Below are 230,686 nucleotides of genomic sequence, written 5' to 3'. Positions count from 1 at the left end.
TATATCCTACATCAATGGCATATACATGAGATGCACCATGTTGTAATGCACAATCCGTGAACCCACCCGTTGACGAACCAATATCAAGCATGACCAAACCGTTCATATTAAGACCGAAGTGTTTAATCGCTTTTTCAAGCTTCAATCCACCCCGGCCCACATAAGGATGAACCGAGCCTTTAACCTTTAGTTCAGCTTCCCGTGGTATTTTCATGCCTGCCTTTTCAATTCGTTCATTGTTGGCATACACCAGTCCAGCCATGATCGCCGCTTTTGCCTTCTCACGACTTTCATAATAACCCTGCTCGACCAGCAGAACATCAATTCGTTCTTTCGGGAGTGACATGTCTTTCTCCTATCATATAGTTAATTCATTTATTTAGATGAGGCATTCCTGTTAATTAAGAAGGAAAACGGGTTCTGGACATGCCGTAAGAGGATTGAGCTGCCAAACTGCGCAACTGCACACATACATTTTCCACGGTAAGCCCCACCTCAGCCCGCTGCTCATTAATGCTGCCATGTTCAATGAAGCGATCCGGAATGCCCATAAGATGAACATGTACATCATGCAGACCTTGCTCTGCATAAAATTCAAGTACTGCGCTGCCCATACTGCCAGCTTGTGAAGCTTCTTCAAGCACAATCAGTTTCGTGCCACGAATCGCAAGATCACGGAGCATTTGTTCATCCAGCGGCTTGAGGAAACGAGCATTGATAACCCCAGCTGTAATACCTTCCTTTTTCACGGTTTCTGCTGCTTCTTCAGCAACTTGAACCATGGAACCCGAAGCGATGATCGCATAGCCTTCAGATGGTCGCAGCTGTTCCCAAGTACCAATTGGAATCGGTACGAGCTGCTCATCCATCGGAACACCTACCACATTGTTTCGCGGGTACCGGTAAGCGATAGGGCCTTCATTATAATCAAGTGCCGTTTTCATCATATGACGCAGTTCATTCTCATCCTTCGGCATCATAAGTACGATGTTAGGGATATGTCTCATAAACGCCACATCATACACACCTTGGTGTGTCTCACCATCAGGTCCTACAAATCCCGCACGGTCAATGGCAAAGATCACATTGGCGTTATGGCGGCAAATATCATGCACGATCTGGTCATAAGCACGCTGCATAAACGTCGAATATACAGCAAAGATCGGCTTCAGGCCTTCCATGGCAAGTGCTGCACACATGGTTGCTGCATGCTGCTCTGCAATCCCTACGTCAATCATGCGGTCCGGGAATTCTTTGCTGAATGGAATAAGCCCCGATCCTGTCGGCATAGCAGGCGTTACAGCAACAATACGTTGATCTTTCTTCGCGAGTTCAACCAGTGTCTGCCCAAATATTTCGGTATACATCGGTTTGCCTACTGCCTTGAGCACCTGACCGGATTCTATTTTATACGGGGAGATACCATGCCATTTGTGTGAGTCTGCCTCAGCTGGCTGATATCCTTTGCCCTTGGTTGTCAGAACATGAACGAGAACCGGTCCTTCAACGTTATCCGCCTGTTTGAACGTCTCAATTAATTTGGGAATATCATGTCCATCGATGGGTCCCAAATAAGTGAAGCCGAGCTCTTCAAACAAAACACCCGGAACCATCATATATTTGACGCTATCCTTGATCCAGCTCGCGGATTTGGCCAAACGGTCTCCAATGGCAGGAATCTTTTTGAGCATTCCTTCCACATCATCCTTGGCTTTTAAATAATGGCGATCGGAGCGGATTTTGCTCAGATATTTATGCATCGCCCCAACATTGGGTGCAATGGACATTTCATTATCATTCAGAATGACCATCAGTTTTTTCTGCTCATGACCAATGTGATTGAGTGCCTCAAAGGCCATACCACCTGTGAGAGCTCCATCGCCAATCATGGCGATGACCTGATTATCTTCACCCTTCAGATCACGTGCAAGTGCCATACCCATGGCTGCAGATAGTGATGTACTGCTGTGTCCAGCCTCCCATACATCATGCTCGCTCTCATTACGTTTGACGAAACCGCACAATCCATTGTGCTGACGCAACGTATCAAAACGGTCCATGCGTCCAGTAAGAATTTTATGCACATACGCTTGATGCCCTACATCGTAAATCATTTTGTCTACCGGACTGTTATAGCAGTAGTGCAGGGCTACCGTGAGCTCAACCACGCCTAAATTCGGTGCCAGATGCCCCCCCGTTACGGACAATTTCTCAATCAGAAATTGCCGAATCTCTGCGGACAATAAAACAAGATCATCCGGAGACATCGATTTTAGATCACTGGGTTGTTTAATTTGTGGAAGCAGCACGAGAATCTCCCCGCTTTCCTAGATTGTTTGATTAATTGGGTAACGCTTTTAATTTTATTAATTCACATTAAATCATTATAACATAAAAGAACAGGAATCATAATTTGCGCCTTCTTACTCCAAATTGCGAGCATTTTCGCCAGCAAGGGAAATGAATTGACCCTTCATTATGTATCCGTTATGTCAAAAGAAATGACCTTGCAAAAAGCACATTAATATTATTACACCGATCTGAATCTTACGAAACAGCCGCTCAAGAGTTTCATTATCATTACCTTTATCCTAATGGTCTCTGCGCATTAAATAATCAGCAATCTCCATCAAGCGTGAAGAATCTGACAACTCTGCTCTGCCGAGGGCTTCTTTTGCAGATTTGGTCAGGGACTTCACCTGTTCTTGGGAAGCTTCCATACCTATGAAGAATGGATAAGTGACCTTTTGCTGATGCACATCACTTTGGGTTTTCTTGCCCATTTTTTGCTCATCCCCGGTAAGATCCAGGATATCGTCCTGAATCTGAAAAGCAAGGCCAAGATCACGTCCGAATACACGCAGAGCATCAAGCTGCCCTTCTGTCGCACCACCGATACGGGCACCAGCCAGCAATGAAAATACGATCAGGTCACCGGTTTTATGCAGATGGATGTATTGCAGCTGTTCCAGATCGGTTAACCCTTGCTCCCCTTCCATATCGGCCACTTGTCCGCCAACCATGCCGCGGGCACCAGCCAGTTCGGAAAGATCCTCCACAATGGAAAGCAAAGCTTCCGCCGGCACACCGTTCTTGCGGCCTGCTTGCACCACACAATAAAAGGCATGAGTCAACAAAGCATCCCCTGCAAGAATAGCGGTTGCTTCCCCATAAACCTTGTGATTCGTTAATTTTCCCCGACGATAGTCATCATTATCCATTGCAGGCAGGTCATCGTGGATAAGAGAATAGGTGTGTACCATTTCCACGGCGCAGGCTACCGGAAGCGCAGCTTCACGCTGTGCTCCGAGGGCTTCCGCCGCAGCGACGACCAGAAGAGGGCGAAGGCGCTTGCCTCCGGCCATTAGTGAATACTGCATCGCATCACGCAGGGACTGAGGCACATCCCAGTGCACTGGGAGAATCTCTTTTAATGCTTCCGTAACCTGATCTGTTGTCTGTTGAAGATACTGTTCAAAGGAAAGACGACTACTCATTGCCTTCACCGTTCTCAACTTCCGAAGCTCCGAACGGCTTCTTGCGAAGTTCCCCATCTTCTTCTACGATCATTTCAATCTTGCGTTCCACTTGTTCCAACTTGAGCCCGCATAACTGTGAAAGTTGCATGCCTCGCTGGAACAGATCAATGGCCTGTTCTAAGGGTACGTCCCCGTGTTCTAGCTGAGCTACGATATCTTCAAGTGCCGCCATTGCCTCTTCAAAATTCAGTTCCGGTTCATTCGCCATGGATGTTGTCATCCTCCTTCATTCCCCAAACCTGACAGTCCAGCTGTCCGTCTGTTAATTTAATCTTGATTGAATCCCCAGGCTGCACTTCCTTCAAGGATTTGATCAGTCTTTGCTCCTGCTCGTCATACACCAAACTATATCCACGAGACATGACTTTAAGCGGGCTCAGAGCATCGAGATGGCGCACGGAAGATTTCCATTGCTGCTGCTTCGATCTGACGATAGACCTCATCGCAAGTTCAAGCTGACGCCGTGCTGCGGCATTTTCTCGTTGAGCCGTATTTACCTGTTCGCGTGGATTGAACCGCTGCAGAGCAGCACGAAGACGCTCCTGTTTCTCTGCGGTCCATTTCATTCGTGTATCCACAGTCCTCAAAAGCCGCTGATGCAGCATGTCCAAACGCTCTGTGTGCTGCATCAATGTCCGCCTTGGATGAACGAGTACCGGCGAACGCTGTAATCTTGCAAGTCGTTCCCGGTTATGTACAGCACGTTGACGCAGACTGTGCTGGAGCTGACGCTGTCTTAGCGCGATCTGGTCAAGCAGCTCTGCACGGTTTGGCACAGCCAGTTCAGCAGCCGCTGTAGGCGTCGCAGCCCGCAGGTCTGCAGCAAAGTCTGCAATGGTAAAATCGGTTTCGTGTCCGACTGCAGAGATGACAGGGATATTTGAATCAACGATGGCTCTTGCGACCATCTCTTCATTGAAAGCCCACAGCTCTTCCAGTGATCCCCCGCCTCGGCCTACAATCAGCACGTCAGCTTCTCCAAGGAGGTTCAGGTTGCGAATGGCTTTTACGATCGAAGGTGCAGCGCCCTTACCCTGAACTAACACAGGATACAGAAGTACTTTGGCAGAAGGGTATCTGCGCTGCAATGTAATCATGATATCCCGTACAGCAGCTCCTGTAGGAGATGTAACTACACCGATCGTTTTAGGATACCTTGGAATAGCCCGCTTCCTGGACGAAGAGAATAACCCCTCATCCTCAAGCTTCTTTTTCAGTTGCTCATAGGCCAGATAAAGGCTTCCGATACCGTCAGGCTGCATCTGTGTGGCGTAAAATTGATATTGACCGTCCCGCTCATAAACCGATACATTACCACGAGCAATAACCCTTGCACCCTCCTTTGGCACAAAGGGCAATCGCTGATTATGGGACGCAAACATAATAGCCTTGATCCGGCTGTCCTTATCCTTCAATGTAAAATACATATGGCCGCTGGAGTGATGTGTGAAGTTGGATATCTCTCCACGCAGCCAGACGTCCGACAGGACCTGATCGGATTCCAATTTCATTCGGATATACCGATTCAGGTCTTTGATGGAGTAGATCTGCCGCTCTGCCACAGATGTACCTAGACCAATCCGTGAGCGCGTTTGGCAGCGATCAGTGTATTTTGCATCAGCATGGTGATCGTCATGGGACCAACGCCACCCGGAACTGGTGTAATGGGACCGGAAACTTCCTTCACACTCTCAAAATCCACATCTCCAGCCAATTTGCCATTGTCCAAACGGTTCATCCCAACATCGATGACCACCGCACCCGGTTTCACATAATCGGCATCCACGAAGTTTGCACGACCGATCGCCACAACCAATATGTCCGCTTGGCGTGCAATTTCTTTCATGTTTGCCGTACGTGAATGACACATTGTTACAGTTGCATTCTCACGTTGAAGCAGCAAAGATACCGGTTTGCCGACAATATTGCTGCGTCCGATGACGACAGCATGCTTACCCGACATTTCCAGACCTGTCCGCTTGATCAATTCAATCACTCCAGCAGGAGTACATGGCAGCAAGCTGTCATCACCGATCACCAGATTACCCACATTGACCGGATGGAAACCGTCCACATCTTTCTCGACGGCAATTGCATCAATAACAGCTTTTTCCTCTATATGCTTCGGTAATGGAAGCTGAACGAGAATACCGTTGATCGATTTCTGATTGTTCAGCTTGTCCACCAGAGCCAGCAAGTCCTCTTGGGACGTACCGGCATCCAGACGATGTACTTCGGAGTAAAAACCGAGATCGTGGCAAGCTTTTTCCTTATTCCGCACATATACTTGGGATGCCGGATCTTCCCCGACGAGCACAACAGCCAGACCAGGCACTACCCCCTGTTCGCTAAGCTGCTTTACTTCTTCAGTTATGCCTGCGCGGATCTCCTGGGACACTTCTTTACCGTTAATAATAGATGCTGTCATTGTACTCTCTCTCCCTTATGTGAACATTTAATAAGTAACTCGCTATTTAGGACATTTTCTCTTTGAGTGTGCCAACTTCCTGGATCATGCGTCCAAGTACACCGTTAACGAACTTACCGGATTCATCTGTACCGAAATGTTTGGACAGTTCAATCGCTTCGTTGACCGATACTTTGGCCGGAACATCATCGCGAAATACCATTTCATAAGTTGCCAGCCGCAAGATCTGCCGGTCTACACGAGACAGACGACTAATTTGCCAGCCCTTGAGATAATCCACCAGCAATCCGTCAATGGCTTCCTTGTGATTCCATGCTCCTTGAACAATTTCAGTGACATAACTGCGCATTACATCTGCATCGTGGATAACCACTTCCGTTTCATTTTCCTCGGCAGCTTCGTTAATTAGCATATTTACGGCTTCCGCTGCACCCACTTCATTCATTTCCATCTGATACAGACTTTGTACTGCAATTTCCCTTGCCAAACGTCTTTTCATGTCCTGCCTCCTGCAGCGCTCTTCTGAGCGTCATCATGCTTATTTTAAAATAGAAGAGCCATCCACGCATCATGTTGTGATGCAAATTGAAGTGGCCTTTACGATATGGTTATTGTTATCCCTTTTCACAAAAAAACCTGCAGTACGTTTCCTCCAAAAAACGGGCATATTAAACTAAGCTCTTTTCGGAAGAAACATATTGCAGGGTTCAGGTGGCTCACTTAAACAGACGCCAGCGCTCTCCAAGCCATTGCCCCCATTCCCTCCAGGGAATGAGCAAGCCCAGCTTCGAATCGCTTCGTCTACCTAATGTATAACCGATGAACACCAAGAGTGCAAAGAACAACATATCCCAAAACCCGGTAAACAAATAAAGAAATCCAAAAAAGATGCCGCCCACAATTCCGGTTATCCGGCCTCTGTGACTATCCCAAATCTCTCTCCACAGCATCAGTGAAACTCACCTCATTCCACTCGACTCTTGTAGTTAGGCGACTGGGTAACATTGGCAACATACACGGTAACATTCGAAACCGGGATACCCGTAATCTCGTGTACATGATCATGTATGGCCTTTTGCAAATCCGAAGTCAGCGTTGGAATTGGCGTCTCGCCATCCACCACTGCACGGATCATAATCTCCAATCCCGATTCAACTACACGAATACGTGCCTTAACATCACGTACTCCCCGGAAACGGGAAGTCGCTTTCAGGCAGAGATTTTCAATGGTCTCCATTGAGATCTGCACATCACCGTATTCCGTACGCTGATCTACAGATGGCAACGAAGCCCGTCCACGCCGGACCGAGATGTAAAAAAAGCGCAAACTCAGGATAAACAAGATCGCAGCTGCAACAACGGCTGCAACAATGACGTTCTGTTCCTGCTGGTAATTCAATTCGTAAGGCAGCACTCCACTAATGAGTAGAATCACAACTGCCGATATTGCTCCAACGCTTATGCTGTATATAAACAACAGAAGCCGATCCAGTATTTTCGCCACGAACTGCACAGCCTCCCTTGCTCACTAACGTTGTAACCTGTACATATGCATAATATCAACATCCCTCATGAAAATGGTCTCCATAAAGACATGTCCAAGACGGGATAACCCCCGGCAGTCATGCCGGGGGAATCTGTCTTCTTTTATTTTACACGCTGACTGTTCAGGTCAATCTCTTCCACTTTTTCAGTGCTCTTGAACTGAACGTCATGAATATGCACATTAACCTCGTTCACATTCAATCCCGTCATATTCTCAATGGAGCGTTTAACATTTTGTTGAATTTCAGTAGCCACTTGGGGTAAACGGTAACCATACTCGATGATAACCGATACATCCACTGCAGCCTCGCGTTGGCCCACTTCCACTTTAACACCTTTGGAAAGGTTTTTACGACCAAGCAATTCAGCAAATCCACCAGCGAAACCGCCGCTCATGCCAGCTACTCCTTTTACTTCTACCGTAGCCAGTCCAGCGATCACTTCAATAACTTCAGGTGCGATCTGGATTTCACCGATATCCGTTCGTTCAAATTCTGTCGGCAGTGTACTCATAACTGTTCAACACACCTTTCGCATAATAAGTTTGCGGCCATCCGTCAGGGCGCTGTCCTACAGGCTTGATGGCTTTGGACACCCTGCCGGTCCGGTTGTACCGGAACTCCTGCAAACTTCACCACGAACATATGGGCTTATCCCTTGCAGGAGACATGCGCTCTTATTATTACATACTATATCATTTGGGCTAGATTATGACAAACAAGCCCAATATGCCTGTTTAAATCTCGTTTTCCTCAAGGAATTTAATATCAAAATCGCCCCGGATAAACGTTGGATGTTCCAGCAACTTCTGATGGAAAGGAATCGTCGTGGAGATGCCTTCAATGGCAAACTCAGCGAGCGCGCGTTTCATCTTGGCAATAGCTTCTTCCCTGTTCGCACCCCATACAATCAATTTTGCAATCATGGAGTCGTAAAACGGAGAGATCGTGTAGCCCGGATAAGCTGCGCTATCGACGCGTACACCCGGACCACCTGGTGCAAGATAAAAACCAATCTTACCTGGTGAAGGCATAAAATTGCGATCCGGATCTTCGGCATTGATACGGCATTCAATTGACCATCCGTTGATGACAACGTCTTCCTGACGGAAAGACAACGGGTTGCCCTCGGCCACCGAAATCATTTCACGAATCAGATCCACGCCTGTCACCATTTCGGTAACGGGATGTTCCACTTGGATACGCGTATTCATTTCCATGAAATAGAATTCACCGTTAGGGCTGAGCAAGAACTCGAGTGTCCCTGCTCCCGAGTAATTTACAGCCAGCGCTGCACGAACTGCGGCTTCTCCCATCAGTGTACGCACTTCCTCATTCAGAACAGGACAAGGGGCTTCTTCCACCAGCTTCTGACGGCGCCGCTGCACAGAACAATCACGCTCGCCAAGGTGTACTGCATTCCCGTGCTTGTCGGCAATGATCTGAATTTCCACGTGTTTCATACCTGTCAGGAATTTCTCCAGATAGACCCCGCCGTTACCAAAAGCTTTTTGTGCTTCCTGCTGAGCAGCCGTAATCTGTTTGATCAGTGCCTCTTCATCTTCGGCGATACGAATACCTTTACCTCCGCCACCTGCGGTGGCTTTGATAATAACAGGATAGCCGATATCCCGGCCAAGCATAATCGCTTCTTCCATGCTTTCGACGAGACCATCGGATCCCGGAATAACAGGGACTCCCGCGTCTTTCATCGTTTGCTTAGCGACAGCTTTGTCACCCATCTTGGTTATCGCTTCAGGGGAAGGACCGATAAAAGTAATGTTGCAGGAATCACAAATTTCCGCAAAATCGGCATTCTCCGCTAGAAAACCATAACCAGGGTGTATCGCATCACATTCCGTCAAGGTCGCCACACTCATCAGGTTGGTGAAATTCAGATAGCTGTCTTTGGACAACGTAGGTCCAATACAATAGGCTTCGTCTGCAAGACGTACATGCAGCGAGTCCTTGTCCGCTTCCGAATAAACCGCTACTGTCGAAATACCGAGCTCACGACAGGCACGAATAATGCGTACCGCGATCTCGCCACGGTTCGCAATCAGTATTTTTTGAAATTTCATTTCGTTATTGTCCTCCTTCGAAGCTCATGCGGTTGCCGGCTCTCCGGCGATTTACCGTTATTCCGGTTTAACCAGGAACAGGGGCTGTCCATACTCGACCAGCTGTCCGTTCTCAACCAGCACTTCAACGATTTCTCCCTTGATGTCGGCATCAAGCTCGTTCATCAGCTTCATCGCTTCAATGATACATACCGTTGTTTTATCAACAACCTTATCACCAACGCTTACAAAAGGACCCGCTTCCGGTGAGGAAGCTCTGTAAAAAGTACCCACCATCGGAGATACAATTTTATGTAAATGGCTTGTAGTATCCACTTGCGGAGCTGCTTCTGTTACCACAGCAGCAGGTTGTTGTACCTGCGGAGCAGCAATGGCTTGCGGTTGAACCGCAGCTGCCTGAACGTATTCGGTTTTACCCGGTTTGCGGATCGACAGACGTGATCCTTCATTTTCAATTTCCAACTCCTGAACGGAACTTTCATCCACCAGTTTGATCAGTTCTTTGATCTCACTCAATTTAAACATTTCCATTATTCACTCCTTCGGCATCATGCCAGTCTCACTAGGACGGTCATATGGCTTTATGTATTATATCATAATCGTTAAAAATGGAAAGAGCCCGAGACTTTAACAAGCTCCCGGGGCACTTCTCCATGGATTCGATTACTGTTCTGTCACGTATTGCACGCTGATTTTGTTTTGCGTAACGGCAAGCTCTTTCATGACCAGGTCCACGATAGAAACTGCCTGCTTAACATCCAGTTTATCACTAAGCACGACTACTTTATACTTGTCAGCATCTTCTTGTACAATCGCATTGGCGAACTGTTGGGACAGTGTTTCTTCAATACCATTGATTTTGGCTTCTTTTTCCTCCAGTGTACGGAGTTCTTCAGTCGCTTTGGCATTTTCTTCTGGCGTTTTGCTCAGATCGCCGGCAATGGTCATAAGCTCCTCATACTTGCGATTGTTGCTCTCTTCGCGCTGCCATTGATAATTTTGGAACTGACTGCTCGCGGATGCTGCCGTATTTTGTTCTTCCATCTCCTTCAGTACATCTTCATCCGTTTTGGTTGCATTTCCCTCTGTTTGGCTGGCATCAGGTGTTGCAGCCGTTCCTTTATCCGTTTCTTGATTGGTTTCGGCCTTGCCCTCACCGGACTCTGTTGCGGGCGCTTGCTCCGTCTCAGCGGCTTGCTGTCCGTCCGTTGCAGCAGGATTTTCAGCCCCCTCAGAAGCTGCTGGTTGCTCGGTAGTATCAGAACCCGTTACTTCCCCGCCATTGACAACTTCGTTTACAACCAGACCTTCTGTAGGATCAAGAATGCCAGCTGTCTCTTTGACTTCCCCCTGATTCATACCATCCACTTGTTGACTCTCCGCTACAGGGGCATTGACTGGACCGGAATCTTCGGTGAACAGGTAATATGCGGACAAAATGACCATCAGACTCAGCATGGAAACGAGCCATACCGTTTGGCGTTTGTTATTCATTAGAACTTCCTCCTCAAATTAGCTTGATTCGATAATAACTGGGCCATTCAAATGATTGCACTTGCCTAGTCCTGCTTACGCGGGACAACCGAAATTCGGTACGCTGCGACATTCAGTCCTTTTTCCACGGCGTCGGTTATCAGGTCTTTTACAACCTTGTTTTCGGCGCCTTTGGCAACGACGAGTACCCCCCTGATCTGTGGCTTGAGCTTTTTCGTAACAATCGGTGTCTGATCCCCTGAAATTTCATAAGTGATAATTTCTCCATCGCGGGTATATTGGGTCATGTGCCTTTTGCCCCCGTTTGCATCCGTTTCCTCGGTCAGCTGCTGCGAATCTTTTACATTTCGTTGTACGACCAGTTCCTCGGTTGAATCCACAGTGACCATGACATCCACAGTTCCTACACCAACGATGTTTTCAAGAACACCCTTGATCTTGTCTTCAAATGCAAATTCTATGGCCTGAAACGGATTTTGGTCAGCCGGATCACTTGGTAAAGACGCCATGGATGCTACCGGATCCGGAGGTTCTCGTCCGATGTTCTCGGAATCAATCTTTTTCACATTGACGAAGGAGTTGAACAGCATGATTCCTACGCCGATCAGGCCCAGAATGATCAGCCAGCGGAACGTCTGGCTTCGCCTTGCTCCACCTTCTCCTCCACCCAGCAGGCCTTCAATCTTTTTTAGCCATTGCTTCATCGGATACCCTCCTTTTTTTACAACGCCTGAGCGCTTTTCTGTTCCTTCACCTGTACGTTAGTGGCATCAATATCCCACTTTTCGGTTAGCAGTGTAATAATTTGAACGGCTCGCTCTGATCGGGATGTCCCTTGTTCTTCTTGGTAACTGCCTCCAGACGCTCCGTTTGCAGGTTCGGAAACGGCTCCATTCGCATTTTCCTGATTGGCAGAACCTTCATTCGCTGCATTTTGGTTATCACTCTCTTTTCCCACCTCAATCTGTACTTCAGGCACCTGTACCTGTCCAATCTCGATTGGCTTCGTGGATAAAGTTCCTTCAGAAGAATCGTTAGCTTGTTCAGATCCGAATACCGGGCTGGCGTTTACCGCTGCATCCTGCTGTTCAGAATCATTTGGTTTCGCGCTTCCAGGTGTGGGCATTTGCACCACGACACGTTCAATCACGGGCAGATCCACCGATGAAGCATTCTCTGTGCCCGTTGGACGGTTGGACATGACCAACTGGACCTCAACGGATTGAACCCGCTCCCCCGTCGTTTCCTCGATCTGCCCTTTCATCACATTCGCCAATTCTCGTGCCGTCCACTGCAGGGATTGTTCCTGCTCATTCGATTGCAGCTGCCTGCCTTGTGCCAAAATCTGTTCCAGTGTGACATTCCCATCCGATGGCGATTCCATGGCTGTCATGGCCCGCTTCAGTTCACCAACCGGATCACTCCGCAGCAGCTTGGTGATGGGTGACAGAAGCGTAAGGAGGATAAGGAGGCTCAGCACAAGCTTGACGTAACGCTCCATGGAGCGGTTGGGTAACAGCATATCCACGAATGTTGCCAGCAGTACGATCATGATCAATTCCCGGAGCCAGCTGCTCAGCCACCCCATCCTTCCAGCTCCTTTCCCGAGATCACCTGCTCATCTCATCATGATTGTCAGATTCCCCGCAGTAAGCAGGATTGTGATCGCCAGAAAAAACATCAATCCCACGGCCGCCAGAGCTGCGAATACATAAATCATCGATTTTCCGATGGCTTGCAGGCAACCAACGATCGGCGTATCTCCTAGCGGCTGCATTATAGCTCCCGTAATGTTGTATATGAGGGCAAGTGTCAATATTTTGAGCGCAGGAAACGCGCATAAAAACAAGATGATGATGACACCTGTCAGACCAATGGCATTTTTGACCAACATGGAAGCCGTAATAACCGTGTCTGTTGCGTCTGCGAATGTTCGTCCCACAATCGGAACAAAATTGCCTGCGATATACTTGGCTGCTTTGAGGCTTACACCATCTGCAACAGAGCTGGATGCACCTTGCACGGAAATAACCCCGAGAAACATCGTCAGCAGAATGCCCAGTAATGCGACGCTAATGTTGCGCAGCAGGTCTGCCAGCTGAGTCAGCTTATATTTGTCTGATATCGAACTGACAAGGTGCAGTACAGCCGAGAAAAATAATAGCGGGAATACCACGATATGAATCAGCGTGCTGACCAGATGGATCATGAAAATGATCAGCGGATGCGTAACCGAAACGGTAATGATGTTCCCCATGGAAGCCAAAAGTGTGAAAAGCAAAGGCACCATAGCCATCATAAAGTTGACCATGCCTTCAATGGCTTCCTTGGCATACCCAATGGCTACGCTGAAGCTATTAATTGCAATAACGATGATGACCATGTAACAGATGGAGTAGGCGATTTTACTAATGTTGTTTTTCTCAAATGCGGTCTGCAGTGTTTCTAAAATCATGCTCAGCACACTCAGCATCACGATGGTGACGAGCAGTTTGCCGTTATATAAAATCTCATGCAGCATGAAGGTGCCAATGGCCACAAACACTGATTTCAGGCTGAATCCCTCATTACCGGGGACAAGCATATCCATGAAAGAAGGCGTCTTCCCATCCGGAAAAAAACCTCCGTATTGCTGCATGAGTTGATCCCAATATTTCTCCACCTGATCCTTGGGAAGCTGGTCGGCCTGCTGCTGCAACCATTCATCCGAAGGTGAGCCTGAGCCTGCTGCAACCTGTCCCATTATCGCAAACAGAAAACACAGGACCAGCACGATCGTAAGGCGCCATCGCTGCTTGTCTTGCATGATGTTCATATGCTGTATGCACGCCTCCTTCTAGACCGGCATCAGCTTCATGACGGTTTCAATAATAATGCTGATGATCGGAATAGCGAGTACAAGGATTAGGACCTTGCCGGCAAGTTCAATTTTGGAAGCAATGCTCTCCTGCCCAGCATCCCTTACAATCTGAGCGCCGAATTCGGCAATGTATGCTATACCAATAATTTTCAGCACCGTTTTTAGATAGATGTTTTCCATGCCTGAATTTTCGGCCAGCCGCTTCAGCACCTCAATCACTGCGCCAATCTTGCCAATGAGCAGCATGAAAATCACAATGCCTGTCGCAGCCGCAATCAGAAAGGCAAACATCGGTTTCTGTTCCTTAATGATGAGAATAAGAACTGTTGCAATCAGGGCTAGACCCACGACTTGGATAATTTCCACAGGTCACCACCATCCCGGCTTCATGACGGTTTTCATTGAAACAGAAAGATCGATTTGATCTCTTGCAGCAGGCTGTCCAGCATGCGAACAACCATGAACAATACAACCACAAATCCGATCACGGTCACCCAGTGCGCCATATCTTCCTTTCCCATTTGTTTCAACACCGTATGAATCATCGCAATGATGATTCCGATGCCCGCAATTTGGAAAATTGCGTTCACTTCTAAATTCATGACCTTGGCACCTCACTATCGCGGCAATTTCAAAAGATCAGAATGACGATTAACGCTCCGACAAGCATCCCGAGACTGCGACTCATCCGCTCGTATTTCATTTGATCGGCTTGAGCACGGGATTCCTCATGCATAAGTTGTTGAATGGCTAGCGAAATGTGTTTGGTCTGATCCTGACGGTCGCTGGTGCCAAGGCTGTAGCTTAATTGCAGCATGACTTCCCTCTCATCCGCTTTCATCGCTGATTTTCCCCATGCTTGTTCGATTCCAGATTGCAGACTCTCTCGTGCCGTATGACCCAGAGGGGGCTCCATTTGCTTCGCGGCATGAAGAAACAGTGTTTTGACAGGCTCTCTGGTTTGAACTCCCATTTTTCCCATCGCATCGGGAAGCGGGGTCAGTCCGTAGTTGATCTCCGTCATCAGTCGCTGCAGGGCAGCAATCAATTCTCGCAGCTGTCTGGGTCTGAGTGCATACTGTTTCGCACGGTAGAAGCCCGCGAGTGTACTGGCAAGCAGGATAATCACGGCACCCAGCATGTTAACCAAAGGCTTCACCTCCTGCCTCGGTTTGCTGAAGACCTCGCATTTTGCCATCGGCCACCTTGAAGCTCATCCCTCGGCTCGTCCGCTGCAACTGGACATAACGCTGAAACATCTGTGCAGCGATTAAGGTACGCAATGCAGGCCTGGAAGACAGCTCGGACAGATCACGGCCGTGGGCAGTTGCAATAACCGAAACACCGGAATGCAGTGCCTCCATCACAGCTTCTGCATCTTCCGGACGACCGATCTCGTCCACAATGAGTACGTCTGGAGACATCGAACGAAGCATCATCATCATGCCTTCCGCCTTGGGACAACCGTCCATGACATCCGTTCGGGGACCTATGTCAAACCCCGGTACACCTTTATAACTTCCGGCGATCTCGGATCGCTCATCCACAATGCCAACCTTGAGACGCGGCCTCAGCCCCTGGATCAGCTCACTGACACCTGTTAGCTTGGTTCCACTGCTGATTTGTCTGGCCAAATCTCGCAGCAACGTTGTTTTTCCTTGCTGAGGCGGTGAAAGTATCAAGGTGTGGAATACCTGTCCGCTTTTCAGATCCAACAGGTGAGGCAGGATTCGATCGGCTACCCCATGGACTTCGCGGGCTACCCTGACGTTGAAACCATTAATATCACGCAAGTATTCCACCCGGCCCCCGCTAAGCACAGTTCTGCCTGCCAATCCAATACGGTGCCCTCCCGGAATGGTGATGAATCCTTTGCGCAGCTCCTCTTCCAGTGTATAGAGCGAGTGATTGCTAATCAGATCCAGAAGCCTGTGTGTCACCTCTTTTTGAGGAATATAAGCTTCTTCAGGCTTCGCTGTTGGGCTGCCCTGTGCGGTAAGGAAGTGATAGGCGTTCCCTGCATTGATCTCGAGCGGCCTTCCTTCGCGGATACGTACTTCCTCCACTTGCTCCAATATAGCGGGCGGCATCCTTCCCAGAATGGTTCGAATCGGTTCCGGAAAGAGATCCTTCCAGTTCACCTTCATGAATGGCCCCTCCAACCCTTAAATCGTATTCACCGCGTATCTGGTGCTTGTTCCTATCTCAAGTCTATGCCTGTACATTCAATTTATGACGCTGAAATCTAGCATTTCTTTCAGAACAGGCCTGAGAGTCAAATATCATAGATCCAGGCTTCTTCTAGGCACCCGTCTATATCATCGTGCATATAGTGCTTGCAGACAGGTGAAATCCATTCCGGAGGGAAGACAGAACCATCTATCCCCAAATGAAGAGAGGAGTTGTGGGGAGTGCAAGTCGATGTGGTAGGAAATGTGAATGAAGTCCGAAGAATCGATATCGCAGGACGAAGTGCCGTTGTGATCGACGTGCTGCGTACCACAAGTACAATCGTTACAGCCTTGGCATATGATGCCGCGGCTGTCATCGCGGTGGAGACCGTTCCTCAAGCCAAACAGATGACCGTTCAGGATTCAATTCGGGGCGGGGAGCGTTTTAACAAAAAAATCGCCGGATTCGAGGTGGGCAATTCCCCCTATGAATATATGACGCAGGAGATCGCAGGTAAAACCGTAATCCTGACCACTACCGACGGGACACGCGCGCTAATCAAAGCTTCCAGGGCAAGGCATGTGCTGGCCGGTTCCTTTCTGAACGTGCAGGCGGTCGCAGCTGCGCTCTGTCTGCTCCAAAGAGACGTTCTTTTGTTATGCGCAGGAGATCAGGACGAATTCGCACTGGAGGATGGATTGTGTGCAGGATGCATTATTGAAGAACTGTACCGACAGTCCCATTTCCCTATCAGGCTGAACGATCTTGGCAGGGTACTGCATCAGGCTGTTACCCAATGTGAGGACACTTTACCGGATCTTGTTCGTGTATCCACAGGTGCAAGGCGGCTTGACAAACTGGGCAGTATGCATGATGTCACCTACTGCTCCCAATTAAACTTGTTCGACTGTGTACCAGAGATGAGAGAAGATCATCGTATGGAATTGTTTCGGGGCTCGGAGGGGGAAAGGATATCCAAATTGCTGTAAAACATAGAAAAAAGGTGTTCTGTCGCCCGGATGGCGATACAGAACACCTTTCGTTCATTTATATATATGGCATCGAATTATCTGCGAACTTGTGGACCGCCAACTACAGCCTGCTCTGCCGTGTCGAGATCATACGCTGTGTGCAGTGCTTTGATAACCTCATGAAGTTTGTCACCATCGATGACGCAGGATACCTTAATTTCGGACGTGCTGACCATTTTGATGCTCACGCCTTCTGAAGAAATTACTTGGAACATTTTGGCTGCAACACCCGGATGGCTGACCATGCCTGCACCGACAATCGATACTTTAACCAAATGATCTTCCGATGTGACTTCACGATACGGCAAACGGCTGTGAAGGCCCTCAAGGACACGCAGCGCGTTCTCGCGATCAGACAGTGCCACCGAGAATGAGAAGTCTGCTTTATCGTCCATAACACCACTTTGAACGATAATGTCGACATCGATCTGTTCAGATGCCAGTGCACCAAACACCTCGGCGAGAACTCCCGGTGCGTCCGGAACTCCCAAAATACTGATACGAGCCACATTTTTGTCATAGGCAATTCCGCTTACCACGACGCCTTGTTCCATTGCTGCTTCCTCCTTCACAACCGTTCCCTCATTATGGTTAAAGCTGGATCTTACAATTAAAGGTACACCGGAATGCTTCGCGTACTCAACCGCACGCGGATGCAGTACTGCGGCTCCCAAATTTGCAAGTTCCAACATTTCGTCATACGAAATTTCCTTGAGCTTGCGCGCGACTTTGACAATCCGGGGATCTGTCGAATAAATTCCATCCACATCCGTATAGATTTCACACGCATCCGCCTTGATGGCTGCTGCCAGCGCTACAGCGGTTGTATCAGAGCCACCGCGACCGAGTGTTGTAATCTCTCCATCTTCGGTCATGCCCTGGAATCCTGCAACAATTACAATATTGCCGTCCGCAAGCGCTTCATTTACACGTTCCGGATGGATATCATTAATTCGTGCTTTTCCATGTACCGGTTCAGTGCGGAAGCCCGCTTGCCATCCGGTAAACGAAATTGCCTTACGACCCAGTGCCTGAATGGCCATGGATAATAGCGAAATCGAGATCTGCTCTCCAGTGGTCAACAGCATATCCATTTCACGCGCAGGCAATTCACTATTGAGCAGTTTCGCCTGATCAATCAGATCATCTGTCGTGTCTCCCATCGCCGAAACCACAACGACACACTGATGTCCTTCATCAGCTTTCTCTACAACACGTCCGGCTACACGCTTCATGCGTCCCGTATCTCCGACCGAGCTGCCCCCAAACTTCATGACGTACAATGACAACGCAAATCCACTCCCTACCTTGTGCAGTATGCATAATTATGTCCATCGCCATTATTCTCTCCGAAAAATGACTTTAACCCAGTATATTACGAAAGTGCCTGATAGGCTAATCTTTTTTCGAAAAAACCCTCTGCCAAATCATTGGCAAAGGGTTGACATCATTGTGTATTTTGCTTATACCCCGTGAAAGTTACGCGCGGGAGGAGTATTTACCTTCACGTGTATCGATCAGCAGAACGTCGCCTTCGTTAATAAACAAAGGAACTTGAACGTTCAAGCCCGTTTCCACTTTAGCGTTTTTGGTAGCACCTTGAGCTGTATTACCTTTAACACTTGGCTCCGTCTCGATAACTTTCAGCTCTACGCTTGTAGGCAAGTCAATTCCGAGGATTTCACCTTGGTAGCTGACGATCTTTACATTCATGTTTTCTTTCAGGAAGTTCAATTCCCATTCCAGTTGGTCGCTTGTCAATGTGAACTGATCATATGTTTCGTTGTCCATGAACGTGTGCTCTGTACCACTTGCATACAGATAAGATACGCCACGGTTTTCGATGATGGCACGTCCAATCGTTTCACCTGCACGGAATGTGCGCTCAACCGTGTTACCGTTACGCAGGTTTTTCAATTTGGAACGTACGAATGCTGCGCCTTTACCTGGTTTAACATGTTGGAAGTCAAGTACAGTGAAGATATCTCCATCCACTTGTACGGTCAAGCCTGTTTTAAAATCGTTTACTGAAATCACGAAAAATCCCTCCTGATATGGTTGAAAAGTAGACGATGTAAAACGATGGGTTAATGATGTACATAAAATGAAAGAGAAGAGATTCCACCTTTTTCACTCCGATTGCAGAACCATCTTTCGATCGCTGTTATCCCCGGATTTTTTGATTCCTTTTTCAAGGGGAAAATCCTGGGATAAAGGCGAACGCTACGCTTCTACAGATTGTTTCTGCACTCTCCGTTGTGGTGTAATTAACTTTTTCAATTTAAATCCACATTAAAAACCGTTTTACATCGCTGGTGGCTAGAATGTTAGCCGATAACGGTGAACTTTTTGTCCGACTTCGTTAAGATATGAATGCCTGTTTCCGTGATAACCACGTCATCCTCGATACGTACGCCGCCAAGTCCGTCAATGTAGATACCCGGTTCAACGGTTACAACCATGCCCGGTTTCAACACATCGTCACTAAGCTTGGATAAACGCGGAGCTTCGTGGACTTCCATCCCCAGGCCGTGGCCTGTGCTATGTCCGAATTGATCTCCATACCCGTATCCTGCAATGATATCACGTGCCAGTGCATCTGCTTCCCGTCCGGTCATGCCCGGTTTCAGGTTCTCAAGCGTATGTAACTGGGCTTCCAGTACAATGTCATAAATTTTACGCAGCTCTGGTACAGGTGTACCCGTTGCGATCGTGCGTGTCAGATCTGAACAGTATCCGTCAAGCAATGCACCGAAGTCAAATGTAATTAACTCATTTTGTCCGATGACCTTGCTGCTCGCTACGCCATGCGGCATTGCGGAACGTTCACCCGAAGCTACGATGGTGTCGAAGGAAGAGGATGTTGCTCCATGCTTGCGCATGAAAAACTCCATTTCCAAATCCACTTCACGCTCAGTCATACCCGGTTTGGCAAACTGTAAAACGTGGCTAAACGTAGCATCCGCCAGATCAGCAGCTTTTTGCATTACAGCGATTTCATCCTCATCCTTGAAGATACGAAGTTGTTCCACAATACCGGATACAGCTTTCAGTTCGATGGATTGAAGTGCCTCAGCATAAGCGGAGTGCGTGCCGAATGTAACCGTGTCCTGCTCGAAGCCAACCTCTTTGATGTTTGCAGATGCAAGCAGTTCTCGCACCGAATCCATCGGTTTTGGCCCATGCTCTACAACGGTAAATCCTTTAGCTTGCTGCGGTGCCTGTGTCATATAACGGAAATCAGTCAGCAAATATGCTTCCTGTTCCGTAATCAGCACATACCCCGCTGACCCTGTAAAACCGGTCATATAACGACGGTTAATCGGGTTCGTAATCAGCATTGCTGTGAGTTCGCGCTCACGCATGGCCTCACGCAACTTATTTACTCGTTTGTTTTCCATCGGTAACCCTTCTTTCTCTCACATTCCCGGGTCCCCGGCTCAGGTTTGTTTGTCCAGATGACGCACGAGAGCCAGCAGCCCCAGTTCATAGCTTACTTCGCCAAATCCGGCAATCTGCCCGATTGTTTCTGCAGCAATTACTGAATGATGTCTGAAAGCTTCGCGTGCATGAATGTTGGATAGATGAACTTCCACGGTAGGCACTTTTACTGCATTAATCGCATCACGTACAGCATAGCTGTAATGGGTTAATGCTCCGGCATTCAGCATAATTCCGTCCGCATCGCCCATAGCTGCATGAATACGATCAATGATGTCCCCTTCGTGATTGGATTGATAAAAAGAGATGGAGACGTCAAGCTCCTCTGCCTGTCTGCGAATTTTGTCCTCAATATCCTTCAGACTAAGCGTTCCATAGATGCCAGGTTCACGTATACCGAGCATGTTCAGGTTCGGGCCATTGATCACAACAATCCGTTTCATAGCTGCCCCATCCTTTCTGCAAATAACCATCTGCTATTTTAACACAGCCATTGCCGGATTGAGAAGCTTTTTTGCGGCTATGCTCCCGCTTTCTCGGGCTCGCGTTTCCGTTCGTCCGTGTACTCCATAGCTACGGTATAGCCGATGAACAGCCCCCACAGCAAAAAGAAGCAAAATTCGGTGATGATAGAATCCCAAGTCAAACGGTTTATCGGTTTCACCATGTCCAGTTTGGGGCCAACCAGTACAAAGATGATCAGCCACCAAACGATCCCGTAGCCGATTCCCGGTAAAGGTCCTTTCCATTTTCTCAGCGTATATGTGTAAATCAGTGCAGCCACAATGGAAAACACAATGAAAAACAGCCAGCCTGTCAGATGCCCCGCAGCGGTATATATATATTCATGTTTGAAGAAGGGCTCTGCCAAAAATCCCAACGGGACGATGCTGAAATGAAGCAAGTAGTTTAGCCAATGTATCCCTCCCCAAATAAAGCCTGCAAAGAAACCAAGCTCCACTGCAAAAGAAAACGGTTTGGTATAATAATGCTGCCCCTGGCGCTGTTTCGAGCGTCTGCCCTTATCCGCATGACTTTCCACGCCCCCATGCTTGGGATCCACATGAGATGCGTGTCTATCTGTATATTCTGCCATCTATATTCTCCTTTGCCTCAGTCTTCTGTGTCGCGATAAACCAGATTTCAATCATTCTCTACCGGGTAGTATGTTCAGAACAGGACAAACTTAACAACAACATCTCAAGGTTTGTCCCTGAAACTAGAAATCGGTCTCAAAATTCGATACAATAGGAATATCAAACTACCTTTGAATCAGAGGGTACAGAACAGAATAGGAAGGTGAATAATTTGCCTCAACAATCCAAGCCTGTCAGCTACGGGGGGCAAGCTGTCATTGAAGGCGTAATGTTTGGCGGTAAACACGTCAACGTTACGGCTGTTCGAAGAAAAGACGGCGAAATTACGTATCTGGAAGTTCCCAAGCAAGACAAGACCTGGGTCATGAAATTGCGGCGGATTCCGTTACTGCGCGGGATTGTCAGCATTATAGATTCAAGTGTCAAAGGAAGCAAACATCTCAATTATTCTGCTGACGCTTATGCTGATGATGAACTCGAACCTGAAGAGAAAGCAAAACAAAAAGAAAAAGAAGGTTCCGGCTGGAGCCTTAGCATGATTATTGGTGTCACTGCGGTAGCCATTCTTTCCTTCCTTTTTGGTAAAATTGTGCTCACGCTGCTTCCTGTCGTCATTGAGAATTTTTTGTTTAAAAATGCATTCGACAATCAGTTTTTGCATAATTTACTGGAAGGCGGCATCAAGCTGATTCTGCTTCTTGCCTACCTGTGGCTGATCTCACAGACCCCAATGATCAAACGATTATTCCAATACCACGGGGCGGAACATAAAGTAATTAGTGCTCATGAAGCCGGTGAAGAGCTCACACCTGAGAATGTTCAGAAATACAGTCGATTGCATTACCGCTGCGGAAGCAGCTTTATCATGCTGACGGTCATCATCGGTGTATTCCTGTACTCCCTTTTCACCTACGACAACCTTTGGGAACGGATGGGACAGCGCTTGCTGTTGCTGCCAGTTGTTCTCGGGATTTCCTTCGAGCTATTGAAGATCACCAACTCGGTGCGTGACATTCCCGTACTGCGTTATCTCGGATATCCTGGACTTTGGCTGCAACTGCTCACTACCAAAGAGCCAACTAACGAGCAGGTCGAAGTGTCCATCGCTTCGTTTAACCGCATGCGTGAACTGGATGCCAAGCTGGCCAACGTATCCGCTACATCGGAAGTACCTGTTGCAACACTCGATCCTGTGAAAGGGTGATTGATATGAACAAGCAGGCGATCATATTTTGGATAGTTATTGCGATTGCTGCCTTTGGCCTTATAAGCTGGGTGGCAAGCAGAGGTATATTCGGATTTATTGTACCTGTTGCAGTCCTTGGCGGTATATTCCTGCTATATAAGTATCCACCAAGGCGTTGGGCGCGTAAAACCAAACCCAAGATCAAACCTTCGGCACGCACCATGGCCAAAGTGAAAGCCCAATCCGGGTCTGGAGCCAGAAAGAGCAGCGGATCCTCCAAAAAACGCAAAGATTATCCCTTTCATGTCATCCAAGGAAACAAGGGGAAAAGCGATGAGGATATTCCCAAGTTTCACTAGGGATCATATGGTAATACGAAAACAACAAAAGCACTGCTTCGTAACTTTGAAGCAGTGCTTTTACTATTACACAGGCGTTAGTGGCGGTGTTTGAGACACCTTTTTCCGCTCTTCTCTTTTTTGTTTATCCAACTGCTCATCATAGAACTTCGTGTTCCATCGACTGAAAAACTCTGTACCTGCTGCAACACCCGATAAATACAACGCTGTACTTTCCTGCACGGACAGATTGAACTGTGTCGGCTTAACGCCCAGGGTTGGTATTTTAATCGTACGGAAACGGTTAATCTGTTCAATATATCGCTCATCATGCGCTGTAAGCATCGTCTCAACCAATGCCTGCAGCATGCTTAAAGGACCTTTAATTCTGCTCGGCTCCCCTTCCGTCTTGCCAACCAACTTGAAACCGACCGTGGGAATAATATCTCCACCACGCGCCGTACGTTCCCCATCAAACAGCCATAATGGAAAATTACTAAGCAATCCTCCGTCCACGACATACACGAACTGATCGGGAAAACGCATGCCTTTGGACATCACGGGCGATTTGCGTATGGCCACTGGATCGAAAAAATACGGGATACTACAGCTCATTCGTACGGCCTTGGCCACTTCGAACTTATCAGGATCAATACCGAACCGCCGTATATCATCTGGAAGTACCAGAAAGGTTCCGTTGGAGATATCCGATGCGGTAATCAGAAGCTTGCCTGGTGGCAGGTCCGCGAATGTTCGGATCCCTTTCTGTTTGAGCATATTGCCGATCCATGATTCAAGTGCTTCACCAGAATATAAACCCTTTTTCAAAAACAGCCTTGCTGCCGGTCCAATCCAGCGTATATCAAATATGGGTGAACGCCGCAGTAATGAGGCAAATGGCGTATTCTCAATGATGGATTTCATTTCTTCCGCGCGATATCCGGCAGCGATCAATGAAGCTACGATCGATCCGGAGGACGTCCCCGCAACACGATTGAACTGAAAGCCATAGTCCTGTGCACTCTGCACGGCCCCTGCAAGCGAAATCCCCTTTACACCCCCGCCTTCAAACACCCCATTGATTAACATATAAAAACCCCCCGTTCTCCAGGCAGTCCATTCCTACTGCCACTCTATGAGAACGAGGGTTGACCATATTACGCTGAAAATGATTTAAAGTCCATAATATGCTTTTAAATTGGCGATTAAGCCCAGTGGATTCTTCGTCAAATATTGCGAACTGAAGTAAATATCGCCTTTAATCGTATCGTATTTCTCATTGTATATGAGCTGATCAATAATTTCCTGGGAGGTCTGCCAGCCTATTTCAGGTGTACCCAGCTTATAAGGGGAGTGCCCGATATACAACTTCACGTCGGTATTAGCGACTTCGTTTGCCCACCAGTCCACCACTTTGTCATAGCGTGCTGCACTTAACGTCATACTCCAGTATACTTGCGGTGCCACATAGTCAATCCACTCCTGCTTGATCCATGTACGCACATCCGCATTCATACTGTCATATGCAGTAACTCCAGCTTTGGTATCGGAACCTGTGATATCAACAGCCTTATTGCGCCATACACCAAAAGGGCTGATTCCATACTCTACGCCTGCTTTTACTTGGTGGATACTCTCGCCCAGCTGTTTAACAAACTGATTGATGTTATCCCGTCTCCACTCGGCACGGTCTTTGGTATTCAATGTGTTATAGGCCTTGAAGGCGGCGTCATCATTGAATGCTACGTTAGAGGGATAGAAGTAATCATCCAGATGAACACCATCAATATCATATTGATTTACCACTTCCATGATGTTGTCGATAATATGCTGTCTGGCTTCCGGAATTCCCGGATTAATGTAAAGTTTGCCTGATGCATTCACGATCCAGTTCATGTGCAGTTTGGAAACATGATTGGCTGCAAGTCCGGATGTGCTTGCTGAATTGGTTGCGCGGAACGGGTTAAACCAGGCATGGAACTCCAGTCCCCGTTTGTGTGCTTCCTCAATCATGAACGCAAGCGGGTCATATCCCGGGTCCTTGCCCTGAGTCCCTGTAAGCACACTATTCCATGGTACGAGACCTGAAGGATAGATGGCGTCCGCATTGGCCCGAACCTGAACAAATACAGCATTGATGCCCATGCTTTTGAGCGTGTCGAGCTGCTGAGTGTACTCCAGCTTCTGCTTTTCTACATTTCCTTTTGCACTGGAGGAAGGCCAATCACCATTCACCGTTGAGATCCACGCACCCCGCATGTCATCCGTGCTTGGAGTACTGCCCGTGCCTCCCGGATTTGCCGGGGTAGCCGGATCGGGTGCAGGAGCATCTCCTGTTGTCAGATTAATCGTCTGTGCTGCCTGATTCCAATTCACTGTAATCCCAAGGTTTTCACTCACGAATCGAATTGGAACCATTACCCGGCCTTTCTTCAGTTCAACCGATGCATCCAAATCGACTGTGATACCATCAACCGTCGCTTGTTGGCGTCCACTGGTCATGGTGATCACCGATTCGGATTTCTTAATCGTTACGGTTCTCGAAGCCTGTGACCAAAGGACGGAAGCGCCTAATCCTTCACTAATCACACGCAGCGGGACCATCGTCACATTTACTTTGGGCAAAATGTAAGGCGATACATCCGATTCCAACCGTTGACCATCCAGATAAATATCAATTTCTTTTTGTGAAGCAGCCTGTGCACTCAGTCCAGCTGTTTGTAAGCCCAGCACGAAAATGAGCAGCAGGATCAATCCATTACGAAACTTCATCAGTACAATCCTCCATCATCATTAAAATTCTCGGCAAATTCTGCTAGTTTAATAGACGCTCCAAAGGATTGGTTAGTTGCGATAATTCACCAAATTATGGACAACAAAAAAACAGAGGGTGTCTCTCTGCCATTACAACGACAAAGTTACACCCTCTGTTTTTTGATAGTTTAAGCTCTTAAGGACCTCTGTGAATGGCCCTATGCTGCCTCAGGATTCGGTATTGCTCATGAGTTCCTGAATACTTTGAAGATCACGCAATCGGCTCTCGTCCTGACGGAAATATTCTACCAAAGATTCGATACAGGTAATGGAATCCCAACTCAGATGATGTTCGATTCCTTCCACATCCTTGTAGATATTCTCCTCCTGGACACCAATAGTCGTTAAAAATTGTTCAAGCAGATGATGGCGTTCCATTAAACGTTTCCCCATCTTTTTCCCTTTTGGAGTAAGTACCAACCCACGGTACTTTTCGTAAATCAGGTACTCGTCTTTGTCCAGCTTTTGGATCATCTTGGTCACCGATGAAGGATGCACTTCCAACCCTTCAGCTATATCTGACACACGAGCATAGCCCTTTTCATCAATCAATTTGTATATACGCTCCAAATAATCTTCCATACTGGGCGTTGGCATCTGCTTCCCTCTCTTCTCTCTGACCGGCAATATTCTTGCCTGGTCCCTATCTTATAATGATACATGTTATCAATACGCATTGGCAAGTCTTGTACGTACCAATCGCTATGTCGTTTATAACACATAGGCGCTTCTGATCCCGAACGCAAGTATTGGCAAGGTTGACTTATGCTTATGTGAGGCAAACTAAGCAAGGTTTCGTATTGAAAGGAGTGATTCCGTGAGTACAAGTGTAGCGCAGCCCCCGGTTCGCAAAGCAAAAGGTACTAAACCCTTTATTCCCGATTTGGTCTATTTTGAACCCGGTGCGCTGGAATATGAGAAGGGCAAACGGATCATGGAATGGGTGACTTCCAAGGAAATTCCATATCAGATGACCACTTCCCATAACCGGATCACCAATCTGCCTGGTGAAACCGAACAGGAAAAATACCGGATGGCGAAACGAACCTTGGTCGTAGGTGTACGCAAAACACTCAAATTCGATCAGTCGAAACCTTCAGCTGAATATGCGATTCCGATCTCAACAGGATGCATGGGCCATTGTCATTATTGTTATCTTCAAACTACGCTTGGAGCCAAACCTTATGTAAGGGTGTATGTGAACACCGAAGAAATCATTCAGGCGGCCAAAGGATATATCGATGAACGGGCACCTGAAATCACCCGGTTTGAAGCAGCCTGTACTTCTGATCCGGTGGGACTCGAGCATATTACCGAAAACTTGAGTGATCTGATCCGTTTTATGGCCGATGAGGAATACGGACGTTTGCGGTTTGTGACGAAATATCATCACGTAGATCCCTTATTAAATATCAAACATAACGGTCATACCCGCATCCGGTTCAGTGTCAATTCGGATTATGTCATCAAGAACTTTGAACCTGCTACCTCCAGGTTTGAAGAACGGATCGAAGCAGCAGGCAAAATAGCGCATGCGGGGTACCCGTTAGGTTTTATCATCGCCCCCATCATGTGGTATGACGGATGGCAGGAAGGGTACGCGGAGCTTTTACAGAAGCTTGCCGACACACTTCCGGAAGATGCCACGAAGGATCTTACTTTTGAAATGATTCAGCATCGATTTACCAAAACGGCAAAAGCCACCATCGAGAAACGATACCCCAAAACCAAACTTGAAATGGACATCGAGAAAAGAAAGATGAAATGGGGCCGCTGGGGGCAATATAAATATGTGTACAAGGATGATCAGCAGGACGCGCTGCGCGAGTTCATAACGGAGCGAATTTTCGAACACTTCCCGTTAGCAAACATTGATTACTTCACCTAAGTACTAACATCATATCTGCAGTGGTGACGATCAAAAAAGCAGGATACATGGGTCAGAATGTGCTCTGGCCTTCATGTAGCCTGCTTTGTTTATACTCGGGTATTTGTTTCAAATAATCATCCAATCCGGTGTAATCTGCTGCAGCCAAATGGTGATTTTTGTCATTTGATCCGTGAATAGCAGCACACCCAAAAACAGCATGAGTGCTCCCCCGACTTTCATCATCACATTGGAATATCGTAAGATCCAGCGTGTTGAACCGATGAAAAAAGCAAGGATGAAGAACGGTAATGCGAATCCAGCCGTATAGCCGGTGATCAAGGTAAGCCAGGTTGTCGGTTCACTCGCAGCCATCGCGATGATTGCAGTCAGGATGGGACCGATACACGGTGACCAGCCTGCCGAGAAACCTATCCCGAAAATAAAAGAACCCAGGTACCCTGCTGGTTTCCATTTCAGGTCCAGCTTGCGTTCTTTCATCAGAAACTGCGGCTTAAATACCCCTAGCAGGAATAAACCCATGAGCATAATTAAAATGGCGGATAACTGACGAATTAAATCACGATTATCATTGAAAAAGCGCCCAAACAATCCTGCTCCAAGTCCTAGCGAGTAAAAAACCGCCGAGAATCCCAAAATGAACGCCAGCGTATGCGTTAATGTTTTAAGCCGGACTTCACGCTGATTGCGATCGTCTTTTAACCTTTGTACGGTCATTCCCGTAATGTAGGATAAATACGAAGGGTACAGTGGAAGACAACACGGTGATATAAATGAAGCCAATCCTGCGACAAAAGCCAGCCACACATTAACATCAGGCATGAAGCGGTGGTCTCCCTTCCCTGGGGCTCACTTGCACGCGTATAATTATCAGGCTCGGAACCCTTTTTTTCCAATCATCGTAAGAATCAGCATCATGATAAGCAATAATACAATTGTTGCTCCTGGAGCCAGATTCCAAATTCCAGCTACCACCAAACCAATGACAACTGCAATCTCCCCGATAACGACGGAGAGAATGATGGCCGACTTGAAACTCCGTGCCATAAGCAGACTTACCGCTACAGGAATGGTCAATAGTGCTGACACCAGCAGTGCCCCTACGATTTTAATTGCGGTACTGATAACCAGAGCTGTCATCACCGTAATCAGCATGTTAAGCAATTTTACGGGCAGACCTGTAACTGCCGCAGCGTCTTCCTCAAAGCTGAGCAGGAAAAACTCCTTATGTAGCAGCGCAACAACGATGACTACAATCAGCGTTACCACTCCAACCAACTTCAAGTCGGTAGAGTCCAGTGTATAAATGCTGCCGAACAAGTAACTCATTACATCCGTATTGTACCCTTTACCTAGTGTAAAGAACAACGAAGCAAGCGCGACGCCACCTGACATGATAATAGCAATGGATAACTCGGCATAAGTCTTATATGCCTTGCGCAGCTTCTCTATGGCAAAGGATGCGAGCACAGCAAAGACAAGTCCCACTGCAATCGGATAAACCTCAATCAAAAAACCGAGGGCAACCCCGGCTATTGTTACGTGAGATAGGGTATCCCCGATCATGGACAAACGTCGCAGCACCAGAAACAGTCCAATCAGTGGAGCTGTAATACCGATCAGCAATCCTCCTGCCAATGCACGCTGAAAAAAATCACTCATTAAAATCTCCAAAACACACGACTCCTTCAGCCTTGTCTAATCTAGTTGTACAATATCATTATCGTACCAGGGCAGTAGTATGCTGCAAATTGGTCTCGGCACAATCCTCCACCTCATGCGAATGACGAACATGAAAGTTGATTTTCCCGTTGGTTGTTGCCGCTTCTGAACCAAGATAGTTCTCCATCCGGTCCATATCATGTGAAACCATCAGGAACGTCATCCGGTGGTGTTCATGCATATGGGTAATGAGCTCAAAGAAACTTGCTTGAGACTCGGCGTCAATCCCTACTGTAGGTTCGTCCAAAATCAACAAATCCGGATGATTGATAAGCGCACGTGCCAAAAACACTCGCTGCTGCTGTCCTCCGGACAATTGTCCAATCCGTTTGTTTGCCAGATCCTCGATACGCATAACCTCCAGTGCATCCGTGCACTGCTGCTGCGATTTGCGCGTCATCCGGCGGAACATATTCTTATTGTTGTACAAACCAGACATGACCACTTCCCGCACGGTTGCAGGGAACAATGGGTTAAATGCATTTTTTTGCGGGACATAGCCGATCCGTTCCCAATCCTTGAATCTACGAATCGACTGTCCGAACAATTTGATATCCCCCTGCGCTGGAGGCAGCAGTCCCACCAACATGCGCAGCAGTGTTGTTTTTCCCGCTCCATTTGAACCGATAATACCGACAAAATCCCGTTCCTTGACCATAAAATCAAGATTTTCGATCACTCGCTGGTCACCGTAAGAGAAAGATAACTTCTCAATCTCTATGATTGGATCATGACATAGTGGCATGATTTGCTGCATGGCAAAGCCGCCCTTCATTATATATAAGGATTGCAAAACGAATCCTTCAGTCTATCTTATTTTAATGCGATCAGCAGATTTTGCAAATTTTTCTCCATCAGGGTGAAATAATCATCCCCATTCGCTGCCTGTTCCTTGGTAAGTCCTTCAACCGGATTCAGCACCATCGTTTCCACACCAGCCTCGCCAGCCAATGTTTTGGCCAGTTTGTCAGATACCAGCTCTTCGAAGAAGATGTACTTGATGCCCTCTTCCTTCACAAGCTTGGACAAATTCACGATGTCCTGACCTGTTGGTTCAGCATCCGGAGATAGCCCCATGATGGCATGCTGGGTCAAACCATAATCACGTGCAAGATATCCGAATGCCTGGTGGGACACAACAATTTCCTTGTTGGAGACTTTGGATAATTCGTCGGTAAAGCGCTGATCGAGTGCTTCGAGTTTGGTGCGCAGTTCCTCATAACGCTGCTCGTAGCCATCCTGGTGATCAGGGTCTACTTCCACGAGACTATTCTTGATATTTTCTGCCATCACTATAGCCGATTTGGGACTTACCCATGTGTGCGGGTCAATGTGATGGTCTGCAACGTCTTCTGTACCTGTTTCTTCTTCCGCGTGCTCGTCTTCATGCTCTTCCCCATGGTTATGTCCATCATCGCCTTCAGCAGTCAGCAGACTGACCCCATCACTTACAGCAACAGACTTCACTTGGGTATCGCTGTTCAGGGACTTGAGAAAGTTAGGTACCCATCCTTCAAGGCCTGCACCGTTGTATAGGAACAATTGTGCTTTGGAGGTGTTCACAATATCCTGGCTCTTAGGCGTCCAATCATGGGGCTCAACGCCGGTTGGCAGCAAATTAATAACGTTTGCGTCTTCGCCGCCGATGGCCGTTGTAAATGCATATACAGGATAAAAGCTCGTGATCACGTTCACTTTGCCTTCCTCGATTTTCGCACTTTCCGAATTACTTTGTCCGCACGCCGACAACAGGAGCAAACTGAGAATAAGCATGCTGCTCCATAACCATTTGGTTCTGGTTTTCCCACTTCTGCTTGTATGCTGTATCCGGGTACCCCTGGTTTGAGTTGTTTCATTATACCGTTTCACTATTGCTTCACTCCGCATCTCTTAATCGTAAACATTACTGAAAGAATTATAGGTAACCTGAACGCAGTTGTCAAGCAGATCTGCCCTATTTATTCTCCCCCGGCGCGCAGAGTTCATAACAGTATATGCTTGTTTTCCCACGTTATTAGCAGGGCAATCAAGAGGAAAGCAAAAAAGCGACCCGATGGAGCGGGTCGCCTTCATTTTTTATTCTATCATGCATCAGACAAAATGCTTTGCTGACTTATTTTACTTGTGCACCGTTAGGCATATTGTCCGGTACCGTAGCCAGTGTTAATTGATCTCCATGAGATGCCGCCAGAATCATGCCTTGGGACAGCTCGCCGCGCAATTTTACCGGTTTGAGATTCGTTACACAAATGACTTTGCGACCAACCATCTCTTCCGGGGAATAGAACTTGGCGATCCCTGATACGACCTGACGCTGCTCATAACCGAGATCCAGCTGCAATTTCAGCAGCTTATCAGCTTTTTTGACTGGTTCACAGGCGATAACCTGTGCTACACGCAGTTCCACTTTGGCAAAATCGTCTATGCCGATTTCTTCCTTGCTCTCAGGTGCAGTTACGGGTTCGGAAGCTTGCGCAGAATCGGCAGCATTAGGCTGTGCGCCATCTGCTTGCGGTTCTGCTTTTTTACCTCCGGTCATGGCTTCAGCAATATACGCAACCTCCTGCTCCGAGTCGAGACGTGGGAAGATGGGGTCACCCTTTTGCAGAGCGTTACCCGCTGGAATCACACCCCACTGCTTAGACGTATCCCAAGCCGTAAGTTCGCCTTCCTGAATACCGAGTTGTTCCCAAATTTTATGCGGAGCGCGAGTCAGGAACGGCTGCAGCAAGATGGAAGCAATACGCAGACTTTCGATCAGGTGAGACATAACGGATGCGAGTTCATCCCGTTTCGCTTCATCGCGTGCCAAAGCCCAAGGCTGTGTCTCGTCAATATATTTGTTGCTGCGGCTAACAAATTGGCTAATCGCAGTCAGTGCTACGGAAAATTGCAGATTTTCCATCGCCTGCTCCACTTTATCCACCGCTGCACGTCCAGCTTCTTCAAGCGAAGCATCAAATTCCGTTACACCCGAAGTAAATGCAGGTGCCTTGCCTTCGAAATATTTATCCACCATCGCTACGGTACGGTTAAGCAAGTTCCCCAGATCATTGGCCAGATCCGAATTCACGCGCTCTACAAAGCTCTCTGGAGTGAATGTACCATCGGAACCGAATGGAACTTCACGCAGCAGATAATAACGCAGTGCATCCAGCCCGTAACGGTCAATCAGGGTCACTGGATCAACGACATTCCCCTTCGATTTAGACATTTTACCGTCCTTCATCAATAACCAGCCATGCGCAAATACTTTTTTCGGCAAAGGCAGGTCAAGTGCCATCAGCATGATTGGCCAGTAGATGGTATGGAAACGAACGATTTCCTTCCCTACCAGATGAACATCTGCAGGCCAGAATTGATCATACAGTGATGAATCGGATGAACCATAGCCTAGAGCCGTAATATAGTTGGATAATGCATCAATCCAGACATATACGACGTGTTTCGGATCGCCTTTGACTTTAACGCCCCATTCAAAAGTTGTCCGGGAAACAGCCAAATCTTCCAGACCCGGCTTGATAAAGTTGTTAATCATCTCGTTCTTGCGGGATTCCGGCTGAATAAAACCAGGATTCTCCTCATAATATTTCAGCAAACGATCCGCATATTTACTCATGCGGAAGAAATAGGATTCTTCTTTGACAAGTTCTACGGGGTGTCCGCTATCCGGACTCTTGGCAGCGATAATTTCGCCCTTCTCGTTCTTCTCCACATCAACCAATTGGGTCTCCGTGTAGTAGGTTTCATCAGGAATGCTGTACCAGCCCTCGTATTCGCCCTTATAGATATCTCCCTGCTTGAGCAAACGATCGAAAATATCCTGTACAACCGTTTTGTGACGTTCTTCCGTTGTACGAATAAAGTCATCATTGGAGATGTCCAGTTTGTTCCACAAATCCTTGATGCCCACAACGATGTCGTCTACAAATGCTTGTGGTGTCTGACCTTTCTCCTGTGCCTTACGTTCAATTTTCTGTCCATGCTCATCCGTTCCTGTCAGGTAACGCACCGCATACCCGCGCAGACGTTTGTAACGAGCCATAGCATCACCAGCAACCGTTGTGTACGCATGCCCAATATGCAATTTGTCACTCGGATAATAAATCGGCGTCGTCAAATAAAATGTTTTTTGATCAGTCATGAAAGACTTCTCCTCCTTCATATGTCATACTTCCTTGCGCATTCTTTGACTAAAAAAGAACACAAAAAACTCCCGCCCCTATGGGACGAGAGTAGATCTCACGTGTTACCACCCAAATTCCCCGTGCTTTTTGCAAAACACAGGCTCTGCCGGTCCTTCGACCGCCCATTAACGCTGGATCACGCCCCAGCCTTACGACAGCGTCTACATACACGTCTGCACGCTCGGAAGAGGTTCCTCCGGGACCATATTCCATCCTCCTCCCAGACCGGTTCTCAGCTCATCCGGCTCTCTGCACTGGGGGTGTGTCTGTACTTATCCCTTCACTGGAAATCATTATACGAAAAATATACTGAAATGCTGCCCTCTTTGTCAAGTCGGCAGCTGCACAGCTGCTATCTTGTCATCCCATTAAGCCGTAAATGAATCCAACTTCATCCCTCATCAGGTACCATGACTGTCTTTTCTGTCTTTGGCGGAACCAGATCAACGCCTCCCGGATGAAACGGATGGCATTTCGCGATACGCTTGGCAGCCAGCAATGAACCTTTGAATGCGCCATGGACCTCGATTGCTTCCATCGCGTAAGCCGAGCAAGTCGGATAGAAGCGACATGTAGGTGGTTTCAAGGGAGAAATATAATTCCGGTATACCCGAATGGGCGCCTGTGCCACTCTGCGGGATAACTTCATGGTTAGTGTTTCCCGTGAGCGTGTGAATGTCCGGTTGACACTTTCGCAGGAGCATGTTCCGCACAATCTTTGCAGTATCCAAACACTTCAAATTTATGGTCCACAACCTGAAACTGTTCTGGAGCATCTGCCAGCTGCATCGGACAAAAAACGATGGGATAGGTCTTCTGACATTTCAGACAGATCATATGATGGTGATGGTGATCTTCGCTGCAATGCGCTCTGAATTTAACACCGTCTTCAAAAATGACCTGCTCCAGCACACCCAAATCCTGCATTACACGCAAGTTCCGGTATACCGTGTCAAAGCTCAGCCCGCTGTAAGTCTTACCCATATATTCATAGACGTCCTTGGGTGTAAGATACCCTGGAGATTCGGCAAATAACCGGGCCAGTGTCTTCCGCTGATCCGTAATGCGAAGTCCCTGTGAGGACATGGTATTAATAATCTGTTCTGTCGACAGCATGACTTAAAGCACCTCCTGTCATACAAGCATTATGCATACATCCTAAGAGCGAATATAAATCAGCAATAAACTGGATTGCAACGGTTATGTTCGTCCAGATGCTACCCACTTGGAATAATGGGAATCACAGATGCAATGCGGATACCATGCTTGTTATTCTATTTCTAATAATGCCTCAAATTCGGATTAGAGTCAACGAAACGGCTCGCACACTGTTCATCGTCAGATTCATTAAAAAGGACCCCATTCACATGGAGTCCTTCTCTGACGGTTCAGAAGATCATTTCTTCGGGCGACTTTTGGGGTGATCGGGTATATAAGATATAAGCTTTCACTCCAAACCGTCCGTTCCTTGTTGCCTGGTCATGATTACTTCTCAGCCGGAAGCGGTGTGAACAGCAGGTTTACAGGAAGATTGCTTCCTGGTGCTGCTGAGAACAGAATGGTAACACTCTCACCATAAGAGCCTGTGCGGTAAAGTACACTTTGCTCGTTAGGAGCGCTCAAGGATTTACCCTCGGAAATTTGTACAACCTGGCCATTCACAAGTGCCACACCCGAATATTTACCACCACGAGGGTTGAACGAGATCAGCGTACGTGGTGCTACGTTATTCAGTGTAATTTTGTAAAGCACACCAAAGTTACCGGCGTTGGAGGCATCTGTGTAAGCCATTGGGTCTGTTCCGACCAGGTTTGGATCACTTGCATTATCACCAAGCGGAAGGCGGGAAGGCTTCGAGCCTACTTCTTGATCATACGTGATGACACGTGTTGCATTCGGGTATGTTCCCCGGTTGTGAACACCGTCACGATCCAGTACAGGCAGCGTAGACCATACTTCCATCGGATCTTTATTTTCTTCAATCATAATAATGTTGTAATCCAGTCTGTAATCGCTGAATACATCGGAGTACAGGGAAATGACTTGTCCCTTCTTCATCGGTAGAGCACTAAGTTCCGTAAGGATTAATTTGCTCTCTCCAGGCTGCAGGACAACGTCTAATTTACCAGTGCCTTCCTGCATGGATTGGAACCAGCGATCAATCGACAGTTTCCCAGCAACGGTAGCAAACGGAGAAGGACCCGCGAAGCCCATGTTCTGCTGCTCCAATGTCGCCGGATACATATTGTTGTTGGTAGCCACAACGTACATTTTTACGTTTTTGCCCGTATTATTCACATGGTGGATCATAAAACGTGTTTGTCCAATTGAAGATTCCTTATAGACAATCCCTTCGCTGTTAACGGTTTCCGGACTGTTACTGCGAATCAGAATGCTTTGCTCATCATAGTAAGTGTAAGGAACTTTCTCCATAGCAGGTACTTCTCCGCCATTGAAGGTGAACTTTCCACCAACCGGTGTGAACAATTGATTGAAATCGGAAAGAGTGTACAACGTTTCACCCGTGACATTGATGATCTTGGAATAGCTGTCACTCAAACCGTGTTTGTCTGTGACAGTAATGGTAATTGTCTTAGGTCCTGGGACAAAGAATGCTAGTGCGTTGTTATCCCACTCTGTTTTCTCAATTGCATTTTCATCGTCAGTGCTTTGATCAATGTATGTGATCTTTTCACCCATTTTGTACTCTTCCTTGTCTGTAGTGAACATCGCTACAGGCGGAAGATTCGGCTTTTGGACCTGGATTGTTACAGAGTACGGATCACTCCATTGACCGCTTGAATCCTGGACAGCATACGTTACCGTATATGTACCTGGTTGGTCGAACGAATCTTGACGGCCAGTCCAGCGCTCATCCACAATATCCAGTCCTTTGGGAGAACTGTATTTCGTTGTGTATGTCACGTTGTCACCGGCAAAAATTTCTTTGGGTACCGTGAAACTGGCTACCGGTTTGGTACTCAGCTTCAATACAACCGTTTTGGCGGGTTGGTTCACTGTATAAGTAATGTTGAGTGCCTGTGTAATTGAAGTCAGTGGCACCATAAACGTATTCTTTTGTTGGTAAGCAGCGCCCTTCATCGTTCTTGCTTCACCATTAACGGTATAGATTTTGCTGTTAGTTTTAAAACGCAGCTCCTCTTCCCCACTAATAATGATCGTTTCCTTGGTCGTGTTGTCGTATTTCACTTCATAGCCAACTCGGTCAACCAGCGCGCGGATCGCTACATAGGATACACCATTTTTGACGGCCATTGGCTGTCCGGCAAGATACGTCTTGCCATCCTGCACCATTTTATTGCTGTTCATGTACAGTGTCAGGTCTCCACCGGCAGTTCCGGATAATGACTGACCACTAGTGGAAGGCTCAACCTCTACAGGTGTAGGTGCTGGCACTTCTTCCTCTGTACCTTCTGCATCTTCAGATTCGGCAGGAGTTGCAGGGTCAACCGGAGTAACGTCCGTACCTGATGAATCTGTGGATTCAGGATTCGTCTCCTCGGTTGTATCGTTATCGGATGTCTGTGTACCTGATTGATCCTTTACTTCCGATTCCGCTATAGTTTGTTCTTTCTTAATAACCTCAACGGATTTAACTTTGGCTGTATTCACTGGTGTCGCATCGCTCTGATCAGCTGCCTGTGCATTCGCAGGAATGACTGCAAACGCCTGAAAAACAGCTAAAGCGGTAAGTATGGACAATTTCTTCTTCAAATTCATTCTTTTTCTTTGGCTCCTTCTGCTCCCATTTTATAAATATCCCCCTCAAAAAGTCATACTATTAGACGCTTGTCACCGGGAAAAGTTGCTAAAAATATTAGATTAGAAATGTAAAGTTTTAATAGAGCGATAACACTATGAAAATAGTTAGTTATCATTTCATCACCATTCAAAGATTCATTTGGTATCTTCAACAAAAAAAACCTCACCACTATATGGATGAACATCACCACATAACAGGAAGGTTTGTACTTGTACTTTTAATGTTCAACTTAATCGGACGGGCAAGCTTCCACTCGGATCCAGTTCACCCGTAATCATTGAGGAGAGTGCACGTACCACGGAAGGTGTATTTTCGTATGTACAGACGTAAGCTCCCGGCCGGGGAATTTCCAGCAGATCATAGGGATTACGCAAAGCAACGACAATCAATGAATGTTTCTCACTCAGCCGTTCGATCAAGTAACGCTGACCTTTGGGGAGAACTCCAGCCGAGGTGTACGTGCATACGATGACTTGATCTCCCTCCATCACACTTTGCAGAATTTGTTCTGCCTCTTCATATGACGGCTGTGTTGTTATTTTATGCTCCCGAACATGTTTTTTGTATTGCCCAAGCACCATCCCAAGTGAATCCGAATGGGACCAAGGTTCATCTACCTCTGTTCGCTGCACAACCTCGGGCCATATAACGAACACGTTTTGTTCAGGCTTTAATGGCAGTAAACCGTCATTATGCACTACGGTGATGCTCTTGCATGCAATTTCATCTAAAAGCACATCTTCCGGAACGGGCGAAAAGGAGTACTTCATACTTGATTGATCACTTGGCTGATCACCGCAGCGTTTTTGCTTCCAACTCACGACACGCTCCAACGCCTGGTCAATGATCTGCTCGTCGATGTCTCCATGGCGTACAGCTTCTACCACTGCTTCTATTGCAGCGACCTGCTCCTCTAGCGTATGACTGACCAGGATCAAATCTGCTCCGGCCTCGACAGCACGGACAGCAGCCTTCGCGACACCATATGGCTTGGAGATCGCATGCATCTCCAGGCAATCCGTAATGATAATTCCTTTGAACCCCATTTGCTCACGCAATAAACCATGTAATACGTTACGGGACAACGTTGCGGGAATGGGCTCAGGTTCAATTGCCGGGAAAATCACATGTGCTGTCATGATGGCATCCACACCTGCCTCGATAGCCTGGCGAAAAGGTAGCAGTTCCACCTGCTCCAGCCTCTCCCATTCATGCGGAACCGTAACCATGCCGAGATGAGAATCCACAGCGGTATCACCATGCCCCGGGAAATGCTTCGCTGTTGCTGCTATGCCCTGTGACTGATACCCTGCAATGGCTGCCGCTCCATGGGCGGCGACTTTTTCCGCATTTTCCCCATAGGATCTCACTCCAATGACCGGATTAAGAACGTTATTGTTCACGTCAACGACTGGTGCAAGATTCATATCGATTCCAATCCGTTTCAGCTGCTCCCCCAGAATTCGTGCACATTGATACGTATAGTCCAGGTTTCCTGCTGCTCCAAGAGCCATGCTTCCCGGTACTCTTGTAATCCCGTCTTTATCAATTCTGGCAACCATGCCGCCCTCCTGATCTACCGAGATCATAAGCGGCAGCTCACTGCTTTTTGCAGCCATCTTTTGCAATTCGGCAGACAAACGGGTCAATTGCTCCACACTCTCCACATTACGCCTGAAGTAAATAACGCCCCCCACATGGTAGTCCTCTATTAAACGGGTGATCTGTTCATCCACTTGCTGTCCATGAAAGCCGCACATAAACAGCTGACCCACCTTTTGCTCTAGTGTGAAATGTCCCCATGAGCTCATGTATGCATTTCCTCCTCTAATGAAGTGGCTTTTCTATGGCTTTGCCTGTATTCCGAAGGCTTCATATGAAAATGTTTATGAAATACTTTGGAGAAATAACGCCGCTCTTTATAACCCGTGGCTTCCCCAATCGACGTAATGCTCCATTCCGTTGTACTCAATAACAGTGCTGCAGTTTCCATCCGTTTATGGGTCATATATTCAACAAACGTAACCCCGACATGACTTTTGAATAGCTGACAAAAATAGCTTGAACTGATTCCAAGCCAATCCGCTACCTCATCGATGCCAAGGTCTTGGTCCAGATGTGTGTCCATATACTCGCATGCAGACTTAATCCATTCCGAAACCGAAGGGCGGGACGCGCCTTGTTTCTGACAGTGTCGGTATCGATCCGTGATCTGGTGATCCAAACATACGGGCTTATCGTCCACAATAATCCTTGCCTTCATTGCTGAGTCTATAGCAAACACGGCATCAAGCCTCCTTTGGATACGCTGAGCTAATTGATCTGCTCGAATCTCCCATCCAATCGAAGCCTTCAGCACAATCCCCCATTCCCCCTTGCGAATGTTAGTAATCATGCTTCCTTCTATATCTTCCGTTAAATCTCTAAGACTGGAATGGATTTCATCATGCCATTGTTGATGCTGGTCACCAGACCAGCCAATGGAATGGCGGAAGTATCCTTCTGCATCCACAAGAATCATAGTATAGCGATCAGTAGAGGGCAACGTTTCTAACGATTGCACAGGGCAGGACGACGGATTTTCCTTTTCACCCCGCAGCAGCTCGGTTACATGTTTATGTCTGATCCAGTTTTCCATCTCTATGTTGCGATGACGTTCAGACTCACTCTCCATGCGCTTCTTATGAATCTGCTCGGTTAACTCACGTAATTTGTTCTCCAAATCCGAGTAATCAATGGGTTTGCATATGTATTCATGTACATTGTAACGAATGGCCGTTCGGGCATATTCAAACTGCTGATATCCGGTCAGTAAAATAATTTCACATAACTCGCCTCGTTCACGCAGAATTCGAATAAGTTCCAGGCCATCCATGGTAGGCATGCGAATATCGCACAGCATGATGTCAGGATGACTAACAGCCACCTTATCCAGCGCTTCTACTCCGCTTCTGGCTGTGCCCGTAATTTCAATTCCCATGTCCTCCCAAGGCAGGATCAGGCTCAAATTTTCCAAAATCGGCAGTTCATCATCAACCAGCATTGCAGTCAGATTCATTTAGTCATCCCCCTGCTCATATCGTGGAATTATACATTGAATCACTGTCCCATGGCCTGGAGCAGAACATATGAAAATGCCATATCCCGCTCCGTATCGGATTCGTATACGATCCGCCACACTCCGTAAACCGAGCCCACGGCGTTCAGTCATTGAAGACAGGGACTGCTCTCCTTCTCTTGCATGCGGATGTTCCGGAGGATCCTCTGCCATGTACTCGAATCTCCCCATTATTTCCTGGGGAATGCCAAGCCCGTTATCCTCCACTTGCAGTATCAGATTATTGTGCAGCTCAAATGCACGGATTCGAAGTACTCCCTTGTACTCAATTCCCTCGAAGCCATGCTGAATGCTATTTTCTACTAACGGCTGCAAGGTCAGTTTAAGTACGGAGGAAGCATATAAATGAGTAGGGATATCCACTTCGTACATAAACAATTCACTGAATCTGTATTGCTGAATTTCAAGATAACTCTGGAGATGTCTTACTTCCTCGCCCAGTGGAATTTCCTCCTGATCCTGAATGCTGATCCGAAGAATATTGCCTAGACGGTTTACCATTTCACTGACTTTCCGTCCCTCTCCTCGCATGGCCAGCCCGTTAATGGATTCCAATGTATTAAACAGGAAGTGTGGTTTGATCTGAGCCTGAAGCACGCGCAGTTCAGCCTTCGCCTTCTGCTGCTGTTCTGCCCGGACACGGCGAAACAAACTCCCAATCCTGTCCAGCAGTTCATTGAATCCATGCGCAAGAAGCTGCATCTCATCGAATCCCTTTCCCTCTACCCGTGCGTTGAAGTCACCATCCTCCACTCGCCGCATGAAGCGGACCAATACCGCAATATTGCCGGTAATACGGTTCATAAAAAACAGGTTGAAGACCATCGCAGCAAGAAGACAGACCAGAATAATGATCACCGACCAGCCTGCAAACACATTCGTTTCAGCCGACAACGCTTCCCATGAAGTTACACTGATCAGACTCCAGCCATAGTTCTTCAGATGATACTGAGAAAGGATACTCTCTGTTCCATCAAAAACCGTCCGGATGCTGCTGAAACCAGGTCCATAACTGGCCGCGTTTACACCAAGGTTCTCCATCTTCTCCCCGCTGTACTGCCCGGATGGATCATAAACCACCAAACCTTCTTCATTAATTAATAGAAAGGATGTGTTTTGTGCGGAATCACTGATCTGCAAATGTCGGAAGATCCGATCGATCTCCCCCTTTTTGATTTGTACCACCAGAATCCCGATATTTTGAAAATAACTGAGTTCCTTGACCAGCCTGATCTGCGTAAAGACAGGATCGACGCCGGTAAGTTCGGGATACTCGAGTGGGGCAAGCCATTTGGGCACGCCGTTAAGCTGCTGGATTTCCTGGAATAAGGGATGTACCTTGAATTGCTGAAAGGGAAGCGCTTCAAAATTTTCCTTGGTGAATATGGAGACGATCTGATTGTTCTCGGACGAACGCAAATCATATAAGAAAGCATAGCTAATGAACGGATAATTATATAGAAGAGAACGGAAATTGCGCTGACTGGCATTGAGCGATAATTGATTACCTGTCCCAAGATCCTGCTTGGTCGGGTCCTTGGCGTTAAGTGCCATTTGAAATACCGACGTGGCGATCCCGTTATCCGTGACATTGTTTATCTGCTGAAAAACATTTTCGATATTGTAACTAATGGCCTGGAGGGCATATTCGGCCTGTTGGTTGTATTTCTTCTCAATTGTATGTGAGGTAACCAGGAACATCCCGATACCCAGTGCACACATCGGTACAATAATTAACAGCAGAAATGCCAAGGCCAGCTTCATGCGCAAGTTCATATCCGTTCTCCCCAATAACCGCGTAGGCCATCAACCCTTGACGCCGCCTGCGGTCACACCTTCAATAATTTTCTCCTGTAGTATGGCGTAAATAACAATGACAGGCACAACACTATATACAATTCCTGCGGACATCTGGGCATAGTTCATCTGGTACTGATCACGAAACTGGACCATGCCTACAGGCAGGGTGCGCAGCTTATCTGTAGATAGGAAATAATTGGCGAGCAAAAATTCGTTCCAGTTGCCGAGGAAATTCACGATAAATACCGTAACGATGGCTGGAACCGTAAGAGGTATCACTATTTTAGCAAAGATCCCTGGGGCCCTCAAGCCATCCATTACCGCTGCTTCCTCTATCTCTCCGGGGAGTGATCTCATAAAAGCAGCCAGTATGATAATCGTAAAAGGAATTGCATTCGCTACATAGGGAACAATCAGAGCCAAATGCGTATCCAATATGCCAAGCTTGCGGACGAGCAAATAAATGGGCAGCATCAGCGCATTATTCGGAATGAGCATACCAGCCAGTATGAGACTGTAGAGAAACAGGCTCCACTTGCGGTGTCTCATCCGGGTTACGGCAAAGGCAAACATCGCGCCCAGTATAATGGTACCTGCCGAAGAGAGCACCGAGATATACATGCTGTTCCAGAAATACGTACCGATCTTGGCGTTGACCCAGGCCTCCACGTAATTGCTGAACACCCAGTTGGTTGGCAAACCAAACGGATGGAGAGCGATCTCATTGTTATCCTGTTTGAATGAAGAGAAGATCACGAATAAAAAAGGAAATAAAATGGCGATTAAATACAGCATCAACAGCACATGAGGAATACTGGCTCGTATATTCTTTGCCATCAATACTCCACCCTTTCGTTGTGCCTTGCCACCAGCAGTTGGTATACGGCTGTCAGCACAAGTGTCAGAGCAAAGATCAGGACCGCTACGGTATTGCCGTACCCATATTTAAAATTGGTAATTGCATATTTGATCATGTACGTGGCGAGAACCTCTGTAGACCCGGCGGGACCACCTTTGGTCATGACAAGCACAATATCCGCCGCCTTCATCGCTCCGGCAATGGACAGCATAATGACAACCGAAATAATGGGCCTGATGAGTGGCAGCGTGATTCGGGTGGCCCGCTGTACTGCCGTAGCACCATCGATGGCTGCAGCTTCCTCCAGATCACGGGGAATGGCGAGAATGGCCGCCAGTACCATGACAATGTAAAATCCGGTCCACTGCCAGGCATTGGTCACAAGAATGGACAGCATCGCGAAACGATTATCCGAAAGCCAATAAACCGGCGGAATGCCAAACGTATTCAGCAGTTGGTTCAACAGCCCAATGTTGGGCTCATAGATAAATCCCCACAAAATACCGATTACTGCCGTTGACATAATGGAAGGTAGAAAAACAGCTGTTTTGTATACCCCCTTTAATCGCTTGACGTTGGCAATAAGTAGTGAGAATAATACAATCAGCGGAACCTGAATCAATACGGAAAATCCGATAAAAAAGCCGTTATTCCGTGTGGAGATCCAAAAACGTTCATCCGTTAAAGCCTTGGCGTAATTCGACAAACCCACAAATCGTGGGTCTGTCGAAACACCATTCCAGCTGGTCAGGCTATAGTACAGCGAGCTGCCAATTGGATATAGAAAAAACATCACAAACAAAATCAATGCCGGCAATACAAACAGAGCATAAATGAGCGGGCTGCGGAGTGAAGTATTCATGTTCAGCCTCCTTCAGTAACTTCAGTTGCAGCTTTGGCTAGATTGTATCTACTATTCCACGGAAGCGTTGGCTTCCTCCTGGACTTGCTGCAGCTCCTCCGCCATTTTCTCCGGCGTGGTCTGCCCGCCAATCAGTTTTTGAATCTGCAGGTTGCTGATCTCGGTAGTCACATCTGCCTGAACCAGCGCATCAAATGCAGGGAATGATGTTTTGGATGCATTCAGGACAGCAACGATTTCTTTCATCAACTCGTCGGTAATGCTGTCCGTTAATACCTTCTCATCCAGCTTCATGGCAGGAAGCACCCCATCTTCCACAAGTCCACGCACCTGCATGTCTTCATTGTAGAAGTTTTTGATAAACGCTTTTACCGCCTTCAGCTTCTGTGGATCTTCCGCTACGGATGCCGAGAAACCATATCCATTATTGACGTCACGCATGAGGGAAGTCTGATCTCCCACTCCGTTCTCTACCGGCGGCATATTGAAAAATCCAACCTTGCCGATCAGTGATTCCCCGCTCTGACCTTCCTTGAATACAGATGATTTCCATGTTCCGTCATACATCAGAATGGCCTCGCCACTCGTAAATTGCGTTGTATACTCTGCATACTCGAAGCCGAGCTCGCCTTTTTTGAAATAGCCTTTATCGACCCATTCCTTATGCTTCGCAAAACCTTGAACCACACCCGGGTCGGTCCACTTGGCTTCACCTGTTGCAAACTTCGCGGTAATCTCGGGACCGGCATAACGGGACCACAGATGGTTCGTTAACATCAGCGGGACCCAGCCAGCCTTGGAAGCAGATGCAAGCGGCACTTTCCCATCCGCTTTGATCTCGGCCAGCATGTTGTCGAGTTCAGCCATGGTGGTCGGTGCTTGCCAGCCCTTTTGTTCGAAATATTCTTTGTTGTAGAAAAAGCCTTCACCCGAACCACCAATCGGCAGCCCGTATACTTTACCTTCGTACGTGAACGGTTCAAGGGATGTAAACTGGTCCTGAATGCCCAGCTCTTGCAAAATCGGCGTGAGATCCAGCAGCATGCCTTCCTTGGCATACACTTTGGAATCCGGGCTGCCGAACAATTCGAAAATATCCGGCGGATTGCCGGCCGCCATCTCCCCGCGAAGCTTTTCCTTCCGGTTCACGTCGGATTCGACTCCATCCAGGGTAAAGGTCAGATTAGGGACCTCACTTTCCACTTTGTCGACGACGTCCTGCAGAATGGCCAACCGTTTCTGTTTATCCGCCCCTACTTGGGTGTGACGCAGCAGCATCTCCACTGGTTCCTTGCTCGTCTCCGGTTTGGAGCCTGAGGCTCCTTGCGGGTTTTCGTTCCCTGAGCCCGAACATGCAGCCAGCGTCCAGGACGTTACAAGCAGCAGTGAGAGCAGCATTATCATTCTTTTTTTCATCGTCGTTGACCCTCCTCGGCATATTGCGCATTTGGTTTTACACTCTGATTATAAAAAGCCGGAGCTTCCATCGTAAGGATGACAATTCATCAATGAAGGGATAAAATCCTTTACTGAACAAGCCTCTTCGTTATCCTCATGTAAAATACAACAAAAAAACAGCCTTTACGACGTCTGTCGCAAAGACTGCTTGAATGGTGGGTCCATTTATAAAAATGTTCATTTTCTAGCGGACCCGTGGAGATGGATCATTTTGCCCGAGCAAGTGTGCCCACCGTTTCCTTCCGGCCCTGTTCAATCAGGCGGTACGCCCGTTCCACTTCTTCTTCGGTTGGAGACGGAACGCCATCCAGCGGATACACCTTGCCCAGCCCCTGCCATTTGTAAATGCCCATCTGGTGATAAGGCAAAATCTCAAACTTCTCCACACCTTTCAATGTACCGATATAACGTCCCAGGTTAAGGAGATCTTGTTCATCATCATGAATGCCTGGCACGTATACGTGCCGGATCCACATTTTCCGGCCATGATCCGATAACCAGCGGGCCATCCGAAGTGTTCTCTCATTGGATTTTCCGGTAAGCTTGATATGCTTTTCATCATCGATATGCTTCAAATCCAGCATAACCAGATCCGTATGGTCCAACAAGTCAAGAATACGATCCGGTTCATTGTAGCCGTTGCTGTCCAGGGTGGTGTGCAGTCCCCACCGCTGCTTCACTTCTTTGAAAACCTGGCCCACGAAATGAGCCTGCAGCGTCGGTTCGCCTCCCGACACCGTCAGTCCGCCACCGGAACTGCGATAATAGGTCAAGTACGGCTCGATCTCTGCGAGAACTTCCTCCACGCTCATATCCCGTCCTCCATCAAGCGCCCAAGTATCCGGGTTGTGGCAATATTGGCATTTCAGGTGACATCCCTGCATAAAAAGCACGAAGCGGATGCCTGGGCCGTCAACCGTCCCGAAAGTTTCGAGTGAATGAATATGTCCGTTAACCATGCTGCCTCTTCCTTTCTGTATCCGCATCCGCTGTGCGTTTATGATGGTGATCTACTCCTGTTTACCCTTTTGTTACATCGAACCGTGGAAGGTCCGGTTAATGACATCCAGCTGCTGCTCACGCGTCAATTTGATGAAGTTTACGGCGTAACCGGATACCCTTACGGTCAATTGTGGATAGTTTTCCGGATGCTCCATGGCATCAATCAACTGCTGACGATCGAACACGTTCACGTTCAGATGGTGAGCACCTTGACCGAAATAACCGTCCATCATGGCAACCAGATTGGATTTACGGGTATCGGACTCTTTACCAAGCGCCTTAGGAACAATCGAGAATGTGTTTGAGATACCATCCAGGCTGTGTTCGTAAGGCAATTTGGCTACAGAACCCAAGGATGCCAGTGCACCTTTTTTGTCACGTCCATGCATCGGGTTTGCACCTGGAGCAAACGGTTCGCCTGCTTTACGTCCATCCGGTGTTGTACCGGTTTTTTTGCCGTACACCACATTGGATGTGATGGTCAATACGGATTGAGTTGGAACGGCATTGCGATACGCTTTGTGTTTGCGGATCATACCCATGAAGCTCTCCACCAGTTCAACCGCAATGCTGTCGACACTGTCTTCATTGTTACCGTAACAAGGGAACTCGCCTTCAATTTCAAAATCAACGGCGATGCCTTGCTCGTTACGAATCGGTTTCACTTTTGCATATTTAATTGCACTTAGGGAGTCGGCTGCAACAGACAGGCCGGCAATACCACAGGCCATGGTACGTACAATATCGCGGTCATGCAGAGCCATTTCAATCCGCTCATAACTGTATTTGTCATGCATGTAGTGGATCACGTTTAGGGTGTTCATATACAGTTTAGCCAGCCATTCCATCATCGGTTTGAACCGTTTCATGACTTCATTGTAGTCCAGCACCTCGCCTGTAATTGCCGGATACTCCGGTCCGACCTGTGCTCCGGACTTCTCATCACGTCCACCATTGATGGCATACAGCAGAGCTTTCGCCAGATTGGCACGAGCGCCGAAGAACTGCATTTGTTTACCGATCTTCATGGCCGATACACAGCAGGCAATACCGTAGTCGTCTCCGTAGATTGGACGCATCAGATCATCATTCTCATACTGGATGGAGCTGGTTTCAATCGACACTTTGCTGCAATACTCTTTGAATGCCTCCGGAAGTTTGGTGGACCAGAGTACAGTCAGGTTTGGCTCCGGTGCAGGTCCCAGATTATGCAGGGTATGCAGGAAACGGAAGCTGTTTTTCGTTACACGCGTTTCCCCGTTCACGGACATCCCGCCAATGGACTCGGTCACCCACGTTGGGTCACCGCTGAAGAGCTCGTTGTAATCCGGTGTACGCAGGAATTTGACGATCCGCAGTTTCATAACGAAATGGTCAACCAGTTCCTGAGCCTGCTCTTCAGTCAAATTGCCTTCCTGCAAATCACGTTCAATGTAGATATCCAGGAACGAAGATACACGTCCAAGGGACATGGCAGCACCGTTTTGCTCTTTGATGGCAGCGAGATAACCAAAGTACAGCCATTGGAACGCTTCTTTCGCTGTGGTAGCCGGCAGGGAAATATCGAAGCCGTGCATTTCGCCCAGCTGCTTCAATTCCTGCAGAGCCCGGATTTGTTCGGATAACTCTTCACGCAGGCGGATCACGTCTTCATCAATGACATCCACTTCAAGAGCGTTCAGCTCTGCTTTTTTGGCGCGAATCAGGAAATCCACACCATACAGAGCAACCCGGCGATAATCACCGATAATCCGGCCGCGGCCATAAGCATCAGGCAGACCGGTAATGATGCCTGCTTTGCGTGCTGCACGCATCTCGGATGTATACGCATCGAATACACCCTGATTATGTGTTTTGCGAATATTGGTAAATATATCAATGACTTCTTGAGGCATTTCGAAGCCGTAAGCTTGACATGCATCAATCATCATGCGAATTCCGCCTGTTGGCTGAATAGAGCGTTTGAATGGAGCATCGGTTTGTACACCGACGATCTGTTCTTTGGATTGATCCAGATACCCTGGTTGGTGAGACACAATCGTTGCCGGAGTGTTTACGTCCACATCCAGTACGCCGCCGTTGTCCCGTTCTTTTTTGGTCAGATCAGATACGATGTCCCACAGTTCTTTTGTGTTCTGTGTTGCCCCTGCGAGAAATGCCTCATCCCCGTAATACGGAGACAGGTTATGTGCCAGAAAATCATTCACATCCACGGATTTGGTCCATGTGCCTTTCGTAAAGTTTCTCCAGCCTGTTTGTTGTTTTACGTCTTTTTCGATCACCGACATAGTAATCCCTCCACAAATTTGGATTTCCGGACACATGACAGGGTGCAGCAAAATTCGTCTCATCTGTGCCCAGAGCCGCGATTAATGTGAACTTTTTCACATATCAGCCGGAACACGTTCTCTCTACATGGGAACCGGAACCGCGGGATGGATGTTTTTCTTACATTTTCAGTATACGTCCTGCCAGTTTCACCATCTGTGATTTTTATCACAAAGTTGGTGAACTTCCTCACTCCACCGTTGCTGGATCATAGTGAAAGTAAAAGTTTACACCAGATCACTGCGTGGCAGAACAACCTTCCAATCGCTGTTATCCCCAGATTTTTTCGTTCCCTTTTTAAAGGGAAAAATCCGGGGATAAACGCGAACGCTTCGCTTTTACAGGTTATTTCTGCCCCTCCGTTGTCGTGTAAAATGTTAAATTCAACGGATCCCCCAAGGATTCCGTTCTCGACAAAAAGACGGCAATCGGGGCTCCCCTTCCGGGGAACCCTGAAACTGCCTTAACCTTAAACTGATTGTTTACTATTTTGCACTATAGTTTATTCAAACCGTCCGTAGAACGCATTCCGGTAAACGTCTGCCAGTTCAGTCACCAGTGGCAGTTTCGGATTAGCAGTTGTACATTGGTCTTCGAATGCGCGATCAGCCAGATAGTCCACATGAGCTTCAAAGTCTTTGGCATCGAATCCGATTTCCTGGAACGATTCCTCAATGCCCAGTGTTTTGTTCAGTTTGCGGATCGCATTGATGAGGCTGTTTACCCCTTCTTCTGTAGTGCGTGCAGGCAATCCCAGAATTCGGGCAATTTCAGCATACCGTTCATCTGCTACGAAGTGCGAATATTTCGGGAACGATGCAAATTTAGTCGGTTTTTTCGCGTTATAACGAATGACGTGCGGCATCAGGATTGCATTGGTACGTCCATGTGCCGTGTGATACTGACCGCCCCATTTGTGCGCCAAGCTGTGGTTAATGCCCAGGAACGCGTTAGCAAAAGCCATGCCGGCAATCGTCGAAGCATTATGCATTTTCTCACGTGCCAATTTGTCACCTTGCAGCGCCGATTGCTCCAGGTATTGAAATACCAGCTGGATAGCTTTGATGGCCAGACCATCGGTATAATCATTCGCCATAACTGATACATACGCTTCGATGGCATGTGTCAGTACGTCCATACCTGTATCTGCAACGGCTGTTTTCGGCAGGGAATATACGAATTCAGGGTCTACGATTGCGACGTCAGGTGTAAGCTCATAGTCTGCGAGCGGATATTTGGTGTTGCCCAGATTTTTGTCCGTGATGACGGCAAACGATGTTACTTCCGAGCCTGTACCCGACGTTGTCGGGATGGCTACGAATTTTGCCTTTGATCCAAGGCGTGGATATTTGTAGATCCGTTTACGGATATCCATGAATTTTTGCTTCAGATCGTTGAAGTCCGTGTCCGGATATTCGTAGAACAGCCACATGGCTTTGGCAGCATCCATCGGGGACCCACCACCAAGAGCGATAATGCAGTCAGGCTGGAAGCGTCGCATCATTTCCGTACCGCGGTCTACCGTAGTTGTTGATGGATCGGGCTCCACATCCGAGAATACTTCGATCGCTACCGGCATTTGGCGTTGACGCAGATAATGCTCCACTTTTTCCACATAGCCCAGTTTGACCATCATGGCATCCGTAACGATGGCTACGCGAGTAATATCAGGCATTTTGGCCAGATACTGCGTTGCTCCTTTTTCGAAGTACACTTTGTTCGGCACTTTGAACCATTGCATATTCACGGTACGGCGAGCCACCCTTTTCACATTGATTAAGTTGACGGCAGTTACATTCGATGAGGTCGAGTTACGTCCATATGAACCACATCCCAGGGTCAATGACGGCATGTTGGTGTTGTAGATGTCCCCAATGGCGCCGTGTGTGGATGGTGAATTCACGATAATCCGTCCCGTTTGCAGACGATCCGCGAATTTACTTATGACTTCTTCGTTATTCGAGTGAATGACCGAGGAGTGACCCATTCCGCCAAAGGCAACCACTTCTGCAGCACGCTCAATCCCTTCAGCTGCGGTTTTAACTTTGTAACAAGCCAGTACCGGACTTAATTTTTCTGCAGACAGCGGGAACTTGGTGCCGACACCTTCAATTTCCGCTACGAGAATTTTGGTGCCAGCCGGAACCTCGATACCGCACATTTGCGCAATGGCAACTGCCGATTGGCCAACAATCGCCGGGTTAACCGCACATTTCTCCGCATTGATGGCACCTGCTGTTAATTTCGCTGCTTCATCCTTGTTAACGAAATAACAACCGTTCGCAATCATTTTCTTTTTCACCTGGTCGAAGATCGGCTCTTCGATGATGACCGCTTGCTCGGAAGCACAGATCATGCCGTTATCAAAGGATTTGGACAAAATTAGATCCGTTACCGCCTGATTGATATCCGCTGTTTTTTCGATAAAGCAAGGCACGTTCCCTGGTCCCACGCCGAGTGCCGGTTTACCGCAGCTGTATGCGGCCCGTACCATGCCTGATCCGCCTGTTGCCAGAATGAGCGCCACATCGTTATGATTCATCAGTGCGTTCGTACGGTCCATGGAAGGGTCGTCGATCCACTGGATACAGTCGGCCGGAGCACCATGCTTCACAGCGGCTTCAAGCAGAATTCTGGCGGCTTCACGGCTGCAGTTCTGAGCTGACGGGTGAAAACCAAAGATGATCGGGTTCCGTGTTTTGATGGAGATCAATGCCTTGAACATCGTGGTGGATGTAGGGTTAGTTACCGGTGTAATCCCCATGATGATGCCGACAGGCTCCGCAATTTTTTGGAAGCTCTCATATTCGTTATCTTCAATCACACCTACGGTTTTGTCATATTTAATGCTGTGGTACACATATTCTGTTGCAAATATATTTTTGGTAATTTTATCTTCATACACACCACGGCCGGTTTCTTCCACTGCCATCTTGGCGAGCATCATGTGTTTGTCCAGACCTGCCAGCGCCATGGCTTGCACGATGCGGTCAATCTGTTTTTGATCCATGGACATGAATGCTGCGTGTGCTTTATTCGCTTTGTCAATTAACGTTTGAATATACTGACCTGCTGTCGGTTCTTTTGCTGGGGCGACTTCGTTCTTTACAGCCATCTCCCTCATCCTCCTAAAGGTTCGTATTGGTTTTGGTTTGTCTCTCTTCTTTACGTACACATCGTATCATGTCGAAAAGATTAATTATGTGATTATTTTCACAAAGTATAACAAATTTAATTTAAAGTTTTTTGTGGTTCCCTCCGCAGGTCAAATTTACTTCTTATTTAAAATATAGAGCTGTCAAATGCATGCTTCCCTTTCTAAAGTGAATTTAATCACAATGTTTGGAATTTCGTCATTTTTGCCCTCTTTCCATGCCCCTCAAACGGATAGATTAGGTATATACTGAACTTAAAAATTGAACCACCGCAATTTGTACCGTCCTCCCCGGCGGAGTTGAACCTAGTCAGGACGGCAACGGTTGCGGCGAACCACGGAGCGGGAATGGCATGACTATAATCCCTCCGAGTGGATACAAAGGGGAGATAGACTTATGAGAGAACAACTGAGTGTAATGGAAAAACGCGGCAATACGAACTGTTTCTCGGAAGTGAATTTCAATCATCTGCTCGTAACCATGAAAGACCGTACCTTTCCTGAAGGGACCCACCTGTATTGGGAAGGTGATGTGTCCGACAAACTTTATTATATGAAAAGGGGCCGGGCCCAGATCACCAAATCAACGGATGAAGGCAAGGAGCTTATCATGTATATGTACCAGTCCGGTGATATGATTGGTCAGGCAGATCCGTTCTTCGGTTCCAAGCATACGTTCTCGGCGGAAGTGCTGGAAGACAGTGAAATCGGTGTACTGGAGCACAAAGACCTGGAGATGCTGATCTGTCAGCATTGTGACTTCGCTATTGATTTTATGAAGTGGATGGGCATTCATCACCGTTTAACCCAGACCAAGTTCCGTGACCTGATGTTATATGGTAAACCAGGTGCGCTCTGTTCCACCTTGATCCGGTTATCCAATTCCTATGGCGAGCCTCACGGCGATCACGTGATTATCCATAAAAAAATTACCCACACGGACCTGTCCAACATGATTGGAGCCACCCGTGAAAGTGTAAACCGCATGCTTAGCGATCTGCGCAAAAAAGATGCCATTGAATATGATAACGGCATGATTGTGATCAAGGACCTTAAAATGCTTCAAGGGATCTGCCATTGTGAACTGTGTCCCAATGAAATCTGTCGTATCTAAGCCTTAAGCGCTTGAAGCGAACACCTTCCGCTCCTGAGTTGAATCTATAAATGGCATGAAAAAAGCCCGTCCTCTGGTTAAGAGGTTCGGGCTTTATATTATGTTTAAGATGCCGTTAACTGTAATTTAACCGCATCACGTGGATTCAACTTCATATCCAAACCGTTTTCCATCAATTCCTTATCGTTCACCATAATCACCCAGCGCTGATTCATGCGTGGAACAACATTTTCGACGGAAACGACGTATTTGTTATTTTCCGACATTCTGACGATGCCGCTGGACTTAAGTACATCACGAACCGTGCACTCCTGGATATAGACACCTGCATATTGACGATTGAGGTCTGGCATAATATTGCCGCCGCTGATCTTGAGCAGGGTTGTCTGATATGCAACACCTTCTCCTGTACTGTCGGCGGCTTTTACGTAAATGATCACTTCATCCTTGGCATGAAGCTCCATGCCCCAATTTTCCGGATCAATATCCTTGTCGTTTAGCTTAACTGCCCAGCTTAGCGAGGAATCGAGCGAAACTTCCCCTACGGATTGAATCCGCTTGCCGTCAGCCGTAAAATCAACCAGACCGCTGTTCAATAGCGCCTTCTTAAGCGTGAGTCCTTCACTAAAATCCCTCTTGATGGACTTCGTTGCATCAGGCAAAAAGGTACTTCCATCGACAGCAACGGTAATGGTATTGGAGGAATCGGTCTCCTTGACCACCGGCTGTTCAGAAGGCTGTGTCTCTGTACATCCGGCCAGAATTGCCAAAACTAGCAAACATAAACCGATGTAACCAGGGATCTTCTTCTTCATGTCGGTAACACCACCCTGCGTAAAATCTTCACCCTGTTGTCCATAACCTCTATTATGGCACAATATTCATCCAAAAAAAGTGTCAATGCCGTTACTTTTCTTCCCTATTCCTTCCTGCAGCACAAAAAAGCCCGCATGCGGGCTCCTTCGTTCGGGTTCATCCAACCCGATCGTTTACTTAAAATCTATTGAACACAAGCCTGCATATAAGTCCGGCCCCCGTCCCCGTTCTTCAGATACGGATTCAGCCCGTAGAACTGTTCCTCTGACACATAAACACCTGTCAATAACCGCCCTTCGAGTAGTTCTCCATCCACCTGTACACAGAATGTAGGAGCGGTTACGTATTCCTGATACAGTGGAATCTGACTGTAAGGATGGTGAATTTTGAAGAGCTTACCCCGCTCATGCAGGGGACGTTCAGAGAAATAGGTCGGGACGATATACCGGGCGATGACGTCCAGCTCTTGTGCGGTGTAAAAAGCTTCATCACCAAGCCACGGCGCCAGCAGCCTGATTTTTTCATATTGAGACCATACAATGGCTTGAATTAGCATTTCGGGTTTCACATATCTTCGTTCTCCAGCAGCTCCAATAAACTGACCACGCGGAAAATCATCATCCAGCTTATCCTGTATAGCTCCCGGGTATCTTAATTCACATCCAATACATTTCCAGCCTGAAGCTGTTTGAATCCATTTTTGCAGGACGACCGGAGCCAGTTCCTGACCATTGCTGCTTCCGAGTTGATTGGCTTCATTTGGATCCTGTTGATCCAGACGGGGATTAACATAATATTTAAACAGTTCCGCAGCTTTTTTGTAAATCAGATGCACCTGAATGGATGCGCTCTGAAGTTCCGCAATATCTTGTTTGCCGTAGCGTATTTCACGGGATAAGCTTTCTTCTCTCATGACAAGTGGCCTCCTCGCTCCGGCCGCCTGCGGCCATTTTTCTTAAATTATACTATAACTCCTGTCAATATGTGCAGGACCTGCAGGAAAAAGCTGGTTTCTTACATCCCTGAATGCCGAACTGGCTAAGAACTATGACTGAGTTGACGGAGTATAGAGACAAAAAACTCCTGATTTCAACGAAATCAAGAGCTCTTTGTTGTCAGGTCACAGGATTGAGCCTGGGCATACGTATCGTTTAATCTACCCATTGCTCAGCCCAGTCCTGAATTTGGTTCATTACAGGCTGCAGCGCTTTCCCTTTTTCTGTTAGTTCGTATTCAATACGAACAGGCGTCTCGGGATAAACATGACGAATCAGAATACCTTCACTCTCCAGATCTTTCATCCGTTCAGATAACATCTTATCACTCATCGACGGAATCAGATTGGAAATATCCTTGAATCGCTTTGACCCACTCATCAACGTTTGAATAATCAGACCGTTCCAGCGTTTGCCTAAAAACGAGAACGCCGTCTCAAAACGCGGACACATCCGCAAATCTTGGCCTTCCACATTAATCACCTCTTTAGAGATCACTCAACTTACATTTTGTTAGTATATTTCATAATAACACATTTACGTCTCAAAGAAAACGTCTGCCGTAAAAAAGTTAAAATTTAATAGGCATTATTCCACTTCGACCATACAACACAGTATACCTCAGGATGATTCGATGAACCATGGCAAATATCGTATAACTCCCATGTACCTATCTTACCCAAAAAGAACCCAACTGCCACAGTCATATTTGACTCGGAGAAGGGTTCTAGGGTATACCGTTTCATTTGTCCAATCAGATACTACCTTTGCGGCCTAGACCAGCACGCCACCAAATGGTCTTACAGGTTCACTCTTGCCAAATTGCGGCTTGAAGCTGTGGGCAGGATATGCCCATTTTACTGCATTGCTGATCACTCTAAGGATTTCCGGCTTGTAATACGTCGGATAGGTTTCATGGCCTGGACGGAAGTAAAAGATCTTGCCTTCGCCGCGACGGAAGGTACAGCCGCTTCGGAACACTTCCCCACCCTGGAAGTTGCTTACGAACACGAGCTCATCGGGTACCGGAATATCGAAGAATTCACCGTACATTTCTTCTTTTTCAAGTACAATCTTGCCTTCAATCCCATCCGCAATGGGATGAGATGGATTGACACACCATACGATCTCCTGCTCGTCAGCCACACGCCATTTCAGATCACAACTGGTGCCCATTAATGCCTTGAACGGTTTGGAGAAATGCCCGGAATGCAGGACGATCAATCCCATGCCGTTCAACACTCGTTGTGCAACCTTCTGTGAGATCTCGTCACTTACGCGATCATGTGCCATATGTCCCCACCATATCAGCACATCTGTGGAATTCAGCACCTCATCACTTAGTCCGTGTTCAGGCTGATCCAGTGTAGCTGTCCGAATCGCGAATCCTTCGCCGCCAAGTCCGTCTGCCAGCGCCCGGTGCAAACCATCCGGATAGACTCCCCTTACTTCATCGTGAATTTTCTCATGGACAAATTCATTCCAAATGGTGACGTTAATCATATTCAATTTCCCCCTAGTGTAGCTCTAAACCCACCACATGTCGCCCAGCGGTTCCTCAATCAATACTTGCTGGAGATTTTGTACGGCTTTAGAGAATCCTTCTTCAACCGACATCAGACCGTCTTCGTGTTCAATACTTACAACATAATCGTAGCCTACGAGACGCAAGGCACTGATAATATCTGCCCAAGTCTTGTTATCATGACCATAGCCAACCGAGCGGAACTGCCAAGCACGGTCAAGCATGTTAGTGTAATCCTGCATATCTGTCAAACCATGTTTGTTTACGTTTACCGGATCGATCGTTGTATCTTTGGCATGGAAGTGATGGATTGCACCTTCACGTCCAAGAATGTGGATCGCTTGAACCGGATCGATTCCTTGCCACCACATGTGACTTGGATCCAGATTAGCACCAATAACTTCCCCTGCAGCCTCACGCAGTCTTAACAAAGTGGCTGGGGTATGCACTGAGAATCCACCATGCAATTCCAATCCTACTTTCACATTATGATCTGCTGCATACTTGCCCCACTCTGTCCAGTAAGGGATGACCTTGTTCTCCCATTGCCATTTCAACACTTCCTGGAAATCATTCGGCCACGGTGCAACAGGCCAGTTCGGATATTTCGCATCTTCATGGTCTCCCGGACAACCGGAGAATGTGTTCACTACAGGAACTTCCAGCTTTTGAGCCAATTGAACAGTTTTCACGAAATCATCGTGGAAACCTTTGGCGATATCTTTTTGTGGATGAAGCGGGTTACCATGACAGCTCAGTGCGCTGATGGTCAGACCGCGTGATTCCACTGCATTTTTGAAGTTTTTCAATGCTGCTTCATTGTTCAGAAGTTCATCCGGATTGCAATGTGCATTGCCTGGATGTCCTCCGGTTCCGATCTCAACTGCTTTCAAACCCTTGGATGCTACGTAATCAAGTGCATCCTCCAATTTACGTCCTCCGAATAGTACCAAAAATACGCCGAGTTTCAAGTGCGATTCCTCCCTGGATTAAATATCGTATAATTGCTGATTAAATGAACCAAGAACTGCATAAATGTACCGTTCAGATCACAAGTTTGTCTTCGTAGTGTGGAAAATCTGGAGCGTTTCTATCCTGAAATTAAACGTAACAATACTGGTTATTCCAGATGGAAAAACCACCTTCTTGTGTTGCCCTCACTTCAACTTTGAATCAACTGAATTGCCTTAATTTGATTGCACAGTTTCTGTCTGATCCTCATTCGCTTGGGTTACTGTACTTGGATCATAAGTACTCTCAAGCATGACGTGCTTGCCCTCCAATGAAGAGCGCTGGAATGCATGCATCGCTTCAAGCACGTGATACGCGAGCTGGCCGCTGGCTTTGTGTTCACGTCCGGCACGAATGGATTCGACCATCTCGGTAACACCAATTCCGCGTTCATTTTGTTTGCTCTCAAAAACAGGGGTTACCGTCTCCCACGTGTCCTGACCGAATCTGCGCAGCTTTACTTCACCATTGAAGAAGTTAGGATCCGGTACACTCAGCGTGCCTTCGGTTCCGTAAATCTCAATCCGCGGCAAGTCCGAAGCTCCACGAATATCGAAGCTGGTGATCATCGTTGCAATGGCACCGTCGGTAAAATCAATGGTACCCGCCAGGTGCGTCGGAGTTTGCACCCGCAGAGGCGTTCCTTCCTTCGGTCCCGATCCTATCACGCGATCCGTGATCTGAATGCCTGCAGAGGAGCTGATTCTCCGAATCGGTCCAAGCAATGTAACCAGAGCTGTCAGATAGTAAGGTCCCATGTCAAACATAGGTCCTCCTCCCGCAATATAGAAGAACTCCGGATCGGGATGCCATGCTTCGGGTCCGCCACCCATGAAGAAAGAAGTAGCCGCAATCGGTTTCCCGATCAGACCATCTACGATAGCCTGACGTGCTGTCTGAATGCCTGATCCAAGGAAGGTGTCTGGTGCAGAACCGACATACAATCCTTTTTCTTCAGCGAGTTCGATAACCTTGCGGCCGTCTTCGAGAGAAATAGCCAGTGGTTTCTCGGCATACACGTGCTTGCCTGACTCGAGCACAGCCAGATCGGTCATGGCATGACTGCCAGGCACCGTCAGGTTCAGCACAAGCTCGATTTCCTTATTTTGCAGCAACTCATCTACATTGTAAACGTTTGCGATATTAAATTCATCTGCCCGTTCCTGAGCACGTTCACGGATCAAGTCCGCAACAGCTACAATTTCAATGAGAGGGCTATTTTTGAGATTCTCCAGATATATGGCGCTAATATTACCGCACCCGATGATGCCTGCTTTTATTTTCTCCAATGTGACGTTCATCTCCTTACGCATGGTGAGAAGCTGTGATGAATGTTGTGCCTTGAATTTAATACTATGGTATTCCGTTTTGGGTTCAATTAAAATGAATAATATGATCGAAACATGAACTATCTGGTCATAATTTTCAAATTGCAAGGAGTATGCCAATGCCGACCGATTATTCCTGCCAGGTTCTTACAGCAGGCTTCTCATTTCATCGCAAACCCTATGCTGGTATTCATCCCGATGGGGTTAAGAACTACCTTCTAAGGCTGCAGACCGATGGTCGCTGCCGGGCAAGAATCAATGGCGAGATGTTGCTCGTCGATGCGGGCGATCTGCTTCTTTTCAGTCCGGACGAGCCTTATGAACTCAAAATAGACAATGAGCGTAATCCGATGGGGGAACGACTCGTAGAGAGCGGCGACTACCATATCTTTTTCAATGGTTCCTGGGTGGATGAATGGTGGGAACGCCACAAGAGACCGAACCGGGTTAAGGTCGAATTGACCGAAAGCCTGCTGACCCTGTTCCGTCAACTCGTGCTGGAGCAGCGCCGAATATCCAATCCATATCCCGAGATCTCCAGTTACTACATGCGTATCTTGTGTCTGGAAGTCGATCGCCTTCTCTCCGAGCATCCGACGATAACCAATACCAATTATGTGGCCTATGAAATAAAAAATTATATCGAGGAGAATGCTTCATCCCTGTTCAAGCTAGAAGATGTGGCAACCCATGTTGGCATCAGCGTGTCGCGCGGGGTTCATCTTTTCAAGGAGGCGTTTGGCAAAAGTATCATGCAGTACACCCTGGACGTACGGCTGAACATGGCCAGGGAACGGATCATTTTCAGTCCGATGACGCTGGAGCATGTCGCTGAATCGTCCGGATTTAACAATTACACGTATTTCCACCGTGTATTCCGCTCCCGGTTCGGCATGTCGCCGAAGGAATTCCGCCTCATTCACCGGGAACAGATGTAAGGTATTATACGTTAATCCTACTTATTTGCGCGCGGCAATCGCCTCGGATACCACCATCGCCAAGTCTTCGTTGCCAAACATGGACAACACACCCAGTACGGTATCATCCGGGATCTCGCCGGCTTCCTCCTTCGGCACAACCAGCTTCAGCACTTGCTGCAGCTGCTCATTACTCTGCTGATCCGGGTAGGCTTGCCGGTACATCTCTTCTGGGTCCAGTCCATGATTGGCACACCACTGGGCAAATACCAGAATCATCATTTCTTCTTCCTGTTTGTAGGTTTCTACGACCGCTTCCTCAATCTGTTTTCTTCGTTCTTTTTCATATTCATCCATGATGTCATTCCTCCATATGAGTTATGTTATTCATTCCGTTCTCTCAAAAAAGAATCACTTACGGATCAGCTGCTCTGCCAGCTCATGGCTATCCATTACGTGACTGGAGCTAATGATGCAATCGTCCGGCGTGTCCAGGTTAGCCAAGAAATGATCTACGGCTCCGCTAAATCCTCTGCGCGTTAATATGGAGTCCCAGCTGCCGAAGGTTTCCTTACGTTCAAGCTCTCCGCGTTCGGTATATCTGGCTTCTTCCATATTCACAACTTCCACCGATCTGCCTCCGCCGTGGAGTTCGATCTTCTCCAGGTCAGCCCCCGCCTCGCGTACCATATCGAATCGTCCGATGGCCTTTCTTCCAAGCTTGGCAGATCCGGCAGCATGAAGCAGCTGGTCCATTTCATTCTTGCGGATCCATTGATGAACCAACTCCACATTGTGATCCGAATACCATAACATCAGATCCAGCATATGAATCAGATCATCATAGATGGTTTTCGCTGCAGGAAGATTCTGAATGCCTGTCCGGTGCTTCGTTAACATCAAGGATTCGAACCCTTGTCCCCCTTGCATCCATGCTTTCGCTTTCTGGTACATCGGTGCAAATCTCCGGTTAAAGCCTACAGCAAGGAGCAGCCCCTGTGCCTCGGCAAATGCAGTCATCTCTTCCGATTCCCGCAAGGTGTAGGACAGCGGTTTGTCCACGTATACAGCCAGTCCCCGTTCCAAACATTGCATAACAATGTCAAAATGTGCTTCCGTCGCTGTATGTACAAAAACGGCATCCAGATCCCATGACAACAGTTCCTTCAGATCCGTCGTTCCGTTATCTAATCTATATGCGTGCTGAGCAGCCGCTACCGGCTCTGGAGACCGGTTCATAATACCGGCAATTTCCACTTCAGGATGCGCGGTTAACAGGGGTAAATATACTTTGCGCGCAATACCCCCAAGTCCGATAATCGCAGCTCGGGTTCGCTTTGTTGATACCATGATAAGCATTCCACCTTCAGATGAGTTCTAAGTTCCACGACCTATAGTGTAACCCTTCAGACAGCAACTTGCCAGTTGATCCAGCATCAAAGGATTGAATTATCCGGTTCCCTGGCTAACGTGGTACACTTGGGTAGAAAGGCATGTAGGAGCAGGAGATTTGAAGAATGTCCTGACCTGAAAGGAGCGTTTGGGGATTTGCGGAAATGGTTATGGCTCCTGTTGTATGTTTTGCTCGCCGGAGTCACGTTTATTTACAGATATGAACTGCTGGCATGGACCGATCAGAATCAGTCCATTCCCCTTCTCATTATCATAGCAATGCTTTTTGCGCTCGTACCTGTTATTCCCTACAAATTTGTAATCGCAGCCCTGGGATACAGTTACGGCACCACGACAGCAGCTTGGGTATGCTGGGTGGGGACCACACTCGCCGCGCTGCTTGTATATGCCGGGGCCAGATATGTATTTCGTTATCAGGCCAGAGCTTACCTGGATCGCATCCGTGGATTGAGCCGGTTCACCACCTGGATGGAGGCGCATCCCTTTATGGGCATCATGACGCTTCGTCTGCTTCCCGTTGTACCTCAAACTGCGGTCAATATCTATGCTGGCATGACCTACACACCATTTTGGGTGTTCATGGTCGCTACCGCCATCGGCAAAATGCCTGCGATTTTAGTTTTTGCCTATGCGGGGGCGCAGGCAGAAACCTCCATTTGGATGAGTCTGCTCATTCTGGTGGGATACTTGGCCGTTATGGGCCTTGTCTTACTGCTATTTCGTTTTCGGTCGAGAAAAAAGACGTAATTATTTAGCATCTGCATTGATTCATAAGGTTCATCCTCCCTGTCCGGCTTGGTTGGCTTGCCAATTCAGGATATAATAGAAGCGTAAGCCAAATTCATTGATCTTCATCAGAAATGGAGTGACTATAGCATGGAACAACATTTAAGCGAAAAAGCAACATTTGCAGGCGGATGCTTCTGGTGTATGGTATCCCCCTTTGAGGAACTGCCCGGAATCCATAAGATCGTATCGGGTTATACAGGAGGACATACCGAGAATCCAACCTATGAAGAAGTCTGTTCGGAGACGACAGGACATGTAGAGGCCGTACAAATTACGTTCGACCCTGCAATCTTCCCTTATGAGAAGCTCGTCGAATTATTCTGGCAGCAGATCGATCCGACAGATACAGGCGGACAATTCCATGACCGCGGATCCTCATATCAGACGGCCATCTTCTATCACAGCGAGGAACAGCGTCAGATTGCGGAAGCTTCCAAAGCAGCTTTGGAGCAGAGCGGACGGTTTGACAAGCCGATCTTCACACCTATTTTGCCAGCCAAACCATTTTATGAGGCCGAAGAACATCATCAGGATTACCACCACAAAAATCCGGCCCACTATAAACGGTATCGCAAAGGTTCCGGACGCGAAGATTTCATCGAGCGCAACTGGTCCGGCAATGTGGATAAAAGCAATCTGAAAGAGCGTCTGACTCCGCTGCAATACGAAGTGACCCAAAATAATGCAACGGAACCAGCGTTCCACAACGAGTTTTGGGATCACCACGGTGACGGAATCTATGTGGATATCGTCTCTGGCGAGCCTCTGTTCAGTTCAACGGACAAATACGACTCTGGCTGCGGCTGGCCAAGCTTCACGCGTCCATTGCGTGATTACAACGTGAAGGAAAAAACAGATCTCAGCCATTTCATGATTCGTACCGAAGTCAGAAGCCGTAAAGGGGATTCCCATCTGGGACACCTGTTCAACGACGGTCCTGTCGAAGCGGGTGGAATGCGGTACTGCATTAATTCCGCGGCTCTTCGATTCGTACCGAAGGAAGACTTGCAAAAAGAGGGATACGGTGAGTACGCTGTCCTCTTCAAATAAATGGAATACGATTGACTGAAATGTGCAACCATACCAAGGTTATAAAAAGCAGGAGCAGCGGGTGATCACCGCTGCTCCTGCTTTTTTCATCTTATTCTTCGAACAGATACGAGTTGTAAAGAGTTCTTGACACCCACACTTTTTTCCATTTACAATTCAGATGTAAAAAGTTCTTTACAACCTAATGGCACGAAGAGAGGTTGATTATGCAAAACCGGATTAAGCTGCTGCGGGAAGAGCTGGGCATATCCCAGGGTAAACTCGCCGAGTTGTGCGACGTCAGCAGACAAACCATTAACGCCATAGAGAATGACAAATATGACCCCAGTCTGCCGCTCGCATTTGCCATTTCTCAGGCGCTTGAGGTCACCATTGAGCAATTATTTCTTTATGAAAGGAAGAATCCGAATTGAAGATCAAGCATTGGAAAACGGCCATTACAGGTGTTGCAGCATTCATTGTGCTTACTACCGTTATTTATCGTACGGCAACAGGAAAGGATATTGGCTTCAACGATATCGCTTCACTCGGTGCAGTTACCCTCCTTTTCCTGTCGGCCCTAACTTGGGGTACCAAAGAGGATCAGGATGGGGTTCGTGAGGACGAAGAGCTGGGTAGACGCATTACAGAACAGAGCTCGAAGGTGGGTTATTTTTTACTTACCTTGTTTATCCTTGTCGCTGTTGGGATAGACCAATGGGCCCATGAGGAGCCAAGTCTCCTGCTATTATCGTTGCTTGGACTCTCCATGGTCACGCTTCCTTTTATCGAATGGGTTCACATGCGCAAATACAGGGCGGCAGAGGATTAACAAGGCCTGCTTCATCGTCCCTCCCCTTACGCCCTGTTTGCTACATCCAACCAACGATCCAGCCAATCCAGTACGCAAATGGAATGAGCAGCAATTGAGCCAGAAGTGTGCCGAATAAACGGGATACCAGCATGCAGCCATAGATCTGATTCATTCGGTCCAAACGGATTTCGCCTCGCAGGGATTTGTCACTGAGCAGGGAAATTCGCGGATCAATCAGGATCGTCAGCAAAATGGTTGCGATTCCGTTAATCAACCCTGTCGATTGAGATGCAGCAACTGCCTGACCTGGATACAGGTACGCTGCGTACAAACTGGACAATACACCAGTCGTATAAATGGCTGTCACCGCTACATTTAGCGTCATCAAACGTTTCGGCATTCCATGCTGCACTAATCGCTTAGCCATCTTCCAAGAGGGCGGCGTAAAATAATAAGTTGCGTTTCTGATCTTGGTTCCGTTCAACATCCCCCGTACCATCGCCGGAATGGAGCCCGCTGCTTCAAAATGAACAACCATTCTGGACGCAAGTTTCACCATTGTTGGAAAACAAAAGATGGCGATTGCAGTTCCTGCTGTCGCCGCTCCCATCAGCCAGTGCAGCTGCACGGCAAAATGTGAGTTCCCCCCACTCGTTGCAGTATCCACCAAATTCCCTACCATCGGCCCCTGGGCCATGTTGGATGTACGGGATACCAACAGCAGAATCCCTGACAATGAAAGGGCAAGTGCAATTCTGCGGGTTCGCAGCCCTCCAAGACGAAGCGCATAGGACAGGCTGTCTGCAGCATGTATAAGCATGGTAAACAGCATCGGAATAGCCAGACTCAGACTGAACATAGGATTGTACTCCTTTACCTTCCTGTAATTGGATATATTTGTACATGTTACAGCATTATACCCCTCCAGCTTGCAAAAGTATAGGAATGCCATCCCTGCATCATCGATCATTTCCCGTTCTCCGCCTATCCAATTTATCGTTTATCCCTTCTCCCACAGGGTAATATACAACTAACTCATTACTATACAGGAGGGACTCAGGCATGCCTTGGAACAAGAAGGATTATCCGGTATCCATGAAAAATCTGGAGCCCCGTGTCAGACACAAAGCGATTGATATTGCCAATGCCCTGCTTGATGACGGGTATGAGGAAGGACGCGCGATAGCCATAGCCACGGCCAAAGCCGAAGAATGGGATGAGAACCATCCTGCACAAGACTCATCGGATTCGGGCCAATCATCCGGTGATAGCGGTTCTGCTTCTAAACGCCGCCATTCGGAACCCGTCTCCTCTTCCAAAAGCCATGACAATATTCACGTCGTACCCACGGATTCAGGCTGGGCCATTAAGGAAGAAGGCCAATCCAAACATGTATCCACATTTGATACCAAATCTGAAGCGGTGGACGCCGCCAAAGAAATCAGCAGTGAGCAGAACATTCGGGCCATTATTCACAACCAGGATGGACAGATCGCTTCTTCCATCAAACCCTGACAGGTTTGTGAATCGCCCTGATCTGAATCCATAGGAAGACTAACATTCCAGCTTAGAAAAACAATCAAAAAGTCCTTTTCACCGCCACTCAGGCAGTCAAAAGGACTTTTTGATTGTTTCCATTAATGGGTGACCCCTCTAGCCACGGAAGCCCGGGGTGCAGGGGTAGCTACTGCTTTCGCTGCAGAAGGCATGGATACCTTCACAGCTGAGGTCGTAACGGTCCGGCGTGCCGGAACACTGACTACGTACGTAATGACTTTGCTGGCAATCCATACGGCCAGAATGGTATATAAAGTTTCCTTTACCGGAAGAAAGAAAAGGGATAGGCCCAATACAAACGCATCGCTGACAAAGAAAACCGTTCCCAGCTTCCATCCCTTCCAGCGGCTAACGAGCACGGCAAGAATATCATCTCCACCTGTCGCTCCGCCGAATCGGAGCACGATCCCTGCACCTACACCCGTCAATACGCCGGATAGGACTGCCGGAATCCACAGGTTTCCGTTGAATGACATCTGCAATGTGGAGTATCGCTCAAAGCCGTCATAGAACAGGGAAAATGCGCCGACGCCAATCAGCGCCTGGATCATGAACTTCCAGCCCTTGATGAACCAAGCCAGGATCATGACCGGGATGTCGAGTAACAGCATGCCGATGGCAGGCGATAACCCCGTTACGTATTTTCCGAGCAGGGCCAGACCGACAAATCCGCCCTCCGATAAATGATTCTGAAAATTAATGTGATAGTAAGCAAATGCCAAAATAAAAGTACCGAGCAGCATGATGGCGAGTTTTACCGCCTCAGCTTTAATGTGTTGTTTGGTTAACGATGTTCTCTTCATTCAGGTTCCCTCGCAGTTTGTAGGTTGGTTTTTTAGACCGACCGTACCCTGCAAAAGGCAAGCCTGGAAGAAATCATCGTATTTGTCCTTCGAATATTCATTCCAATCCCCTCTTTCGCAGAGTCAGCCGTTTTTTTGGAATACGGTTGGTTTACTCTACAAGGGGCGCTAAGTGTATGAGAGATCGTAACGTTTCCAGATCGTCCTTGGGGAGATTGTCCTTCGGGAACTCATGGTATCCTGATCCTTTCTGTCTGTTTGTGGTTAGCTATTTCAATTAAACATATACTTTACACTAATCACTTCGATTGTAACCCCTCTTGGGTCTACACTCTCCGTTAACGTGTAAAGGTTTAGTTTAAACTTCTATAGCTAACTTGCTTGTTCTTCTATTATATAACACCGACGTGGACGGGTCTAAACAGCAGACCCTTCAAAAATGCGCATAAAGCATGCTCTGGACGGCTCCAGCAGTCAAACAGCCACACCAGGACAAACAATGCTAACTAATGGTGCAACCTGCTCCTTCATTCTATGACCGATGACTGCGAATATAACTGTCCAGTCACCCAACTGTGACAATTTGGGTCCATTTTTTATTTTTAAGCGAATTTTAAAGGAATCATCGGGAGCTTTTACATACACTATAGCAAATGAAAATCGGCTTATTCTTGACCGGCGCGGACGTTTTCCAGACTTACTCTGCTGTTTATGGTATAATATAACAATTGATTCCCACTACCGTTTAAGCGAGGCGGATTGATGAAAACGTTGAAGCCAAGAGTCTTTATTGGCTGCTCGCTGGAAGCGAAGCCGATTGCAGCCGCAGTACACGAAAATTTGCGTTTCTCAGCCGAAGTTACTCCTTGGTACTCCGGTGTTTTCAATCCAAGCAGCTATACGATGGACGATCTGGAAACAGAGGTGCGCACGACGGACTTTGCCATTTTTATTTTTCATCCGGATGATATATCCAAAATTCGCGGGAAGTACTATGCATCCGTCCGGGATAATACAATGCTGGAAATGGGTTTGTTTATGGGCCGGTTGGGACGAAAGCGTATTTTTTTCATTCTTCCTGAGGATATTACGGACATCAAGGATGCCACAAAAATTGAAGGATTGCGTATGCCTACCGATCTGCTTGGTTTGAATCCACTGGTCTACGAAATTCGTTCTGATGGAAAGTGGGCGCCAGCCGTCTCGGTCGCATGCTCCAAAATCGCTGACAGTATTGAGGAACAAGGACGATGGGTTGATCCAGAATTGGAGAAAATCATCAATCAGCATAAAGTGACTGAAGGAGAAGCACGGTTACAACTGCTCAAACTGCTGAGATTCTTCAGAGAATTGCTGCGGGTTCGCAAAGCGGATGCCGTCATGCTTGACCGAATGAGCGATGCTCTTCGCACGGCATTTGTGTCCCATCCTCCTTTTGCAGTACGTGGTACGGCCATATACCGTACAGATGACAGTGGTTATATCGAGCAATTATGTGGTAATGTAGGGGAACCGGGGAGAAAATATGAGTTGTCTGCCAATGACGACAAGGAGCCGGATGACCCAAAGCGCATCCTGGTCATTGATTCTTACCGCGAAAATAAAATCAAGATTAACCTGTATGACGATTACCTTGAGAAAGAATATCTGCTATGCTATCCTGTAGCCAAGAGGTATGTGATTACGGTTCATATTATTGGACATATAGAAGCGGATGAGGCGGTATTTCAGCAGATTGACTTACAGAATCGTCAACTGTTTAACGCCATCAACGATTTGTTAGGAGGCGAACCGGAATGAAACCGGAAATGAAAAAAATAAGCAAGCGCTGGGGCAGCGAAAAAAAGGTACGCCTCAGCTCTGCGCCCGAATCATCACGACCGGTTCCGGAACCTAAGGAAGAAGATCGTTTCCACAAACCGGCCGTCCCGCTAATTACGATCGGCCCCTCGCTTAAGGGGAAGGAACGACCTTATAAGGTCATCCTGGAAAAAGAAGCTTTGTACGAGAAACCTCAATATTTAGCTTAACCTTCTATGCAACGTTCTCGAGCCTGCCGCTGAATCGGCAGCATTTCACAGTCCCCGCCGCCCAAGGCTGGGGCTTTTTTGTTAGCATTCTTCTGCAAACAAACCGGACCGTTCTCTCCCTGCTACTTAGGAATCCAATCCTGTAATTGCATTAAGCTATTTCTTACGCTCTTAGGTTTCCTGCAAAACCCAAAAATTATACCTAAATTTTGGAGCACGCTTGTCCTGATCCCCTTAATTGAACAACATGGTCCTGCTGAAAATTTGATCCCATTTTTTTCTTGTTGTATTCCGTATCATCCTTGCATATATTGATTATAATATAAGAACACATGTTCTGTAAATAAATATGTTTCGATCTCAAGGTTAAGGAAGTGAATGTATGTCATCCTCCTCTTCCGCCCCATCCCCTGCGGATGAAGACCACCGTTTGGTTAAAAGCCTTGTTGTGCGTACCCTGCTCCTGGATGTGCTTGAACGAGATATTCGCACCCTGGATACCCTTCTGCTGAAAATGCCCGAGGTATACGTCCTGTCCCTAACCCGCATTCAAAATCAGGTGCTCAAAGAAATGCTGGCGGTAAAGCAGCAGATGCGGAAACGTGGTGTCAAGATTCTAGAGGAGAAACGTGAAAAGGAAGGCATCGAAACGCTCTACCTGTGCAGAGGATATTGGCAGCGGTTCTACATGCTCTGGACGTTCGCACGTAATGAAGTCAAGCAAGAACTCAGCCGGCATCTGCATATTGATCTGACGCAGCGCTTATAGCTTGAACTGGGAATACAGGTTGACCCGGAGAGGCCGGGTTCATTAAGATGGAAGGGAACGTTATCGACAATGAACCTATTCAGACGTGTAATGAATTCTCCTAGAACATACAAGACTGCCGCCCTTGCTAAGGCAGACAGACTTCTATGGTCAGAATTCCCTCAGACGTCTCATCACTCAAGGAGTTGTACTTCATGAATTCAATTTCGGGTAACCAACCATCCAGATATACGGGCATTGCCGCCAATGTAACCGAGTTGATCGGGCAGACGCCGGCCGTAAAACTGAACAGGCTCACAGGAAGCGACTCTGCTGACGTATATGTCAAACTGGAGTATTTCAATCCAAGCGGCAGTGTCAAGGACCGCGCAGCTTACAACTTAATCGTTCAGGCTGAACGGGCAGGCCTGCTGCTTCCCGGAGCAACTATCATCGAGCCGACCAGCGGCAATACCGGCATCGGTCTGGCGATGAATGCAGCTGCCAAAGGATATAAGGCCATTCTGGTCATGCCTGACAATATGTCCAAAGAGCGCATCAACATTCTGAAAGCCTACGGCGCAGATGTCGTGCTTACTCCTGCGGCTGAGCGGATGCCCGGGGCAATCCGCAAAGCGAAAGAGCTGCACGCTGACATTCCGGGAAGCTTCATTCCTCAGCAATTCGAGAATCAGGCCAATCCGGACATTCACCGGGTTACCACTGCTCCAGAGATTATGCAGCAGATGGAGGGCAAGCTGGATGCGTTCATTGCAACTGCAGGCACAGGCGGCACCATCACCGGAACTGGTGAAGAGCTGCGCAAGCAGCTGCCGGATATCCGGATCTATGCGGTGGAGCCCAAAGGTTCACCCGTGCTATCCGGCGGCGAGCCCGGTCCCCACAAGCTCGTCGGTACAAGTCCCGGATTCATTCCGGACATTCTGAATACCGACGTGTGGGACTCCATTATCCAGGTGTCCGATGAGGATGCACTGGATACGATGCGGCAGCTTGCTGCCCGTGAAGGGCTGCTGCTCGGCCCTTCGTCAGGCGCTTCAGCGTGGGCCGCACTGCGCATTGCGAGGGAATTGGGGCCAGGTAGCCGAGTGCTCTGTATTGCGCCGGATACCGGGGAACGGTATTTGAGCATGGGCATTTTTTAACACATCCAGAATCTGTCCCCCTAAACAAGGCTGCCCCATGAGTCATAAAGATGACCGAGGGCAGCCTATTCGCATCCATTGGTTCTATGAACCTTCGCCGAATTGGTCGTTTTTAGATGGGAGAGGTCATTTTTTTGATGAAATAACGTTACTGAGGCTCGTTAACCTTCGCCTATACTCTAAACCTCATTGCCGATAGGAAAATATGAAAATATACAGATCAAAATTAAAATAAAGCTCTTGCTCAACCACAGATTGTTAATCTGCAGAGAACAAGAGCTTACCTTGATAAGGAGTCATTTCAAGAACATTTAATGTAAACCAATCAGTGTGTCAGCGTCGTCCATTCCACGCCTTTGGGAAGCAGAGCCGCAATACGGTCTTTGGCTTCCTTTTTGGTATACAGCGATTCATCGAGAATGACTGCAGAACCCGAGTCACTGCTTGTGCGGATCAAACGACCCAGACCTTGCTTCACGCGCAGAAGCATGTATGGAAGATCAATCTCTTCGTATGGTGCCGCCGATGCACTGCGTTTAGCGTTAAAGACAGGATCCTGCGGTGGATACGGAAGCGACCAGATCATAACATTGGATAATGAAGGTCCTGGAACGTCCAGCCCTTCCCACAGATTGACGGAGCACAGCACACTCTCCTCATCCTCCTGGAACGCTGCGATCAGATCACTGATCTCCCGATCTCCCTCATACATGAAGCGCAGTCCTTGTGCTTCCGGAACATGAACAATGTCCTGTTTAAACGCAAGCAGCTCTTCCATGGTACGGAACAGAATAAGCGCACGACCTCCGCTCTCCTGGAGCATGGACACAGCGTCTCGCATTCGATTTTCGTTCTCCGGGTGACCTGGTACAGCTTGATCTGTAATTTTCATCTTCATTTTGTCCGCATAGTCATATGGAGAAGCAACCGAGAACGATACAAAATCATCAATGCCCAGACTGTCCGCCACATAACGGAAGGAATTGTCCACAGACAGTGTTGCAGACGAGAATACAATTGGAATCCCCGTATTGAACACGCGCTCGTTCAGGATTTCTTTTACCGTGCGCGGCATGATGGACAACGTTGTCTCATCTTCATTCTCTTCAGCCCAGCAGATGTACCCGTCTTCCTTGCGGAACAATGACAATGCGGTCTGAATCATGTCCAAGTGCTCTTCCACAACCCTCATCTGATACCCATCCAGCGAGAACAATCCGCTCTCGAATACCAGCTCTTCCCCAATCGCATCCAGCACACCGGTCAGACGTTCAATTTCACGCAGCAGCGGCGCTTCTACCCGAACTTCCTTCCGTTCTGAGCCTGGAATCGCCACCGTATACGTATCCAGCAGTCTAAACAGTCGCTCACTGCTCTCAATGGCTTCGTCCACACGTTCTGCAAGGGTTTCACGAATCTCCCCTTCCAAAAGCCGGGTTACAAGTTCCTCGAAGATGCGGTGTTTCAGTTTGTAGCTGAGTGCGTTCAGCGCGGCCTCTTCCAACAAATGCCCTTCATCAAAGACAACCGAGCTGTGATCAGGCAGCAGCGGCAGCTGTCCCTCGCGTTTGCGTGCCTCATAGGTCCACACATGCTCCATGTAGTAGTCATGGGAACAGATGATGATGTCCTTGGAGCGGCGATAGTGATCACGTGATAACGTCAGGCCGCAGCGCTGTCTTTTTGGACAAACAAAGCAATCCTGGAATGGGTCCCAGTTGATCTTATTCCACTGGCGATCGTTCAAATGCGGATACTGTTTACGGTCACCATAGGGATGGAAAGCCTGAAGCGTTCCAGGTGTATTCACGAAATCAGGCAGGCTCTCATGTACTTCTTCAATGACAGGCGCATCCTCATCCGCGAATCTTACCGCACTTAATTTGTTCAAACAAACGTATTGATCTGGTGATTTACCGAGACGAGCGTCCACCTGAAGATCCAGATGTTCAGCCAGCTTCGCAATATCTCCGCCCGGCTTCACCAATTGTTCAATCAATGACTCATCGGCGCAGGCAATCACTGCCGGTTTGCCGGTATAACGTGCATAACAGACCGCATAGAGCAGGTAGACTAAGGTCTTGCCTGTCCCTACACCGGCCTCAGCCATAATGGTCTTTTTATCTCCATAGGCCCGTTCGAGCTGGTACGCCATAAAAATCTGTTCATCCCGTACCTCGAAGCCGGACTCAGGCAAAATATCGTAAAAAACATCAGCCACCCACTCCCCCAAACGGGATACAAAGGGCTCTGCCGGGTCATATGCAAAAGGATAACGTTGTGTAGACAATCCTTGGTCAGCCTCCATTCTTATACAAGCGGTCCTTATCATTTTCCGTTCAAAAAAGGCCGCTGGGCAAATGTTAATTATCTCATGCCATGAGGTAAGTGACAAGCTTTTTTTACTGCAATGGATGTATAGAACAAGGATGCAGGGAAATTATATACTCGAATCCATCAAAAGGAAAGGTGGTGCTCCATGAATAACCATTCTTCACAACCAGAGCATTCCCCAGACACGGCACCAGAGACATTAACGGATCGTCAGGGCCATCCCGTCACCGATAATCAGAATGTTCGAACCGTCGGCAGCCGGGGACCGACTACGCTGGAGAACTATCATTTTCTCGAAAAGATCACGCATTTTGACCGCGAACGTATTCCTGAACGGGTTGTACATGCTCGCGGGGCTGGCGCTCATGGCATATTCGAAGCGTACGGAACAGCCGGCGATGAGCCTGTATCCAAATATACGCGTGCTCGTCTGTTTCAAGAGAAGGGCAAAGAAACCCCTGTGTTTGTCCGTTTCTCCACGGTAATCCACGGTGGGCATTCACCGGAGACACTTCGTGACCCGCGCGGCTTTGCCGTGAAGTTTTATACTGAAGACGGCAACTGGGATCTGGTTGGCAACAACCTGAAAATCTTTTTCATTCGTGATCCGCTAAAATTCCCGGATATGGTTCATGCCTTCAAACCAGACCCATTGACCAATGCACAGGATATGGAGCGTTTTTTTGACTTCGTTTCGCTTAGCCCTGAAGCCACCCATATGGTTACATTCCTCTTCTCCCCATGGGGAATTCCAGCGAATTATCGCCAAATGCAGGGATCAGGCGTCAATACATACAAATGGGTAAACCAAGAAGGCACGGGCGTACTCATTAAATATCACTGGGAACCCCTCAAACAAGGGATACGAAACCTGCTGCAAAAAGACGCCAGCGAGATTCAGGGACAGAATTTCAACCACGCCACACTGGATCTGTATCATGCGATTGAACAAGGGGATTACCCGGAATGGGAGCTGTGTGTTCAGATCATGGAAGACGGCGAACATCCGGAACTGGACTTTGATCCGCTCGACCCCACCAAGCTGTGGCCCCCAGAGCAATTTCCGTTTTTGCCTGTTGGAAAAATGACCTTGAACCGCAATCCCGAGGATTACTTTAACGAAGTGGAACAAGCTGCATTTGGAACCGGGGTACTCGTGGATGGACTGGATTTCTCGGATGACAAATTGCTGCAAGGCCGCACCTTCTCCTACTCGGATACCCAACGTCACCGGGTTGGAGCGAACTATCTGCAGCTGCCTGTGAATGCTCCCAAAAATCGCGTAGCTACCAACCAAAGCGGTGGTCAGATGCAGTACAAAGTCGATCGTGCGCCAGGGCAGAACCCGCATGTGAACTACGAACCTTCTTCTCTGGGTGGTCTGTCCGAAGCGGCTCCGCGGGGCAAGGAGCATGAACCTCTTATTGAAGGTCATCTGGTCCGGGAGAAAATTCCGCGCCCTAACGACTTTGGTCAAGCCGGTGATACGTACCGGGCGTTTGAAGATTGGGAACGAGACGAATTGGTCAGCAACCTGGTCGGTGCGCTCTCCAAATGTAAACCGGACATTCGTGAGCGCATGATCTCACACTTCACTCAGGCTGATGCCGACTACGGTCGTCGTGTAGCTGAAGGTCTGGCTTCCGTTCCAACTGACGATAGTGCCACGGTTCAGCCAAAACATGAGCAAGGTGTGGATGAAGCATCCCGGCGCGGTCATGAAGCAGATCCGTATTAAGAGTCAGCGGGGACATTAAGTGGTAAAAGAAGTGATGTAAGTTGCACAAATTCATACAACGGATCACTGTGTAGTCCTTGCCCCTGTAGTCCATCTGTCTAATGCAGATGCTACCGGGGCTTTTTGGGCTGCACAAATGGACCGATTCTCTTGCAATCAGTCTTTCCTCTTCAATTTTCAAAGTAGTTTCAGGTTCATTTCGGTGGATTGAGCGTTGTTCTTATGCCGTTTGTTATAAAACGAAGTTCCACTCGGACGTTCATTTCAGACGATTGCTCGTTAAATCAGGGCTATGTGCCAATGAAAGGATTATGCATCACCTTTTAATCAGACTGCGGTTCGGCCCCCAATGCTTGACCCACCAGCTTGTGCAGCTGACCCAATGAGATGATTATTGTTGATAACGCTTACACGTTTTACGATGAATCTGTGCCTTACCGAAATGCACTATCCCATTAACCAAGGAGGTTTCACAATGAAATGGTTCCCTTCTGTTTCTAATTATCCATCTGTACGCTCTGAACGTTCATGGAAATCGAAAATGGCTTATCTGTGTTTGAGTACGGCTTTTCCTCTATTGCTATTAGGTGGTGGATTAGCTGGTGCGATGGAACTTACGGAAAGTGGTGTGCAAAATTCGTCTGAACAGTCAGCCGCAACAACTCCTGCTGCACTCGCTGCTGGTGATTTATATGTCGCTCCTAACGGATCAGCAAGTAACCCGGGAACACTGGCAAGCCCAACCACACTCGCATATGCATTGACTCAGATTGCTCCGGGCAAGACCATTTATCTGCGAGGTGGAACCTACAGTTTTTCGGAAACGGTCACCATTGAACGAGGCAACAGCGGTACATCAGGACAGCGCAAAAATCTGGTCGCCTACGGATCGGAAAAGCCTGTCTTCGATTTCTCAGCCCAAGCCTTTGCGTCCACGAATCGGGGCTTGCAAATGTTCGGGGACTACTGGTTCGTTAAAGGGCTTGAAGTAAAAGGGGCAGGCGATAACGGGATTTTTATCGGGGGCAGTTACAACCGTCTGGAGCAAATCGAGGCTCATCATAATCGGGATACGGGAATTCAGCTGGGACGATATGCATCCACCGCCGCCAAGAGTGAATGGCCTGCTTACAATGAAGTCATCCGCTCCTACTCTCACGACAATTATGATCCCGATAACGGCGAGGATGCGGACGGTTTTGCCGCGAAATTGACGGTAGGTCCGGGCAACCTCTTCGATGGCTGCATTGCAGCCTACAATGTGGACGATGGATGGGATTTGTACAGCAAAACAGATACGGGTGCTATCGGTGTCGTCACGATTCGTAACAGCATTGCGTACGCCAATGGCGCTACTTCGGACGGTACATCCACCACCGATAGTGATGGGAACGGCTTCAAGCTGGGCGGCGAGAAAATTGCCGTGAATCATATTGTGGAAAACAGCATTGCCTTCAATAATAAAAAGCATGGCTTCACATACAACAGTAATCCCGGTTCCATACAAATGAAAAACAACACATCTTGGAACAACGGCCAAAGCAATTTTGCCTTCGACGTGGGCACCCATATCTTCACCAACAACCTGTCCTTCCAGGGCGGCGCCAGTGACAAAACAAGTGGAACGGATGTCAGCAGTACCAACGTCTGGTGGAAAAACAAAAAGAGCGTGAACGACAAAGGCCTGCTCGCGAGCGCAGCCGACTTTATTTCCCTCGTGCCTTCGGTGACCCGCAGCATCGACGGAACGCCAATTCTAGGCAATTTCCTGAAGCTTGCTGCAGGTAGTGATCTGATTGGCTCGGGTACGCCATCCGGTACGAATATTGGGGCGAGATAGATGATAGTTCGTGAGGTCCGAAAGATAATCTAAATGCAAAATCCCCTTCTCCATTACCACCGTTTAGGCGGAACGGAGAAGGGGATTTTTGAATTGGTCTTGTAGTTCTGCATCAAGCCGATATACGGCGATTAAGTCCTGCTACGTTTTTAGATACCTTCATTTGTGATTCTAAGCTGGATGAGAAGAAGGCAACCGAATAGGCCCTTTGCCACCTGACATACTCCCACGAACCATCTGAAATGCCATGAATAGCTGGCTGAACTTCAGTGAAGTTAGCATCATCTGAGCGTACTTATCAGATACAGGTTCGCCTGTCATCGGATGAATGCCCATCTCAAATGCCTTGATCTGCATCGCATAGATATCTTCCCCAGGCGGTTCTACCTTCACAGCTTGCATGTGATTGATATCCAGATGCCCCTGATCCCTCTGATAAGCCTGAAGGGCAGCCTGATCTGCAACACCATCCTCATTGACAGGCAGCCACATTAACTTTCCAAACATATTAACTTGTGCCATTCGATAGCCCTTATCATTCGAACCTGTGTTATTTACCGAATTTCTCTTCATCGCTGCCGCACCCACGGCACCAATAGCACCGCCCAGATTCAACTGCTCAGCTTCTGCATTCTCAAAACGCATGACGATATCCTTCAATTCCTTGGGAGGTCTTCACCACACTCTCCAACGCTTTATCCAGTATAGGGCGTGACCGTTCAAACTCATAGAAAAATCGCTCCTGCGTTGCCTACGGTCCTAACTCACTTCTCCACTCTGTGAAGGATACTGAAATACAATATCAAAATAAAAACCAGCCCATAAGATGCGCTGGCTTGCTAACTAGCACTCTTTTTAATAGCAAAGTTGGAATTTTCGCTATTTCTCCTCTGAATATATAAATACATAATTACTCTCATCCGACTTCTCTTCTGAGAAAACAAAACCTAACCGATCAAATTCCTTAATATCCCTCACATCTGTAATTTTTCGCTCTGCCATATGCCGTACCATTTCGCCTCTGGCCATCTTGGCCCGGGTTGCCTTTTCAACAACCTTCCCATCGACTATTTGTCCGAAAACACAAGTGATAAACCGGGTTTCCTCTCTCAGAAAAGGCGTGATGTTTTTGCTGTACTCTTTGGAAGCTAAATTCAGAATACAGTTGCTTTCCGACTGAAGCTGATCTGCTAATTTGCTGCCCCAAAATTGATAAAGGGAGCTAAACCCCAGACCTTGCAACTTGCCCTGCATCTCCAACCTATAGGGAGTAACTCCATCCGAAGGCCGTAACATGCCATAAAAACCGGATAATATGCGTAAATGCTGCTCCAGATACTCCAGTTCCTCCTTTTGAAAAACAACAGGCGCCATATACTGATACTGAATGCCCTCATAGGCATAAATGGCTGGCGTAAGATGGTCCTTTAAATTCATATTCCGAATCCGCTCCACGTTTAGTTCGGCGATTGCATCGTTACACTTCCACAATGCTTTGAGTTCGTCATAGGTTAACTTTTGAAGCAGACTTAGTAATTTTTCCGACTCATTTATAAAATGCGGCTGCTCACAAGCCATAAGATCGGTATCGATCTTCATCTTTTTTGCAGGTGATATGATAATTCTCATTATGCTGATCCATCCTTAAACTACTGTTGTTTTTGTCGTTATTCATTGTACAGGAAAGGTTAGATGATTCCAATGCGAAGGAAGTTCATTCCCATAGTGGTGGTGCGTTGAACAGAACTAAAAAATGAACAAACCAGCCCACAAATGGATTGGCTTGCTCATTACAATTCATAAAATTCAATTGATTTTGGAATAAGAATCAAGCGTTATAGATTCTCATAATTAGCATATTCAACATACATGTTTAGTTATCGATTTCTAAAATCAGCAATAGCCCTTCATATGCTTCTCATAGACCTACGATTGTATGTCTGATAACAGCTAACTGTCCATTGAGTCCTTTCAGCCATATGAGGGACGATCTTGATCTTTCCATATTCCATATAATTCTGAACGAAAAAGTTTATGTGAATGTCCGGAATCAGAGTCATGTAATAAAAAACAAATCAAGTTATTTTTTTCATCAAGTATCCTCCCTATATTTTAATGCATGATTTCTTTCTTGTTTACCTTCATGCCAGACAATGACTGATCAAACATGTCAAGAATAAACAAGAATCGTTCGGCTTCACGAAAAACGTGATCTGCTAATAAGGGGTGAATAATACTTTTGATTCGACACTCGTCAATTAAGTCGCGCGCAGTCTTCTTAAAATCTCGCAATGATTTGACCGAAACGCGGTTTTCATCAACAAATTGACTTAGTAATGGATGGGTTTGCGATTGTGGACGCATGGAACTTAAATCGATGGCCTGAAACATCAGCGTATCAAAATCTTGACTAAATTCCCTTGCTTGTTCCACTAATTTTCGCTCGGATGGATCAAGCAGATGACCTATAAATTTGGCATGGTCTGCCATGATTTTTAGGAAAAAGACATTTTCATCGATAATCGCATCAGGTAATGGTTCAAGTCTCCCGCTGTTGAGTTCCTCTAACCGATTTCTAAAGTAATTGGCTTCTCGGCTAACATGATCTACAAGCAAAGGGAAATTGGTTCCCCCAGGAAGTTGACACCGTAGTATAAGCCCGAGTACCTTTCTCTTAAATGCCCAAATGTGTGCAGCGGCATTGTGAACTTCTGAATTAAACTCTCTAATTGTCTGAGGATCGGTATCTGCTTGAAAAGAATGTGATCTTCTTTCAATCTCCTCAAAGATAGCATGGAACTGATTAGCCTCATTAATTAACTGCGTATCTTCACACCTAAATCCTAGTCGAAGAAAAAGGGAATGTTCTTTCATAATGCGTGACCAAAAACGTATCTCATCTAATGATCTGACAACAAAAGGATCCGACAAACCATATCCCACCTTTCGGCACACTTAATAAGCAGACTATGCCTTGATAGCAGAGTATATGGGGATGGTATGTTTCAATATGTTATCGGAAAACAAAAATTCAAGATTATGAAGTAAATTTATAAAGCCTTTCAAGTAATGCCTACTGAGTCAGGAAAATTATCAAGTAAAGTATCACGGTAAACCCGCCATGTGGGTTCAACATAGGGTCATGTTAGAGTCAATTTGTGTTCAGTTTGTACTCGATTCAGGGACGGGATTTCACACTAAACACGTAAAAAGACGGATACCAATGGATCCGCCTTTTACCCTTTTCAGATTTATTAAAAACGTCGTGTATTTTACTTTTTTGTCTTTTTAGGAAGTATTCCTACTGCCCTTGCAGCAGCTGCACTTTTTTCTACAAACGCAACTGGATTATCAATTGATTCCCAGTGGATATATTTGAATTGAATGTTTTGGAAAAGCCAGTGATTATGAATAGCAGTAACTTTGATACCTCTCTTACGTAATTCCGAGACAAAAGGATTGATTTCACTTTCTAGTATTACGGTTTCCCCCAAGTTAAGAGTGCGCCCACGGGAGTCACGAGATTCTACGGATAATGCAAATGGTAATGTTAAAGGGGATCTACTGCGTCGACCTAAAATCTTAACCTTTAGATTCCGCAAAGTCTGAACAACGCAAGCTGGTTTATTCGCTGCTACCTGTCCACCAATAATTTTGGCTAAACGCGCACATAAAGCTTTTTCAATCATATCAACCACCTCCTATGAATTTAACGAACAATATATACTATGATTAACAATTTTAATTTGATAGGAACATTTGATAGAGGATAATTGTATATTTTCCACATGCGTAGTACTGGGTGTCAAAACCAACAAAAACCCCGGCAACGCTTCTGCATTCAGCAGGGCACAGCCGGGGTCCATTATGATATTCAATTATTGTCCTGCATTTCTCAACCTATCTTACTGTGTAAAATCATGCTGCCCAATCGTCAGGAGTGTCGGCCTGCTCTTGCTCCACAGCGACGTCGCAATCTTCGGATTGTAATAATAGAGCGCACCGTTCGTCGGATCCGCACCATTCAGGGCTTTACGGGCTGCCCGGTAGGACGTCTGCGTCGGCTTTTGATTGAACTGACCATCGTCAATTGCAGTGAACTGCCCTTTCTGGAAAATCACCTGCGGAATGGATGATGGGAATGCGTCCGACTGCACACGATTCAAGACGACGGCCCCTACAGCAACCTGTCCTTCAAAGGATTCCCCGCGCGCTTCCCCGTGGATCAGCTTAGCCAACTGACGCAGCGTCTCACCTTCGGCTTTTGCCTTTTTGTTCAACCTGTTCAGTGTTACCGGACCTGCAATCCCATCCGCGCTCAGCCCCTGAGCTTGCTGAAACTTGCGTACAGCGTTTTTGGTAATGGAACCGTAATATCCGGTCAATCCGGCATTGAAGTATCCCAGATCACTTAATTGCTCCTGCAATTGCAGCACATGCTCACTTTGAACGCCCTGTTCCAGCTTCTGTGCTCCCGCAGACGGAGCTGCCATCGTGAGACCGAGAGCCATCGCGAAGGCACCGAGAAGCACACTGACTCGTCTTGCTCTTTTGCCAGCCTTTTTCCCCCTCTGATGAGTTACTGCCCGACTCACGGTGATAGGTTCCATGTTTCCAGCACTTTTACTTAATTCTAACCTATAAGCTTTAATCAGTTCATTGGCACTTTTTGTTCCACTCGCATTATTCTTTTCATTCATTTTAATCGTTTGATCCATTTTAATATCGTTTTTCATGATTCAATTAACCTCCATTATTCTGAGTCCAGACTCCATATCTTCCCCTGAACCCTCCCTTATGGACATCCCGAGTGTCATTATAGGATATAGCCAAAGTGCCGTCTATCGGACCGATGGAGCATGAAAAACAGGGCCTTGAATATAGCAAAAAGAGGCATGAGCCCATGGTCATATCAGGGCAATGCCTCTTCTTGTATCAACCTTATGCCGCTTGTCCAGCCTCTATTTCCGTAGGCAGGCAGACCCGCACAAAAGTTGCGCTTGAATTTATTTACATCTACTCTGCCAGTTCCTGACCCTTCGTTTCCCGGCCGAGGAACAGTACAGCCGCTGCGCCAATCAGGATCGTCACGAAGAAAATCGTGAAAATCAGGCTGATGGCCACCTCACGCTGAACCAGCATGCCGACCATCAATGGAGCAAGTACGCCCCCGATGCGGCCCACCGATGTGGCAAGACCCACACCTGTCGAACGAACCGAATCTGGATATAGTTCCGGACTATACGCGTACAGACCGCCCCATGCCCCCAGATTGAAGAAAGAAAGACAGATGCCTGCAGTGAGAATCGCCGCTTCGGTTGTTGCCAAACCAAAAGCAATCGCACTCACTGCCGTCAGTGTAAGATAAACGACCAGGACGAATTTACGCCCGTACCGCTCGATAAAATAAGCCGCTGTAAAGTAACCTGGCAGCTGTGCCAACGTCATAATCAGCACGTACTGAAAGCTTTTGACCAGTGTGAAACCTTTGGCCATCACGACGGAAGGCAGCCACAGGAACATGCCATAATAGGAGAAAATTACCGTAAACCACAAGATCCAGAGCATGATGGTTGTCCGGCGATGCGGAGCAGACCAGACTGCAGCCACTTTCTCCCTGAACGTCGTCTTCCGGATGGCCTTGTTTTGCTTGTAACGCGGCGGGTCCTGAATGACACGGCGCAGATACAGCGCGTAGAATGCCGGAACGGCACCAATGGCAAATGCAATTCTCCAGCCGTATTCCGGGATGACAAAGTTGGCAATGAGCGCCGATACAATCCAGCCTCCTGCCCAGAAACTCTCCAGCAGCACGACGGCACGCCCGCGTTCTGCCGTCGGCATGGACTCCGATACCAGTGTGGAGGCTACAGGCAGCTCGCCACCGAGTCCAATCCCTGCAATCAGGCGCAGTACGCACAGGACGGCAAAGCCGGTTGCCAGTGCAGACAAACCACTCGCAATCGTGAAGATCAACAGGGTCCACATCAAAATGGCCTTCCGGCCAAAACGGTCAGCCAGTGCACCCGCAAGTAATGCACCCAGCGCCATACCGATGGAGTTGATACTGGTCAGCACACCGACTTGTCCGGGACTGAGACTCCATTCCTTGGCAAGAGCTGCCACAATGAAGGAGATCATGCCGACTTCCATCGCATCAAACAGCCAGCTCATCCCGGCACTGAACAGCAGCTTGCGCTGCTTGGGATTCCGCAACACTTCCAGTTTAGTCATAACGATAGCTCCTTGATCTCTATGTAGTCATTCTGACACTAAACCATTATTATGCAGAATGATCCAGAAATCAATGAAAAATACGCTCTTCTCCACGTCACCTTCCAATAGCTCACCCCTTGAGTGAACCTGCTGTCAGACCTGCAACAAAATAACGCTGGAGCAAAATGAACAGCACAATCATCGGAATGGCTGTCACCAGCACTCCTGTCAGCATCATCGGATAGTTCGTCACATACTCCCCGCGGAACTGCATCAGTGCGAGTGGTAACGTTAGCTTGGACTTGCTGCTGAGCATGAGCATCGGAATGAGCAGATCATTCCACACCATGACCAGCAGAAACGTAGCTGTAGCCGCAAGTGAAGGCGCAGCCAGCGGCAGCGCAATCCGGGTGTAGAGACGCCACTCGCTCGCTCCATCCATGCTGCCCGCCTCCAGAATTTCGGCATTCAGCATGCGCATGAAACCTGTCAGCATAAATACGGAGACAGGCATCAGCATTGCAGCCGATACAATGATCAGGCCCGTTAGACTGTCCGACCATCCCAGCGTGCGTGTAAGGGAGTAGATCGGCAGCATACTGACCTGGGAAGGAACAATAAGGCCTGCCACAAACAGGCCAAACACAATCTTGCCCACACTTCCGCCCCAGCGGACAATGGCGTATGCAATCATGCTGCTCAGCAGCAGTTCAATCACAACTGTACCCAGTGTAACGACAAGACTGTTTCCGAAATACTGCCACATCGGCTGATTACGAAACATGCCCGTAACGTTATCCCAGGTAAACGGATCAGGCCAGCTGAATGGACTGGTGAAGAAGTTGCTGCTTGTTTTGAATGAGGATACAAATACGAAGTACAGCGGCACGATAATCAGCAGCGCGTACACCAACAATATCAGGCGATTGAACCATTTAAGAAACATGTGAACTCCCTTCTGCCTCTTGTGCGAGCACGTTCCGGCATCAATAGCTTACCCGGTCGGCACGCAGTGCCTTGAACTGCACAAACGTCAGTAAGGCCAGCAGAACCAGGAAGATCATCGAACCCGCAGAAGCGAGGCCAAATGAATAGCTGCCAAAGGCGGTATGATAAATATACGTCGTCAAAATTTCAGTCGCGTAGTTCGGACCTCCGTCCGTCATGGTGAAAATAAGATCAAATGCCTTGAACGATTGGATCGTTGTATAAGCAACGACAATCGTAGCCGATGGGGCAAGCAGCGGCCAGGTCACCGTACGGAATACCTGCCATTTGCTGCCGCCGTCCATTCGGGCGGCCTCATATAGTTCAGCCGGAATGCCTTGCAGGCCAGCGATAAATACAATCATCATTTGACCGGCATGAGCCCAGACCTGCACGGCTGCAATGGAGTAAATTGCAATTTTGGGATCACCGATCCAGTTTCGTGCAAGACTCTCCATCCCTGCCCCGTTCAACCCATAGTTAATCAATCCAATGGATGGGTCATACATAAAAGCCCAGATCAGTCCAACCGATACAGAGGACAAAATGGCCGGGAGAAAATACAGGGCGCGCAGCACGATCCGCGTTTTGGTGTTTCGGACGAGCAGTAAGGCCAATACAAGTGAAATAAAGGTTTGGGCAATAACCACCGTGAGCATGAATTCAACGTTATTGCCAAAAGCCTTGCGAAAGACGATGCTGCTGAGACTGTCCTTATAATTGTCCAGCCCTACAAACGCATACGACGGGGATACCCCGTCCCAATCCGTAAAGGAGTAGAACAGCCCCGTCAATGTAGGAAATACGAACAGTCCCACGTACAGCAGCAGCCCGGGTAACAGAAACAGGGATAACTGAATACGATTCTTCATGACTTATTTCCCGATATGCTGATCAATGATCGCTTGTGCCTGCTGCGCGGCTTCTTCAGGGGAAGTCCCGCTAAGCACGGCCTGAATGGAGTTGGTCACTGCCTTCTGATTATCTCCGTTCAGAATGGTGAACCGCGGCTGGAACACGGTCTTTTTGTTTGCCCACTCCCCTGCAACCTGAAGCTCGGCAGAATCATACTTCACGTCATTTACGGTTACGTTCTGGCCCGTCTGGTTGGCATACTCTCCAGCCACTTCCGGTTTGCTCAGAAACTCGATAAATTTCTTCGCTTCTTCCGGATGTTTGGACTTGCTGTTTACCGCAAGCATGAACGTTGTGGTATGAACCCCTTCATACTTCGCCTGATCGGCACTTACCGTAATGGGTGCAAGCAGTTTCTGCTCCAGATTCGGGTTTTGCAGCTTGTTCTGCGCCAGCTGATAGGAACCACTTGCAAGCATGGCTGCCTTCTCCTGAATGAACAGCGCTCCCGCCGCCGGGTCCTTGGTACCCAGTGCATCTTGCTGGAAGTAGCCTTTATCGTTCAGTTCCTTAATCTGCGTGAGTGTCTTCACCCAGAACTCATCTGTCAGTTTCGCCTCTCCTGCTTCCACTTTGGTAAAAATGTCGTCACTTGGTGCATTATTCATTACCATGGTGTTCATGAACTGCCCTGGACCAATGTCCGCTCCGGCAAATGCAATCGGGATAATTCCGTTGTCTTTCAGTGTCTGGCAGAGCGCCAGGAAACTGTCCCAGTCCTTCGGCGGTGTCAGACCGTATTTTTCAAACAGCTTCACATTATAGATTGGATCGTTATATACAAGTTGGTACGGGATGGCATATTGCTTGCCATCCAGTTGGCCTGCCTCGATCAGCTTAGAGTTATAGGCAGAGAGAAAAGATGATCCTGTCAGGTCCGTGAACAAGCCGGCTTTGGTAAAAGCCTCGAACTGTGCACCCGGGAAGGAAGCGAATACATCCCCTACCGAACCATCACTGATTTTCGATTGAACTGTGGATTGATACTGATCTGAAGGAAGCGTCTGCATCTCCACATGAATGTTCGGATTTTCCTTTTCAAACGCATCAATAGTCTTGTTCAGCGCTTCAGCATCCTCACCCCGCCAGTGCATGAAGCTAATGGTGACTTTACCAGAACCGGAGGAACTGTTCTCGCCTGCTGCAGAGTTATCCCCGCCCCCACAAGCGGACAGCAGCAATGACATGACCAGCATACTGACCAGGGGAAGGGCCCATTTTTTATTTTTTCTCATGAAAGACGACCTCCTGAGTAATGTTGAATTAGGTGATGATTCATTTCGTGCTGCTTAGCTGATGTTTTACATTTCTCGTACTCCACTTGCTGCGAATGATCGGCATTACTTTCTCGCCGAATATTTCGGCTTCTTCCAGATGCGGATACCCAGACAATATGAATGTGGTTACGCCGAGATCTGCGTATTCCATCAGTCTTTCAGCAACCTGTTCTGCCGTGCCCACGATGAGGATTGCCCCACCCGAACGAACAACGGACAGACCTGTCCACAAGTTGGGACCCACAACGAATTGCTGCTTCTCGGACAATTCACGAAGTTCATTTTGTCTGCGTTGGTTCGTCGCATCCGTCTCAGCAAAAGCTGCTTTTGCTTTCTCGATGGCTTCTGGTGGAACCTTGCTAATAATCTCCCACGCTGCTGCCCAAGCTTCTTCCTCGGTATCCCGAATGAGCACCTGTGCCCGCATCCCGTAACGTAACTGGCGATCCTGCCCTGTTTCCTGTTTCACCTGTTCGCGGATCACTTCAATCTCCTCAATCTGTTCCTGTATCCAGTCGTGCGGTTCACCCCACATGAGGAACGTATCCGCATGCTCTACAGCCACTCTTTTGGCAATGGGTGAACTTCCGCCCAGATAAAATGGCGGGTAAGGCTTCTGTACCGTTTCCGGCATGCCTACCGGGCCCTTAAAGTTGTAATAATGACCATTAAACGCCGGGTTATTATCACTTGGTGCTTCCGTATTCGACTTGGAACCACTTCCGGCAAACTCGGTCAGATTGAGTCCGGTCGATTGTGTCCACGAACGCTTCATCACTTCCATGTACTCGCTCGCCCGTACGTAACGTTCGTCATGGGCATGCGCCAGCGGATCTCCCAGTTCCTCCAGATCCCGGACTGAGCTGCCCGTCACGACATTAATCATGGCGCGTCCACCAGAGAGTTGATCCAGTGCCGCTCCCATCCGTGCGGCGAGCACCGGTGTAACCAGGCCTGGACGAATGGCTACAAGCGGACGAAGTGTTTGAGTATGACTCATCACAGCTGAACCGACGACCCAAGCATCCAGACAGGCTCCACCGGTCGGGATCAATACAAATTCAAACCCTGCCGTTTCGGCCGTTTGTGCTACCTGTATCAAATAATCCAGGCTCGGTTCCCGTTCCGGGGCGACCCCAACATATTTTCCGTCTCCAGCCGTTGGCAAAAACCATCCGAATTTCAGTTCTTCCTGCTCACTCATACAAGTCATTCCTCTCTGTTGATAAAAACTAATTTTAAGATTGGACCTCATTCTCATTCTCATTGCAATTCGCAAAATCATATAAATGCCGATTAATTAACTTGGTTTAATAGGTATGGACATCATATCAATTGATTTGTCTGTGATCAATGTCATTTTACGACAATTTAATTTTGTCATTTTGTGGTCATCTTACAGGAATAGGACATCAAGTTCTTGAATATGTACAAAACCCACCTGTATAATAGGTTATAATGATAACTCATGACACTTGAAATCAAACTTATATTAAAGAGGTGTTCCTGATGACGGAGAGCATGAAGGAGGACCACCACGAGTTTTTGGATATCATTTTTTTTACTCCGTCCGAATTCGAGAAAGCTGGTGGAGCCTGGCCCATACGAATCGGACGCAATATAGCCAAGAACAATTATCATATCGGCCCTCGGACAACGCCTTATCATTACCTGCTGTTTGTCCTCGAGGGGGAAGGTACATTTATACAGAACGGACATCAGTATCTCCTCAGGGCCCGCGATGCTTTCTGTCTGTTTCCGCATGTCACCCATGAGTATTGGACGGACCCGAAGGAGCCGCTCCAGAAGATCTTTATTGCCTTCGATGGTACCCATGCAACCGAACTGCTGTCGCGGATTGGACTTACGCCAGACTCTCCCCACCGTTCAGGTATACTGACCCCGGAGACGGCTAGTGGAATGCGTGCTTTTATGGAAGAAGTTCGCAGACCTCAGGGGGGAGCAAGTGATCTGGGGCGCCTCACCCGGTTTCTCGGCCTGTTTGATCGAGTTTCCCGTTCCGCTGCCGCCAAGGGGCTGCAGCCGGATTCGGCTATCCCCTGGCTGCAAAAAGGCAAGGAATACATGGATATTCACTTTGCCGGGGGGATCACGGTAGAGGGCGTGTCTGCTCACGCGGGTGTGGATCGAACCCATTTTGCCAAACAGTTCCGCAAAGCGTACGGGTTGTCTCCGGTACAATATATCCAGCAGCTCAAAATGAACCAGGCCAAGCGCCTGCTCGTACAAACTCCTTTGACCTTGACCGAGGTAGCTCATTCGGTAGGATACCCTGATTTATTTTCCTTCTCCAAAGCGTTCAAAAAGCAGGTGGGTCTGCCACCCAATCGGTATCGGACAAACGAGAACGGCAAACGCTGATGCCACAATCTCGAGCTGCAGCGCAAATAGCATAAGAAAAAAGGCAAGTCTCCATTAACCGGAAACTTGCCTTTTGCTGTCTGTGCTTTTTCAATACCACCCGTTACTTCTCCTCATCGCTTTTGCGAGCCAGGGGAATTCCGTTTTCCTTCGCGTACCACGCTTCATAATGATGCACGGCTACTCCGGTAAAGGAGGAATGAGATCCGGCCAGGTCAAACACCTTCGCGATCTCTTCGTCCATATTGCTTATGGATTTCCGGAAAAAGGTCAGGTGCTCGCCCTCATGCGTCTCTGCCAGCTCCGCTCCGATCCATACGTCCTTGTCCAGTTCATCGGCTTCATCCAGCTCTTCCCTCGACAGGTCGTACATCTGCTGACCACTATCCCGATAGGCCATAATGGCAACGGCGTCAAATTGGGAAATGACCCACCTGCTGAGCGTTTCTCCGCCTTCGGATGCCTGACGGGTATCCAGCCAGAACGGGATGGCTGCGCTCATATAGAGCCCCGCATCCTTACCGGCTGTTGTCCATGCTTTCATATTGTCAATCCACTCTGCAATCACGCTGTCCTGCTCATTCTCCCAGCGCTGCAGTTGGTAAGGCTCCACATCCAGTTGAATGCCTTCGAAACGCTCATTTTGGGCCGAAGCGGCATTATACGCCCGAACACGCTCAATGAAAGCGAGTCCCTCTTCCTGTTTGTCCTTATAGGCCCAGTCCGCATGACCATTCAGGGCATGTACCTGGATTTCTGCCTGCCGGGCAGACGCAATGAATTGGCGATACGTATCATCAGATACCTCATCCTGCATCTGCAGGAAAATGACATCTACGCCCTGCTCCTTGGAAAAGGAGATAATGTCCGGGGTCTGTTCTGCGATGATGGAAGCATCCCACAGCCAGGTCGCTTTTTTCTCCTCTGCCGAAAACCATTTGAACAGCCAGGGCAAAAGCAGCAAACAAAAGGTCAGAGCGAGCAAAGTCCATTTTGTCCTCACCGACATCCTGCCCCAGCGAATCATGTTGTTTCTCAGACGAGCAACGCTTCACTTGGTTCCAGCACAGGATGCTGCACCGAGTGTCCAATCTTGTAGATGTGCGGCTGTGTGTGTGTCCGGAATGCATTGCGTGTATCCAGAATCGGCACACCCAAATCGGCAATATCGCTGTATGGCAGATCTCTATGGTTGGTAATCAGCACGATGCAATCATATTTCTTGAATTGCTCCAGGTTGAATGCTTCGCTGTATACCGTATCGTCATGCTTGTCACGGAAGGAATCGGCGTATGGATCGTAATAGCTGACGTTCGCTCCGCTTTCCTTGAACAGTTCATATACTTCGAGTCCCGGTGACTCACGCAGGTCTGCAATATTCGGCTTGTATGACATGCCGAGCAGCAGGATGTTGGAGTTCCGGACAGATTTTGCGTATTCGTTCAAAATGGTTGATGTTTTGTTCAAAACATAATATGGCATGTTGTCATTGGTCGATTGTGCCAGCTCGATAAATTTGCTGTAGAAGCGGAACCCTTTCGCTTTCCAAGACAGATACATCGGATCAAGCGGAATGCAGTGGCCGCCGATGCCTGGACCTGGGTAGAACGGCATGAATCCGAAAGGCTTCGTCGCCGCTGCATCAATGACTTCCCAGATGTCGATGCCCATGCGGTCACACATCATCGCCATTTCATTTACAAACGCAATGTTTACGCTGCGGAATGTATTTTCCAGCAATTTGGACATCTCCGCCACTTTTGGTGAAGATACCGGCACAACCGTTTGTACATACTTGCTGTACAGTGCTGTTCCGAGTTTCAGGCAGGCTTCCGTCGTCCCGCCGATAACTTTCGGCGTATTGTACGTGGTGAATCGTCCGTTGGACGGGTCCACACGTTCTGGCGAGAAGCAGAGGAAATAGTCCTTGCCGGCTTCATGGCCGATTTTGTCCAGCTTTTGCTGAATCAGTTCTTCTGTCGTACCCGGGTAGGTCGTGCTCTCCAGCGTAATCAGCATGCCCGGTTTCATGTGCAGTTTGATCTGATCCACCACGGTCTCGATGTAGGATGTATCCGGATCCTGATTTTCGCTGAGTGGTGTTGGCACGCAGATGCTCAAGGCATCAATGACGCGCAGCATGCTGTAATCCGTTGTAGGCTGGAAACGGCCTGTTTGCATCACTTTTTTCAAATCTTCGGACGAGATATCGTGAATATAGGAATCCCCATTATAGATACTGTCGACCTTGGACGCATCCAGATCAATTCCGATTACCGTAAACCCTTGATTCACCATTTCCACGGCAAGTGGAAGTCCTACGTAACCGAGCCCGACCACGCCGAGCACCGCTTCTTTGTTTTCAATGGCATTCAGTAAAGTATGGAATTGTTGATTCTCCATGATATTCCCTCCAGGTTAATGTATTTGTAAATGATCCGTAAATCCGTTCGGTTGATGATGCTTTTAGTTCAGGCAGCGACGAATACGTGCATCCAGCTCCACTGGGGAGAAGGGTTTGGTCATATAATCGTCCACACCGCTGCGGAAGCATTGGCTGATCGTCTGTTCGACACGCTGCTCGGTCAGCACAACGATCTTCGGCGGCTGCTCGACATCCAGGTTCTGAATATGGTGAATGAACGGCAGGCCGTCAATGCCATACAGGTTCAATTCGGTCAGCACCAGATCAGGTGACACCTTCTCAATCAATTCAAGTGCAGCCAGGCCATCTACAGCTTCATACGTCTCATAGCCCTGCATTTTCAGACGCAGCTGCAGAAACTCACGAACCGTCGGATCGTTGTCCACGATCAAAATTCTGCTCGGCTCGTCCGCCGTGTTGTCCAGCGTGTAAATATGAATCTCCGACGGATCGACCAGCTTCGCGGATTCAGCCATATGTTGGATCGTCGCCTGAGAAGGACGCTCACTGTCCTTGAAGCTCGCCAGCGTAATCTGCGGCTCGGCTCCAGGTACCGTCTCCTGCAGCTCATGCTTGATGCGAAGCCCTTCATAGTGGACTTCGTTCAGTGTCAAACCAGGCAGCAGGACCGCAAGCGTCTGGGTTGCCCCATCCTTCCACAGCTGGAAGGCGAACTCACTCGTTTGCTCCAGATAATTCCTGACCTGCTGCTCCGGCTGGGCCTGTACGCCTCCGCAATGGATGAACATTAAGCCGCAAGTTCCGGCACCCGTATCCTTCAATCCCTGTTCTACACTTCGGTACACATTAACGGCAGCTTCACGCTGCAATGTTGCCGTATTAGGCATGTTCTTTTCCACCCTTCTCCCTTGGTTATCTATTCTGTTGCTGCTGTATTGCCATTCGTGAGAATTCAACGCTGCTTATGACCTGCACCCCTCGATGCAAATACGAATCAGGCAGCTTCGGTTCCCTTTTGTTCCTCGGACCAGCTCTGACGTGTCATGGTTCCCCATGAATTGTTGTTTTGCATGAACTGAATGTGTCCCTGCAATCTCCACAGAACGCCAAGCTGGTGATAGCCCACAAATTTCAGAGCGGAGTAAACCAGCATTTTGACCAGATCAGACAGCTTGTTGTATCTTCGGAACGCAATTTCTTCCAGGATCAATGCACCTACGCTCAGCAGATAACCGCTCACGAAGTTCAGCAATCCGAACAGAACAAGAACCGGCCACTGCGTCATATCGAGCAGCACATATCCAGCAAGGGCCAGAAGTCCGGTAATCCGGAAATACGGGTTGAGCGCTTCAAAAATGACGTTGTATGGCATGGTCAGCATACCCATCACCTTATATTTCGGATTGAACAGCATGCCGCGGTTCTCAAGCATGTTCTTCAGATTCCCGCGTCCCCAGCGCTTGCGCTGACTGGACAGTATGCGGTAGGAATCCGGTGCCTGTGTCCAGCAAACGGCTTCAGGACAAAAGGCTACGCGGTATTTCAATTTATTTTCCAGCATATAGCGATGGAGCTTGATGATAATGTTCATGTCTTCTCCGGGATAACCGTCCCGGTATCCGCCAACGGCAATGACAGCATCCTTGCGGAACATACCAAAGGCACCCGACACGATGATCAGTCCATTCATGTGGCTCCAGCCAATCCGTCCGCCCAGAAAGGCTTTGAGATACTCAATGGATTGGAACATCGGCCACATTTTGCGCGGCAGGGAGACGTCCTGAACCGCTCCGTTTTCGATTTTGCATCCATTCGCGATGCGAACATCTCCGCCAATCGCCACAGTCTCTTCGGGATTCTCCATGTACATGCGAGCCATGCGGATCAGGGCATCCTTTTCCAGCAAAGAGTCGGCATCAATGGAAGAAATCAGCGGATAGTGGGACAGGTTGATCCCCGCATTCAGCGAGTCTGCCTTTCCGCCATTTTCCTTATCGATCACGTACAGATCAGGGAATTCCGGATTGTGGTATATCCCGCGAATGGTTTGACAAGGAATTTTGCCACGGATCTTGGTATCCGGTACAGGTTTTAGACGGTATTCCTTCAGCAGAACTTTCAGGGTACTGTCACTAGAACCGTCATTCACCACAATGACTTCGTACGTTGGGTAATTCAGCGTCATCAGACAGTTCACATTTTCAATAATCGTCAATTCTTCATTGTAAGCAGGCACCAGCAGGGATACTGAAGGCACCAGTTCCGATCCTGACAATGTGTTGTATTTGGAAAAATGAGACCGCCTGAAAATAGTCCAGATGTTACGGAATGATAGCGCCAGAATGGAAAAATACAGCGCATTTACAGCAACGACATAGTAGATGGCTACCATGCCATAAATCAATAACAGATCCCTAAGCAGTGTAATCCCCTCCTACCGCAGCCACACCGGTGCGTCTCTTCGTTGTTCGGTTACCCGGCACAGGGGCAAAATATTGGTCATAGAGCAGCCTTCTCTTGTTATGCACAATCATCTGGTCTACCGCTTTGTGATCGGCTCCCGATTGCTTCATTGTGCTCTCGATCTGCTGCATTGCAATTTCACGCTCAACACCGGTACCTTGTACCGCTGCCTGACATAAAGCTTCGAATCCGGGTTCCCCCAGCTTGCTCAAACTTTCTGCACTGTTATAGCGCACTCGCCAGTCTTCATCACGCAGCGCTTTGCGCAGCAGCGGAATACTGCCTGCCGCATGCTTCGAACCAAGCGCCTGAACCACTTCTGCCCGCACTTCCGGGTCGGCATCCTTCATCAGCTTCAGAATCGTCTCATCCTGAAGTGCCGGACTTGCACTCAGATACAGCTTCACCGCTTCTGCCCGTACATCCTGATGCTCTGCACCGACCAATCGATCGAGTGCCGGCATGACCTCCGGTACGGCTTGTCCCCACATGGCGACAAGTCCAACCTTTACAAAATCAGGATTGCGGTCTTCCAGCAGCTCAATCAGCAGTCTGCTCGTATCCAGGCTGGTCTCAAGCAAAATGTCCGCAGCCAGATGATGAATCGATTTTCCTTTAGTCAATAAAACTTCAAGCATGTCCTTCAATTCACCCTGACGCGTTGTGCTCCTCGCAATGGAACGTCCAATCACGAACGCCATGGGTCCAGGCTTCTCATCCTTGAGCAATGCCATCAAGCCCGGAACAGCTTCGGGACAGCGCATGCCGCCCAATCGATAAGCTGCATCGATCTGCCGGCCATAACGCAGCCGGCCCAGTTCTTTCAAATCATGCTCTACGAATCCTGCCTCACGGCAGAGTGCAATCAATTTGTCCCGGTACTCTCCTTTGAATTGATCAATCCATTCAATAAGCTTGCTCTGGATCACCTGTCGTTCCACTGGAGCCAGTTTGCCTGGCGGCAATCTCAGCGGACGATTTTCAGTCAGTGCCGTTTGCAGGTACGTGAAGTAATCCCGCTGCTTCTGTTTGTAAAATTCAATCTTGCGCCGTCTGCCGTTATGGGACACTTTCATGGCAAACAGCAGGATCACACCCAGAGCGACAAGCGCTATACAGATGTATAGAAATAGATAGGCCAAAGCCAAACTCGCAAACATGTGAAAAGGTCCTCCTTCATACTCATTTAATTCATCTGAGAACTTGGAATTTGTTCAAAGACTTTCTTCATTTCTTCGTAACTCAGCTTCAGTCGTTCACTGTATTTCACCTGTTCCCACGGCTGCCAGCTATACACGGGCAAGGTTTTCAGATCCAGCGTGATCTGATCGCCCGCAGGCCAGGCTACGCTGCCAGTCGATCGGTCCATTAACCATGGAACCAGCGTTATGCCTTCGGTCGTCACCGTCTTAAACTCCCGTCCATCCTGCAGTGGTCCGTAATCGATCACTTGCAGTGAACTTGGGTCACCAAACCCAAGCAGCATCCAAGGAATCCGTATCTCCACCTGATTGCCGTCATACTGCCAGGTGGTCAAGGAATCGGTATCGGACTGTCCGGGAGCCGTTGTTCCTCGCTTCAGGATGCCCACCTTCTCATTCATAAACGGATGAGCGGACCGGGTATCCGGCGGCGTCATCCTCAAGCTGACTGCCAAGTTCCATGGATGAAACGGATCGGCGGAATCGGCTTGCTTGTCCGGCAGCATATTGTATCCTTCCTTGCCGTACAGACGCTGGTTAAAATCATAATCCTTGGCGATCTCCACCTGGGATTCGTCATCCTGTCCCAGCGTGATGACCGTTTCGAGGCCGTCACTTAGCGTTCGTTTCGGAAGCCGCTCGCCAGGCTGATTGCCGCCTGCCAGCGTATCCGTCCCGATATGGAGTACGGTTTTATCAGGGTCAAACGGCTGATCCAGCATCATGCCGATGTAGAGATAGGCCTCATCATGGGTTAGCTTCATTTCCTGAATGCCATCCACCTTCCCCTGCCATACCGTAACCTCTTCTTCGTTCAGCGCAGCCCAGTCATCCAGTTTCCCGTCGATGGTCAGCTGTTCCTGTTTGCCCGGGTCCATGGCGAGCAGACCAAACATTTTCTCGTTGGTCAGCACGTTTAGCCAATAGGCCCGCCGATCAGCCGGAATTTCAAAAGGCATCGTGTTCCAGGTTTTCTTGAACCATTCATCCTGCCACATGAACAATATTGCTCCCGCATACCCTTCGTCATAGATATCCTGAGTCAGTGAAGCGTCGATGGCACCTTGTTCGGCCTCGTTATGTCCACCCTGATCCCTTCCTCCCATACCAAGATGAGAGATCCCCAGGGAAGAAGGTACACCATACTCTGTAACCATTACAGGCATATCGGGATACTCGGCTTTAAGCTTGCGTAAATAGCTTTTGTACGTGTTGTACTCGCCGTTTGCATCCTTGATCGTTTGAAGGGTCTGGTCCGTATGGAACAAATCCGGATAGTAGGGATACACATGGTAGGCTGCAAAATATCCTCCCTGCCATTCCTCCGGCTGAATATGACGGGCATCCACACTGACGAGGTCTTCCTCATACAAGGGTTCGCCTGGATGTTCCAACACATCGGTGGTCACCCAATTGGTGAAGGTCATTGGATGTTCCCATCCATATTTCTTCTCCAGAACGGCCGTGTAGTCCAGCAGCTCGGCTAGCCAGTTCTCGAAAGGTGAGGCATCTGCTGTCCCGGAAAAATGAACGCCCTTGTATTGCGGAACATCGGGATGTTTTTCATTCGTGTTGTCTACCATCGTGGGATCCCACTCGGTGCCAACATGCCAAGCCATCAAATATTTACCTGCATTCTTCTTGTACTTGCCGCTGGAAGCTCCGGCCTTTTCAGGAATATCCGCATCCCCGTATACCGCCGATACCGCTTTTTCGATCTCCTGCTTGAACGTCTGTTCAATGTGATCGGCAAAGGCATCCTGCTTCTCAATCAACTCTTCTTCCGGCGACCATATACCCTGTATAAAATATAACGGTTGCTCCCGGCCACGGTTATAATCGACCAATGCAGAGTAAAAAATTGGTTCGTGGACCGTATATACCCGTATGACATTGGCCCCCATCTCCTGAATCTGCTGGAACCACCTTAGGTAATCCTCTTCGGTCAGGGGAAATTCTCCCGGATAATATCCCGGCGAAGTTGCACCCAGATTGACGCCCTTAACGAACATCTCCCTCCATGTTCCATCCGGCCCATACTCCATGAACCGGTCTCCCTCGGTCTTGAATTTCATCTCCGTGCCATTCTCCGCTGTGTAGGTAACGAGCTGGGGCTGCATGTAGTGCCAGCCGGCTAATATTCCGCCGGTCAGTACAACGGCTCCCGTCAACATCGTCAACATCCAGCGCTTTCGTCTTCGTCTGCTCATGGCTCCTAATTGCTCACCTCTCTATTATGCATCCTGCCTGTTTTGTCGTTCGGAATCTGAAATAACAGGCATGCAGCCATTCATACTGCTTGGATGTCCGCTTCGGGTAGAGATGCCAGCGGTGTGTTCTCACTATAGCGCCAAGACTCCGCTTTTGTAACTAGGCTGATGGAAGCAAACGTGAAATGCAACATTCTGCCCATAATTCGTAAAAATGACCATGAACTTGCATTCAAAGCCAGTCTGACTTATCAGCTTCATGAATACCATTTGAGATGGATAAAACCTCATTGTAAACTCCTTAACCTGTTGCAGTTCTCTACCCGTTATTGTTATATGCAACGCGGTGTGCAGCAGCTGTTTCTGCTTGAACGCTTACCCCTTTAAACGCGAGTAATATGTTAAAGTTGCGGTCTTTTTTACAGTATTAACCATAAAGATTACAAAATTGATACTATAGTCCGATAACGCATCAGTGAAAACCCGCGGCCTGTCAAGGTTTTCTGAAAAGTGCAGAAAAGCAAAAAAGGACATCAGTCCCCCCTTATAGGACCGTGCCCATTTATATTACTTTTACAAAAAACCAAATGAACACCGAGTCATCACCCTGAAGTCACGAATCTCTTACATGAAATGTAAAAAAGCACATCTTATTTCCTAAATTCTGACTCTATTATTCGTATTCCATAATTGTGTCCAATTTGCAAAATAATTCCGGTTGCTGCTTTTTAACATTCGGGATATGCTTATAAAACAGGAACACTTGTTCCGTACTGTGAATAAACTGTAAAAAAAACATGCGGCTGAATAGCTCTGTCTGTTCGTGAACAGCCGAATCATGAAACAAAGGAGAGACCTGTTATGTCCCGCAAAGATGGACGCGTCATTATGCTCGCAGACTGCCAGTCATTCTATGCCAGTGTGGAGAAATCGGCACATCCCGAATACCAAGACCGTCCCCTCGTCGTAGCGGGAGATCCGGCACGCCGTTCGGGCATCATTCTTGCGGCCTGCCCTCTCGCCAAGTCTTATGGAATTACCACGGCTGAGCGACTGGGTGAAGCCCTTGCCAAATGCCCGGACGTTGTCGTCATTCGCCCCCGGATGGCGGAGTACATTCGTGTATCCCTGCACATTACCCGGATTCTTCAGTCCTACACAGACCTTGTTGAGCCCTACAGCATTGATGAGCAGTTTCTCGATGTCACCGGAAGCCTGGACCTGTTCGGCAGTCCGGAGACGATTGCCCGTAGTATTCAATCCAGAGTCATGGAGGAGACGGGCGTATACATTCGGATTGGCATCAGTGATACCAAAGTGGTGAGCAAAATGGCCTGTGACTTATATGCCAAAAAAGAACCCGGCGGCATCTGTGTCCTGAATCGCAAGGACATGGAGAAAACCATCTGGACCAAACCTGTCCGGGAGATGTTCATGGTCGGTTCCCGGATGGGGAAACATCTCTATAACATGGGTATTCACACGATTGGTGATCTGGCACAGACGCCGCTGTCCAAACTGAGGGAACGCTGGGGAGTAAATGGTGAAGTATTGTGGCGCATTGCCCGCGGCATTGACGATTCCCCCGTGAAACCCGGGACATACACACATCAACAGCAGGGCATCGGCCATCAGATGACGCTTCCCAGAGATTACGAGTCCTGGGAAGAAATCAAGGTTGTCTTGCTTGAGCTGGCTGAGCTCGTCTGCCGACGTTCCCGGGACAAATCACTGATGGGTAACGTTGTCTCCGTAGGATGTCGAGGACAGGATTACGACCGCCCAACCGGCTTCTCACGCCAGATGAAGGTGAACGAGCCAACCAACATTACGGATGAAGTATACGATGCGGCCGCGGCACTCTTCCTCCGCCATTGGGACGGATTACCCATCCGCCGCATCAGCGTCTCACTGACTGGACTGGTGCCTGATTCCGAAGTGCAGCTGTCCTGGTTCGATGATCGTGAGCGCAAAAGAGAACTGGAACGTGCCACAGATGACATCAAGCGCAAGTTCGGAGACACCGCCATCATGCGGGCTTCCTCGCTCTGCTCTTCTGCACTGGCACAAGATCGTTCCCATAAAATTGGAGGTCATTACAAATGAGTAAAAAATTACAGCAAAATGGACTTTTCGAATCTTCCCGCATGATGCTTCCCGAGCATCGGGAAGCATACATTCTTCATCAGGAACAGCTTGCTCCTCGTACTCGTCCATCTCTGGATGCTCAGGCAGCGGAAGAAATGTCCCGTTTGCTCAGCAATTCAATGGTGCTTGGAGATGCAGTGACCATTACCCTGTTCCATGAACATGACGATATCCGGTTTACCGGACAGGTGCTGAAGCTGGATCCTTCTGTCCGTACTCTCAGGCTGCTGACGCCAAATGGGACCCGGGACATTCAGATGAATCTGATTACCAATGTGACACTGGCGAACGAATGACGCAGCAGAAAACGAATTCCAACGTTCCGTCTTATATCGGCAATAGGGACTATTCACTTTGCAAACTCTCATTAGCGAATATTCCGCGATAGATGCAGCCTATTCCAGGCATGCAGGACCGTTTTCCTAGACTTCCAATAAGGCTCTCTGAAGCAGCCAAACACCTATCTTCGCCGGAGCTGACTTCGTCCCAAGGAAGCAAAATGACCGATATGTGATTCATCGGCCATGTTGATGGGTATATGGGGAAAGCTCTAAAAAAGACTCCAGTCAAATTCCTTGGAAAGCCGCTCCAGCAAATGCACACCGGCAATGCTGTTACCTTTTCGATTCAGGGCCGGTCCTACAAGACCAATGCCAAACTGGCCAGGAACAAGAGTGATAATTCCTCCGGACACACCGCTCTTGGCAGGCAGACCGACCTCAATGGCGAACTCGCCCGATGCGTTATACATACCGCAGGTGGTCATGAATGTTTTGGCAATCTGTACATATCGACGTGGAATGAGCTCATTTCCATTGATCGGATCTGTTCCATCATGGGCAAGCACCAGAGCCATACGGGCCAGATCCGCACAAGTCACCTCAATTGAACAGTGACGGAAATAGACGCAGAGCACATCTTCCACATCTTCCTTGATTACACCATTATGCTTCAGAAAATAAGCCAGCGAACGGTTCAGGTGACCTGTTTCCGATTCGGACCGGAAGACCTCTTCGTTATAGTCCAGCCGATCATTGTTCGCCAGCTTGCGGAAAAACTCAAGAATACGCCGTGACTTCTCTTCCTTGCAGTCTCCGGCGACCAGGGAGGAGACCGTTATGGCTCCCGCATTGATTAGCGGATTAAACGGAATACCTGGTTCAACAAGTTCGAGCTTGATCATCGAATTGTAATCGTCACCAGTAGGTTCTTTTCCAACATTAAAGAAAACCGCTTCTTCCCCATGATCCATGAGGGCCAGAATAAGCGTGAACACTTTGGAGATGCTCTGCATCGTAAAGGGGACACCGCAATCTCCGGCAGATACATGATTGCCTTCGGCGTCCATAATATGTATGCCCAGCTCATCCTGCGATGCTTTGACCAACTCCGGGATATAGGAAGCGACCTTTCCCTGCCCTGTATGCAGACGACTCGTCTCCAACCATTCCGGCAGCAATTCGTTCAGACGCTCCATTACCGTATTGCTCATCTCCATCTCCTCCATATCTCTGTGTAGCATCCTACATCGTTCCTGGGGACAAACTCCCATACCAAGGGTATGCAGTAGAATGTATATTTGTAATTACCCTTCAGGGCTAATCCATTACCGCCGCACTTGAAGGTTCAATTCCAGAATCTCGCCGGGAAGTCCTTCCATATCGCCTGTCCACGTGGAAACAAAGTTCTGTCTGACCAATATTCGGCGGGATGCCTCGTTGGAGGGATCTATAATCGCGTAAAGCACACCCATTCTTGCCGCCTGTGCTTTCAAAATGAGACGCGCCGCAATGGATGTGCCATGACCTTGGCCCCAATACTCAGGCAAAACCATGTAGCCCATCTCGGCCCGGGACGGATCGGATTCATCCGGAATGAGTTTGGCGTATGCCATCCCAGCTCCATCTGCACCAGATACCCGGTAATATCCGCAGCTGGAGCCCAGATTATAATCCAGCATGGACCGGAATTGCGCTTTCGCTTCTTCTTCGGGGAGAGTACGTTCCGTAATTTGTTTCATGACTTCCATATTGGAAACCAGAGCATAATAATCTGCAAAATCAGGTTCAGCATATTTGACGAAGTTCATTGAAATCCTCCTCCAGATCCGAACAGATGTTGTTGCCCTTCAATTCACCTAGAGTATAGCAGAAGCACAGGATACAATGCACGCAGCCACCGAGCAATCCAAGTACAGGCAGCAGTTTTGCCTATCCCTATCCAAAAAAAACGGCCTCCGCAGAGACCGCCATACTTTTATTTAACATATAAATGAACTACCACGAAATATTTGAAATCGGAATAAACTCAGCTTGCCCGGGATGAAGGTTTGAGACTCATTTGACCTTCGTGCTGACGCGTACGACGATTTTGACCCGGAGGTGTAATCATCAAGGCGAGCAGCAGGGAGACAGCACAGAGTATCGCAATAACGATAAACGTCAGATGGAATCCGCCCAGCAGAGCACTGATAAAGGACCCGGCCAGGGCACCAATTCCAAATCCCTGATAGATGACACCATAGTTTTTGCTCTGATTTTTCAGTCCGAAGTAATCCGCGACAATCGCCGGAAAGACGGTAATGTTACCACCGAAACAGAACGCAACTGCAGCCACGCAGGCGAAGAACACGCCGTAGGTCAGTGGAACGAGGCTTAGCGTCATGACCGCTGCTGCCGTAACCAGCAGTGCCCCGGCAATGACTTTCATCCGGCCTACTTTGTCCGACAAGGCCCCCAGGATGATCCGACCTGCCGTATTGAAGATCGCAACCATCGCTACTGCATTCGCGGCGGTAGCGACGTCAAGACCTGCCAGCTGCACGCCGATGTCTTTGACGATACCGATCAGATACAATCCGCTCATACATGCCGTGAAGAAAATAACGAACAACATATAAGCTTCTTTCGTCCGAAGCATTTCTTTTACCGTGTACTGATGACGGGTAACTTCCTGCTTCGCCCCTTCGGTCTTGCTAACGGGAGCCTGTTCACGAACAACGGCTTCGCGAATCAGGAAAGATCCGGCCACAATCAGGACCAGGACGATGATGCCCCAATACATAAATGCCTGCGCAGGCCCTACAGCGCCAATCAATGCCGAGTTCACATATTTAAACAACAGACTTCCTGTACCAAATGCGCCAACGGAAATACCCGAGATGAGACCTTTGCGTTCCGGGAACCATTTAATCAGGTTGGATAACGACGTAATATAAGCGGCCCCGTCTGCGAATCCAACCACGAATCCTGCCAATATATAGAGCAGGGTTAATGAAGTAACTTGAGAACTGAGCACAAGTCCCAGACCAAGCACAATCCCCGCTATACGAATCAGGCGCTGAAGTCCCCATCGTTCCTGCAGCCGGCCTGCAAACAGCGTAGCAAATGCGAGTGCAAAACTTGTGATTGAAAAAGTTATCGCGACCGAGCTGACGTCCCATCCGAAATGGTCAGACAGCGGTTGATTAAATAAACTCCAGGTGTAGATGGTTCCAAGGCCCATTTGTACAATAATTGTTCCCAGTACAATAAGCCGCCGATTCATTTTTATGGATGTCGATGCTGAATTAGGTGCTGATGAAATAGCTGCTTTCATCGTGATCTCCCCTTTGCCGATGTCATGTCTGAGCACACTGTCCATCATTCGATGAATGACAATGCTGCTTTGAATGCGTTCACAAGCTAATCATACATGAAAGGGGATTCATAACACCGATTTAAGCATGAGTTGCATCAAATACGGAATGAAATGCCTCTATATGCGCATGAGCTGCCTAAATTCCTTGACCTTGCCCCGGCTTACCGGCACTTCAGCTTCCAGATCGCGTAGACGGAGCAGGTACGTATTGTTAAACCAGGGTACAATTTCACGTATTTGAGACAGATTGACCAGGTAAGAACGGTGGCAGCGAAAAAAAGACTCCTGCGGAAGGCGGCCATGAAAATCCGTAATGCTCACCGGCATCGTAAACTCACCATTTTTGGTATACACCTTCGTTACTTTCTCCTGTGCTTCCGCATAATAGATGTCGGCCGTATCCGTCACGATAATGTTGTCGTTGCGCAGCAGATTAATTCGTATTCCAGTCCCTGCGACAGAAGCTTTAGCCTGTGATCCTTGCATGGAGGCTTCATCCGTCACTTGGGCCTGTCCATGTTCATCCACTGCCTCTCCTGCATGATCGCGTTTGAAGGCATTCTCCAGCTTAAGCAGCATGGCTGCAATTCGTTTCTCATCATAAGGCTTCAGAATGTAGTCAAAGGCTTCCAGCTCGAACGCTTCAGCTGCATGCTCCTTATAAGCTGTCGTAAAGACGATGTAAGGCTTACTGGCGAATTTCCCAATATGATGGGCCAGCATCATGCCGTCCAGCGATGGAATGTTAATATCGAGAAAAATAACGTCGACTTCCTGCTCCTGCAAAAACTTCAGCACATCTAGTCCATCTTCGAGGCAGGCAACCACTTCAATCTGACTATGTTCCTGGATCAAATAATTCAATTCTTCACTTGCAGGAATCTCATCTTCCACGATAAGAGCTCTCATAGACCAATCACCTTGTCACGACATCTCCTTTGGGTACGTCAAAAATAATATCGGTTCCTTGCTCCAACCGCGTAATCGTTACGCCTTGTCCATATATGAGCTTCACCCGCCGATGAACATTATATAAACCAATCTGATTCCCCGGCATTCGGTCTCGATACACCTTCTCAATGATATCCGGGTCAATACCGGCACCGGTATCACTGACTCCTATTCGTACAAAGTCAGGGTAATCCTGTACCCGAATCCGCACGGTTCCAGGTCCTTTGACCTTGAGGACACCATGAATGATGGCATTTTCAACAAGCGGCTGAATGACCAGACTTGGAATATGCACAGCCACCTCATCAATCTCATAGATCACGTTAAGCCTGCTGCCATAACGGGCTTTCTCAATCTCCACATAATTGCGGACCTGCTCCAGCTCCTTATGAATATCGATCAGCTCATCCGACAGTTCCAGATTGTAGCGCATGTATCCCGACAGATTCACAATCAACTCCCGCGCCCGGTCAGGCTTCGTTCGAATCGAAGAAGCAATCGCATTCAGCGCATTGAAGAGAAAATGAGGATGAATGGTCGTCTGCAATGCCCGCAGTTCCGCTTTGTTGGCGGCTGCCTTAATCTCTTCGACCCGGGATACTTCCATCTGAGTGGAAATAATTTGCGATAGTCCCACAGCCATCGTTTGCAGCGGATACGTAATTTTATAGGCTTTACGGTAATAAATCTTCAATGCTCCCGTGACCTCGCTCCGCTCCTTGAGCGGAATAATCAGCAGGGAATGAATGTCCGGCGTTTTCTCATCCGTCACATCATTACTGATGGTAATCTCCCCACTGGAGATCGTCTGCTTCGTCATCTCGCTAATAATCTCATTGCCGATGTGATATCGTTCTTCCCCGAATCCAACATAGGCCAGTACATTGCGGGTATCTGTAATGGCAACAGCGTCGGCCTGGATATCCTCCTGTATAATGCGGCAGATGGTCCGCAGGGAATCCTCATCGATAGAACGGAAATAGGGCAGGGTTTTGTTCGCAATTTCCAGTGCAAGTTTCGCCTGGCGTGCTGCAATCATTTCCTTTTCCCCTTCCACACTCTGCACCAGCAGCACGATTAGTCCAATATTGACCTCACCCAAAATCATCGGCAATGCAATCCTGGATACAATGTCAGCACCCAGTGGGTCCGGATAGGAATATAGCAGGATCAGCAGCATCGTGAGCGCTTCACAGATCATCCCGGCCGCAATACCGACCATCCACCGCTTCGACTTCGGCGTATACTTGTGAATGTAACCCGACACCAGACCGGCAATAATACTCGTAATGAGACACGGAATCGCCGTAACCCCATCCATATCAATCAAATAACGATGTACTCCCGATACAATCCCCGTAATAATCCCTACAGGTGCTCCAAACAAAATACCACCGGACAACACGGCGATGATCCGCACATTCACCAAAGAGCCTTCCACATTAATCCCAGTATAGGTGCCAAAGATCGCAAAAGCACAAAATAAAAGCGTGACCGCCACATATTCCTGAGGCCTTAGTTTCCCTTTCTGCAAAATCTGTCTAAAACGAGGTACCCTCGATAAAAAGAATAAAAAAATAATCAGCAGCGCCGCACGCTCAAACAACCCCAGCAGCATCGTAAACATTTCCATGAATCCTGCTTCCTCCAAATCAATCAAAAATCAACATTTTCCAGTATCAGTGCAGCTTCCGTTTTCGTTTTCGTTCCTTTTGCATGACATATGAATGCTCATTCTCACGTTCATCCTGCATGCTCGTATGCACCAGTTTACCGCTCTGCCAGGGAGAAAGCAAAGTCATTCGGTGGAAATGAGATATAAGCAAATGGCAGCGGATAATCTTTTTCTCCTTACAGACTCTAAGAAATCCGTTACACCTTATTACGAGAATTAGTATGGAATGAAAACTTTAACGAACCTATACGACGCTATATAAGTAAAAAAAACTACAATCAACCTCGCAAAAAGAGAAATAACAGCTCTGTGATTCGTTACGACATCAAACCTGAAGAATTAACCTGGTCAGCGTGCGCTCAGTTCGTTACAACTATTTTAGCTTTTCGAGAAACACGTTTGTATCATGCAACTCATCTCACAAACTTGTCTGGTGCTAACGGCAAAAAAGGGGCAGCCCATAAGTCATTTTCTGACTTATGGGCTACCCCGCCCTTCAACCAATCCACACCCTCGGTGTAGTTTTGAGTTTTATAAAATAAACAGATCATTCACACAAAACGAAGAGGACAGAATAAACCTGAAGAAGCGAAGCGCTCGCCTTTATCCCCGGATTTTCCCCTTTGAAAAAGGGAATCCAAAAAATCCGGGGATAACAGCGATCGGAAGGTTGTTCTGGCATCGTAGTGCTCCATGTGAATGTGAAGTTCATTTTATGTCCTCAACCTACAGCGACCTCACCGAAACATCCCCCACAGCTTAATCAGATGAAACGTATTGTTAGGATCAATCTTCTGGGCGATGACGAAGGCAACGAACTGCTCCTCCTGAGCTGACGAGAAGTTTTCATTCAAAATGACTGCAGATGACTTGACCAATCTTCTAACCTTGGCCCGGTCCTGGAGATCGGACTTGGTGATTCCGTCAATCAGCTTTTTGATGCGATCTTTGACAGCCGGATTTTTCATTTTTAATTTGATCCGCTCCACCAGCTGCGGACTAATCCCATATTGTTGATAACTCAAAACGTACAGCACCTCCCAAAAATGAACTCACTTTCTATTCATATGACGGGAGGGCTTGTACACTTGACCTTTTTCGCATGAAATACAGAAACCCGTACGTTCAAGCACGTATTAGTCGATCAGATCACCCTGGAATACCTGCTGCTGCTGTAAATACTCTCGCAAAGCCGTATAGTCCACAGACGTCCAGAAGTTAGGATCGGCGATTAGACTGGTTACGTCATCTCTCGCCTGCTCCAATACAGCAAAGTCTGCAACCATATCTGCCAGACGGAATTCCGGTAATCCACTCTGTTTGGTCCCGAAGAAATCCCCCGGTCCCCGCAGATCGAGATCACGGCGGGAAACTTCAAAGCCATCCTCCGTTTCGGTCATGACCTTCATGCGCTCCTGCCCAACCTCAGTTTTGGGATCAGCAATGAGCACGCAATAGGACGCGTGGGCTCCCCGGCCGACACGGCCACGAAGCTGATGCAGCTGAGATAAGCCGAAGCGGTCGGCATCCATAATAACCATTAGTGTAGCATTCGGTACATCAACGCCGACTTCTACCACAGTGGTTGAGACGAGAAGCTGAATATCGTTGCTGTAGAACGCACGCATCATCTCTTCTTTCTCCCCAGTAGTCATCCGTCCATGCAGCAGGCCCACACGATAGTTCGGAAAGTTTTGCTGCATCTGCACATGCAGATCAATCGCATTCTGGACATCCAGCTTCTCGGATTCCTCAATCAAGGGGCAGATGAGGTAAGCCTGACGGCCCTGATCCACTTCGCGGGAGATGAAACCCAGCACCCGCTCCATCATGTCGTGTTTGACCCAATACGTGGAGATCGGAATCCGTCCCTTCGGCCGCTCCGAAATCGTCGATACTTCAATATCCCCAAATGCCGTAATCGCCAGCGTCCGCGGAATCGGGGTCGCCGTCATGGTTAACACATCGGGATTATATCCTTTTCGCCGCAAAATGCTCCGTTGGTTCACACCGAAGCGATGCTGCTCGTCCGTCACGACAAGACCAAGATCACGGAAGAATACATCTTCCTGAATCAATGCATGAGTACCCACCACGATATCAATCATCCCCATTTGCAGCGAAGCAATCAGATCTTTTCGTTTCCGTCCATTCACGCTACCCGTTAGGAGCCCCACGGTTACGCCAAAAGGCTCAAACAGTTTTTGCAATGAGCGCATATGCTGCTCGGCCAGAATCTCGGTAGGGACCATTAGAGCCCCCTGGAAACCGGAACGAACCGAGGTATAGAGCGCAATAGCTGCGATCACTGTTTTACCCGAACCAACATCCCCCTGGAGCAGCCGATTCATGGAATAGGGGGAGCGCATATCGTGAAGAATCTCCAGCTCCACCTTCTTCTGAGCATCTGTCAGTTCAAACGGCAGACTACGTACAAACTCGCGAATGGTGGCATTATCCGTTGTATGCACAACCCCATTCATGCGATTTCGGTTCAATGCACGATAGGCCTGCATCTTCAGCTGGAACAAAAACAATTCTTCATAGACCATGCGCTGTCTGGCCTGCTGGCCTTCCCGATTATCCTGCGGACGGTGAATCCCCGCGATCGCCTGTTTACGAGGCATCAGTCCGTATTTCTTCATCAGAGCTGGAGGTAAAATCTCGGGAATCATGTCTCCAAATTGAATTAACCCCTGATTAATTGTTTTGCGCATCCAGGATTGCGTCAGCTTGCCCGTTACCGAATAGACCGGCTGCAGCGTTCCTGAACGGCCATCTCCCTTATCCGGGAATTCCGAATCCGAGACGGTCATCTGCATGCGCTTTTGTTCCCACTTCCCCGTTAGCACAATTTCCCGGTTCGGCGTAAGCTGGTCTTTTAGAAAATGACGATTAAACCAGGTTGCCGTGATCATCCACTCTTCTGTCATCACCTTGCAGGTGAGGCGGGACTTTTTACCGTAGCGCTGCAATACAGGGATGCCCATGATTTTACCCTGGACTGTAATCTTGTCCCCATCCTTCACTTCACTAAGGGAACGCAGACGATAATCCTCATAACGGAACGGATAATATTCAAGCAGGTCTTTAACAGTAGAGATGCCAAAGGCGTGAAGCTCTCCCTCTTTGAGAGCACTCACGCCGTTAATTTGCTTAACCGATATTTCTTCCAATTTCATGTCTAATCCCTCATTCCGGAACAGGCCACATAAAGATGGCAATAACGCCAGGCCCAACATGGCTGCCAATGACGGCTCCAATATTGGTGTACACCACTTCATTCAGTGTAAAATGCCCACGCAACTGCTCTGCACAAGCAATCGCTGATCCGGGATCTGCGGTATGGCCTACGGCCACATTCACACGTTTACCCGCAAGGTCCTGTTTAAACAGCTCAATGATGCGTGCCATTGCTTTTTTGTGTCCTCTGACTTTTTCAACAGCGTATATGACACCTTCCTCATCAATGGACAAGATGGGCTTAATATTCAGCAAGGTGCCCAGAATAGCCGCTGCCTTACCGATCCGCCCGCCTTTTTGCAGGTACTCCAGCGTATCCACAAGGAAAAACAGCTTGCGGCTCTTCTGCATGGCTTCTACAGCTGCAGCAATCTCAGCTGCCGACTTGCCTTGACTCGCAAGTTCAGCTGCCTGAATGACCATCAAACCATATCCATACGATGCCGACTTGGAGTCCATCACCGTAATGTCGCCCTCACGCTCCAGCAGGGATTTGCCCAGCAGTGCCGATTGATAGGTTCCACTCATGCCCGATGACAGGTGAATCGAAACAATTGGACGTTCAGGGTCTTCATCCAGCAGAGTTTGGTAGATGTTCATGAATTCGGTTGGCGAAGGCTGTGACGTGGTAGGGAGCGCCGAAGCCTTCGCCAATTTTGTATAAAACTGTTCCGACGTCAGATCAACGCCGTCTGCATAACTTTCTTCACCAAACAGAACGCGCAGCGGAACAACATGAATTCCGTATTTACGGACAAGCTCTTCCGGTATATCTGCGGTGCTGTCTGTTACAATCGCAACCTTATGGCTCAAGCGAGATCGCCTCCTTGCGTGAGTGTACTATCAAGACTCCACAGAGAACAAATAATAATAAACCGGCTGTCCTCCAGAATGTACCTCCACCTCAGCATCAGGATATTGCGCCTCCACCCATGCCGCAAGCGCAGCAGTAACCTCAGAGTCAGCTTCTTCCCCCTCGAGGATGGTAACCACTTCATCTCCACTCGCCATCATCTGCTGCAGCACTCCTTCACACGCACGAAGCATGCTTTCGTCTGTCGCAACGATTTTGGAATTATGGATACCAATGTAATGGCCTGCCTTGATATCCAGCTCATCGTACTGAGTGTCCCTTACGGCATGGGTAACCTGACCCGACTGCACCCGGCCAATGGCTTCCAGCATTTGATCACGGTTCGCTTCAGCAGACTCATCCTCCTGAAAAGCAAACGCAGCTGCCATACCCTGCGGAATCGTTTTGCTCGGTATCACCGTGATCCGGCGTTCGTCTTCAAGCAGTTCGCGTGCCTGTTCGGCAGCAAGAACAATATTGGAATTGTTCGGCAAAATAAACACCTGTTCCGCAGCGATCGAGCGAACTGCATTCACAAAGTCTTCGGTGCTCGGATTCATCGTCTGTCCGCCGGACAGGATTACGTCCACCCCGAGGCTTTGGAAGATTTCCGCAATGCCCTCACCGGAGGATACAGCGATAAAACCATACGGTGCCATTTCATCTGCCGGAGGTACTGCCTCTTCCTGACTGCGCGTCGTTTCAGGCGGAATCTCTGCAAACAATTCAGGAGAAGGCGCAATGTCCATGCCTGCCGTCAGCAGATCCCGGTGCTGTTCACGCATATTCAAAATGTGGATCTGTGTAATTTCACCGTAGCGAAGTGCCAAATTCAATACATCTCCAGGTGTCTTGGAGTGCACATGCACCTTGATTACATCGTCGTCAGCAATAATGATGATGGAATCGCCGTTGACTGACAACGCTTTCCGGAATGCCTCATCATCGAATGCCACGCCTGCATTATCGCCCAGCTGGCGGTTAATGAAGAATTCCATATCATACAGGAATTCGATATCTTCCGTTTCCAGTCTAGCCTGTGCAGACAACGGCATCTCTGGAGCAATGACCTGCTGTGCAGGCTTTGCAGGCACCTCTTCTGCCGGTACAGCCGGTTTCAATGCGGACGATGCCACAGATGGTTGTACTTCTTTTTGCAGGGATGCACGGCTAACACCGTCGGTCTGCAGCAGAACTTCCATAAAACCTTCGTAAATATATACAAGCCCCTGTCCACCCGAATCCACGACGCCAACCTGTTTTAGTACAGGCAGCAATTCCGGAGTCGTTGCCAGTGCCTCTTTTGCTTTTAACAATACTTCATTCATTAATTCGGTAATATCATTCGTCCGTCTTGCATAGTAGCTGGCATGTTTCGCAGCTTCCTTAGCCACGGTAAGAATGGTTCCTTCAACGGGCTTCACGACAGCTTTATACGCTGCGTCCACGCCGTTTTGGAGGGCTGCTGCAAATTGGAGCGTATTCAGTTCCTCGTAGGGAGCAGCTGAACGACTGAAACCACGGAACAATTGCGATAAAATAACGCCTGAATTCCCCCGTGCGCCCATGAGCAGGCCTTTGGATAAAATACCGGCAGCTTCACCGATGGAGTCAGAACTCTTGCGTTTAATCTCTGCGACTCCTGCACTCATTGTCAAATTCATGTTCGTTCCCGTGTCGCCATCCGGCACAGGGAAAACATTCAGGGAATTGACGTGCTCTGCATGCTGTCCAAGTTGTTCCGCGCCGGCGAGTACCATTGCGGTGAAATCTGTTCCATTTAAAGAACGTATACTCAAGTGAGAATTCCCCTTCCTAGCTTGATACACGAACATCTTGCACCAAGATGTTATCTGGTCTGTTCATGCGCTGACGCTTATTGCGTCATTCTTCGTCCATACCTTGTCCGGCAAAGGCATACAATTCAACATGTCGTCCGGATCGACGGTCTGGGCGGCCGGGCCACCGATATCCTGCAACCGCTGAAGCCCGAGTTCGGGGCATACGGATATGCACCGGTATCGAAAGCCGGCATGAATGCCGCATGGAGACTGGTGCCAGTGATGGAAATGCCACAGCGCACAGCGTTGCCAAATTGCAGACCACCGACCTCTTGGGCCGGTCAAATCTCCGGCTTTCACGCGGCAACAACCTGTTCACCGCTGTATTATGGACTATTCAACATTGTACTATATTAGGCAGGAGAAATAAATAAAGTTTTTGGATCAGTTGACGAAGCTTTTTTGGGTATGATATTATATTCAAGTATTGTTTTATGCAGGTTAAGTAATGGAAATGATCCGGCCATGCCGGCTTGAACAACGCCATTAGCTACTGGAGCCTGACTATTATGGTCAGGAAGAACAATTTAGCCTTTAAGGAATGACTTTCGTCTCTCCGAAGGCAACTGGTTATTTTAGGATAGGAGGTGTAATCTATGTCTCGCAAATGTTATGTGACAGGTAAGAAACCGGGCACCGGTAACCACGTATCCCACGCTAACAACCGTAACCGTCGTTCTTGGGGCGTAAACGTTCAGAAGGTCCGTATTCTCGTGAACGGTAAACCAAAACGTGTATACGTAAGCACCCGTGCACTGAAAGCCGGTAAAGTGACTCGCGTATAATCACGCAAAGCTACTATAAATCGGATAAGCAAAAAGCACCTTGTTCTCTGCAGGTGCTTTTTTGGTATGCAAAAAAGGACATAAGTACCTGCGCAAGCATGTGAATGCCCGCCGCATGGCGCTTCTCAGGTTGGATTTTCCAATCGTCCTGAAGCCAACGCGGCGGTATTCGCCCTTGGTGCCTGCTCTCAATCTTATCAGTTCTTTTGAAACGTATTAAGGATCGCCTTTACAAACCCTCCCAAAAACTTCGGCAGTTTGAATGTGTAAAATTTCATACTTCACCCTCCCCATCATGCTCATGCATCCGCCGTATCCTATGCTTCAGGGCCTTCTTCACCTTAAACACGACAAAAAAGGCTACATGAGAAACCTGCTCATGTAACCATATTTATGCGGAACCACCTGTCCCTATTCCAACATGACGAGCCCGAAGAAGAGCCCATTTACGTTTGGGCAGGAACATACTGATAGACAGCGATCATGAATACGCTCAGCAAGTAATACAGGATGCTGAATATGACGAACGTAACGCGCGATCGTGTACGATCAAACTTACGAAAATACATAATGACAACGCCTACGCCAATCAGTGAGGTAAGCGCATTGTATGGGGATTGAATGACTGCAAATAACGCAAGTACCAGTCCTGTTACGAGGCTCGCAGCCATTGTCCACAGCGTCTCCTTAAGGCCCATAGAATCAGCCTCCGTAGCTGCTACGAATTTCGGCAATGGCAGCTGCACGGTCCTCACGTCCGAATACCGCACTACCTGCAACGAGTACATCGGCGCCTGCTTCCACAACGAGCGGTGCAGTATCGGCCGCAATTCCCCCATCTACTTCGATGTGCACATCATGGCGTCCTTTTTCATTCAGCCAGCTGCGAATTTGTCTGATTTTGTTCATTGTTCCCGAGATGAACGCTTGTCCCCCAAAACCAGGGTTCACGGTCATGACCAGAACCATGTCCACGTCATCCAGCACTTCCTGAATGGCACTGGCTGGCGTCCCTGGATTAAGAGCAACCCCCGCCTTGACGCCCTGTTCCTTAATCAAGTGGATCACACGGTGCAAATGCACACATGCCTCCGCATGAACGGTAATAACTGCCGCTCCCGCTTTGGCAAATTCCTCAACGTACCGTTCCGGATTTTCAATCATCAGATGTACATCCAGTGGCAGGTTGGTATGTGGAGCAATGGCTTTTACAATGGCTGGACCAAGCGTAATATTCGGGACGAAATGACCGTCCATGACATCAACATGTATCCAATCGCCGCCAGCAGCTTGCGCTTCAGCTACTTCAGCACCGAGACGTGCAAAATCTGCAGATAAGATGGATGGAGCAATTTTAATCATATTAGTACCTCCGCTTCTTGTCTTTCATTTCTGTAAGGAAAAGCTCATAATGCCGGTAGCGGCTGTCGGAGATTAGACCTTCCTCCTTGGCTGCAAGTACTCGGCATTGGGGCTCATGCGTATGGGTACAGCCGCGGAATTTACACTGATCCGCATACTGGGCAAATTCCCGGAAACAGGTGGATAGTTCCTCCACACCAATCTCCAGAAAGTCCAGTTGGCTGAATCCGGGTGTATCTGCTACAAATCCGCCATTATCCAGCGGGATCAATTCAACATGTCTGGTCGTATGTTTGCCGCGGCCAAGACGCATACTGATTTCACTCGTTTCCAGCGTCAGCCCTGGCATCAGGGCATTAAGCATGGAAGACTTACCTACACCGGACTGACCAGAGAACACACTAATCTTGCCTGCAAGGCGCTCTTTGAGCTGTTCATTGCCTTCGCCGGTTCGCGAGCTGGTCGAGATGACTTCATACCCAATCTGTTCGTAGAGCGCCTTAACCTCGGCCACAGTGTCCCTGGTATCTTTCTCTGGGTCTACGAGATCCTGCTTCGTTAATACAATGAGAGCATCCAGTCCCGCCTGCTCGATATGTACAAGAAATTTGTCCAGCAGATTGAGGTTCATGTCTGGTTCTTTAACGGAGAACAGAAGAACAGCCAGACTGACGTTCGCAACAGGGGGACGGATTAATTCAGTCTCCCGTTCTCGAATCTCGTCTACTGTTCCTTCACCATTCTCTGTCAGCATATAGCTAACGCGGTCACCTACAAGCGGAGACACGCCTCTCTTCTTGAATATGCCTCTCGCTCGGCATTGAACGGCGGAGCCTTCAACCGAAGGCACCCCGTTTTCTAACAATGGCATGACATAATAGTAACCGCTTAGCGCTTTTACGATGATACCTTCTGGCATAGCTCCGTCGCCCTCCTTTAATTTGCGTTGCATTCAACCTAACGTCAGCAATAAGCCGTCCTCATGGACGGCTTGATGCGTTAACGACGTCATTATTTTTTTCTTTTCCATGCCCCTTACCTTTGCCACTATTCATGGCAGACGTATCTTCACTTTCATTATCTTCTTCACCGTCGGTAGGAGTGGATTCAGGTTCACCTTCCTGGTTGCTATCCACGCTGCCTTCGTCACCACCGCCGCCTTCTTCAGGCTCATTCGCTGGAGGTGCTGGCTGATTACTGATCTCAGGCTCAATGGTTGGCACAATTACGGTGCCATTCTTGGCCTCTGCGTAGGTAACCACGTACGTATCCAGGAACTGACCATCACGATATACAGATACAGCACCATTCTCATTCGGAGCCAGAACAAGCGGAATGGTCAGGGCCTGATTGGACTTGTTAATGGTCCGGGTTCCCCATTCCTGATTCTTGCCACGGGCATCTTCGAATGTAATACGAATCTTGCTGTTTTTGCCCTCTTCTTTTGGTGAAACGTTGATATTGAAGGAGTACTCCAATGCCTCAGGAGGATAGCCCGTGCTGACGAATATGGTGATTTTGTCACCAGGTTTTACATCGGCTCCAGCTTCCACAGGCCATTGCTGGGTCACTTTCCCCTTCTCAACCGTATAGCTCGACTCTTCCTGAACCTGAGCCAGAACCAGTCCGGCAGACTTGATCATCTGCTCAGCTTCGTTGCGGGTACGATTTTTCAGATCAGGCATCTTCACCGTCTCCGCGCCTTTGCTAACCGTTAAGACAATTTCGGTCTGTTCCGGATCAAATTCTTCATCGGCTCCAGGAGTCTGCGAGATAACCATACCGGAAGCAACGTCATTAGAGTAATCGTCTTTACGCTTAATGCGATCTTCACTGATCCCCAGATTCGTCAGATCCTTGACTGCATCCTCATAGGAATCACCTTCAACGCTGATCATTTTGGTCAGTTCTTTTTCGGCTCCGACACTAAGTTGAATTTCCGAACCTTCCTTGACCACATCGCCTTCGTTTCGGCTTTGTTCAAATACGATGCCGGGATCGACACCTTCCTTGTACTGCCTAATGATATCATCGCTCACAACTAAACCCTCATCCTGAAGAATCTGGCGTGCCTTTTCTTCAGTCTGGTTAACAACATTAGGCACTTTCACTTCAGGCACAACGAGCATACCCTTGACGTACCACACAACACCCACCATGGCGATTAAAATTAGGACAGTCAATGAGATCAATAGTGTTGGTTTTTTCCAGTTCTTCGTTTTGGGCTTGCCTTTGTTGTTCTCCTCGTCCAGTTCCATGACCGGAGCCGCGCCTGTAGAAGTAATTCCTCGAGGTTCCGGCTTGATGGCAGGCATGACACGGGTTTGATCCACATCATCCTCATCCGGGAAGTCGATCTTGGTTTCATTGCGACGCTCCGGCATCAAACAGGTTTCCAGATCGTTCTGCATTTCCTTGGCCGACTGATAGCGCTCCTGCGGATTTTTCCGCATTGATTTCAGAATAACATTTTCCACACTTTGCGGAATCAGCGGGTTGAAATTGCGAGGTTCATCAAATTCTTCCTGCAGATGCTTTAAGGCAACACTGATCGGACTCTCGCCGAGGAACGGTAGCTGCCCAGTCAGCATTTGATAGAGTACGATACCGAGAGAATATAAATCCGACTTCTCGCCAGTAACAATACCTTTGGCATGCTCTGGTGAGAAGTAATGCACGGAGCCGACTACGGAGCCGGTTTGTGTAATCGTTGTGGATGTAACCGCTCGGGCAATCCCGAAATCGGTAACCTTCACACGGCCGTTACGGCCAATCAATATATTATGCGGTTTGATATCCCGATGGATAATCTGATTATGATGTGCATGATCCAGAGCATCTGCAATTTGGGAAGCAATTCGAACAGCTTCATCCACCTGCAGGGGAGCCCGCTCTTTAATAATCTCATTCAGGTTTTTGCCTTCCACATACTCCATAACAATATAATGAACGTCATCTTCCTGGCCTACATCATAGATGCTGACGACATTCGGATGAGATAAAGAAGCAGCAGACTGCGCTTCTCTACGGAAACGTCGGATGAATTCCTCATCATGTACAAATTGCTGTCTCAGCACCTTGATCGCCACATTCCGGTTCAGAAGGAGATCCTGGGCCTTGTACACAAGTGCCATGCCGCCACCGCCAACGCGCTCAATGACTTCATAGCGTCCGCCTAGCTGGTGCCCAATCATGACTCACACCCCGTTTCCGTTACCACGGAACCTTCCTGTTGCACTTCAAACAGCGCAACCGTGATATTATCATCTCCGCCAGCCAGCAGAGCTAACTGAAGCAGTCGGTCCGCTCGCTCTTCCAGCGGCAGATCCTGATTCCCGGCCACCTGAACGAGCTGTTCGTTGCTGACCAGATTGCTAAGTCCATCACTGCACAGCAGCAAAACTTCGCCTGTTTCCAGCTTGATGGAATCCAGATCCACTTTTACTTCTGCATCGGTTCCCAGAGCACGGGTCAGCACATTGCGACGCGGATGATGAGATACATCTTCCTTGCTGATCTGACCATTTTTAAACAATTCATTCACCAGGGTATGGTCTTCCGTTAACTGGATCACTTGTTTGTTTGCAATTTTGTAAGCTCGGCTATCCCCGATATGACCGATAACGCCTTCGGCATCATTCAACAAGGCAGCAACCACGGTCGTACCCATGTTGTGGTATTTGTCATCCCCGGATGCAGTCCGATATATCACTTCGTTGGCATGCAAAATAGCATCGCTGAGGGCAGCAGACAAGGATGCATGTGACAGCCCCGGTTCCAATGTCCCAAGGTCATGCACCAATGTCTCAACTGCCAGACGGCTTGCGGTATCTCCAGCGAGATGCCCGCCCATGCCATCGGCGACAATGCCCAGAATATACCCTGTCTCCAGATTACGGATCCAGGCTGAATCTTCATTAACCGAACGCACGCGTCCGATATGGCTCACATGAACTGTTTTGATCAAAACGTTCTCACCTCAACTCCATATGCTTTGCACGAAGCTGACCGCAAGCGGCAGCAATATCATGTCCCTGTTCACGACGAATGGTTACATTAACACCCTGCTCCGAAAGAATCTTCTGAAAATTGAAAATGTCGCTTCTCGATGTTCTTACATACTTGCGTTCAGGTACGTGATTGACTGGGATCAGGTTCACGTGGCAGAGCATGTTCTTGAGCACGCTTGCGAGTTCTGCGGCATGTTCCGGCTGATCGTTCACTCCACCGATAAGGGCATACTCGAATGTTATTCTCCGGCCTGTTTTGGCCAGGTAATACCGAAGGGATTCCATCACATCGTCAAAAGGAAAACGACGGTTTACCGGCATCAATTTGGAACGCAGCGCATCATTCGGTGCATGGATGGAGATGGCCAGATTGATCTGCGTATCTTCATCAGCAAACTTGTAGATGTTGGGTACGATTCCGCTTGTGGACACCGTGATGTGGCGCTGACCGATATTCAGGCCCTTTTCGTGAATCATGATGCGCAGGAAAGTCATTGTCGCTTCGTAGTTTTCAAACGGTTCACCCGAACCCATGATAACGATGCTGCTTACACGTTCGCCGCGCTCATCCAGAATCTTCTGAGCCTGTACGACCTGAGCAACAATCTCGCCTGCTGTCAGGTTACGTTTCAGTCCACCCAGTGTGGACGCACAGAACGTACAACCGATTCGGCAGCCCACCTGTGTCGTTACACAGATGCTGTTACCATAGTTGTGCTTCATAATAACCGTTTCGATTGCATGATCATCATGAAGGCCAAACAGGAACTTCACCGTTCCATCCTTGGATTCAAATTTCGTAATTTCGGTAAGGGTTACAAATTCAAATTGCTCTGCCAGCTTCTCGCGCAGTGCTTTGGACAGATTCGTCATTTCACTGAAATCATTTACTCGCTTCACATATATCCAGTCGAAAATCTGACCACCGCGAAAAGCGGGTTCCCCATTCTCAACAGCCCATTGCTGCAGCTCTTCCAGGGAAAAATCATATATAAAAGGTTTCATTTTGTTGTCAACACCTATTCCTTCTTTTCTTTTCATTCTTCCTATTCTATCACAAAGACCACTTTACATCCATGTATGCCCTAGAGTCTTGCACTTCATGCATTATAACACCTCGGCGCACAAGCCGCACCCCATTACAAAAGAAATCCGCCGAAGTTCCCCCCGGCGGCCTTCCTTGCGTGCTATGGATTTATTCATTAGCTGTACGTGTTAGCCTTGCAATGAAAAAGCCGTCACTGTGTGCATACTGGGGCAGGATCTGCACGCCCCCGTTCACCGGATTCCACTTTTCCATCTCGGTTCCGGTCCAGGCAGAATCCAAGGCCTGGTATTCGGCATGGCGCTTCAGGAAGTCAGCGACCATAAGTTCGTTCTCTGCTGGCTCAATCGTACATGTGCTGTACACCAGAACGCCGCCCGGCTTCAACAGCGTTGCAACCCGGTCCAGCAATTCACGCTGCAGCGCCGAGATATCTTCAATATCCTCAGGCGACTTGGTCCATTTGACATCCGGCTTCCGGCGAATGACACCGAGACCTGAGCACGGCGCATCCAGAAGGATGCGATCAAACGACGCATGAGGGTAACGTTCATCCAGATCCAGTGCATCTCCAGTTACTGCATCAATACAGCCCAGACCCAAGCGGTCTGCCTGATCCATGATAAGCTGGCGCTTATGTGCATGTACGTCATTGGCAATGATCCGTCCACGGTCCTGCATTTTCTCGGCCATGTGAGCTGTCTTACCGCCAGGAGCTGCACAGCAATCCAGCACGGTTTGGCCTTCTTCAGGTGCGACCGCTTCCGCCACAAGCATGGAACTTTCGTCCTGCACTGAGAACAATCCATCCCGGTACCATGACGTTAGTGCCATATTCCCACCGCTACGCACCAGAATGCCGTCAGGACTTAACCGGGAAGGTTCTACCACTGCACCCGTGCTCTCCATCTCGCGCATAAGTTTCTCACGAGTGGTCATTGTCGTATTTACCCGGACACTCACTGCCGGTGGTTCATTATTGGCCTTGCAGATCGCTTCTGCTGTCTCTTCACCGTATTGGGCGATCCAGCGTTTAACCATCCACAGCGGATGAGAGTGCTCCAGTGCAATGCGTTCAGCAGCTGGCAGATCATTCGGAATACGCAATTCGTCCCGGTTACGGATCATGTTGCGCAGAACGCCATTGACCATGCCCGAGATTCCCTGGTGACCCAGTTTCTTTGCCAGATTGACGGCTTCACTTACAACAGCATGTTCGGGAATCCGATCCAGGTACAGCATCTGGTAGACACTGATCCGCAGCAGACTTCGTACCCAAGGCTGGAGTTTGGCGATTCCTTTGGCTACAAAACGTTCCAAAAAATAATCAAGCGTGTTCCGTCTAGCAATTGTTCCGTATACCAGCTCGGTTGCCAGCCCTGCATCTGCCGGACTAAGCTCAGCCTCTTTCAGACGCCGATTGAGTTCCAGGTTACTATAAGCCCCATCCTGTTCCACAGCACTGAGCACTTTAACTGCAAGTGCGCGCGGTGAAGTCTTTGGTCTTTGGGAACGCGCAGTTCCTTCCGAATTTTGAGAGCCCCCATCTTTTCGGGAGCCACCCGGCTTCCCTGGATTCGGGCGACGGTTCTGGTTTCCGTTACCTCTACTCGGATTGTCTGCTGATCTGCCGGATCTATTCTCACTCATCGTAACACCGTGCCCGGTCTCAACGTGCCGCCACGACCGAAGTCAGCCGCCTTCATCGCTTTCTTGCCGGCCGGCTGAACTTCTGTGAGCCAGAGTGAACCGTCGCCTGTCCGCACCTCAATGCCCGCTGCGTTCAGCTGCAGCACTGTGCCCGGCTCAGCTTGTACATTGGATGGAGCATCTGAATCACTCACCTGATTGGGGTTAGCAGCAGCCCATACTTTGAACACCTGCTCGTCCCACATCGTGAATGCACCAGAGAACGGAACAAGACCACGGATCTGGTTATAAAGTTCACGAGATGTACGATTCCAATCCATTTTCTCGTCTTCTCTAGTCAGATTGCGGGCATACGAAGCTTCGGCTTCATCCTGAGGGACAGCCGTGGTTTCCCCCGCAATAAGACGGGGCATTTCTGCCTGCAGCAGCTTGGAGCCTGCATCGCTGAGCTTCACAAACATGGTGCCAGAGGTGTCCTCATCGGTAATTGGAACTTCCACACGAGAGATCATGTCCCCGGTATCCAAACCTTCTGCCATAAACATCAAGGTAACTCCCGTTACGGACTCCCCGTTAATAATGGAGCGCTGAATTGGAGCACCACCACGATATTTAGGCAAAAGAGAACCGTGCACATTTACACAGCCTCGTATTGGCATATCCAATACTGCCTTCGGTAAAATCTGCCCAAATGCTGCAGTCACAATCAAATCAGGCTTCCACTCAGCCAATCTGGCCACGGATTCAGGATCACGCAGCTTCACCGGTTGAAATACTGGCAGGCCATGGCGCTCAGCCGCAGCCTTAACAGGCGTTGGCGTGAGCACTTTTTTGCGGCCCTGCGGTTTATCGGGCTGGGTGACTACCCCCACCACGTTATAACCCTCAGCGATGAGCATATCCAGAGAAGGGACAGCAAATTCCGGGGTACCCATAAAAACAATATTCAAATCCATCACTCCTTAATTACGTCGCGGTCCAGCCTGATCCGCTGCGATTTCGTACACCTTCTCGGCGATATCCGTGAAGAGCACCCCATCCAGGTGATCAATCTCGTGCTGGAATGCACGGGACAACAGACCGCTGCCCGTAATAATCAGTTCATTGCCTTCACGGTCCAGGCCTTTAACGGTAACTGTCTCAAAACGACGAACGTCGCCGTTAATACCAGGAATACTCAGACAGCCTTCCGGCCCGAACTGTTCGCCTTCACTTGCGATGATTTCAGGATTAATCATTTTGATGAGGCCCTGTTCATCGCCAGCATCAATGACAATCAGACGTTTCAAAATGCCTACTTGAGGCGCTGCAAGGCCTACACCTTCAGCGTCATACATTGTATCTGCCATATCATCCAGCAGTTTTTGCACATTGGGTGTTACTTTTGTAACTTCCTTGGCTCTTTTGTGAAGCACTTCATCCGGCTCTTTAACGATAATACGAATCGACATGTTGTAAGCACCTTCCTAACCCAGATCTCCTATTGGGTATCATTCTTTTGATTTTTGTTTGCTTTATTTGCTTTCTTTAATCTATGTTTATACCGCTTGTTCACATCCACATTTTGCGTTATTCATTTTCACCACTTATAGGGTGCGAAGTGTTCCTTGGAAAATGATGCAACATGCTTACATTAACATTTGCGGGTCTACATCCAAACTAATGAGCAGTTTTTGCGCCTGAACATCATCGTCCATGCGCCGGGCCGTCTCCAGAGCAATTCCGATGGCGTCTACATCCCCCCGCCATTTTATCATACATTGGAATCGGTATCTATTCTTGATCCGTGGAATGGGCGAAGCTACAGGGCCAAGGACGTCAAAGGCATCGTTGCTAAAACGGTCCAGGCTTCCCAGCCAACCTGCTGCATTGGCGCGTTCTTTCAACAAACGTGTATAATTCTCAGCCAGCCGGATCAGAACGGGCAACTGCTCATGCGAAAAGGTCACCAGAATCAGACGGCAATACGGCGGGTATTGCAGATTGCGGCGATGAAGCAATTCCTCACGCACAAAAGAAACATAATCATGCTGGCTTGCATGGCCAATGGAATAGTGCTCAGGCGTATAGGATTGGACAAATACCTCACCAGGCAATTGATGCCGCCCTGCACGTCCTGCCACCTGGGTCAGCAGTTGAAAGGTCTTCTCGGCAGCCCGGAAATCGGGCAGGTTCAGTGCTGAGTCTGCCGTGATGACACCGACAAGGGTGACATCCGGGAAATCCAATCCCTTGGCAACCATCTGGGTACCAAGCAGCACATCCGCCTTTTTCTCCCGGAACTGCTTCAGAAGTTTCTCATGCGAACCCTTCTCCGTTGTTGTGTCCACATCCATGCGAATTACACGGATTCCCGGGAACAACTTAGCCAGTTCTTCCTCCACTCGCTGCGTACCTGTACCAAAATAACGGATATGTTCACTGCCACATTCCGGGCATACCTCGGGAGCTGCTTCCGCATACCCGCAATAGTGACACCGGAGATTGTTCGAACGCTGGTGATACGTCAGTGAAATATCACACTCGGGACAGCCGGCCACATAACCACAGCTGCGGCACATGACAAAAGTGGAATATCCCCGGCGGTTCAAAAGTAAAACCGTCTGCTCCCCACGCTCCAAGCGCTCCTCCAGCCCCTTGTGCAGAGCCCGGCTGAACATCGAACGGTTGCCATCCTTCAACTCTTCGCGCATGTCAATGATCCGCACATCCGGCAAATTGTTGCCGAGCGCCCGAGTAGGCATCTCCAGCAGAAGCGGAGCAAAATCATCATTGCTCTGCGAACGTGCGGCATAATAACTTTCCAGCGAAGGCGTAGCAGAGCCCAGGACCACGACAGCCTGATGCTGCTGTGCTCTTTTTACAGCTACATCACGTGCATGATATTTCGGCGTTTCTTCCTGTTTGTAAGAGGTCTCATGCTCCTCATCCATAATGATCAGACCAAGTCGGTCAAATGGAGCAAAGACAGCGGAACGTGCGCCAATAGCAACCTTTACCTGGCCTTCCCGGATTTTGCGCCATTCATCATAACGTTCTCCGCCCGAAAGACGGCTGTGCATGACGGCAACCTGGTCTCCGAATCGTCCTTTAAACCGCTCGACCATTTGTGGTGTGAGCGCGATCTCAGGTACAAGGACAATCGCCTGCCGATCCTGCTCAATGCACTGCTGAATCGTCTGCAGATACACTTCCGTTTTACCGCTGCCTGTTACACCATGTAACAAAAAGACGCCATGGCGCCTTTCCTGTAATCGGCCATTTATTTTATCGTACACATTCTGCTGCTCTGCAGTAAGAGCAAGCGGTTCAGTGGCGCGAAACTTTCTGCCCTGGTAAGGGTCACGAAAGACTTCCACGTCTTCCGTTACCAGCAGCCCTTTCTCCTCAAGCCCTTTGACGGTAGCCGCAGACACTTGAAGCGTGGCCAGCAATTCTTTCATCGGCATCGGCAGTAGCTCTTTCATTTCCAGCAGAAAAGCAAGAACCTCCTTCTGCCGCTGTGCCTTAGCGGGGAAAGACGCAAGTGCCTCCTGCGCCGCAGCCGCATCTACCGCCAAATCCACTGCCTTCATTGTTTTTTTGTTCAGCTTGTCCTTGATTGCCTGGCTCTCCAGCAATACACCGCCAAGCAAAAGCTTTTTGATCAATGCTGCATGGTTGGGATATTTCCGGCTCAATTGCTGCAAAGGGACCTGCCCGCGACTTTTAACAAAACGTATAATGTCCTGCTGTACCTTCTCGGATGTGGACTCCTCTCCCCACACGAAGAGAACATCTTCATCCGACTGTGCTCGGGCCTGCTGTCCATCCAGTGCATCCCCAATGGAGATATATCGCTCCGCTTTACCTTTCAGTGCAGTCGGCACCATCACCTGTAACGACAAAATGCGGTTACTGGCATATCGTTCACTCATCCACTCCGCGAGCTGCACCAAATCTTCTGACAAAGGGGGAACGATATCCAACAGTTCCTGAATGGGTTTCAGTTTGAAGGACTCTGTTCCGGTACGCGGTACAAGATCAATCACGAATCCCTGCACGGTACGATGTCCAAATGGCACGCCTACCCGACTGCCAATCTCTATCCAATCACGCATCGATTCCGGCACCAGATAATCAAAGGGCCGGTCTGTCTGCTTCACCGGAACATCGACAATAACCTTGGCGATCTCCATATTTAATTCCTCCCGGCAATGCGCTCCGCCGCAATCGCAAGCAACCGGTGAGCTATGTCTTCCTTAGACATCACCTGAAGCTCTTCCACCAACCCTTCACGGTCATAAATATGAACCGCGTTGGTATCTGCTCCAAATCCTATACCCGGAAGGGCAACATCATTGGCTACGATCAGATCACAATTTTTCCGTTCCAGCTTCTCCCTTGCGTACATCTCTACTGAATGGGTCTCTGCGGCAAAACCAATTAGAAATTGATGACTTTTTTGCTTGCCTAACGTTTCAAGAATATCTATATTTTTAACAAGTTCCAGCGATAGGGTATCGCCTTTCTTTTTCATTTTCTCCTCGTATACTTCCTTGGGCCGGTAATCAGCAACCGCCGCTGCCTTCACCACGATATCTGCATGCTCCCAATGACTTGAGACTGCTTCGTACATATCTTGTGCAGACTGTACCCGTATCACTTCCACATTCGTTGGCGGCTGAACCTGCGTACTGCCCATAACCAGCGTAACCTCTGCTCCCATATCACGTGCTGCAGCAGCAATGGCAAATCCCATTTTGCCGGAGGAGTCATTGGTAATATATCTGACAGGATCAATACGCTCAATGGTTCCCCCGGCCGTTACAACCACTCTTTTGCCCTTTAACAATGTGGTCTGTTGATTCAAGCCCGATTTGGCTTGCGCCTGATCTCCAAAAAAACGTTCAACCACCTCGACAATCGTCTCCGGCTCTTCCAGTCGCCCCTTACCCACGTATCCACATGCGAGCTGTCCTTCACTTGGTTCAATCATTAGTGTTCCTCGCTCGGCAAGCAGACGCATATTGTGCTGTACAGCAGGGTGATCATACATATGAACATTCATGGCAGGTGCGATCATCACTGGGGCAGTCGTTGCCAGCAGTGTTGTTGAGAGCATGTCATCCGCCATGCCATGTGCCATTTTGGCAATAACGTTGGCTGTTGCCGGAGCAACGAGAACCAGATCTGCCATATCGGCCAAATGAATGTGTGATACCACCGATGGCTCGCGCTCATCGAATGTATCACTGTAGACTACATTTCGGGTCAACGTTTGCAGCGTTAATTCGGTAATAAACTGTTTGGCTGAGTCTGTCATAATGACGTGAACGTCCGCCCCTTTTTGCACCAGTCTACTGCATAATGTAGCCGCCTTGTATGCGGCTATGCCGCCTGTCACGCCAAGTACGATTTTTTTACCGTTCAACATGGTTATTTCCCCCGATATATACGACGTTTACACGATGAATAGAGAAAAAAATAACAACCTCGCGGTTGTCAAATAAGTCCGGCTTGCGCCGTATGCAGTTGAAGAGCAGCCGCAGGCGGCTTACTCTTCTTCCTCTTCGTCCTGTCCTTTGATGACAACGAGATGATCACCATAAATTTCTTCGAGTGCAACGCCAACCTGTTTATGGGATCTCGCATTTCTCAGATCCGTTTTCTCACCTTCACGAAGCTGTCTGGCCCGGCGGGAAGCAGCAACAACAAGAGAATATTTGCTGTCGACTTTGTTCATCATTTCATCAATAGAAGGATACAGCATGTTTACAAAACACCTCTTTGCATTAGTATAATTCCATGTACCCGCCTGACAGAATGCAACCGTTCAATCCATTCACATGAACCGAACTTGATCTGACCATCTATAGATATATGTCAGTAGTTCTACGAATTATTGCATCCTGCGGCGGGCAAAAGGAATTATTTATTGATCTTACAATGTTCGGCGATAATAATGCTTTCTATTCGTTTGCACGCCAAATCAATTTCATCATTAACGACAGCGTAATCGTACTGCTCCAGCAGACTAATCTCATCCACGGCTACGGACATCCGGTGATCAATCGTTGCCTGACTTTCCGTACCACGTCCCTGAATGCGATCTTTGAGCTCGTCCAATGAAGGAGGCAGCAGAAATACAAAGATCCCTTCCGGGAACTTCTCTTTCACTTTTAACGCGCCTTGAACTTCAATCTCAAGAATGATGTCGCGGCCTTCGTTAATCGTTTTCTCCACAAAATCACGTGGTGTTCCATAATAGTTACCTACATATTCTGCATGCTCCAGCAGCTGGTCTTCAGCAATCATGTTCAGGAACTCTTCATGACTTCGGAAGAAGTAGTTCACACCATGCTCTTCACCCAGGCGAGGCTGGCGAGTCGTTGCAGACACAGAATAGATCAACTCCGGCACACGTTTGCGCAAAGCGCTGCATACTGTACCCTTCCCGACCCCAGATGGGCCGGACAACACTATCAGTAATCCCTTAGACATATTACACTCCATTTTATTCGTCGTTGTCATCATCTTTCGAAGAAAGACGATGGGCGACCGTCTCAGGCTGAACCGCCGACAGAATGACATGATCGCTATCCGTAATAATCACGGCACGAGTACGTCTTCCGTACGTTGCGTCTATCAGCATATGACGATCTCTTGCCTCTTGTATAATTCTCTTGATCGGCGCCGATTCCGGACTTACGATGGATATAATCCGGTTCGCCGATACGATGTTACCGAATCCAATGTTAATGAGTTTGATTGCCATAACCAGGTTCTTCCCCCTATACATGCGACTCTCTTGCCGAAATATGGCCGTTCATTCGATATTCGCCGCCTGCTCGCGAATTTTCTCCAGCTCCGCCTTCATCTCGACAACACGGTTCACCAGAGCCAAATGGTTGGCTTTTGATCCAATCGTATTGACTTCCCGATTCATCTCTTGAATAAGAAAGTCCAACTTGCGGCCTACCGGCTCTTCACTCTTCAGCAGTTCCCTGCTCTGTCCGAAGTGGCTGAGTAGACGCGTAAGCTCCTCCTCTATGTTAGAACGATCGGCAAACACAGCAATTTCCATACCCAATTTATGCTCGTCAAAAGGGAAAGAGCCTTCCTCCTGCAATTCCGTAAGCCTTTGTCTTAACTTGTTGCGGTAATCCGTTACCACAGTAGGTGCAAGAGCAAGCATCTCGGTATGCAGCGACTCCAGACGACTAATCCGTCGTTCCAGATCACTGGCCAGATGAAGACCCTCGCGCGCGCGCATTTGCTCCAGACTGGACAAGGCCTCTTCCAGGCTCTGTTGCAGCACACGCTCCCATTCGTCCTTCTGTTCCTCGGGAATTGAACTCGTTCCATCGGAATGAACCATGACATCCGGCAACGCAAGCATGTCCATAATGCTCGGTTTGCCCTGCATCCCAAAGCGGGATTCCAGCTGTTCTGCCGCCTGCAGATAGGCCCTGACTGCCTGCTCATTAAGCACGGCAGGAAGAGCCTGGTCTTCATCTTTTTCTTTCATTACATAAACATCAATCCGCCCGCGCTTCAGCCGGCTCTGCACTCTTTTCCTCAATCCATCTTCATAACATGTCCACTCTTTGGGCATGCGCATCATCACTTCACAGTAACGATGATTGACGGACTTGATCTCCAATTGTACCTTATAGCCTCCAAAATGAAAGGCAGATTGACCGTATCCGGTCATACTGAATGACATCGGCATCACATCCGTTACACTATTGTAATTGATTATTAGGGTTGAAACAAGTAGGACATTGGTGCTCGGACTTCTCCCATACATATTGGGTCAGTTCGGCAGTCATGCCGTAGAACATAAACGGGGTCATCAAGTAGATCCCCTTGAAATGGGCTGTTGCCACATCCAGCAGCTCTTTGGCAATTTTCACTCCCATGGCCCGTCCCTCTTCTCCTTCGAGACCAGCCATGCGGGAACGGACTTCTTCCGACAGCTGAATTCCTGGAACTTCGTTGTGCAGGTATTCAGCATTCCTTCCACTAGCCAGCGGCATTACGCCGACGAAAATAGGCACTTCCAAATGTTTGGTCGCTTCATGCATCGCTACGATCAATTTCGGGTCGTAGACAGGCTGCGTCATAATGTAATCGGCACCAGAGGCAATCTTTTTCTCCAGTCTCTGAACAGCCTTATCCAGATGTTTCACATTAGGATTAAACGCTGCCCCGATGACAAAACCAGCCTTCTGTTTAAGCGGTTTTCCAGAGAAAGCTACACCGTCGTTCAATTGCTTGATCATACGTATAATTTCAAATGAAGTCAGATCGTATACGGAACTGGATCCGGGCAGATCACCGAAACGCGCTGGATCACCTGTAACGGCAAGCACATGGTTGATACCGAGAGCATCAAAACCCATCATGTGTGACTGGGTCCCAATCAGATTTCGGTCACGGCAGGCAATATGTACAAGCGGTCGTAAGCCAGTACGATCCTGAACGAGATGTCCCAGAGCCATATTACTCATGCGGGTAACCGCCAAAGAGTTGTCAGCCAGTGTCAGCGCATCCGCACCAGCCGCTTTCAGCGTTTCGGCGCCTTTCATGAATTTGGCAATATCCAGGTCACGAGGCGGGTCGAGTTCAACGATAACCGTGTGGCGCTGTTTGACCAGATCCACAATCGTCGGCTGACCGCCACGTCCGGAACGTTCATCTACATTTTCGTGCAACACGATACGCGGTTTGGCTTCTGCAGGATCAGGCTGGGCAATAGGTGCTGGGGCGTATTCGGTAAGGGCCCGGGCGATTGCTGAAATATGATCAGGTGTTGTACCGCAGCATCCACCGATAATGCGGGCACCCAGATCAGCGAATTGCACTGCCGTCTGACCGAAATATTCCGGTGTTGCACCGTAACGGAACTGGCCATCAACATAGTCTGCTGCCCCCGCGTTAGGGTAAACGGACATCGGAATTCCGATTCTTCCGGATACAGTTTCCATGGCACGCATGATTCCATTTGGACCGGAACGGCAGTTGAATCCGATCACGTCAGCACCCTGCTCGCGCATGATCCGAAACGCTTCCGGCATCGTGTATCCATCCAGTGTATGTCCTATATCCTCAACCGCAAACTGCCCAATCACCGGCAGATCACTCAGCTTACGAGCCTGCACCAGGGCGATATCCATCTCTTCGATATCATAGAAGGTTTCAAGCAGAATCCCGTCAACCCCTTCATCAAGCAGGGCAAAAATCTGTTGTTCGTAGAAACGCTTCAGTTCACTTGTCGATACGTTGGTCCGCTTGCCTCCACGAATGGAGCCCACAGCCCCGAGAACGTAACCGTCTGAACCGGCGACATCCTTGGCAATGCGCACACCTGCACGATTGACTTCCGCCACCTTCGATTCCAGTCCGAACTTGGACAATTTGTCATAGTTGGCAGAGTACGTATTTGTCTCAAATATTTCAGTACCCGCTTCCAAATAACGACGATGCACGTCTGCTACTACTTCAGGTGAAACCAAATTTAATTCCTCGTATGAAATTCCTACCGGGAAACCCATTTGGTACAGATATGTTCCCATCGCCCCATCTCCAATGAGAACTCGTTCCTGCAAGACACTCCGCAAATCCGCCTTCATCCCTTTTCCCCCCGCCTAGCTGATCATTTCATACTAATGTAACACAAAAGCCGATCAATAACGTAGAAAAACACAGGTTTTCCATGAAATTCGGTCAAAAAAAGAGGCCCGAAGGCCTCTTGGCTTAAACTGTCATCTTATGAAGTGACTCCCTTGAAAACAATCTCTGCCGGACCAGTCATATACACATGATTGTCAGCTTCGTTCCACTCAATATGCAGGTCTCCGCCTTTGAGGCTAATAATTGCTGTACGATCCGTGTGTCCATTTAGTACTGAGGATACGAGCGTTGCGCAAGCTCCGGTTCCACAAGCCAATGTTGGACCAGCCCCTCGTTCCCATACACGCATATCGACGAATCCGCGATCGCGCACAGTGGCGAACTCAACGTTGATCTTTTTCGGGAACATCGGATGAACTTCCAGCACCGGTCCCCAAGTCGAGAGATCAAAGTTCACCGCATCATCCACATAAATCACTGCGTGGGGATTTCCCATCGAAACTGCCGTGAATTTGAACTCCTGCCCGTTCGCCTCAATGGAATGATCAACCACAGGGTTAGCATCCACCGTTGTCGGAACTTGAAGCCCGTCCAAAATGGGCTCGCCCATATCCACACGAACGGTTGCCACCTTGCCGTCAACTACATTGAGGGTTACCGGCTGCACACCTGCGCCGATGGTTTCGATCGTAATGTGCTCTGATGTCACATGACCATGGTCATAAACATACTTGGCTACACAGCGAATCGCATTCCCGCATTGTTCCGCTTCCGAACCATCGGAGTTCATAATGCGCATCTGAAAATCCGCCTTTTCCGAAGGCAGTATATAAACGAGTCCATCCGCACCGATGCCGAAGAAACGGTTGCACCATTTCACAGCCAGCTCTGCTGCATCAGCCGGAAGCTGTTTTTCTCCAAATACAACGATAAAATCGTTGCCAAGTCCATGCATTTTCGTAAATTCCATATCCTTGCCCACTCCTTTTGGCAGTCTGCTGCCAAAGCGTTATTCTTGCCTATTTACAGAAAAAAGCTATCCTGCAACATGTCCAAGGCTCTCGCCCTGAATCATTTTGAGGATAGCATAACGAAAACGATAAGGAAAAGCTATTGATTTTATGCTGAAAACTTTGTACTTTTCGGTACGAAGCTTCCAGGACCCATCCGCCGACGGTTACGACGGCCACCCCAGACACTGCCTGCGCCCATTAGGAACGTTGGGATACCTGCAGCAACAATCGAAATGGCCCATTCACGCATGCCGAGTGGTACGGTTTTGAAGATTGGCTGCAGCGGCTCCACGTACATCACAACCAGCATCAGCACCACGGACGAGATTACCGCAAGAACCAGATATTTGTTCTGGAGCGGATTCCGGTGGAAGATGGAGCGCGAGCTCCGGCAGTCAAATACATGAATAAGCTGAGCTAAAACGAGTGTCGCAAAAGCTACGGACTGTGCTTTGATAAGCTGTCCCGGTTGATCCGGAGCTGCCTGAAGGGTAAGCCAGAACGCACCTAAAGTACACAATCCAATCAATACACCGCGGCTGATGATTTTCCAGCCCAGTCTCCGGGCAAAAATGTTTTCCTTGGAGCCGCGTGGCTTGTGCTCCATCAGGTCTTTCTCCGGCTGATCCACACCCAGCGCCATGGCTGGCAAGCCATCTGTCACGAGGTTCACCCATAGAATCTGGATCGGCACAAGCGGCAGTGGCAGTCCCATCATCATTGCGAAGAACATTGTTAATATCTCGCCTACGTTTGAAGCAAGCAAATACCGAATAAACTTGCGAATGTTTTCATAAATATTACGTCCTTCTTCAATCGCTGCTACTATAGTAGAGAAATTATCATCACTGAGAATTAAGGCCGACGCCTCTTTCGTCACATCCGTCCCCGTAATTCCCATCGCGATGCCGATGTCCGCCGCTTTGATCGCTGGTGCGTCGTTGACACCATCCCCTGTCATCGCTACAACATGGCCTTTGCGCTGCAGTGATTTTACAATCCGAAGCTTGTGCTCAGGCGATACCCGGGAGAAAACATAGATGCCTTCTACCTGTTTGTCCAGCTCATCGTCCGTTAGCCCTGCCAGTTGCTGTCCGCTTAATGAGCCTCCGCCCCGCGGAAGAATTCCCAGCTGCTGGGCTATCGCCTCTGCAGTAGTTCCGTGGTCACCCGTAATCATGACCGTCCGGATCCCGGCTCTGCGACAAGTAGCAATCGCATCTCTGACTTCTCTCCGAGGTGGGTCGATCATGCCTGCAAGTCCAACGAACACGAGCTGATTCTCGGCAGCATGTTCGTTGTCAACTTTTTCCTCAGGGCGTACTTCACGATAAGCCATTCCCAAGACACGCAGGGCTGCCCCGGCCATTTTTTCGTTTGCAGCCATTACTTTCTGTCTCAACGTTCCGGTGAAGGGTACAACTTTGCCTTCCCATAAGATATAGCTGCATTGTCCGATCAACACATCCGGGGCACCTTTGGTATAGATCATGCGGCCTCCCTGATGCTGGATGAGGACAGACATCCGTTTACGGTCCGAGTCGAACGGGAACTCCTGTTGACGTGCATATAACTCCTTGAGGCCGGCAGGGGTAAGGCCCATTTTGGAAGCCAGGGTGACGAGCGCTCCTTCGGTTGGATCACCTTTCAGCTCCCATACGACGCCATCCTCCTTGATTGCCTCCTTCTTGCCATCCTTACCCTTTTTCTTGTTGCGTTCTTCCGAAAAATTTTCCACAATACTCGCATTATTACATAACGCACTGATCTGAAGCAGTCTTCGAAGCGTCTGGTCACTCTTCAGCTCGACCGTGCGGCCGTCTTCCAGCATCTGTCCTTCCGGTGCGTACCCGTCCCCGGTGACTTTTATGCTGCGCCCTTCCAGCCATACATCGGTCACGGTCATCTTGTTCTGGGTTAATGTCCCCGTCTTGTCCGAGCAAATTACGGAGGCACAACCGAGTGTCTCAACAGAAGGCAATTTTCGTACAATGGCTTTACGCTTAATCATTCGCTGTACGCCCAGCGCAAGTGCAATCGTGACGATCGCCGGCAAACCTTCAGGTATGGCAGCTACCGCCAGACTGACGCCAGCAAGGAACATTCCAACCGCCGGTTGTCCATGCAGAATACCAGCCACAACGACCATAACGGTAAGGCCCAGCGCAACAAAAATAAGTATTTTGCCCAGTTGCTCCAAACGGTGCTGGAGCGGCGTCTCCTGTTCCTCGGTATTTTGGATAAGATCGGCAATTTTGCCCATCTCGGTATCCATGCCTGTTCGAATGACAACGCCTTTGGCTGTTCCGCGGGTAACCATGGTGCCCATAAATCCAATATTTTTTTGATCACCGAGCGGTACGGCATCGTCTGCAATCGGGTTGCAATGCTTGCTTACCGGGACCGATTCTCCAGTGAGTGCCGATTCTTCCACATCCAGACTGCTCGTCTCCAGCCACCGGACATCCGCCGGGATGCGATCCCCGCTCTCGACAAATATGATATCCCCAGGCACCAGCTGTTTGGCAGCAAGCTGCACTTCCTGACCGGCGCGAAGAACTTTGGCAAGAGGTGCGGACAGCTGCTTCAATGCGCGGAGGGAACGCTCAGCCCTAAATTCCTGTACGAATCCCAAAATTGCATTCAGCACAATGATTGCAACAATCGTCACGGCATCCAAATATTCTCCGAGCAATCCGGACACCAGTGTCGCCCCCATCAAGACGAGCACCATAAAGTCCTTAAATTGGTTAAGCAGCAGTGTAATTGGAGATATGCGTTTCCCTTCACTCAGCTCATTTGAACCGCTGACCTTCCTCTTTTGCGCAACAGCTTCATCCGTCAATCCTTCCTCCAGACTGACGTCAAGCGTGCTGCGAAGCTCTTCTACGCTTAGTTGATGCCACTTGGTCTGTTCCATGCTTCAAGGTTCCCCTCCCAGTCTATATTTCCTGTAAAAGACGTTCATACATCTACTCGTGACTGCTAACGGCAGCTGTATGTCACGCCGGACAAACTACCTGCTCTATATGTATTCGGACAGGACCCCAATTAGCACCCGAATGGTGAATCCTTTCCCTGATGGACAGAATAGGCTAAAATAAAAGTCTGCGGTCATAACGCAGTGGAAGCCGAGTTATCTTATGCAAGAAGCGAGTGACAACGAACTGCAACCGGTTCTATTATTTTACATATTCCAGTTGTGTGTTTCAGTTATAGATAGAGAGGAAGTTGAACAATATGGCATTGGACGGTATTGTTACACGAGCCATCGTACACGAACTGCAGGGCTGCAAAGGCGGCCGCATTAGCAAAATCCATCAGCCTAACGGCCATGATGTCGTTCTGACCCTTCGTGCACAACGCGGGAACAGTAAATTGCTGATATCGGCCAGTCCGACGTATCCCCGTGTGCACTTTACGGAGAAGACATTTTTAAACCCTACAGAAGCACCGATGTTCTGCATGCTGCTGCGCAAGCACTGTGAGGGAGCCATTATAGAGGAGATTCGTCAGATCGGCATGGAGCGGATCATTCACATCGATGTTCGTCAACGCGACGAACTCGGTGACGTATCCGTAAAACGAATCATCATTGAGCTAATGGGGCGTCACAGCAATATCGTATTGCTCGACCCGGTCACGGGGACGATTTTGGACGGCATCCATCACGTAACGCCTTCCATCAGCAGCTATCGGGTTATCATGCCTGGTTTTTCGTACACAGCTCCGCCAGAGCAGCACAAAGCCAACCCATTGGAAGTGAACAGCGCTGAATTCCTCAAGGGTTACACTGAAACGGAAGAAGAAGCTGCCCGCTGGCTTGTGAATTCATTCAGTGGCATGAGCCCGCTGATCGCAGGAGAGATTACTGCTCGCGCCTCCGATACGGACAACGGAGATACATCCGTCGAGGCGGATGCCCTCTGGAATGCCTTTGAATCTGTGATGGGACCTGTGAGAGAGAATAATTACACGCCTGTAACAGGACTGAATGCCAAAGGTAAAATGATCTTCTCTGCTGTCCGGCTTCAGGGGATTCAGGATGCGGAGAAGACCTACGACACGATGAGTAAATGCATGGAGGATTATTACGGGGATAAGGCCGAGCGGGATACGGTAAAGCAAAAGGTAAGCGATTTGCTGCGTTTCCTGCAAAATGAACGAAGCAAAAATGTCAAAAAACTCGACAATCTGAACAAGGATCTACTGGAAGCCGATGACGCGGAAAAATACAGATTATGGGGTGAATTGTTATTTGCTTCTCTTCACCAGATTAGCAAGGGAGACAAAAGCGTGGAACTTGTGAACTTCTACGATGAAGATCAGGCAACCCTAACCATCACACTCGATCCCCTGCTTACACCATCGGACAACGCACAGCGTTACTTCAAACGGTACAACAAATATAAGAACAGTCTAGCTGTCATTCATGAACAGCTGGGCAAAACCAAGGACGAGATCGACTATCTGGACAACCTGCTGCAGCAGCTGTCCATCGCCTCCATGAACGATATTGAGGAGATCCGCGAAGAGCTGGTACAGCAGGGCTACCTTCGTGATCGCAACAAAAAAGGCAAGAAGAAAAAGAAAAACGACCGTCCAACCGTACATCAGTTTACCTCGACAGAGGGTATTGATATTTTGGTGGGCAAAAACAACTTGCAAAACGAGTATGTCACGAACCGTCTGGCCTCCGCCAATGATACCTGGCTGCACACCAAAGACATTCCGGGTTCACACGTCGTCATTCGCAGTACGGACTTTGGGGAAGCTACGCTGGAAGAAGCGGCACAGCTCGCAGCCTATTTCAGTCAGGCCAAGGAATCAAGCAGTGTTCCAGTGGACTATACCTTTATTCGTCACGTACGGAAACCAAGCGGTTCCAAGCCCGGTTTTGTCATCTACGATCATCAAAAAACACTGTTTGTGACGCCTAATGAAGAGTTGGTCAAAAGCTTGCCATCCACCATCAAAAACGGATAAAGCAGTGCTTCCATAAACGAAGCCACGCCGCCAAAAAAGCCCCAGAACAGAGAATTTCGTGTTCTGGGGCTTTTCGATCCACCTGTAAATTAACGTTTAGCCGCTGCACGCAGTTGTTCAAGCACATCGACTGCTACCGTCTTGCTCCCCAGATCCCCGTGAAAGACAACACCCTGTCTTACACCGTGGTAATCTGATCCGCCTGTCACAACTAATTCAAACTCCCGTGCCAATTGGGCATACCTGTGTTCCTCTTCGGGGCCGTGGTCTGAATGAAATACTTCAATTCCGTCAGGTCGTGACTGCTGAATGATCCGGCGAACCAGTTCATCATCCCCATAAAGACCCGGATGTGCTATAACCGCAGCTCCTCCCGCCTCTCTAATCCACTGACAGGCATCTTCAGGAGCTACACGCGGAACCGATACGAAGCCAGGTTTACCTTCGGCCAGATAACGATCGAAGGCATCCCGCATGTCAACAGCATACCCTTTGCTGACCAGGACATCAGCCATGTGAGGTCTGCCAATGCTTTCATCTGGCTCCAGAGGGCGTCCTAGCCCCTCAATGACCTCCTCCCAACTGATGGCTAGGCCAAGCTCCTGCAGTTTGGCAATAATGCGATGATTTCGTTCCTCCCGTGCGTCACGAAGTCCATGCAGCCGCTCCAGAAAGAGTTCATCCTTTATATTCACATAATAACCCAGCACATGGATGTCCTTGCCTCCTGCGCGGGTACTGATCTCAACGCCGGCCACAACATCGATACCACATTCCTGGCCTGTCTGCTGCGCTTCTGCCACACCTGCTACCGTATCATGATCCGTGATTGCTACGGCTGACAGTCCCTTTTGTTTGGCAAGCCTTACATTTTCGGAAGGTGACTGCATGCCGTCCGAAGCCTGACTGTGAGTATGCAGATCACAGCGTCCGCTAGGTTGATCCATTAACAACATCTCCTTGCTAAATGGTTGTGTTCACGATTACTCGCTTTCTTTTTCCTTGACTCCTTCCGCTCCTGTGTGCTCCTGCTGTCTCAAGTAGTTCAAGAAAGCTACTGCGGATAGAGGAAGCAGGGAAGATTTCAGATGAATGGCGTAGAACTGTCGTTTGAATGCAAGTCCGCGGATATCAACAATATGAACGAGACCAAGTGCCAATTCATGTTGAACGGATGAAGGAGATAACATAGTTATGCCCACGCCGGCTTCAACCGCCGATTTTACTGCTCCTGTACTTCCGAGCTCCATTACTACGTTCATGTCCTGCGGATCAATGTTTTTCTTTTGCAGCTGGTCTTCCATAACCTGTCTTGTACCGGACCCCTTCTCCCGCAGTACAAATGGATAAGCCATAACCTCCTCCAGCTCCACTTTCCCGCGTTCCGCGAGTGCGTGACCTGCCGGAACAACCAGCTTCAATTCGTCCTGCATCACCGGTTCCACAATCATGTCGGGATGATGAATCGGAGCTTCGATGAGGCCAAAATTCAACTGGTGCTTCAAAATATCGTCCATAATTTGCGTTGTATTCATCACTTTCATTACGATTGAGATATCGGGGTATTGACGTGCAAAGGGACCAAGCATCCTCGGTAAAACATATTCTCCAATGGTCAAACTGGCACCGAGCTGTAATCTTCCCTGAAGCATCTGTGTAAATGCCGACATCGCTTCATCGGTCTGTCTGACCAGTTCCACGCTCCGCTTGGCATGCGGCAGCAGGGTTCGCCCAGCTTCGGATAATTCTATTTTTTTGGTTGAACGGTGCAGTAACTTTGTGCCGAAATAGTCTTCCAGTGATTGAATCTGCATCGTCACCGCTGGTTGGGTCATATGTAAGGCTTGCGCAGCTGCTGAAAAACTCCCCTTTTCTGCCACGGTGTAAAAAATATGCAACTGATGAAAATTCATATCTTCGCCCCTCTTCTGTACGCTTACCTCATTGTAGCCGATTTTCCGAATTCCAACAAAAAAAGCATGCAGCTTGTCTGCATGCGATGTAGCTTGAATATATCATTGCTAATGTCTTGAATGTTTCCTGTGAATTACCTGTGCTTACGACTGTTCTTAACCAGAGTCATTCGTCTGGAATGCCTCAACCAGGAATAATATGATTTCAGGTCACGAAGCTCAATTGTCTCTGACATTCGCCCCAAAAAGGTAACTACAATCATCTTGTGAAGAGGATTGCCGGCGATATCATATTCTCCTTCAAGCTCGGAAAATTCCGCAACCACTACCACATCTTCGTCGATGAGGTAGACGTCCTGTTCATTACGGTAGTATGGCGTAATACGGTCCTGCTTCAGACACTCCCATAACCAAGCCGCAATATGGTCATCATCATTACGTGTGGGCTCAATGCGGTCTGCATACCGCATTTTGGCATGATGGGTAATGACGATGTCGGCCACTTTTTTGTCTCCAAGAGCTACGAAAAACGGCTCGTAGGTGCTCCAACGTTGCATCACCTTATCACGCATGGGAATCACTCTCCACCAGATAGGACTTTCTATCTATTTATTACCAAATATATTACAACATAAGTCCCGTAAGCTCAAGGCGTAAGTTCAGATTTTTTCATAAAATCCGTTTTGTGCCTAATTCATTAAAAACGTAAACGAAGACCTATGACAACCAATAACCTTCTCTTTATTTTAATCTCTTTTGAAAAGAAAAGGAACCCGCGATATGCCGGATTCCACTGAAGATATTCAGTTTTATCACATCTACTACGCATGCCGTCCTGCGCGGAGCTCGTCATCCATCGTTTTCAGCAGCTCATGTGACGCATCACATTTGTATTCCCAGAACATCACCCCGGCAAGATCCTGCTCAATGATATACTGGCATTTTGCTCTGATCGAATCCGGATCATCGTAAGAGATGAGTGTGTTGCCATTAAACAAATAAGGGGCCTTGGCCTCATTATCCCAATATCGGACATATCCGTTAAGGCCAATATACTTTTCGCTTAACTCCGTATATTCGGGTCCGTAACCTCCGGTCGTCTCGGCCATCTGATGCAATCCGTTGTTACGGTCCGGTACACCTTTCCACATCCTGGAGTAAAATGCCGCACCAATGACAATTTTATCTCGCGGTACACCTGCATTATGAAACATACGTACCGAGGCATCCGTGCTAATCCGGTATAAATCACCTGTCGCAGTATAGAGATTGGTATGGTGTCCAGTCAGTACCTGGAAACCTCCACGCATGTCGTACGTCATCAGCTGTACATAATCAAGGTACTGCTGTACCTGATCCATTTCCGTACCGTCAATGTAGTACTGATCAGCACCGGCCGCAATGGTCAGCATATAATGCCTGTCATCTAGTTCACCTTGCTTCGTCAGAGCTGCCCTTATCGTTTTTAACAGTAGCGTAAAGTTAACTTTGTCCTCCGCAGAGGCAGCGATACCCGCCTCTCCATAACACGGGTATTCCCAATCCAAGTCAATGCCATCCAGTCCGTAGGTAGTCACGGCCAGGACAGCTGATCCTGCCAGCTTCTGCCTCCCTTGCTCGGTCGCTGCCGCCTCCGAGAATCCGCCTGCACTCCAGCCTCCGACAGACAAAATCATTTTCAGATCCGGGAAAGCCTTTTTGATCACCGGAATCCGATCCATATGTTGCAGATGGCTGGTCTGAATGACATCTTCCTGAATATGAGCAAATGCGATATTGATATGCGTCATCCTGCTCAAGTCTACCTCCGGCACATCGTTCAAGTCACGATGTCCAACATATCCAACAATCCATTTTGGGTTCATAGGCTGCCTCCTTCATGCCCGATTGCATCACTGCGCTGTCCGGTCAGCAGCGAACTTACCTGAATGGCTTCCTTCACGGCACCAATCCGGTATCCTGATGAAATATAACGGATCCGATAAGCTTCATCCAGGACGACAAGATGGGGATAACCTGACTCTGTCGCTCCAGAGCTGCGGAACACTTCAGGCAATGAGGCAGCCTCGTCCTCGCCTAACCGGACTTGTGACGGCAGCATCTCCAGCTGTTTGCTCTGCAATGATTTTCCTGTACCAGCAGAGCCAGTAAGCAATACAATCGGTACATTCCGCTCCACCAATTCTTTCCTCAGGTCAGCAAGTTCTTTCAGCAAATGTATGGTCGGTTCTCGCTCCGGTTCAATCCAGGAAAGAAGCATGCCCGCTGCCGTTCCAACGCTATTCTCTAGTGTAGCTATGCTTCCGTCGTTCCATCGCAGTTCCACGTGCTTATCCACCGTTCCAAGGACAGGAATTTCCTCATCGGCGCTGCGGAAGGTTACGTCAACACAAGCCTCTTCCCCTTCATTCAACTTAAAATAGGTAAAACGAGCTTTTACCGTGCCATTTTTCAATCGTATGCCTGTCGTCATTCGATAGGACCCTTCCTCAGCTGGCAGAGGCTCGGCAAACAGCTTCGTCTCTTTATAAGGGAAATGCAAAGTCACGTATTTCCCCTGAACAAGCCGGGCAATGGAAATGTTCTCATAGTAGGAAGCCTCCGGCACGTTTGCTCCTGCCTCGTTTTGCACAAGACGAATGGTTCCCATTCGGAGCTTCACCTTTTCCTCATTGCCAAGATCCGCGAAGATCCAGGACCCATTCTGCCAATACTGCGGCTTGCGTTCACTTGGATGCAGACGGGAAGGAACGCCAATACTGCGACAGATGGAAACAAATAGGATTGCCAGCGATTCCTCATCCCCGGCCATTAACCGATAAGTCCCTGCCGCTGTACCCTTTCCTTTCAGATTGGGCAGATCCTCCGAATGAATAAACTTCTCCTTGATTGCTGTAACAAGAAGTGAAGGCTCTTTCACCATGGCATCCCTCTCATCTGAAGCAAAGGCTGCCTGGAATTGTTCCCTGTACGGCCCAAGCATCTCAAATGCAACGCGAGGACATAACACATAGGGAATAAACAAGGTATCCGGGATCATACCGCGCAGAGGAAGCGAATAAGTTAAATGCTCCTGTAGTACGGGACGGAACGTGTCAATCAAATCCTTACTATTCAGCGACTCCAGCAGCAGTAACGGCCACTCCCCGTGCTCTGGAGAGCTTTCCCTGAGAAACGCGGCGATTTCGTGGCCATTTCCGCGCGATTTCTGCATGACGTCCCATACCCTAGCCTCCGGAAGGCCTAGCTGCCGAGATAGATCCGTGCTCTCCTTATGAGTTATAAACGTGGCTTCAAACGCAGTACGGACTTCCGTCCCCTCCGACAAACGCTGCTGATGCAGCGACTCAGCTTCCTCTGTCAATGCAGGGAGCTCCTCACCCTGCGTCTCAGGCGGAGGAACCATGTCGAAATCAACTACTCCGCTCTCTTGCACAGGTTGACTTTGCAGATCCAGCACAAGTTCCAATCGGTCTGTTGTGTCAACCGTGACCTTATGCTCCCGCCACCGTCCCTGAAATACCGCCCGGATAAGCAGAGCACCATATCCCGTCTTGAAGACCACTTCTCCGTTCTCATCCGTCAATAACTCTGCAATCGGATAGAATTCGGCCATGTTATACAGTTCAAATCGCACAGAAGTCCCCTTCACTGGAACTCCGGCCAGATCCTTGACCGATACAGTCAGCTCCTTTGTTGGAGCGTAGTTCTCCAAAAGATTCAGCTCGGTATACCATTCTGTTGCCAGTGTTACATCCTCCGGACCACGATAGCTGCCAAGCACTCTTGTATTCATCAACATCGACCGGCGGGCAGGTGGCGTAAACCATCCCTGGTTCAGCCTGGCCTCCGGTTCACAAGCGCCGATATAATACCATGTTCCGTCAGCCCACGCTTCCACCCAGGCATGATTGTCATCACAATGTGCCCAGCGAGGAGTATATACCTGACGGGCAGGAATCCCAATACTTCGCAGTGCAGTCACGGCCAGCGTTGATTCTTCCCCGCAGCGCCCCCTTGCACTCCGAATCATGGTGAGCGGTGAAACCGTCCTAAGATCGCTGCCGGTATAGACTGCCTTTTCATGGCACCAGTAGTTGGCTTCCAGAATCGCGTCTGACATCGTGAGCGGCATGATGCGACCCACCAGTTCTGCGTAGAAGATCGCTCGGCAATCCTCGATATTCTCCGTATTAACCCTGCAGGGAAGCACAAAATGAAGGAACAAATTATCCGGTACCCGTTGCCCCCACGGAACCTCCCGCCGCATTCGCAGAGTTGATCTTACGTGACTTAAAAACAGCGCACCCGGTACATCTGCCAGATCCTGAAGCGGACTGTATGCATACACAAACTTGAGCGCCCACTCTTCTTCCACGGACAGCGGCTCCTTGAATACGGCAAAGATCTCGTCAGCCTGTGCCTGGACAAGCTCCTTTTTGATATGAAGCTTATCTTCAATAGATTTCATATCTTCGGGAGTAAGCGAAAACGCCGACATCTGCACACTCATTTCATATCCCTCTCTTCCCATAGGTTCCCGTCTTCGCGAATGAGCCATCTTCCGGTCCCGTCCGCAGTCGCAGCTGAAATTTGAAATAGGCGTTTGGCAGCATAAACCTCAGGATGAACTTCCACATCAGAAGTCCAGCCGAGCAATGACAGGTCTTGCGTAAACGTCCCATTCTTTTCCCTGTAATTACGCTGCAGATAATATAGCTTTCTTAGCTCCCATTTAATCCGTTCATCCTGCGGCAGCGCAAAATCGTCATTACCATCATCCTCATCGGCAAACACAACATAGCCCCACAGTTCGGGATAATGCATATTCACCAGTCCCATCGGCGACCAGACCCAGTTATCCTCCGGATAGGGCTTACCGGTATCGGGATCCATTACTTTGCGGTAATTTCCATTCACCACCTCAGCCTGCCACTCTACCCGCGAAAAATTGACTCTCCAAAATTCACCCGGCAGCGGAGCCCGCTTTTCCTTGGCGCACTCTTTCAGACTGGTCCACGGGATCGCAACCTCGACAGACCATTTCCGGTTATTCGCTTCGGGACGATTCAGCTCGCCGTCAATATACACGGCTGTTTTCAATCCTTTCAAATCCCAACTGTCCAGCGGTGGTCCCCCGTCCCTGTAAGGCTTGATCAGGAGCAGGTCCCATACCGTATTTAGCGCATTGATTTCGAATTCGTAGTAACCGTGGCTGTCCCCGTCTGGATCAATGAAAATCTCAAAGTCGTTGTCATAAAAAATGACGGAATCGCGCTCAGTCAACGTTGCCCAGATCTGATCCTCCCAAAGCTCGGCACCGAAATAAAAGTGTTCATCGTCCCACAGCATTTTCACCCTTGTATCCTTCGCGGGAGCAGGACGAAGATCCCCTTCAATATCCACAAACTTGTCCGTCCATTCCGCCTGATCCCAGAAAGGCTTGTCCAGCCTTCCGTCAAGCACCAGCTCACCTACTGCACGGCGGCACATATAGTGTTTCGGCTGATAGGTATCCATACGTGGTATGGGCACGCCACTTAGCATCATGTTGATCCCTCCATTCAGTTATGAGTAACGACTGCCCCGGAGCCGCCGTACATATCAACCTTCTCATCAAATTCCAGCTTCACCACTGTTGTCAGTTCATGGGTATCTTCACCGGTCAGGTGAATCCATGTTGTACCGGGAATTTGAAACCACGGAACCCCGCCGTGAATGTCATACGTCAGTTCTTTGCCTGAATGCAGCACGGATACTTTCTTGATTTTGTTGCACAACCCTTTCACACAAATACTTTCCTTCGGATTTCCATGCACAAAGAGATAGAGTGTTTTCTCATCTGCCGAGAGAGTGCTTCCGTCGCCATAATACCGGCTCATAATCCCGTCTCTTGTCCCGTATACGGCTTCTTCATGCGCTCTGATCCAATCGCCAAGACCTAAAAGAATTGCCTCCTGTCTCTCATCAATTGTTCCGTCCTCCCTTGGGCCAATATCAAGCAGCATGTTGCCGCCCATGGAGATGCAGTCGCAAAACATGCGCACGATCTGATGCAGTGATTTGTAATGCTGATCCGTAGGGACATACCCCCAAGAGGAATTGATCGTTGTACAAAACTCCCACGGCCCGTCTGGTCTCGTAATCGGCAGGCCTTGTTCAGGCGTTTTGTAATCCCCGTGTCCTTGCAGGCGTGAATTAATTATGAGTTCTGGCTGCATTGATGTTAGATACCGTTTGAATTCAGGCAGGTTCCACTGCTTCTCGCTTCGTTCCCAATCTCCGTCAAACCATAGCAGATCAACTTTGCCAAACCCGGTAAGCAATTCTTTCAGTTGATGGTTGTTAAACTCCAGAAACTTCTGCCATTTGGTTTCATCCTGAATCCCATCCAGGGGATAGGAGAACGGATTGGAAGAACCAGGGTCATCCGGCACCTTGCCGCCTTCATATACACTCGGGTAATCCGGATGGGACCAGTCGATCAACGAGTAGTAGAGTCCGAGTCGAAGTCCCTTTGCCAAGATCGCATCTGCATATTCTTTGACAATATCCCGTGCAGCCTGTGTTTTCTTCACCGTATTCAAGTCACTGTACTGTGTATCCCACAGAGCGACTCCGTCATGATGCTTGGTTGTCAGCACAGCATACTTGGCACCCGATCTCTCAATCAGATTCGCCCATGCCGCGGCATTGAATCTGGAGGCGGTGAATCGCTCCATTTGCTCCATATATTCGTCATAAGTCATACGGCCATTGTAGAATGACCAGGACTCCGCAACGCCGTCCACTGCATAAATTCCGTAGTGAATAAAAATTCCCAGCTTCGCATCCTCAAACCATTTCTGCATGATCATCTACACCTTTTTCTCTGCGATATTTGGAAACCCTGTGCACACGTTCGAAAAAGCTATGTCCAAACCGTTTGTTTATTGCTATCATTTAATAAGAAAAGAAATGGCACTTCTCCATATGGAAAGGAGGCAGCATTTCACTTGCGAATGGACTATTTCAAATCCAAACTGTTCCTGAAATACATTTGGTCCTACCTGTTCATTCTGCTAATTCCACTCGTGTTCATGACCGTATTTATCTATGAAAATGCAGTAACCACCCTCCGTACTGAAATTGAAAGCTCGCGTCTGGCCCAGTTATCACAAACGAAAGTGACCATTGACAGCCGAATGAAAGAGCTTAGCGAGATTGCTTCCCGGATTTCTTACGATAACCGGCTCTCTTCCTATCGGGTCACCAATACCCAGACCAGCCCGGAAGCCATTCGCGCATTGGATCAGTACAAAGCCACCAGTTCCATGATTGATGAAATCTATCTTTATTTCCACGATGACAAACGCATTTATTCCAGCAAAGGCCTGACCGACTTCGAGGTATTTGCCGACAATCTCAGCTTCAAGAACTGGAACAAGCAATCCCTGTATAACGATCTCAATGAAACCAAGCATCCTACCGTAAGACCTGCCGACGTGGTGACCAAAACCGGTGGAGTACAGGACCGCAAGCTTGCTTACCTTATTCCCATTACTCCAAACAGTCTGAACCCTCATGCCACGGTCATGGTATTTATCAAGGAGTCGCAGATTACAGATCTGATTGATTCCATACTTGGAAACTATCAAGGTCTGACCTATGTCCTCGATGCAGAAGGACAGGTGCTGACGGCCAACCATCAAGGAGATACCCTAAGCACAGATGCATCAGCTACCCTGTTTAATACCCTTACTCCAGGGATCCAGGAACGCACGCTGGACGGCAAAGATCATTCCATCGTATCTGTTCAATCGGAAACTAACGGCTGGACCTACATGACGATAATGCCAAGCTCCCAGTTCTTCAGCAGTGTACTGGATGTCCGCAGTTTCATGATGATGATCTTAGGTATCGTCCTCCTGGTCGGAGTCGCGATCGCTCTCGTTCTGGCCAAAATGCAGTATAAGCCCATCTCAACCCTGGTCGAATTTGCTTCTTCCCGCTTCCCGGAAAAGAAGAATGATGGCGAGTCTGGAAATGCCAATGAGCTGGAACGGATTCGTTCCGCCTTACAGAATTACAGCTCCCGCATCGATTTGCAGGAACCGTTTGCCCGGAATCAGTACTTGTCGACCTTAATTAAGTCCGGAGATCCGGATCCATTGTCTTCTGAACTGGTGCAGTTATTCGACCTGAAACTGGACAAGGAGTATTTGTTTGTCATGGTCATCGGCTGGAATGATTCCAAACATGCCGATATGGAACTCCGCCGCCGTATTGCAGGCAGTCTCGCCCATATTGAATTGCTTGATCTGCAGGCAACCGGTTATGGCGTTGAGCTGCCCCAGCTGGACCGATTCGGTTTAATCATGAGTTTTGATTCCGTAGAAGGGATAGATCGGATATCCCGTATAAAACAAATTATGGAACAGATACGAGGCTTACTTCTGGACACATTGTCCATTACGCCGTTGATTGGTGCAGGAAGTGCATATCGGCAGCTTCACGAGCTTACCCAGTCTTATGTTGAAGCCTGTTCTGCCTTTGATTTGCTCGTACCAGGTGAGTATGGGTCATCGGCTTTATTTGAAGAAATATCCAAGACACCGAGCCATTCCTACTGGATCCCAAACCATATGCAGCTGAAGCTGGTTCAAAGTCTGAAACAGGGAAACACCGATATCGCTTCCCAGTTGATTCGTTCATCCGTAACCAGTTTGCAGTCTTCCATGCTGCCTGCACTGCTTGTGCGCTGCATCAGCTTTGATCTACTGAACACGATCCTTAAGACAGCTTCGGAACTTGGAGAACATCAAATGCTGCACCAGATTGCTCCCAACATGGTGTTTAGCAGTTCACTGGAAGAGCTGGAATCCATCCTGCTCTCGCTTGCCTCCCAGTTATGTAACGAGGTAAAAAAGGATACGCAGCAGGAAGAGCAGACATTAATAGACCGTATTATTGAATACATTGATGCCCATTTTACAGATCACAATCTTAGCCTGGATACGCTTGCCTATGAATTTGAAGTTTCACCGTCCCATGTCAGCCGTTCCTTTAAGGAGAAGACCGGAATCAACTTCCTTCAGTACATTTGGCAAAAACGACTCGACAGGGTGTTTCAACAACTGAAAACGACGGATACTCCCCTAAAAGATCTCATTCTGGAAGTTGGGTATCTGGATACGCCGAATTTTATCCGTAAATTCAAGAAAGAGACTGGGCTTACTCCCGGGCAATATCGCAAGCTTCATCGCACCCCGGGTAGTGATGAGGGGACTGAATCTGCCAGCTAATAACAGGAAAGCCAACAGACGAACGATCAGAATTCCGTCGATGTTGGCTTTTTTCTGTTACTTCAACTTATTGCAAACGAAGAATCTATTACGATTACTCGCCCGAGGCATTCCACGTATCGTACACTTCCTGATAGATTTCCTGAATCCGGTCTCCGCCCATTTTCTTTATCTGTTCGACATAGCTGTCCCAGTTGGACAAAGGCTCTTCCCCGGTTACAAACTTCGCTTCCATCTGCTTCACGTACGTATTAAGGTCAGACAATAATGCAGACGCTTCATCCTGCTGTTCGTTGGTCAAATATGCATTCGGGAACGGCGCTTTACCGATTGGTATCAGCTTCTCTTCGTTCTCCTTCGCAATCCACTCGTCAAATTCTGTCGTGAGACCATTCGTCAGCTCCGGTGAGTTATGACCCGGAGTCAGCATGCCGAAGTTTGGAGTAATGGTGCCTCTGTACTCTTCACGATCGCCGCCGCCCGGAACAGGCAGCCATTCTTTTTCAAACGTATCTTTGTTGGTATACTGCCACAACGTGCCTTCAGGACCTTGATTGAAGAGCGTTTGTCCCTCGGTGGAATACAAATAGTCGATCCAGCGCATGGTTGCTTCGGGATGCTCGTTCACACTTGTGATGGCAAATGTTCCGTTAGCAGAGAGGCCTGGATGCATACCGTAAACGGGAGTTCCTGCAATGTCGCTCGCTACCGGTGTCATAAGCGGGTTTTTCATTGCCTCCTCCGGATCGCCACCCAGTGTAAAGTAGGAGAAATAGTCATTAAAGAGGGCAATTTGATTGTTTTCTCCTTTGGCTTTTTTCTGCTCAGGCGTTTGGGAGAAGGTCTCGTGATCCAGCAGATCCTCCTTCCACAAGCGATTCATAAATTCCAAATACCCTTTGTATCCTTCCTGCATCGGGCTGTAAAACACTTTATCCTGCTTATCCACGTAAACGACGGGATCATACATGCCCCAGAAGCCCAGAAAATACATCCGCAGATCGTCCAGCTTCACGGAAGTCAGCGGAATTTCATCCGCCTTGCCGTTGCCATTCGGATCTTCCGTCTTCACCCGCTTCAGTAATGCGTACAATTCCTCTGTTGTCTTCGGCAGTTCCTTTACACCAAGTGCTTCCAGCATACTGCCGTTATACCACATCGGGCTGCGATACCAGACGGCAGCACTGTCGATGAATGGAAGAGCGTAAATGTGTCCTTCAGGCGTTGTGAACGATTTGCGAATGTCCGGATTTTCATCGAACAATTTTTTAAGGTTTGGAGCATATCCCCCATCAATGTAGGGTTCAAGCGGGATAAGTGAGCCTTGGGTGCCATAGGTCACCTGCTCTGCTGGCGTAAGATCGGCTCCGTACAGTACATCAGGCAAATCACCACTTGCAAAGACCAGGTTTTTCTTGGTTGCAAAGCTGTCAATCGGAGTGAGCTGGAATTCAAACTTGATGTTCGTAAGCTTCTCTGCTTCCTGAATAACCGGCATGGTATTCCAGTCTGCCACACCTACATCCTGAGACATCATGGTCAATGTGATGGGTTCCTCCACAATAGGAAAGCCCTCTTGCTTCACCCCTGTCTCTTCCGGTGTGCCCGGCTCAGCGGTTGAACCGCCATCAGGAGATGCTCCGCATGCTGCAAGCATACTCGCAGCAAGGATCAGACTTAAAAGAACCGTTGATTTCTTGTGAGCTCTCTTCATGACAACAACTCCCTTTATGATGATTTATTTGGTATAGATCAGCCCTTAACGGAACCGATCATGACACCCTGTACGAAATATCGCTGCAAAAACGGATATATGATAATGATCGGAAGTGTAGATACAATAATGACGGCATAACGGACGAGTGCCGCCACTTCGGCTTTGTTATTCAGCGCCGATGCGGCTGATCCGTCCATCATGCCGGAGCCTTGGGCTGACATTTCCTGCAAAACGAGGATCTGTCTTAACACGAGCTGAAGCGGATATTTAGCCGAATCATTCAAATAAATCATTGCTGAGAAATAACTGTTCCAGTGTCCTACACCATAGAAGAGAGCCATAACGGCAATGATCGGCATAGACAGCGGCAGTACGATTTTGAAAAACAGCTTGAAATTAGAACAACCGTCGATCTGTGCGGCTTCCTGAAGCTCGCTCGGGATCGTTCCCTGGAAGAAGGTGCGGGAGACGATGATGTTCCATACCGAAGCTGCGGAAGGCAAAATCAGTGCCCACATGCTGTTAATCATGCCCAGCTCCTTAATCAGCAGATAACTTGGTACCAGCCCACCACCGAAGAACATCGTGAACATAAAGGTGCCCATAAAGAACCCTCTGCCGACCAGATCTCTTCTGCTGAGAGCATAGGCCGCTGGAATCGTGAACGCCAGGTTCACGGCAGTACCGACAACCGTATACAGAATAGTGTTCGCGTAACCTGACCAGATCCGTTGATCCTGAAGCACGCGCTCATAGCCTTCAAACGTGATATCTTTGGGAAATAGCCACATTGCCCCTGAAGCAACTTCCTTCGGATTGCTGATGGACGCGCTAATCATATATACCAGCGGGTAAGCCACCAGAAGGAAAGCAATCGTAACGTAGATATAATTCAAGGTTAGAAAAATTTTATCTTGCCTCGTTTCCCGAATACCGGTTAACATATAGCCTCCTCCTTTACCAAAGACTGTTCTCACTTGTCTTGCGTACAATTTGGTTGACGGTAACGAGCAAAAACGCATTAATTACAGAGTTAAACAAGCCGACAGCAGTAGAGAAGCTGTACTGGGCATTTTCAAGACCTGAACGATAGACGAAAGTGGATATGACATCGGAAGATTCCATGTTTAGCGGGTTCTGCATCAGGAGAATTTTCTCAAACCCGACCCCCAGCAGACTCCCCATGTTCAGAATGAGCAGGATCGTCATGGTCGGTACCAGCACAGGTATGTTAATGTGCCGAATACGCTGCAGTCTGTTTGCCCCGTCTATAATTGCTGCTTCATGCAACCCAGGATCGACTCCCGACAGCGCAGCAAGGTAAATGATCGTTCCCCAGCCCGCACTTTGCCATACGCCGGAAAGTACATATACCGTCTTGAACCATGCAGGGCTTGTCAGAAATGAGGGTGCATCTATACCCATCCATTCCACGAAACGGATCAGGATTCCGGTCGATGGAGACAGGAAGGCAATCACCATACCAACCATAACGACAACCGAGATAAAATGAGGCGCGTAAGTGACGGTCTGGACCAGCTTTTTGAAACGTTTGTGCTTCAGTTCATTAAATGCGAGTGCCAAAATAATCGGAATCGGAAACCCAACAGCCAGCTCATACAAACTGATGGCCAGCGTGTTCCACATCAAATCCCAAAAATAATAGGATTCAAAGAACCTTACAAAATGATCAAAACCTACCCAAGGGCTCCCGAATACTCCACGTACCGGATTGTAATTCTTGAACGCAATCTGGATGCCGTACATGGGTCCATAGTGAAAGATGAGAAAATACAGAAATGCGGGTGCGATGAACACATACAGTTCCCAGTTTCTCCAGACCTTTTGCCATCGCTTTCTACTGATATTCGGCTTGTATAATGTCTGCTGCCGATTGGCCGTTTTTACTTCCTGCACACAGGATCGCCTCCTTCTGTCGCTTCTCATGTTTGGGTCATACACCGCAGGAAAATGTTGTAGCATTTGTGTTGCATGTTAGTTTTGTTGGCGCAGCTGTAGTTTAACAATAGGCGATCACGCATTTTTTCGTAAATATGTCATTTTGTCAGGCTGCACAAACATGGATACACCAAGGTTTTCCATCATTTCGGATCCATTTTAACCATTCAAAAATGTGTTGTTTTTATCAAAAAGAAAGCGATTACAAATGTAAAAGTGGAAAATTACCAATTGAAAATTTCGTGCGTACGCGATTTATTTTACAATACTTTTACTTTTTCTCAGCGAATCAAACCTTTTTATGTAACTTTTCCTAACGCATCAATAACAAACTATGCCGTTTGTTTGTAATATCATTTTTACACTTTCGATATTCTCCTATCCCGCATGTGTACCACGCTCGTGCTCGGCTGGATCGGAGCATGGTCCCCAAAAGAAAAAGTCGCCATGAAGGCGACTTATGATCATTTATGTTTTTATTATTCCACGCTTTATGTCCAGTTCCACCAAGTCACTCAATCGTTATAAAACGTATATGTTAAATTCCGTAAAAACTTGTTTTGTCCATCGTTTTGCTGGCATACTCTGTCTTGATTTCATTGCGATAAGACCTTTCAATCTTGCGCACATAGGACAGACGCTTCACATTTTTCATCGTATCTTCAGCCCGCTCTGCATTAACATACATGACAACATAATGCATACGGCGGGAAATGTAATGAACGGTACCATACTTTTCGAGATTGCGGGCTGCTTTTAAATCACTAACCCAAATAATAAATCCTGTCCTTTCCGCAAACATCATTTTCCCCGCCTTTCTTATAATGGAGACCGGACGATTCGCGTAGAAGGTCCGGTCTAAATGGATTTTGATTCATTCGGAATTCACTTAACCGCAGCTGCACTTACCGCCGCTTCCACAGCCGCCACCTTTGGGGTTTGGGTCATTACTCGGAACCTTGATGGTGGTAGAGACTGCATAAGCAATGGTCTCGGACATCTGATGCAGCATTTCATCGAGCGCTCTCTCCGCCTGCTTGAAGCGGGCTACCGCCTCAATTGATTCCAATTCCTGTTCCAGAGCCTTGACCTGGTCTTTTGCTGCATGATAATCCGGGTGGAAGTGTCCAAAACGCTGCGTTTCTTCAAACAGTTCCTTTTTGGCATCCAGTTTGCGTATTCCCGCTTGAACCTCCGGATTGCTCTCAACTTGCTGCTTCCAATATAAATAATCCGATACTTCGGCAGATTGGTTAATCATGTCGCCCAGTTCATATGCGCCCGTCAACACTTGGGCCATATCGACCGTGTTCAATTCCGCTACGCTCATGAAATTCATCCTATCTATATATAAAGTTCTACGTAAGGTAGACTACTTTATCATAGCATATCCCCCGATAGTTAAGAAGAGTTTTTCCTGCAAATAGAAAATAGGGAAGATAAGCTCTTCATGCTTCAGATGTGCTCTGGAACGATAATTCTGATCTTATCCCAATCCATGAGAGAAATGTTGCACCGCTCTATTGTCCTCTCGTCTGATTCCGGTACAATCCAGCCTGTCAGCGTCCAATCATCCTGGCCATGAATTTGATCCGGTATAATGTATACCTCGGACTGCTCGTTCTTCAGTCCAAGCTTGGTCTGCCATTCTATCGCTTTAGCCGTAATCTGACGTGTCGTGGACATGTGATATCTCCGCCAATCGTTATGCCACATGTCGGGAATGGAGCTGTATGCGGGTAAACCATCCGACTGCTCGGCTACCGGATGCTCCTGTTTATACCAAGACGCCGTATCCGGTTCATTTTTAATTAGCCCCTCACGGCCATGTACATAAAAGCTTTCTCGTAAATCGTCAAGCCCAACCCTTGGCTTATATCCGTGAATTTCGCTACTCCTATTCTCCCCTGATGCCTCGCTGCATATGAAATCAATCGGCATTACACGATGAATTTCCAATGTATTTTCCTCACTCTGTGCCTTTGATCGTTCCCATTCGTTTCCCCACTGCTGAATCGCGAGGTACACATGCTCCGGGACTCCTGTGGCAGCATACTGGGTAAGAAACTCCACCACCTTGTCAGACGTAAACCCGCGGTGTGACGCATTTAAAATTTGTTCTTTGGAAATACGATAAATGCTCATGCGATCACAGCTCAGCAGTTCGGCGCAGTTTTCTATTTTCCAGCGGACCTGCGGGACTACCTCTGGCGGGACCATAATTTCGAAGTCAGGCTGCACAAAGAAGACATTCTTAGCGCTGTCCAATTCCTGCTGTGCCTCCATATGTAACAATGCATCAGGTTCAACCAGCCAGCGGAAAAACAGATCACCCGCAGTATTTTCACCGATCTCTCCGTACCCCCATCCAGCCAGTGCATTTAGCCAGTTCTGGACATATTCAGGAAGCCCGGCATCGCTGTTTGCCTCGCCCTTGATATACTGCGGAATCAGATCTGCGATATTGAACCAAGTCTCCTGTCCTTTACCGAGCAAGACTAAGCGATAGCGAAAATGTTGTTCTGCAGGATGGGTTACCCCATATCGTTCCAGGCATACTTTAAATATCTCGCGATGCATGGAAGACCACGACTGCTCTAACCAAAGACCAAGAGTCTCGGCATGTACCTGTATTTTTCCCTGATCCTTATGAAGGAGCCCCAGAGCAAGCAGCATATCCAGCATAATGGCGACATGGGCAGGGTATAGTTCTGGATGTTCGTAGTTTAGAATTAATGCGGCAAAATCATCAGGACATAAATGAGTCAGAGTGCTCAGCCGCTGCAGCATCCTTTTGTGAATCGTTCCTTTATTCGTCAATGTAAGGCCTTCTCTTGCGATCCAGGCCAATATATGAATGATTTCGGCAGCGATATCAGCCCTGGCTTCTCGAATAACGTGAATCTGATCACTCGTGATCCTCTGAGTCCCCGATTCCTTCTGTTCATTTTCCTGACTTAACAATGGATGTTCTCCGACTCTACGTGCGTAGGCTACCGTTAATGCGGGGATATAGCGCAGTGGAATGTAGTACAGATTCTCTCCCCAAGTTTTGCGAACCGCTTTAATCCATCCTTTTTGTCTCAGGCGTATAAAACCTAACCTGGCTTCTGCCCCGCTCAATCCTTCTTCCGCAGACTCAGCGGTGGTCATCATCGCCGAAAAGGGTTGACCCGCATGCTTGTGAAAAAGAGCACCAAGTACTGAATGTTCTGTAGGTAACAGCTCCATTATTTCGTCAAGTTCAGCTGCTTCATGTTCATACATTGTTATGCTCCCGCCTTTCTCTTCCCACACTAACGCCTAAGGGTGATTTTAAGTATGTTCATGTACTATGGAGTATTCGTACCCTTGCTCGACCAAAAACATCTGACGGCGCAAAGCGAACTCCTGTTCCTTGCTATCCTCTGATACCAGGGCATAGAAATATGCTCTATTGTCACCGGGCTTGGGCCTCAAAATTCTGCCCAGTCGCTGAGCTTCCTCCTGCCTGGATCCATAACTTCCCGATATTTCAAGCGCCACAGCAGCGTCAGGAAGATCTACAGCAAAGTTTGCCACCTTGGAAACCACAATCGTTTTAATTTCGCCCCGGCGAAAGGATTCGAACCACTTTACCCGTTCATGTTGTGACATCGTACCCGAGATCAGCGGAGCGTCAATTTCCCGGGCAATGGTTTCGAGCTGGTCCAGATACTGTCCTATCACGAGTGCGGGCAGACCATCATGTCGACGTAATAATCGTCTGATCACTTCTAACTTTGCCGGATTTTCAGCCGCAAGACGAAACTGATGTTTCCCTTCCGCCTCCAGATAAGTCGTTTTCAGATCCTTTGAAAAAGGAATGCGTATTTCCTGACACTGTACATTAGCGATCCAGCCTTGCCGCTCGAGGTCTTTCCATGGCATATCATACAGTTTAGGACCGATGAGGGAGAATACATCCTGTTCACATCCATCTTCCCTAACTAAGGTTGCAGTCAATCCCAGCCTTCGCGTAGCTTGAATATCTGCTGTTGCCCGAAAGACAGGTGCTGGCAACAGATGCACCTCATCATAAATGATGAGTCCCCATTCCCGTTCACTCAGCAATTTAATGTGAGTAAAATCGGAATTTTTGGATTTTCTGTGTGTAAGAATCTGATAAGTGGCTACCGTGACAGGCCGAACCTGTTTTTTCTGACCGGAGTATTCCCCAATTTGATCCTGAGTAAGCGTAGTCTTATCCTGTAATTCCTGAATCCACTGCCGTACAGAGGTCGTATTGGAAGTTAGGATGAGGCATTCACATTGGAGACGTTCAAGAACAGCCATGCCAATTACCGTTTTTCCTGCTCCGCATGGCAGCACGAGCAGCCCGCTTCCCCCCATGCCCTCACTTCCCTCAAAAGCGTCAACAGCTTCTTTCTGATAAGAACGCAGCCTAAATGCTTTTTGATCCAAATCGGATTCATTATGTTTACTCTTTTCATTTTTCCAATCAAATGGAAGACGTGTCCCAGGGCGATAACCTGCATAATCAAGTACAGGGTACCCCAGACGCGTCAATTCTTGCTTGAGCAACCCTCGCTGTTCTCCGCGAACGACAAGCTCATCCCGGGCTACACGTTCCATCCGAAAGGCTGCAATGGTCTTGAATCCGCTTAATTCATCAAGCAGTTGCTCACTGTCGCCAACCAGGCGCAGGCGCTGATGATCCTCCTCCCAATGCAGCTTCAGTTTTCCATATTGATCAACAATTCTCCGAATATCCTGTATGAGTGCCGTTGGTACATTCCAGCGAGAGACGGACTCAAGACTGCTAATGATTTGATCCGCACTCCACCCAAGTGCTGCAGCATTCCATAGGGATAATGATGTCATGCGATAGGTATGGAACCCCTCCGGCGTCTTTACGAGTTCGGCGAATATGCCTAGTCGTGTCCGGGCCTGCTCGAATCCGGGATGACCCACCTCCAGCAGGATCGTAAAATCCCGCTGAACAATACATGCATCCGTTTTCTCCATGTCTGCTCCTCCGATCCGTTAACGATTACGTTGTGCTCCAGGGAGAGATGCGCATACCAAAAAGTTCAGTTCCGGCACACCCAGAAATGAACCTTCACAGCCGTCACCCTACCGGTAAATTCGAAAAAAAAGAGCACCCTACTTCTAAGAGTAGGATGCCCAACTATACCTATAACATTCTCCTAATTACCCATATAATCGGTAGCCATAGCAATAAAGAGCTTAACTGCATGCTGCATGGCATCTTCATCAAAATCGAACTTCGGATGATGATGTGGATAAATGGCGTTTTTGTCCGGATTTCCTGCCCCGACAAACATGAAGCAGCCTGGAACCTGCTGCAAATAATAAGCGAAATCTTCTGCTGGCATCAGCATGGGAGATGTCTGCACCTGTTCATGCCCGAACACTTGAACGGCATTGCGGAAGAAGCGGTCCGTTTCTTGCTTATCATTTACTACAGGCGGGTAACCCATGATATAGTTCACTTCAGTTTGCGCCCCGTAAGCACCACCCGTTTGGGAAACGATGGTATGTACACGTTCCTTCATTTCCGCTCTGGTTTCTTCATCAAACGTTCGGACTGTTCCACTCATTTTGCAGGACTCCGCAATGACATTCTGGGCAGATCCTGCCTGCATTGTGCCAATCGTCAGTACCGCAGGTCGCAACGGATCCACCGAACGGCTGACTACCGTCTGCAGCTGCATAACAAGTGCAGAGCCTGCAACCAGACTGTCTACGGTCGACTGCGGCATGCCGCCATGTCCGCCTTTCCCTTTGATCTCAATGTAAAAGTCGTCTGCGGCCGCCATTAGAGGTCCTTCCTTGCTCGCTGCCACTCCCACCGGAAGAGGTGTCCACAGATGGATGCCATAGATCACATCCACGCCTTCAAGCGCACCATCCGCAATGACTTTCACAGCGCCACCAGGAAGCAGTTCTTCGGCAGGCTGGAACAAAAAGCGAATTTCGCCTTGGATATCAGCCTTGTGCTTGCTAAAGTACAAGGCCGTTCCGAGTAAAATGGAAACATGACCGTCATGACCACAGGCATGCATTGCTCCTGCCTTTTGTGAAGCATATTCAACGTCTTTCTCATCCTGGATCGGCAGTGCATCCATATCAGCCCGAAGCATGACGACAGGGCCAGGCTTGTCCCCGCGAATCGTACCAATCACACCATGACCGCCTACATGACGTTTCACGTCGACTCCAAAGCTCTCCAGCATATCCGCTACAAAAGAAGATGTCTTTTCCTCATGAAAGGAAACCTCGGGATTGCGATGAAGATGACGCCGCCATTCCACCATATGGATTTGCAGATCGTCCCACCATATATTATTTGTCATTTTCTCCCCATCCTTTCGATCTTGAACGGAACTTTCATCAAGTCCGAACCATCCTCTTCAAACCTATTGCTGTATATTGTAGCAGAATTGGAAGAAAACCGATACGAAACGCCTTTGGAAAGCTTGCACGGGAAGGGGAAACATACTATCATGAACTAGAGAAATGCACGAGAATTATACTCGGAAGCTATGAGGAGGATCAGACGCTTATGATTTTTGAGAATACAGGCTTGGATGGCTTGAAAAGCGACTTGGCATACCTGGATGAGAGCGCCGAGAAAGTCGGATTTGTCCGGTGGCAATGGGAGTATTACCGTGCTACATATGACTACAAAATTGAAGATGACAACACCAACTCAGAATACTTTGTACGAATTAATACCCGTGTGGTAGATGGCAAACTTGAAAAACCGGATACGGTGCTCTCTGTCGAGGCTGTTTACCTTGGCAAAGCAACCTTTCCGCATGGTCTCGACTATGACTCCACCGTTCCACAGCCAGTCGTGAAGCTGGCAGCCCAAAAATTGCAGCAGCTCAAAGAACTGCTGGAAGCATAGGCTGGGCCAAACCATGAAACAACAAACGGCCCAAACGAAAACGAAGAGAGGCACGCCGGATTTCCAACTGCTAATCCTCACTTTATTGTTAGTGGGCTTTGGACTGCTGATGGTATTCAGCTCCAGTTCCAGCATTGCAATTGCAAACAGTAATTTTAACAATGATCCCCTATACTTCACGAAAAAACAACTTATGTGGGCGGTTATCGGTTTAGTTGGTATGTTCTTTGCCATGAACATTCGTTTTAACAAATACAAGAAGCTCTATGCACCCTTTTTCCTGTTCACCACGGTATTGCTCCTTCTGGTTTTAATTACAGGTAAGGTGTTAAACGGGGCACGAAGCTGGATTCACATCTTTGGCTTTAGTGTTCAGCCTGCGGAGTTCGCCAAAATTGCCATTATCCTGTACCTTTCTGCACTGATCACCAAAAAAGGGGAACGCTTCAGGGACCTCAAGACAGGTTATATCCCGGTTCTCGTTATTGTTGGATTCATTGCAGGATTAATCATGCTTCAGCCGGACTTCGGTACCTGCTTCATTCTCGTTTCCACCTGTGGTCTCGTCATCTATGCAGGCGGAGCAAGCATGAAGCATATTATGGGTTCGATCCTGCTTGTTGTACTGGGAGGGGCACTTGCACTCGGTGCGAATGCCCTTTTCTCCTCCGTGTCTCCTTCAGACACTGCTGTTAGCACTACTACGGCCACTGCCGAGCAAAACTACAAGATCGGTCGTATTCAGGCATTCCTTGATCCGTTATCCGACCCTACCGGAGGAAGTCTTAACCTTTTCCGCTCCCTTGTGGCCATCGGTGATGGCGGCATGACCGGTTCGGGTATTGGACAAGGTACGATGAAGCTTCACTATCTGCCGAATGCGTATAATGACTTCATTTTCTCCGTAATCGGTGAAGAGCTTGGTTTCCTGGGGAGTACCCTATTCCTTTTGGTATATCTGTACTTTATCTGGCGAGGCATTATCGTCTCTCTGCGCTGTCCCGATCCGTTCGGAACGCTGGTGGGTATCGGAATCATGGGATTGATCGCGATTCAGGCGTTCATTAACATCGGAGGCGTGACCCAGACCATTCCGGTGACGGGGGTTACCCTTCCCTTTATCAGTTATGGGGGTACTTCACTGTTTGTGATGATGGTGGCTATGGGTATTCTGCTCAGTATCTCACGTACGAACAATCAGGACGTCATTAAGGAAGAGAGAACCAAATCCGTAACGGTACAAACGCAGACACGGACTTCTCCGGCTCTTCGTTCACGGGATTCCAAATCTATTCGGCGCATTCGTTAACAGGTGTACCGGAATAAAAAAGACTTCGCATCCTAGGATGCGAAGTCTTTTTTGGTTAACTGGAGCCAAAGAGAATATCATCTGTCATCTGCTCTCCAGTTACATCGGAGGTTACCCCCTTACAGGTCGTCGCCTTTGAAGGATACGCCTTCTACCTTCACGTTCACTTCGACAACGCGCAATCCGGTCATGGTCTCTACCGCTTCTCTCACATTCTGCTGAAGCATACGGGATACTTCATGAATCGGTGTCTCGTACAGGACGATGATGCGCAGATCAATGGCTGCTTCCAGTTGGCCGACCTCAACGCCTACGCCTTTCTGTACGTTTTTACCGCTGAGACGTTTGGCCCAGCCCTCTGACAATCCTCCAGACATTGCGGCAATCCCGGGTGTCTCCATCGCAGCCATTCCGGCAATTTTCGCCACCACGTCATCGGCAATCCGGATGTTACCGCCTTCTAGTTGAAGTTGTTCTGCCATGCCACATCCTCCTTCACTTCGTTACTCGTATTTTAAATCCTTTCCACCCCAAAAAGCAAATTAAACTCGAAAACATGCGTTTACAACCTACCACCATTTGGTTATATTGAAATATGAAAATAATCTCATAAGGATTTCATTGTCATTTAAAACAAAATAATTATTAACCGAGGTGTTTATTGTGAGAAACCGGATTTCATCCATTTTGCTGATTGTCACCTTTGCCCTCAGCGCCATCGCCCACTATCTGCATTGGAATCCGATCCTGCAGTTTGTGATTTCAGCCATTTCGGTTATTTTTGTGGCCGGTTTTTTAGGGAAAGCCACGGAAAATGTTGCGCACTATGCCGGACAGCGGCTTGGCGGATTCTTAAATGCAACGTTCGGTAACGCAGCCGAATTGATCATTGCCATTTTCCTCGTCAAAGAGGGATTATTCGACATGGTAAAAGCCAGCCTAACCGGTTCCATTATCGGGAACCTGCTGCTGGTGCTCGGGCTAAGTATCTTTGCCGGAGGACTCAAGTTCAAAATCCAAAATTACAACGTCTCCCTTGCGGGATTAAACGGCTCCCTGATGATCGTGGCCATTATTGCCCTGTTCATTCCGGCTGTTTTTCTCAATACCCATTCCATCACCCAAAAGGACACAGACACGCTCAGCCTGATTGTAGCAGGGCTGTTGATCATTGCCTACATCGCTTGGCTCTTATTCTCGATGGTAACACACAAGAACTATCTCGCGGATGTCACTGTCGATGAAGACGAAGAATTACCGCATGAACATGCGCCGGCGTGGTCTAAGAAAAAATCGATTCTATACCTCGTGATCGCCACGGTCATGGTAGCATTTGTCAGTGAATGGCTCGTGGGTACTCTCGAGGTGTTTACCGAAGAGTTTGGTCTAAGCGAACTGTTCGTCGGTGCATTTTTGGTTGCGATTATCGGTAATGCTGCCGAACACAGCGCAGCCATTATGCTTGCCATGAAAAACAAGATCGGGGCCGCGGTAGAGATCGCGGTCGGCAGCAGCTTGCAAATCGCACTTTTTGTGGCACCAGTGCTGATTTTTGTGAGTTACTTTACGGGCAGAACCATGGATATTGTCTTCACAACGATTGAGCTTGTTGCCATTGGAGTATCCGTATTTATCGCGAAGTCCATTACCCAGGATGGTTCAACGAACTGGTATGAGGGATTGCTCCTGCTGGTTGTTTACATCATTCTGGGAGTCTCCTTCTTCCTGGTGTAAATTCATAAGCTGAATAGATGCCTTCATGAATAATGAATAACAATAGCAGCCCGGAAACTCGTTTCCGGACTGCTTTTTTAATGATCCCCTTACACACCGGACCCTCTATCATTTTCACACGTTAAAACACACAAAAAAAGCATGCAAAACTCCTGCATGCCTTCTATTCTGACCCGCACTACAGCAGGCTATTGCTCATTCTTTTTGTTCAAAGCTTCATATAGAATTGCCAGATTCCGCTCAAGCGCGCTTACCAGCTGCTTCCCAGCACCTTCCGGAAGAAGCCCTGCACGAACAGCAAAATCGACTTCCTTGGAGAACCCATACATCTGTGTATCCAATACTTCCTCATAGAGAGGGCAGTAGCGGGTAGCCAGATTCTCCATCTGTACTTCAATAAGCTTCTGTATTTTATCTGCATCTTCTTGAAGAAGACTGATCGCTTTCATGTTCAGCTGGTCCTGCAGATCAGATGAAGTCATGCATTTTTCCCCCCTATGTCCCAAAAATCGCGTAAAGACGTTCTACCTCTAATATTAGACGAAATCAGGAGCTAATACAAGAACCTGACCAAAATAACCACTTAAAGTGGAGGCTTGACCAGCACGTATTTTAACTCCTCAGCAACGGATCACAGAACCTGTACATTTTTGTACACGAAAAAGCACCCCCGCCAAGATCGGCGGAGATGCTTCCTGGAATGATTACTCGGATGCGATGCTTACGTTCAGGCCGTGTTTGGCAAACACTTCTGACATGGCTACTTTTGCTTCGTCTGCATCTGGTCCATGAACGTGAAGTTCATAGCTGTGTGTGCTGATCAGCGTGGTAAACAACCCGAGAATACTTTTCACATCAATATACTTGTTCTCCGAATGAAGCACGATTGAAGAAGTAAACTTGCCTGCTGTTTGAGCAATTTCCACTACAGCCGCGTTATTACTCGACATAGGAATCCCTCCGTCTTTTCACATTTGGTATCATCTATTAATTACCACTACATGATACCGTGAATCCGCTTTCCTAGCAACAGCAAAATCCCGCTATTACTTCAATTGGTCCGGATTCAGGCATTCCAGCTCTGGAATCACAAAGATGCCGTCTTTGCGAATCAGCACATCGTCAAAATAAATTTCGCCGCCGCCGTAGTCTGGACGCTGAATCAACACCAGATCCCAGTGAATGGAGGAACGGTTCCCATTATCCGTTTCTTCGTATGCCTGCCCTGGAGTAAAGTGCAGACTGCCTGCAATTTTCTCATCAAACAGAATATCCTTCATTGGATGCAGAATATGCGGATTGAAGCCAATCGCGAATTCACCAATATGACGAGCACCGTCATCGGAATTCAGAATTTCATTCAGGCGTTCCGTATCGTTGCTTGTCGCTTCAACAATCTTGCCATCCTTGAAAGTGAACTTGATGTTTTCAAACGTTACCCCGTTATACAGGGTTGCTGCATTATAACTGATTGTTCCGTTTACAGAATCACGCACAGGCGCACTGTATACTTCGCCATCAGGAATATTTTTTTGACCGGAGCATTTCACTGCACCGATATCTTTAATGGAGAAGCTCAGATCCGTTCCTGGTCCTGTAATACGAACTTTATCCGTCCGGTTCATCAGGTTAGCCAGGGAATCCTGTGCTTTATCCATTTTGGCATAATCCAGGTTGCACACATCGAAATAGAAATCTTCGAATGCTTCCGTGCTGGTATTCGCAAGCTGAGCCATGCTGGCATTCGGGTAACGAAGCACAACCCATTTCGTATGTTTAACCCGCTGCTCGCTATGTACCGGATGGGAATACAGGGAGTTATACATTTTCATTTTTTCTTCCGGCACGTCGGACAGGTCGTTTACATTTTCGCCTGCACGAATGCCAATGTAACAATCCATTTGTTTCATTCGGTTCAGGTCAATCTCTGCCCAGGTTTTCATCATTTCTTCTGTAGCACTTTTCAACATGGCACGTTGTACCGTCTTATCGGTCAGCTGTACAAAAACATTGCCGCCTTTTTTGCCTACTTCTTCAATAATTGCGTTGATCAGATCACGTTCCGATCCAATCATCTCAACCAGCACGTTCTCGCCAGGCTGTACATCTACAGAGTAGCCAACCAGGTTAGCTGCAAGTTTCTGAATTCGTGGGTCCTTCATCTCGTAAATCCTCCTGTCATCTGCCATTCAAAAATTGAACAACGGTAAATTACGATACTATTGTAGCACGCTACAGCAATCCCGTCAGCAGGCAGACCCTATCCTCTAATCATATGTTTTAAAATTCACATCCATCACCAGAGCTTCTTTATTGCTTTTGTTACTCGCATCTTGATACGTTACCTGGCTTTCCGAAGAGAGCCGCAGCGGCAAACCGGTCTTGCGGTCCACAGTAAGATGATACACGGTTTGCACTTTGGCCTGTTTCATCATCTGTGTCATACTGGCTTCACCCTGCTGCCATATTTGGGTCAATTCCTTCTCAAGCTTCGCCTTACTCATCCCTTTGAAGTTACTCGCCTTATGCATATATTCTGCCTTAATCGCATTCATCTCGTCGTTCAGCTGGGTCGCTGCCCATGCCTTGGCGTCTTCAGGTGCCAGTTCAATCCGCAGGATCCTTGTTCTTCGACCGGATCCATATTCAGATTTTATCGTTTTGTTCATCCGATCAATATTCTCCAGTTGTGCAATAGGGTTGTAGCGGGACAGAGACCCACGGAGAGGTTCATGCTCTGAGGTCAATGCTTCCCACTGCCCCTTTTTTCGCTGAAAAGAAGCGCTGAATCCGCTTGGTTGGTCAACCAGATTAGCAGAAGTGGTCGCCTCCATTCCACCTGTCCTGCCCGAACCCGCTGTAGTAACGGCTCCTGGAAGTCGTGTCTGCAGCGTTAGCTGATCATGGTTTTCCAGCTTTCCTTCGAATTTGAACTGATTTTCAAAAAGTCCGCTGCTCTCGCGTCTTAACCCGGCTTCACCCACAAAACCCAGCTTCTCCTTGCCCGCAATTCCGGATAAGGCCATGGAGAATACTTCTTCAGGAGTCCGTTCACGTTGTATCAGTCCGCAGCCCGGTGCGGAAATGATAACAACACTCAAAAGCAGCATTAATGTACGCATCCCCTGTCTTGTAATCATGTAAAATCCCATCCTTCCGTCCAAGGTACTCCATAGCCTGCCCCTCCTGTATGCCCTTATACTTCACACAAACGCAAACTTTGCCGCAAAAGAAGAAGAGAGAACGACTCCAATCATGGAATTGTTCTCTCTTATCGGGTAACTTCCTGTTCTTCCAGCACAATCCGGTTGCGACCGTTATGTTTGGCCTCGTAGAGCGCCATATCCGCCCGGTAAAATAATGATTCCACACTAACCTTGTCATCCATCCAGTTCCACTCGGCAATACCGCTGGATACAGTCACAGGCGGCCTGGTCTCCTCTGCCACTCGACTACGGATAACCTCAGCATACTCCATGGCCTGATGGATTCCCAGCTGCGGCATGTAAATGGCCAGCTCCTCGCCACCCCACCTGGCGCAGATGTCCTCGGAACGAACAGAGGATGTAACAATATCACTTACCTGCTTCAACACCTGGTCCCCGGTTTGGTGTCCAAATGTATCATTCACCTGTTTGAACTGATCGATATCAACCACAATTAATGAACCGCAAAATTCATGCGCCTGCTTTTCATGAATGACACTATCGAGATAATGTCGAACATACAATCCTGTCAGCATATCAAGGTTAGCCAAACGGCGAACCTCCGCATGCAGCGTCGCATTGGATAGAGCCAGTCCTACGTGAATGGACAGCATCTGCAGCAGACGATAATTATCGTATGAAAAATATTGTTGTTTGGGATGTCCCAGTAAGATGGTCCCCTTCACTTGACCGTTCACACGAATCGGTGAAGCCATCAGTGACATGGAGCTTGTAACCTCCATGAATAGCGAAGACACTTTGGTATACTGTTCATAATTGGATAGAATGAGCGGTTCTTCTGTCTGATACAGCAGACCAGTGATACCGTAATCCAGCGGAAAGGATTTATGAGACAGTTCTCCAACATTGGATGACATCACTTCGAAACGATTCGTCGTTTCATTCAATTGAAGAATACAACAAGATTCTGCTTGAAAGATGTCCTTTAATTCCAACTCGGCAATCTGATAAATCTCTTTTAGCTGCAGACTTTTATTCAGGCGTTGTGTCAAATCATTGATTAGACGAAGTTCCTGAATCAACATATTCGATTGCTCATGCAATTTGGCATTCTCAAAAGCGGTTCCTGCCGTATCAGCCATCATGGTGATCAGCTGCAAGTCGGGCTCCTCCATGAGCTCTTCATTCATCTCGATGTGAAAGACACCATAGATGCCCTGCTTGCCCTTGAGCGGAAGCCCAACCTCCACAATGCGGTTCTCACCTTGATCGGACCGAATGACTATTGTTTGTCCGTCTTTAAACGAACGAAGACAAATATCTTCCCCATGTTCGTGGACGAGCAATGGTTTGATTCTTGGATTGAAACTGTTGCGATCTTGGGACATGTACAGATTCATGTGAGTGGTCGGATACAAATAATCGATACTGTCGAATACCTCGTCCAATATGGCATCCACGTCCATTTTGTCATGCATCCGCTGGACGATCTGAAAAAGAATGGACCTCCGATGCTCTTCACGCGCCGTTTGCTCATGAGCTTTTAGCAGATCCGCCATAAATATGTATTCAAATCTCCGGTAAAAGCAAGTACGATAATGTGCTGCCTCAGATCGAACGATCTCTTCAAACGTTTCATATCGGTAAGGCTCGTAGATGAAGGCTGTAAACACAGCGAACATATCCTTGTTGATTCTTGAAAATAGAGGCTCGGCAATGTATAGGAAATCTCCGTGCTCATCTGAACCCCGGATGGATTGCGCCCTTCCAGTTTCAAGACACTCCATTACCGTATGACCTGCTATAGGCCCGTCCATAGGCTCATTAGCGGTCGTCGCTACACAAATACCTTCTGTATTCCAAACGCTGTAAATCGTAGATGATCTGTTCAAGTCCGAATCATGCTGAGCCAGCCAATCCGTGAAGGCTTGCTGCAGCAGGTTTTCCAAATATGAAAAATCAAAAGGTGTGATATCCATTTGCTGCATCCAGAACGCATGCTCTTTATGCTGAGCTGCAGAAAATGCGGGATCGCCCGAACTTGGCGAATGCAAGCTGGCCGGTAAACTTCCTAGATGTTCTAACATGTCAGGCGCTCCTTTGCACCGTTTTTGCATCCCTTGAAGAGATGCATTAATCTGCAGACGTTATCGCAAACCTGCAAAAACCTTACGATAACCTTAATGTACATGATCATTTAAAGTTAAGATACATTCTATTTTACTCTCTTTAAAGCTTTTTTGCATCCATATTTCAGAAAATCGTCCCATTTTTTTGGGCCTAATGACCTATCGACAAATTTAGACGTTTTTTTACCTTCGTCCCACTCTTGACTTTGCTTCTCTTAAACTGTAATATAAATTGTTGATGAAGACTACTAATGGGTCTTTAAATTTGGGCATTACCGGTTGTGTCACCCTCATTCTTTTTGTTGCTTTCAGGACAGCGGCTGAACTTTCCTGATTGATGTATGCGCGGCCTTGCCCGCATCAACAAATTGGAGCGCAAACAGAGCCCTATATGAACTTTAACTAAAAAGGAGCTACTATAAACATGGCACGTTACACTGGTCCTAAATTTAAATTGAGCCGTCGCCTCGGCATTTCCCTGAGCGGAACAGGCAAAGAATTGAAACGTCCTTTCCCTCCAGGTCAGCACGGAGCTAACCAACGCAGAAAAATGAGCAACTACGGTATGCAGTTGCAAGAAAAACAAAAACTTCGCCACATGTATGGTTTGGGCGAAAAACAATTCCGCACTCTGTTCGCTAGAGCGCAAAAAATGCAAGGTATCGCGGGTGAAAACTTCATGTTCTTGCTTGAGTGCCGCCTTGACAACCTCGTTTACCGTCTTGGATTTGCTAACTCCCGTGCAGGAGCACGTCAGTTGGTATCCCACGGTCACGTAACAGTAAACGGCAAAAAAGTCGATATCGCTTCTTACCAAGTAAGCCCTGGCGATGTAATCGGCTTGCGTGAAAGAAGCCGCGGTCTTTCTTCCATTAAGGAAGCTATGGAAAACCGTTCGCATCTTCCAGCATACCTTGAATTCAACGACACTGCTGTAGAAGGTAAATACATCCGTCTGCCTGAGCGTTCGGAGTTGTCCCAAGACATCGACGAAAAACAAATCGTCGAGTTCTACAACCGTTAATCGTTGAAATTTCATTAAAACATCACCACAAAAAGCGATTCGAGATTATCTCGGATCGCTTTTTTGCTGTCTGCAATTCTGCATACAGGATTTAGTAGGCATAAAAAATTTCATATTCCATAAAATAATGGCAATTTTCGACCATTGCTTGTATTTCTCAGGCATGCAAACCCGCCTTTTTATGCTATAATAAGTGCTGTTAAAAGGAGGAAGACACTGAATGGTTGATGTTAATAAGAAAAAGCCCGATGAACAGCCTGCCCGCAAGCGAAGCTTCGCCCGCAGACTGGGCAGTGTCGTCAAATGGATGGTTGTCCTTGGATTCATGGGGGCGCTATTTGTAGGCGGCGCTCTGATGGGATACGTCAGTTCCATTGTAAAAGACGAGCCCGTTCGATCCAGGGCCCTGATTGAGCAAAAAGTCAGCGAAAACTCCATCACAGGCTTTGCTTACTTTGCCGACGGTAGCCCGATCGGTCAATTACGTACGGAAGAAGACAGGCGTCCGGTCACCTTCGACCAGATACCACAGAAAGTTATTGATGCTGTCATATCGATTGAAGACAATCATTTTTACGAACATAAAGGTGTAGATATGAGCGGAACGCTCCGAGCCGTGAAACAGAAAGTGCTGAAAGAGTCTGTGCAAACAGGCGGAAGTACGTTAACTCAGCAATTGGCACGGCGCGTGTTCTTGAACCTGGATCGTACCGAAGACCGCAAAGTGAAGGAAATATTACTGTCCTTGCGGCTTGAACGATTCCTGACCAAAAACGAGATCATGACCGCGTATCTGAACAAGGTTCCTTTTGGTAATGGTTCAAGTGGATACAATGTATATGGGATCAAGGCAGCTGCCAAAGGATTGTTCAACATTAATGATCTGGAGAAAATAAACACGGCTCAGGCAGCCTATCTTGCCGGATTGCCTCAGCTCCCATCCTCTTACTCTGCCTTTAACGGAAAAGGCGACTTTGTAGAGGATAATTTTGAGCGTGCAATCAACCGCCAGCATCTGGTATTACGCCGCATGCTTGAACTTGGCAAAATTAATCAAACCGAGTACGACGAGGCTCTTGCTTTTGATATTAAGAGTTCACTGGCACCGAAGACCGTCAAGGCTTACAACACTTATCCATATCTTATGATGGAAACCGAACGCCAGGCTGCACAAATTTTGATGAAACAAATGAATTCAGACACTGCAGCTGAAGAAACCTCCGAGGGTTCAGATTCTACTGAGGATGGGACCCAAAAGGAAAGCAGTGCTCTATTGGAAGAAGCTCAGCAGCAATTGCGTACGGGTGGATACCGCATATACACAACGATTAACAAAAGTGTGTACAAAACCATGCGTACCATCGCTGAGAATGACAGCAATTTTGCTGCGGACGATCCCAAAAAAGGAAAAGAACAAACCGCAGCCATCATGATTGATCACAAAACCGGAGCTATCCTGGGCATGATTGAAGGCCGCAGCTTCCAGGATGAACAGATGAACTATGCAACCCAGATGGTGCGTCAGCCAGGTTCAACGATGAAACCTATTGCCGCCTATCTGCCTGCTCTGGAAGAAGGACTGGTTCAACCAGCATCCATTATTGATGATTCACCGATCATTCTTAAGGATGGAGGTTCAAACGGGTTCCATATTCCGAAGAATGCCAACAATCGTTACCAGGGACTTGTAACCGCCCGTAGAGCACTGAATTACTCCCTGAACGTTCCTGCACTGAAACTTTTTAATGAAGACGTCGGGATCGAAAAAGCCTGGGCATTTTCCAAGAAGCTTGGCATAACGACCATTCAGCAACAAGACTATCAGGCCCAGACTGGTGTTCTTGGGGGTCTTCAATACGGTGTAACCGTAGAAGAACTTACGAATGCTTATGGAGCTATTGCGAACAATGGGGTATATAACGACTCTTACATGATTAGCAAAATTGTGGATTCCAAAGGAAATATCGTTTACAAACATGAAGCCGAACCTGTGCAGGCATTCTCCGAACAGACGGCGTACCTCATGACGGATATGTTAAGAACCGTGATTACCGAAGGTACCGCTGATAAGGTTCGCGAAACTTACAAATACACCAAGAGTGCACCTGTTGTAGGAAAAACCGGTTCAACGCAAAACTATGCGGACGTCTGGTTTGAAGGCTATACGCCTGATGTTACGCTGGGTGTATGGGTTGGATACAAACAGCCTGTTAACACGCTTGAAACCAAATCTCAGCGGAAACGTGCTCAGCAGCTTTGGTCTCAAATTATGAATGAAGTCGTTGCAACGGATAAGGAACTGTTCGTAACGGATTCATTCAAGAAGCCATCGGGCATTGAAACACGCACAGTATCTGCTTATAGCGGCAAATTGCCGACATCTCTGACTGATAAATTTGTAACGGATATTTTCAACAGCAAATTTATCCCCAAAGATAGTGATGATGGCGTCGCCAAAGCAAAATACATTACCTTCAATGGTGTAAACTACATCCCTCGTGATGAAACACCTAGCGACATGTTGAAGGAGAAGACGGTTATTAAACGGAAGAAACCGATCTCCGATCTCATTAAGGAATTGCAAAATGCATTCTCACGGATGAGCCGCCACGAATCCCTTGCCTATTACCTGCCAGAAGATGCGGATGCAGACATGCCAACACAAGTCGATCCGAGATCAGATAATGGTAAAGCGCCAGATGCACCAGGGAATGTAAGGATATCCGTTGCCAATGGCAAAGCTGTAATTACATTTAACGCAACACCTGAAAATGACGTTGTCGGATATCGGTTGTATCGCTCCGTAAATGGTGCCGGCTTCCAGAACCAGGGCCAAGTTGTCCTGACAGGTGAATCCAGATCATTTACAGCATATGCACAGGGTGGTAACTTCTCCTTCTATGTCACTGCTGTTGATGTAGCCGGCAAAGAATCTGCTCCTAGTGCTACAGTTAGCAGTGCAGGAATGGCAGATCCACTTCCGGACGAGGAAGTAAAAGAACCCATCAATGTTCCCGGAACCATAGTGGATCCGGAAGAGAATCAAAATGATAACGCCGCAGTCACGGTTCCAGGTACACCTGGCCAGGTTAGTGTAACAGCTCTTTCCCAAGGATTGCGCATTCAATGGGTGTCCAATCCGGAGAGCGATGGTGTACAGAGCTATTCCGTCTATTACAGTGAAACGGGCTCTGCTCCTTACACTAAGATCGGAACGACCTCAGGTACCTCAATGGATTACGGCGTCCCTGCCTCTACAATTGGATGGTTCAAAGTATCCGCCAGCAATAGTGCAGGAGAATCCGAGCCTTCCGTTGCAGTTCCTTATCAACCGTAAGGGATTGTCTTAACGCTCACTTTCAAGCCCCCACCCTCTTTCTTAAGAGGATGGGGGCTTTTCTTCGTATGGCAAAAAGCCTGATCTGCATCTAACACAGATCAGGCTTGTTCTTTAATATACAAAAACCACGTATTCGGTTATTAATCTTCAATTGTGGACAGATCACCTGTCGGCAAATCGAGCTCCCAAGCCTTCAGCACACGCCGCATGATTTTACCCGAACGGGTCTTGGGCAATTTATCCTTAAACTCGATCTCTCGCGGAGCTGCATGAGCAGACAAGCCCTCTTTTACAAATCGATAGATCTCTTCCTTCAACTCAGGAGTCGCTTCATAGCCCTCACGCAGCGCCACAAACGCCTTAATAATCTCCCCGCGTGTTACATCCGGCTTGCCGATGACTCCCGCCTCTGCAACGGCAGGATGCTCTACCAGCTTGCTCTCCACTTCAAACGGGCCAATACGTTCTCCGGAAGAATTGATTACATCATCAATCCGGCCCTGGAACCAGAAATATCCTTCTTCATCCATATACGCCGAATCCCCGGATACATACCAGCCAGACAGCCTGAAGTATTCATCATATTTGGCCGGATTGTTCCAGATCTTCGCCATCATGGATGGCCAAGGCGTACGTATGGCGAGGTTGCCCATGCTATATGGCGGGAGTTCCTGTCCCCGGTCATCGATAATGGCGGCTTCAATTCCAGGCAGCGGCCGGCCCATCGAGCCTGGCTTAATCGGCATCTCCGGATAGTTGCAAATGAGCTGCGCACCTGTCTCTGTCATCCACCAGGTGTCATGAATCCGCTGACCATAGGCTTTCCATCCCCACCGCACCACTTCCGGATTGAGCGGCTCTCCAACCGACATCACATGCCGCAGGCTGCTAAGATCATGTTGTGCAATGGTTTCGTCTCCTGCACCCATCAGCATGCGGAAAGCGGTCGGTGCACTGTACCAGACACTGACTTTGTTTTTTTCGATTGTACTGTACCAATCCTGCGGACTGAACCGGCCACCACGGATTACATTGGTCACTCCATTCAGCCACGGAGCGAAGATCCCGTAAGATGTACCGGTAACCCACCCTGGGTCTGCCGTGCACCAGTACACGTCATTTTCCCGTAAATCAAGCACTACCTTGCCTGTATAGTAATGCTGAATCATTGCATTCTGGACGTGGTAAACACCCTTAGGCTTGCCCGTAGAGCCGGAGGTATAGTGAATGAGCAAACCATCCTCACGATTCAGCCATTCCACTTCCATGTCATCCGAGGCTGCAGACATCTCTGCATCAAAGTCGATTAGCCCCTCCTCGGTTTGGGTGCCTCCACCCACAACAAAGATATGCTTCAGTTCCGGCAGTTCCGCTCGTTTAATACGTCCCAGCAGTTCTGGAGTTGTTACGAGTGCTACGGCTCCGCTATCTTCCAGCCGATCCTTTACCGCTGTCTCCATAAATGCCTCAAACAGGGGGCCGGCTATGGCTCCGGCTTTTAACACTCCCAGCAGGCTGAAATACAACTCAGGACTTCTTGGCATAAAAATAAACACCCGGTCTCCCCGGACAATGCCATATTTGCGCAGGACATTCCCAAAACGGTTCGATTGCTCACTCAAATCAGCAAAAGTATACGCTTCTTCACGTGAGGCATCACTGTATAACAGTGCCGTTCTTCCGCCTCTTCCTTCCAGTACATGACGATCAATCGCTTCATGCGCCATGTTGACTTTTCCGCTGGCGTGCCACGTAAAGTGCCTCTCCACCGATTCCCAATCAAACCGGCTTCGGGCCTCTGTGTAATCGCCCAGGTTAGATTCAGACACAACCGTTTGCAGCATCTCACCATGTGCTTGACTCATGCTTGCCAGCCTCCTTCAACTCGACATTTCGATTTCCCATTTTGGGTTACTTCTCATTGCCTTTGTGTTGACTGAACTTCCAGTTAGCGCTTACATTAATAGAGAGAAATTCTCATCATGTACCTGCCTGGCCAAACCAATGAACTCAAATCTGCTTGAATTGTGAACGTTTTTTGTCTAAGCAATTATAGCAAATCTTCACAATCATCGTCTATGGCTTTTCAATTTTTTGGTTTTTTGCTATAAGTAGGGGGAGAGAGGAGCATGAACCATGGAGCATATCAAGGAGTATCATATGCGTTCCATCTTCAAGTCCGGCCACCGAGTCACGATAGAAGGCCCCGTGCCTCCCGAGGCAATCACTACGCTTGCTTTCCATCCCGATCTGGATGCCTTTCGTCGTCCTCCTGAGCAACAGGAGGCACTGGCCGAGATTGCGGCATTACCTGAAGGAAGAATCATCATCGCACGTGAAAATGAGACGATTATTGGCTATGTTACTTTCCACTATGCTGATGATTGTGAGCGCTGGTCTGAAGGTAACATGATGGATCTCATTGAGCTTGGAGCTATTGAAGTGGCCGACGAATACCGTTCACTGGGAGTCGGACGCGAGATGCTGCTCACCGCATTTGAAGATGGGCAGATGGAAAGATATATTATTTTCACCACGGAATATTACTGGCATTGGGATCTGAAAGGCAGCGGCCTGTCGGTCTGGGATTATCGCAAAATGATGGAAAGACTGATGCAGACCGTGGACATGACGTGGTATGCCACGGACGATCCCGAGATTTGCTCCCATCCGGCAAACTGTCTCATGGTGCGCATCGGCAGTGAAGTACCCATGTCCTCCGAGGAACAATTCGACCGTGTACGGTTTCGCCATCGCTTCATGTATTAATACATTCATGTATCTAAAAACCGCTTCTCTGCGCAGCTCCAGATTGCAAAATGGAACTGCCCACGAAAGGCGGTTTCGTTTGGTTGACTTATACTTTTCCTGCAGCTTCTGAAGGTGTCTCCAAATTACATATTCTCAAGCATGTGTTCGACAATCCGATGAGAACGCTGAGAAGATTGCACGGTAAATTCAGCAAAGTTCACATGAGCCGATCCATCCGCTTTATCGGACATCCCACGCAGCACAACATAAGGAACACGATTCATGAAACTAACCTGTGCGACGGCAGCTCCCTCCATCTCCGCACATGCTCCATCCATTTCGGTATACAGCATGTTCACGATCTCCTTGCTCGCAATAAACTGATCTCCGGACAATACTTTACCAATCAGATACTTGGCTCCCTGTGCTTTACATGCTTCCTCCGCCAATGCGATCAAAGCAGGTTCCGCCGGGAATGCAGAGGTTTCCTGATACGGGATCACACCCCGTTCGAATCCGAGTGGAGTCACGTCCATGTCATGCTGAACACATACGGAGGAGATTACGATATCTCCAATGTTCAGTTCTGGGTTAACTGCGCCTGCAACACCCGTAAATATAATCCGATCCACTTGAAAACGATCGATTAAAATTTGCGTGGTTACCGCCGCGTTCACTTTGCCGACACCCGATTTGCAGACCACGATCTGCTTACCGAGCCATTCGCCTGCCACATAAGTAATGCCCGTTTGCTTCACCGTCTCCAGCTGCTTCATGCCAGCCAGCAGAAGTTCTACTTCTTCATCCATAGCTCCAATGATCCCAATCGTTTCCTTCATCCTCGCTACCTCCTATTTACTTTCCGACCCTATCCGGTTCGCCTGATTCATCCTCATAAAGCACAAAAGCTCCGTCTCCGGAGCTTCCGTATATCCATTATGTAGAGAGAATTCCTTCTCCCTTTCCTTCTTGCTTTGGCTTAGCCAGCGTGACTTACAGACAGGCGAAGAATCGTTTCATGCGGCAAAATAACCCGTGGGTTCTCCACATTTTCCTTCTTCATCAACTTGGTGAGCAGACGCATGGCTACTGCGCCAAGGTCATACATCGGCTGTGCCACAGTTGTCAATTGAGGACGAACCATGGAAGCCATACGGATGTTATCCACACTAATGATGGAGAAGTCGTCAGGTACCTTCAAACCTTCATCCTGAATGGAGTGAATGGCTCCAATGGCCATTTCGTCCGTAGCAGCAAAGATGGCGGATGGTCTCTTTTTCAGTCCGAGGAAGTATTTCATTGCTTCCACACCGGACTCGTAACGATAGTTACCGATCCGTACCAGATCCTCCTGATATTCCATTCCCGCCGCTTCAAGTGCTTTTTTGTAGCCTTGGAAACGGGCATAACCGTTCGCAGGATCTTGCAGTGTACCACTGATCATCGCAATTTCCTTATGCCCATGACGAATCAATGTGTTCACCGCATCAAATGCTGCAGCTTCGTGATCGATATCCACGGAAGGATATGTTCCCTTCTCGTCACTCGTTGCACAGAGCACGATCGGCACAGCCGCAGACTGGAACGCCTGAATATGCTCATCCGTCACCGTTCCACCCATGAAGAGCAGGCCGTCTACCTGTTTCTCCAGCAGGGTATTGATGACACGAATTTCTTTTTCCTTCTTCTTGTCCGCATTACACAAAATAATGTTGTAGTGATACATATTCGCAATATCCTCGATCCCGCGGGCAATCTCTGCGAAAGTCGAGTTTGAAATATCCGGAATAACGACCCCGACCGTGGTTGTCTTCTTGCTCGCCAAACCTCTGGCTACCGCATTCGGACGATATCCCAACCGCTCGATGGCTTCATATACTTTTTTGCGCGTTTGTGGCTTGACATTCGGGTTGTTATTAACCACCCGCGATACCGTTGCCATGGACACACCAGCTTCACGTGCCACATCATAAATGGTTACCGTCACAGTACTTCTCTCCATTACCAGTAAATTTTCATACCATTTTCATTAAGATTTATATTACGACAAATTTATGCATTAATCAATTAAAATAGGCTTTAGGACTCACTTAGTGCATTCGTGAGTGTGGATGAAGTAATATCCGAATGGGAAGTATGCCATACAGGAATTCCTTTTTTGATCAGAATCGCCTGCGGAGATTCGTGCTTAACTCCCAGCTTGTCGGCTGCTTCATTGGACACAGGCCGATCTTCCACTACGTAAATGATGCCATAGTTTACATTTTCATTAGGATTATTTTGCAAATAATTGTTCATCTCCTGATAAGCATTGGAGCTGATCGGGCAGCGTGTACTGTGCTTAAACAGAAGCAAGGGTTGGTCTTCGGTAGCCTCCACTGCGGAGTTTAGCTGTTCAATACTTGTCATTTTAGTCATGTCAGCCATTTGATATACATCCCCCTTTTTCAGGAATACCGCTAAGTTGAGCGTTTACACTCTAGGATATCTTAACAAAAAGCGCATGAAAAAGCCAATTTTCATGAAAACAAGCATTTTACACGTCAAAATCAGACAGCATTCGAGAAATGTGCCTGCCACACAAATCCGGATAATTGACTCAACCTGCGTTCCGTGATTTCCATCCATTCTTCGTCGCCCGACTTCTGGGCATATCCCATGATATCAAGCAGCAGGTTAATGCGTTCGTTCACAGCTTGCTGCATGTGATATTCCATCTCGCGGTCGGTTGCATCTGGCCAGGCCAGCAGTTGTTCATGAAAGAGATCTGCAAGTTCATTTTGCTTGCCAAAGGATACATCCTGTTTCTCGGGTTGTTCACCCAGCTTGCTGATGCATTCCTTCAAATCCGGCTTGACCGGCTGAAGTACTTCGTAGGAATCACAATCCGTGCATGCAAAAACAGGCACATTACGGATCTCCACTTTCTTTGCATAAACTACAGTTCTCAATTCCAATTCCATTACATGTCCGCATTTGCACGTTTTGCGCACATTCATCACCTCATTCGTTCTATACTCGTATACGTTACCATTCGACCTTTTTCCGCTTAAATCCTGCCGCAAACCAAAGGTTGTACAAATTACCACTCCCCCCAGATGCAGGTTGTCGAATATAGGCTTTCATTATATGTAACCGTTATCTGAACAAGGAATATGCACAATCATGAAGTGCCATACAGAATCTGTTACAATATAAGTTGCGACATCCTAATCACCGCAAAAGGAGAGATGGTTGTGAGATTAACAGGAAAAAAAGTCATCGCACTGGTCGATGAAGAATTTGAGGATCTGGAGTTGTGGTACCCGGTACATCGTGTCCGCGAAGAAGGCGCTGAAGTACATCTAGCCGGAGAGAAAAAAGGAAAAGTTTACATTGGAAAGTACGGAGTTCCCGCTGAAGCGGAGTACAGCTTCGATGAACTGGACAGTTCACAATATGATGGCATTCTCGTGCCAGGCGGCTGGGCACCTGACAAGCTTCGCCGTTATCCGAAAGTGCTTGAACTGGTGAAGGACATGCATGCAGATCGCAAGCCGATCGGACAGATCTGTCACGCTGGCTGGGTGCTGATTTCCGCCAAAATTTTGGATGGGGTCACCGTTACGTCCACACCAGGCATTCGAGATGACATGGAGAATGCCGGAGCAATTTGGAAGGATGAAGCCGTTGTTGTCGATGGACATATCATCTCGGCTCGTCGTCCGCCTGATCTCCCACCCTATGGCAAAGCATTTTGTGATGCACTTGCTGAAAAGTAAAACCATAAAACAAAACAAGCCCTTCGCTCATGGCGAGGGCTTGTTTTGTTTTATATTCGCTTAAATGGAATAAAATTGAATATATTTAATTTAAAGGTATTTCATGCAATCAACTGATTCAAGAAGCATTGGATCCACTTTGTTCATCAGGGTTTCCTGTCGAATCATTATAAACCTGCAAACGCTGCTCGATGTCTGCGCTTGTTCTCAGCGCAAAGCAGTCACGTGCCGCTTCTTTGGCGTCCGCAGCTGATGTGTTCAGCACCCTGTGCTTCACCCGCAGCAGAGATTGCGGTGACATGCTCAGATTACGAATGCCCAGCTCCAGCCAAAGCGGAACGGAACGTTCGTCTCCTGCCATCTCCCCGCACACACTAACCTCAATTCCAGCTGTGCGAGCAGCGTCCACCGTTGCACGCAGCATGCGCAGGACAGCCGGATGATACGGATGATACATATGAGCAATCTGTTCGTTCATACGATCTACAGCCAGTACGTACTGTACAAGATCATTTGTCCCGATGCTGAAGAAGTCCGCTTCCTCGGCAAGCAGGTCCGCAATCATGACGGCTGCAGGCACTTCAATCATGATTCCCACTTTAATGTGAGGATCATAAGCGATTTGACGTTCATCCAGATCGGACATGGCTTCCCGCAGAATCTCATTGGCCTGTCTGAGTTCTTCCACGGAGGAGATCATGGGATACATAATTTTGACGTTTCCTGCAGCACTGGCCCGTAGAATCGCTGTGAGCTGTGTCTTAAACAGATCCTTGCGATCCAGGCTGATCCGGATGGCCCGATAACCCAAAAATGGATTATCCTCTTCAGGCAGTTCAAAATAATCGAGTTGTTTGTCACCGCCGATATCCAATGTACGAATGACCACGGATTGACCTGCCGTTTTCTCTGCCACCAGACGGTATACCTCATACTGTTCCTGCTCACCCGGAAAGGTGGCGCGGTCCATGTACAAAAATTCCGTGCGGAACAGGCCTACCCCCTTAGCCCCGTGTTTGAGAGCCAGATCCAGCTCCTTCACGGAGCTGATGTTCGAAGCCAGATGCAGCACTGCACCGTCTTTCGTGACTGCATCCACTGTAGCGAGTACCTGGAGCTGCTCCTTTTTCTTCAGCTGTTTGCTGCGAATCATGGTGTACCGTTCAATCGTCTTGCGATCCGGTTCCGTAAATACCAAGCCGTTATCACCATCCACCACTAACATATCCCCTGTCTCCACCGGCATGCCAACACTCGCTTCCAAACCGGAAACGAGGGGGATGCCAAGCGCACGGGCCATAATCGCCGAGTGTGACGTTTTGCCACCGATCAGGGTCACAATGCCCAGTACGTGACTGGGATTCAGATGTGCCAGCTGTGATGGAGACAGTTCCTTGGCTACAAGTATATAGGGCTGAGTATCCGAAGGGAGCGTAATCTCCGGGGCTCCCAGCAGATGCTTCAACAATCGGTTACCAACATCCTTGATGTCGATCGCCCGTTCCTTCATATATTCATCATCCAGCAAATCAAACATGGTGACAAAATGGTCAATGGCTTCTTTTACCGCCACTTCTGCCGCTTTGTACTGCCGTTCAATAATGCCGCGAATCTCGTTCATGAATACCGGATCTTCCAGAATGGCCAGATGTGCATCAAAAATGCTGGACTCTTCCGGACCTACGACTTCTTTGAACTCATTCTTGATAAATTCGATCTCATCCTTCGATGTCCGTATTCCCTCATACAGCCGTTCGAACTCCTGGGCGAGATCCACCGAATCCATCTTCTGGTCCGGCAGATCCCATTCCCAACTGGGCAGGACAAATGCTTTGCCGATGGCTACGCCTGCAGCTCCGTTGATGCCTTGTATCTTCATTCTACCCCTCCAACGTTCCTGTCATAGAGCACCACGGACATGACGGATGCCTGACCTTTCTTGACATGCTTAAATGGAGCAAAACTCCATGATTTGACACGATCCGGATTCGTAATAACCATCGGTGTAGTTAGCGATGCTGCCTCGGCCCGCAATACAGCCAGATCAAACTTGATTAACAGCTGTCCTGGCTCCACGGTATCGCCTTCCTGAACGAAGGCTTCGAAATGCCCCTTCAGCTGTGAAGTATCGATGCCGATATGAAGCAGGACCTCAAGTCCTTCCCGGGTTGAAATGCCCAAAGCATGCATCGTTGGATACAAATGCATGATCGTTCCATAAACAGGCGATACCAGCTCTCCTTTTTCCGGAACAAAGGCCACGCCATCTCCAACAAGCTTCGCCGCAAAGATCTGGTCAGGCACCTCTTCAATCGGCAGCATTTTGCCTTGTACCGGTGCACAGAACAGGACCTGCGGCAAATCCCTCTCAAGCAGCTTCGCAATCTCTTCCCGGATCAACTCCGAATACGTGCCAAACACAACCTGGACGTTACCGCCACCGAGCTTGATCAGCCCGGCAGACCCCATACTCTTCATGGCTCCCGTATCGATAAGACGGTCATTGTGCACCGTCAGACGAAGCCGTGTGATGCATGCCTCAACTTGTACGATGTTTTCCTTGCCACCCAATGCTTCCAGGATCAGCGGTGCCTGATAAGGAATATTCCCCACCCAATCCTCCAGCATGGAGCCTTCTTCACGTCCTGGCGTTGGGATCTTGAACGTACGAATGGCCCAGCGGAACAGGAAATAATAAACCAACCCATATAGTATGCCAATCGGTATGAGCTTCCAAGCATTCTCTGATAGATGGAAATTGAGTATGTAATCGATAATGCCGGCGGAATAGGAGAATCCGTGCCTGATATCGAGCCAGTAACCAATCCACATCGCAAGTCCCGACATAACGGCATGTACAATAAACAGATAAGGTGCTGCAAATAAAAAGGCAAATTCAATCTGCTCGGAAACCCCCGTCAGAAAACAAACCAGCGCAGAAGTGAGAAACGTCTTTTTGATCTTCGGTTTCAGATCTTCCCTTGCCTCCTGAATAATCGCAAAGGCAATCGCAGGTATGGCAAACATCATGATGGGAAACAAGCCTGCCATAAAGTAACCCGCGGTTGGATCGCCTGCAAAAAAGCGTGGCAGATCTCCCTGCACAATGTAACCATCCGGCGTTTCATACGTCCCGAGCTGAAACCAAAACACATTGTTAAGCAAGTGGTGCAGTCCAAAAGCCACCAGTACTCTGTAAAGAACTCCGTAAATGAACAAACCAAAACCGCCGAGACTGTATTCCCACGCGGCGATTGCATTCAGTCCATGCTGCAATATGGGGGCAAGCCACAGCATGAAACAGGAAAACAGCGCCGAGCACAGCCCAACGATAAGCAAAACAAACCTGGAGCCGCCAAAAAATTGCAATATCTCCGGCAGCTTGATGCTTTTGAACCGATTATGTGTCACCCCGGCCAAAGCGCCGAGAATAATTCCGATTAATGAAGCTGGCTGAACGGTTCCATCCCCGAAATGGCGAGTCACCTGATCATATATAACGATACCGGCTAAAGCGGCAAGTCCCGCTTGTCCGGCCTGGTTGGAGAGTCCCAATGCTACACCGACAGCAAACAAATACGGCAAAAAATAAAAAATACCGTGTCCGGCCACGGTAGACACTTCACCAACAACTTTCAATCCCCAGGCGTCCCAGGGCAAACTGCCAACACTCAGCAAAATTGCGGCTGCGGGCAGGACCATTGTAGGCAGCATTACCGCTCGTCCGAGCTGCTGCAAGGATCCGAGCCAATTCATGGCGACCTCTCCTTTCTATCCTAGATGGTAAGCTTTACGAAACGTTTTGTCAAAGCAAAACGGTAAGCTGCTGGAAATTTGCCGTAAACTCTTCAAACGCACGACGAAATGACCAACTCAGCATACGTTCTGATGGCAAAAATCCAGTTCAAACTGAAGGATCATCTGCAGCCCTGTAGAACAGAAAAAATCCCGTTAACTTGAAGTTAACGGGACTCGGGTCTATTCAATTCGCTTAACCGCGTCCGGCACCGCGCAGAACGATGGAGTCCTCCACCTTGATGCAGCGATTCGTTACCGCCGTCATTCCGTTCTCAGCCGCAATCTGTACAGCCTCATCATTGTGAATACCCAGCTGGAGCCACAATACGTTTGCTTGGATGGCTGCGGCTTCACGAGCTACTTCCGGGGTATATTCACTGCGACGAAACACATTCACAATATCCACGGGCTCGGGAATATCCGCGAGGGTTGCATATACTTTCTCACCAAGGATCTCTCCCTGTGCTTGTGGATTAACCGGAATGATCCGATATCCTCTGCTCTGCATGGCTTCCGCTACCATATAGGATGTCCGATCCGATTTGTCCGATAAGCCGACGACTGCGATGTTGCCTGCCTTGCGTAAAAGTTGCCCAATTTCTTCGCGAGTTGGGTTGTTAAATTCCATGTTCAAGCACCATCCTTTTCTGCTTAACGTGTTATTTTACTCTTTTACCCATTGAACTGAAGCGCCAAGCGCCTGCAAATGATCGAAATATTGTGGATATGACTTGGCTACGTGGTGTGCATCCCGAATACGAAGCGGCTCCTTGGAACGAAGGCCAACTACGGTCAATGCCATGATGACGCGATGATCGAAGTGAGCATTAATCTCTACGCCGCCTTCAACGCCCTCCGGGCGTCCGTGAACGATAATCTCGGCCTGACGCTCTTCCACGTTAGCTCCAGCCTTACGCAGCTCGTTCAGATAATCCGTAATTCGGTCACATTCCTTGTAGCGCAGGTTCTCTACATTATAGAACCGTGAGGTCCCTTCCGCAAATACTGCCGCGGCCACCATCGCCAAAACTGCATCTGTCGCTGCATCCCCGTCAAATTCTACGGCTTTCAACTTCCCGTTACCTTGAACATGTACCACATTGTTTTCATGTGTCAGTGGCACTTCCATCATGCGCAGAACGTCAACGATAGCACGTTCTCCCTGTTTGCTCTGCTCCATCAGACGCAGAATCTTCACATCGGATTGTGTAACAGCCGCTGCCGCCAAGACCGCAGCCGAGCCAGGATAGTCTCCCTGAACCGTATACGTTTGTGGTTGATAAGCCTGACCACCAGGTACGCGGAAAGACATATAATCATCGCTTGCATGAATGACGATCCCTGCCTGTTCAAGCACTTCGAGCGTCTGGCCAATCACCACTTTGGACTTGAGATCATTCAGTACTTCAATCGTGCTGTCTTCGGCAAGAAGTGGAGTGACAAAAAGCAATGCGCTCAAATATTGGGAACTGACCGATCCGGACACACGGATATGTCCACCCTTGGCATTACCGCCTTTGATCGTGATCGGCAGTCGTCCTTGTTCATGCTGTACTTCTACTCCGAGCTGACCAAGAGCATCAATCAGGTCGTCATGCGGACGTTTACCAAGCGAATCCGGATAGGTATTCACAAAGGTAACTTCAGGACAGAGCGCGGTTACCCCCATCAGGAAGCGAAGCACTGCTCCTGCGTTGCCTACATTCAACTCGCGCACATCACGAGGATGGCTGCCGAAGCCTTGAATGACGATCTTGCTGTCATCTTCTTCAAGTACGGCTCCAAGATCACGGATACATCTGCGCATCGCATCACTGTCTTCGCTGTGAGCCGGATAATGAATTGTGCTTGTACCTTCTGCCAGTGCTGCTGCGAGCAGGTAGCGGGTTGTATAGTTTTTGGAAGACAGAGCTCCAATTTCCCCGTTCAGGGTAGGGGTTGGTTTAACAATTACGTCCATGGATGAATTCTCCTTCATTGATCAGATTAAGCTGCTTCATATATCTGTTACACATAGCAATAAGTCATTCGCCAAATTGACATCCCCCACAATGCTTGGGTATCATTATAGGCGTTAAGTCCATACAGAAAAGAGGACCTGAATATGACTCAAATAGCTGAAATTGAAACATCCGAGCTGCGTCGCCGCCTGCAGGCGGGAGAGAAGCTTCAGATGATAGACGTCCGTGAGGACGAGGAAGTCGCGCAAGGCATGATTGAAGGAGCCAAGCACATCCCGCTTGGACAAATTCCGGACAGATTGTCCGAAATTAAAAAGTCCGGCGAAATCATTCTGATCTGCCGCAGCGGTTACCGCAGCGAACGTGCAGGTGAGTATCTGCAGCAGCTCGGTTATGAGGGCTGTACCAACATGGTTGGCGGCATGCTGCAATGGGAGCAGGAAGACTAAGCTATCCGGAGCAGAACCATATCGAAGAGATGTCAGGAACTGTAACCAGGCAACTCATCCTATAAGCCATTGGATTCCGCTCCACTACAGTCAGTTTTAAACGGGCCATCTGGCCCGTTTTGTTATATCCCCACAATTCCCCCTTACCGTATGTCAGACACCAAAATGCAGTGAACACAAGCTTAGACGCGGTAATGCGCTAAAATAAGACGAGACACTTCAGCTGCGGATAACTCGGTTGTATCCACCGTGTAATGTGCAAACCGATAGGCGTCCTTCCGTTCCTCCATAATGGTCTGGATTCGTTCCTCAGCATTACCAGCCAGAAGTGGACGATTATCACAGCCGCTTACGCGTTGTACGATCACCGCGGGGTCCGCAGTCAGCGCAACAACCCAACCGTTCTTCGACATTACATCACAGTTATCAGGACGCAGCACCACTCCGCCTCCGGTTGCAATCACCTGTGACTTCTTCTCCAGAACCGAACATAACATGCGGCTCTCGGCATCGCGGAAATATGACTCTCCTTTGCTTGTGAACAACTCCGGAATTGTACAGCCTTCCTCTTTCTCCACCGCGGCATCCACATCGATCAGCTTGTAACCCAGCTCGCGTGCAAGCATGTCTGCCACCGTTGATTTGCCGGTTCCCATCATGCCTATGAGAATAATATTGTTAGATTTGCTCAAGGGTGTACACTCCTTTATCTCAAGCATTTCATGAGCACTTTTGTCCTATCATAACACAGCCCTGCTGACTGGGGAAGGCCATAGCCTTTGGGGAGACAGGTCTAATGGGGAATTAGGCTCTGCAATGAAAAATGACCCGGAAGCGTCCGGCATACCGGAACTCCAGGCCATTCTTCAAGAAAGGATGTCCCGAAGCAGTATCGGGAGCACACCAACCTAATATTAAAGCTCTAAAGCTTAGAATATGAATAAACTATTCCATCCAGTTGTGGTGGAAGCTGCCTTCTTTGTCCACACGTTTGAACGTGTGAGCACCGAAGTAGTCACGTTGCGCTTGCAGCAGGTTTGCAGGCAAACGCTCTGTACGGTAGCTGTCATAGTAGGACAGGGCGCTGGAGAAGCCAGGTACCGGAATACCTTGTTTTACAGCAGCGGCTACGACTTCACGCCAAGCATCCTGGTAGGATTCAACGATGTTTTGGAAGTATGGATCCAGAAGCAGGTTTTTGAGTTCTGCATCTTTGTCATAGGCTTCTTTGATGTTTTGCAGGAACTGTGAACGGATAATGCAGCCGCCGCGGAAGATCATCGCGATGTTGCCGTATTTCAAATCCCATCCATATTCGTCGGAAGCCGCACGCATTTGGGCGAAGCCTTGTGCGTAGGATACGATTTTACTTGCGAACAAAGCTTTACGTACGCTCTCGATGAACGCTTTTTTATCTCCGGAGAACGCTTCAGTCTTCGGTCCGTTCAGGATTTTGCTCGCAGCTACACGCTCGTCCTTCATCGCGGACAGGAAACGGGAGAATACGGATTCCGTAATCATGGACAGTGGCACGCCGAGATCCAGCGCACTTTGGCTTGTCCATTTGCCTGTTCCTTTTTGTCCGGCCGCATCCAGAATAACGTCAACCATGGGTTTGCCGGTTTCCGGATCGTATTTGGAGAAGATATCTGCCGTAATTTCGATCAGATAGCTGTCCAGTTCGCCTTGGTTCCACTCCGTGAAGATCTCGTGTAATTCCTCTACGGAAACATTCAGAACGGATTTGAGCAGGTGGTAAGCTTCACCAATCAACTGCATATCTCCGTATTCGATACCGTTGTGCACCATTTTGACGTAATGTCCGGCACCATCCGGTCCGATATATGTACAACAAGGATCATCGCCAACTTTGGCGGAGATGGCTGTCAGAATCGGTTCAACCAGCTTGTACGCACTTTCCTGTCCACCCGGCATAATGGAAGGGCCTTTCAACGCACCTTCTTCACCGCCGGATACGCCAGTACCGATAAAGCGAATGCCTTTTTCCTCCAGCTCTTTGCTGCGGCGTTGGGTGTCAGGGAAGTAGGCGTTCCCTCCGTCAATAATGATGTCGCCCTCATCCAGGTGAGGCAGCAATGATTCGATGGTCGCGTCGGTCGCTTTACCGGCTTGTACCATGATCAAAATTTTGCGCGGGGATTCCAGGGATGCCACGAATTCTTCAATGGAGAACGTGCCTGTGAGGTTTTTGCCTTCAGCTTCTTTCAGAAGATCATTGGTTTTCTCCGGGGAACGGTTGAATACCGACACCGTGAAGCCTCTGCTTTCAATGTTAAGGGCCAAATTTTTGCCCATTACTGCAAGTCCAATGACACCGATCTGTTGTTTTGCCATCTGGGTCCTCCATCCTTTGCTCCAATAATTTTATTGAAATTGACTCTCAACAATACCCCCATTTTAACGGTTTTACGCATGGAAGTGAACCCCGTCCCCTGCTGCGCAACGAGAAAACACCCCAAATATCTGAGGTGTTCATCGTATTTTCATAAATACGGCCTTCGTGCTTAACCTTCGAGCATCAGCATATGCCCGGACAGACGCTTTAATGTTTCACGGCAGATGTCCGCTTTCTCCGCATTATTCATCTGAATGGCAGCGTGCAGACGCTCCAGTTCATCATCAATTTCCATCCGCAGGAGCATGAGACGCTCCTCACCTTCTCGCGATAGAAACATCTCTTCCATCTCCTCCGCCGTCGGCGCGGGTTCCTTTTGAAAAATGACACGTTGTTTGAATCCGGATACTTCCACGAGACGTATAACCTCACCAAACAGGATGTTCTCCACGGTCATCTGCTGATCCTTGAAACGTTTGACGACAGCATGCCCGCGCGTATCTCCAATCAGCTTCTCAAGCCATTCCGCCAGCTTGGCGTCCTTGATGATGTAGTCCCCTGTCATCTTGTAATTCCCGCTGCGTGTCTGTTGAAAACGGAGCTTTACCAGTTTGCGCCCGGTGCGGACAGACAGAATAAAAAAGGATTCGTCCTCGCTCCAATATAGTGAATACCCTTCACGAATAAGGTCTTTGATCAAATTTTGGATATGCCGGCGGTTGAACCGCAGCTCCAGATTGCAATATTCAACTTCATAACTCTTATTCACGGCACTCCCCTCCATCTGTACCGGATGTGTTCCGGTCCTCTTCTTCCATTGCTTCTTCCGTATCGGCTTACCCTATTTTATACTTCATTTTATGTAAGGGTACTTGGTTATTTGACTATTTTTCATCGAATGCGTTAGGGGAATCGATGTTTCCGCGGATACACAGGGGCAAGCCCCCGAAATTCATGATATAATGGTCGCGAAATGGAGGAATACCGATGACTTTCTCGGGGTTTAACAGCAACGATTTTGATGTGTTTCAGGTTCCCGGGCTGGAGCCGCGTATGGAAATGCTGATTGAACGGGTCCGGCCTAAGCTGGAAGATCTCGGTGCCGAGCTTACGCCTTTTCTCACGGAGTTAATTGGAGAAGAGATGTTTGTGCACGTGGCCAAACACGCACGCCGCACCGTCAATCCGCCAAAAGATACGTGGGTAGCCTGGGCATCTTCCAAACGGGGATATAAAGCACTGCCTCACTTCGAAGTGGGCATGTTCGATACACATGTGTTTGTCATATTTGCCATCATCTACGAAAGTCCCAACAAAACGACGTTTGCAGAGGGTCTTGAACGCCAGCTGAAGGAAGTACGCAGCAGCCTGCCCGGAGCGTATTACTGGTCCATGGATCATATGGCGCCTCACGGTACACTGCAAAAGGACATGCAGGATGAGGATTTTGATCAAATCATTACGAAATTGAAGACGGTAAAAAAGGCCGAGGTGATGTGCGGTCTGCGTATTGATCGGGATGATCCGCTTGTTGCTGATGGGGACAGGTTCGTGGAAACGGTACGTTCGACGTTTCAAACGCTGCTCCCGCTATACAAGATGTCTTTTGCTTAATGGGTTCAGAAAAATACGAGCAGCCACATTTCAGAGAGAGACACTCTGGGAATGTTGGAGCCTGCATAACCAAAAGGAGTTCCAACACCGGGTCCAAACCCGGTATAGGAACTCCTTTTATGTTCATTTGGCAGGAGCTGTGCGATACGGTCTTCGCGATAACACAAAATGCACAACCGCAAGCCCTGCCATAACAACAGCACTTCCGATGAACGGAGCCGGGTGGCTGATGTGGTCCCATAGCAACCCGGAAACGATTGGACCCACAACCATGCCAGACCCCTGAAGAGTGAGGAAAAATCCCCAGATGGCTCCCCGCTCCCCCTTCGGTATGAGGGTAGCCACGAATGTATTCCAGGCAGGAAGAATCATGGCATAACTCACCCCTACCATCATGACAATGCCAAAAACGACCGGAATGGATGTGATCGACGCAAATGCAAACAGACTTGCAGAGGCCAGTAAAAAGCCAATATGCAGAAATATCGATGTCCCGAACCGATCCACCATTTTACCCACCGGAAGCAGGGCAATAACCGTTATTCCGCCGCCTGCGATCAGCAGCAGGCTGTACAGGTTTGGCGAAATGTGCAGGTCTGTTCGGGTATACAACGTAATAACCGGGCTGAGAAGGCCTATTACAAAGGACTGCATAAACAGGGCAGGATATACCAGCGGATTCACATTTAGCGTGCTGCGTACCCGCTGCAGGGTCCCCTGTACACTATTTTTGAGCCTGATTAGCGGTGTAAGCAGATTGGGTTTCGGTGGATATTTAACCGCTGCCCCTGTCGTTTCCTCTGCGGCATGCTGTTGTCCTTCCACCACCACCCGGCCCGGAAGAATCATGGCGACCAAAATAACGAGAACGGCACATCCGAGAAGCACTAGAAACACGGTACGATAATCGTGATCGGTACGTTCAAGCAGCCAGTTCATTCCCACCGGTCCAAGTCCGGTTCCACCCAAAGCGGCCATTTCCAGTGCCCCCATGGCTGTTCCGTTTTTGTTTTGAGGTCCTGACAGGGCAGTCACCCCCGTCATGGCACAGGGCCAGAGCGGTGATGTTCCCACGCCAAGAATCAGACAGGCCATAGCCAGTCCAAATGCACTTTTGAAAAAAATAATCATGATTACCGCAATTAATGTACAGATCAGGGCTGTCACCATCGTTACCCGAAACCCGATGCGTTCTGCCGCCCATCCCGATGGTGCCCTGAACAGATTGTCACCCAGGTATTGAAGGGCAAAGGCCACCCCAATCACCCCTGCGGACAAGCCCAAAATATTATCCATATACACCGGCAGGATGGCGACCAGCAGTGCTCCTTTAATCACTTCAACCAAAAAAAGTGTCAGCCACATTGCAATAAAAAACGGTGATCGCAAAATTTTGGCTGGTTTTATGTCTGTCTGCATTTCTTATTCCCCTTTCGGTGTTCACCGGCCCATCTCCTATCCATACTGTAACCGTCAGGGATACGCCCAAATCTTAGCAATTTGAAAATTTGTCAAGCCTACCGCTTGCATTCGGTTCCTAATTTGCTATACTCATCTTTGTTTGACATTTTATCAGGAAAGGTTGTGACAGCACTGATGGATCACCGCCGTACGCCGCTGTTTACCGCTTTAAAAAACCACGCGGCACTCAATCCGGTGCAATTTCATATCCCGGGACATAAAAAAGGATTGGGAACGGATACCGAATTTCGTGAATTTATCGGCGATAATGCCCTTTCCATAGATTTGATCAACATCGCTCCGCTGGATGACCTTCATCAGCCAACCGGTGTCATTGAGGAAGCGCAGATTCTGGCAGCCGATGCATTCGGAGCCGATCATACCTATTTTAGTGTGCAAGGCACAAGCAGTGCAATCATGACCATGATTCTGTCCGTATGCGAACCGGGTGACAAAATTATTGTGCCCCGTAACGTTCATAAATCGGTCATGTCTGCCATTATTTTCTCAGGAGCGAAGCCTGTATTCGTATCTCCCGCACAGGATGCCAACCTCGGTATCGATCATGGCGTGACTACAGGTGCTGTACGACGTGCGCTTGAGCGTCATCCGGACGCCAAGGCATTGCTGGTCATTAATCCAACGTACTTCGGTGTATGTACAGACCTAAAAGAGATTGTTGAACTCGCACACAGCTATCAGGTGCCTGTACTTGTGGATGAAGCACATGGCGTACTCATTCATTTCCATGAGGAACTGCCACTATCTGCAATGGCTGCCGGAGCGGATATGGCTGCGACAAGTGTGCACAAACTCGGCGGTTCCATGACACAGAGTTCCGTGCTGAATCTGAACACTAAAAACGGATTCGTGAATCCGCAGCGTGTACAGACCATTCTCAGTATGCTGACTTCAACGTCAACTTCGTATATCTTGCTTGCTTCACTTGATACGTCTAGACGCAATCTGGCGCTGCACGGTCACGAAATGGCTCAAAAGGCAATTGATCTGGCCCAGTTCGCGAGACGTACCATTAACGACATTGACGGGCTGTACTGCTTCGGCAAAGAGCTGCTCGGCACGGAGGCAACCTTTAACTATGATCCAACCAAAGTAACCATTCATGTTCGCCATCTGGGCATCACAGGTTATGAGACCGAGAACTGGCTGCGTGAACATTACAATATTGAGGTCGAGCTCAGTGATATGTATAATATTCTGTGCCTGATCACCCCTGGCGATACGGATGAATCGGTGGACATCTTGCTGAACGCACTGCAGGATCTGTCCCGGACGTATTATCAGGTTAACCCTGCACATGAACTTGTGGTTAAGGTTCCAGACGTTCCACAATTGATGCTCACGCCGCGTGATGCATTCTACGGGGATACGGAGGTCATTCCGTTCAAAGAATCTGCAGGACGTATTATCTCTGAATTTATCTACGTATACCCGCCTGGAATTCCGATTTTGCTGCCGGGTGAAGTTATTACTCAAGAGAACATTGATTACATTATCGACCATGTAGAGGTTGGTTTGCCGGTAAAAGGTCCTGAAGACCGCAGTGTCACCAATGTCAAAGTCATTGTGGAAGCAGATGCGATTTTCTAACGATCTCTACTAACGATCCACTCCATGGGTAATGATATCGAAGGACCAAGCTCCGGCTTGGTCCTTTTTGTTGCTTTTAAAAGCGTGAAAACAAACAAAAGACCCCCTGAAATCAAGGAGCCTCGTTGTCCTATTGCACAAAAAAAGTTACTCTTGTCCTGCGACGAGTTCGTTGTATGCCGCTTCAACGCGGTTCCACTCGGCTTCGTCTTCAATATTGTAGAGCACCATTTCCTCGTCTTCTTCTTCCATACGCAGAATGATGCCGTCAGCTTCAGGATTGTTACGTTCCAGCAGGAGCGCATAAACATGGTTTTCCACGTCAAACGTCTCCACCAAAACCATCTCCACGTCATTTCCGTTCTCGTCTGTCAGAGTCAGAAGAACTTCTTCATGCTCGTGGTCGTGGTCATGGTCGTGACCGCAGCCGCAGGCATCGCCGTGTTCATGTGTGTGATCGCTCATTGATATACCTCGCTTTGTAAATAGAAATTGTGTAACCTTGCATATCGTAACATGTTCGCAAGGCTAGGTCAATTTACTCAGCAACGTTATTTTTCGCTTCATTCGTTTAGTGCGGTAATGATTTTCTCTGCCACCAGAACGTAGCTGCTGTTTGCATTTTCTTTAATATGAAAACCTACCTGGTATTTGCCTGCACGGCTGAAATCATACGTAAAATCGTAGGTCCGGAACCAGAAATTATCTTTCTGGGTTTTGAGCTCCTGGGACTGAATATCCTTCACCTGACCACTCGGATTGGTAATCGTCACCTTCACTGCAGCCACGTCCGTTGTTAAGCTGTCCACTTGGGAAAACACATTGAATTTCAATTTGCCAACGTTCACGTTGCCAAATGCGGTGTCTCCCTTAAACAGAAAAATATGTACATTCGGCTTAATCACCGTTACTCGCTTGTTGCTGTTATCCCATTTGGCAATCCCGCCTGCTTCTCTCACAGGTACATAGGTCGTTCCATCAATCAGGTAACCTCCATCAGCTGCTTCCTTGCCGTTAATGAGCACCCGAATCTTTTCGTTTACGGAATCCGCAAACAATAAAGACCCGCCGAGCAAGGAGAATACCGTGACACACAGCAATATTCTTTTCCATTTCATTCCGTCAATATTCCCTCCCCTGCTGCAAGCTGTTGTACATTTATACTGCAGGTTCAACTACAAAGTTGCGCTGTTTTTCATCATTTTTCATTTTTTATCCAGAAAATTTCCCACCCCTTGGAATGTGCAAAAAGAGGCCATTCTCATTCGAGAACGCCTCTGAAGTATAGCTATTGTAAAAACGAGCTTATACGAATTCTTCCTGGGAAACTTCAGCCTGAAATGATGACTAGGAAGTCGTGTGCCGAGTCAGGATGCAAGGAACGCCTTTTCCTACCGCTCCTGCCGTCCGCATGCGCGCAGCGTATTCCATGCCTCGCGTACAGGGTGTCTTGCAACGCTCGCATACATCTGAAGTGACCAATTTCATGGATACACGAAGTTTGTCACTCTTCAACGCTGCTGCTTTTTTACCTTTTGCCTTTGCCATCCCGGATTCCCCATTTCCGCAAGTGCTTACTGATGTAGTGCATCATATGGGGATTCGCCCGGTTTGGTGTCAAAGCCGTACAACTATTCCTGCATAAAAGTTAGATAAAACCACCGTTTACGCGCAAGGTCTGTCCGGTGACCCACTGCGATTCAGGGCTGACAAGAAAAGAGATGACGCTTGCAATGTCTTCCGGTTCGCCCAAGCGACCGAAAGCATTCATTTTGCGCAGCCCTTCCAGCTGCTGATCCGTCTTACCAACGGAAAACAGTTCAGTATTGACCGGACCAGGCGCTACCGCATTAATCGTAATCTGTTTGGTGCCAAATTCTTTTGCGAGTTGTCGTGTAATTTGCTCCACTGCACCCTTGGTTCCTGCGTACACACTATATCCCGGAAACATCTGACCATTCACGGAGGTGGAGAAATTCACGATTCGTCCTTCGCTCTCCATGGTTTTCAGCGCTTGTTGACAGGCAAAGAATGTGCCCTTCACATTAATCGCAAATTGCTGGTCAAACTCTTCCTCGGTAACTTCCGCCAAAGGTGTCGTTTTCATCACGCCAGCGTTGTTAATCAGAATATCCACTTTGCCCAGCTGCTTAACGGTTTCGGCAAATAAGTGCTCCACGTGATTCTTCTGTGCCAGATCTGCCTGGACGGTGACGGCACGGACACCCTTTTCCCGAACAAGTTCTGCCACTTCTTCAGCCTTGTCTGGACTGCTCGCGAAGTTTATGACGACATCTGCTCCAAGCTCGGCGAGCTGCAGCGCTATAGCCCGTCCAATTCCACGCGATGAACCTGTGACGATGGCGACTTTACCGGATAACTTTTTCATGAGATTACTTCCTCCCTGTATTCAAATGAAATACACCTTGCTCAATTAACAGCCATATCTGCTCAAATTCCTCATGGATGGTCTCACTATGCCATTCATACGCATGTGCAGGATGATGAAAGCGGGCCGTTGCGTGTAAAATCCCTGCAGCAACCTTCTCCGGTCTCGGAAAACGAAGCTGCTGATCCCGCTGGATAATCTCGGATAGATGTTGTGTTAACTGCTCCACATGTTGGTAAATAAGTTCTGCTGATTCCTGTGTAACCTTGGCATACATTTCAAATAACGCTGTGTCTGATTCTGCATAGTGACGTTTAAGATGAATCAAGGTTTCGATATATTTTTTTAGATGTTGTATTCCTTCTCCAGCATCAGGCTGCTCGCTTACGACCTTGGCAAGGGGAGCGATAATCTCATCTTCCAGCCACTGTGCCGTTACGCCTTCGAGCAATTCCTTCTTGCTCGCATAATGCCTATAAATGGTTCCATGACTGACCCCAAGCAATTTGGCTACATCTGTAACGGAGGTCTTGGCAGCACCAAACCGCCTGATGGTTTCCTGCGTGGCTGTAATGATCTGCTCTTTGGTTAAAAAATCCGAAGTTTTGTCTTTGGTCATATCCTTGGGATGGTTATGGCTTTATGGCTAACCTCCCACTTGTCACCTCCATCGTAAAGTTAGATTATCATAGTTTATAACAAATGACAAATATTGATTTTTGTCATTTGTTATCAATCGTCATTCGTTTATTTTAACAAAGCAAAAAAGAGTCCCAGCAACGGACTCTTCATCTAGCCGCTATTTTAATTAGAAAACATACTTAAACAGTAAGAATAGGACAACTAAAATCCCTCCAAGGATCAACCAGTTGCTGATTTCCCACCAAATGCCCTTACCTCCACCAGATATAAGCTGTTGTTCACGCTCTTGGTGACGCTGGCTGTGTGTTTCTGTCTCTGAGGCATGCGGTGGTTTGCTAAAATCCATCATATACATTCCCCTTTCCAGCAGCTATTTCCCGCCTTCAAGTTCCATTATAACCCAGAATTGAGTTGAAGAATTAATGAATCTCTCATCGTGGATACTGTCATCTATTCAGCGGATAACTCATCCTCTGTAACCCACTTGTGATTTTTCACCGGATCTCCTCCAGTTGTCGGGATGTAATCTACCATATACACTGTCGTCTGTTCAGCGGAATCAATGGTGGCTATCGCCCCTTTCATACCGATCATGTGGTCGGCTTCCAATACAACCTCTGCACCAACTTTATAGGGCTCTTTGTTGTGCTCCTTTATTTCCTCGTGGATCACCCACTTGTGATTCTTCACAGGCTCTCCCCCCGTTGTCGGTGTATACGTAACAGCATAAGCGGTCGTTTCATATGCTCCGGTGATTGTTGCTTGAGCCCCTTTCATACCGGGCATATGGTCGGCACTCATCATGACCTGGCTGCCAACAGGATAGGTAGGATCAGCCATTTCCTTAAGTCCATGTGGCAGCTCACCCGAATCCGAATGATGCATTTCTCCTGTAGCCGCTGTATGAGTATCATTGCTGCCTCCACTTCCATTGCTGCTATTCTGTTCCGCATTTCTACCACAACCACTTACCATCAGGCTTCCGGTGATTAGAAGAGTCATCATCATTACGTACTTTTTCATGTCTGCACTCCTTTAAATTATGATTCTGAATATCTACAATATACCCTATACGGGTATATTTCAACCTTCATTTCTTACCCTCTAGTGGCCAAAATAAAAAAACACCTTCAACTTTGGCGTATCCTCTTTTGTACAGGGATCGACATTTGAAGGTGTTTTCTGTCTTCATCTTAATCAAGCATCATTTCATAATATAAATTTGTAGTATTTAAATTTACGCCAGCTCGAGAGTTACATTTACATTGCCTTTGATACCTTTGGAGTATGGGCAGTAATCATGAGCAAGCTTGACAAATTTCTGCGCTGTCTCTTCGTCCAAACCCTCGATTTTAACTTCCAGCTCCACTTCCAACTTCACTCCGTTGTCCGAAGGATCCGTAACAAGCATAACGGTTGCAGATACGGTGCTTCTCTCAATCTCCACATTGTGTTTCTTCAATTGAAATTCCAAAGCTGAGTTAAAGCATGCACTGTATCCCGCTGCAAACAACTGCTCTGGATTCGTAGCCGTTGTCACTTTGCCACCAAGCTCCGGTGGTGCAGCTACATCCAGCATAAACACGTTATCTGGTGATTGCACAATCCCTTGACGTCCACCTGTATTGATTACTGTCGTTTCATATAATGTTTTCATGTTGTATATTCTCCTCTTCATCATTGAATTTTATTTGATAAAATAATCTAGTTTACTAATTGTTTACAATTTGATTGTACACAATTTAATTGCGTTTGTAAACAATTATTTTATTATAAAAAAAGAAGCCACCATTTTGGCGACTTCTTAACTTCGTTTTCTTATTTCATTGCCTCTGAGCCCGAAAAATCAGTTGAAATTTCCACTTGCGCGCGTGTCGGTCTTGGTAATGTTGCAACCACTCGCTTACCCATGGAAATAAACGGCTTTTCGATATACAGATAAAGGACATATGATAAAGTTATTGTTATAACCAGCAATGATACAAAAGATAGCCCTGCTGTAAGGAGCTTTGAATAATTTAAATCGATGAAGAATTTTATTATGAAAGGCATTATTATCATATGCATCAAGTAAAGTGAATATGAAATGTCAGCGCCGAATTTAGACACTTTATTCGAAAGGAGTCCTCCAATTAATGAAATAATTGAATATATACTTCGTGGCAAAACAAGCTTCAAGTTCTCGTAGAACATTAAGAAGATGAGCCCGATAGATAAGATAACTGTTAACTTGTCCTCCACCGCAAGAATAATGCACCCGTTAAAAGCAACAAATCTCCATCTAAGTTTTTTCAAGGCTGCCGCCGCAACCATCATACCCAAGATAAACACAGGCATTCTAAAGAAAAGGGCAGCCGGCATATCAAAATATGATTTTAAATAGTTAAGTGATAAAACTGATACTATAACGGAAATAACGGTTATCACACTAAATCTCAAACTTGCTTGTTTTCTAAACAGGACAGCAAAAATTATCGGGAATATAACGTAAAATTGCATTTCAAGTGATAAACTCCATGCTACAGATAGTATAGTACTGTCCTCGTGAGGTATCAGCCCATGTATAAAGAGTAAATGAGAGAACATACCGACCAATGTTGGCGTTTCTAATTTGCTCTCATTACCAAAAACAGTAATCGAACTACCGGTAAAAAATTCCAATATTTCTTCCCTTAATAAATACATATTTTCAACAAGGAAAAAGGCAGCAATTATAGCAAGAAAGTATATAGGGTAAAGTCTGAAAAATCTTCTCAAAATAAATTTTACTCCTGTGGACGCCTGTTGAAATGGTTCTCTTTCTTCCCTGAGAATGTAGTGGTAAGTCATTAAGAAACCAGTTATGATCATGAAGCCATTTACAGCTATTATGGGCTGTTGTAGTAGACTCGAAATAAAAGGAATATTAAAGAAATTTGTGCCCCCAATAATGATGTAGAAGTGCCCACAAACAACCCATAATGCTAGTAAAAACCTCAAACCATCCAATACACTGGTATTCAACTTCATTACCCAGCACCTCTCTATCCACTCGTCTTATGATACATAATGTATCATTTATTATTTGCTTTGATCAAGCACAATAATCACTGAACTACATAAAGAGCCCTAACCGATTAAGAAAACGTTAATGTTAAATGTACGGAACCCCTTGGACACTATAAAAATTACTTCCACACACAAGAAAAAAGCCCTTGCTACGCAAGGACTTTTCGTTATGATCTGTAGTGGGCTCGAACCACTGACCCCTACCCTGTCAAGATAGTGCTCTCCCAGCTGAGCTAACAGATCATGATAACCTATTCTGTTCGAATGAAGTAACAGTATCATACCAAGTAAACGCGTACAATGTCAATGGTTTTATTGGTTATATTTGTGGAGATTGGAGCACACTAATGGAATGATTACCATTTCGACAAAGAGGTGACTTCCATGCCATATGCAAAATCCCACAAACCGCAGAACCATATCAAAAAATTGGGCTTCATTCTTCTCCTGATGCTACTCATTCTCGTGATTTCCGGCTGTACCCTGAAGCGGGACGAACATACCGTCCAATTTCAACAACTTCAACAACCGAATGAAACGGATGATCTGCCCGTTTGGCTGGATGTTTATTCGAAATCCGTTCATCAGGAGGTCTACTCACCCCAAGGAAAGAGTGAACTTTTGCCCTGACCTACTGCCATTTCTCACTCATCCTCATCCCACTTCCTGGAGTAGGCTTTTTTGGTTACGTAATATAATAAAGCAATCATTCCGGCGGACATCAAGAGTGTGATCGTCATAATTCCCGCCATACCCATCTCCTCAGCTCCTCTCCCAGTATGTTCCAGACTCAACTATACAGGAAAAGCATTTTTTTGTATAATGCAGTCTGATATGTCGCTCAAGAGCAGAAAGAAGGAATGGAATTGGCAGCCGAAATTAGTTATGTAACGACCGATGAACAACTCCAGCAAGCATTGGGCATCCGTCATGACGTTTTTGTCATTGAGCAGCAGGTGCCTGCCGAGATTGAAATTGACCAATTTGATGTCATCAGTCCTGATGTACATCATGTGTTATTAAGTACAGACGGACAGGCTGTAGCTACAGGTCGACTTATCTATTACAGTAAGGATACAGCCAAAATGCAGCGAATCGCTGTGCTTCAATCTTATCGGTCATTCGGTTATGGACGTGTTCTCCTGTTGGCCATGGAAGAACGGGCACGCGAACTTGGCTTGGCTTACGCTGTACTGGATGCACAATGTCAGGCCCAGAAATTTTATGAGAAACTGGGATATGAAGTGATTTCGGAAGAACCTTTTTATGATGCCGACATTCTGCATGTACGCATGAGAAAAACTCTGTAAAAACCTATCTTTCGGTGGATCCACGTGTTCTACAAATGTTCTACGATGTCATGCATACTTATCCTGGATTCGGACAGGCTAAAGAGGAACTCAGATTCTCATTTCGCCAGATAAGGAGAGTGTGACAGTATGAATCAAACTACACGTGAGAGCTTCACAGCAGTACAAAAAAATGGTGACGGTGATCTGACTGGCTTTCAAACCTCAACTGGACGCATACTGGATTATCAACAAGCGCTGGCAGAAGTACAGGCAGGAGCCATTGCTGGTGTAAACGTGTTTAAAGGCAGGGACGGGGAAATGTACATTCGCGGCGACGCGGACGGCGACCCGACCAACAATCTGGATCAACTCCCTACTTTCTGAATAGATGAAGCTGTGCAACCTAACGCAGCAAACGCCAATCCGGGATCCCGGGTTGGCGTTTTTATTTCCCAATAGGGTTTTCCCTAGTATTCCAAAAAGTATTTCACGGCATCTCCGGCAGGCTGACTCTTGCGAACGGGTTGCGGCTCCTGTTCCCATGCCTGCAAGATCTGTATTCCTTCCAACGAAGACTTATTCGCCCAGTTAATATGCTGCCTGCGCTCCAGTTCAAGCAATGATTCGTGAATGAGAGCTCGGCTTCGCCCCGTCTTGTTCTCCAGCTCATCCATTCGGGGCATACGTCGCCGCTGTCCGGCATAATTAACGATAATTCGTAAAATCTTCCGTTCAAAATCGTTTAACATATTCCTGCTTCCCCTTCCTTATGAAGTATGGGACGCCATGCCAGAATACCTTGCTCCAGAAATGTCCGGGGTGCTCCATCTGTTCCTGCGGATGCTCTGATTCTCCCTTCTCGCACACTGTTAATTCGAATCTGACGCTGCGTAATATGCCCTGCACGATCCATGTACACGAGTTCCACCATCTGGCCAATATATTTTCCCAGCATAACCATCCCTCCAATAAGAACATTTGTTTGTGTTATCTATTATATGCGAACATAAGTTCTTTATTCAATGACTAAAAAAAGGATTTTTATACAACAAAAAACCAGACTTCTTCCCTGATCAGAGAGATGCCTGGCTTTTTATGGTTTAGTGTCGATCCGATTCACTGAATTGCACCTTTTTTAACTGCTGCGTAGACGGATTAAAATCAACATTGACATACACAGCAAACTCTTTGCCGTCTTTGCCCCGCACCCATAATTTAAACTGCTCCCGGGATTGATTGGCTGTCAGCGATGTACGTCCAATATGCTTGTAATCCAGAATGTCCACATTATACTTGGTCTGCGTTTCTTTAACCGCAATGATTCCCCACTTCGCATAATCTGGAATGGGTGCTCCAGAAGTGGTGGCTAGTCCGGTCAAACTCAGCATAATCGTCATTAATGTAACGATGAGTATTCTCATATCATTCACTCCTTGAGGCTTGTTTCCGTTAGCCTGCCCCTGGGAGGTTTATTTTACACCATCAGTTGAATAATTAAGCTTATAGGTTGATGCACCCAGCGAACGATCTGAATAATCAATTGATGCCGATCCAAGAGAGAGTTGAAGCTTGCTCCCCAGTCGCCTGACAATAAATTACTGGTGGGGTCCGGATCGGACGGTGCATCCAGCCCATACTTTTTTTTAAGGCTTCCCTCGTTTCTTGATCCACTTCGACTTGATGATGAACATAAGCTGAGACCTGCTCCACATGAAGAAGTAAAAGTATACCTATCGTAAATACAGCGATAAGCCAACGTTTAAGCAAAACTTGTCCTCCTTTTCATTGCCCTCAGCGAAAATCCCCAATTACTCTAATTGTAACCCTAATACATCCCCAATGGAAACTAGATCCTGAATCGGATATATACATCTTTAGCCCCAAATATGATAAATATGGTTTGATTCTCCCATTCTATGTGTAATAGGCCTTGATAGACTGAAGTATGATCTGAACACCCATTTCGAGGAGGTTATATTCGAATGTTCAAACGAATGGATGAAATCCTGATTGAAATTCCCAAAGTCGAGAAGCCCGACCCCAATGCAGCCGCATCCATACAGGAACTGCTAGGCGGCAAATTTGGAGAAATGTCAACGTTGAACAATTACCTCTATCAGTCGTTTAATTTTCGCTCCAAGGAAAAATTGAAACCCTTCTACGACCTCGTCATGAGTATTACAGCCGAAGAATTAGGTCATGTGGAACTGGTGTCTCACGGGATTAACCAGTGTCTCAGAGGTTCTACCGCCTACAAGGAACCCGATGACACACCTCTCGGTTCCGTAAAGGATGCACGTCTATCCTATCACTTCCTTGCCGGAGCACAAGGTGCGATGCCTTTCGACTCCATGGGCAACCCGTGGACCGGGGCAAATGTGTTCAACAGTGGGAATCTGGTCGAGGACCTGCTGCATAACTTTTTCCTCGAATGCGGAGCACGTACACATAAAATGAAAGTTTACGAAATGACGGACCATCCTGCTGCCCGGGAAGTCGTTGGGTTCCTGCTTGTTCGCGGCGGCGTTCACGTCGTGGCCTACGCCAAAGCACTGGAGATTGCAACCGGAGTGAACGTGACCAAGCTGGTTCCTATTCCTTCATTGGACAACAAGGCGTTTACCGAGGCCCGAAAATACGAAGAAAAAGGCGTACACACAAAGCTGTACACCTATAGCGATAAAGACTTTAATGCTATCAGCCAAATTTGGAAAGGAACGCATCCTGAAGATGGACAACCCCTCGAGGTCATTCAAGGTGTTCCAGAAGGCTTTCCGATTCCGGAAGCCCCTGCGGTGGAAGAAGAATTCGCCCCAGGCATTTCACATGAGGACTTCGCGGAAATTGCACGCCGCCTGAAAATGGCAGGGAATATTGCGGATTAATACGCCTGATCATGACATCACAACCAAAGCCCTCGAATCTTGCTAAATAAGCAGATCGGAGGGCTTTAGTTTGTTTTATGCTTCATTTACTTTTCTGATCTTGCACTTGTTCTACCGGCTCCACGTCCTGAACTTCGAGTTCAAGCTGGGCCTGATCATGATGTGCTGACTTCGCATCTCGCATTCGCACTGTCCAAATTCCTTTATCGGCATGAAATTCAACGTCTTCAATGACCGGCAAACCTATTTCCTTACCATCAGTTAAATAGAGTCCGCCACGAATCGCATCTGCCTCACTGATCTTCGCGCCATTAGGTGTTGCCGCAGTATACTCGGCAATGGACTCTGCTCTTGCCCGACCTGGATAAGGCTCATTTTCAGGACTTCCATCCGTCCAGACTTCAACATAAGTACCGAGCTGAGTATCCGGTACATTGGAGAACCATTTTGCCGGGTAATACAGACTGTCTCCTCCATTCGCGCTCAAGTCCTCATATTCGGGATTCACAACAAGGATGGAGTCCTCTTTGCGATCTACCACATAACCCGTAAACCCTTTCTCTCTTGGAGCATCCGCTCGTGGCTGTACCCCTTCCTTCTGAACCTCTCCCAAACAGCCTGTAAGACTTATGATCACAAGCAACATAAGAACACTAACCCGACTTGCCACAGCAGTTCCCCCTCTAATGACAACATGTGCTGCAATCTATTTCTTCTAGAATAGACGGCATCTCACTACCCAATGTTGCAAAAAAAGAGAATAACCACCCTTCACTTTCTTTGGGACCTTTTATACCCATACCTTCCCCAGATGATCAAACTTGCACAACATAGAAGAGCACAGTAGCCCCAGGCAAACAGCATGGCGATCCCCAGCCCGATATTCGCATCCAGTCGCTCATCGGTTAACTCGGTATAAAAAGCAAAGCCCAAAGGCACCGCCCCCACGATAAATAATACGGCCATCAAACCGCCCCAACGTCTAAATATCGGCTTTTGATCCGAATGCGAAAGCTTCTTAATGCCTCGATACAGGATGACCAGAATCAAAATGAATATCAGCCACGTGCCTAGAATTTGCGTCATCGTGTCCGCCTCCTTCGAATATAATCCCCACTTATCGTTGTAGAAAAATTGGCTTCCTGCTTATCCATTATATTTCGCCCTTCTCCGGTACATTAATCACATCCATATCTATTAAAACAAAAACGCCTTCGTCCAGCTCTATGCGAGCCAAACGAAGGCTTCTGTTACAATGTGAATGACCCTATCTGGATCTGCTCAAGAGATACAGGAAGTATGGCGCACCGAGAATTGCAACCAAAATTCCGGCCGGAATCTCGGAAGGCTGCAGAATGACACGGCCCAGCGTATCCGCAATGAGAACAAGAAGTGAACCGACCAACGCGGATGCAGGCAAAAGAAACTGATGTTTCGGACCCACAAGGCGTCTAGCCAGATGTGGTCCGATCAGACCAACAAAACCAATCCCGCCACTGACCGATACGCAAGATCCGGCAAGACCAACGGCAGCTGCCAGCAGGATCAGCCTTTCACGTTCAACCGGCGCACCCAAACCACTCGCTGTCTGATCCCCGAGGTTCAGGACATTCAGTACACGCGCCTTATACAGTACAAGTGGCACTAAAATAACGAGAAATGGCAGCAATGCGGTTACGAACTTCCAGTTTGAACCCCAGATACTTCCAGCCATCCATGTAGCTACAAACTGATACTTTTCGGGGCTAAGCCGAAGTGTCAGCACGATCATGGCTGAGCTGATCCCAGCAGCCACACCAATCCCTGTTAGCAGCATGCGGGTGGGCATGATGCCCTCTCCCTTTTTATACGAAAGGACATAAATGAGGAAAGCAGCAAAACTGGATCCGACTAAGGCAAGAATCGGGAGCAGAAAAACCGGTGCTGACGTTGTTGTAGGGAAAAAGGATACAAATAGCATAACAACGAGCCCGGCACCTGCGTTAATCCCAAGTATCCCTGGGTCCGCCAGTGCGTTGCGGGACACACCTTGCAAAATACATCCGGACAAGGCAAGCCCGGCACCAACCATGATTGAAATTACAATCCGGGGCAAACGGAACTCAAACAGGATTAGCTCCTGCTTCGGTGTTCCCCCACCGAATAACGTACGAAGCACCTCAAAAGGGGTCAGCCTCGTGAACCCCGTGTTCATGCTGATAATAAATGCTGTAATAATCAACGCACCAAGTACAATCATGACAATGGTGCTTTTCGTTCTCTTTTTGCGCTCAGCACCAGCGAGAGTTGAGGATCCCATAATTACAGAGACCTCCTTTCTTTACGGGCCAGATAGAGGAAGAACGGTACCCCGATCAGGGCAACCAGAGCACCAATTGGCGTCTCGTATGGTGGATTGATCATCCGTGCAGCTAGATCGGCAAACACCAGCAGCAAGCTGCCCATGACGGCTGAACATGGAATGATCCAGCGATAATCAACCCCGACGATTTTACGTGTCAGATGGGGGATGATAAGGCCAACGAAGCCTACAGCGCCAACCACGGATACAGCCGTACCCGCTAGAATAAGCACAACGATCAGACCAATCAGTTTGATCAGGCCAGTACGCTGTCCCAGTCCGACGGCAATCTCCTCGCCGAGACTAAGGAGCGTAATGGAACGGGAGATAATCAAACCTGCAATGAGTGCAGCCAGGACCCAGGGGAACATGACCTCCAGCTGAGACCACTTGGTACCCGCAACACCGCCCGCTGTCCAGAAGGCGAGATCCTGTCCAATTTTGAAATATAACGCAATCCCTTCACTCAGTGCTGACAACATGGCAGATACCGCTGCTCCTGCCAACACAAGTCTAAGCGGCGTAAGACCCGATCTGGATGCCGCTCCGAATCCGTATACAAGGAGTACGCCCAGCCCTGCCCCGATAAAGGAATACATAATGATATACATGTACGGCATGCCAGGGAAGAAAGCGAAACATACAGCAAGGGCAAATCCCGCACCGGAATTCAGGCCAAGTAAGCCCGAATCCGCGAGCGGATTGCGAGTCATCCCCTGCATGATTGCACCAGCTACCGCGAAGCAGGCACCGACCATCGCCCCGCCAAGAATACGCGGCAATCGAATTTCCCAGATAATCTGATGCGGAGTAAGATCCGGATTAAAGTTAAAGATGGCTTGCCAGACTACGCCGAGCTTAATATCTGCGGCACCAAAAGAAATGGACAAGGCCATACCCAGGGCGAGCAGCACAAGACCACCCGTCAGGATCAAGGTAGCAGCCCAGGGACGAGTATGTATTTTGGCTGTCGGAGATTCCGTATTATGACTTGCTGATGAAGCCTTCGAACTCATATGCGCCCACCCTTGTTATGAGTGAAGTAGACAAATCCTATGTACATAACAATCACCTCTCTATTATTGCCGTTCTTTTAATGATATTGATTCTCATTCCCATACATCATTGTATGTCAACAATCTCTCGCTGGCAATGGACAAATGGGACAAGTTTATTGAATTAAACATTTTTCAGATCCAAAAAAAGCCGCACCGAGCATAAGAGCTCAGGTGCAGCTTGGTTTTTCTATAATGTTAACGGCTATGTACTCCTGTCAATGCGGACAGTACATCCGGAACATCGGTGATGATGGCTTCCACACCCATCTGGATCAAAGCCTGCATCTCTGCAGGATCGTTTACGGTAAAAGGATGTGTCGATATTCCTTGAGCCTGCGCAGCAGTTACTTCCTCCTTAGTTACAGCCAGCTTGTAAGGGTGCAGTGCCGAGGCCTCCAGTTTGGCAGCATAGTCGTAAGGACGATATAGTTTTTCCATGTACAGAAGGGCTGTCCTAATCTCCGGAGCAATACGTTTACACCTCACCAAGGATGCATGGTTGAAACTGGATAGGATCACTTGCTGTTCCAAATCCCACTCCCGAACGGCCTGCACGATCTTTTCCTCCATGCCCTTGTAGCCGACAATTCCATTTTTCAGCTCCAGATTAAGCAGAATCTTTTTTCCCTGCACGAGATCAAATAGTTCTTCCAGTGAAGGGATGCGCTCCTGGGCGAAATCGGAATGAAACCAGCTTCCTGCGTCAAGTGTGCGCAATTGCTCGTATGTTGTATCCTTAACCCAGCCAGATGCACCTGCAGTCCGGTTCAATGTCTCATCATGAATCAGGACCAGCCTGCCATCACTGGACATCTGAACATCCGTCTCAATGCCCGTGGCTCCGAGCTCCAGACAACGTTCGAACGCAGCCATCGTATTCTCGGGACAGACGGCGGAAGCTCCCCTATGCGCAATAATTTCAATCGCCATAATTCCAGCACCTCCTGAATTCAAACGTTAACTCTAGCATTTCCACTATACGACCCGTTTGTCATAACCGTATTAACAGAACGTTTAATGCGTGTTCGAGTTCACATTTGATGTAAATGGTATGGGAAAATGTCCAGTCAGACTGGGGATTCACTCATTTTTGCGAACTCAATCTGCAAATCGACATAATATAGTATGAACGAGAGAAGTTCCGTACTCCGTCATAAGGAGGTTGACGATTGAAGCCCTTAAGGAACAAACCCCTTCCCCCGCGCTCTCGCATCTCCCAATCACCGTCGGCTTCCAGGCGTTCCAGTCCCTCTGTGCATATCAAAAACCAGTCCACCAAAAAAACAGCGTCAGATCAGCGGAACACGAACTACATCTCTTCCAAGACATTGGATCAGCTGGCTGTTGTCGCTGCCATTCTCTCCTTGATTGCAGCCGCCATCGGACTATATATCGCCTGGAAATCACTGAGTATACCAGACGAGACCGCCGTTGTGGTATAAAGTAATGCATATTGCTGAACAGATCTATAAGCCTGACGGTTAATCCTGCTCCTCATCATCATTTTGGAGCAGGATTTGTTTGTTCACGAGGATGTCCCTTTCTTCGCAGGAAAAACAAAAAACCGTTCCCCCGAAACGCCGGCAGCAGTCGGCGTTTCTTTGGAAAGGCTAGTTCTTCATCCCGTGTCTTACATCCCCGTCAGGATGACTGACCGAATTACAGAATGAAGGTACGGGAAATAATGACCAGGAGAATGAACAATACCAGAATTGCGCCCGTGGATGTCCATGCTCCGCCGCCGAATCCTCCGTATCCATACCCGTAACCTGTGCCTTTGATTTCGCTCATGAGTGACACTCCCCTCTTTAAGAAAGTATACTATAGACTATGTCTCAGGCCTCAGCTTGCTTGGGCAGAACGGAAATTTTTCCGCAGGTGTGGTGGTCAGATGTCATGCATCACTTTTGTTCAGTTCATGAAGCTGAGTCCATTTCTGGGTCAACTGTGCGGGAACATAAGCCGCCATCTTCGCCAGCAGCTCGGCCGGTTCCGATTCAAGACTCCACAGGCTGAGATGCGAAGTATTCGAAAATCCTTCATGGACACTATGCTCCACAAGTTTCATCAAAGGTTCGTAATATCCGTTTACATTCAATAAACCGACCGGTTTGCGGTGAATGCCGATTTGAGCCCAGCACAGCACTTCGAACAATTCCTCGAAGGTGCCCATGCCACCAGGAAGGGCGATAAATCCATCCGACAGTTCTGCCATCGTTGCCTTCCGTTCATGCATCGTCCCTACTTCAATCAGCTGCGTAAGGCCTCCATGCACAATTTCTCCACGAAACAATCCGGTTGGCATAACGCCAATGACTTCTCCGCCATTCTCGAGGGCTGCATCGGCCACCGCACCCATTAATCCCATGCACGACCCGCCATATACGAGCGAGAATCCGTTATCTGCAATCTGCTTCCCCAAGTTGACTGCCTGATGTGTATAGTCCGGATGATTCCCGGGATTGGAACCTGCAAAAACACATATACGTTTCAAAGGGCTTCACTCCTTCTTGTTGTCTATCTCATTAGTATATAACAAGATTGTCATTGCTATGTTACCCCTTCGCATGATCTGGTGACAAAAAAACCCGACCGTTTGCAGCCGGCCGGGCTCCCATGTTATTACACATCATTTAGAAGGGGTTGTTACATTTAATATAAAGGCCGAAGATTAAATCCATGTGATCTTTACATGAAATGAATATTAAATATGAAAGACATATTAGCGTATGCCCCTTCTGGTACGCACTACAAACATGTGCTTGTCCTTGCGAAGCAACCGGCCGTCTGAAAGCTCGACCTGATCTTCATCATGACGAAGAATCGTCGTGGACAGCGCAACAATTTTGGCCCGCCGCCATATCATGACCTGTGATTTAAAGTAAATGGCATTGTCAAATTGAATAGCCTTTTTCATCACATACCCGACCTTATGCACCTCAGAACGTGCTTTCTTCAAGGGAAGACTCTCTTCGGGCAGAGGTCTGATCATTGCGATATTGTCGAACGATACCTTGATCCGCTTCGGTCCGATTCGTACACAATCCGCTTCTTCATCCCATTCTACCAGGGTCCCCTTCAGGGGCTCTCGTATCCCCGTTGCCCGATATACTGCTACTTTTCGTCCAACCCAATGCCGCAATGTCCTCACCTCCGCTTATCTAGTTTTCCGGTATAGTCCAATCAATCGGTTGAATACCTTTGGAGGTCAGGAACTCATTGGCTTTGGAGAACGGCCGACTGCCCAGAAAACCACGATGGGCTGCAAGTGGACTGGGGTGTGTGGATTCCAGCACCAGATGTTTGTCCCGGTCAATAAAAGCACCTTTTTTCTGTGCGTGACTGCCCCACAGCATGAACACCATCGGTTCCGAACGTTCGTTCAACGCACGAATCACCGCATCGGTGAATTTTTGCCAGCCCAGTCCCTGGTGAGAATTCGGCTCACCCTCGCGTACCGTAAGTACATTATTAAGCAGCAGTACACCTTGTTCCGCCCAATGCACCAAGTATCCGTGTTTGGGAATCGGCAGGCCCAGATCTGCATGAAGTTCCTTATATATATTTAGTAGTGAAGGCGGTATACGCACACCTGGCATGACCGAAAAGCTTAATCCATGGGCCTGTCCAGCTCCGTGATATGGATCCTGACCCAGAATTACCGCTTTGACCTGATGATACGGGGTGAGTTTGAGTGCGGAGAACAGATTTTCTTTGGACGGATATACCGTTTGCGTTTTGTACTCTCCTGCTAGTGCATAACGAATATCGTTGAAATACTCCGCTTCGATCTCTTCTTTAAGAACTGTGTCCCAATCGTTTCCAAACATATGTATGGGCTCCTTTCCCTGATGAAAACATACCCGTGCTGCCAGAAACCTCTGGCTGCCCTTGTGTTGAGCCTGATTAAGGGCTCATAGACTATCCATCATTTTAACATACCTCCGGGCGGCAGGCCAGAAATGTACTATTAAGGCATGTCTGTTCAGGTACTGAGGGATATACTCTGATTATTCTTTAAGCCAATTTCAGGGGCTATAAACAAAAAAACGAGCCCCCAGGTGGCTAAGCCAACCAGGGACCCACTTTGTACTAATGCATCCATTTTGCAATATTCCATACACTACTTCTGCATTTAATACTTAATCAGATCCAGTGTTTCGTCGAACAGGAAGCCTTGCTCTTCGATCTTGCTTTCATTGCCAACGACACAGCGATTTCCTTGCTCAAGGATTGCAGATACGAGGGCAGCCGAGTCGATGATATGGGCTTCCGTTGTGCTCAGCACTTCATCCCGCTCCTGTTGAAGGTCTGCTTCGGTAACGTTAGACAAGTAGCATTCCAGCGAGAAATTCCCTTCCGAATACGGTGTTCTCGGGGTATCCAGATCCTGAATGGCACCGATAATATACCGGGTCATTTCACGTGCATCCGCTTTGAAATTTTGCAAATATTGCGGAATGTCTTCATACACTTTGTAGGTTTTCTCAAGGTTAGGGTCTCTGTATGAGGCCAGATAGCTGTCTCCATTCCGTCTGAAACCGCTCATGCAGCCGTACGCGCCACCCTTGGCCCGGATATTCGTCCACAGATAATCAAGTGACAAGATCCCCTGAAGAACCCGCAGCGAGCCTGTATACTGGAAGCCCTTGGTGAGGAAGTTACCCGTCTGAACAACATATTGCACTTCCGAAGGTGACTTGAAGCCCTCATTATGATGAACCTCTTGGAATTCAGCGTGCTCCTTCGCCACATCATGGGTAAACAGCTTGGATTTCAGGTCAGACACCTGCTGCTCCAACCCTTCGTACCCTTTCTCATCGGCGGTATAGCTGACAAGCAGCAGCTCTGGTCTGAAGATCATGCCTGTCAATTCTTTAAGGCGAGTGGCAAGTTCTTCTTTTCTCTCATCATAGTTCGCCTGAAGCTCTTCTAGCCACTGGTAAAAGGCGATTCCGCTCACAGCTTCCCGGAAGGCAGCCACAGCTGAATGTTTGGCAGAGGATCTGCCCATCGCTGCCGAATGTCCACTGTTGATCAAGCTGCGCTGCAATTGTCCCTTCAGTTGGGAAATGATCTCGTACAAGCGCTTCGAGTCGTCGAACCGGGAAGTCAGAATGATCTCTTGGATCATGTCAAACGCAAATCCCAGCTTGCTGTACAGAACTTTCGCTCCGAATTCGAAGTGAGCCCGGTACGCGTTATACTGTTTCGCATCCGCACTCGCACCTACGCTTGCACTGATTCCACCTGAGTGGATATGGATTTCATTAGATAACTCATTGAATGAGAAATTCTTCGTATCCACATAACCGAGCACGCTTTTCAGAAGGCCGGCATAAGGCAGCAGATGCTGCGGGATCTCTTTGATATCAAATAAAAGCTTCAGATAACCAATCCCGTTGGTGTATAGATTGTGATGCAGGATCGTTGTGCCTTCTACCGTCTTTAGGGTTTGGTACAAGGTCGAAGCTTTAGGATCTATATCTTCAATCGACAAGGTTGGAATGACCTGCTGTTGTTCTTTGGTCGAAGGTTCATTTTGATAATCCGCGAGCTCTTTCGTTTTTTGCACCAATTGTGCGATTTCGGTCTCATTCAGACTGGACTGATAGGATTTCAACCGGGTACGCAGCGCTTCTTCCTTCCGCTGATTCAGCCCCTTATCCGGAGTCACCGCAACAAATGAGGTATGTGTATTTTGCAGCAAATACTGCTCGATCAACTGCTCGAAGTATCCTTCATTCATTTTGGTTCGGAGCGTTGCAAATACATCATTGGCCTCCAAATGTGCAAATGGTGCCTGATCATCATAGAGCCAGCTCTGAAGGGTATAGAAGCCATAGATGAGCCCTTTCGGCATTCTTCCAAAATCGGCTTCACGATGGTTGAACTCATAGGAATTAATGCCCGCAAGCAGTGCCTTGGGATCAATCCCTTCCTTAACTACACGCTGAAGCACTTCATTCACTGTATCCAAAAATATCTGTTTGCTCTCCAGGTTACTCTTCTTCAAACCGATGGTCAGTACAGGCTGATACAAGCTGTCGTCATACGATCCGTAGACTTCTTTTGCGATCCCCTTATCCAGCAGTGCCTGCTTCAGAACAGCTCCCGGCGCACTTAGAAGTGCATACTGCAAAATTTGAAAGGCAATGTTCAGTTCCTGATCAAGAGTAGTCCCAATCACGGCATTATACGTCAAAAAGCTGTTGTCCACTTCCGACTCGGTACTTCCGGCAGAATAGGTTTTAACCACATCAACCCGCTCGGCGAAGGCTTTCTGTACCCCAATCTCCGAGTCAGTCACGATTCGATCGTACTGGTTCAAATAGGCTTCATCCAGCCATTTCAGCTTCTCTTCCATATCCATATCACCGTACAAGTATATGTAGCTGTTCGAAGGATGATAGTATTTCGTGTGGAAATCGAGCAAACCCTGGTAGGTCAGATCCGTAATCTCATCCGGAATGCCTCCTGATTCGCAGGAATAGGTTGTATCCGGAAAAAGTGAATTCAGAACGGCTCTGCGTACAACACGCTCCGGTGAGGAAAAGGCCCCCTTCATCTCGTTGTACACCACACCGTTATATGTCAATTCATCCTCGGGAGAGGCCAGATTGTAGTTCCAGCCCTCTTGCAGGAATATTTTCTCGTTCTCATAAATATTGGTGTTCAGTACCGCATCCAGATAAATATCCATCAAGTTGTGGAAGTCATGATCATTGCGGCTGGCGATCGGGTAGATCGTTTTGTCCGGGTACGTCATCGCATTCAGGAAGGTATTCAGTGAACCCTTCAATAGTTCCACAAAGGAATCCTTTGCTGGAAACTTTTTGGACCCGCACAGCACGGAATGCTCTAAAATATGAGGCACGCCCGTATTGTCACTTGGAGGTGTTCTGAAACCGATACTGAACACTTTATTGTCATCCTCGTTGGATAAAACGACGATTCGGGCACCTGACTTTTTGTGTTCAAGCAGGTAACCATCTGATTTCAGTTCCTCCATCCTGCGTTCCTGTAAAACCTGGTAAGGCTGAAGTTGTTTCAACATATGCTGATCCTCCATCAAAAGAAATTTATTTTGCTTCCTTGAGTTCCGCAAGATAAAGGTAATTTATGCCTATGGATAGTATACACCATCGTTACATGTCTTCCTAACTTACAGGCTGAGGCAACTAGACGTCTTCTGATATGTATTATGTACAATTTCGGTTTATGAACCCAAAAGGGCTGGAAATTCAATTCAACATGTTCAAAAAGAGCAAAAAAAAAGATCGCATCGACAGCTTGTTCAACAAGCGTCATGCGATCTTCTTTATTAGGATGCCGAGGACCGGGATCGAACCGGTACGGTAGTCACCTACCGCAGGATTTTAAGTCCTGTGCGTCTGCCAATTCCGCCACCCCGGCATATGTATGTTTCACTTTATCACTTGAGGCGACAAGAAATATCTTATCATAGGATTAAGTTTTATGCAACATATAATTTATTGGATTTTTTTATTTTGATAGAGGTATCACAAAATAATGAAAAGGCACTGCCAGCATCAGCTGGCAGTGCCTAGAAAGTCCGAGTTGCGGTCCCGGACTTTCTATAAACCATCTATATTAAGGGAGGTGTGAGATCATAATACCGCCCCAACATTAAAGAAACCTAAAATCAGGCTTAAATTAAACTAAAAAGTTGCAACAATCATGTTCTATGCATCATTTCCCTTCACGATGGGTGCGATGCGGACAGCATCTCCCTCACTGCATTCCACCACGATAAGCAAATGATCCTGAAGAAGCCACTGTTCATAGTACTGGGCATCCTCTTCGGCAATTCCCGCTTCTGCCAGGGTAAGGACGAGATCATCCGTTTCTCCTCCAATTTCGTTGCCAGCCAATCGGCGAACCGCTTTGCCCGCAGAGATCGTCTGATCCATGCGTTTCCCCAATGCTGCCAGTACACCCTTGAAGACGCCAAACGCACCATCTGTTCCTGCACCCTTCAAAGGTTTGGGCAGACCTGCTTTTTCGCTGATCAAATCCAGATTCAGATGTTCCTTCGCCACAACACCCATCGCATCTGCTTCTATCCCTGCTTCCCTAAGCTTGTTAAGCATTACAATCGCTTCGTTCTCCGTTTGGACCAGCCCAACCAGTAATTGTGTCATTCCGTTCCCTCCCTAATAGCACATGTAAACCTAATATATTTAATACCCCTTGGATAAAAACCAATCTATTCCATAAGTCAATTCACCTAAACCCGAAGCATTTTTTTCTTTTCTGGAAATCCATACCTAGTTCTGATAGACTAGATAAAGAAGCCAAATTAACCATTGAAATTATTGACATATTAAGCAACCATCCCACAACCAGGAGCAATGTCTTATGAAAAAAGAGGTAGAAATTGCCATTCGCCGCAATCAACAAATTGTAGTTCGTAACACCAGCGGTCAAACGGTGACCGGATTCCCCGAGCGTTCTGCTGACTCATCCATTCTTACCCTGCGTACGGTCCAGGGAAACCTTTGGATTCCATTTGATGAGGTTGAACAGGTTACCCGCTTGCTGAGTATCCGTTCCCATCATATGAAGGGTATGCATTTAAGTATTGCCGATCTATAGCTCCATAGTGGTATAAACCAAAACCAGACCCACGTGGGTCTGGTTTTGGTTTGGGTCTATGTGTCTGTATCCTCATGCTATTTCACAACAAACTTTACCCGTGTTCCATCCGGATATGTACTCAGCTGATTACCAACCCATGAACCTGCTCCGCGATTGTCCTTGGGTGTAATATACTCAATATCGGCATTTGCCCCACCTTCGGCACACATGGCCATTGGCCATTCATCACGATCCTTCCCTTTCTTCACGGGTACACCCTTGAGTGACAAATCACGATTCGCGTCTGCACCATTACGATCAATCGTGCATACATCCGAATGTCCTGCCTTGATGGCGTCCTTAATATGCTTCGCCGTCTCCGGATACCGCTCGGATGGAAAGGTAATGGTGTGATCCACGCCCTGACTGCTTCCGTTAAAAGGAGATGGCAGATCCAGCGGCAACGCTCCCTCGAACCAGGCAAAAAAAGCCACAACCACGAGGGTCACCAGCGTAATAAACGATTTTTTAAGCCTGCTCCATCCTTTGTTTTTTCTCTTCCTTGTGTGCTTTCTCTTCATGCTGTTTCCCCCGTTCCCTCTTGCATTATACCAGAACGTTCGTTCGTGAAACAATACCAAAAAAACAGCCCGCGCCTACCCCGAACTGTCTTTCTTCCATTTATTCTTATGCACCGCCTGTTATCCCACGTGTGGAATAACCTGCTGCCGTAACAGCGGCAGCGTTACATAGAATTGTGTTCCCTGCCCTTGTACACTCTCTACGGCAATATCCCCCTGCATCAATTCGAGCAGTTCCTTGCAGATGGTCAATCCCAGTCCACTCCCACCAAATCTGCGGGCATGGGATACATCCGTCTGGGTAAAAGCCTCAAATAACTGATGTATCTTCTCTTCGGGAATACCGATTCCCGTATCACTTACGGAGAACAACAAGGTAACGAAATCCCCATGTAGTTCCTTCACATCAAGCTGCAATGACACTTCGCCTTGCTCCGTGAACTTAATCGCATTGCTCAGCAGATTGTCCAGTACCTGACGCAAACGCAAAGGATCTCCGACCAAAACGTCCGGTACCTGCATATCGGCCTGACAGCACAATTGAACCTTCTTCTGTTCAGCCGCAGGCTCATGCGTTCTAACAATCTGTTGAATGAGCTTAAGGGGCTGGAATTCGACCTGTTCGACTTGCATCTTGCCACGGCCAAGCTTCGCCATGTCGAGACTGTTATTCACAATATTCAGCAAGGCTTCGCCTGACTGACGGGCAAGTTCCAAATATTCTTTTTGCTCCTCACTAATTTCGCCCATGCTCGTTAACTCGATCATCCCCATAATTCCATTGAGCGGTGTGCGCAGTTCATGATTTAATTTCCCGATAAACTCCAGATGTCCCCTGCTGTTCATCTCGGTCATCTTGGCCGCTCTCCGAAGCTGCTCCTCGGCATATCTCCGTTCAGAAATGTCATATTGGATACCAACAAAGAAGAGACACTGTCCTTCATTATCAAATATAGGATCAATATTTAATTCGTTCCAGAATCGTTGACCACTTTTGGTATAGTTTAAAATATCAATTTTAATAGACTCCTGCCGATTAAGCGCCTTACGGATTTGGCTTATGGTTTCGGGATTCGTGTCCCTGCCCTGAAGGAATCGGCAGTTCTGTCCAACCACTTCATCAAAGGTATACCCTGTTAGCGCAGTGAACTGTTCATTGACATAGATCAATGGCTGCTCTGGTAAAGTTGCATCGACCACAGTTACGGAAGATTTAAGCTTGGAGATTAAAAACTCCCACTGAATGGGTATGGAGTGCTTATTTTGGATGCTCATGCTTCCCCTCCTGTTTCTTATGGTCCGTTTCGTCAAATGCATATATAATAAAAATGATAACGATTGGGTCTTGAATCAACCAAAATCAATATATTTAATTGTAACACAGTTATTCAAATGATGTGGTTTGTGGTTAAAATACGCTTAACTCACACCAATCCGTCAGGAGGAAAACATCATGAAGTTTCTGTTAATTGTTATTATTGTTATCCTGGTATTGTACTTCTTCACCAGACGCAGACGTCGTTAATTCCGATTCGGGTCATGCAAACAAGGAAGGAAGATCGGGCATGAGAACCCTCTTTTTTATTTTCATGACACTTTGCATTATCAATTTCTGTTTTCCCAAGTTCGGATGGTATCTCCGTTATGGATGGATTTCTAGGGGAGAGTCCGAACCCAGTAAGCCTTATATGACGTTCACCCGAATGACCAGTTTGGTTATGCTGATTATTGCTTTTACACTTGCAGCAGCCTGAAGACCATATACTTATGAAGCAGTTATCCGGACGGATAACTGCTTTTTGAGAAAATGATAATTTTATTTGTGGTGCATTGCCCTCCATCCCTTTACTATTAGTATTGTTATTTCAGCAAGTACTGAATATATATGAACCTAGAAAGGGCATCTATGCATGAACATCATTTTCTATCCATACTGGGCTGCGAAGACACTCCTATCTTTTATTCATGTATTATATATCATGGTGATCACTTTACTGGTCTATGGAGAGACCGGATCGATACTCTATGCCGCACTATTTCCTTTCATTCAGCTGACGGCACAATTTGTGGCAGTCTTAACCTCTCCATGGCTTGTGAGCCGTTTCGATTTGGCCAAACTGCTTATTGGCATTCCCGTGGCAAGGACGCTCATGTTCACCGGAATCGCCGTATCGCTCACTTATCTGGCTCTACATATCCCGGTCTTACTGGCCGTTATCACCGTTCTTTCCTTTCTGGAGGGCTTGGAATGGCCTGTGCTTGACACAATCACACCACGTCTCGTACAAGGCGAAGAACTCCCAAAAACAAGACGCCTGCTATCCTTCTCCAGCCAGACTGCAACGATAGTTGGATATGCGGCAGCCGGTTTTGTTGTCAGTCACTGGGGAGCTTCACAAACATTCTGGGCAGCTGCAGCCATGTCATGGGCGAGCTTGACGCTTATGGTCGTTATTGCTTTACTTTTGGGTGACACTGCGGAAAAAGAGGCATCCAGACATCCTAAACGTAATGTTCTCCGGGAAGGCTTGCTGCTGACCGCAGCCTTCGGCTTGTCTGCCATCTTGTTTGGATCGGTTGCAGATCAGTTGGGCACCTGGCTGGTCTATCTCATCGGAGGAGCCGTGCTGATCACTTCAACTCTGTGCCTCTCCGGATTGAACCTAGCACGCCAGCACCGCCGCTCGATCCGAGCATAGGCATTCTTAAATAAAAAAGACGAGCAGATCTCTGCTCGTCCCCAGGATGTTCCGAACATAGGCGGAACATCCATATTTTTGTAAACCATATGCACTGGTCGTATCATTACTTAATCTAACGGGTAATCGGTTAACGGCTTGCCTTGCTTGTAATATAATGTCGGTGACAGGATGTTGAAGAAAATATGAGCATCAGAAAGGCCTTCGTCTGCCAGAATACCATGGATGGAAGATGCAATGCGATTGTGAACCTCCTGATCACGCTGAAACATCAGGATCTCTACCGAGGCGGGAGATGGCGTGAGAGCTTGTACATCATAACGCTCTGCCTTCAATCTTTCTCGTGGAATATTACATATGAGAGCCATCTGCTCGGTAATCCGGGGTACAGTTTCTTCCAGTTGGTGACCTGTGAATCCTTTAAAGCGAATAAACGGCATTACGATCCCTTCAATCTCTAAATTTAGTCTCTTATGTGATTTTAAGCACATTCTTTTCGATTGTCAAATGCATGAACCGCTACTGCTCAGTACTTCTCCTACCCACATAGGAAAGGCCCCGCTGAGTTTTCAGCAGAGCCTGATAGCCTTCGTTTCATTACCAGATACGAATTAACACCAGAACGATTTTGTGATGATGACGAGCAGAATGAAGAGTACCAGAATTGCAGCAGTGGAAGTACACATACCGTATCCAACTCCACCAACATTGTTACAACCGTATCCAACTTGACTCATTTGATTGGCCTCCTTTGAATTTCAAGGTATGCCATAACATATGCCAAATCAGTACAAATGACCGGGCAGACCCCCATTCTGCTGCGCCCAAACCAAATTAACTATTCCAGGCAAAATACACTGATATTCATGCCATCTGTCTTCCAGTCCTGCCCTGTGTCCACTGACTTCAGGTCAATGATTCGGGACCGGGTATCGTTTCTCGATTCGATCAGAATATCGCCGCTCGGAGCGATGCAGTAGGCTATTGGAATGCTGGTATCCGAGTCCTGATAAGCCCCGTCAGCATGGCTTGTCCCCATGATCAAACACCGCTCCGTCATCGCAATCTGCCGCGCCTTCTCCAGCCATTCCGCATATTGCTCCTCACTGAACATCCCAACACCGATGGAATGCATGATCAGATGCACCTGGCCTTTAAACTCCTTGCGAAAACCTTGCTGTACCAATTCGTCACACAACAAGGTACTGATTACCCAGCCAGCCTCCTCAATCGTGGCGGCAGGTGTGTATTTAGCCTTTTCAAGCACGATGTCTCCGGCCTTATTGATCATGATGGTTCGATCCTTGGGTCTCTCATCCAGTCTGCGGTGTCCGGATATAATCATCGTTTCATACTTTGAGGCCAACCTGCATGCCTCTTCCACATTCTGATTCAGATACCCCTCCGGGTACAGCACAATATCCACATCAGGATTGGATCTTAGCTCTCTTTCCAATTGGTTAAGGGTTTGCTCCAGTTTCGGTTGTCCAATCAGGATCTTCATCTCATGTGTCCTCCATTCATGAATAAAAGCCGGGTTCATACCTGAATAAGGTGCCATCGGTGAAGCATGCCATCCAGATCCTTTCGAAGCAAGGATGCTGGATGAACAGAATAACGTTCAGCCTTCCAAACTTTCAAGCATCGAACGGGCTTCTTCATGATCAGGCTCCATCACAAGTACTTTACGTGTGTAATTTAACGCTTCGTTCTCCAGCTCCAGCTCATAACAGCATACGGCCAAATCGTATAATACTGCCGAATTGCGCTTCACTTCATCTGATTTCAGAGCCAGCTCCAAAAAATGTTTGGCGTCCCCGTACATTCCCATTTCATTTAACAATTGTCCTGCCACAAATGCAATATCCCCCATCTGTTCCATCGTGTAATAGGAGGACCACATGATATGAATTCCATGCTGAATATCCAAAATCTCTTCATCACTCGCCTCAGGAAGGAGATCAGATATTCTCTGGGCACTATGTATCAAAAATTCGGCATCATACCCGCCTAAACGCCAAAAGGGCAAGAGCTGTTTCAGCTCCATTCTGCTGAGTTGATGGTCGAACCATTCTTTTATACTGAAAAAGTCATCCGGTCCAAAACGCTCAATCTCTCGCAGATATGCCAGTCTCATATTTACGTAGGTTATCGGCTCTTCTACCATCAACATACATCCAATATTCAGATCTTTGTAATGATGTGATGTAAAACGAACATGGGCCCCTCGCTGCTCGAAAACGTGTTGAATTGCGTGATAGTTCGCCGTCAACGAAAAGCTGCCGTGAAGAACAAATTCAGGCGGCTCAGCAAACTTCCAATTATCCAGGCGATGATCCCCTTTATCGGCTGTAATTAGTACGAACCCGGATTGGGATAAGGTCTCGATCCGTTCCAGACAAGCCAGTCCCGCTGCCGGAAATAGAATATGGGAGTCCTCCAGTTCTTCCTGGTAGATCGAGATGACCTCCCGATACGGAAAGTCCACATCACTATATTCCGGCGCGGGACGGTATGCATAACTCAGCTCCATGTTTTCCAACATTTCAACAGGCTGAAGGTTGGATGAGCTGTAAATATTTGAGATCATAACATCACACTCGAAGATCTGCCCTTCACCAACATATATTAATTCTTGAGGAATGCTGTCAAAGAAGTAGTTCGCAATAATCAGTAATGGCTGACTCAGCTCACCCGGACGTATAATCGTATCTGCTACCGTCAAATTTAATTCCGTATCCTGCATGGCATCAAATTGTGCAAAATCTAGCAGGCCCTGCTGGATCAACGGTTGCATAGAGGGATGAGTCCTCCACCCCGTAACATTGTCAGCGACCAGATCCGTCATGACATAACGGAAGGGCGGCAGCGTTGTTGCAGCATAGTCTATGAGCTCGCATAGTTTAGTCAGAATTTGAAAAGCCAGGCGACCTACGCCAGCACCCAATTCCAGAATGGTTACTGTCTCTGTTGTCTGCCCCTTGGCAGCCAAGTCCTGGAGAAAGCCAAAGATCATTTCCGCATATGCAGTCGCAATCATGGGATTGCTTGTAATATATTGCGGTACCTGATTATCCGTCCAGGCCTGCAGCCCTTTTTGTTCATAGTAGGCTCGCTGCCATTCCCATACCGGAGCCTCACTGAAGCGGTAGAGCTGTCCCTCGTTTTTAATCATGTCATCTAAAACCCGCTTTCTGTCTATAATTCATTGGTTTTCATTATAACATAAGCATGACATAACCCAAGGAATTCAGCCCTCCCCAATTATAAAAAAGGCCTGCCGAATAAGGCAGGCAATGACAACCGGTTAGAGATAACCTCTTTATAATTCTCCACTGGGCAAGCACCCTCACAATTAATCCGAGTACAACGCTCCATCAAAGTTCTCAGGACCTACACGAACCGTACCCAGCAAGTTCGAGCTGATAAAAGCCGTGTACGTCAGTTGCGGCAGGACCGGTGGATTGAAGTCATCCGCAGAGAACGTAATAACTTGAGGTGCCAGGACACTCAAACTGAATGTGGACGTCGCGGAATATATAATAGGATCCGTTGGAGCCGTTCCGCGCACAACAGTGATGGTGATCCCGACGAGTGCCAATGGAAGCTGCACAGATACCGTACCTTTCATTTGCACACGCGGATTCGCTCCTATGCCAGCAGTCGTTACCAAACCAATCTGTCCAAACAATTGCGGCGTATTCGCTGCGAGAATAGGAACAGAAATGGAGTTAGCCAAGCTGGCATTCTGCGAGGTTCTCGCATCAATAAATTGACTCATGAAATCTACCTCCTATGGTTGGAATAGGATAGTATATGCGAGATTATAGAGATGGCATGGACAGACAAAGATATTTGAAAAAAAAGGCATATCTGAAATCTATTGCTTCCATTTAGACTCGGCCCGCTCTGGAGACCGTTGAGGAGGGTCTGCCATCGTCCTTCCGAGCGAAGATCAGACAGCATTTGGCCTATCTAATTTTTACCGTGTTTAATCCTTCGTTAGTATGATTAAATATGGTAATGACAGTTTAGGAGGTAATCCGTATGTGCGGCAGATTTACCATAACTGACCCTTTAGAGGAATTAATGGACAGGTACATGGCTTCCATAAGTGATGACTACGAGTACCAACCCAATTATAATGCTGCACCCATGCAGCATATCCCAGCCATCATTGGAAGTGCACAAGGAAATCGTCTGGGTTCCCTTCGCTGGGGCCTGGTCCCAACGTGGGCCAAAGACGACAAGATGGGAAACAAGATGATCAACGCACGAGCAGAGACAATAGACACGAAGCCCTCATTCAAACGGCTCATTAGCTCCAGACGTTGCATTATCCCCACGAATGGCTTTTACGAGTGGAAAAAGGAGGGGACGCATAATCAGCCTCTCCGTATTCTGCTAAAGGACGAACGCATCTTCTCGCTCGCTGGATTATACGATATCTGGGAAGACCCGGAAGGCAACAAATTGAGTACATGCACCATTATTACAACTAAACCTAATGAATTGATGGCAGACATACACAATCGGATGCCGGTTATTTTACGTCCGCAGGATGAAGAAGAATGGCTGGATCGAAATCATAAAGACGTCCCTTCCCTACTTGGGCTTCTCAAACCGTATAAGTCTTCTGAAATGAGGGCATATAAGGTGTCCAGGGATGTGGGAAACGTCAGAAACAATTCGGAAGAACTGTTGAAGGAAGTGGATTAGCAATAGCAGCAATTTTCCAATGTGAATCGCATGATTTTGATCGTATTATTGGAATCAGGACAGAAAAAAACCCTTGCTGCGCAAGGGTTTCAAGAGTATGGGCCCTGAGGGACTCGAACCCCCGACCAATCGGTTATGAGCCGACCGCTCTAACCAACTGAGCTAAGGGCCCTAGACATAATGTATAACGTGCAGATGATGGCTGTGAATCATCCAAGTGAAACTAAATTGCGGGGGCAGGATTTGAACCTGCGGCCTTCGGGTTATGAGCCCGACGAGCTACCGGGCTGCTCCACCCCGCGTCAGTAAGAAATATTAAAACAGCGACTTAATTAATATACACTATCCCATCCCAATAAGTCAAGGGGCAATGTCAGGGAATAAAACGAACGCCATATCTTCCTCTTTTTGAACGGTAAACTTCTACCTCAGCAGGTTCATTATGACCGTAAATCCACCCATCCTGCTCCATACGTTTGGCAAGACATCCTGCCTGAAATTTGGTTGCATATAGCTTGCTGAAATATACCCAGCGCATCCTTCTCTTCCTTTCCGGAGTTATGATTCATCTCTGCTTGTTGTAGAATACCCCATTTCCCAAAAAAATAGCCGCCAGAGGTTGAAAACTCCAGCGACTATTTTGGGCTAGGCTTATATGGGACCCAACTACTTACTTTTCAATGCTTAGAACGTAGCCTTAGGATCTTTCTTTAACTTCTCTAACATTTCATTCCCTTTGGCTGCCCACTCTCCAAGCGCTTCTTTTGGCGTCTTCTTGTTCTCAAGCACCTGAGTGAAGTATTCCATGCCTTTCTCGCTGACTTGCCAGAGGCTCGGCATTTTCTGGTACAGTTTATCCAGGTTGGTATTGGTAGGAGGCACCGGCTTCAATGTATAGAACGCCTGGATATTGTAATCCAAACCATCCTTCGGTTTAATGAAGCTTTTGCGGGATACCATCTCGTAACTGCTGCGTGCCTTGATCTTAGCCCAATCTTCACTGTTCATATATTTGATCAATTCCCAGGCGTCATCGGGATTTTGAGCTGAACTATTGATCGCCATCAGGCTGCTGAGATAGATATTACCACCAATTTCAGGTGCTTCCGGATGTACTGGAGGTGTTACCACGTCCCAGTCGACCTTGGTGAAGCCTTCCATTTTATCTGCATTTTTGTTCGCGTCAATTAATTGGTTGATGTAGCTGTAATCCCCAATAACCATCGCGGCCTTACTGCTCAGGAACAGATCGCCTTGAAGCGGGTTATAACGTCCGTTCGGATCCTGATCCTGTGGTTCGTCCCCTTTAGGGATAACTTTATCAATAGCAAGTTTGCTGATGGTACTCCATACTTTCTCCCATTGCGGTGAATCAACCGTCATTTTCTCCGCTTTGTCATCGAAGATTTTCAATTGGAGAGCGTTGTAATATTGCTGCATGGTGTAGTAAGGCGAACCACCCTGGTACGTAGAGAAAGAGAACCCAAATTCGTGATCTTTTCCTTCCCCTTTGGTCAGACGTGTTGCCAGGTTGAAAATATCATCCCAAGTCATGTTATCTGTTGGCGGCTCTACACCTGCTTTTTGGAACATTGCCTTGTTATAGAACAGTGCGGAAGAGGAGAAGGTCGGTGTCAACGCATAGATGCTCTGATCTCCCAGATCCTTGATTCCTTCAATCACACTTGGAACAATATCACTGGTATCGAATTTATCCTCCTGGATCAGCGGGTCCAGCTGTTTTACCATATTTTCCTGAATGAGTGACTTGAGTGTAGCCGTGTCAGCCACGACAACATCAACAGGGTTATCCCCAGTCATGATTTTCTTAAGGTTTTCCAGACTATCCGGCATTTCCTGCTGTTCTTCCTGAGTTCCATAACCATACATGCTGCCCTGATCTACTGCAGCCACCACTTCGATCGTCACATTCGGGTGCGTCAGTTCAAACGCATCCGTAAACTGCTGACGGAAATAGCTGTCATCCTGGCTTCCCCACAATGTAGCCACACGCAATACACGCTGCTCTGTGTCCTTGGCCTCACTTGCTGTACAGCCCGCAATCAGCGGCAATGCCAGACTGGCTGTAGCCAGCACGGCCAGCACACGTTTTCCCCAAAACCTGTTCTTCATCTCCCAATTCCCCCTCAAATTTATCTTGGCGGTGTAATCACAATGCGCTCACCGTCAAACTCCAAAGTTGCCCGGTTGTCAATGGACAAGGCCTCCAGATACTCCTTGGGTACCTGAAGGCGCCCCGCCCGGTCAATGATGACAAAGGCTTCATGAATATCCGGCGCTCCCGCTTCAGATAGTCCATGTTCATCATCCAGGTTCGGATTCCGTTTCACGAACTCGGTACTGGTCAAGCCGTCACGTATCGCTACAATGCGATCCACCTTGCCGGCAAGCGTCAGATCATGCGTAACAATAACGATCGTAACGCCCAGTTCCTTATTCATTTTGCGAAAAATGTTCATAATCGTATCACAAGTCTCGGAATCGACCGAGCCTGTTGGTTCATCGGCAAGCAGAATCTTGGGACGATTGGAGAGCGAGATGGCAATCGCCACCCGCTGCTGCTCCCCACCGGATAATTGATGCAGCTTGTTGTGCATCCGATCCTTCAGTCCAACCCATTCCAGCAGCTGCATCGCGTATGCTCGATCCCGCTTGCCCCCAAGAATCATGGGCGTTTCCACATTCTCCAGTGCGGTTAGATAAGGCAGCAGGTTACGTCCGTTATTTTGCCAGATGAAGCCTACGGTATGACGTTTGTACTCCACCAGTTGAGCATCCGTCATTTTGAGCAAATCCCAGTCTCCGACAACCGCAGTACCCGCCGTTGGACGATCGAGTCCCCCAAGAATGTTAAGCAAAGTGGATTTACCGCTGCCGCTGTTGCCGATGATCGCCATCATTTCACCTTGATTAACAGTCAGGTTGAGACCTTGAAGGGCAACGACTTCCACATCACTGGATTTAAAAATTTTCACAAGTCCTTCGCACTGGATCACGTTTACCTCTCCTCTCCCATTTTGACCGCCTGGTGAACCCGCAATCTGCGAATCTGCCACAGCAGCATTGTTGCTCCAACAATCAGCATGACCAGGGTCACGCCGTACAGCTGCAGCATGTCTTGTTCTTCGAATACAATCCGGAACGGAGGTACCTGCGCAGATACATTATCTGTCGTTTGAAGGAAAGGCAGGAACAGACGACTGGATACCTGACCAATTCCGATCCCGAGCAGAATGGAAAGACCTGCCGTGAACACTTGCTCCAGGAGCAGCATTCCGCTTAGCTGTGCACGTGACAGTCCCATGGCTCTCAATACACCGAACTGTACGACACGTCCTGACAGGTTAAAGAACCAATACAGAATGTATCCAATCAGGGATATGATAACCGAGACCAGGAAGCCCAGGCTCAGGATCCCGAACACACCGCCGCGGGACGGATGTTTGCCTTGGGATACCAATTCTGTACGCACATCGCGTACGGAGGACAGCTCAATGCCCTCTGCTGCCAGTTTCTCCATCAATGGAGCCACCTTCGCGTCAGGTTCCATTTTCAGCCAGACCTCATAAGGGATCAGCGGCACCTGGTCATAGATATAGTCCAGATTGGCCACGAAGAATGGTGTCTGATCTGGATACTGTGCAGGCCAGTACGGAATGATACCAAAGACCACGAATTCAATCGCCTGGCCCTGAACACCGATAGAGATCAGATCCCCTGTTTTGAGCTTGAACTTATCCGCAAATTTGGATGAGATCAACACTGCCCCTTCATACTTGCCTAACAAGTCAAGATACTTATATGGATGTGCCGGGAACAGGTCATTACGGAACCACGCCACCTGAGCAAAATCCACATTATCAATCCCGACCAGCATGCCCTGGCCGCCAGATTTGCCGGATACAATGATATTCCCTTTTGTCTGCAGCACTCTCGCTGCATGTTCCACACCGTCCAGGCTGCGGAATACTTCAAATGGAGGTTCCGAGTAAATGACTTTGGATGGTTGTGCATTTCCACCGCCCCCACCTGGAGCACCTCCACCGCCATTGCCGCCTCCGGCAGCCCCACCGCCACCAGAACCTCCGCCACCGTTTCCGCTACCTTGCTGACCTCCGCCTGAACCACCGTTCTGACCGGAACCGCCAGGCTTTACCTCAGGTGTTCCTTCCCATACCGTTTGCATAATAACATCGGAACCATATCGGTATAACGTGCGCTCAGTGGAGTTCAGATCAATCGTCCGAGCTGCAGCCGAGTTGTACACGCCAAGCCCGAGTGTCAAAACAAGCAGGATCATCAACGGGTAGTAAGACGATGATGACCGCGACAGCTGCGTCAGGGTTAAGTACAGCGGAACCGGCAGGAATTTGCGTCCAATCCACTGAATGAGCTTCAGAATCCACGGGAATAACCGCAGGAAGAACAGCCCCAAAGCAAAGATGGCTAGTGCAGGTACAAAGAATAGAAACGGCTGTACCTGCAGCTGATCTGTCGTCATGCCCGTCTGGAACGTCAGCATCTGACGTTCATAGAACAGATAGTACCCGTATCCTGCAAGACCCAGCAGCAGGATATCCAGGAACCAGCGCTGCCATACGGGAGCACGATCGGTACGCGCCTGACGTCGCTTGGCCGAAACAATCGTCGCTCGTGCATAGGTTATTGCCGGAATAAGTGAAGCAATGATTGCAACGAGCACGGCGATAAGCCCCAGCAGGATCGCTTCTTTGGATACACCGATCGGGATCGATTTGCGATCCACGAAGGACAGGAACCCACTGGCTGACCCGATGCTTTTGGCCATAAACCAACCAAGCATCGGACCGATCACCAGCGCAATTGCTCCCAGAAAGATACCCTCCAGCAGGTATAAGGAGAAAATTTGCCGTGCTGAAGCTCCGCGACTTCGCAATACCGCTATGTCACTTTCCTGCTTCTGCAGGGACTGCCTGGCATTCATGGCGATAAAATAAAAGACCATCGCAATCATCGGTGCTGCCAGTGTGAACAGCATCGTCTGCAATTGCAGACTCTGACTGCGGAATTGCTTCAGCAGATCGCCGAAGGTGATATCCACCTTCGTATCCTTAAGCCGCTGGTACAGATCGATATCCAAACGTTCCAGCATGGAAGTCAGACCCGGCAGCTGGCTGGTTTGGATTTCCTTCAGATCGAACGCATAATACCAGCGCGAATTCTGAAGCGGAATCCCTTTTTCCTTCAGCAGCACATCATTGAACACAGACTCATCCACATAAAGTCCATTCATCATGCCGTCAAATCCCTGAACCCAATAAGGACTGTTCAGATCGTCTGCCTTGAAGGAACCCGTAATTTTGACACGCAACGTAATATCAAGCCCGCTGTACACCGGATATTCCAGAATATCGCCGACATGCAGATCGTTCCGGTACATGCCTTCCTCCAGCATAACCGCTTCAATAATGTCATCCTTGACCTGATTACCCGGCTTCACGCCGGCAGTATAATTCACCTGTGCATCCAGCCCGCTCATCGTTCCGAGCGTCATGCTCCGAACCCGACTGGCATCCACCTTGGTGGGATCCTCCGGATTCACCTCGGTACTCCGAATGGATCTGGAATTCACATACGTATGAAACGGAAAACCGATATCGCGGGGTACATCCTCACGGATATAACGATCCACCTCATCGAGCCCGCGCGTGTCGGTCTTAACCCCGCCCGGAGCCTGATAACTCATAAGCAACGAACCTGCAGGCAGCCCCTCACTGTTATCCTGCAGGGTCTGTGCCACCACCCGTTTCAGTGCACCGTCGGCATACATCGGAATACTGACGGTGAATGCAACCGCCACAATCAGTCCGATCAGTGTGCTGAATGTCATCCAACGGGTGTTCCACATTTTCCGGAACAACAGTCTGAGCAATGGCAGCCCCATTAGCGGCCCACTACTTTCTGTCCAACAGTCAGACCTTTCAGGATTTCAACATCCGTAGAGGTCTGCTGACCCACTTCAACGTCCACTTCGCGCTTGCTACCATCACTTTCAACGACCTGCACGTATGTTCTTGAACCGATGGAGCGCAGTGCTGATACAGGAATGACAATGGCATCCTCCGTACGCTGGGTTACAATGGATACCGTTAGAGGGGTTCCGCGTTCTACACCCTTGGGCATTTTCGTCAGGGAGACGATGACATACTGGTCGAGCGTCTCTTTGACCGGTGGGGTGCCACCTTCGCCTGTACCTCCACCGTTTCCGCTTCCATTTCCAGTCGCCTCGGCAACAGGCATCACTTTAACTCTGCCGGATACCTTGCCTGCTCCATTAATATCCACATCCGCCTTCATGCCGGCAGAGAATTTCTCCAGATCTTCCTTGGCAAATGTAGCTGCGACTACCAGATTCGACGTATCCGCGATCGTTGCAATCGGATCATAGGCTTTGACCGCTGCCCCTTTCTCTACCTGGACTGCAATAATCGTTCCTCCGAACGGAGCGGTCAGTGTCGCTTTGCCCAGCTGCTCCTCCAGATCAGCCAGTTCCTGGCGCAGTTCTTCAAATGCAATGGTGGCTTCCTCAAACTCCACCGGATCCATCTCATCTCGTTTACGAAGCGTTTCCTTCATTTGTACTTCCGATTTGCGAATCTGCAGCTTCTTGGCCCGAATTTCCTTCTCTACACTCTCCACATCGAGCTCTGCGAGGAGCTGGCCTTTCTTCACTTTATCCCCCGGTTTCACGTTCAGTTCTTTGATATGCATGCCGTCGAGTGTGAAATACACCTTTTCTTCCCGTTGACTCATCATTTTTCCGCTGCCGCTAACCTTTTTTTCCAGCGTTTCTGTCCGGACTTCATATTCCGGCTTTTTGGAAATCGTAGGCGGCGTGATCGGCGGAAGTACTTCTTCCTCTGTTTCTGCAGGCAGCAGAGAGCAGCCTGACATCGTTGCAGCCACGATTGCACCAAGTACAATCAATGCTGCACGTTTCCCCTTTTTCGGAGCGGCCTCTTTACTTAATAAATCTGCCGTCCGCCATTTCATAAACATGGTCCGCAACCTCCAAAATCGTAGGATCGTGTGTAGTCATACATATGGTCACTTGTTCTACTTCAATAATATTGCGAAATACGGACATCACCTGTGCCCCCATCTTGGAATCCAGCTCGGCTGTCGGTTCATCCGCAAGCAGCAATCTGGGTCTATGCGCAATGGCCTTGGCTATCGCGACCCGCTGCTGCTCCCCCCCGGACATCTCGAACGGCCGGTGCTTCACCCGTTTGGTCAATCCGACCAGATCCAGACAATGGCCTACCCGGTCCTTCCATTCCGAGCGAGGCACATCCGCCATTCGCAATGACAGCTCGACATTTTCCCAAGCTGACAGCAAGGGCATCAATGCATATGCCTGAAAAATAAATCCGATTTCCTTGCGACGCAGAGCGGTCCGTTTCCGGTCACCCCAATCCTGCAAAGGCTGTCCGGAAAACAATATGTCCCCACTGGAAGGTTGATCCAGCCCGCCAAGCATATTGAGCAGTGTGGTTTTGCCCGAGCCAGATCGCCCTTTCAGCATAACCAGCTGCTGCGGGTTGACTTCCATGTCGATGCCCTTGAGTACATGGATAATCCGGCTGCCTGTCTGAAAGCTCCGATGTACATTACGAACTTCCAGTACAGGTCCATCATACGGAGGCAGCAAGCTGGCTTTCGCTTTCGGCTGGGACTTCACTTCGGGTTCGGCAGTGGCAACGGCTACCTCATCCTGGCTAATTCCATCACTTATCGATTGCGAGTCGATGGAAGAACTATCGGGGTCACTTATGTATGCCAAGGCTTCCTGCCCGGCCGTGTTCTGCTGTTCCGTGTGCCCTTTTGCACGATCCCCGCCTGACTGGCTTTTGGCAGATTTGATACCGGAAAATAATTTCTTCATGCCAGCAATCACGCTCATCCTTTCTTAACATCCCGTTCATTTCATTAAGGGTACTAAAATTAGAAATCTATTCCATACTACACTGCATTATAAACGACCCATCCCAACTAAAAGTTACAAGCTTTTTACAACGTAGCCGGGAAAAAGTTAATATTTTGATGAACAAACGAAAAAAGCACCCCAAAGTGCGGGATGCTTGTTGCTAATTCAATGAATTTGCTTCTATAGCGCCAATCGTTACAATTTTGATACAGTTCAAAAGTCGAACAGCAGATGATATTATTTACCAAATGAAGAAGGATCTTCACGCCAGGATTTGAGCAGTTCAAAATCACTCTCCTGAATGGTTCCCTGAGCCAATGCTACGTCCATTAGGGCCGTATAGTTGGAGAGGGTTTGCAGCTGAATGCCAGCTTCTTCAAATGCCTTTACCCCTTTATCCAGCTGATAGCTGAAAATCGCCAGCACGGCGAGAGGTATTGCCCCTGCTGCACGTACCGCTTCTGCGGCTTTGATTGAGCTGCCTCCCGTAGAGATCAAGTCCTCAATAACAACCACTTTTTGACCTTCGGTAATGATGCCTTCAATCAGGTTTTCCTTACCGTGCCCTTTGGCTTTGTCACGAATGTAGGCCATTGGCAGATCCAGCTTCTGCGCCACCCAGGCTGCATGCGGAATCCCTGCGGTTGCTGTACCTGCAATCACTTCTGCATCCGGGTACTGTTCACGAATGATTGCTGCGAACGCTTCGGCAATGTCGTTGCGGATCTCTGGATAGGACATCGTCAGACGGTTGTCACAATAAATCGGTGACTTGATCCCTGACGTCCAGGTAAAAGGCTGCTGCGGGCGCAGGGCCACGGCGTTAATCTTCAGAAGTTGGGATGCAATATGATTAGGAATCTCGTTCAGTGCGATCATGCGTTCAACATCTCCTTCAAAATGGTTTCTGCTGCTTCACGTGGATTGGGCGCGCCTGTAATCGGTCTGCCTACAACAATGTAATGGCTGCCTCTGGCGATGGCTTCACCCGGCGTGAGCACACGTGTCTGGTCACCAAGACCACTGCCTGCCGGCCGGATTCCCGGAGTAACGGTGTGAAAATCACTGCCGCAGGCTGCCCGGATTGCCGGAACCTCCAGTGGAGAAGCCACAACCCCATCCAGACCTGCCTCGTGAGCTAATCCAGCATAACGAACCACTGCCGCTTCCACACTTCCCTCGATGCCGATCTCGTTGTTCATCATTTCCTGACTTGTACTGGTAAGCTGGGTGACCGCGATGATCTCCGGCCTGCTTAGAGAAGGATCTGCAGCCAGAGCTGCTTCCGCTCCTTCACGTGCAGCACGCATCATGCTCGTACCACCTGCTGCATGTACGTTGAACATTTCTACGCCAAGTCGGGTTATACTTTCGGCACCACCGCGAACGGTATTGGGGATATCGTGCATCTTGACATCGAGGAATACCGAGTACCCTCTCGCTTTCAGCTCCCGGATAAAGTCCGGACCCGCTGCGTAGAACAGCTGCATTCCCACTTTCAGATAACACGGAATACCTTCGAGTGCCTGTACCAGCGCCTGCGCCTGCTCCGCATCAGGATAGTCGAGTGCGACCATCAAACGTCCAGCCATTTCATTGAAATTAGGGTGATTCATCCAGTCCGCTCCTTCCACATGCTTGTTTTTTCCGTTTTTGCCCGATATAAAGGACATCCCGCCAGCCCGCAGGCTGACTGATGTCCTTCATCAGTACCTTTTTATTTTACAAAGACTGGCATTGCCTCCGAAGAGAAGTTGATCGTTTGCAGCATGATCAGCAGGGCACGAATCGTATCCAGGGAAGTCATACATACAATGCCGTTCTCTACCGCTTCACGACGAATTCGGAATCCGTCACGCTGCGGTGTTTTGCCTTTGGTCAGTGTGTTGAAGACAAAGTTCGCTTCACCGCTGCGAATCATGTCCAGAATGTTCGGCGAACCTTCGCTCAACTTGTTCACAGTCGTTACCGGAATGTTTGCTGCTTCAAGCGCAGCCGCCGTTCCTCCGGTAGCCATGATTTTGTAGCCCAGTCTGTAGAAACCTTCGAGCAGTGGTACAGCTTCGTCCTTATCTTTATCTGCCACAGTAACTACAATCGCTCCGGTTGCCGGAATTTTCATTCCTGCTCCGATGAGACCTTTGAACAACGCTTTGGCGTAATTCGGGTCACGACCCATAACCTCACCTGTGGATTTCATCTCAGGTCCAAGGGTTGGTTCCACACGACGCAGCTTCGCGAAGGAGAAGACCGGAACTTTCACCGATACATGATCCGACTCAGGCCACAGACCGTCAACGTAACCGAGATCTTTCAGCTTCACACCCAGGATTGCCTGTGTTGCCAGGTTTGCCATCGGAATGTTGGTTACTTTGCTCAGGAAAGGTACTGTACGGGATGAACGCGGGTTCACCTCAATGACATACACTTGGCCATTATGGATGACGAATTGGATGTTGACCAGACCAATCGTTTTCAGTTCTTTTGCAATCTTAATCGTGATGTCGACGATTTTTTCTTTCAAATCCTCGGACAGGTGCTGCGGCGGATAAACCGCGATGGAGTCACCGGAGTGCACCCCTGCGCGTTCGATATGTTCCATGATACCTGGAACCAGTACCGTCTCACCATCACAGATGGCGTCCACCTCAACCTCTTTACCCAGCATGTAACGGTCAATCAGCACCGGATGCTCGGGATTGATTTTAACCGCCTGTTCCATATATGTCAGCAATTCGGCATCAGAGTAAACAATCTCCATCGCGCGACCGCCAAGTACGTAGGAAGGACGAACCAGCACTGGGTAACCCAGGCTTTGCGCTGTCTCTACCGCATCATCTACGGATATGACTGTTTTACCTTTTGGCTGTGCAATTTCCAAACGGGACAGAAGACGTTCGAATTTCTTGCGATCCTCTGCCTCATCGATGCTCTCCAGATCCGTTCCGAGTATCGTTACACCTGCATTACGCAGTGGTGCTGCCAGGTTGATCGCCGTTTGACCACCGAACTGTACGATAACTCCTACCGGCTGTTCCTGCTCAATCACGTTCATGACATCTTCGAAGAACAGAGGCTCGAAGTACAGACGATCCGATGTATTGAAGTCCGTGGATACCGTTTCAGGGTTGTTGTTAATAATAACCGCTTCGTAGCCCGCCTTTTGCAAGGCCCATACC

Annotated in this window: 216 protein-coding genes, 4 tRNA genes and 1 pseudogene (2 of these 221 running past the window's edge); 43 read left to right on the top strand and 178 right to left on the bottom strand. The window is 48.1% G+C overall.

The window, feature by feature from the left end:
- The 20 genes from ABGV42_RS25575 to spoIIIAA form a co-directional block, all read right to left on the bottom strand.
- Window positions 1-346 carry the beginning of a TlyA family RNA methyltransferase gene (locus tag ABGV42_RS25575; protein WP_347384243.1) on the bottom strand. It extends 500 nt beyond the left edge of the window, so 346 of the gene's 846 nt are visible here — the first part of the coding sequence; the start codon lies at window positions 344-346; its stop codon lies beyond the left edge, outside the window.
- Between the two features lie 55 nt (window positions 347-401).
- On the bottom strand, window positions 402-2,309 hold the full coding sequence (dxs, locus tag ABGV42_RS25570; protein WP_347384242.1) for a 1-deoxy-D-xylulose-5-phosphate synthase: 1,908 nt from the start codon (window positions 2,307-2,309) through the stop codon (window positions 402-404).
- 282 nt (window positions 2,310-2,591) lie between these two features.
- Window positions 2,592-3,497 carry a polyprenyl synthetase family protein gene (locus tag ABGV42_RS25565; protein WP_431523695.1) on the bottom strand — a complete coding sequence of 302 codons (906 nt, stop codon included), beginning with the start codon at window positions 3,495-3,497 and terminating at the stop codon, window positions 2,592-2,594.
- Entirely contained in the window at window positions 3,490-3,747 is a 258-nt protein-coding gene (gene xseB, locus ABGV42_RS25560) for an exodeoxyribonuclease VII small subunit (RefSeq protein ID WP_347384240.1), read from the bottom strand. The genes ABGV42_RS25565 and xseB overlap by 8 nt, the downstream gene beginning before the upstream one ends.
- Window positions 3,737-5,101, bottom strand: coding sequence for an exodeoxyribonuclease VII large subunit (gene xseA, locus ABGV42_RS25555; RefSeq protein ID WP_347384239.1), 1,365 nt, complete (start codon window positions 5,099-5,101; stop codon window positions 3,737-3,739). The genes xseB and xseA overlap by 11 nt, the downstream gene beginning before the upstream one ends.
- 8 nt (window positions 5,102-5,109) lie before the next feature.
- A complete protein-coding gene (gene folD / locus ABGV42_RS25550) occupies window positions 5,110-5,967 on the bottom strand; it encodes a bifunctional methylenetetrahydrofolate dehydrogenase/methenyltetrahydrofolate cyclohydrolase FolD (protein ID WP_347384238.1) in 858 nt (285 codons plus the stop codon).
- 46 nt (window positions 5,968-6,013) lie between these two features.
- Window positions 6,014-6,466: a transcription antitermination factor NusB gene (gene nusB, locus ABGV42_RS25545; protein WP_347384237.1), complete on the bottom strand. Its 453-nt coding sequence runs from the start codon at window positions 6,464-6,466 to the stop codon at window positions 6,014-6,016.
- A gap of 217 nt (window positions 6,467-6,683) precedes the next feature.
- Complete coding sequence (locus ABGV42_RS25540) at window positions 6,684-6,917, bottom strand: DUF2273 domain-containing protein (RefSeq protein WP_347384236.1); 234 nt, start codon at window positions 6,915-6,917, stop codon at window positions 6,684-6,686.
- A 14-nt stretch (window positions 6,918-6,931) separates the two neighbouring features.
- Window positions 6,932-7,471, bottom strand: a complete 540-nt coding sequence (gene amaP / locus ABGV42_RS25535; RefSeq protein WP_239300436.1) for an alkaline shock response membrane anchor protein AmaP — start codon at window positions 7,469-7,471, stop codon at window positions 6,932-6,934.
- A gap of 143 nt (window positions 7,472-7,614) precedes the next feature.
- Window positions 7,615-8,025 (bottom strand): Asp23/Gls24 family envelope stress response protein, encoded by a 411-nt coding sequence (locus ABGV42_RS25530; RefSeq protein WP_024630996.1) that lies wholly within the window; start codon window positions 8,023-8,025, stop codon window positions 7,615-7,617.
- A 223-nt stretch (window positions 8,026-8,248) separates the two neighbouring features.
- Complete coding sequence (accC, locus tag ABGV42_RS25525) at window positions 8,249-9,592, bottom strand: acetyl-CoA carboxylase biotin carboxylase subunit (protein ID WP_347384235.1); 1,344 nt, start codon at window positions 9,590-9,592, stop codon at window positions 8,249-8,251.
- A 57-nt stretch (window positions 9,593-9,649) separates the two neighbouring features.
- Window positions 9,650-10,117 carry an acetyl-CoA carboxylase biotin carboxyl carrier protein gene (gene accB / locus ABGV42_RS25520; RefSeq protein WP_347384234.1) on the bottom strand — a complete coding sequence of 156 codons (468 nt, stop codon included), beginning with the start codon at window positions 10,115-10,117 and terminating at the stop codon, window positions 9,650-9,652.
- Window positions 10,118-10,255: 138 nt separating this feature from the next.
- Window positions 10,256-11,086: a SpoIIIAH-like family protein gene (locus ABGV42_RS25515; protein ID WP_347384233.1), complete on the bottom strand. Its 831-nt coding sequence runs from the start codon at window positions 11,084-11,086 to the stop codon at window positions 10,256-10,258.
- Window positions 11,087-11,151: 65 nt separating this feature from the next.
- Window positions 11,152-11,790 (bottom strand): stage III sporulation protein AG, encoded by a 639-nt coding sequence (gene spoIIIAG / locus ABGV42_RS25510; RefSeq protein ID WP_347384232.1) that lies wholly within the window; start codon window positions 11,788-11,790, stop codon window positions 11,152-11,154.
- A gap of 17 nt (window positions 11,791-11,807) precedes the next feature.
- Entirely contained in the window at window positions 11,808-12,674 is an 867-nt protein-coding gene (spoIIIAF, locus tag ABGV42_RS25505) for a stage III sporulation protein AF (protein ID WP_347384231.1), read from the bottom strand.
- 30 nt (window positions 12,675-12,704) lie between these two features.
- Window positions 12,705-13,892, bottom strand: coding sequence for a stage III sporulation protein AE (gene spoIIIAE / locus ABGV42_RS25500; RefSeq protein WP_431523694.1), 1,188 nt, complete (start codon window positions 13,890-13,892; stop codon window positions 12,705-12,707).
- Between the two features lie 30 nt (window positions 13,893-13,922).
- Entirely contained in the window at window positions 13,923-14,312 is a 390-nt protein-coding gene (gene spoIIIAD, locus ABGV42_RS25495) for a stage III sporulation protein AD (RefSeq protein WP_347384229.1), read from the bottom strand.
- A 32-nt stretch (window positions 14,313-14,344) separates the two neighbouring features.
- Window positions 14,345-14,548, bottom strand: a complete 204-nt coding sequence (spoIIIAC, locus tag ABGV42_RS25490) for a stage III sporulation protein AC (RefSeq protein WP_017687585.1) — start codon at window positions 14,546-14,548, stop codon at window positions 14,345-14,347.
- Between the two features lie 29 nt (window positions 14,549-14,577).
- The gene (gene spoIIIAB, locus ABGV42_RS25485) at window positions 14,578-15,096 is read right to left on the bottom strand and encodes a stage III sporulation protein SpoIIIAB (RefSeq protein WP_239300422.1); all 519 of its coding nucleotides are present in this window, start codon (window positions 15,094-15,096) and stop codon (window positions 14,578-14,580) included.
- Window positions 15,089-16,093 carry a stage III sporulation protein AA gene (spoIIIAA, locus tag ABGV42_RS25480; RefSeq protein WP_347384228.1) on the bottom strand — a complete coding sequence of 335 codons (1,005 nt, stop codon included), beginning with the start codon at window positions 16,091-16,093 and terminating at the stop codon, window positions 15,089-15,091. Before spoIIIAA ends, spoIIIAB begins: the two co-directional genes overlap by 8 nt.
- Window positions 16,094-16,357: 264 nt before the next feature.
- Here spoIIIAA and ABGV42_RS25475 point away from each other — a divergent pair, with 264 nt between their 5' ends.
- The gene (locus ABGV42_RS25475) at window positions 16,358-17,107 is read left to right on the top strand and encodes a 2-phosphosulfolactate phosphatase (protein ID WP_347384227.1); all 750 of its coding nucleotides are present in this window, start codon (window positions 16,358-16,360) and stop codon (window positions 17,105-17,107) included.
- A 77-nt stretch (window positions 17,108-17,184) separates the two neighbouring features.
- Here the strand turns inward: ABGV42_RS25475 and ABGV42_RS25470 are convergent, their stop codons facing one another.
- The 5 genes from ABGV42_RS25470 to ABGV42_RS25450 all read right to left on the bottom strand — a co-directional run bounded on the left by ABGV42_RS25470 (window position 17,185) and on the right by ABGV42_RS25450 (window position 21,686).
- The gene (locus tag ABGV42_RS25470) at window positions 17,185-18,438 is read right to left on the bottom strand and encodes an aspartate kinase (protein ID WP_347384226.1); all 1,254 of its coding nucleotides are present in this window, start codon (window positions 18,436-18,438) and stop codon (window positions 17,185-17,187) included.
- A gap of 190 nt (window positions 18,439-18,628) precedes the next feature.
- Window positions 18,629-19,186 carry an elongation factor P gene (gene efp, locus ABGV42_RS25465; RefSeq protein ID WP_095290413.1) on the bottom strand — a complete coding sequence of 186 codons (558 nt, stop codon included), beginning with the start codon at window positions 19,184-19,186 and terminating at the stop codon, window positions 18,629-18,631.
- A 290-nt stretch (window positions 19,187-19,476) separates the two neighbouring features.
- Complete coding sequence (locus ABGV42_RS25460) at window positions 19,477-20,550, bottom strand: M24 family metallopeptidase (RefSeq protein ID WP_347384225.1); 1,074 nt, start codon at window positions 20,548-20,550, stop codon at window positions 19,477-19,479.
- A 39-nt stretch (window positions 20,551-20,589) separates the two neighbouring features.
- A complete protein-coding gene (aroQ, locus tag ABGV42_RS25455) occupies window positions 20,590-21,033 on the bottom strand; it encodes a type II 3-dehydroquinate dehydratase (protein ID WP_347384224.1) in 444 nt (147 codons plus the stop codon).
- Between the two features lie 77 nt (window positions 21,034-21,110).
- Window positions 21,111-21,686 carry a YqhR family membrane protein gene (locus ABGV42_RS25450; protein ID WP_347384223.1) on the bottom strand — a complete coding sequence of 192 codons (576 nt, stop codon included), beginning with the start codon at window positions 21,684-21,686 and terminating at the stop codon, window positions 21,111-21,113.
- 212 nt (window positions 21,687-21,898) lie between these two features.
- Here ABGV42_RS25450 and ABGV42_RS25445 point away from each other — a divergent pair, with 212 nt between their 5' ends.
- Both ABGV42_RS25445 and ABGV42_RS25440 read left to right on the top strand, forming a co-directional pair.
- A complete protein-coding gene (locus ABGV42_RS25445; RefSeq protein WP_347384222.1) occupies window positions 21,899-22,891 on the top strand; it encodes a DUF1385 domain-containing protein in 993 nt (330 codons plus the stop codon).
- A gap of 5 nt (window positions 22,892-22,896) precedes the next feature.
- Window positions 22,897-23,232: a hypothetical protein gene (locus ABGV42_RS25440; RefSeq protein WP_347384221.1), complete on the top strand. Its 336-nt coding sequence runs from the start codon at window positions 22,897-22,899 to the stop codon at window positions 23,230-23,232.
- Between the two features lie 66 nt (window positions 23,233-23,298).
- Here the strand turns inward: ABGV42_RS25440 and ABGV42_RS25435 are convergent, their stop codons facing one another.
- From ABGV42_RS25435 to mntR, 3 genes are all read right to left on the bottom strand, one after another.
- On the bottom strand, window positions 23,299-24,300 hold the full coding sequence (locus ABGV42_RS25435) for a patatin-like phospholipase family protein (protein WP_347384220.1): 1,002 nt from the start codon (window positions 24,298-24,300) through the stop codon (window positions 23,299-23,301).
- Between the two features lie 84 nt (window positions 24,301-24,384).
- Window positions 24,385-25,983 (bottom strand): family 10 glycosylhydrolase, encoded by a 1,599-nt coding sequence (locus ABGV42_RS25430; RefSeq protein ID WP_347384219.1) that lies wholly within the window; start codon window positions 25,981-25,983, stop codon window positions 24,385-24,387.
- A gap of 210 nt (window positions 25,984-26,193) precedes the next feature.
- Window positions 26,194-26,622: a transcriptional regulator MntR gene (gene mntR / locus ABGV42_RS25425; protein WP_347384218.1), complete on the bottom strand. Its 429-nt coding sequence runs from the start codon at window positions 26,620-26,622 to the stop codon at window positions 26,194-26,196.
- A 220-nt stretch (window positions 26,623-26,842) separates the two neighbouring features.
- Here mntR and splB point away from each other — a divergent pair, with 220 nt between their 5' ends.
- Complete coding sequence (gene splB, locus ABGV42_RS25420) at window positions 26,843-27,913, top strand: spore photoproduct lyase (protein ID WP_347384217.1); 1,071 nt, start codon at window positions 26,843-26,845, stop codon at window positions 27,911-27,913.
- 108 nt (window positions 27,914-28,021) lie between these two features.
- Here splB and ABGV42_RS25415 read toward each other — a convergent pair whose 3' ends face one another.
- The 17 genes from ABGV42_RS25415 to adhE all read right to left on the bottom strand — a co-directional run bounded on the left by ABGV42_RS25415 (window position 28,022) and on the right by adhE (window position 52,148).
- The gene (locus ABGV42_RS25415) at window positions 28,022-28,735 is read right to left on the bottom strand and encodes a cytochrome c biogenesis CcdA family protein (RefSeq protein ID WP_347384216.1); all 714 of its coding nucleotides are present in this window, start codon (window positions 28,733-28,735) and stop codon (window positions 28,022-28,024) included.
- Between the two features lie 48 nt (window positions 28,736-28,783).
- Entirely contained in the window at window positions 28,784-29,587 is an 804-nt protein-coding gene (locus ABGV42_RS25410) for a metal ABC transporter permease (RefSeq protein WP_095290395.1), read from the bottom strand.
- Between the two features lie 46 nt (window positions 29,588-29,633).
- Window positions 29,634-30,392: a metal ABC transporter ATP-binding protein gene (locus ABGV42_RS25405; RefSeq protein ID WP_095359392.1), complete on the bottom strand. Its 759-nt coding sequence runs from the start codon at window positions 30,390-30,392 to the stop codon at window positions 29,634-29,636.
- Window positions 30,393-30,448: 56 nt separating this feature from the next.
- Entirely contained in the window at window positions 30,449-31,408 is a 960-nt protein-coding gene (locus ABGV42_RS25400) for a metal ABC transporter solute-binding protein, Zn/Mn family (RefSeq protein WP_347384491.1), read from the bottom strand.
- Window positions 31,409-31,748: 340 nt separating this feature from the next.
- On the bottom strand, window positions 31,749-33,779 hold the full coding sequence (gene metG, locus ABGV42_RS25395; protein ID WP_347384215.1) for a methionine--tRNA ligase: 2,031 nt from the start codon (window positions 33,777-33,779) through the stop codon (window positions 31,749-31,751).
- A gap of 434 nt (window positions 33,780-34,213) precedes the next feature.
- Window positions 34,214-34,471: a membrane protein insertion efficiency factor YidD gene (gene yidD / locus ABGV42_RS25390; RefSeq protein WP_347384214.1), complete on the bottom strand. Its 258-nt coding sequence runs from the start codon at window positions 34,469-34,471 to the stop codon at window positions 34,214-34,216.
- A 2-nt stretch (window positions 34,472-34,473) separates the two neighbouring features.
- Window positions 34,474-34,938 carry a Fur family transcriptional regulator gene (locus tag ABGV42_RS25385; protein WP_239300395.1) on the bottom strand — a complete coding sequence of 155 codons (465 nt, stop codon included), beginning with the start codon at window positions 34,936-34,938 and terminating at the stop codon, window positions 34,474-34,476.
- Window positions 34,939-35,307: 369 nt separating this feature from the next.
- Window positions 35,308-37,563 (bottom strand): stalk domain-containing protein, encoded by a 2,256-nt coding sequence (locus ABGV42_RS25380; protein WP_347384213.1) that lies wholly within the window; start codon window positions 37,561-37,563, stop codon window positions 35,308-35,310.
- Between the two features lie 267 nt (window positions 37,564-37,830).
- On the bottom strand, window positions 37,831-39,417 hold the full coding sequence (nagZ, locus tag ABGV42_RS25375) for a beta-N-acetylhexosaminidase (protein WP_347384212.1): 1,587 nt from the start codon (window positions 39,415-39,417) through the stop codon (window positions 37,831-37,833).
- On the bottom strand, window positions 39,414-40,664 hold the full coding sequence (locus ABGV42_RS25370; protein WP_347384211.1) for a response regulator: 1,251 nt from the start codon (window positions 40,662-40,664) through the stop codon (window positions 39,414-39,416). The genes nagZ and ABGV42_RS25370 overlap by 4 nt, the downstream gene beginning before the upstream one ends.
- Window positions 40,665-42,500, bottom strand: coding sequence for a cache domain-containing sensor histidine kinase (locus ABGV42_RS25365; protein WP_347384210.1), 1,836 nt, complete (start codon window positions 42,498-42,500; stop codon window positions 40,665-40,667). It abuts the gene before it with no gap.
- Window positions 42,501-42,530: 30 nt separating this feature from the next.
- Window positions 42,531-43,361, bottom strand: a complete 831-nt coding sequence (locus ABGV42_RS25360) for a carbohydrate ABC transporter permease (protein WP_095290376.1) — start codon at window positions 43,359-43,361, stop codon at window positions 42,531-42,533.
- Window positions 43,361-44,245 carry a carbohydrate ABC transporter permease gene (locus ABGV42_RS25355; protein ID WP_347384209.1) on the bottom strand — a complete coding sequence of 295 codons (885 nt, stop codon included), beginning with the start codon at window positions 44,243-44,245 and terminating at the stop codon, window positions 43,361-43,363. Before ABGV42_RS25355 ends, ABGV42_RS25360 begins: the two co-directional genes overlap by 1 nt.
- Window positions 44,246-44,296: 51 nt before the next feature.
- Entirely contained in the window at window positions 44,297-45,661 is a 1,365-nt protein-coding gene (locus ABGV42_RS25350) for an ABC transporter substrate-binding protein (RefSeq protein ID WP_347384208.1), read from the bottom strand.
- 248 nt (window positions 45,662-45,909) lie between these two features.
- Complete coding sequence (gene pflA, locus ABGV42_RS25345; protein WP_347384207.1) at window positions 45,910-46,662, bottom strand: pyruvate formate-lyase-activating protein; 753 nt, start codon at window positions 46,660-46,662, stop codon at window positions 45,910-45,912.
- 72 nt (window positions 46,663-46,734) lie between these two features.
- Complete coding sequence (gene pflB, locus ABGV42_RS25340; RefSeq protein ID WP_347384206.1) at window positions 46,735-48,993, bottom strand: formate C-acetyltransferase; 2,259 nt, start codon at window positions 48,991-48,993, stop codon at window positions 46,735-46,737.
- A gap of 542 nt (window positions 48,994-49,535) precedes the next feature.
- A complete protein-coding gene (adhE, locus tag ABGV42_RS25335; RefSeq protein WP_347384205.1) occupies window positions 49,536-52,148 on the bottom strand; it encodes a bifunctional acetaldehyde-CoA/alcohol dehydrogenase in 2,613 nt (870 codons plus the stop codon).
- Window positions 52,149-52,584: 436 nt separating this feature from the next.
- Here adhE and ABGV42_RS25330 point away from each other — a divergent pair, with 436 nt between their 5' ends.
- A complete protein-coding gene (locus tag ABGV42_RS25330; protein ID WP_095359308.1) occupies window positions 52,585-53,301 on the top strand; it encodes a Crp/Fnr family transcriptional regulator in 717 nt (238 codons plus the stop codon).
- 104 nt (window positions 53,302-53,405) lie between these two features.
- Here the strand turns inward: ABGV42_RS25330 and ABGV42_RS25325 are convergent, their stop codons facing one another.
- From ABGV42_RS25325 to ABGV42_RS25300, 6 genes are all read right to left on the bottom strand, one after another.
- Window positions 53,406-54,116 carry a hypothetical protein gene (locus tag ABGV42_RS25325; RefSeq protein WP_347384204.1) on the bottom strand — a complete coding sequence of 237 codons (711 nt, stop codon included), beginning with the start codon at window positions 54,114-54,116 and terminating at the stop codon, window positions 53,406-53,408.
- A gap of 185 nt (window positions 54,117-54,301) precedes the next feature.
- Entirely contained in the window at window positions 54,302-55,030 is a 729-nt protein-coding gene (locus ABGV42_RS25320; protein ID WP_347384203.1) for a hypothetical protein, read from the bottom strand.
- Window positions 55,031-55,268: 238 nt separating this feature from the next.
- Window positions 55,269-55,565, bottom strand: a complete 297-nt coding sequence (locus ABGV42_RS25315) for a winged helix-turn-helix transcriptional regulator (RefSeq protein ID WP_148565210.1) — start codon at window positions 55,563-55,565, stop codon at window positions 55,269-55,271.
- 321 nt (window positions 55,566-55,886) lie between these two features.
- Window positions 55,887-56,615 carry a ThuA domain-containing protein gene (locus ABGV42_RS25310; RefSeq protein WP_347384202.1) on the bottom strand — a complete coding sequence of 243 codons (729 nt, stop codon included), beginning with the start codon at window positions 56,613-56,615 and terminating at the stop codon, window positions 55,887-55,889.
- 24 nt (window positions 56,616-56,639) lie between these two features.
- A complete protein-coding gene (locus tag ABGV42_RS25305) occupies window positions 56,640-57,608 on the bottom strand; it encodes a sugar phosphate isomerase/epimerase family protein (protein ID WP_347384201.1) in 969 nt (322 codons plus the stop codon).
- A gap of 216 nt (window positions 57,609-57,824) precedes the next feature.
- Window positions 57,825-58,937, bottom strand: a complete 1,113-nt coding sequence (locus tag ABGV42_RS25300) for a Gfo/Idh/MocA family protein (RefSeq protein WP_347384200.1) — start codon at window positions 58,935-58,937, stop codon at window positions 57,825-57,827.
- Window positions 58,938-59,095: 158 nt separating this feature from the next.
- Between ABGV42_RS25300 and ABGV42_RS25295 the strand changes: the two genes are divergently transcribed.
- Complete coding sequence (locus ABGV42_RS25295; RefSeq protein WP_347384199.1) at window positions 59,096-59,914, top strand: helix-turn-helix domain-containing protein; 819 nt, start codon at window positions 59,096-59,098, stop codon at window positions 59,912-59,914.
- A 21-nt stretch (window positions 59,915-59,935) separates the two neighbouring features.
- Here the strand turns inward: ABGV42_RS25295 and ABGV42_RS25290 are convergent, their stop codons facing one another.
- Together ABGV42_RS25290 and ABGV42_RS25285 are read right to left on the bottom strand one after the other, a co-directional pair.
- Window positions 59,936-60,250 carry a hypothetical protein gene (locus ABGV42_RS25290; RefSeq protein ID WP_347384198.1) on the bottom strand — a complete coding sequence of 105 codons (315 nt, stop codon included), beginning with the start codon at window positions 60,248-60,250 and terminating at the stop codon, window positions 59,936-59,938.
- 54 nt (window positions 60,251-60,304) lie between these two features.
- Entirely contained in the window at window positions 60,305-61,243 is a 939-nt protein-coding gene (locus ABGV42_RS25285; RefSeq protein ID WP_347384197.1) for a Gfo/Idh/MocA family protein, read from the bottom strand.
- A gap of 198 nt (window positions 61,244-61,441) precedes the next feature.
- Here ABGV42_RS25285 and ABGV42_RS25280 point away from each other — a divergent pair, with 198 nt between their 5' ends.
- From ABGV42_RS25280 to ABGV42_RS25265, 4 genes are all read left to right on the top strand, one after another.
- Window positions 61,442-62,053 (top strand): TVP38/TMEM64 family protein, encoded by a 612-nt coding sequence (locus ABGV42_RS25280; RefSeq protein WP_347384196.1) that lies wholly within the window; start codon window positions 61,442-61,444, stop codon window positions 62,051-62,053.
- Window positions 62,054-62,182: 129 nt separating this feature from the next.
- Complete coding sequence (msrA, locus tag ABGV42_RS25275) at window positions 62,183-63,145, top strand: peptide-methionine (S)-S-oxide reductase MsrA (protein ID WP_347384195.1); 963 nt, start codon at window positions 62,183-62,185, stop codon at window positions 63,143-63,145.
- A 206-nt stretch (window positions 63,146-63,351) separates the two neighbouring features.
- Window positions 63,352-63,558 carry a helix-turn-helix transcriptional regulator gene (locus ABGV42_RS25270; protein WP_347384194.1) on the top strand — a complete coding sequence of 69 codons (207 nt, stop codon included), beginning with the start codon at window positions 63,352-63,354 and terminating at the stop codon, window positions 63,556-63,558.
- Entirely contained in the window at window positions 63,555-63,956 is a 402-nt protein-coding gene (locus ABGV42_RS25265) for a hypothetical protein (protein WP_347384193.1), read from the top strand. The genes ABGV42_RS25270 and ABGV42_RS25265 overlap by 4 nt, the downstream gene beginning before the upstream one ends.
- 40 nt (window positions 63,957-63,996) lie before the next feature.
- On the opposite strand, the gene ABGV42_RS25260 is transcribed toward ABGV42_RS25265, so the two are convergent.
- Window positions 63,997-64,797, bottom strand: coding sequence for a lipid II flippase family protein (locus ABGV42_RS25260; RefSeq protein WP_347384192.1), 801 nt, complete (start codon window positions 64,795-64,797; stop codon window positions 63,997-63,999).
- Between the two features lie 203 nt (window positions 64,798-65,000).
- On the opposite strand from ABGV42_RS25260, the gene ABGV42_RS25255 reads away from it, so the two are divergent.
- Window positions 65,001-65,453 carry a DUF2188 domain-containing protein gene (locus tag ABGV42_RS25255; protein WP_347384191.1) on the top strand — a complete coding sequence of 151 codons (453 nt, stop codon included), beginning with the start codon at window positions 65,001-65,003 and terminating at the stop codon, window positions 65,451-65,453.
- A gap of 122 nt (window positions 65,454-65,575) precedes the next feature.
- Here ABGV42_RS25255 and ABGV42_RS25250 read toward each other — a convergent pair whose 3' ends face one another.
- A complete protein-coding gene (locus ABGV42_RS25250; RefSeq protein WP_347384190.1) occupies window positions 65,576-66,298 on the bottom strand; it encodes a YitT family protein in 723 nt (240 codons plus the stop codon).
- A 762-nt stretch (window positions 66,299-67,060) separates the two neighbouring features.
- Here ABGV42_RS25250 and ABGV42_RS25245 point away from each other — a divergent pair.
- From ABGV42_RS25245 to cysK, 4 genes are all read left to right on the top strand, one after another.
- Window positions 67,061-68,098, top strand: a complete 1,038-nt coding sequence (locus tag ABGV42_RS25245; RefSeq protein ID WP_347384189.1) for a nucleotide-binding protein — start codon at window positions 67,061-67,063, stop codon at window positions 68,096-68,098.
- Window positions 68,095-68,328 (top strand): hypothetical protein, encoded by a 234-nt coding sequence (locus tag ABGV42_RS25240; RefSeq protein ID WP_095290332.1) that lies wholly within the window; start codon window positions 68,095-68,097, stop codon window positions 68,326-68,328. Before ABGV42_RS25245 ends, ABGV42_RS25240 begins: the two co-directional genes overlap by 4 nt.
- A gap of 382 nt (window positions 68,329-68,710) precedes the next feature.
- Window positions 68,711-69,097, top strand: a complete 387-nt coding sequence (locus ABGV42_RS25235) for a hypothetical protein (RefSeq protein ID WP_347384188.1) — start codon at window positions 68,711-68,713, stop codon at window positions 69,095-69,097.
- A gap of 194 nt (window positions 69,098-69,291) precedes the next feature.
- A complete protein-coding gene (cysK, locus tag ABGV42_RS25230) occupies window positions 69,292-70,242 on the top strand; it encodes a cysteine synthase A (RefSeq protein ID WP_347384187.1) in 951 nt (316 codons plus the stop codon).
- A 325-nt stretch (window positions 70,243-70,567) separates the two neighbouring features.
- Here the strand turns inward: cysK and ABGV42_RS25225 are convergent, their stop codons facing one another.
- Window positions 70,568-72,550 carry an ATP-dependent DNA helicase gene (locus tag ABGV42_RS25225; protein WP_347384186.1) on the bottom strand — a complete coding sequence of 661 codons (1,983 nt, stop codon included), beginning with the start codon at window positions 72,548-72,550 and terminating at the stop codon, window positions 70,568-70,570.
- Window positions 72,551-72,721: 171 nt separating this feature from the next.
- On the opposite strand from ABGV42_RS25225, the pseudogene ABGV42_RS25220 reads away from it, so the two are divergent.
- Window positions 72,722-74,213 (top strand): annotated as a pseudogene (locus ABGV42_RS25220) (catalase); the annotation flags it as partial.
- 708 nt (window positions 74,214-74,921) lie between these two features.
- Window positions 74,922-76,154, top strand: a complete 1,233-nt coding sequence (locus ABGV42_RS25215) for a right-handed parallel beta-helix repeat-containing protein (RefSeq protein WP_347384490.1) — start codon at window positions 74,922-74,924, stop codon at window positions 76,152-76,154.
- Between the two features lie 171 nt (window positions 76,155-76,325).
- Here ABGV42_RS25215 and ABGV42_RS25210 read toward each other — a convergent pair whose 3' ends face one another.
- The 10 genes from ABGV42_RS25210 to ABGV42_RS25165 all read right to left on the bottom strand — a co-directional run bounded on the left by ABGV42_RS25210 (window position 76,326) and on the right by ABGV42_RS25165 (window position 86,753).
- Complete coding sequence (locus tag ABGV42_RS25210) at window positions 76,326-76,799, bottom strand: hypothetical protein (protein ID WP_347384184.1); 474 nt, start codon at window positions 76,797-76,799, stop codon at window positions 76,326-76,328.
- A gap of 234 nt (window positions 76,800-77,033) precedes the next feature.
- Complete coding sequence (gene yaaA, locus ABGV42_RS25205) at window positions 77,034-77,783, bottom strand: peroxide stress protein YaaA (RefSeq protein WP_347384183.1); 750 nt, start codon at window positions 77,781-77,783, stop codon at window positions 77,034-77,036.
- Between the two features lie 483 nt (window positions 77,784-78,266).
- Window positions 78,267-79,028: a DUF2935 domain-containing protein gene (locus tag ABGV42_RS25200; RefSeq protein ID WP_249281168.1), complete on the bottom strand. Its 762-nt coding sequence runs from the start codon at window positions 79,026-79,028 to the stop codon at window positions 78,267-78,269.
- Window positions 79,029-79,426: 398 nt separating this feature from the next.
- A complete protein-coding gene (locus tag ABGV42_RS25195) occupies window positions 79,427-79,843 on the bottom strand; it encodes a DUF1259 domain-containing protein (RefSeq protein WP_095290319.1) in 417 nt (138 codons plus the stop codon).
- 216 nt (window positions 79,844-80,059) lie between these two features.
- On the bottom strand, window positions 80,060-80,647 hold the full coding sequence (locus ABGV42_RS25190) for a cell wall hydrolase (protein ID WP_431523693.1): 588 nt from the start codon (window positions 80,645-80,647) through the stop codon (window positions 80,060-80,062).
- Between the two features lie 523 nt (window positions 80,648-81,170).
- Complete coding sequence (locus ABGV42_RS25185; RefSeq protein ID WP_110759165.1) at window positions 81,171-82,388, bottom strand: MFS transporter; 1,218 nt, start codon at window positions 82,386-82,388, stop codon at window positions 81,171-81,173.
- Between the two features lie 112 nt (window positions 82,389-82,500).
- The gene (locus tag ABGV42_RS25180) at window positions 82,501-83,316 is read right to left on the bottom strand and encodes a carbohydrate ABC transporter permease (RefSeq protein WP_095290315.1); all 816 of its coding nucleotides are present in this window, start codon (window positions 83,314-83,316) and stop codon (window positions 82,501-82,503) included.
- A 40-nt stretch (window positions 83,317-83,356) separates the two neighbouring features.
- Entirely contained in the window at window positions 83,357-84,229 is an 873-nt protein-coding gene (locus ABGV42_RS25175) for a carbohydrate ABC transporter permease (RefSeq protein ID WP_174818694.1), read from the bottom strand.
- A 3-nt stretch (window positions 84,230-84,232) separates the two neighbouring features.
- Window positions 84,233-85,507 (bottom strand): ABC transporter substrate-binding protein, encoded by a 1,275-nt coding sequence (locus ABGV42_RS25170; RefSeq protein ID WP_347384181.1) that lies wholly within the window; start codon window positions 85,505-85,507, stop codon window positions 84,233-84,235.
- Between the two features lie 40 nt (window positions 85,508-85,547).
- Window positions 85,548-86,753: an LLM class flavin-dependent oxidoreductase gene (locus tag ABGV42_RS25165; protein ID WP_347384180.1), complete on the bottom strand. Its 1,206-nt coding sequence runs from the start codon at window positions 86,751-86,753 to the stop codon at window positions 85,548-85,550.
- Window positions 86,754-87,058: 305 nt separating this feature from the next.
- Between ABGV42_RS25165 and ABGV42_RS25160 the strand changes: the two genes are divergently transcribed.
- Window positions 87,059-87,931, top strand: a complete 873-nt coding sequence (locus ABGV42_RS25160) for a helix-turn-helix transcriptional regulator (protein ID WP_347384179.1) — start codon at window positions 87,059-87,061, stop codon at window positions 87,929-87,931.
- Window positions 87,932-88,034: 103 nt separating this feature from the next.
- On the opposite strand, the gene ABGV42_RS25155 is transcribed toward ABGV42_RS25160, so the two are convergent.
- The 6 genes from ABGV42_RS25155 to ABGV42_RS25130 all read right to left on the bottom strand — a co-directional run bounded on the left by ABGV42_RS25155 (window position 88,035) and on the right by ABGV42_RS25130 (window position 96,192).
- Window positions 88,035-88,940: a hypothetical protein gene (locus ABGV42_RS25155; RefSeq protein ID WP_347384178.1), complete on the bottom strand. Its 906-nt coding sequence runs from the start codon at window positions 88,938-88,940 to the stop codon at window positions 88,035-88,037.
- Window positions 88,941-88,966: 26 nt separating this feature from the next.
- Window positions 88,967-90,334, bottom strand: coding sequence for a nucleotide sugar dehydrogenase (locus tag ABGV42_RS25150; protein WP_347384177.1), 1,368 nt, complete (start codon window positions 90,332-90,334; stop codon window positions 88,967-88,969).
- A 63-nt stretch (window positions 90,335-90,397) separates the two neighbouring features.
- A complete protein-coding gene (locus tag ABGV42_RS25145; protein WP_347384176.1) occupies window positions 90,398-91,204 on the bottom strand; it encodes a response regulator transcription factor in 807 nt (268 codons plus the stop codon).
- Window positions 91,205-91,311: 107 nt separating this feature from the next.
- Window positions 91,312-92,709: a glycosyltransferase family 2 protein gene (locus ABGV42_RS25140; protein ID WP_347384489.1), complete on the bottom strand. Its 1,398-nt coding sequence runs from the start codon at window positions 92,707-92,709 to the stop codon at window positions 91,312-91,314.
- Window positions 92,710-92,731: 22 nt separating this feature from the next.
- Window positions 92,732-93,940, bottom strand: a complete 1,209-nt coding sequence (locus ABGV42_RS25135) for a HEAT repeat domain-containing protein (RefSeq protein WP_347384175.1) — start codon at window positions 93,938-93,940, stop codon at window positions 92,732-92,734.
- A gap of 26 nt (window positions 93,941-93,966) precedes the next feature.
- Window positions 93,967-96,192, bottom strand: coding sequence for a hypothetical protein (locus tag ABGV42_RS25130; protein ID WP_347384174.1), 2,226 nt, complete (start codon window positions 96,190-96,192; stop codon window positions 93,967-93,969).
- Window positions 96,193-97,053: 861 nt separating this feature from the next.
- On the opposite strand from ABGV42_RS25130, the gene ABGV42_RS25125 reads away from it, so the two are divergent.
- Both ABGV42_RS25125 and ABGV42_RS25120 read left to right on the top strand, forming a co-directional pair.
- A complete protein-coding gene (locus ABGV42_RS25125; protein WP_347384173.1) occupies window positions 97,054-98,298 on the top strand; it encodes a DNA polymerase IV in 1,245 nt (414 codons plus the stop codon).
- The gene (locus ABGV42_RS25120; protein ID WP_347384172.1) at window positions 98,295-98,636 is read left to right on the top strand and encodes a YolD-like family protein; all 342 of its coding nucleotides are present in this window, start codon (window positions 98,295-98,297) and stop codon (window positions 98,634-98,636) included. The genes ABGV42_RS25125 and ABGV42_RS25120 overlap by 4 nt, the downstream gene beginning before the upstream one ends.
- A gap of 254 nt (window positions 98,637-98,890) precedes the next feature.
- Here ABGV42_RS25120 and glsA read toward each other — a convergent pair whose 3' ends face one another.
- The 9 genes from glsA to ABGV42_RS25075 form a co-directional block, all read right to left on the bottom strand.
- A complete protein-coding gene (gene glsA / locus ABGV42_RS25115) occupies window positions 98,891-99,832 on the bottom strand; it encodes a glutaminase A (RefSeq protein ID WP_154895432.1) in 942 nt (313 codons plus the stop codon).
- Between the two features lie 114 nt (window positions 99,833-99,946).
- The gene (locus tag ABGV42_RS25110; protein ID WP_347384171.1) at window positions 99,947-100,429 is read right to left on the bottom strand and encodes a GNAT family N-acetyltransferase; all 483 of its coding nucleotides are present in this window, start codon (window positions 100,427-100,429) and stop codon (window positions 99,947-99,949) included.
- A 218-nt stretch (window positions 100,430-100,647) separates the two neighbouring features.
- Window positions 100,648-101,937, bottom strand: coding sequence for an L-lactate MFS transporter (locus ABGV42_RS25105; RefSeq protein ID WP_347384170.1), 1,290 nt, complete (start codon window positions 101,935-101,937; stop codon window positions 100,648-100,650).
- 159 nt (window positions 101,938-102,096) lie between these two features.
- The gene (locus ABGV42_RS25100) at window positions 102,097-102,888 is read right to left on the bottom strand and encodes a LytR/AlgR family response regulator transcription factor (protein ID WP_347384169.1); all 792 of its coding nucleotides are present in this window, start codon (window positions 102,886-102,888) and stop codon (window positions 102,097-102,099) included.
- Window positions 102,889-102,895: 7 nt separating this feature from the next.
- Window positions 102,896-104,563 (bottom strand): sensor histidine kinase, encoded by a 1,668-nt coding sequence (locus ABGV42_RS25095; protein WP_347384168.1) that lies wholly within the window; start codon window positions 104,561-104,563, stop codon window positions 102,896-102,898.
- A gap of 779 nt (window positions 104,564-105,342) precedes the next feature.
- Window positions 105,343-105,630: a stage VI sporulation protein F gene (locus ABGV42_RS25090; protein ID WP_095290289.1), complete on the bottom strand. Its 288-nt coding sequence runs from the start codon at window positions 105,628-105,630 to the stop codon at window positions 105,343-105,345.
- Between the two features lie 111 nt (window positions 105,631-105,741).
- Window positions 105,742-107,787: an ATP-dependent DNA helicase RecG gene (gene recG, locus ABGV42_RS25085; protein ID WP_347384167.1), complete on the bottom strand. Its 2,046-nt coding sequence runs from the start codon at window positions 107,785-107,787 to the stop codon at window positions 105,742-105,744.
- A 10-nt stretch (window positions 107,788-107,797) separates the two neighbouring features.
- The gene (locus tag ABGV42_RS25080) at window positions 107,798-108,661 is read right to left on the bottom strand and encodes a DegV family protein (protein ID WP_347384166.1); all 864 of its coding nucleotides are present in this window, start codon (window positions 108,659-108,661) and stop codon (window positions 107,798-107,800) included.
- A gap of 30 nt (window positions 108,662-108,691) precedes the next feature.
- The gene (locus ABGV42_RS25075) at window positions 108,692-110,500 is read right to left on the bottom strand and encodes a DAK2 domain-containing protein (RefSeq protein WP_347384165.1); all 1,809 of its coding nucleotides are present in this window, start codon (window positions 110,498-110,500) and stop codon (window positions 108,692-108,694) included.
- Window positions 110,501-110,521: 21 nt separating this feature from the next.
- Between ABGV42_RS25075 and ABGV42_RS25070 the strand changes: the two genes are divergently transcribed.
- Both ABGV42_RS25070 and rpmB read left to right on the top strand, forming a co-directional pair.
- Window positions 110,522-110,899 (top strand): hypothetical protein, encoded by a 378-nt coding sequence (locus tag ABGV42_RS25070; RefSeq protein WP_347384164.1) that lies wholly within the window; start codon window positions 110,522-110,524, stop codon window positions 110,897-110,899.
- A 239-nt stretch (window positions 110,900-111,138) separates the two neighbouring features.
- The gene (gene rpmB / locus ABGV42_RS25065) at window positions 111,139-111,327 is read left to right on the top strand and encodes a 50S ribosomal protein L28 (protein WP_024631107.1); all 189 of its coding nucleotides are present in this window, start codon (window positions 111,139-111,141) and stop codon (window positions 111,325-111,327) included.
- A gap of 197 nt (window positions 111,328-111,524) precedes the next feature.
- Here rpmB and spoVM read toward each other — a convergent pair whose 3' ends face one another.
- The 19 genes from spoVM to ABGV42_RS24970 all read right to left on the bottom strand — a co-directional run bounded on the left by spoVM (window position 111,525) and on the right by ABGV42_RS24970 (window position 132,945).
- Window positions 111,525-111,605: a stage V sporulation protein SpoVM gene (spoVM, locus tag ABGV42_RS25060; protein ID WP_019424875.1), complete on the bottom strand. Its 81-nt coding sequence runs from the start codon at window positions 111,603-111,605 to the stop codon at window positions 111,525-111,527.
- 168 nt (window positions 111,606-111,773) lie between these two features.
- Complete coding sequence (locus ABGV42_RS25055) at window positions 111,774-112,025, bottom strand: hypothetical protein (protein WP_183521749.1); 252 nt, start codon at window positions 112,023-112,025, stop codon at window positions 111,774-111,776.
- Window positions 112,026-112,029: 4 nt separating this feature from the next.
- Window positions 112,030-112,689, bottom strand: coding sequence for a ribulose-phosphate 3-epimerase (rpe, locus tag ABGV42_RS25050; RefSeq protein WP_095290279.1), 660 nt, complete (start codon window positions 112,687-112,689; stop codon window positions 112,030-112,032).
- Between the two features lies 1 nt (window position 112,690).
- Window positions 112,691-113,608 carry a ribosome small subunit-dependent GTPase A gene (gene rsgA, locus ABGV42_RS25045; RefSeq protein ID WP_347384163.1) on the bottom strand — a complete coding sequence of 306 codons (918 nt, stop codon included), beginning with the start codon at window positions 113,606-113,608 and terminating at the stop codon, window positions 112,691-112,693.
- A 61-nt stretch (window positions 113,609-113,669) separates the two neighbouring features.
- Complete coding sequence (pknB, locus tag ABGV42_RS25040; RefSeq protein WP_347384162.1) at window positions 113,670-115,883, bottom strand: Stk1 family PASTA domain-containing Ser/Thr kinase; 2,214 nt, start codon at window positions 115,881-115,883, stop codon at window positions 113,670-113,672.
- Window positions 115,880-116,656: a Stp1/IreP family PP2C-type Ser/Thr phosphatase gene (locus ABGV42_RS25035; protein ID WP_347384161.1), complete on the bottom strand. Its 777-nt coding sequence runs from the start codon at window positions 116,654-116,656 to the stop codon at window positions 115,880-115,882. The genes pknB and ABGV42_RS25035 overlap by 4 nt, the downstream gene beginning before the upstream one ends.
- A gap of 7 nt (window positions 116,657-116,663) precedes the next feature.
- Window positions 116,664-117,704: a 23S rRNA (adenine(2503)-C(2))-methyltransferase RlmN gene (gene rlmN, locus ABGV42_RS25030; protein ID WP_095290542.1), complete on the bottom strand. Its 1,041-nt coding sequence runs from the start codon at window positions 117,702-117,704 to the stop codon at window positions 116,664-116,666.
- A 190-nt stretch (window positions 117,705-117,894) separates the two neighbouring features.
- Window positions 117,895-119,394 carry a 16S rRNA (cytosine(967)-C(5))-methyltransferase RsmB gene (gene rsmB / locus ABGV42_RS25025; protein ID WP_347384160.1) on the bottom strand — a complete coding sequence of 500 codons (1,500 nt, stop codon included), beginning with the start codon at window positions 119,392-119,394 and terminating at the stop codon, window positions 117,895-117,897.
- Entirely contained in the window at window positions 119,391-120,350 is a 960-nt protein-coding gene (fmt, locus tag ABGV42_RS25020; protein ID WP_347384159.1) for a methionyl-tRNA formyltransferase, read from the bottom strand. The genes rsmB and fmt overlap by 4 nt, the downstream gene beginning before the upstream one ends.
- 6 nt (window positions 120,351-120,356) lie before the next feature.
- On the bottom strand, window positions 120,357-120,845 hold the full coding sequence (gene def, locus ABGV42_RS25015; RefSeq protein ID WP_347384158.1) for a peptide deformylase: 489 nt from the start codon (window positions 120,843-120,845) through the stop codon (window positions 120,357-120,359).
- A gap of 177 nt (window positions 120,846-121,022) precedes the next feature.
- Window positions 121,023-123,572, bottom strand: a complete 2,550-nt coding sequence (gene priA / locus ABGV42_RS25010) for a primosomal protein N' (protein ID WP_347384157.1) — start codon at window positions 123,570-123,572, stop codon at window positions 121,023-121,025.
- A 2-nt stretch (window positions 123,573-123,574) separates the two neighbouring features.
- Window positions 123,575-124,810: a bifunctional phosphopantothenoylcysteine decarboxylase/phosphopantothenate--cysteine ligase CoaBC gene (gene coaBC / locus ABGV42_RS25005; protein WP_347384156.1), complete on the bottom strand. Its 1,236-nt coding sequence runs from the start codon at window positions 124,808-124,810 to the stop codon at window positions 123,575-123,577.
- A 120-nt stretch (window positions 124,811-124,930) separates the two neighbouring features.
- On the bottom strand, window positions 124,931-125,146 hold the full coding sequence (gene rpoZ / locus ABGV42_RS25000) for a DNA-directed RNA polymerase subunit omega (protein WP_095290265.1): 216 nt from the start codon (window positions 125,144-125,146) through the stop codon (window positions 124,931-124,933).
- A 158-nt stretch (window positions 125,147-125,304) separates the two neighbouring features.
- On the bottom strand, window positions 125,305-125,877 hold the full coding sequence (gene gmk / locus ABGV42_RS24995; protein ID WP_090901057.1) for a guanylate kinase: 573 nt from the start codon (window positions 125,875-125,877) through the stop codon (window positions 125,305-125,307).
- 13 nt (window positions 125,878-125,890) lie between these two features.
- On the bottom strand, window positions 125,891-126,151 hold the full coding sequence (remA, locus tag ABGV42_RS24990) for an extracellular matrix/biofilm regulator RemA (RefSeq protein ID WP_006209218.1): 261 nt from the start codon (window positions 126,149-126,151) through the stop codon (window positions 125,891-125,893).
- Between the two features lie 51 nt (window positions 126,152-126,202).
- Window positions 126,203-127,102: a YicC/YloC family endoribonuclease gene (locus ABGV42_RS24985; protein WP_347384155.1), complete on the bottom strand. Its 900-nt coding sequence runs from the start codon at window positions 127,100-127,102 to the stop codon at window positions 126,203-126,205.
- A gap of 19 nt (window positions 127,103-127,121) precedes the next feature.
- Window positions 127,122-129,011, bottom strand: a complete 1,890-nt coding sequence (locus ABGV42_RS24980) for a bifunctional homocysteine S-methyltransferase/methylenetetrahydrofolate reductase (RefSeq protein WP_347384154.1) — start codon at window positions 129,009-129,011, stop codon at window positions 127,122-127,124.
- A 137-nt stretch (window positions 129,012-129,148) separates the two neighbouring features.
- A complete protein-coding gene (gene dapF, locus ABGV42_RS24975; protein WP_347384153.1) occupies window positions 129,149-129,982 on the bottom strand; it encodes a diaminopimelate epimerase in 834 nt (277 codons plus the stop codon).
- A gap of 149 nt (window positions 129,983-130,131) precedes the next feature.
- Complete coding sequence (locus ABGV42_RS24970) at window positions 130,132-132,945, bottom strand: calcium-translocating P-type ATPase, SERCA-type (protein WP_347384152.1); 2,814 nt, start codon at window positions 132,943-132,945, stop codon at window positions 130,132-130,134.
- Between the two features lie 320 nt (window positions 132,946-133,265).
- Between ABGV42_RS24970 and ABGV42_RS24965 the strand changes: the two genes are divergently transcribed.
- Window positions 133,266-135,011 carry an Rqc2 family fibronectin-binding protein gene (locus ABGV42_RS24965; protein ID WP_347384151.1) on the top strand — a complete coding sequence of 582 codons (1,746 nt, stop codon included), beginning with the start codon at window positions 133,266-133,268 and terminating at the stop codon, window positions 135,009-135,011.
- Window positions 135,012-135,100: 89 nt separating this feature from the next.
- Here ABGV42_RS24965 and ABGV42_RS24960 read toward each other — a convergent pair whose 3' ends face one another.
- The 7 genes from ABGV42_RS24960 to ABGV42_RS24930 all read right to left on the bottom strand — a co-directional run bounded on the left by ABGV42_RS24960 (window position 135,101) and on the right by ABGV42_RS24930 (window position 143,775).
- A complete protein-coding gene (locus tag ABGV42_RS24960; RefSeq protein ID WP_347384150.1) occupies window positions 135,101-135,958 on the bottom strand; it encodes a PHP domain-containing protein in 858 nt (285 codons plus the stop codon).
- A 36-nt stretch (window positions 135,959-135,994) separates the two neighbouring features.
- A complete protein-coding gene (locus tag ABGV42_RS24955) occupies window positions 135,995-136,924 on the bottom strand; it encodes a selenium metabolism-associated LysR family transcriptional regulator (protein ID WP_347384149.1) in 930 nt (309 codons plus the stop codon).
- A gap of 134 nt (window positions 136,925-137,058) precedes the next feature.
- A complete protein-coding gene (locus ABGV42_RS24950) occupies window positions 137,059-137,496 on the bottom strand; it encodes a hypothetical protein (protein WP_095290252.1) in 438 nt (145 codons plus the stop codon).
- A 249-nt stretch (window positions 137,497-137,745) separates the two neighbouring features.
- Window positions 137,746-138,789 (bottom strand): glycoside hydrolase family 18 protein, encoded by a 1,044-nt coding sequence (locus ABGV42_RS24945; protein ID WP_347384148.1) that lies wholly within the window; start codon window positions 138,787-138,789, stop codon window positions 137,746-137,748.
- The gene (locus ABGV42_RS24940; protein WP_347384147.1) at window positions 138,786-141,437 is read right to left on the bottom strand and encodes a transglutaminase-like domain-containing protein; all 2,652 of its coding nucleotides are present in this window, start codon (window positions 141,435-141,437) and stop codon (window positions 138,786-138,788) included. The genes ABGV42_RS24945 and ABGV42_RS24940 overlap by 4 nt, the downstream gene beginning before the upstream one ends.
- Complete coding sequence (locus ABGV42_RS24935) at window positions 141,434-142,474, bottom strand: carbohydrate-binding family 9-like protein (protein ID WP_347384146.1); 1,041 nt, start codon at window positions 142,472-142,474, stop codon at window positions 141,434-141,436. The genes ABGV42_RS24940 and ABGV42_RS24935 overlap by 4 nt, the downstream gene beginning before the upstream one ends.
- 14 nt (window positions 142,475-142,488) lie before the next feature.
- Window positions 142,489-143,775, bottom strand: coding sequence for an alpha-L-fucosidase (locus ABGV42_RS24930; RefSeq protein WP_347384145.1), 1,287 nt, complete (start codon window positions 143,773-143,775; stop codon window positions 142,489-142,491).
- A 150-nt stretch (window positions 143,776-143,925) separates the two neighbouring features.
- Between ABGV42_RS24930 and ABGV42_RS24925 the strand changes: the two genes are divergently transcribed.
- Window positions 143,926-146,208, top strand: coding sequence for a helix-turn-helix domain-containing protein (locus tag ABGV42_RS24925; protein WP_347384488.1), 2,283 nt, complete (start codon window positions 143,926-143,928; stop codon window positions 146,206-146,208).
- Window positions 146,209-146,302: 94 nt separating this feature from the next.
- On the opposite strand, the gene ABGV42_RS24920 is transcribed toward ABGV42_RS24925, so the two are convergent.
- The 8 genes from ABGV42_RS24920 to ABGV42_RS24885 all read right to left on the bottom strand — a co-directional run bounded on the left by ABGV42_RS24920 (window position 146,303) and on the right by ABGV42_RS24885 (window position 156,243).
- Window positions 146,303-147,922, bottom strand: coding sequence for an extracellular solute-binding protein (locus ABGV42_RS24920; RefSeq protein WP_347384144.1), 1,620 nt, complete (start codon window positions 147,920-147,922; stop codon window positions 146,303-146,305).
- Between the two features lie 38 nt (window positions 147,923-147,960).
- The gene (locus ABGV42_RS24915; RefSeq protein WP_347384143.1) at window positions 147,961-148,869 is read right to left on the bottom strand and encodes a carbohydrate ABC transporter permease; all 909 of its coding nucleotides are present in this window, start codon (window positions 148,867-148,869) and stop codon (window positions 147,961-147,963) included.
- Window positions 148,870-148,882: 13 nt separating this feature from the next.
- The gene (locus ABGV42_RS24910; protein ID WP_431523677.1) at window positions 148,883-149,872 is read right to left on the bottom strand and encodes an ABC transporter permease; all 990 of its coding nucleotides are present in this window, start codon (window positions 149,870-149,872) and stop codon (window positions 148,883-148,885) included.
- A gap of 550 nt (window positions 149,873-150,422) precedes the next feature.
- Complete coding sequence (locus tag ABGV42_RS24905) at window positions 150,423-150,686, bottom strand: YlbG family protein (RefSeq protein ID WP_095290540.1); 264 nt, start codon at window positions 150,684-150,686, stop codon at window positions 150,423-150,425.
- 87 nt (window positions 150,687-150,773) lie between these two features.
- A complete protein-coding gene (locus ABGV42_RS24900) occupies window positions 150,774-151,214 on the bottom strand; it encodes a YlbF family regulator (RefSeq protein ID WP_347384141.1) in 441 nt (146 codons plus the stop codon).
- Between the two features lie 125 nt (window positions 151,215-151,339).
- Window positions 151,340-153,151 (bottom strand): helicase-associated domain-containing protein, encoded by a 1,812-nt coding sequence (locus ABGV42_RS24895; RefSeq protein WP_347384140.1) that lies wholly within the window; start codon window positions 153,149-153,151, stop codon window positions 151,340-151,342.
- 48 nt (window positions 153,152-153,199) lie between these two features.
- Window positions 153,200-154,891, bottom strand: coding sequence for a DNA repair helicase XPB (locus tag ABGV42_RS24890; RefSeq protein WP_347384139.1), 1,692 nt, complete (start codon window positions 154,889-154,891; stop codon window positions 153,200-153,202).
- A gap of 182 nt (window positions 154,892-155,073) precedes the next feature.
- A complete protein-coding gene (locus ABGV42_RS24885; RefSeq protein ID WP_347384138.1) occupies window positions 155,074-156,243 on the bottom strand; it encodes a M20 metallopeptidase family protein in 1,170 nt (389 codons plus the stop codon).
- 209 nt (window positions 156,244-156,452) lie between these two features.
- On the opposite strand from ABGV42_RS24885, the gene ABGV42_RS24880 reads away from it, so the two are divergent.
- A complete protein-coding gene (locus ABGV42_RS24880; protein ID WP_095359371.1) occupies window positions 156,453-156,800 on the top strand; it encodes a YugN family protein in 348 nt (115 codons plus the stop codon).
- Window positions 156,801-156,813: 13 nt separating this feature from the next.
- Entirely contained in the window at window positions 156,814-158,109 is a 1,296-nt protein-coding gene (gene ftsW / locus ABGV42_RS24875; protein WP_347384137.1) for a putative lipid II flippase FtsW, read from the top strand.
- A 119-nt stretch (window positions 158,110-158,228) separates the two neighbouring features.
- Here ftsW and ABGV42_RS24870 read toward each other — a convergent pair whose 3' ends face one another.
- Window positions 158,229-158,591: an Asp23/Gls24 family envelope stress response protein gene (locus tag ABGV42_RS24870; protein WP_095290227.1), complete on the bottom strand. Its 363-nt coding sequence runs from the start codon at window positions 158,589-158,591 to the stop codon at window positions 158,229-158,231.
- A gap of 181 nt (window positions 158,592-158,772) precedes the next feature.
- Between ABGV42_RS24870 and cax the strand changes: the two genes are divergently transcribed.
- Window positions 158,773-159,843 (top strand): calcium/proton exchanger, encoded by a 1,071-nt coding sequence (gene cax / locus ABGV42_RS24865; RefSeq protein ID WP_347384136.1) that lies wholly within the window; start codon window positions 158,773-158,775, stop codon window positions 159,841-159,843.
- 188 nt (window positions 159,844-160,031) lie between these two features.
- Here cax and ABGV42_RS24860 read toward each other — a convergent pair whose 3' ends face one another.
- The 5 genes from ABGV42_RS24860 to ABGV42_RS24840 form a co-directional block, all read right to left on the bottom strand.
- A complete protein-coding gene (locus ABGV42_RS24860) occupies window positions 160,032-160,325 on the bottom strand; it encodes a YlaN family protein (protein WP_095290224.1) in 294 nt (97 codons plus the stop codon).
- A 222-nt stretch (window positions 160,326-160,547) separates the two neighbouring features.
- A complete protein-coding gene (locus ABGV42_RS24855) occupies window positions 160,548-160,793 on the bottom strand; it encodes an HPr family phosphocarrier protein (protein WP_347384135.1) in 246 nt (81 codons plus the stop codon).
- Between the two features lie 96 nt (window positions 160,794-160,889).
- Window positions 160,890-162,005 (bottom strand): aminopeptidase, encoded by a 1,116-nt coding sequence (locus ABGV42_RS24850; protein ID WP_347384134.1) that lies wholly within the window; start codon window positions 162,003-162,005, stop codon window positions 160,890-160,892.
- Between the two features lie 105 nt (window positions 162,006-162,110).
- Window positions 162,111-162,983, bottom strand: a complete 873-nt coding sequence (locus ABGV42_RS24845) for a hypothetical protein (protein WP_347384133.1) — start codon at window positions 162,981-162,983, stop codon at window positions 162,111-162,113.
- A gap of 131 nt (window positions 162,984-163,114) precedes the next feature.
- Entirely contained in the window at window positions 163,115-165,097 is a 1,983-nt protein-coding gene (locus ABGV42_RS24840) for a sensor domain-containing diguanylate cyclase (protein WP_347384132.1), read from the bottom strand.
- A gap of 466 nt (window positions 165,098-165,563) precedes the next feature.
- Between ABGV42_RS24840 and rpsD the strand changes: the two genes are divergently transcribed.
- Together rpsD and ABGV42_RS24830 are read left to right on the top strand one after the other, a co-directional pair.
- Entirely contained in the window at window positions 165,564-166,163 is a 600-nt protein-coding gene (gene rpsD, locus ABGV42_RS24835) for a 30S ribosomal protein S4 (RefSeq protein ID WP_347384131.1), read from the top strand.
- Between the two features lie 220 nt (window positions 166,164-166,383).
- Complete coding sequence (locus ABGV42_RS24830; RefSeq protein ID WP_347384130.1) at window positions 166,384-169,500, top strand: transglycosylase domain-containing protein; 3,117 nt, start codon at window positions 166,384-166,386, stop codon at window positions 169,498-169,500.
- 143 nt (window positions 169,501-169,643) lie between these two features.
- Here ABGV42_RS24830 and acsA read toward each other — a convergent pair whose 3' ends face one another.
- Window positions 169,644-171,368 carry an acetate--CoA ligase gene (acsA, locus tag ABGV42_RS24825; protein WP_095290209.1) on the bottom strand — a complete coding sequence of 575 codons (1,725 nt, stop codon included), beginning with the start codon at window positions 171,366-171,368 and terminating at the stop codon, window positions 169,644-169,646.
- 271 nt (window positions 171,369-171,639) lie between these two features.
- On the opposite strand from acsA, the gene ABGV42_RS24820 reads away from it, so the two are divergent.
- Complete coding sequence (locus ABGV42_RS24820; RefSeq protein WP_347384129.1) at window positions 171,640-172,272, top strand: GNAT family N-acetyltransferase; 633 nt, start codon at window positions 171,640-171,642, stop codon at window positions 172,270-172,272.
- A gap of 125 nt (window positions 172,273-172,397) precedes the next feature.
- Here ABGV42_RS24820 and ABGV42_RS24815 read toward each other — a convergent pair whose 3' ends face one another.
- The 4 genes from ABGV42_RS24815 to ABGV42_RS24800 form a co-directional block, all read right to left on the bottom strand.
- Window positions 172,398-173,093 carry a 5'-methylthioadenosine/adenosylhomocysteine nucleosidase gene (locus ABGV42_RS24815; protein ID WP_347384128.1) on the bottom strand — a complete coding sequence of 232 codons (696 nt, stop codon included), beginning with the start codon at window positions 173,091-173,093 and terminating at the stop codon, window positions 172,398-172,400.
- A 140-nt stretch (window positions 173,094-173,233) separates the two neighbouring features.
- Window positions 173,234-174,241, bottom strand: a complete 1,008-nt coding sequence (gene ccpA / locus ABGV42_RS24810) for a catabolite control protein A (RefSeq protein ID WP_095290204.1) — start codon at window positions 174,239-174,241, stop codon at window positions 173,234-173,236.
- A 92-nt stretch (window positions 174,242-174,333) separates the two neighbouring features.
- Entirely contained in the window at window positions 174,334-174,681 is a 348-nt protein-coding gene (ytxJ, locus tag ABGV42_RS24805; RefSeq protein ID WP_347384127.1) for a bacillithiol system redox-active protein YtxJ, read from the bottom strand.
- Window positions 174,682-174,803: 122 nt separating this feature from the next.
- Window positions 174,804-175,217 (bottom strand): hypothetical protein, encoded by a 414-nt coding sequence (locus ABGV42_RS24800; protein WP_347384126.1) that lies wholly within the window; start codon window positions 175,215-175,217, stop codon window positions 174,804-174,806.
- A 267-nt stretch (window positions 175,218-175,484) separates the two neighbouring features.
- Between ABGV42_RS24800 and ABGV42_RS24795 the strand changes: the two genes are divergently transcribed.
- Window positions 175,485-176,015 (top strand): type 1 glutamine amidotransferase domain-containing protein, encoded by a 531-nt coding sequence (locus ABGV42_RS24795; RefSeq protein ID WP_095290198.1) that lies wholly within the window; start codon window positions 175,485-175,487, stop codon window positions 176,013-176,015.
- A 118-nt stretch (window positions 176,016-176,133) separates the two neighbouring features.
- On the opposite strand, the gene ptsP is transcribed toward ABGV42_RS24795, so the two are convergent.
- From ptsP to aroA, 4 genes are all read right to left on the bottom strand, one after another.
- Window positions 176,134-177,894 (bottom strand): phosphoenolpyruvate--protein phosphotransferase, encoded by a 1,761-nt coding sequence (gene ptsP, locus ABGV42_RS24790; RefSeq protein ID WP_347384125.1) that lies wholly within the window; start codon window positions 177,892-177,894, stop codon window positions 176,134-176,136.
- Window positions 177,891-179,771: a glucose PTS transporter subunit IIA gene (locus tag ABGV42_RS24785; RefSeq protein ID WP_347384124.1), complete on the bottom strand. Its 1,881-nt coding sequence runs from the start codon at window positions 179,769-179,771 to the stop codon at window positions 177,891-177,893. Before ABGV42_RS24785 ends, ptsP begins: the two co-directional genes overlap by 4 nt.
- Window positions 179,772-180,006: 235 nt before the next feature.
- Complete coding sequence (locus ABGV42_RS24780; protein ID WP_347384123.1) at window positions 180,007-180,441, bottom strand: CoA-binding protein; 435 nt, start codon at window positions 180,439-180,441, stop codon at window positions 180,007-180,009.
- A 36-nt stretch (window positions 180,442-180,477) separates the two neighbouring features.
- Window positions 180,478-181,773, bottom strand: coding sequence for a 3-phosphoshikimate 1-carboxyvinyltransferase (gene aroA / locus ABGV42_RS24775; protein ID WP_347384122.1), 1,296 nt, complete (start codon window positions 181,771-181,773; stop codon window positions 180,478-180,480).
- A gap of 144 nt (window positions 181,774-181,917) precedes the next feature.
- Here aroA and ABGV42_RS24770 point away from each other — a divergent pair, with 144 nt between their 5' ends.
- On the top strand, window positions 181,918-182,223 hold the full coding sequence (locus tag ABGV42_RS24770) for a rhodanese-like domain-containing protein (RefSeq protein WP_347384121.1): 306 nt from the start codon (window positions 181,918-181,920) through the stop codon (window positions 182,221-182,223).
- A gap of 182 nt (window positions 182,224-182,405) precedes the next feature.
- On the opposite strand, the gene ABGV42_RS24765 is transcribed toward ABGV42_RS24770, so the two are convergent.
- The 3 genes from ABGV42_RS24765 to ABGV42_RS24755 form a co-directional block, all read right to left on the bottom strand.
- A complete protein-coding gene (locus ABGV42_RS24765; RefSeq protein WP_347384120.1) occupies window positions 182,406-182,915 on the bottom strand; it encodes a shikimate kinase in 510 nt (169 codons plus the stop codon).
- A 253-nt stretch (window positions 182,916-183,168) separates the two neighbouring features.
- Complete coding sequence (gndA, locus tag ABGV42_RS24760) at window positions 183,169-184,578, bottom strand: NADP-dependent phosphogluconate dehydrogenase (RefSeq protein ID WP_347384119.1); 1,410 nt, start codon at window positions 184,576-184,578, stop codon at window positions 183,169-183,171.
- Between the two features lie 170 nt (window positions 184,579-184,748).
- Window positions 184,749-185,348: a hypothetical protein gene (locus ABGV42_RS24755; protein WP_347384118.1), complete on the bottom strand. Its 600-nt coding sequence runs from the start codon at window positions 185,346-185,348 to the stop codon at window positions 184,749-184,751.
- A gap of 218 nt (window positions 185,349-185,566) precedes the next feature.
- Between ABGV42_RS24755 and ABGV42_RS24750 the strand changes: the two genes are divergently transcribed.
- Window positions 185,567-186,193, top strand: coding sequence for a YktB family protein (locus tag ABGV42_RS24750; RefSeq protein ID WP_347384117.1), 627 nt, complete (start codon window positions 185,567-185,569; stop codon window positions 186,191-186,193).
- A 123-nt stretch (window positions 186,194-186,316) separates the two neighbouring features.
- Here the strand turns inward: ABGV42_RS24750 and ABGV42_RS24745 are convergent, their stop codons facing one another.
- The gene (locus tag ABGV42_RS24745) at window positions 186,317-187,612 is read right to left on the bottom strand and encodes an MFS transporter (RefSeq protein WP_347384116.1); all 1,296 of its coding nucleotides are present in this window, start codon (window positions 187,610-187,612) and stop codon (window positions 186,317-186,319) included.
- Between the two features lie 177 nt (window positions 187,613-187,789).
- On the opposite strand from ABGV42_RS24745, the gene ABGV42_RS24740 reads away from it, so the two are divergent.
- A complete protein-coding gene (locus ABGV42_RS24740) occupies window positions 187,790-189,265 on the top strand; it encodes an aminotransferase class I/II-fold pyridoxal phosphate-dependent enzyme (RefSeq protein ID WP_095290184.1) in 1,476 nt (491 codons plus the stop codon).
- Window positions 189,266-189,412: 147 nt separating this feature from the next.
- Here ABGV42_RS24740 and ABGV42_RS24735 read toward each other — a convergent pair whose 3' ends face one another.
- The 10 genes from ABGV42_RS24735 to ABGV42_RS24690 all read right to left on the bottom strand — a co-directional run bounded on the left by ABGV42_RS24735 (window position 189,413) and on the right by ABGV42_RS24690 (window position 195,587).
- The gene (locus ABGV42_RS24735) at window positions 189,413-189,730 is read right to left on the bottom strand and encodes a DUF1292 domain-containing protein (RefSeq protein ID WP_095290091.1); all 318 of its coding nucleotides are present in this window, start codon (window positions 189,728-189,730) and stop codon (window positions 189,413-189,415) included.
- 98 nt (window positions 189,731-189,828) lie between these two features.
- Entirely contained in the window at window positions 189,829-190,383 is a 555-nt protein-coding gene (locus ABGV42_RS24730; RefSeq protein ID WP_347384115.1) for a copper amine oxidase, read from the bottom strand.
- A gap of 229 nt (window positions 190,384-190,612) precedes the next feature.
- A complete protein-coding gene (locus ABGV42_RS24725) occupies window positions 190,613-190,813 on the bottom strand; it encodes a hypothetical protein (RefSeq protein ID WP_347384114.1) in 201 nt (66 codons plus the stop codon).
- A 100-nt stretch (window positions 190,814-190,913) separates the two neighbouring features.
- Window positions 190,914-191,654, bottom strand: coding sequence for an SDR family oxidoreductase (locus ABGV42_RS24720; RefSeq protein WP_347384113.1), 741 nt, complete (start codon window positions 191,652-191,654; stop codon window positions 190,914-190,916).
- 4 nt (window positions 191,655-191,658) lie between these two features.
- Window positions 191,659-192,273, bottom strand: coding sequence for a TetR/AcrR family transcriptional regulator (locus ABGV42_RS24715; RefSeq protein WP_347384112.1), 615 nt, complete (start codon window positions 192,271-192,273; stop codon window positions 191,659-191,661).
- 189 nt (window positions 192,274-192,462) lie between these two features.
- Window positions 192,463-192,645: a hypothetical protein gene (locus ABGV42_RS24710; protein WP_095290083.1), complete on the bottom strand. Its 183-nt coding sequence runs from the start codon at window positions 192,643-192,645 to the stop codon at window positions 192,463-192,465.
- 101 nt (window positions 192,646-192,746) lie between these two features.
- The gene (locus ABGV42_RS24705) at window positions 192,747-193,319 is read right to left on the bottom strand and encodes a YdhK family protein (RefSeq protein ID WP_347384111.1); all 573 of its coding nucleotides are present in this window, start codon (window positions 193,317-193,319) and stop codon (window positions 192,747-192,749) included.
- A 214-nt stretch (window positions 193,320-193,533) separates the two neighbouring features.
- A complete protein-coding gene (locus ABGV42_RS24700; protein WP_347384110.1) occupies window positions 193,534-193,953 on the bottom strand; it encodes an organic hydroperoxide resistance protein in 420 nt (139 codons plus the stop codon).
- Window positions 193,954-194,114: 161 nt separating this feature from the next.
- Window positions 194,115-195,305 (bottom strand): acyltransferase family protein, encoded by a 1,191-nt coding sequence (locus ABGV42_RS24695; RefSeq protein WP_347384109.1) that lies wholly within the window; start codon window positions 195,303-195,305, stop codon window positions 194,115-194,117.
- A gap of 209 nt (window positions 195,306-195,514) precedes the next feature.
- A tRNA-Val gene (locus ABGV42_RS24690) sits at window positions 195,515-195,587 on the bottom strand.
- Window positions 195,588-195,728: 141 nt separating this feature from the next.
- Between ABGV42_RS24690 and ABGV42_RS24685 the strand changes: the two genes are divergently transcribed.
- The 3 genes from ABGV42_RS24685 to ABGV42_RS24675 all read left to right on the top strand — a co-directional run bounded on the left by ABGV42_RS24685 (window position 195,729) and on the right by ABGV42_RS24675 (window position 197,020).
- The gene (locus tag ABGV42_RS24685; protein ID WP_347384108.1) at window positions 195,729-195,974 is read left to right on the top strand and encodes a hypothetical protein; all 246 of its coding nucleotides are present in this window, start codon (window positions 195,729-195,731) and stop codon (window positions 195,972-195,974) included.
- 236 nt (window positions 195,975-196,210) lie between these two features.
- Window positions 196,211-196,654, top strand: coding sequence for a GNAT family N-acetyltransferase (locus ABGV42_RS24680; protein ID WP_347384107.1), 444 nt, complete (start codon window positions 196,211-196,213; stop codon window positions 196,652-196,654).
- A gap of 129 nt (window positions 196,655-196,783) precedes the next feature.
- Window positions 196,784-197,020, top strand: coding sequence for a DUF3892 domain-containing protein (locus ABGV42_RS24675; RefSeq protein ID WP_347384106.1), 237 nt, complete (start codon window positions 196,784-196,786; stop codon window positions 197,018-197,020).
- A gap of 83 nt (window positions 197,021-197,103) precedes the next feature.
- On the opposite strand, the gene ABGV42_RS24670 is transcribed toward ABGV42_RS24675, so the two are convergent.
- From ABGV42_RS24670 to ABGV42_RS24655, 4 genes are all read right to left on the bottom strand, one after another.
- Complete coding sequence (locus ABGV42_RS24670; protein ID WP_347384105.1) at window positions 197,104-197,385, bottom strand: hypothetical protein; 282 nt, start codon at window positions 197,383-197,385, stop codon at window positions 197,104-197,106.
- The gene (locus ABGV42_RS24665; protein WP_347384104.1) at window positions 197,379-197,591 is read right to left on the bottom strand and encodes a hypothetical protein; all 213 of its coding nucleotides are present in this window, start codon (window positions 197,589-197,591) and stop codon (window positions 197,379-197,381) included. The genes ABGV42_RS24670 and ABGV42_RS24665 overlap by 7 nt, the downstream gene beginning before the upstream one ends.
- 145 nt (window positions 197,592-197,736) lie before the next feature.
- Window positions 197,737-198,057: a DUF3889 domain-containing protein gene (locus ABGV42_RS24660; protein ID WP_347384103.1), complete on the bottom strand. Its 321-nt coding sequence runs from the start codon at window positions 198,055-198,057 to the stop codon at window positions 197,737-197,739.
- A gap of 115 nt (window positions 198,058-198,172) precedes the next feature.
- The gene (locus tag ABGV42_RS24655) at window positions 198,173-198,403 is read right to left on the bottom strand and encodes a hypothetical protein (protein WP_347384102.1); all 231 of its coding nucleotides are present in this window, start codon (window positions 198,401-198,403) and stop codon (window positions 198,173-198,175) included.
- Between the two features lie 215 nt (window positions 198,404-198,618).
- On the opposite strand from ABGV42_RS24655, the gene ABGV42_RS24650 reads away from it, so the two are divergent.
- On the top strand, window positions 198,619-199,521 hold the full coding sequence (locus ABGV42_RS24650) for a manganese catalase family protein (protein ID WP_347384101.1): 903 nt from the start codon (window positions 198,619-198,621) through the stop codon (window positions 199,519-199,521).
- A gap of 82 nt (window positions 199,522-199,603) precedes the next feature.
- Here the strand turns inward: ABGV42_RS24650 and ABGV42_RS24645 are convergent, their stop codons facing one another.
- The 5 genes from ABGV42_RS24645 to ABGV42_RS24625 form a co-directional block, all read right to left on the bottom strand.
- Window positions 199,604-200,191 carry a DUF3221 domain-containing protein gene (locus tag ABGV42_RS24645; RefSeq protein WP_347384100.1) on the bottom strand — a complete coding sequence of 196 codons (588 nt, stop codon included), beginning with the start codon at window positions 200,189-200,191 and terminating at the stop codon, window positions 199,604-199,606.
- A gap of 101 nt (window positions 200,192-200,292) precedes the next feature.
- Window positions 200,293-200,607 carry a hypothetical protein gene (locus ABGV42_RS24640; RefSeq protein WP_347384099.1) on the bottom strand — a complete coding sequence of 105 codons (315 nt, stop codon included), beginning with the start codon at window positions 200,605-200,607 and terminating at the stop codon, window positions 200,293-200,295.
- Between the two features lie 181 nt (window positions 200,608-200,788).
- Window positions 200,789-201,820, bottom strand: coding sequence for a FecCD family ABC transporter permease (locus tag ABGV42_RS24635; protein WP_347384098.1), 1,032 nt, complete (start codon window positions 201,818-201,820; stop codon window positions 200,789-200,791).
- Window positions 201,821-201,822: 2 nt separating this feature from the next.
- Complete coding sequence (locus tag ABGV42_RS24630; protein ID WP_347384097.1) at window positions 201,823-202,878, bottom strand: FecCD family ABC transporter permease; 1,056 nt, start codon at window positions 202,876-202,878, stop codon at window positions 201,823-201,825.
- A gap of 237 nt (window positions 202,879-203,115) precedes the next feature.
- Window positions 203,116-203,853: a glycerophosphodiester phosphodiesterase gene (locus tag ABGV42_RS24625; RefSeq protein ID WP_431523692.1), complete on the bottom strand. Its 738-nt coding sequence runs from the start codon at window positions 203,851-203,853 to the stop codon at window positions 203,116-203,118.
- Window positions 203,854-204,089: 236 nt separating this feature from the next.
- Here ABGV42_RS24625 and ABGV42_RS24620 point away from each other — a divergent pair, with 236 nt between their 5' ends.
- On the top strand, window positions 204,090-204,362 hold the full coding sequence (locus ABGV42_RS24620) for a hypothetical protein (protein WP_347384095.1): 273 nt from the start codon (window positions 204,090-204,092) through the stop codon (window positions 204,360-204,362).
- Window positions 204,363-204,579: 217 nt separating this feature from the next.
- Here the strand turns inward: ABGV42_RS24620 and ABGV42_RS24615 are convergent, their stop codons facing one another.
- The 7 genes from ABGV42_RS24615 to ABGV42_RS24585 form a co-directional block, all read right to left on the bottom strand.
- Window positions 204,580-204,711, bottom strand: a complete 132-nt coding sequence (locus ABGV42_RS24615; protein WP_217506391.1) for a YjcZ family sporulation protein — start codon at window positions 204,709-204,711, stop codon at window positions 204,580-204,582.
- A gap of 103 nt (window positions 204,712-204,814) precedes the next feature.
- Complete coding sequence (locus ABGV42_RS24610) at window positions 204,815-205,414, bottom strand: TIGR00730 family Rossman fold protein (RefSeq protein WP_347384094.1); 600 nt, start codon at window positions 205,412-205,414, stop codon at window positions 204,815-204,817.
- Window positions 205,415-205,642: 228 nt separating this feature from the next.
- Entirely contained in the window at window positions 205,643-206,062 is a 420-nt protein-coding gene (locus ABGV42_RS24605; RefSeq protein WP_347384093.1) for a hypothetical protein, read from the bottom strand.
- Between the two features lie 19 nt (window positions 206,063-206,081).
- Window positions 206,082-206,750 (bottom strand): uracil-DNA glycosylase, encoded by a 669-nt coding sequence (gene ung, locus ABGV42_RS24600; protein ID WP_347384092.1) that lies wholly within the window; start codon window positions 206,748-206,750, stop codon window positions 206,082-206,084.
- 305 nt (window positions 206,751-207,055) lie between these two features.
- Complete coding sequence (locus tag ABGV42_RS24595) at window positions 207,056-209,977, bottom strand: insulinase family protein (protein WP_347384091.1); 2,922 nt, start codon at window positions 209,975-209,977, stop codon at window positions 207,056-207,058.
- Window positions 209,978-210,250: 273 nt separating this feature from the next.
- Window positions 210,251-210,336, bottom strand: a tRNA-Leu gene (locus tag ABGV42_RS24590).
- 290 nt (window positions 210,337-210,626) lie between these two features.
- Window positions 210,627-211,085 carry a general stress protein gene (locus ABGV42_RS24585; RefSeq protein ID WP_347384090.1) on the bottom strand — a complete coding sequence of 153 codons (459 nt, stop codon included), beginning with the start codon at window positions 211,083-211,085 and terminating at the stop codon, window positions 210,627-210,629.
- Window positions 211,086-211,302: 217 nt separating this feature from the next.
- Between ABGV42_RS24585 and ABGV42_RS24580 the strand changes: the two genes are divergently transcribed.
- Entirely contained in the window at window positions 211,303-211,539 is a 237-nt protein-coding gene (locus tag ABGV42_RS24580) for a hypothetical protein (RefSeq protein WP_347384089.1), read from the top strand.
- A gap of 77 nt (window positions 211,540-211,616) precedes the next feature.
- Here the strand turns inward: ABGV42_RS24580 and ABGV42_RS24575 are convergent, their stop codons facing one another.
- Window positions 211,617-212,102, bottom strand: a complete 486-nt coding sequence (locus ABGV42_RS24575) for a NucA/NucB deoxyribonuclease domain-containing protein (protein WP_347384088.1) — start codon at window positions 212,100-212,102, stop codon at window positions 211,617-211,619.
- Between the two features lie 120 nt (window positions 212,103-212,222).
- Complete coding sequence (locus ABGV42_RS24570; RefSeq protein WP_347384087.1) at window positions 212,223-213,377, bottom strand: sensor histidine kinase; 1,155 nt, start codon at window positions 213,375-213,377, stop codon at window positions 212,223-212,225.
- Between the two features lie 290 nt (window positions 213,378-213,667).
- Between ABGV42_RS24570 and ABGV42_RS24565 the strand changes: the two genes are divergently transcribed.
- Window positions 213,668-213,856 (top strand): DUF6199 family natural product biosynthesis protein, encoded by a 189-nt coding sequence (locus ABGV42_RS24565; protein WP_347384086.1) that lies wholly within the window; start codon window positions 213,668-213,670, stop codon window positions 213,854-213,856.
- 156 nt (window positions 213,857-214,012) lie between these two features.
- A complete protein-coding gene (locus tag ABGV42_RS24560; protein WP_347384085.1) occupies window positions 214,013-214,801 on the top strand; it encodes a hypothetical protein in 789 nt (262 codons plus the stop codon).
- 110 nt (window positions 214,802-214,911) lie between these two features.
- Here ABGV42_RS24560 and ABGV42_RS24555 read toward each other — a convergent pair whose 3' ends face one another.
- From ABGV42_RS24555 to ABGV42_RS24535, 5 genes are all read right to left on the bottom strand, one after another.
- Window positions 214,912-215,241 (bottom strand): DUF1904 family protein, encoded by a 330-nt coding sequence (locus ABGV42_RS24555; RefSeq protein WP_347384084.1) that lies wholly within the window; start codon window positions 215,239-215,241, stop codon window positions 214,912-214,914.
- 171 nt (window positions 215,242-215,412) lie between these two features.
- Window positions 215,413-215,538, bottom strand: coding sequence for a sporulation protein YjcZ (locus ABGV42_RS24550; RefSeq protein WP_095359426.1), 126 nt, complete (start codon window positions 215,536-215,538; stop codon window positions 215,413-215,415).
- A 101-nt stretch (window positions 215,539-215,639) separates the two neighbouring features.
- Entirely contained in the window at window positions 215,640-216,305 is a 666-nt protein-coding gene (locus tag ABGV42_RS24545) for a hypothetical protein (protein ID WP_347384083.1), read from the bottom strand.
- Between the two features lie 117 nt (window positions 216,306-216,422).
- The gene (locus tag ABGV42_RS24540) at window positions 216,423-217,976 is read right to left on the bottom strand and encodes a tetratricopeptide repeat protein (protein WP_347384082.1); all 1,554 of its coding nucleotides are present in this window, start codon (window positions 217,974-217,976) and stop codon (window positions 216,423-216,425) included.
- A 180-nt stretch (window positions 217,977-218,156) separates the two neighbouring features.
- Window positions 218,157-218,582: a hypothetical protein gene (locus ABGV42_RS24535; RefSeq protein ID WP_347384081.1), complete on the bottom strand. Its 426-nt coding sequence runs from the start codon at window positions 218,580-218,582 to the stop codon at window positions 218,157-218,159.
- Between the two features lie 266 nt (window positions 218,583-218,848).
- Here ABGV42_RS24535 and ABGV42_RS24530 point away from each other — a divergent pair, with 266 nt between their 5' ends.
- The gene (locus tag ABGV42_RS24530) at window positions 218,849-219,520 is read left to right on the top strand and encodes an SOS response-associated peptidase (protein WP_347384080.1); all 672 of its coding nucleotides are present in this window, start codon (window positions 218,849-218,851) and stop codon (window positions 219,518-219,520) included.
- 98 nt (window positions 219,521-219,618) lie between these two features.
- On the opposite strand, the gene ABGV42_RS24525 is transcribed toward ABGV42_RS24530, so the two are convergent.
- From ABGV42_RS24525 to carB, 11 genes are all read right to left on the bottom strand, one after another.
- A tRNA-Ile gene (locus ABGV42_RS24525) sits at window positions 219,619-219,692 on the bottom strand.
- 56 nt (window positions 219,693-219,748) lie between these two features.
- Window positions 219,749-219,822 (bottom strand) — tRNA-Met (locus ABGV42_RS24520).
- Window positions 219,823-219,893: 71 nt separating this feature from the next.
- Window positions 219,894-220,058, bottom strand: coding sequence for a hypothetical protein (locus ABGV42_RS24515; protein ID WP_164764226.1), 165 nt, complete (start codon window positions 220,056-220,058; stop codon window positions 219,894-219,896).
- 146 nt (window positions 220,059-220,204) lie between these two features.
- Window positions 220,205-221,653 (bottom strand): ABC transporter substrate-binding protein, encoded by a 1,449-nt coding sequence (locus tag ABGV42_RS24510; RefSeq protein ID WP_347384079.1) that lies wholly within the window; start codon window positions 221,651-221,653, stop codon window positions 220,205-220,207.
- 20 nt (window positions 221,654-221,673) lie between these two features.
- The gene (locus tag ABGV42_RS24505; protein ID WP_175397568.1) at window positions 221,674-222,537 is read right to left on the bottom strand and encodes an ABC transporter ATP-binding protein; all 864 of its coding nucleotides are present in this window, start codon (window positions 222,535-222,537) and stop codon (window positions 221,674-221,676) included.
- Between the two features lie 2 nt (window positions 222,538-222,539).
- A complete protein-coding gene (locus ABGV42_RS24500) occupies window positions 222,540-225,464 on the bottom strand; it encodes an ABC transporter permease (protein WP_347384078.1) in 2,925 nt (974 codons plus the stop codon).
- Window positions 225,464-226,579: an efflux RND transporter periplasmic adaptor subunit gene (locus tag ABGV42_RS24495; protein WP_347384077.1), complete on the bottom strand. Its 1,116-nt coding sequence runs from the start codon at window positions 226,577-226,579 to the stop codon at window positions 225,464-225,466. The genes ABGV42_RS24500 and ABGV42_RS24495 overlap by 1 nt, the downstream gene beginning before the upstream one ends.
- Window positions 226,542-227,483, bottom strand: coding sequence for an ABC transporter ATP-binding protein (locus ABGV42_RS24490; RefSeq protein WP_347384076.1), 942 nt, complete (start codon window positions 227,481-227,483; stop codon window positions 226,542-226,544). Before ABGV42_RS24490 ends, ABGV42_RS24495 begins: the two co-directional genes overlap by 38 nt.
- Before the next feature lie 261 nt (window positions 227,484-227,744).
- Window positions 227,745-228,386 carry an orotate phosphoribosyltransferase gene (gene pyrE / locus ABGV42_RS24485; protein ID WP_347384075.1) on the bottom strand — a complete coding sequence of 214 codons (642 nt, stop codon included), beginning with the start codon at window positions 228,384-228,386 and terminating at the stop codon, window positions 227,745-227,747.
- Complete coding sequence (gene pyrF / locus ABGV42_RS24480; RefSeq protein ID WP_347384074.1) at window positions 228,383-229,123, bottom strand: orotidine-5'-phosphate decarboxylase; 741 nt, start codon at window positions 229,121-229,123, stop codon at window positions 228,383-228,385. The genes pyrE and pyrF overlap by 4 nt, the downstream gene beginning before the upstream one ends.
- A gap of 101 nt (window positions 229,124-229,224) precedes the next feature.
- A protein-coding gene (gene carB / locus ABGV42_RS24475) for a carbamoyl-phosphate synthase large subunit (RefSeq protein WP_347384073.1) crosses the window boundary here: on the bottom strand, window positions 229,225-230,686 show its final stretch. 1,757 nt of this gene lie beyond the right edge of the window; the window shows 1,462 of its 3,219 coding nt (coding positions 1,758-3,219); its start codon lies off the right edge, out of view; its stop codon occupies window positions 229,225-229,227.

The organism is Paenibacillus pabuli, from assembly GCF_039831995.1.
GTDB lineage: Bacteria > Bacillota > Bacilli > Paenibacillales > Paenibacillaceae > Paenibacillus > Paenibacillus pabuli_C.
The sequence above is the reverse complement of the archived record's forward strand: the minus strand, read 5'-3'. Positions and strand labels throughout refer to the sequence as shown.

Coding starts and splice junctions, on each gene's coding strand:
- ABGV42_RS25100 (WP_347384169.1), bottom strand. CDS start 102,888: ATGAGAGCTCTTATCGTGGAAGATGAGATTCCTGCAAGTGAAGAATTG.
- ABGV42_RS24900 (WP_347384141.1), bottom strand. CDS start 151,214: ATGAGCGTAGCGGAATTGAACACGGTCGATATGGCCCAAGTGTTGACG.
- rpsD (WP_347384131.1), top strand. CDS start 165,564: ATGGCACGTTACACTGGTCCTAAATTTAAATTGAGCCGTCGCCTCGGC.
- ABGV42_RS24925 (WP_347384488.1), top strand. CDS start 143,926: ATGGACTATTTCAAATCCAAACTGTTCCTGAAATACATTTGGTCCTAC.
- ABGV42_RS24895 (WP_347384140.1), bottom strand. CDS start 153,151: ATGTATGAACATGAAGCAGCTGAACTTGACGAAATAATGGAGCTGTTA.
- ABGV42_RS25415 (WP_347384216.1), bottom strand. CDS start 28,735: ATGCCTGATGTTAATGTGTGGCTGGCTTTTGTCGCAGGATTGGCTTCA.
- ABGV42_RS24795 (WP_095290198.1), top strand. CDS start 175,485: ATGGTTGTGAGATTAACAGGAAAAAAAGTCATCGCACTGGTCGATGAA.
- ABGV42_RS24700 (WP_347384110.1), bottom strand. CDS start 193,953: ATGAAAACATTATATGAAACGACAGTAATCAATACAGGTGGACGTCAA.
- yaaA (WP_347384183.1), bottom strand. CDS start 77,783: ATGAGAATTATCATATCACCTGCAAAAAAGATGAAGATCGATACCGAT.
- ABGV42_RS24500 (WP_347384078.1), bottom strand. CDS start 225,464: ATGGGGCTGCCATTGCTCAGACTGTTGTTCCGGAAAATGTGGAACACC.
- spoIIIAE (WP_431523694.1), bottom strand. CDS start 13,892: ATGCAAGACAAGCAGCGATGGCGCCTTACGATCGTGCTGGTCCTGTGT.
- ABGV42_RS24740 (WP_095290184.1), top strand. CDS start 187,790: ATGGATCACCGCCGTACGCCGCTGTTTACCGCTTTAAAAAACCACGCG.
- rlmN (WP_095290542.1), bottom strand. CDS start 117,704: ATGAAACCTTTTATATATGATTTTTCCCTGGAAGAGCTGCAGCAATGG.
- nusB (WP_347384237.1), bottom strand. CDS start 6,466: ATGAAAAGACGTTTGGCAAGGGAAATTGCAGTACAAAGTCTGTATCAG.
- ABGV42_RS25190 (WP_431523693.1), bottom strand. CDS start 80,647: ATGGCAGCTCCGTCTGCGGGAGCACAGAAGCTGGAACAGGGCGTTCAA.
- ABGV42_RS24710 (WP_095290083.1), bottom strand. CDS start 192,645: ATGATGGATTTTAGCAAACCACCGCATGCCTCAGAGACAGAAACACAC.
- ABGV42_RS24860 (WP_095290224.1), bottom strand. CDS start 160,325: ATGACTTCATCTGATCTGCAGGACCAGCTGAACATGAAAGCGATCAGT.
- ABGV42_RS25195 (WP_095290319.1), bottom strand. CDS start 79,843: ATGATTGAAAAAGCTTTATGTGCGCGTTTAGCCAAAATTATTGGTGGA.
- adhE (WP_347384205.1), bottom strand. CDS start 52,148: ATGGCTGTAAAGAACGAAGTCGCCCCAGCAAAAGAACCGACAGCAGGT.
- ABGV42_RS24730 (WP_347384115.1), bottom strand. CDS start 190,383: ATGAAATGGAAAAGAATATTGCTGTGTGTCACGGTATTCTCCTTGCTC.
- spoVM (WP_019424875.1), bottom strand. CDS start 111,605: ATGAAATTTTACACATTCAAACTGCCGAAGTTTTTGGGAGGGTTTGTA.
- ABGV42_RS24615 (WP_217506391.1), bottom strand. CDS start 204,711: ATGAGCGAAATCAAAGGCACAGGTTACGGGTATGGATACGGAGGATTC.
- glsA (WP_154895432.1), bottom strand. CDS start 99,832: ATGAGCAATACGGTAATGGAGCGTCTGAACGAATTGCTGCCGGAATGG.
- ABGV42_RS25350 (WP_347384208.1), bottom strand. CDS start 45,661: ATGAAAAAAAGAATGATAATGCTGCTCTCACTGCTGCTTGTAACGTCC.
- acsA (WP_095290209.1), bottom strand. CDS start 171,368: ATGAGTCAAGCACATGGTGAGATGCTGCAAACGGTTGTGTCTGAATCT.
- ABGV42_RS25180 (WP_095290315.1), bottom strand. CDS start 83,316: ATGTTTCTTAAATGGTTCAATCGCCTGATATTGTTGGTGTACGCGCTG.
- ABGV42_RS25270 (WP_347384194.1), top strand. CDS start 63,352: ATGCAAAACCGGATTAAGCTGCTGCGGGAAGAGCTGGGCATATCCCAG.
- ABGV42_RS25140 (WP_347384489.1), bottom strand. CDS start 92,709: ATGGTAGCCATCTACTATGTCGTTGCTGTAAATGCGCTGTATTTTTCC.
- ABGV42_RS24980 (WP_347384154.1), bottom strand. CDS start 129,011: ATGAAGGCGGATTTGCGGAGTGTCTTGCAGGAACGAGTTCTCATTGGA.
- ABGV42_RS25530 (WP_024630996.1), bottom strand. CDS start 8,025: ATGAGTACACTGCCGACAGAATTTGAACGAACGGATATCGGTGAAATC.
- pyrE (WP_347384075.1), bottom strand. CDS start 228,386: ATGATCGCACTGAACGAGATTCCTAATCATATTGCATCCCAACTTCTG.
- ABGV42_RS24575 (WP_347384088.1), bottom strand. CDS start 212,102: ATGAAGAGAAAGCACACAAGGAAGAGAAAAAACAAAGGATGGAGCAGG.
- ABGV42_RS24915 (WP_347384143.1), bottom strand. CDS start 148,869: ATGTTAACCGGTATTCGGGAAACGAGGCAAGATAAAATTTTTCTAACC.
- ABGV42_RS24905 (WP_095290540.1), bottom strand. CDS start 150,686: ATGTTTGCGGAAAGGACAGGATTTATTATTTGGGTTAGTGATTTAAAA.
- ABGV42_RS24630 (WP_347384097.1), bottom strand. CDS start 202,878: ATGAGTTCGAAGGCTTCATCAGCAAGTCATAATACGGAATCTCCGACA.
- ABGV42_RS24920 (WP_347384144.1), bottom strand. CDS start 147,922: ATGAAGAGAGCTCACAAGAAATCAACGGTTCTTTTAAGTCTGATCCTT.
- ABGV42_RS24555 (WP_347384084.1), bottom strand. CDS start 215,241: ATGCCGTTTATTCGCTTTAAAGGATTCACAGGTCACCAACTGGAAGAA.
- ABGV42_RS24660 (WP_347384103.1), bottom strand. CDS start 198,057: ATGAGAATACTCATCGTTACATTAATGACGATTATGCTGAGTTTGACC.
- ABGV42_RS25320 (WP_347384203.1), bottom strand. CDS start 55,030: ATGAGAGAAGAAAGCTTATCCCGTGAAATACGCTACGGCAAACAAGAT.
- ABGV42_RS24935 (WP_347384146.1), bottom strand. CDS start 142,474: ATGATGCTAAGTGGCGTGCCCATACCACGTATGGATACCTATCAGCCG.
- ABGV42_RS24595 (WP_347384091.1), bottom strand. CDS start 209,977: ATGTTGAAACAACTTCAGCCTTACCAGGTTTTACAGGAACGCAGGATG.
- gmk (WP_090901057.1), bottom strand. CDS start 125,877: ATGTCTAAGGGATTACTGATAGTGTTGTCCGGCCCATCTGGGGTCGGG.
- accC (WP_347384235.1), bottom strand. CDS start 9,592: ATGAAATTTCAAAAAATACTGATTGCGAACCGTGGCGAGATCGCGGTA.
- ABGV42_RS24705 (WP_347384111.1), bottom strand. CDS start 193,319: ATGAAAAAGTACGTAATGATGATGACTCTTCTAATCACCGGAAGCCTG.
- ABGV42_RS24965 (WP_347384151.1), top strand. CDS start 133,266: ATGGCATTGGACGGTATTGTTACACGAGCCATCGTACACGAACTGCAG.
- ABGV42_RS25325 (WP_347384204.1), bottom strand. CDS start 54,116: ATGAAGAAGAAGATCCCTGGTTACATCGGTTTATGTTTGCTAGTTTTG.
- ABGV42_RS24720 (WP_347384113.1), bottom strand. CDS start 191,654: ATGAAAAAGTTATCCGGTAAAGTCGCCATCGTCACAGGTTCATCGCGT.
- ABGV42_RS24885 (WP_347384138.1), bottom strand. CDS start 156,243: ATGACAAATAATATATGGTGGGACGATCTGCAAATCCATATGGTGGAA.
- ABGV42_RS25250 (WP_347384190.1), bottom strand. CDS start 66,298: ATGAAGAGAACATCGTTAACCAAACAACACATTAAAGCTGAGGCGGTA.
- ABGV42_RS25150 (WP_347384177.1), bottom strand. CDS start 90,334: ATGGAGAATCAACAATTCCATACTTTACTGAATGCCATTGAAAACAAA.
- ABGV42_RS25255 (WP_347384191.1), top strand. CDS start 65,001: ATGCCTTGGAACAAGAAGGATTATCCGGTATCCATGAAAAATCTGGAG.
- rsmB (WP_347384160.1), bottom strand. CDS start 119,394: ATGAGTGAGAATAGATCCGGCAGATCAGCAGACAATCCGAGTAGAGGT.
- ytxJ (WP_347384127.1), bottom strand. CDS start 174,681: ATGGCTGACATGACTAAAATGACAAGTATTGAACAGCTAAACTCCGCA.
- rpe (WP_095290279.1), bottom strand. CDS start 112,689: ATGATTAAAATTGCTCCATCCATCTTATCTGCAGATTTTGCACGTCTC.
- aroA (WP_347384122.1), bottom strand. CDS start 181,773: ATGGACGTAATTGTTAAACCAACCCCTACCCTGAACGGGGAAATTGGA.
- ABGV42_RS25135 (WP_347384175.1), bottom strand. CDS start 93,940: ATGTTTGCGAGTTTGGCTTTGGCCTATCTATTTCTATACATCTGTATA.
- ABGV42_RS24750 (WP_347384117.1), top strand. CDS start 185,567: ATGACTTTCTCGGGGTTTAACAGCAACGATTTTGATGTGTTTCAGGTT.
- recG (WP_347384167.1), bottom strand. CDS start 107,787: ATGAAATTGGAAGAAATATCGGTTAAGCAAATTAACGGCGTGAGTGCT.
- rpoZ (WP_095290265.1), bottom strand. CDS start 125,146: ATGCTGTATCCTTCTATTGATGAAATGATGAACAAAGTCGACAGCAAA.
- ABGV42_RS25110 (WP_347384171.1), bottom strand. CDS start 100,429: ATGAACTTCGTCAAATATGCTGAACCTGATTTTGCAGATTATTATGCT.
- ABGV42_RS24515 (WP_164764226.1), bottom strand. CDS start 220,058: ATGCGCTGGGTATATTTCAGCAAGCTATATGCAACCAAATTTCAGGCA.
- ABGV42_RS24855 (WP_347384135.1), bottom strand. CDS start 160,793: ATGTCGAGTAATAACGCGGCTGTAGTGGAAATTGCTCAAACAGCAGGC.
- ABGV42_RS24945 (WP_347384148.1), bottom strand. CDS start 138,789: ATGAACCCAAAATGGATTGTTGGATATGTTGGACATCGTGACTTGAAC.
- pflA (WP_347384207.1), bottom strand. CDS start 46,662: ATGGTTAACGGACATATTCATTCACTCGAAACTTTCGGGACGGTTGAC.
- ABGV42_RS25235 (WP_347384188.1), top strand. CDS start 68,711: ATGTCATCCTCCTCTTCCGCCCCATCCCCTGCGGATGAAGACCACCGT.
- ABGV42_RS24910 (WP_431523677.1), bottom strand. CDS start 149,872: ATGAGAAGCGACAGAAGGAGGCGATCCTGTGTGCAGGAAGTAAAAACG.
- ABGV42_RS25165 (WP_347384180.1), bottom strand. CDS start 86,753: ATGAGTGAGCAGGAAGAACTGAAATTCGGATGGTTTTTGCCAACGGCT.
- ABGV42_RS24770 (WP_347384121.1), top strand. CDS start 181,918: ATGACTCAAATAGCTGAAATTGAAACATCCGAGCTGCGTCGCCGCCTG.
- spoIIIAA (WP_347384228.1), bottom strand. CDS start 16,093: ATGAAGGTGAACTGGAAGGATCTCTTTCCGGAACCGATTCGAACCATT.
- ABGV42_RS24540 (WP_347384082.1), bottom strand. CDS start 217,976: ATGATTAAAAACGAGGGACAGCTCTACCGCTTCAGTGAGGCTCCGGTA.
- accB (WP_347384234.1), bottom strand. CDS start 10,117: ATGTTTAAATTGAGTGAGATCAAAGAACTGATCAAACTGGTGGATGAA.
- fmt (WP_347384159.1), bottom strand. CDS start 120,350: ATGGATTTGAATATTGTTTTTATGGGTACCCCGGAATTTGCTGTCCCT.
- ABGV42_RS25440 (WP_347384221.1), top strand. CDS start 22,897: ATGAACAAGCAGGCGATCATATTTTGGATAGTTATTGCGATTGCTGCC.
- ABGV42_RS24785 (WP_347384124.1), bottom strand. CDS start 179,771: ATGAATTGGCTCGGATCCTTGCAGCAGCTCGGACGAGCGGTAATGCTG.
- ABGV42_RS25565 (WP_431523695.1), bottom strand. CDS start 3,497: ATGAGTAGTCGTCTTTCCTTTGAACAGTATCTTCAACAGACAACAGAT.
- ABGV42_RS25125 (WP_347384173.1), top strand. CDS start 97,054: ATGTCCCGCAAAGATGGACGCGTCATTATGCTCGCAGACTGCCAGTCA.
- ABGV42_RS24735 (WP_095290091.1), bottom strand. CDS start 189,730: ATGAGCGATCACACACATGAACACGGCGATGCCTGCGGCTGCGGTCAC.
- ABGV42_RS24870 (WP_095290227.1), bottom strand. CDS start 158,591: ATGGCAGAACAACTTCAACTAGAAGGCGGTAACATCCGGATTGCCGAT.
- rpmB (WP_024631107.1), top strand. CDS start 111,139: ATGTCTCGCAAATGTTATGTGACAGGTAAGAAACCGGGCACCGGTAAC.
- ABGV42_RS24670 (WP_347384105.1), bottom strand. CDS start 197,385: ATGTTAAACGATTTTGAACGGAAGATTTTACGAATTATCGTTAATTAT.
- ABGV42_RS24490 (WP_347384076.1), bottom strand. CDS start 227,483: ATGAGCGTGATTGCTGGCATGAAGAAATTATTTTCCGGTATCAAATCT.
- ABGV42_RS24970 (WP_347384152.1), bottom strand. CDS start 132,945: ATGGAACAGACCAAGTGGCATCAACTAAGCGTAGAAGAGCTTCGCAGC.
- ABGV42_RS24585 (WP_347384090.1), bottom strand. CDS start 211,085: ATGACACAATTACTGGTTGGGCTGGTCCAAACGGAGAACGAAGCGATT.
- ABGV42_RS24565 (WP_347384086.1), top strand. CDS start 213,668: ATGAGAACCCTCTTTTTTATTTTCATGACACTTTGCATTATCAATTTC.
- yidD (WP_347384214.1), bottom strand. CDS start 34,471: ATGAAGTTATCCCGCAGAGTGGCACAGGCGCCCATTCGGGTATACCGG.
- ABGV42_RS25365 (WP_347384210.1), bottom strand. CDS start 42,500: ATGAACTTGCGCATGAAGCTGGCCTTGGCATTTCTGCTGTTAATTATT.
- pknB (WP_347384162.1), bottom strand. CDS start 115,883: ATGATTGGGCACCAGCTAGGCGGACGCTATGAAGTCATTGAGCGCGTT.
- priA (WP_347384157.1), bottom strand. CDS start 123,572: ATGGAGATCGCCAAGGTTATTGTCGATGTTCCGGTGAAGCAGACAGAC.
- gndA (WP_347384119.1), bottom strand. CDS start 184,578: ATGGCAAAACAACAGATCGGTGTCATTGGACTTGCAGTAATGGGCAAA.
- ABGV42_RS24820 (WP_347384129.1), top strand. CDS start 171,640: ATGGAGCATATCAAGGAGTATCATATGCGTTCCATCTTCAAGTCCGGC.
- ABGV42_RS24940 (WP_347384147.1), bottom strand. CDS start 141,437: ATGAGTGTGCAGATGTCGGCGTTTTCGCTTACTCCCGAAGATATGAAA.
- spoIIIAF (WP_347384231.1), bottom strand. CDS start 12,674: ATGGGGTGGCTGAGCAGCTGGCTCCGGGAATTGATCATGATCGTACTG.
- msrA (WP_347384195.1), top strand. CDS start 62,183: ATGGAACAACATTTAAGCGAAAAAGCAACATTTGCAGGCGGATGCTTC.
- aroQ (WP_347384224.1), bottom strand. CDS start 21,033: ATGAAACGGATTGTTGTGATCAATGGCCCGAACCTGAACATGCTCGGT.
- ABGV42_RS25215 (WP_347384490.1), top strand. CDS start 74,922: ATGGAACTTACGGAAAGTGGTGTGCAAAATTCGTCTGAACAGTCAGCC.
- ABGV42_RS25210 (WP_347384184.1), bottom strand. CDS start 76,799: ATGCGTTTTGAGAATGCAGAAGCTGAGCAGTTGAATCTGGGCGGTGCT.
- pflB (WP_347384206.1), bottom strand. CDS start 48,993: ATGTCGGTGATCGAAAAAGACGTAAAACAACAAACAGGCTGGAGAAAC.
- ABGV42_RS25450 (WP_347384223.1), bottom strand. CDS start 21,686: ATGGCAGAATATACAGATAGACACGCATCTCATGTGGATCCCAAGCAT.
- ABGV42_RS24950 (WP_095290252.1), bottom strand. CDS start 137,496: ATGCGTGATAAGGTGATGCAACGTTGGAGCACCTACGAGCCGTTTTTC.
- ABGV42_RS24815 (WP_347384128.1), bottom strand. CDS start 173,093: ATGAAGGAAACGATTGGGATCATTGGAGCTATGGATGAAGAAGTAGAA.
- ABGV42_RS25355 (WP_347384209.1), bottom strand. CDS start 44,245: ATGAATACTTCACTCCGCAGCCCGCTCATTTATGCTCTGTTTGTATTG.
- def (WP_347384158.1), bottom strand. CDS start 120,845: ATGTCGATTCGTATTATCGTTAAAGAGCCGGATGAAGTGCTTCACAAA.
- ABGV42_RS24675 (WP_347384106.1), top strand. CDS start 196,784: ATGAATCAAACTACACGTGAGAGCTTCACAGCAGTACAAAAAAATGGT.
- ABGV42_RS25315 (WP_148565210.1), bottom strand. CDS start 55,565: ATGTGTCCGCGTTTTGAGACGGCGTTCTCGTTTTTAGGCAAACGCTGG.
- ABGV42_RS25295 (WP_347384199.1), top strand. CDS start 59,096: ATGCCGACCGATTATTCCTGCCAGGTTCTTACAGCAGGCTTCTCATTT.
- ABGV42_RS25540 (WP_347384236.1), bottom strand. CDS start 6,917: ATGCTGTGGAGAGAGATTTGGGATAGTCACAGAGGCCGGATAACCGGA.
- ABGV42_RS25260 (WP_347384192.1), bottom strand. CDS start 64,797: ATGTTCAGTCTGAGTCTGGCTATTCCGATGCTGTTTACCATGCTTATA.
- ABGV42_RS25430 (WP_347384219.1), bottom strand. CDS start 25,983: ATGAAGTTTCGTAATGGATTGATCCTGCTGCTCATTTTCGTGCTGGGC.
- remA (WP_006209218.1), bottom strand. CDS start 126,151: ATGGCAATCAAACTCATTAACATTGGATTCGGTAACATCGTATCGGCG.
- ung (WP_347384092.1), bottom strand. CDS start 206,750: ATGTTTGGAAACGATTGGGACACAGTTCTTAAAGAAGAGATCGAAGCG.
- ABGV42_RS25460 (WP_347384225.1), bottom strand. CDS start 20,550: ATGGAAAACAAACGAGTAAATAAGTTGCGTGAGGCCATGCGTGAGCGC.
- ABGV42_RS24650 (WP_347384101.1), top strand. CDS start 198,619: ATGTTCAAACGAATGGATGAAATCCTGATTGAAATTCCCAAAGTCGAG.
- ABGV42_RS25435 (WP_347384220.1), bottom strand. CDS start 24,300: ATGTTAATCAATGGGGTGTTTGAAGGCGGGGGTGTAAAGGGGATTTCG.
- ABGV42_RS25105 (WP_347384170.1), bottom strand. CDS start 101,937: ATGAAAGCAGCTATTTCATCAGCACCTAATTCAGCATCGACATCCATA.
- ABGV42_RS25130 (WP_347384174.1), bottom strand. CDS start 96,192: ATGAGCAGACGAAGACGAAAGCGCTGGATGTTGACGATGTTGACGGGA.
- mntR (WP_347384218.1), bottom strand. CDS start 26,622: ATGCCAACGCCCAGTATGGAAGATTATTTGGAGCGTATATACAAATTG.
- ABGV42_RS24535 (WP_347384081.1), bottom strand. CDS start 218,582: ATGAGTCAATTTATTGATGCGAGAACCTCGCAGAATGCCAGCTTGGCT.
- ABGV42_RS25285 (WP_347384197.1), bottom strand. CDS start 61,243: ATGGTATCAACAAAGCGAACCCGAGCTGCGATTATCGGACTTGGGGGT.
- nagZ (WP_347384212.1), bottom strand. CDS start 39,417: ATGAGCTCATGGGGACATTTCACACTAGAGCAAAAGGTGGGTCAGCTG.
- cysK (WP_347384187.1), top strand. CDS start 69,292: ATGAATTCAATTTCGGGTAACCAACCATCCAGATATACGGGCATTGCC.
- spoIIIAC (WP_017687585.1), bottom strand. CDS start 14,548: ATGAATTTAGAAGTGAACGCAATTTTCCAAATTGCGGGCATCGGAATC.
- ABGV42_RS24580 (WP_347384089.1), top strand. CDS start 211,303: ATGAAAAAAGAGGTAGAAATTGCCATTCGCCGCAATCAACAAATTGTA.
- ABGV42_RS25175 (WP_174818694.1), bottom strand. CDS start 84,229: ATGAAGAATCGTATTCAGTTATCCCTGTTTCTGTTACCCGGGCTGCTG.
- ABGV42_RS24780 (WP_347384123.1), bottom strand. CDS start 180,441: ATGGAATTTAACAACCCAACTCGCGAAGAAATTGGGCAACTTTTACGC.
- coaBC (WP_347384156.1), bottom strand. CDS start 124,810: ATGTTGAACGGTAAAAAAATCGTACTTGGCGTGACAGGCGGCATAGCC.
- ABGV42_RS25360 (WP_095290376.1), bottom strand. CDS start 43,361: ATGGCAAAGAATATACGAGCCAGTATTCCTCATGTGCTGTTGATGCTG.
- ABGV42_RS25145 (WP_347384176.1), bottom strand. CDS start 91,204: ATGCCTAATACGGCAACATTGCAGCGTGAAGCTGCCGTTAATGTGTAC.
- ABGV42_RS24960 (WP_347384150.1), bottom strand. CDS start 135,958: ATGGATCAACCTAGCGGACGCTGTGATCTGCATACTCACAGTCAGGCT.
- ABGV42_RS25370 (WP_347384211.1), bottom strand. CDS start 40,664: ATGAATCTGACTGCAATGCTGGTTGATGATGAACTGCCGATTTTGGAA.
- ABGV42_RS25185 (WP_110759165.1), bottom strand. CDS start 82,388: ATGACTAAACTGGAAGTGTTGCGGAATCCCAAGCAGCGCAAGCTGCTG.
- ABGV42_RS25055 (WP_183521749.1), bottom strand. CDS start 112,025: ATGGGCCTTAAGGAGACGCTGTGGACAATGGCTGCGAGCCTCGTAACA.
- ABGV42_RS25330 (WP_095359308.1), top strand. CDS start 52,585: ATGAGAGAACAACTGAGTGTAATGGAAAAACGCGGCAATACGAACTGT.
- ABGV42_RS24560 (WP_347384085.1), top strand. CDS start 214,013: ATGAACATCATTTTCTATCCATACTGGGCTGCGAAGACACTCCTATCT.
- ABGV42_RS25310 (WP_347384202.1), bottom strand. CDS start 56,615: ATGATTAACGTCACCATTTGGAATGAATTTGTCCATGAGAAAATTCAC.
- ABGV42_RS25515 (WP_347384233.1), bottom strand. CDS start 11,086: ATGAATAACAAACGCCAAACGGTATGGCTCGTTTCCATGCTGAGTCTG.
- ABGV42_RS24695 (WP_347384109.1), bottom strand. CDS start 195,305: ATGAAGTTGAATACCAGTGTATTGGATGGTTTGAGGTTTTTACTAGCA.
- ABGV42_RS24800 (WP_347384126.1), bottom strand. CDS start 175,217: ATGGAATTGGAATTGAGAACTGTAGTTTATGCAAAGAAAGTGGAGATC.
- ABGV42_RS25225 (WP_347384186.1), bottom strand. CDS start 72,550: ATGGAGGCTGACCAAGGATTGTCTACACAACGTTATCCTTTTGCATAT.
- ABGV42_RS25200 (WP_249281168.1), bottom strand. CDS start 79,028: ATGAAAGAACATTCCCTTTTTCTTCGACTAGGATTTAGGTGTGAAGAT.
- ABGV42_RS24495 (WP_347384077.1), bottom strand. CDS start 226,579: ATGTTTATGAAATGGCGGACGGCAGATTTATTAAGTAAAGAGGCCGCT.
- ABGV42_RS25405 (WP_095359392.1), bottom strand. CDS start 30,392: ATGCAGCAAATCATGCCACTATGTCATGATCCAATCATAGAGATTGAG.
- ABGV42_RS25400 (WP_347384491.1), bottom strand. CDS start 31,408: ATGCTTATTCTCAGTTTGCTCCTGTTGTCGGCGTGCGGACAAAGTAAT.
- ABGV42_RS25240 (WP_095290332.1), top strand. CDS start 68,095: ATGAAACCGGAAATGAAAAAAATAAGCAAGCGCTGGGGCAGCGAAAAA.
- ABGV42_RS24830 (WP_347384130.1), top strand. CDS start 166,384: ATGGTTGATGTTAATAAGAAAAAGCCCGATGAACAGCCTGCCCGCAAG.
- ABGV42_RS25160 (WP_347384179.1), top strand. CDS start 87,059: ATGACGGAGAGCATGAAGGAGGACCACCACGAGTTTTTGGATATCATT.
- xseB (WP_347384240.1), bottom strand. CDS start 3,747: ATGGCGAATGAACCGGAACTGAATTTTGAAGAGGCAATGGCGGCACTT.
- ABGV42_RS24845 (WP_347384133.1), bottom strand. CDS start 162,983: ATGATTACAAGACAGGGGATGCGTACATTAATGCTGCTTTTGAGTGTT.
- ABGV42_RS24510 (WP_347384079.1), bottom strand. CDS start 221,653: ATGAAGAACAGGTTTTGGGGAAAACGTGTGCTGGCCGTGCTGGCTACA.
- ABGV42_RS25155 (WP_347384178.1), bottom strand. CDS start 88,940: ATGTCGGTGAGGACAAAATGGACTTTGCTCGCTCTGACCTTTTGTTTG.
- ABGV42_RS25380 (WP_347384213.1), bottom strand. CDS start 37,563: ATGAATTTGAAGAAGAAATTGTCCATACTTACCGCTTTAGCTGTTTTT.
- ABGV42_RS25170 (WP_347384181.1), bottom strand. CDS start 85,507: ATGAGAAAAAATAAAAAATGGGCCCTTCCCCTGGTCAGTATGCTGGTC.
- ABGV42_RS24665 (WP_347384104.1), bottom strand. CDS start 197,591: ATGCTGGGAAAATATATTGGCCAGATGGTGGAACTCGTGTACATGGAT.
- ABGV42_RS24530 (WP_347384080.1), top strand. CDS start 218,849: ATGTGCGGCAGATTTACCATAACTGACCCTTTAGAGGAATTAATGGAC.
- ABGV42_RS25120 (WP_347384172.1), top strand. CDS start 98,295: ATGAGTAAAAAATTACAGCAAAATGGACTTTTCGAATCTTCCCGCATG.
- ABGV42_RS25290 (WP_347384198.1), bottom strand. CDS start 60,250: ATGGATGAATATGAAAAAGAACGAAGAAAACAGATTGAGGAAGCGGTC.
- ABGV42_RS24840 (WP_347384132.1), bottom strand. CDS start 165,097: ATGTTAGAACATCTAGGAAGTTTACCGGCCAGCTTGCATTCGCCAAGT.
- ABGV42_RS24715 (WP_347384112.1), bottom strand. CDS start 192,273: ATGACCAAAGACAAAACTTCGGATTTTTTAACCAAAGAGCAGATCATT.
- ptsP (WP_347384125.1), bottom strand. CDS start 177,894: ATGAAGATACAAGGCATCAACGGAGCTGCAGGCGTAGCCATCGGCAAA.
- ABGV42_RS24930 (WP_347384145.1), bottom strand. CDS start 143,775: ATGCAGAAATGGTTTGAGGATGCGAAGCTGGGAATTTTTATTCACTAC.
- ABGV42_RS24890 (WP_347384139.1), bottom strand. CDS start 154,891: ATGGAGAAAACGGATGCATGTATTGTTCAGCGGGATTTTACGATCCTG.
- ABGV42_RS24985 (WP_347384155.1), bottom strand. CDS start 127,102: ATGTCATTCAGTATGACCGGATACGGTCAATCTGCCTTTCATTTTGGA.
- ABGV42_RS24685 (WP_347384108.1), top strand. CDS start 195,729: ATGCCATATGCAAAATCCCACAAACCGCAGAACCATATCAAAAAATTG.
- ABGV42_RS24850 (WP_347384134.1), bottom strand. CDS start 162,005: ATGAAGGACCCACGAATTCAGAAACTTGCAGCTAACCTGGTTGGCTAC.
- ABGV42_RS24545 (WP_347384083.1), bottom strand. CDS start 216,305: ATGAAGATCCTGATTGGACAACCGAAACTGGAGCAAACCCTTAACCAA.
- ABGV42_RS24880 (WP_095359371.1), top strand. CDS start 156,453: ATGATTTTTGAGAATACAGGCTTGGATGGCTTGAAAAGCGACTTGGCA.
- spoIIIAG (WP_347384232.1), bottom strand. CDS start 11,790: ATGAAGCAATGGCTAAAAAAGATTGAAGGCCTGCTGGGTGGAGGAGAA.
- ABGV42_RS24550 (WP_095359426.1), bottom strand. CDS start 215,538: ATGAGTCAAGTTGGATACGGTTGTAACAATGTTGGTGGAGTTGGATAC.
- ftsW (WP_347384137.1), top strand. CDS start 156,814: ATGAAACAACAAACGGCCCAAACGAAAACGAAGAGAGGCACGCCGGAT.
- folD (WP_347384238.1), bottom strand. CDS start 5,967: ATGACAGCATCTATTATTAACGGTAAAGAAGTGTCCCAGGAGATCCGC.
- metG (WP_347384215.1), bottom strand. CDS start 33,779: ATGACTGATCAAAAAACATTTTATTTGACGACGCCGATTTATTATCCG.
- ABGV42_RS25385 (WP_239300395.1), bottom strand. CDS start 34,938: ATGCTGTCGACAGAACAGATTATTAATACCATGTCCTCACAGGGACTT.
- pyrF (WP_347384074.1), bottom strand. CDS start 229,123: ATGAATCACCCTAATTTCAATGAAATGGCTGGACGTTTGATGGTCGCA.
- ABGV42_RS25245 (WP_347384189.1), top strand. CDS start 67,061: ATGAAAACGTTGAAGCCAAGAGTCTTTATTGGCTGCTCGCTGGAAGCG.
- ABGV42_RS24745 (WP_347384116.1), bottom strand. CDS start 187,612: ATGCAGACAGACATAAAACCAGCCAAAATTTTGCGATCACCGTTTTTT.
- rsgA (WP_347384163.1), bottom strand. CDS start 113,608: ATGCCAGAAGGTATCATCGTAAAAGCGCTAAGCGGTTACTATTATGTC.
- ABGV42_RS24635 (WP_347384098.1), bottom strand. CDS start 201,820: ATGGGATCCTCAACTCTCGCTGGTGCTGAGCGCAAAAAGAGAACGAAA.
- ABGV42_RS25095 (WP_347384168.1), bottom strand. CDS start 104,563: ATGGAAATGTTTACGATGCTGCTGGGGTTGTTTGAGCGTGCGGCGCTG.
- dapF (WP_347384153.1), bottom strand. CDS start 129,982: ATGGAATTTACGAAAATGCATGGACTTGGCAACGATTTTATCGTTGTA.
- ABGV42_RS24725 (WP_347384114.1), bottom strand. CDS start 190,813: ATGGCAAAGGCAAAAGGTAAAAAAGCAGCAGCGTTGAAGAGTGACAAA.
- ABGV42_RS24570 (WP_347384087.1), bottom strand. CDS start 213,377: ATGAGCATCCAAAATAAGCACTCCATACCCATTCAGTGGGAGTTTTTA.
- ABGV42_RS24955 (WP_347384149.1), bottom strand. CDS start 136,924: ATGAATTTTCATCAGTTGCATATTTTTTACACCGTGGCAGAAAAGGGG.
- ABGV42_RS24640 (WP_347384099.1), bottom strand. CDS start 200,607: ATGACGCAAATTCTAGGCACGTGGCTGATATTCATTTTGATTCTGGTC.